Source organism: Bradyrhizobium sp. USDA 4472 (assembly GCF_054058595.1).
Genome location: NZ_JBSSAM010000001.1, coordinates 3,000,944 through 3,227,498 on the forward strand (window position 1 = coordinate 3,000,944; position 226,555 = coordinate 3,227,498).

The window sequence follows — 226,555 nt, forward strand, 5'->3', positions numbered from 1 at the left end:
TACGCCTCGACCGTCACCCCGTGAGGTGGCCGCTTCTTCAGCGGCCTTCGAAGGGCCACAGCCCGACTGTTTTCCGCGCGCAATCCGGCCGCGCCGTCCGGGCCGTCCATCCTTCGGGGCTCCCGGCACGGCGCTGCGCGCAGCTCAGGACGACGGATGCGGCGGGAGACCCCCGCCTCAGTAATATCAATGACTTACCTACTGTGCATGGGGTTGTTTCGGCGACATGCCTTCGAGCCCACCATTCCCGGGAATCCAATTGACTCCTCCCCGATTCTGATTCGACTCCGCGCCATCCCCAATTTAAGGAAATCCGTCATCGAAACGCCGCTTGTGCGACTGCGCAAAACTCCATCTAGTGCGATGGAAACAAGAGTCCCGCGACATGTTGCGTGAACGTATCGGGACTCCCGGGGGAGTCAGCGATTCGGCCGCGATTCGTTCTAGAGTCGTTCCGAAGCTTAAAGCGAACGGGAAAAGCGTCGCAAAGTGAGACAGTTGCCCACCCGTCCGAGACAGCACTGACATTCGCCCCATCAGCTATTACCTGATCAGCCAGATATGCCCCTCTCGTCCTCCTCCTTCGCCTCCGACCGCGCGCTGTCCGATCGCGTGCCGGGCGCCGGCGTCACCGCCGTGCTCGGGCCGACCAACACCGGCAAGACCCATCTCGCCATCGAACGGATGCTCGCGCATTCCTCGGGGATGATCGGCCTGCCGCTGCGCCTGCTCGCGCGCGAGGTCTACAACAAGATCGTCGCCCGCGTCGGCCCGGAGGCCGTGGCGCTGGTCACGGGCGAGGAGAAGATCAAGCCGAGAAGTCCGCGCTATTGGGTGTCGACCGTCGAGGCGATGCCGCGCGACCTCGATGTGTCCTTCCTCGCCGTCGACGAGATCCAGATCGCCTCCGATCTCGAACGCGGCCACGTCTTCACCGACCGCATCCTCAACCGCCGCGGCCGCGACGAGACGCTGCTGCTCGGCGCTGCGACCATGCGGCCGATCATCGAGCGGCTCTTGCCCGGCGTCTCCATGATCACCCGGCCGCGGCTGTCCCAGCTGGAATTCGCAGGCGATCGCAAGATCACGCGCCAGCCGCGCCGGACTGCGATCGTCGCGTTCTCCGCCGACGAGGTCTACGCCATCGCGGAGCTGATCAAGCGACAGCATGGCGGCGCCGCCGTGGTGCTGGGCTCGCTCAGCCCACGCACGCGCAATGCGCAGGTGGAGATGTTCCAGAACGGCGACGTCGATTATCTCGTCGCCACCGACGCCGTCGGCATGGGCCTCAATCTCGACGTCGACCACGTCGCCTTCGCCTCCGACCGCAAGTTCGACGGCTATCAGTTCCGCCGCCTCACGCCGGCCGAGTTCGCGCAGATCGCCGGCCGTGCCGGGCGCGCCACGCGCAACGGCACGTTCGGGACGACAGGCCGCTGCGGCCCGTTCGAGCCTGAGCTGGTGAACGCGCTTCAGAACCACATCTTCGACCCCGTGAAGATGCTGCAATGGCGCAACTCGAAGCTCGATTTCTCCTCCCTCGCCGCGCTCCAGGTCTCGCTCAACCTCGCTCCCGGCCACGAGACGCTGACGCGCGCCCCGATCGCCGAAGATATGCGCGTGCTCGACCATGCCGCTCGCGACGTCGAAGTGCGCGATATCGCGCATGGCAAGGCCGCCGTGGAGCGGCTGTGGGAGGCCTGTCAGGTCCCGGACTACCGGAAGCTGTCGCCGGCCGCCCATGCCGAGCTGGTGACGACGCTCTACGGCTTCCTGATGCAGAAGGGCTGCATCCCCGATTCCTGGTTCGCCGCACAGGTCGACCAGGCCGACCGCATCGACGGCGATATCGACACCCTGTCGGCCCGGATCGCGCAAATCCGCACCTGGACCTTCGTCGCCAACCGGCCGGACTGGCTGAAAGACCCCGATCGCTGGCAGGGGACCACGCGGGAGGTCGAAAATAAATTATCGGATGCGCTCCATGAACGCTTGACTGAGCGTTTCGTTGATCGCCGGACCAGTGTATTGATGCGCCGCCTGCGGGAGAACACGAGCTTGAATACGGAAATCGGCAAGACCGGCGAAGTCATCGTCGAAGGCCATGTCATCGGCCGCCTCGATGGCTTCACCTTTGCACCGGATGCGGCGGAAGCCGGCTCCGATGCGAAAGCCTTGCAGGCTGCCGCGCAAGCGGTGCTCGCCGGCGAGATCAATACGCGCGCCGAAAAACTGGGCAACGCGCCGGACGACCAGTTCGTGCTGACCTCCGATGGCACCATTCGCTGGACCGGCGATGCCGTGGCGCGGCTGACCGCCGCAGAGGAGGCGCTGCATCCGCGCATCCGCATCATCTCCGACGAGCGCCTGACGGGTGGCCCCCGCGAGAAGGTGCAGGCGAGGCTCGACCTGTGGCTCAAGACCCACATCGAGAAGCTGCTCGGGCCGATGTTCGAGCTGTCGAAGGCGGAGGACGTCACCGGTATCGCCCGCGGCATCGCTTATCAGCTCGTCGAGGCGCTCGGCGTGCTCGAGCGTCCGAAGATCGCCAACGAGCTGAAGGATCTCGATCAGCCCTCGCGCGCGGTGTTGCGCAAATACGGCGTGCGCTTCGGCGCCTATCACATCTACTTCCCCGGCATCCTGAAGCCCGCCGCGCGTGCGCTCGCAGCCCTGCTGTGGGCGCTGAAGCAGGACAATGTCGATCTCTCGGCCCTGTCTGGCGCGCAGCATCTGGCCTCGTCGGGTCGTACCTCGTTTCCGGTCGACAAGAGCCTGCCGCGCGATGCCTATCGCGTGCTCGGCTACAAGCAGGCCGGCGAGCGCGCGGTCCGCGTCGACATCCTGGAACGTCTCGCTGACCTGATCCGCCCGGCGCTGGCTTGGCGGGATAATTCGCCGGGCGAAAAACCCGCCGGTGCATTCGACGGCCGCGGTTTCGTGGTGACGCAGGCGATGACCTCGCTCACCGGCTCCGCGGGCGAGGATTTCGCCTCGGTGCTGCGCGCGCTCGGCTATCGCATGGAGAAGCGTGCGCCGTTGCCGCCGAAGCCGGCCGCGCCTGCCGCTGCGGAGACGCCGGCCGCCGAAGCTCCCGCTGGGGCGCCTGCGACTGAGGAGACTGCGGCGCCTGTTGAGGCTGCGACCGAAGCCGTCACCGTCGAAGACGCGCCCGGCATGGAGCAGCACGACGAGCCCGCGCACGAAGAGCCGGCACTCGAAGCAATTCCCGAAGGTCCCGTCACGCCCGAAGATGCCCCCGGCATCCCGCCGCCCGCGGAAGAGGCTGCTGCGCGCGCCGAGGCCGCCGCCGACGCCGCTCCGGCCGAGGCCGCGGCGACGGAAGCCGCTGCATCTCCCGATGCCGCTGCGCCTGTCGAAGCCGCAGCCACGCCCGCCGAGCCCGAGCTCGTCGAGGTCTGGCGTCCCGGCGGCCGTCACGAGGATCGCAAGCCGCGCCACGAGCGCCATCGCCATCAGCGCCACAACAACCACCGTCCGCAGGCCGGTGCTGAAGGCGCCTCGGCTGCGCCCGGCGAAGCTGCCGAAGGCGCGAGGCCGGGTGAGCGCCATCGTCACGGTGGCCATCGTCGCGATGGCAGCCGGGATTTCCGCAAGCCGCGCGAGGGTGGCGCCGAGGGCGCACCGCGCCAGGAAGGGCGCGACGATCGGAATCGCAGCTTCCAGGGCAAGGACCGCGACAACAAGGATCGCGATCGCAACCGCGACAACAAGAAGTTCGGCGGTGATCGTGACAAGGGCCGCGACAACAGGGGCCGCGACCGCGACAAGGGTCGCGACCGTCAGGGCGGTCCGTCGTTGCGTCCGTACGCCTCGAGCGCAAATCCGCGCGAGCGTGATCGTCCCGCCGATCCGAACTCGCCGTTTGCAAAACTCGCCGCGTTGAAGGAGCAGCTCTCCGGTCGCAAGGAGTAGTCCCACGACCGAGCGGCAGCGCCTCGACAAATGGCTGTGGCACGCGCGGGTGGTGAAGGCGCGAACCTCCGCGGTTGAGCTTGTCGTAACAGGACACGTCCGCATCAACGGCACGCGCGAGAAATCGCCGGGCCATGCGATCAAGGTCGGCGACGTCGTCACGGTCGCGCTCGACCGGACCGTGCGCGTGTTGAAGGTGATGAATTTCAACGAGCGCCGCGGCGATGCCGCCTCGGCGCGTGTGCTCTACGAGGAGCTCGGCGACGCAAAGCGCAATTAATTGCGCCAGTTATTCATTTCTTGGTCGATCAAGCACATAAAGCCGTCATGATCGCGCCTTCCCGACCTTGCAGCGCGGGGCCATCCGCGCTAGGCAAGCCGCGACTTTTAAAAGAGCTTTTCGGAGCGTTGGATGACTTACGTCGTCACTGAAAACTGCATCAAGTGCAAGTACACCGACTGCGTCGAGGTCTGCCCGGTCGACTGTTTCTACGAGGGTGACAACATGCTCGTCATCCATCCTGACGAGTGCATCGATTGCGGCGTGTGCGAGCCGGAATGCCCCGCCGACGCCATCAAGCCGGACACGGAACCGGGCCTGGAAAAGTGGCTCCAGGTCAATGCCGAGTACGCCAAGAGCTGGCCGAACATCACCCAGAAGAAAGAATCACCCGAAGACGCGAAGGAATTCGACGGTCAGGAAGGCAAGTTCGACAAGTATTTTTCTCCGAACCCCGGCTCCGGTGACTAAATTCCGGCGCAAACTTAACCCTAATACCGTCGTCAACGCCGAAAACCGGCCCTGAAGACCCCTAAATCATTGATTTTTGCGGGAAATGTGCTATATTGGGCACATTAAGCTGAACCCCCGTCAGCCCAGTAGGCCCCGTTGGGTTCCCGTGAAACCAAATGTCGAACAGGGGCGTGGCAGTTTCCGCGCGCAGGCTGTGTCACAGAAAACGCGTAAAAAGAGTACTTCAGCGAGGGCTTCCCATAAGGAGGCCAAAAAAGTCGCCGCGGCCAGCCGTAGCGCATCCAAGGGTCGGACCGCCGCCAAGGCGCCGCCGGCTGCAAAGTCCTCGAAGAACAAAAGAAGCGCAATGCCTAACAAGACTGCCAAACCGGCCGCGAAAGCGACCGTTGCCAAGCCTGCTGCCAAGCCTGTTCTTGCCAAGGCTCCCGTCACCAAGGCTCCCGCTGCCAAGCCCGCTGCTCCGAAGGCTCCTGTTGCTGCCGCCGCTGCCAAGGCCCCCGTTGCTGCTACCAAGCCGGCCGTGAAGGCCGCTGCACCCGCGCCGAAGGTCGAGGAAAAGAAGGTCGTGACCCAGCGTCAGGGCTTCAAGGCCCATGAATTCGTGGTCTATCCCGCTCACGGCGTCGGCCAGATCCTGGCCATCGAGGAGCAGGAGATCGCCGGCGCGAAGCTCGAGCTGTTCGTCATCAACTTCATCAAGGACAAGATGACGCTGCGCGTTCCGACGGCCAAGGTCGCCAACGTCGGCATGCGCAAGCTGTCCGAGCCCGCGCTGGTCAAGAAGGCGCTCGAGACGCTGAAGGGTCGCGCCCGCGTCAAGCGCACCATGTGGTCGCGCCGCGCCCAGGAATACGAAGCGAAGATCAATTCGGGCGATATCGTCGCGATCGCGGAAGTCGTGCGCGACCTCTACCGCTCCGAGTCGCAACCCGAGCAGTCCTACAGCGAACGTCAGCTCTATGAAGCGGCGCTCGATCGCCTGTCGCGCGAGATCGCGGTGGTGCAGCACTCGACCGAAACCGAAGCGGTCAAGGAGATCGAGGCCCAACTCGCCAAGAGCCCGCGCCGCAACGCCAAGGCGGAAGCCGCCGAGGGTGAAGGCGAGGCGGATACCGACGATACCGACGGCGACGACACCACGGTTGCCGACGAAGCCGCGTAAGCGCCTCGCGTCGATCGCAAGACATCGAAAGCCCGGCCGGTTGGCCGGGCTTTTTGTCTGGATGCCTGATACAGCGGCGCTCGCGTGTCGACTATGACATCGCGCGTGCCTGGGCCCAGATCGCGATCGGCCGCTCCAGCCCGCGGATCGCCTGGGGATCCATGGCGATCAGCGGTGCAAACGTTTCGGCTGTGCTGCCGAGCTCAAGCCGGGCGCGACTGACGAGATCATTGCTTGCCACCAGCGCGCAGTCGAGCGTGCGCGTCAGCGCTTCGAGACGGCTTGCTGCATTGACGGTCGCGCCGATCACGGCAAATTCCAGACAGGTGTGCCCGATGTCACCAAGCACCACCGGTCCGTAGTGCAGGCCGAAACTGACGCGCATCGGCGGTTCACCGCACGCCGTTCGCCGCGCGTTCCACCCGTCCGCCGCCGCGATCATCGCTTGGGCGCAGCACAGGGCATTGCCGGCGTCACGCGCGCCTGCGAAGGGGGTGCCGAATGTCGCCATCAATCCGTCGCCCAGATATTTGTCCAACGTGCCCTCGTGCCGGAAAACCTCCTGCTCCATCAATCCATGGAATTCGCGCAATGTCCGCACCACGTCCTCCGGGGCGCGCACATCGGCAAAGGCCGTGAAGCCGACGATGTCGACGAACAGCACCGCGACGTCTTGCGTACGCACTTGCTTCAACGGCTCGTCGTGCTTCGACAATTCCGTGACGACATTGGGCGAGAAGTAACGCGCCAGATTGCCGCGTTCCCGTTCCACTGCGGCGTGCCGGATCAGCAAATCATTGCTGCGGCTGACCGCGATCGCCAGCGTCACGGCCACGATCATGAAGACGACGATTTCCTGGATACGGATACCGAATCCGATCGCAGCAGGCGAGATCAGCGCGAACAGCCGGTGATCGCTGCCTACCGCCTCTGCAATGCGGGCGGTCAGTGCGGGATCGCGATCGGGTTGCCACCACGCCCAGACAATACCGATCACCCATAGGGCCGAGGTCCAAGTTCCGACCGCAATCACGGTTCGCCAGGAATACGCCAGCGTGGCGCCCGAGAGCAGCACGAAGAAGTAGATGAAGTTGCCAAAATGGTATTGCATGGCCACCGGCCAGTGCGTCGTGCCGAATGGGTTCGGGACGACGATGACGACTGTGAGCAGCGCCAGGTCGCAGAACAAAAGTGCCAGCTCTGCCCGCGACACGCCGACCCGCCCAACCCTGACCTGGGCCCAGCCAATCAGTGCGAACAGGCCGAGCAACGCCACGTAATAGAGCTGCTCCCATGCCGGGTTGATGGCCAGCAGGAGGCAAGCAATGACGGCCAGGGCGATATAGCGCGCCCGTACGGCCAGTTGCAGGCCCTCTTTTTTGCCGGCCTCGAGTGCCGCCTTTGCAAATTGAACGGTTTCGGTGTCGCGCTGGCTGCGGGTGGGCAAAAGCGCGGCAGGCCGGTAGAACCGATCGATGAGCGTTGTCACTGGGAGTCTCCTCGCTGGGGCTCTTGACGCACAGCGATGAGCCGCGGCCACCCGGCAGCTTAACGGCGGCTGGCTGCGAGGTCAGTAGCCACGCGGGGCATTTCGAGCCTCGCAAGCATTCCCTACTTCACAGGTCGCTTCTCGAGCTTCCTCGCCAGCGTACGCCGGTGCATGCCGAGCCGCCTGGCCGCTTCCGAGATGTTGAAATCCGTCTCGATCAGCGTCTGGTGGATACGCTCCCATTCGAGCGTCTTGATCGAGGTCGGCCGTACGTCCAGCGCGACCTCGGCATTGCCTTCGGCCTTGCTGAAGGCGGCTTCGATGTCGTCGGTATTGGAAGGTTTTGCGAGATAGTGGCAGGCGCCCAGCTTGATGGCCTCGACGGCGGTCGAGATGCTGGCGAAGCCTGTCAGCACCACGATCAGCATCTCCTCGTCGTGGGCGTGCAGCAGCTCGACACAGGCAAGCCCCGAAGCGCCGCCGAGCTTGAGGTCGACCACGGCGTAGCCGAAGGATCGGTCCTCCAGGACTTTCCGGACGTCCTCGATCGAGGCGGCGAGCACGACCTCGTAGCCGCGCCGCTCGAACGAACGTTTCAGGGTGCGCGCAAAGCCTTCATCGTCCTCGACGACGATAAGCGAACGGTCAGGAGTCAAAGTTGCCTCCGATCGCAAGTGTGGCGAGCGGCAACGTCAGACGGACGGTGGCGCCGCGCTTCCTGTGGTTCTCGGCGGTGACGCTGCCCCCGAGCTTGCGCACGACGTTCACAACCAGGAACAGGCCGAGGCCGCCGCCGGCGCGGCCTTTGCTCGACTGATAGGGCTTTCCGAGCTGCGCCAGCATTTCCGGTGCGAAGCCCGGGCCGCGGTCGCTGATCGAGAGCACCAGATTGTCACCCTCGCGCTCGGCGAGCAGTTCCACCCATTCGCGAGAGACCTCATAGGCGTTATCGAGGACGTTGAAGATCACCTGCTTCAGCGCGATGTCGGAGACGATCGCGACGTCCTCGCCAAAGGTGTTGACGAAATAAAGCGTCCGCGCCGAACGCGCATCGCGCCATTCCTCGACCAGCGCGGTGACGAAGGCATCCACCGTCGTCGGCGACGATCCTTCACCGCGAGCCTCGCCCGCCGACACCAGAATGCCCGTCACGATGGTCTTGCAGCGCTGCAGCGATGTTTCCATCTCCGTGAGGTCTTCGGCAAGTTCCTGATCGGCGGCAAGATCGGGCATGCGGCGCCAGTCGCTGAGGATGACGGAGAGCGAGGCGAGCGGCGTGCCGAGTTCGTGCGCCGCGCCGGAGGCAAGCAGGCCCATGCGGACGATGTGGTCCTGCTCGGCAGCATGCTGGCGCAGCGCAGCCAGATGCGCGTCACGTTCGCGAAGGTTCCGGTTGATGCGGGTGACGAACACGACCAGCAGCACGGCATTGAGAACGAAGCCCAGCAGCATGCCGGTAACGGTGAGGGTGTAGGTCTCGCTCAGCGGGTTCGGCGGCAGGTCGAGGGGCCGATAGGCGATCGTCAGCCACACGAAGCTCGCGCAGGTCAACGCCACCAGCGACCAGGTCGATCGGGCATCGAGCAGCACCGCGCCGAGGGTGACCTGGAGCAGGAACAGCGAGGTGAACGGATTGGTGGCGCCGCCACTCAGGTAAAGCTGCGCGGTCAGCGCTGCGACATCCAGCATCAGCGCGACCAGCAGCTCGTTGTTGGTGATGGCGGCGCGATGGCGCACCCAGACCAGGCTCGAGACGTTGAGCAGCACCAGTGCGCCGATCACCGCGCCCATGCGGGTCAGAGGTAGCGGAATGCCGAGCCAGACATGCACGGCGCCGATGGTCACGATCTGGCCGACCACTGCGGTCCAGCGCAGCTGGATCAGCAGCGCCATGTTCTTGCGGTTGGTCTCGTCGTCGGTGGGGGCCGCGCCGATCAGCTCGCTGCGCGCGTCCGCCTGCGATTGCAGCGTGACGGCCTGCTCGCCGTAGGTAGTCCCGTCGTCAGGTCGGTTCGACGATCGTTCCAGCATCTGATCCCGTCCTGCGGGCGGAGGCATCGGAGCCGCCGGCCGGTTCGTGGACGAAGCCGTTCGAGGCTTTCTTGCGGCGGAACAGCCCGCCGCGGAATGTGACGATCAGTCTGCCGGCAAGCATGAAAGCCAGGGCAAACCACGTCAGCGCGTAGATCAGGTGGTTATTGGGAAAGCGGACCACGGTCAATCCGCCGATCGGACCGCCGCCGGAGTGAGATCCGGCATCGGCGTCGACGAAGAAGGGCGCGGCGTTCTGAAGGTCGCGTGCGGCCACGATCGCGGCGACATCCCGCGAATACCAGCGGTTGTGCTGGGGCAAATTGTCCCTGAGGAAACCGCCCTTCGGCTCGGTGATGCGCAACAGGCCGGTAATCTCGACGTCGCCGTCCGGATTGCCGTCCGGTCGTGTCGATGGGTCGCGCCGCTCTGATGGCACGAAGCCGCGGTTGATCAGAATAGAGGTACCGTCGGCGCGCTGAAGCGGCGTCAGCACCCAATAGCCGGGGCCGACTTCGGTGACGGCCTGCACCAGCGTCTCCCGGTCGTGGAGGAAGCGGCCGGAGACGCTGACATGCCGGTATTCGTCGCTTGCAGCAGTGATAGCCGGCCATGACGCCCTCGGCGGGATGGGCTGCGCCGGTGCGTGAACGCGCTGCTCGACCCGGTCGATCAGTGCCAGCTTCCAGGCGCGACGCTCGACCTGCCAGACGCCGAGCCCGATCAGAACAGCGACGGCCGCAAGCGAGAAAATCGAGAGCCACGGGGATGGACGCGCAGCCCCTGCGGGGTTGCGCGGATCGTTATCCCCGGGGGTCACGAGGTCGCTCATTTCATTCCCGTCATCTCGTGGATCGGCATCATGTTGCTGTTGAGGTGGTTCATCACCCACAGCGAACCTGACAGCGCGATCACCACCATGACGATGGTGAAGATCAAGGCCATCATGCTCCAGCCGTTCTCGGATTTCGGGCTCATATGCAGGAAGTAGATCATGTGCACGACGATCTGAACGACCGCGAAGGCCATGATGACCAGCGCGGTGATCTGCTTGCTCGGCAGCGCGCCGCTCATGACCAGCCAGAACGGGATCGCGGTGAGCACCACCGAGAGCACGAAGCCGAGCATGTAGCCCGAGAACGTGCTGTGGGCGTGGCCGGCGTCGTGGTGATGGTCGTGCGCGCCAGCTGCGTGGGTATCGTTGCTCATCGCAGAACTCCCAGGAGATAGACGAAGGTGAAGACGCCGATCCAGACCACGTCGAGGAAGTGCCAGAACATCGACAGGCACATCAGGCGGCGGCGGTTGGCCTCGATCAGGCCGAAGCGCCAGACCTGCACCATCAGGGTCACCAGCCAGATCAGGCCGCAGGAGACGTGCAGGCCGTGGGTGCCGACCAGGGTGAAGAAAGCGGACAGGAAGGCGCTGCGCTGCGGCGTGGCGCCCTCATGGATCATGTGGGCGAACTCCGTCAGCTCGATGCCGATGAAGGCGGCGCCGAACAGACCCGTGATCAATAGCCACATCTGGGTCTGGCCGATCTTGTTCTGCTGCATCGTCAGCATGGCAAAACCATAGGTGATCGACGACAGCAGCAGCATCGAGGTGTTCACCGCCACCAGATCGAGGTCGAACAGATCCTTCGGCGCGGGCCCGGCGGCGTAGTTGGCGCCGAGCACGCCGAAGGCGGCGAACAGCATCGCGAAGATGAGACAGTCGCTCATCAGATAGATCCAGAAGCCGAGCGAGGTGCTGTAGCCTTCCGGATGCGGATGTTCGTCGGCGACGTAGAAGACCGGCTCGCCGGTTTGCGAGGGATTGACAGCAATGGTCATTTACTTGGCTCCGGCGAGCAGTTTTGTGCGCGCGTCCTCGGTCCGGATGACGTCGTCCGCCGGAATGTCGAAGTCGCGATGATAGTTGAACGTGTGGCCGATCCCGACGGCGAGCATCGCGATGAAGCTCGCAGCCGCCAGCCACCAGATGTACCAGATCAGGCCGAATCCCATTGCGGTCGCGAACCCGGCGAGAATGATGCCGGTGCCGGTGCTGCTGGGCATATGGATCGACTTGAATCCGATCAGCGGACGCTGGTAGCCGCGCTTCTTCATATCCCACCACGCGTCATTGTCGTGAACGACAGGGGTGAAGGCGAAGTTGTAGTCCGGCGGCGGCGAGGAGGTTGCCCATTCCAGCGTGCGTGCATCCCAGGGATCGCCAGTAACGTCCTTGAGCTGCTCGCGCTTGAGAAAGGAAACCGCGAACTGCATCAGCATGCTGAGAATGCCGAGGAAGACGAGGCCGGCGCCGATCGCGGCGACGACGAACCAGATCTGGAGCGAAGGATCGTCGAACACGCGGAGCCGCCGGGTCACTCCCATCAGGCCGAGCACGTAGAGCGGCATGAAGGCCATGTAGAAGCCGGTGACCCAGAACCAGAACGACAGCTTGCCCCAGAACGGATCGAGCCTGAAGCCGAATGCCTTCGGGAACCAGTAGTTGATGCCGGCGAATGCGCCGAACACCACGCCGCCGATGATCACGTTGTGGAAGTGCGCGATCAGGAACAGGCTGTTGTGCAGCACGAAATCGGCCGGCGGCACCGCGAGCAGCACGCCGGTCATGCCGCCGAGCACGAAGGTCAGCATGAAGGCGATGGTCCACAGCATCGGCAGCTCGTAGCGGATACGGCCGCGATACATCGTGAACAGCCAGTTGAACATCTTCGCGCCCGTCGGGATCGAGATGATCATCGTGGTGATGCCGAAGAACGAGTTGACGCTGGCGCCCGAACCCATCGTGAAGAAGTGGTGCAGCCAGACCAGATACGACAGAATGGTGATGACGACAGTGGCGTAGACCATCGAGGTGTAGCCGAACAGTCGCTTGCCGGAGAAGGTCGAGGTGACTTCCGAGAAGATGCCGAAGGCCGGGAGCACCAGGATGTAGACTTCAGGATGGCCCCAGATCCAGATCAGGTTCACGTACATCATCGGGCTGCCGCCGAAATCGTTCGTGAAGAAGTTGGTGCCGACATAGCGATCGAGCGAGAGCAGCGCGAGCACGACGGTCAGCACGGGGAAGGAGGCGACGATCAGGATGTTGGTGCAGAGCGAGGTCCAGGTGAACACCGGCATCCGCATCATGGTCATGCCGGGGCAGCGCAGCTTGACGATGGTGCAGATCAGGTTGATGCCCGATAACGTCGTTCCAACGCCGGCAACCTGCAGCGCCCAGATGTAATAGTCGACGCCGACGTCAGGACTGTAGCCGATATTGGACAGCGGCGGATAAGCCAGCCACCCGGTGCGGGCGAACTCGCCAATGAACAGCGAGAGCATCACCAGTACGGCGCCGCCGACCGTCATCCAGAAGCTGAAATTGTTCAGGAACGGGAACGACACGTCGCGCGCGCCGATCTGCAGCGGCACGACATAGTTCATCAGGCCGGTCACCAGCGGCATCGCCACGAAGAAGATCATGATCACGCCGTGGGCAGTGAAGACCTGGTCGTAGTGATGAGCGGGGAGGAACCCTTCGGAGCCGTTGAACGCGAGCGCCTGTTGCGCGCGCATCATCAGCGCGTCGGCGAAGCCGCGCAGCAGCATCACGATACCGAGGATCATGTACATGATGCCGATGCGCTTGTGGTCGACAGTGGTGAACCACTCGCGCCACAGATAGCCCCACAGGCGGAAATAGGTGAGGCCGGCGAGCAACGCGGTGCCGCCGAGCGCGACCATCACGAAGGTGCCGACCAGGATCGGCTCGTGCAGCGGCAGCGAATCGATGCCGAGACGGCCGAAGATGAGCTTGAGAAGATCAGGAGACATGCTGGATCTCTTTAGGAGTCTGACTTCAGGAATCGGACTTGGGACGCTGTCCGAGGAAGAGGGACGAGGACTTCAGCGGCGCGAAGGTCGGCCGCTTCAGCCCGGCGCCGACGAGCGGCGCGGTATCGAGGGGAGCTTTGATCGACGCGGCGGTCGCTGCGCCCTGCGGTGCATCCGGCGTGCAGGTGCCGGCAACGAAGCTCGGCTCGGGACCGAACGCGGTACCGCGGCGGGCGTACTTGTCGTCGGACAGCGGCAGGGTGTTGTTCAGGCCCTCGTGGCCGAGACCGCCCTTGGCGTCGATCGCCATCATCTCGCTCTGGCACATCTTGCCGGTCTCGACGCACATGTTGAGGATCAGGCGGTAGAGGTCGGTATCGACGCTGCCGTAGCGACGAACCGGCTCGTTCTCGCTCGGCTTTTCGAGCTGGAGATATTCGGTGCGGCCGAGCGAGCCGCCGGCGGATTTGGCCTGCGCGACCCAGGCGTCAAAGCCGTTGTCGTCCAGTCCCTGGAAGTTGAAGTGCATGCCGGAGAAGCCGGCACCGCTGTAGTTCGCCGAGAAACCCTTATAGGTGCCGGCGTGGTTCACCACCGCATGCAGCTTCGTCTCCATGCCCGGCATTGCGTAGATCTGGCCGGCGAGCGCGGGGATGTAGAACGAGTTCATCACCGAAGACGCGGTGATGCGGAAGTTGATCGGACGATCGACGGGCGCGGCCAGATCGTTGACGGTGGCTATGCCGTAGTCCGGATAGATAAAGAGCCACTTCCAGTCGAGCGCGACGACGTCGACCTCGAGCGGCGCCCTGGACTGGTCGATCGCGCGATCGGCACGGACGCGGCCGAGGGTGCGATAGGGGTCGAGCAGATGCGTGCCCATCCAGGTCAGCGCGCCCAGGCATACGATGATCAGCAGCGGGGCCGACCAGATCACCAGCTCGAGCTTGGTCGAATGGTCCCAATCCGGCTCGTAACGGGCAGAGCTATTGGACTGGCGGTAGCGCCAGGCAAACAGCACCGTCAGCGCCATCACGGGAACGACGATCAGGAGCATCAGGATGGTGGAGATGATGACGAGGTCGCGCTGCTGCGCCGCGATATCGCCGGCTGGCGCCAGCACGACATAGTTGCAGCCGCTGAGCGCAACCGCCAGGGGTAGCAGCGCCAGGATCTTGAGACGGGACACGGGCCGAGCCTTATGAGAATGAGTTTCCTTTGCGGGGCCAAGGGGTAGCTGCGGCGCAGCAATCCGGACATTGGACAATTTGTCCAATGTTGCAGTGCGGCATATTGGGTCAAACAAGGCTGGATTGCCTGGCGTCCCGCCGGGGCGGTCGGCATTGGATTTCAGGACGTTAAGGGCGCACGCATGGCGACGGCACAGACCCCCGCAATGGCAGACCTCCACTCGGGCGAGCACGGCCACGACCTGGCGAGTCCCGGCGAGATCGCCATCGGCGTCATCATCGGCCGCACCTCGGAATTCTTCGACTTCTTCGTCTACGCGATCGCTTCGGTGATCGTGTTCCCCCGCCTGGTGTTCCCGTTCACCAGCGAACTGACCGGCACGCTCTATTCCTTCATGATTTTCGCGCTGGCCTTCATCGCCCGGCCGCTCGGGACCGTCATTTTCATGACGGTCGACCGCGAATACGGCAAGACGGCCAAGCTGGTCTCGGCGCTGTTCCTGCTCGGCACCGCCACCGTGGCGCTGGCGTTCCTGCCCGGCTATTCCGAGATCGGCGTTGCCGCGATCTGGCTGCTGGCGCTGGCGCGTATCGCGCAGGGTCTCGCCTGGGGCGGCGCCTGGGACGGCATGGCTTCGCTACTGGCGCTGAACGCACCGGCCTCCAGGCGCGGCTGGTACGCGATGGTGCCGCAGCTCGGCGCGCCGCTCGGGCTGATCGTGGCGAGCGCGCTGTTTGCCTATTTCGCCGGAAATCTCTCGGCCGACGACTTCTTCGATTGGGGCTGGCGCTACCCGTTCTTCGTCGCCTTCGCCATCAACGTCGTGGCACTGTTCGCGCGCCTGCGCATGGTGACCACAGAGGAATATGCCTCGCTGTTCGAGACCCGCGAATTGCAGCCTTCGCGCATCTCGGACACGGTTGCCCGCGAAGGCCACAATATCATGCTGGGCGCGTTCGCGCCGTTGGCAAGTTTCGCGCTGTTCCACATGGTGACGGTGTTTCCGCTGTCCTGGGTGTTCCTGTTCACCCGCGAAAGCCCGGTGCGCTTCCTGATCATCGAGATCGTCGCCGCCGTGTTCGGCGTCGTCGCGATCGTGCTCTCCGGCGTCATCGCCGACCGCGTCGGCCGCAAATCGCTGCTGATGGGATCGGCGATCGCGATCGCGATCTACAGCGGTTTCGCCCCGCAGCTGCTCGATGCCGGCGCGTTCGGCGAGACCATCTACATGGTGATCGGCTTCATCCTGCTCGGCCTCTCCTTCGGCCAGTCCTCGGGCGCGATCGCCTCGAACTTCAAGCAGGCCTATCGCTATACGGCTTCGGCGCTGACCTCCGATATGGCCTGGCTGTTCGGCGCCGGCTTTGCCCCGCTGGTCGCGCTGCTGCTTGCCACCAATCTCGGCGTCATCGCCTCGGGTGCCTATCTGCTCTCGGGCGCGTTCTGGACCCTGCTTGCCCTCTGGCTCAGCGGCCAGCGCGAGGCCGGCGATATGGACGCGGGTCGATCTTCGAACTGACGGGAATAAATTTCGGCCCGGCCGATCCTGTTTCGCGGAACCGCAAACAGGAGATCACATGAACCTCTGGCCGAATTCCGTTCCTCAGCGTAGCACTTCAGGCCTGGCTCTCGTCTTTGTCGCTGTCGTGCTTCTGGGCGCAGCTGCACCTGCGGGCGCGACCGGCAACGTTGCGCGCGGCCAGACGCTCTACAAGGGCTGCGCAGATTGTCACTCGATCGACGAGAACGGCGTCGGCCCGATGCACAAGGGTGTTGTCGGCCGCAAGGCGGGCAGCGTCGCCGGTTACGACTACTCGCCTGAGTTGAAGAACTCGGGCATCGTCTGGACCGAGGAAAATCTCGACAGATGGCTGACCGGACCGCAGGCCATGGTGCCTGAGACCAAGATGTTCTTCGACGTGCCCGACGCGCAGGATCGCGCCGACATCATCGCATTTTTGAAAGAAAAGGCGCGGTAGCGACCGCGACCTCAATCAGTCACGATCTTGACGCGGTCGCGCACCTTCACCTGTGCATTGCGATCGAGGCCATTCAGCACGCGAAAGCGCTCGGCCGGATGATCGACACCGGCCATGCGGTGGGATAGCGATTCGACGGTGTCGCCGGGCTGCACGGTGATGACCTTGATGCGCAGCGGGCGCGCCGCCTGGATCTCCTCGAGCGTCAGCCGGCGGAAGGAATTGACGGTCTCACGCGCATTGCGCTCGCTCTCGGTCGACTTCTGCCGTGTCGCGAAGATGAAGCGGTAGACGTCGCTGCCGAAGCGCAGCGCATAGACCTTGAACTGCCACTGATCGCCCTTGGCAGAGGCAGATGCGGCTGGAAAGCCGTTGATCGTGATGTCCTCGGTGGACGCCTTCTCGACGCCCTCCATCCAGCCGGAATTGAGGTAATCGCCGAGCGACTGCTCGGCCGGCACGCGCACGACGTCGAAGCGCATCGCCTGCGAGCCGCCCTCGCGCACGCCGATCACCGCCTGCGCGGTATTGTCGAGCGTGAAGTTGTCAGGCGCCTGGAACGTGAAGCCGAGCTTTGGATGCAGGAATCTGCGGCCGCGGACGAAGCCTTCGCTGGGGTCCTCGCCATAGACGAGGTTGTCGATTGCGGAAAGATAGCTCTCGCGGTCGCGCTCGCCGCCTTCCGGGGCGACGTATTGCCGTGCGATCGCCTGCGCGTTTTGCACCCGCTCGGGCGTGGCCGGATGCGACGAGGTGAAATCCTGCGCGCGCGGATCGAGCGAGCTCTTGCCGGCCTTCAGCTCGGCATTGCGCTCCATCGCAGAGAGGAAGCGGGCGGCACCATAGGGGTCGAAATGTGCCTTGGCAGAGATGCCGACGCCGATGCCATCGGCCTCGAACTCCTGGTTGCGCGAAAAGCTCGCCATGGTCAGCTTGGTCTTGGCGAGTGCGAGCGCCGTGAGATCGGGATCGTTGCTCATGTCGGTGACGACACGGGTGACGATGGCAGCCTGGCGCGCCTGGTCCTCGCGCATCGCGGCGTGCTTGGACAGCACATGCGCCATTTCGTGGCTGAGCACCGAGGACAACTCAGACGTATCGCTCGCAAGCGCAAGCAGGCCGCGCGTGACATAGAGCTGGCCGTTCGGCAGCGCGAAGGCGTTCACCGCGCCGGAATTGAGGATGGTGACCTTGTAGCCCTGGTCCGGGCGATCGGAGGCGGCGACGAGCCGGTCGACGGTCTTGCTAACGAGCGATTCGAGCCTGGGATCGTCATAGGCGCCGCCGTAGCTCGCCAGAATGCGCTCGTGCTCCTTTTCGGTGGCGGGGGTTTGCGCGACCGCCGGCTTCGGCTTGGGCAGCGCGACGGTCGGCGGGGCCGCCGCAGTTTGGAATCGGCCCATATCGCCGCAGCCGGCGAGGGCCGTGCCTAGCACGAGGCAAAGCGCGGCCGGCGCAGCCCGCAGGCGGCGGCCATCACTCAGTCCGTGCCGTTCTAGCACCCCATTCACGTCGATTAACCCGTGCCTGGCCTGATTTTAAGGCCTTACCCCTGTCGGCTCGTTTGCGCCCAGCAACTCGACCTGTCCCGCCCGGAGCACATCGATACGCGGCCCCGTCGTCCCCTCAACCCAGCCCCGGACACGAATGCGTCTATTTTCCAATGACTTGACAGTTGTTCCGGCACTTTCAAGCGTCGGCAGCGTCCGCTTTGAGATAGTCACCGCGAAGCCGCGTGTCCAGTTCTGTCCGAAGTTGAGGTAGGTCATTGCCCCAGCTTGCCGGACCGACAGGACTTTGCCCTCGACCACCATGAAGCGCCCGATCCCGGCCAAAATATCGTCCGGACTTTCCGCGTTTTTTATGGCCGATGGGTCAGCCCAATTGCCCTTTTTTTGACGCCGCGCCTCGGCCTCGGCCGACATCAGGGCGGTTGCGCAATCCTTGTCGGCGATCTCAGCGGAGACGAGGGCATCGCCGTTGGTGAGCAGCATGGTCTGCACGGAGGTGTCGCTCTCGCCGATGAACACCAGCGCGCCCTGGCGGCCGTAGCGGTCGGGCGTGTCGTCAGTGCCGCGCAGGACGACGTCGCGGCCGACGAGCAGCGACGTCAGGGCTTGCCTCGTCGTTGCTGTCGCCTCGATGCCGGCGAGACGGACTTCACGGCCATCGTCGAGACGTACACTGCGCGCGTCGACGATCGCCGCGACACGGCCTTCGCCCTGTGCTTCGAATTGGCACGGCGCCGCGTACGCGGCGCTGTCACCGACGAGAAAAAGCGCGACGATGAGCTGAAGCCCTTGCGTCATATGACCCGGGGAGGTTGCATTCCCCTCTGGCTTTACCCCAAGTGCAGCGGTTCGCGAAGACGCTTCCTCACACTCCGTCATTGCGAACGCAGTGAAGGGTCCAGTTTTTCCCGCGGAGGGACTCTGGATGCTTCGCTGCGCTCGCAAATGACGATGCGGAAACATCTTGCGTCTTCCGACCATTCCGCTTTGCGGAAAACACTAGAGCATCCGCCGATGCGCATTGCGCTTCTGCTTGCCGCTGTCTTGCGCATCCGGCATGATCGAGGGAATAGCAATAATCAAGCCGCCGTTCAGAGCCAGGCGACCAAGGGAGAATGTTTTCCATGAAACATATTTTGTCGGGCATTTTTGCCGCCGCGATTGCCTTGGGTGCAAGCGCCGCCGCGCAGGCCCAGGAGAAGCCTCCCTTGAAGATCGGCGGCATCCTCGACATGTCGAGCCTCTATGCCGACATCACGGGCCCCGGCAGCGAGACCGCGGCCAAGATGGCGGTGGAAGATTTCGGTGGTGAGGTGCTCGGACGCAAGATCGAGGTGCTGGCCGCCGATCATCAGAACAAGGCTGATCTCGCCGCCAACATCGCCCGCGATATGCTCGACAACCAGGGTGTCGAGATGATCTATGACGTCGCCGCTTCCGCGACCGCGCTTGCCGCCGGCGAAATCGCGAAAGCACGGGGCAAGATCATCATCTTCAACGGACCCGGATCGATCCGTCTCAGCAACGAGGCCTGCGGCCCCTATACCATCCACTACGTGTTCGACACCTACGGTCAGGCCAATGTGACCGGCCTTGCGGCCGTGAAGTCGGGTCTCGACACCTGGTTCTTCCTCACCGCCGACTATGCCTTCGGCCAGGATTTGGAAAAGGACACCAGCGCCGTCGTCATCAAGACCGGCGGCAAGGTGCTCGGCAGCGTGCGTCATCCACTTAACACGTCCGATTTTTCGTCGTTCCTGCTTCAGGCGCAGGCCTCAAAGGCCAAGGTGATCGGACTGGCAAATGCCGGCGGCGACACCGTCAACGCCATCAAGCAGGCGGCCGAGTTCGGCATCACCAAGGGCGGCCAGAAGGTCTCGCCGCTGCTGGCCTTCGTCACCGACATCGACTCGATCGGACTGGAGACGGCGCAGGGCCTGCTGCTGGCCGAAGCCTTCTACTGGGACATGAACGACGAGACGCGCGCTTTCTCGAAGCTCTTTCAGGAGCGCGTCAAGCGGCCGCCGACATCGGCACAGGCCGGCGTCTATTCCTCCGTCACGCACTATCTGAAGGCGGTGAAGGCGGCCGGCACGACCGATGCTGCCGCGGTGATGAAGGTGATGAAGGAAACGCCGATCAACGATTTCTTCGCACACAACGGCAAGATCCGCGAAGACGGCCGCATGATCCACGACATGTACCTGTTCGAGGTCAAGAAGCCGTCGGAGTCCCGGAGGCGCTGGGATGATTACAAGCTGCTCGCCACCGTGCCCGGCGGCGAGGCGTTCCAGTCGCTCGAGCAGTCGCGCTGCCCGCTGGTAAAGAAGTAGGCGTCGTCATTGCCGGCGAAGTGAGGCAATCCAGAGATGTTTCCAAGCAGACAGCCTGGATTGCTTCGTGCAAGGGCTCCTCGCAATGATGAGTGTGGCGATAGACAGAGCAAAACGAAACAACCAGGGAGACCTCCCATGAACGACATGGTCCTGCAAAAGCTCGAAGGCGGGCTGCTCACCATCACCATGAACCGGCCCGAGCGAAAGAACGCGCTGAACCCTGAGATGGTCGCAGGCCTGGTCGAGGCGGCGCGACGTGCGGCTGACGATCCGGACGTGCGGGCCGTGCTGTTCAAGGGAGCCGGCGGTTCTTTCTGCGTCGGCGGCGACGTCAAGTCGATGGCGGCCGGCCGCGCGCCGCTGCCGTTCGAGCAGAAGCTTGCAAACTTGCGCCGTGGCATGGAGGTGTCGCGCATCCTGCATCAGATGCCGAAGCCCGTGGTCGCGCAGCTCGACGGCGCCGCAGCCGGTGCCGGCCTGTCGATGGCGTTGTCGTGCGATCTGCGCGTCGCCTCGGAATCCTGCAAGATCACGACGGCTTTCGCCAAGGTCGGCTTCTCCGGCGATTACGGCGGCACCTATTTCCTGACCCAGCTGCTCGGCAGCGCGCGGGCGCGCGAGCTCTATCTGACGTCTCCCGTGCTGACCGCGAGGGAAGCACATGCGATCGGCATGGTGACCAGGGTCGTCCCCGACGCCGCGATCGACGCCGCCGCGCACGAGCTCGCAATGTCGCTGGCGCAAGGGCCCTCGATCGCGCTTGGCTTCATCAAGCGCAACATCAACAATGCCGAGCATTTGCCGCTGGAAGACTGCTTCGACGGCGAAGCGATCCATCACACCCGCTGCAGCGATACCGAGGATCACAAGGAAGCCGCCAAAGCCTTCGTCGAGAAGCGCAAGCCGGCCTTCAGGGGCGCATGACGATGGCCCCCTATATGCGGCTGCGACAGATCTGCCTGGTCGCGCCGCAGCTCGCGCCCGTCGTCTCCGACATCGCCGGGATCATGGGCCTTTCCGTCTGCTACCGCGACGGCAATGTCGCCAAATATGGCCTGGAGAACGCACTGCTCCCGGTCGACACGATCATGCTGGAAGTCGTCGCGCCGTTCAAGGATGGCACCACGGCGGGCCGCTTCATCGAGAAGACCGGCGGTCGTGGCGGCTATATGGCGATCTTCTGCTGCAACGATCCGGACGAGCGCGGCCGCCATGCGAACGCCATGGGCGTGCGCACCGCCAACGTGATCCACCACGCGCCCTATCACGGCGTCCAGCTCCACCCGCGCGACTGCCGCGCTGCCTTCATCGAGTTCAACCACACCGAAGGCAGCGACGATATTCTGGGCGCATATCCGCCGGCCGGACCGGACTGGCAAAGCTTCATCCGCAAGGATGTGACGCAGGCGCTGACAGCGGTCGAGATGCAGAGCCCGGATCCGCAGGGGCTGGCGGGGCACTGGGGCAAGATCATCGGGATTACCGCGAACGGCGATGCCGAACTGAAGCTGCCCAACGCAACCTTCCGTTTCGTGAAGGGTGCGAGCGAGATCATGAGCGCGCTGGAGTTTCGGGTAGCCGATGCAGCGAGTGTGTTGCATGCTGCGCGCGAGAAGGGGCTCGCAGTTGCGGGCAATGAATTCCTGCTCGGCGGAGTGACGTTTCGCGTCGGTTAATTCCTCGTAGTGATCCGTCACGCCCGCGCAATGGCGAAGCCATTGTCGCTGGAGGTGCTCGCCTCTTCGGCGAGCCTCGAAGGGCGACGGCCACCAGCCGGGCCGTTCATGCTCCGAGGCTCCTTGCACGGTGCTAAGCACCGTGCAACTCGCTCCTCAGGATGACGGGGTAGAGGGCCGTTTAGAGAAGGAGAGGGCGCTACCTTCCCTTGAAATTCGCGACGCGGCGTTCTTCCGTCGCCCGCACACCTTCCTTGAAGTCTTCCGTCGCACGCAATCTCGTCTGTTCTGCGAGCTCGTGGTTGGTCGCGGCCATGACGCGATCGGCAAGGCCCGCGCGCATCGTGGCGCGGGTGGAAAGCAGGCCGAGCGGGGAGCATTCGGCGATCTCGCCGGCGAGCTTCATCGCGGCCGATTTCACCTGGTCCTGCGGCACCAGCGCGTTGGCGAGGCCCCATTTATACGCCTCTTCGCCGGTGACGCGGCGGCTGGTGTAGAACATCAGCTCGGCGTTGTTCTTGCCGATCAGCTCGGGCAGCGTCGTCGTCAGGCCGAAGCCGGGATGGAAGCCGAGCTTTGTGAAGTTCGCGGAGAAGCGGGCTTCGGGGCAGGTGACGCGGAAATCCGCCGACACTGCGAGGCCCAGGCCGCCGCCGATGGCCGCTCCTTGCACCGCTGCAACGATCGGTTTCTTGGCGCGGAAGATGCGCACGGCCTGGATGTAGAGATGGTTGATCGGGCCGAGATTGTCGGCCGGGTCGCCCTTTGCTTTCCTCTCGGCTTCTTGCGCTTCCTGCGCCTGCCGCGCGGGATCGCCGAAATTGGCGCCGGCGCAGAACGCCTTGCCTTGCGCGGACAACACCGAGGCGCGGATCTCGATGTCACGGTCGAACTCGTCGAGCGCGTCGGCGATCTGGTTGATCAGCGAGATGTCGAAGAAGTTGAGCGGCGGTCTGCGGATCTCGATGGTGCCGACGTGCCCAACTTTCTCGACGCCGATATCCTTGTAGGTGGTCATGATGTCCTCGAAGGTTTAGCGGAGCCCAAGTCCGCGGGCGATGATGCCGCGCAACACCTCGGTGGTGCCGCCCTGGATGGTGAGTTTCGGCGCGGTCTTGATGGCGAAATCGAGCTGCCGTTCCAGCGTCTCGCGGTTGGTCGCGGTCTCCTCGACGAAGGCGGCGAGATCGCGCACGCGGTGCGGAAGCTGCTGCTCCCAGACCGTGCCGATGTCCTTGACGATGGAGGCTTCCACCACCGGCTCCTTGCCGGCCTGCAGCATGCCGGCCACCGAGACCGACATGCGCCGCATGGTGTGGAGCTGCGCCACGAGACGGCCGATGCCTTCGGCGCTGCGCGTGTCCGGATCAGGACCGACCGCACGGACCAGCTCGGTCAGCACGTAATAGGTTTCGAGGAAGCGCTCGGGGCCGGAACGTTCATAGGCGAGCTCCGACGTCGCCTGCTTCCAGGCACCATCGACCTCGCCGAGCACGTGATCGTCGGGCACGAAGAAGTCGGTGAAGACCACCTCGTTGAACTCGTACTGGCCGGTGATCTGGCCGATCGGGTTTACCTTGATGCCCGGCTGCTTCATCTTGACCAGAAATTGCGTCAGGCCGTGACGGCGGTTTTCCTTGGTCGGCGGCGAGGTCCGGAAGATCGCGATCATGTAGTCGGCGATATGAGCCGAGGAGGTCCAGATCTTGGTGCCGTTGATGAGATAACCGCCGTCGGTCTTGGTCGCGCGCGTCTTCGCGGCGAACAGGTCGGAGCCGGAGTTCGGTTCGCTCATGCCGATGGCAAAGCAGATTTCGCCGCGGCAGATGCGCGGCAAGATATCCATCTTGATGTGTTCGGGCGCGTATTTCAGCAGCACCGGACCGCTCTGGCGGTCGGCGACGAAGAACCGCCGCGTCGGCGCGTTGGCGACGCGCATCTCTTCCGTCACCACGTAACGCTCGAGGAAAGAGCGCTCCTGGCCGCCATATTTCTTCGGCCAGGTCATGCCGAGCCAGCCCTTGGCGCCCACCTTACGGGAAAATTCCGGGGCGTCGGTGTCTTCGCGGTTGGGCTTGTGCGGATCGAAGGTGCCGGCGGCGATCTCTTCGGCGAGGAACGCACGCACTTCCTTGCGTAATCGTTCGCAGTTCTCGGGCAGGCGGATCGGGTCGAAACGAAGGGCAGCGGTCATGTGTTTCGTCTCCCTGTCAGCGTGAAGCCACGAGCGGCCACAATTCATCGGCGCCTCTGGAGGCGACCAGCCTGCCGAGCTCGACCGCCCAGTAGCTCTCCGAGCCAAAATCGTCGCGCCACGCCAGCGCCCGCAGCGAGTAGCGGTGCAGGATATGCTCGATGGTGAAGCCGATCGCGCCATGAACCTGGTGTGCGATGGCACCGCCTTTTTCGGCTGCTTCCGCGCAGCGGATCTTTGCCGAGGCGGCTTCGAGATAAACTTCGTCGTCGAACGTCTTCGCGTTGGCGATGGCGTCGGCCGCCGATGTCGCGGCCGCAAGTGCTGCGGCAGACTCGCCCGCCAGGCGTGCGAGATTGTGCTGCACGGCCTGGAATTTCGAGATCTTCTTCTCGAAGGCGACGCGCTCGTTGGAATAGCGCACCGAGATGTCGAGCATCGATTCCAGGGCGCCGGCAATCTGGAGGCTGCGTGCGACGCCGCCCATCAGCATCAGCGTTGTCTGGTCAACGCCATCGGGCGCCGCCTTGATGGCGACGGGCTGGACCTTGTCGAGCGTGACGGTGTCGCTGTGATCGTAGCCGACGTTGAGCCCGGATGCGATCCGCCCCTTGCTTGCATCGACCAGCGCGATCGAGACGCCATCCGGCCCATGCGCGAGGACTGCAAAATGCCTGGCCGCTTTGGCAAAGGGGACGCCGCGGCAACGGCCGGAGAGCGCGCCGTCGGCATCAACAGTGATGCGATCCTTGGGCGAGGCCGGCAGCACGGTCATCTCGCCTTCGGGCGAGGTCATCTTCGCTTGCGCCAGCAGCCAGCCCGCCAGCATGGTCTCAGCCAAGGGAATCGCGACGGCGAAACGGCCGGCGGCGTTCAGCAAGGCAAAACCGTCCGCCAAGCTTGCGCCGGAGCCGCCGAGCTCGTCGGGCACCCAGGAGAGCGGCAAGCCGGCTTCGCTCAGGGCCTGCCAGAGCGGCGCCTGCCACGAATTCGTCTTGTCGTTGTTGATGGTTTGCGGATCGGCAAGATCGGCGAAGATCTTCTCCGCGGTCTCGACGACGATATTGTCACTCTCCGCCACAGCGTTCCCCGTTTTTGCCATTGGCGCGTCCTGCCCAATCGGGCCGACGCGCAGGTTCTTCTTGCGCCCGATGATCCGAAAAAGCCATGGCTCTGACAAGCGTTGATCGCAGGCCCATCTGCGGCACCGGCATGGAGGTGTGAGCGGTCTGGGCTAATTCCGCTTAGCGGAGTTTGCTGCGATTTGCAGCGCGCGGCAAACTCGCTAAACAGGGCACCACATTCAATCACGGGGAAGGACATCCGGATGGCCAAGGACAGTTTGTGCGCAATCGTGACGGGCTCCGCATCCGGCCTCGGTGCTGCGACTGCGCAAATTCTTGCCGCAAGCGGGGCGCGGCTCGTCATCAACTATTCGTCGAGCAAGACCGAAGCCGAAGCCACGGCAGAGCTCTGCCGCAAGGCCGGCGCCGCCGAAGTTCTGGTCGCGCAGGGCGACGTCTCGAAGGATGACGATTGCCGTAGAATCGTTGCGGCCGCCAGCGGCTGGGGCAAGCTCGACATCCTCGTCAACAATGCCGGCACCACCAAGCACGTTGCTCATGCCGATCTCGACGGATTGTCGGCGGAAGATTTCCAGCGTCTCTACGGCGTCAACACCATCGGCCCGTTCCAGATGGTGCGCGCGGCGCGCAACCTGCTCGAGGCGGCGTCGAAGGCGTCCGGGCGACCGTCGGCGGTGGTGAACGTCTCTTCGGTCGCCGGCATCAGCGGCGTCGGATCGTCGATCGCCTATGCCGCGAGCAAGGGCGCGCTCAACACCATGACACTGTCGCTGTCACGCGCACTCGCGCCGCTGGTCCGCGTCAACACCGTGTGTCCCGGTTATATCGACACGCCCTGGTTCACGAAGGGCCGCGGCGAGGCCGGCGCCAAGCAGGTGCGCGACAGTGTGGTGGCGAAGGTGCCGCTGAAGGTTGCCTCTTCAGCCGAGGACATCGCACAGCTCGTCTGCTTCCTGGCGATGCCGGCCTCCAGCAACATGACCGGCGAGGTCGTGCGCATGGATGCGGGGATGCATCTGATTACGTGAACCCGTCATTGCGAGCGAAGCCCAGCAATCCAGAAATCTGTCCCTAGAGACAGTCTGGATTGCTTCGTCGCATCAGCGCAAAATTGCTTCGCAATTTTGTCGCGGGCTCCTCGCAATGACGGAGCCTGAGGCGGCAACGTGCCTCTATCTCACGGCCTTCGGGCTACCCCTTGATCACGCCGCTCGCGACCAGCCGGTGCCAGATGAACAGCACCACCACCGCGCCGATCGTGGCCATGATGAATCCCGCGCCCTGATCAGGACCGTAATGGCCGATGGCCTGACCGACGAAGGTCGCCAGGAACGCACCGACGATTCCGAGGATGGTGGTGAGGATGAAGCCGCTGGGGTTGTTCGGCCCCGGCGCCAGGAAACGCGCGATCAGGCCGGCGACGAAGCCGACCACGATGATCCACAACAGGCCGCCCATGCTCATCTCAGTGCTCCCCTCGTTTTGACGAAAATCAGAGTCTGCCCGAGATCTCGTTCTCGGTCGGTAGCCGTCCATCCGGCGTCAAATGATCGACCACCTGCGGCAGGTATTGGCTGAGACCCGATAGCAGCTCGTCGCGCGACAGGCCGCTCTGCGCGGACAGACTCTGGATCTGATCGGCGCCGAGCGCATTGGCGAGATCGCCGGGGCTGATGGGCTTGTTCTCGCCCTTGCCAACCCAGCTGTTCGCGGTCTCGCCGTGGCCGCCCTGCTTGAGCTGGTTGAGGAGATCGCCGAGGCCTCCGCTCAGCACGGAGCCGGCCGCCCCGCCCGCGAGCAGGCCGCCGAGGCCGCCTTTGAGGACATCACCGATGCCGCCACCGCCAACACCACCGCCTGGGCCCGCATTCACGGGCGGCGGCACAGGCGCCGGCGCCGACTGCGGCGCGCCGCCCGGCTGGCCTGCCGTCAGATGCTTGAATGCCTTCCATGCGAGCAGGCCGAGGATCGCCATGGTCATCGGCGACATGCCGCCGGAAGAGCCTTGCGGGCTTGGGGTGCTCGGGCCGCGGGGTCCGTTCTGCATGCCGTTGAGGACGTCGAGTAGACCCATGATGTTCTCCTTTGGCGTTCTCGTCGGCGAGCTCTCGCCGGTGATAGGCCCCCATGCAAAAACATATGGGTGTCTCATGACGGTTACAAGGCAGATGCACTTTGGCCGCGATGGGCAGCCGGCCTCGCCTCCGGTCTAAGCCTCTGCTATCGAAAGCGCATCATTGTGGAGCAGGTCAGGTGGTGACGGATCGATCGATCGTGGTGGCCGGCGCGGGCGCCATCGGCTGTTTCGTCGGCGGCCAGCTGGCCGCCTCCGGCCGCCGCGTCGCGCTGCTGGTGCGGTCGCGGGTGAAGAGCGAGATCGAGCGGTTCGGTTTGCGGCTGACGGATTTCGACGGCTCCGAGAGGAAGCTCGGCCCCGGCCAGCTCGCGCTGTCGGAGGATCCGTCGATCCTCTGCGGCGCCGGCATCGTGCTGGTGACGGTGAAGAGCGCCGACACGGCCGATGTCGCCGATCAGATCGCGCAGCATGCGCCGCAGGATGCCGTCATCGTGTCGTTGCAGAACGGCGTCGGAAATGTCGCCGTGCTGAGGGAGCGCCTCGGCGGCCGGCGCGTGCTCGCCGGCATGGTGCCGTTCAATGTGGTCGCAATGGGCGAGGGGCGCTTCCATCGTTCCAGCTCCGGAGACATCCAGGTGGGTGAAGACGCGGACAACATTGCTGCCGCGCTGTCGGTGCCGGGTCTTGACCTGCGCGCGAGCCGCGACATCGCCGGCGTGCAATGGGGCAAGCTCATCATCAATCTGAACAACGCACTCAGCGCACTGTCCGACATGCCGCTTGCCGCCCAATTGGCGAACCGCGACTGGCGAAAACTGTTCGCCGACCAGATGGCGGAAGGCCTGGCTGCGCTGAGGGCCGCCGGCATCACGCCGGTGTCGTCGACGCCCATCCCGATGAACTGGACGCCGGCGATGCTCAGACTGCCCGACATGATCTTCAAAGCGATTCTGCGGCGGACCATGAAGATCGATCCGGAGGCGCGCTCCTCGATGTGGCAGGATCTGAAGCAGGGCCGCAAGACCGAAATCGACTATCTGCAGGGCGCGGTCATTGCGCTTGCCGAGCAGAACAATGTCGATGTGCCGCTGATGCGTCGCATTGCTGTGCTGGTCAAGGAGGCGGAGACGGCGGCTAAGGGCCCGCCCGGCCTTTCGCCTCAACAGATCCGTGGTGTGGTTTGAGTGGAGGAGCCGATGAAACGTTCTCTAGTGATCGGGCTCGGGCTGGCCGCGCTCTGCGGCGCCTCCCGCCTGGCGGAGGCCCGGCCGCCGACCGTCGTGAACTCGCCGGGCTACGACGCGCGCTTGCAGGAGAGCCGGAAGGCGCTGAGCAATTCACAGGCAACGACAGAACCGGTTGCGCCGGCGGTAACCCCACCGAAGCGTTCGAAGAAGAAGCAGACGCGCTGAGGGTCGGGCGCGAATCTCCATCCACTCGTCATTGCGGGCGCAGCGAAGCCGCAACGACGGATGTGGAGACAGCTTACCCCTTCTTGGCCGGCTTGCTCGGCGCCGGGCTGAACAGCTTCTTCAGGTCGCTGAGGCTTTCCGACAGCCGCGGCCATTCGCAGGAGAACGCGCCCTTGATGCAAGGGGCATTCTTCGGCCGCGCACCCAGCACCTTCGGGCGCTCCACCGGCACGGGCACGCGCTCGACCTCGGTTCGCAGCGCGACCTGCTGGAGCTGCTGCGCCTGCCGCTCGCGCTTCTGCTCCTGCTGCTCCTGCTGCTCCTGCCGCTCGCGCTGTTGCCGCGCCAGGGCCTCGGCGGCTTCATTGCTGCGGCGCTGATCGGCAAGATAGGCGGTGTAGGATTCGTCGATCTTCTTCTGCTCCTCCGGCGTCGGGTTGGGACCTGCGATGTCGAAGGTGCGGTCCTGGAGGAAGTCGTAATAAGTGTAGCCGCCGCCAGCCTTGCGCCGGCCGGCGAATTTGGCATTGCAGTCCGCAAGGGCTGCCGTCTTTTCGGCCTTGGTCGCGGATTTTTCGGCGGCGTCGGCGCATTCCTCGAAGTCGATAGGGGCGCGCTTCCACCATTCGGCGTGGGCATGCGGCGTGGTCAGCAGAAAAATTCCTGCTGCGGCAACGAGAAGTGGCGCCGCACGACGCGATGCAAACACGGACAACATTCTGCGAGAGCCTGAGAAACTCAACCCCAACTGAGTCGTCGCCGATTTTTGCCCCTTTCTCGTCGGCTTGTCACCCATGGAACTCGGGAAATTCATGGCTGGGTTGCTGACATTTTTTGCTTGACGTGGCTCGGGAGCCGCAGCCGCAGGGCGCATTTACCGGTTTGAATGCGAAGAGAAATTCTCATCATGAGAGCGTCGACCTGTTTCTCCGCCATCGCATTGGCGCAGGTTTGCGGCCGCGCACTGGCCGCGGACGAGAATGCACCGAACCGCAAGCCGGTGAACGTCCTCGCCGGTGCGGGGCTGTCGGTGGGCGGCATGTTGCCGCTCCACCTCTCCAGCGGCTGGTCGATACGCTGCCGGCGATCTCGCGCGCCATCATCGTGCTGCACGGACGCCTGCGCGATGCCGACGGCTACGATATGTCGGCGCATACCGCGCCGAGCGCGGCGGCATTGAAGGAGCGCTGAATGCAGAAGCTTGAAGGGTCGGCTCCGGCTGTTACACTTCGCTGCGCGACGCGGCCCATCCTGAGGCCCCGCCAAGAAAACGAAATGGAAACGCCTGATGCTGCTGCCCCTGTCCGATGTGCCGCGCTGGTACGCTCAACGCAAACCCGAGGGCGCCATCGCCGTCCAGCACGGTCGGGACAGACTGACATGGGACCAGCTCGAACGCGGTGCCAACAGGCGGGCGCGCGCGTTTGCGGCGAAGGGCGTCAAGCCCGGCGATTTCGTCGCGATCGGATTGCCCAACAGCAATGGGTTTTTCGAGACCACGTTCGCGGTATGGAAATGCGGTGCGACGCCCACCTCGCTGTCGTGGCGGCTGCCGCGCGGCGAAGCCGCGGCCGTGCTCGAGATTTTGAAGCCCGCGCTCGTGGTCGGCGGCGAGGCCGACTGGAATGCGCCGAACCGCTTGCCTGCGGATTTTGTGCCGAACGGCTTTTCCGATGAGCCGCTCGATCCCCCGGTCGCGCGCTACTGGAAGGCCATGACCTCCGGCGGCTCGACCGGGCGTCCCAAGGTGATCCTCGACCATCAGCCTGCGGTGACTGATACCCTCGCTGCGCCGCCGCTCAATATTCCCGCTGCAGTCTCGCTGCTCAATCCAGGCCCCCTTTATCATAATGCGCCGTTCATCGTGTCGCATTTTGCGCTGTTCGCCGGCGGCAAGCTGACCGGCCTCGTCAGGTTCGATGCTGAGGAGACGCTGCGCCAGATCGAGCGCGAGCGCGTGCAATGGGTCAATTTCGTGCCGACCATGATGCACCGGATCTGGGCGCTGCCTGATAAGGTTCGCAATGGCTATGACGTGTCGAGCCTTCAGACCGTGTTCCACATGGCAGCGCCGATGCCGCCCTGGCTGAAGGAAAACTGGATCGCCTGGCTTGGGCCGGACAGGGTCTGGGAGCTCTATGGCGGCACCGAGCGCCAGGGCGCCTGCATCATATCAGGTACCGAATGGCTGATGCATAAGGGCTCCGTCGGCAAGATCGCGGAGACGGCGAGGCTTCGCATCATCGGCGAGGACGGCAATGACGTCGCGCCCGGTGAGACGGGCGAGATCTATTTCCTCAACAACGACGGCAAGGACGCCACCTATCACTATCTCGGCGCCGAGCCGAAGCGCCGCGCCGACGGCTGGGAATCGCTCGGCGATATCGGCCGGCTCGACGCCGAAGGCTATCTCTATCTGGGCGACCGCCTCGCCGACATGGTGCTGCGCGGCGGTGCCAACATCTATCCGGCCGAGGTCGAGGCTGCCGTCTCCGCGTGCCCCGGCGTGCGCTCCTGCGTGGTGGTGGGCCTGCCTGATCCTGAGCTCGGCCAGCGCGTGCATGCCATCGTCGAGCCGGACCCCGGCGCGGACGGTCAGGTGATCGCAGACAGCATGGCGGATTTTTTGAAAGACCGGCTCAGCCGCTACAAGCATCCGGAGAGTTTTGAGTTCGTTAGCGCGCCGCCGCGTGACGATTCCGGAAAGGTTCGCCGCACGCTGTTGCGCGACGAGCGCGCGGCGTGGATGAAGGAAGGCCGCGCCTTCCGCATCATGCCCGCGCAGGCCCGGGCGCACGCCGAATAAGAGCCTCGGAAGGACTGAACCTCATGACGATCACCATCGCAGCGAACAGCGTGCCCAAGCCTCCCGCCGATATCATCGAAGGCTTCAGGAATGCACCAACCTCGATCATTTCGGACAATCTCAGCCGGCTGCCTGGCGCGGTCGGGCTGAAGCCCTATCATCGCAGCGGCAAGCTGGTCGGCGCGGCCTTCACGGTCAGGACCCGTCCCGGCGACAATCTTGCCATCCATCGCGCACTCGAGCTGGTCGGTCCCGGCGACGTCATCGTGGTCGATGGCGGCGGCGACGAGACCCGGGCCCTGGTCGGCGAGATCATGAAGAACATCGCGCAATGGCGCAAAGCCGAAGGCTATGTCATCGACGGCGCCATCCGCGACGTGGCCGCCTTCGCCGGCGACGACTTTCCCTGCTTCGCCCGCGCGGTGATCCATCGCGGGCCCTACAAGAACGGCCCAGGCGAGATCAACGTGCCTGTGACGGTCGGTGGCAGCGTGATCTCGCCTGGTGACATCGTGGTCGGTGATGAAGATGGCGTGGTGTCGTTTCCCGCCGCCGGCGCCGCGATGCTGCTGGAGGCGGTGCGTGTCCAGATCAGGCGCGAGGAGGAGACCCTGAAGGCGATCCGCGACGGGCGCTACCAGGGGGCTTATGGGAAATCCTGAGCGAGGCGGCGCTCAAGTCAAAGCGATCGCCGGATCGATCTAAAACCCAATCGGCTATCGTACCTTTCGAAGTGATTTCGCGTTCTCTGTTTCGATCAAGGCTTTCTGATATTTCCTACGGTGAGATTGCATCGAGTGGTGAGGAATCGCGCACTTGAGGTCGCTGCGAGTTCAGGAGCCGGCAATGGTCCAGCGTATACGTGAGCTTGAAAGGTGAATTCAAAGACCGGCTCTTGACCGCCTCTTGGCCGCGGTGAGCCAATCTGCCGCAAAATAAAATGGAGGGCGGCGAGGGCTTCCGATTCGGCCCTCGCTTTGATATGTACAGCTCCAGGCAACCCGTCTCCTTGGCGGGTTCCGCGGTCCCGTAGCTCAGCCGGATAGAGCGGCGGTTTCCTAAACCGTAGGTCGCATGTTCGAGTCATGCCGGGATCGCCACGCCGCTTAACGCAAAAAACCTCGTAAATTCCAGCGTTTCCCCGAGGTACGCGTTCGGTTCTGCCATCGATTTCGGCCTCGAAGGGCTGATTCCGTATGGTCCGTCCAGTACGTGGAGTTACAAGGGGTTACACAGGGTGACATCTGCTCCGTGCAACACGGATGCAACATGGAAGTGGCTGTTTGTTCGCTATCCCTCGACGGCCATTCCTGCCATCGAGACCTGGTTTCTGTCGCCCCGTTGCTCGCGTGACGGGGAACGAAAACGGCGGTCGAGACGCCGATAGGTCAAAGGAGTATCGCCGCGCGCGTGCCGCTGTGGCCTTCGGCAAACGTCCGCCTTGGAGGTCAGGTTCGACGATGTGCTTCGGCGCGCATCAGCTCGCGACGATGTCCTCTTGTCTTCTAAAGCGTGATGGCATTAAGTCCGATAGCCTGCATTTTTGAGGTAGTTGGCGCATTCGTCGGCGGTGAAGGCATCGAGTGCGCGGCCGATTGCGGCGCAGACTGCGTCGACGGTTCGCGCGGCAGCTTTGCGGAGCAGATGCTTGAGCTTGGCAAAGACCTGTTCGATCGGGTTCAGGTCGGGTGAGTATTTTGGCAGGAAGAACAGTTTGGCACCGACCGAACGGATGAGCTGGCGGACTGCTTTGCTCCTGTGGCTGCCAAGGTTATCCAGGACGACGATGTCGCCGGGTCGAAGGACGGGCAGAAGAACCTTCTCGACATAGGTGCGAAAGCTCACGCCGTCGATCGGCCCCTCGATGAACCACGGCGCATCGATCCGGTCATGGCGCAGGGCCGCCAGGAAAGTCATGGTCTTCCAGCGGCCGTGAGGAACCTTGGCGGAAAGTCTGTGCCCGCGCGGCGCCCATCCCCGCAAGGGCGCCATATCGGTCCTGGTCCATGTCTCGTCGATAAAGACAAGCCGCTCAGCTTCGACCCGACCTTGATATTTTGTCCACTGGGCTCGCCGTCGCGCGACCTCGGGTCGATCGCGTTCGCCAGCCGCCACGCTTTTTTTTGAAGCTCAGCTTCTCGGCATGCACGAAGTCCCACACCGAGTGGTAGTCGACCTTCAGGCCGCGACCGGCAAGTTCAGCAACGAGACCGCGTATGGTGAAATCGCCGTCCTTGATCCGCTGCGACAGCCAGACTGCATAGTCTCCTGAAACCGCCTTCGGCTTGTGACCGCCCATCTGGCCAGGCTTAACGCTGCCGGTCTCTTCGACCCGCTGCATCCAGCCGATTGCCGTGCTGATCGCCACCCCGAACTGCTTGGCCGCCTGATTACGCGACATCCCGCCCTCGATCGCGGCCACGACACGCTTGCGAAGATCCAGTGAATAAGGCTTGCCCATCCATGCTGGCCTCCTTCCAGCCAGCATGGTGAATCAGAAACTCACCGATTTGGGAATCCCAAATCGATTCAACCTAACCCCATCCCGCTTTAGAACCGCGCGTGGTCGCGCCGTGATTGATCTTCTCGAACATCTCGGCACGACGATACTGGCTCCGGACGTACAAGAGATCGCGTTCCGGATCTACGAGCACATAGAGATCTTCCCGCACGAGCCCCTGCTGCACGCTGACGTGGACAAGAGCGCCTGCCTTAATCCAGGCCGGCTCGCAATGAACGAAAGCGCCTTCGACCAGATCGAAGAACTTACCGCGAGAGTTTCTCAACGTCGCAAGTACGAATGAGCCGAGCTGCATCGGCGTGTCGTCGGCATCCCGATATTCGACGTTGACGAGAGGGCGTGCATCGCTCCTCCAGAGCGGCCCAATCCACCTGTCGACGATCGTTATGATGTCCAGAGCTCCAGTGTATCCGCTGGCTCTCAGGAGGATCGTGACGAGCGCGATAGCCATGATGCCGACCGCAATGGCTGCCGCAGCAAGGACAAAAGTCGATAGTTCATGGAAGAACGTCTCGCTCCACCCTGCGACCGGAGGTTTCGTCGTCAACTCACCGGCAGCCAAGCCGGCACTTGTCGCCAAGGCAGTAAGATCAAACAGAAGCTGACTAAGAAAATCGATGGACAGCACCAACGCAACCGACACGCCAGACATGATACGACCCCCTCGGGTTGAAGCCTCGATGGGATCGATTCGAACGGGCGCCGTTCAGTAGCGCAACAAGTGATGCGATGAAGATGCGAGCGTTCCTGCCCTATTGCCCCCCGCAGGAAGTAATTGGGGAAATACCCCTGTCGGACCTTTTCGGAGATGCTCGCTGCGAGAAATACTACTTACCTGATTCGCGGCCGAGTTGAAAAATACGGTCGACCGGGCTGGGGGCCTGATTGCTTAAAGCACCTGCCGATATTTTCGCGCTGTTCGATACTCAAGGTGACGACTTCAAGCGGGAAGTCTACCTGGAGGAGTTTGCGCTCTATCGCTGGACGTATGTGGCGGGCTTCCCCGCCCTCGTTCAAGCCTTGCTGCAGGCCGGCGAAGGATTCAGCAACCGCAAGGAAGTTCTTGAATACATCGTCGGACAGCGCGGCCGTACGATAGGCCTCCTGCCGCGTGAGTGGCGGAGCCTTTTCGAAGGGGGCAACTGGGATGACTTCAACGGCGGCCAGGTGGAAAGCGCTGCACGAGGCGAGCCGCTACGGCTGGACAAGGCATGTTGCTGCGTGCTTTCGGCCGAGCTCGCTCTGCATGGAGCGTTCGATGCAGGTCTACGCGGACTAGATCTCTACTCGTTCGTTCGATTGCGGCCCGCTATATATGTGTTCCGTGAGCTCGATGCGCGGCAAAGAAGCATTCTGCAACCGACAACGCTCGGTGCAGACGACGCTAAGCTCCACAAGCAATTGATCGATCGTGTTCGCGCGTCATCATCCGAGCCAAACGCCAAGGATGAGGAGAGGGCCAAATCCTTCTTGGCGCTTGCGGCGCAAGGGGCCGGCATGACGCTGCAGAATGCTCGTTCGATCAAGCAGTTCTTTCACGAAACGGGATGTGGTCACGTGTCCGTAGTGGCAATGCCGGATAGGACCAATGCCGGCCAAAAAGTTCGCGCCAAGAATTGCAATACGGCGGAGGGCAACTTCATCGATATCGAAGATAATTTCGCCGAAGCGCTTCGAAAAATCCGACGCTCCCCGTCAGGTCGCCGCAGGCGCGGCGCATAAGGAAAGCACGATTCCCTCTGGCTTGTTTCGGGCGGGGATCGGAACCCCCACAAGCGACACGAACCGGCGCTTGCTTCTGATGTCCATCGCATAGCTCTCGAGAACATGCCGACCGCGGTCGTCCCAGTCATCGACCGTCAGGATGCCGTGCTCGCGATAAAGGTGCTGGGCGAAGGCGACTAGGACCTTGTCGTCGGGAAAAAGCGCGACGAGAAGGATTTTGCTGCTGAAGGACCGCGGCCTGGATGGCCCGTGGCGATCAAATTGCACAAGACGGACGACGCGACCCATGACGCTCACTTCACAGCGGTATGCACGGAAACTACCTCGCTATGGTTAAGCGGCGATTAACCATGATTTTGGACCGGACGCGCTTAAGTCCACCAGCAGGAGTGTCGGTCTCTTTCAGTCGCTTTTGGTTCCCCATCGGAATTTGATGGTGGCGGCGAGCAGCGAGCACCAGGTCGTCCCCGTGGGGCAGAAGGGCTCGTTGGCACCCGGCTTCCCGCTCGGGAAATTCTGTGCTGAATTGGCCACTCCAGGTATGAGAATTTACCGATCGGGAAAAATACGCCTTGGTTCCGTGCTTCCCAAGAGGTAATTTCCCGCTCGGTAAATTTTGCTTGTGTGCCGAGGAAAAGACCCGTAATCTTCCCGCTCGGGAAAATTCAAATGGCCCTTACAACGACTGCAGAACTTGGCGAACTGATCCGGAACCGGCGCACCTCCTTGGGGCTCCGCCAGCAAGACTTGGCCTTGGCAGCTCGAGTAGGAGTCCGCTTCATCGTCGACATTGAGAACGGCAAGGAGACCAGCCAAGTTGGTCTTGTCCTCCGCCTGCTGCAGGCCCTTGGCATACGACTGATGCCGGAGATGAGCCCCGCGCCGTCGGCACGGCCGACGGCCGAGCCGTCCGAAGCCTTCGATCCCGACAACTTTTCAACGTCGCCATGACAAGCAAGCCGAAGACCGGCGGAGCCGGCGAAACCCTCGAAGTCCGCTATGGCGATATTCTCGTCGGATTGTTGCGTCGGCGCTCGGAAGAAATCCAGGACATTGAGCTCATCTATGACGAAGCATGGACCAAGGATCCGCAGGCCTTCGCCGTTTCTACCCGCATGCCTCTCGCGAAGCGCGTCCACGAACCGGACGTCGTGTACCGATGGTTTTTGAATCTTCTGCCCGAAGGCCGGACGCTAAAAACGGTCGGCACCATCCTGAAAATTCCGGAAGCGAACGTGTTCGCCCTGCTCGAAGAGTTGGGAGAAGATCTTCCTGGCGCGCTTGAAGTCTACCGGCCCGCCGGCGAGCGACCGAAGCGGACGCCGCGCTACAAGCGGCTTTCCGAAGCGGAACTCGCCGCGGCCATCCGGCGCCTTCCTGAGAAGCCGCTTCTCGTGGGCGAGGAAGGCATCCACATGTCGCTCGCCGGTGCGCAGGACAAACTCCCAGTGGTCCAGTATCCCGATGGGGGCATAGGTCTTGCGCTCGATGGTGCACCGACGACGCACATTCTAAAACCCGCCAACAAGCACTTCAACAATGCGGTAGAGAACGAAGCCTTCTGTCTTCGCCTGGCGGCGAAGGTGAAGCTGCCCGTCGCCGAATGCACGATCGGCAAGGCCGAGGACCTCGACTACCTGCTCGTGAAGCGCTACGACCGCGTGCCGCATGGACGCAGCCTCCGCAGAGTACACCAGGAAGATTTTTGTCAGGCTACAGGGCACATTCCTTCTACGAAGTACGAAACCAACCCGGCGACAAAGCTTCGCGGTCCGGGCCTGAAGGACTGCTTCGATGTCCTGAGGAAAACGGAAGCCGGCGCGTTCAATGCGGCGCGCTTCGTCGACTTGTTCCTGTTCAATGTCCTCTGCGGAAACGTTGACGCGCATTCAAAGAACTATTCCCTACTGCTGGAGCCCGGTGGCGCCGTGTCCATGGCTCCCCTCTATGACGTGATGAACGGCGACATCTATCCGGATGTCACTCGAAACCTAGCGATGAAGATCGCCGGCAAGAATCGCGGCCACCATATCCATGCTCGCCACTGGGATCGGATGGCGGACGAGAACCACCTTTCAGGCGCTCAGGTAAGGCGCCGCGTCGGTGAATTGTCGCAAGCCGTCCTCGACGCTCTTCCGTCCGTGGTCGAAGAGTTGGACGCGTTGAAAAAGTCCCCGGTATATCAGCAGCTATCCGATTACATTGCCGGCTACTGCCGCGATATGCTGCGAAATCTGAAAAACGACGTTGAGGACGACGCAGACGAAGAGCCGGAGTCCAAGATCGCACCGCGTCCGCCCGGCTTTTCCTGATGGAGCGTCGACACTAGGGGGTCGAACGCCCTGACCCTTGCTCAGCCCTAATCCAATTCATTCGTGGTGTTGCTGCGTTGACGAAGATGGCCACACCGAGGGGAGGGCCGCGGGCGACTTTCCGAGGTTAAAAGCTCGGTCGTGACCGCGCCGATCCGCCGTTCACCAAGTGTGACAGGTCATCCCCGCGAGCTTCCGCCCATTGAGCCTCATTTCGCCACGAACTGGAGAGTCCTGCGTGCGAAGCGGCTTCCCATCAATAGAAAATCGATGGTCACGGGCAGAGCGCCGGCTTCAGACGGAATGATGACGAAGGATGCCGCCGTCTGCTCTTTTCCTGCGGCAAACTCAACTACGTTTTCCGTAGGCGGCTCTATACGGGCTCGTGGAGCCCCGACCCGTATCGAAAAAGTGAGAGCGGTTGGCCAAGGCTTCAACGTATCGAGCACCGTCGGTCTCTCAAGCTTAGAGTCAACCACTCGTATGGCGCGGTTCAAAGCTGCGACGATCCTCAAAGGTTTGCGCTGCCCGATGGTCGATAATTCGTGATGATCTGTCGCGATCTCCGTAACGCACGGGACGCGTTCGCTTTGCAGAAAATCTGCGATGGTCTGTGTCGGCGCGAACTCCTTCAGCGCGATCGACAACAACATGAAAGACGCACGTCGTTCCTGGTCCGGACCGGCGATCAGCACCGGGACGGCCGCTCTTGCCGCTGCCAGTGCAAATCTGTTCGAGTTGCCATCTTTCGTCGGCCGAGAGGCGAGATCAGAAAGGCGCGCCAGTTCCATGCGCGTTCGGTCGTAATCAGGGCGCGATTGTAGGCAGGCCTGTAGGCCTCGAATTGCCTCAAGGACCGATGTCTTACTTTTCTGGGACGGTTCAATAGACACGCGCGAAACCTCCCTCGGGCGCTTTTTCGCGACCGGCTCGGATTCTCGTACGACAACGGTCAACTGCGAGAATGGCTTGTCCACGCGGCCGGAGCGGCCTCTCCCGTGCACCGCGGAACGCTTCATCTTGAGGCCTTGGCCGACGTGAGCCTCGCTGACCACCAAGCGGTCTACATCAAGATCGTGATTGTTCTCGGCGTTCGCTATGGCTGATTGAAGACATTTTTTGACGTCTACTGCGACACGTTTACGCGCAAACTGCAGGTCAGACAGCGCGCTTACCGCGGACTTGCCGCGGATCAACGCCGCAACCAGATTTAGCTTCTGAGGCGACACGCGTAGCATCCTGGCGGTCGCCCTGGCTTCGACCGTAGCGACCGACTTGCGCTTCTCTTTCGCGACATTGCGGCGGACGTGATGCGATTCCGCTGCTTGAAAAGCGTGCTTGTGCCGATGGCGTTCGTCGACTTGTGCGTCCATCAGGCCGCCATGTCCATGATATGGTCACCGAATGTGAAGCGGTAGCACAGCGCTCGCACCGTCTCTTCGTCGGAGACGCTGACGGCCTGCTTGGCGTTGCCATACGCCTTGATCGGATCTTCGCCAGTCAAATAGGCCGCGTAGAACGCACTTGCGAATTTCTCCGCCAAATCGCTGTGCAGTAACATATCCACGAAGATGCTGCATCCGACACGCACGGCGAACGCCGCAGCCACGCCAGCATGCAAAAGCATCGTACCTCTACCTAGCGAGCACAGATTGAAGAAGCCGAGCTCCATCGCCGCTCGGCTGGACTGAACGTTCGATAGCACATCGCCCACCTCCAACTTCTCGGAGCAGACGTCGTTTGCCACTTGAATGGCCGCGCTCCAATCTGGCCCCGGTCGCCCTTGGACGGACAGCGGCGGGATCAGATGGCTCGCCACGTGTATGACGCTCGGATCCGTCGTCATCCACAATGCGTCGAACTCGGTCGGGCAGTGTGCGATGACCGAATTCATGTCTTTTGGAAATCGCTGCAGAGCGACCGCGTTGCCTGTTGCATGACTTTCGATGCAAGCCATTTCGGCAATCATCGGTTGGTCGTTGCCGTGAATGGCGAACATTCTGCGGGCAGGCCACACTGGCGGAAGTCCGCCGCTCAAGTTTACACGCTGAAGAACCAGTTGTCGGGAGCCGAGGAAATCGGAGACGTTGGCGGAAGCCCCCGGCTTGACGAGGTGCAGGAAATTCCAAGGCGCATGCACGTATTCTGAGTCGATAACGACCATCCCGCCCTTGGCAGATAGCCAGGCGAGCGCTTCGGCTTTGAGCGCCGGATCCGGCTGTCCGCCGGCCGCGTCCCAAACCGTTCCCAGCAGGGAGTCGAGGAAGAGCCAGCCCAAGTTGGCGGCCGCCCTTAGCTCATCGCTCTGGTTGCCCATCCGCGCCATGTATCTTTCGATCTTGTGCCGGATGGCATCGGCATACGAATGGAGGGTCGCGATGACGTCACGGCTCTCGAACGTGAGCGTTCGCTTGGTGTCCTCGTGCGTGACCCTTCCAGTGATGTGTCCGATGGTGGGTTGCTGCAGAGAAATCGTGACGAGCGGGAGAGGCATAAAACGCGTCTGCTGGTAAAAAACGAAGGTGCAATCTTCGGTAAGCATTACCTAAACGTCATTCCATATCAACCGCTAATCCTGACGACTCGCCGGCTACGTCCACAAGCCCACGTTTGAGTGCGGCCGCCGCCGACCGTCGGCACCCGTTTAGAGAAGACTAGCCGCGCCGCGGAAAAACGACTGCGGTGACGATCGATTGGTCAGCGGATGGCGATGCGTCAGGCAGCCAATCTTGAGTTGTCCACTGGAACCTCGGTTGCGTTTGACTCCAAAAGAGTCTACATTATGTGTGGTCGGCTGGGCGGGGGCACCCCACATGACGTTGCGCGATCCGGGATATGCCGAAGATATATCCATACCTGGACGTGGTCGGCGCCGACCGTTTCAAGAGATATGCTGCAAAATGCGGGCTTTCGGCGTCGAGTCTGACGAGGATGTTGCTCGTTCGCCGTCTGGCCAAGCCCTCGCAAGGTCCTGTGTTTCTTCCGAAATCGCCCCCAAACAGAGGCAAGATCGTTGTCACCCTGCCGCTGCCGCTATTGAACGCCGTGGAGACCTACGCCGCCGGGTACGGCGGGACCGCACCGCACATCGCGGCTTTGGAAATCTTGGCCGAAATCGAGCAGCGCACGTTGGAACACTTCTTGCTGAAGGGGTAACCCTAAGCCTCAGGTTATTCCCCACCCGCTCGCGAAAAATGGCAGTATTGGAGCTTTCCGCCGTAAGAACCGTCTCGCCTCAGCCTAGTTGTTTTTGTGAATCATTTTTCGGGTTTCGTGCGGCATGAGTTTTGAACCAACGAGATCTAGTCGGATCGGTTCGCGGCAGCCTCGGCAGCACGACGGTCGGCATATCTGGATTTTGGCGGGTGTCGGCGACGCGCCCGAACAGGCTTCGCTACAATTCTCTCCGGGCACGATTTTCCTGCGCGCTTTCGACGGACTGGAAGTCGCGCTGGCCGGCGAGGTGCTGCTGACCGATCCGCGCCGATCCATTTCCCCGAAGTCCAGCCGTGGAGCGCCGATCGAAGGCAGGTATGCTTTGACCGGGCCGAGAGCCGGCTGGCGGCCCGCGGGCGGCGCGACGGCAGAGTCGCCTGATGGAAGGTACGTTGCGGAATTGATGGAGTTGCTGGCTATCGATCGTGAAAGTGCGCCGGCCTGGCTCATGAGTGCGATCGGACAGGCGCTCGTTTCTCTACGACAGAATAAGTCGCTCAGAACATTCTATGCCGCGCTTCTGGCGCAAGGTGTCGCGACTTCGGTATGCGCAGGACAATGGGGGACATGCGACTTCGACGAGTGGCGATTCCGTGGTCACGCACGATCCATTGATCGTTACGTGAGGAAGCTGTTTGCGATCAAATGCACGGCGCGCGCAGGGGCGCGTAATGCCGAATTGACGGCACCGTCCAACCTGTCCGACATGTGTCACACGGTGATGCCGAGTGCGTATTTTGTATGCGTTCGGAATAGCAGTGTTCAGAAGCGCGGGGATGGTTTGGACGTTGACGTCGAGGTGGAGGCCGGCCACGTTCCGCCGGCGGACTGGATACCTCAGGGGATGCGTAGTACCGCAAGATTCGAGATCGAGCCGCCCGGCGCAGCGAGCCGATCTACGCTCGTCGTTCCTTCCGGACAACGTAGCAGCACGCAGAAGCTTCACTTCAATACTCACTTCAAAAAAGGGCAGGCGCACATAACCGTGCTGGACGAGCACAAGCGCCGCTATGATCTGCCGATTGATCTTGCCTGACACGCTCGGTAAGACCGGAAAAGCAGGGGCGTGGACGGGACGATTTGCGCAGTTCGCATGCGATCAAATTCACGCATCATCGAGAGCGCTCGGCATCTCCTTTGACCGCAGCCAAAGGTGAACGCGACCTGATCAGTAAGCGGATGGGGCCGGCTACACACGACGAGTCGCCCTATCGACATACATCGCCTTCTACCAACCGTGCGATTGGCTTACAATCTGTGGCAGATCCGAGGGTCCGAGATGCCATACTTCGACCAGGACAAGATTCACGAAATCCACGAAAGAGCGGTCCGCGCCGGACTCGCTCAGAGGCGCGAAGACCTTTTGGCCGGATTGAGCTTGGCATTCATTTCCGAACTGGACAACGTGCAGAACGCGGCCGGCCAAATGCTACGCGATCTTAGCAGACTGAACAGAACCGATCCGATCGATGGCGAAATTCCTTTGGAGCGGCTGCTTCGAAATGCGGCCTACCTCTCTGCGTTTCGGCCCGATGACCGATCGTTTTTTAGGGACCGCGCCGACGAGGTTACCGCAAAGCGGCCGACAGTTGACAAGCCCGATCAGCAGCTCCGCGAGGCGATTCCCGAACGTATTCTTTTTACGAGCGATATGGTTTCGTTCGGCTTCCTGAAGGGTGCCGAACTGGTCGGAAGGGGGACCGCTCGGCTCAGGGTCGGACAGATCGAAAACGATGCCCCCAGAACCTATACCTCCGGCAAACCCGTCGTGGCTTCAGGAACCTGCTGGCTGATCGGGTCTCGGCACGTGATCACAAACCATCACGTTGTCCGAGCGCGAGCGCGAGGTGAAGCGCCGCCGAGTGCACAGGACTTCGCGCGGCAGGCCGCAGGAGCAACCGTCCAGTTCGATTACGATTTCGACGGCGTCGATGGAACGATCATTCGGGCTAAATCCCTTTGCGCGGCTGACGAAAAACTTGATTATGCGGTACTGGAATTGTCTGAGGATCCGAAACGGGCTCCTCTTCCTCTCTGGCATGGTCCGCTCGAGTTGCCAGCCGGCAGCCGAATGGCCGTCAACATTATTCAGCACCCGGGCGGTGCGGCGAAGCAGATGGCGCTACGCAACAATCTAGCCGTGCTCTTAAATGAGCGCGATCTTGCATATTTCACAGACACCGAGGAAGGCTCCTCGGGATCCGCAGTGTGCAACGACAATTGGCAAGTAGTGGCCCTGCACAAGCACAGCGATCCGACCTTGGGGACATTCAACTATCAAGGCAAGACTACGGCTTGGATCAACACGGGAACGCGCATCGACCTGATCATCGAGGACCTTAGGCTCAATCATGCCAAGTGCTGGAAAGATATCGGCGTGGATGGCTGGAAGGAAAAGTGAGGCATTGCCGAAATGGCGATCATCGTTATTCCGGATCCCGCCGCGCAAGAGGCCGCACGCCCGGCGTTTCCGGTCGAGGGCGAGACTGTCAGGGGCGCTTCCTCCCACGGAGCGTGGTCTCAACCCTTGGCATCCGCGACCGAGGTATTGTCCCGCGCGTTCCGAGCCACGGCGAGGCTCGAGACGTCTAACAAGGATCTCGAATTTATTGGTACGGCTTTCGCCGTGGCGCCCACGCTTGCGGCTGTGACGGGGCACGTTGCTCAATCAATGCTTCGCAAAAGAGATGACGGGCCGGAGATACTCTATCACCTGAATTTCTTCGCTGATGAATCGGACGCTCGAACGTCGATCGGCGTCAGAGTCAAGCTCATCCATCCCTATTTCGACTTCGCTCTTCTCGAGATGGAGCGGGCCGTTAAAGCTGACAGCATTCTGCATTTCTCGTCGAGTACGCCAGAAATCGGAGAAGAAATCGCGCTAATCGGCTATCCGCTGAATGACCTGCGTAACGATCCCAGCCTGCTCGCTGGCCTGTTCGGCGGCGTTTTCGGAAAAAAGAGGATTATGCCCGGTCGGGTGCTCAGTTCATCGGCAACCGCGAAGACGGCGGGTGTAGACGTGCCGGCTCTTGCGCACGATGCGTCGTGTACATCGGGAACATCCGGGGCGCCTGTCGTTCGGCTCGCGACCGGAGAAGTCGTCGGCGTGCACTATGCAGGCGTCTATCTCGAGCGAAACTTCGCCGTCCCGGCTTGGGAGCTTGCCAACGATCCGTTTTTGCAGTTGAGCGAACTCTGCTTCACGGGCTCAAAACCGAATCCGTCTTGGTTGCCTCTCTGGAAGAGCAGACTAAGCTTCGTCGACGCAGACATCGAAGCCTTCGCCAAAAAGAGCTTCTTGCCGGATGTTCCGCCGGCCAAATCGCGCGCCCATCTGCTCACGGCGGACGACCTGAGCGACGTCAAGGACATTCTGGTGCGTGCCGGTTTCGGCTCAGACTTTGACGTGAAGGATCTCTTCGACGGCTTGCCTGTGGAGCTTCGAGCCGAGTTGCCTTCCGCTTCCACTGCGAGTGCTACGATTCTCAGATGTTTGCGCAATCTCAACCGTCGAACAGGGCTATTGGACTTTGAGCATCGGACACCATTGCATGTAACTCTACGCTCGGCGTGCTCCGTCAAATCGACGGACGCCGGCCTGAAGGCCTCCTTGCAGACCTACATGACCGTCCTTTCGGAACATGAGCACAATCTCAAAATGGCCGCCCCACAAGGCGGGCATGGAATTACGTCGTTGGCCATCCCGGAAGCCGCGAACTTTCGAAGGATCGCCACCGCGATCGCTAGGCTCGGCCGGAAGTCCGTTCGGTTCATCGGATTAGCTGAGGACGAATTGGACTCGCCTGTTCGACCCACTCAGATTACATTCCAAGACGAAGTCGAAGGCTTGAAAATGCTTCGCGGTCTTTCCCAGAGGCGCAGGATCAAGCCATACGACGTTGCAGAGAACGCGAGCGAGTTCATTCTAAAGGCCAGGGGGGAGTCATGAACAGTTGTACGTGCCCTAATCCGCCGGGCGGGAAGGTCGATTGTCCAGATGATCACGTCGCCGTTTGCCGCGTTGTGAATGGTGTTGCGCAAGCGGAATGTATTCCACCGGACACGACCCTGAGCGAAGAAGGGCAGGCTCTTCGCTTCTTGCGGATTATCACCGGGCAATCGTTCACGACATTAGGGAATGCGGAACTAACGATCCTCCAATCGGGAGAATATAAAAGTCCCGATGGATCCATGTACGTTCTCTTCAAAGTACCCCGGTCAGGCACAACCGGCGGCGGCGGTGCCCGAGCCGCGTAGCCATGCTTTATAGCCGCTGCGGATGGCCCAGCCTCGAGCCTATTGCGAATGCGCTGTAGAGCCCAGCGCCAGCGTGCTCTGAGTGGCGCTTCCGCTATCTCCGACAGTGCGAGCGAACGCGAACAAATCGAAAGTGCCGCCGCCTATGATGCGCGGCAACAGTCATTTTTGCTTGCAAAATGCTCAATTGCAGGTTGAATGTACTTCACCCCATTGCGGTCGCTGGCGCCCGACATGGCGTGACCTGTCACATGCCTGCTTAAATCATGTGATCACGTGAGATTTTTCAAGCACGTTCTTTCATTTCCTTCGAGGCAATCATGGAAAAGGTCGAAAAGGCCAAGCGGCTCCGCGATCTCCTGAAGCAGATATCTCCCGACGCAAGGCTCGAGACAATCGGCAGACATCCTTCGGAGGAAGTAGTTCTCGAAGGAATGCCGCCGGGAGGCGGAGCGCCCGACGACGGATTGCAAAAACTCGCGGAAGGGAGATTCGAGGATGTGACGGATAGCGAGATGTTCAACCTCGAAGCGATAATAATGCCGGAAAACAGGCCGGTCGTTTTCGTGAAGCAGGGCAGTTACGATCAGCTAGGCTATCCGTGGACGGATCTTAACACTCAAATTTATAAGGGGCGCATCGATCCTCTTTTGCCTCTGGTGGGACGGGTGGAAGCTCCCAACTCACCGAACTTGCCGTATGCTGGCACCGGCTTCGTGGTAGGCAAGAATCTGATTGCCACCAACAGGCACGTGGCTCAGATATTCTCGCGAGGGCTCGGGCTCAAGATTCGCTACACGGCCGGTGATGCCGGTATCGATTTCTTGCGTGAGGTCGACTCGAAGCCGGACGATCAGTCAGGCTATCTGAATGTCGAGAGCGTCGAAATGATTCATCCCTATTGGGACATGGCGCTCCTTCGTGTCGGGAATTTGCCGAGCTCCGCAATTCTCAACCTCTCCACGATGCCCCCTGAGAAAATGATCGGGTCCCGGGTCGTGACGATCGGATACCCAGCTAAGGACTATCGCAACGATCTTTCATTGCAAGATCGCATTTTCGGCCAGAAGTATCTCGTGAAGAGGCTGCAGCCTGGAGTGATCAGGGAGCGTGCGTCGATCCGCAGTTTCGAGAACATGGTCAACGCGATGACCCACGACGCTTCGACGCTAGGGGGGAATTCGGTTCAGCCGTTATCGACATTGAATCGGGAAAGGTTGTAGCGCTGCACTTCGCAGGCGAGTATCTCAAGGCGAATTATGCGGTGCCGATGTATGAGCTCGCGCGAGATCGGCGGCTCGCTCCGCTTCTGAATTTCGACGGAAACGCCGAGCCAACCAACGATTGGGATCCAACCTGGCGGGCGACGGAGATGGATGAGGGGGCGGTAACGGCCGCTTCTTCCGGACCGGCGGTGCAGTCGCCCTCGGCAAGTCCCTCGGCTCCTTACGACCCGCCATCTGCCTTTCAATCCGACGTAGCGACTTGGACCATTCCGCTCCAAGTTAGTGTTTCCGTTGGACTTCCAAGAGGATCCGCATCCATCGCATCGAGCCCCCCGATACGGCAGCCAATTCAGGGATCCGAACCCGCACGAACAGCCGTCAGAATGAATAGCTGCACGTGTCCCAACCCGCCCGGTGGGAGAGTTGAATGTCCTGACGATCACGTCGCAATCTGTCGCGTCGTTAACGGCGTTGCGCAGAGCGAATGCATTCCCCCCGACAAGAGCTTGAGCGAAGAGGCGCAGGCTATGCGCCTTTTGAGCATCATTACCGGTCAGCCAGCCACCACGATTGGCAACGCTGAGCGGGCGATTCTCGACTCCGGTGAGTATCAGAGCCTCGACGGCTCGATGCGCGTTACCTTTAGGTTGCCTTCTCAATGGTCTGGACCGCCGCCTTCGGAGGAGCTGGAAGCGGTCATCATCAATCAGGACTACAGTGACCGGCCCGGATTCGATTCGGAGTTTCTCGAGAAGCTCAAGGTTCCGCTGCCGCGGTTGAGCGAAGCCATGGAAAAGGCTACGGCCCGCGTCAGGCCGGACGCCGTGCGGAAAGGAGATCCGTTCGAGCTCGCGTACTACCATTACAGTGTCTACATGAACGGTCCGAGGAGAACGGCGTGGTTCTCGGCCGCCAATGTCGATGGAGATAGCCGCCCGAACATAGGTAAACGGCAAGGCGACCGTTGGTATGTCGACACTCGGATCAAGAAGAGCGAGCAGCTTGGGCAAGAGGCTTTTGAACCTGGTATCGACCGGGGCCACCTTACCCGTCGGGAAGATACCGCTTGGGGTAGGGACGTCGCGAGCGCTCTGGCCGCTAACAACGATACCTTCCATTTTACGAATTGCTCGCTGCAAGCTTCGCCGTTCAATCGTGGCAAAGACCGCTGGCAGGGCCTGGAGCAATTCCTCCTCGAGAAGCATGCCAAGAAGGAGAAGCGGCGGATAACCGTCATTACGGGCCCAGTCTTTGCTTCCAATGATCCCGTCTACAAGAACGATCGCATGGACTATTCCGTCCGCTGCCCTCTGCAATTCTGGAAGGTTTGCGTCCTTATCCGCCAAGACGACACTCCGTCCGTCACGGCCTTCGTACTGGGTCAGGAAGACATCGCCAATCTTTCCGGTTTCGAAGAGGCGTTCGATGTGACAGCAACCCAGATTACAGTGGCCGACTTAGAGCGCAGGACTGGATTGGATTTCGGGCTCCTCAAGGATCACGATCATTTTGCTCAAGGCGGGCAACCGGGCACGCTTGAGTTGCCGGTCGTGGGACAAACCACAAAGGTTAAGATCATCCGCGGCGGAGCCGATATCGTGATTTGATGTTCTTTTTCCGCGCAGCGGGCTCTGCCGCTTTTTCCTGAAGCGCCGACGATCGACTTCGCAGAAGTACGGCTTGCGTCGTCTCAAAGTGTAACGAAAATGCGACACTCTCGCTTTTTGACCTGCATCTCGTTGATGAAGTTCTGATCGCGCGTGATACTACCTTTCGTTGAACGGGGGGTGGTTATGTGGGATTGGTTCAGGCGTCTGTACTGGCGTCTTTACAACAAGCTCGTCCCTCTGCCATCGGACGAAGTCCTCTCTGCGAGACTGAGGTCATTACTCGAGTCGAGAAACATCGAAAAGACGCCGCCGGAGGAAATGCCGGCGGCCGCGTCGTGCTGCATCGTAACGTTTGACGACGGCGGGACAGTCTGTTCGCCGGATATCACGTACACGAATGGCCTGTTCTCCTTCAACGCGGGAGCAAAATTGGAGGCCCAGCGGGAGCAGAACTTCACGGAGCAATTGATTTGGTCGATCAAGGACATCCGTACGGAAATGATGTTAGCGCAGGAGGCGAGCCGTAAACTCGGTACGGAGGTCGATTCATTCCGCTGTCCCATCGCCGACACGAACCTTGCTGGAGAGCTTGGTCTCGTGAAATCCGCCGAAATGGCGTTCACAAGCGAAGGGCTCAACCTCAATACAAAGCTATCGGGCTCCAGCGGAGCGTTCGGAGGTTATGTCAGCTTCGTAATATCGAAGAACCTCAATGCCGTCGGACCCACTTGGACTCTGACGCATTTCAAGGGACCGGGCAGTCTTGCAGGCATCGCGGAAGTGAACACGGACAAGCTGACGTTTGCCTTCGCCGAACGTTCGGCGACCGAGTCACTAGCCCGAGCGGCTCAGACCACTCGGGCGGTATCCCTCCTGAACTACATTCTCACAAACCAGATATCGACGCAGCTCGGTACTCTCAGGGGCCTTCCGCCGTAGTAGTGAATGTCTGGCAGAAAATTCCAAGCTGCTTCCGCGCTCAGCGACGGAAGCAGCGCTATCGGGGCCGGGACATGTCTTGAGGAACAGGTGGCACTACTCCGCTCCCAGTACCAGATCGTGGCTGCACCTTGTGCCCCCTGATGAGCCACATGTTGCGGATCGAGATGAGGAGAGCGACGCCACTTGCGAGGGCGAGACTATAGAGCAATTGGGTATAATCTTCGGCCGAAAGTATGCCTGCATAATAGAAGGCCAACAGGCTTCCGACGGCCGCGACTGCCGTGACGTTGCCCACGATCGCCCAAAGAAAGCACTTGAGCGCGTAACTTTGTAGATCCGCGTACGGAGCTTTGTCGCTATTCAGCAACGCGAGGAGCTTGGATGTGGTCGCTGCCATCCCGAGAGCGAAGAGCAAGCCTACTCCTGGAATGTAGGATGATATGGCGTAGTCACGGATACGCTGCCGATAACTTGCCGCCGTCGAATGGTACCGTTCGTCTATACCCGTCAACAGCTTCCCGGTCTCTTCGAGCAGTGTGGCGCCCTCGCCCATCCGTACCTCAAGCTGAGGTCGAGAAGCGCGATAGCGGGTAAGGATATGTCCTTCGACGGCGGACCGTGCGTCCAGGTACCCGAGCTCCGTTGATCGTGCTTTGGTCAGTAGCGCATCTGGCGACACACCATTTCGCCTCGAAACTTCCTGGCGGATCGCGAGACAAAGGGTGCGAGTGTACTTGGGTAGACTGGCGCAAACACCGGCTTTGGCGAGAAGCCCGTAAAGGCGCCACGTCCTTTCCAGCAACGTCTTGTTGGCAGAAGCGTCAGCGGAGAGAGCCGCGAGCGTACTTTTTGCGTCGTCGGCCGCCGAGGAGGTCGCGGCGAATGTCGAGACTTCCGCATCTAGTTCGGCGCGAATTTGCGAAACGTGGAGCTTCGCTGAAGCTTGAATGTCGGTCAGATCTTGACGGAGCTGCTCCAATTCCTGGGGTTTTTCGATTTCTCCCAGCGACGGCAGCTGAGGCGCGCCTTGGCTCAGTAGGCGGGCTGCGCGGTCAAGACCCGTCTCTAACTGCGCCGTTCGCAAGCTGCCCAGGCGTGTGAGGAGCGCCTTGGTTGCTTCTTCGTTTTTCTCTACCTCGGCTTGGACCAAGGTCACGCTTCCGAGACATGGACGAACGATTTCAGTGATGTTCCGTCGCATCACGTCGCTGGCGGCGTCCGCTGTTCCGCCGAATCTACGCCCGGCTTCGGTGGCTGCCGAGGGTTGGACAAAGATCTTCACCAAAGCTTCGAGGACGCAACCGCTTGCCAGGCTCACAGCGAACCCCTTGAGTGGGTCGCTCGTGTCGAAGGCGCGCAAACCGGAATTGGCTAGGCTGTCGAGCAGGAGAAGTATGTCGGCATCGCGTGCTCTTTCCACGTCCTCTGAAAACGGCAGCAAGCCCGCATTTGTCTGTGCCTCTCGCGAGCCAATTGCGGCTTCAACTTGCCTCAGGTCGCCCAAGGCTGCGTCGCTGTCCTGCCGAAGCTTCGGCAACGTAGCTTGGCTCGTTTCGTAGCTCGCCAAATCCCTTCGATATTGGTTCATTTGCTCCGAATAGCGATCCGACCAGTACCTTCTCAGATCGTCCGACATATCGGCGAGTTGGGATGGCGCAGTTGGTTGGTTCGGACGCGCCATGCGCTCGACGGCAGATGCCTGGCTTTGCAAGGCGTTCATTCGGTTCACAACCTCGCTCCGGCGCTGCTTTAGGGGGGCGAGCGCGTGCGTACACTCCAGTAGGAATTGATCGCGGCGAGCCATGGCCGGGCCCAGGTTCGTTCGCGAAAGCAGCGGATCGATCATCGTCCGCGAAGGTGCGGCATCGGAAAGCGCGATGTTCCAGATTATTGGGGGTATTGTGTCGCCGAAATCCAGCGCTGCGGAGAGCCTGTTTGCTTCGAGATCCTCTGGGCGGATCTGAATGTTCGCCAACGAGGGCAAATCGAGCACCTCCAACGGACCCTTGGAAGCCTCGTCCGCGAAACGATCGAAGACCGGCAATATGTCTGGCCGCTCTAAGGCGATCCTTTCCCTCAATCCTTCGAGCCGGTTTTGATCGAGCGCCGCCCTTAGAATATTGTTCCAGGCGGATATTGCGGGGCCCTGCAGCAAAATGCTGCCCGTCGACATGCCGGCTTGTGTTGGAACGCGCAGCCAATCGTCGTCCTTCGGAAATGCGTCGGCGAGGCGACCCGTCAGTTCTAAATAAGCCGTCATCGGCATTCTTTCCCGCGGTTAAGACGATGCCGAAAGTCCATCGAGGATGCGGTCGATCGAAATGCCCTCGTTGCGGTAGTAGGTGGTTTTCGAGCCACTGTTTGGCTCAGTGAGCCAGCCGCCGCTGTGATGGAGCGCCACTACGTCCCATGCCGAGTCGAAGACGGGCGATCCGGATGAGCCGGGCAGGGTGTCGGTCAGATACTGCACGCGACCGTTGCCCGCAAAGACGACTACGTTGGAGAATAGCGATATTTGCTTCGGCCCCCCGCCGGGGTGTTGAACGATGTTGACGTGGTCGCCAACGGCGAGCGTTTTTCTTTTCAAGACCAGCGCGCCCCATCTGGATACGGGATCGCCTTCAAGCGTCACGGCTGTCCAATCGTCGGCCACTAAGGTGCGTAGCGTCTCGGGTAGCAGACCAACTTCCTCGATCTTTGCATCGAGCCCGTCCACCGTCTGCTGATAATTGAACTGAACGACTGCTCCACGAGCCGAATCCTTCGTGGGTAGCACGTGGTTGTTGGTGATGAGGACGTTTGCTTCGGTAACGAATCCCGATCCGGAACTGCCATCCTCCCGCTTTACCCGAACGACCGACTTTGATCGCGTAAGACCGATCTGGAGGTAGTTGATAGGCACGAGCGTACTCTTCTGGCCGATTATCTTCTCCAAGCCCGATGCCTGTGGACCATTCCAGTCTGTCGCCTCCGGTCCTTTGATGGTGGGGGGCGGGCGCCCTTCCTTTGCGCGTTTGAGCGATTCGTCTCCCGGAAACTCTTCGAGTGCCGCATCGACGATGGCATCCGTTTTGCCTTGTGGTTTGGCGTACTGAAGGATGTTGAACCACGTGCTGATCGCTTTGCTTTCAAAGGTGATGAACGCGGTCCGTAGGCCCACCTTCGTAGCTATCCTGCGAGCATCGCTGTCCAATGGATAGAGGTTCGCGAGAATCTCATTGAGTTGGGCGAGCGCCTGATAATCCCACTGACTCACAGTCCGTCCTCATACTGAAGCGAGTACAACAAAGCCTGTTGCTTCCCGGAGGAGATCGCGTGTTCGACTAGGCGCGTGGCCTCATCTCCGATCGCTCCACCCTGAGACCATCGTCGCCACTCGATTCCCGCATTTGCGGAAATCCGTTTTAGGTCCGTCAAGCTCGCGGCTTGCGAAAGACGCTTGACGAGGACCTCCGTGAAGTCGACACCGCGGATGGTATCTTCGACCCGGCGCTCGATCAGGCGAAGCTGGGCGCCCTGATCTCTGCGCAGCGACTCCGGACTGGTGAATTCGGCGTCCCACATAGGCTCGGCGATGTCGGCTGCGGTGAGATAATTTCCCTCACGATCGTTGGCCAGACGATAAGCCTCGAAAAAGCGGGAAAGGTCGGCTCGAAAGCCTTCGTCCCTCGTATCCGCGGTGGCGTAGACGAAGTCGAACAGCCGGACGGGACCGTCCCAGTATTCCATGATCGAAAACGGATGGGCTTGGATCGGCGCCCCATCCTCGACGTCCAGCACGTTCTCCACCTTATCCAGGACGAGGCAGCCACGCGGCAATTGCTGCATGATCGGAAACTGCGCGGCCCATTGCAGCGGCATTGCCCTCCAGCGCGTCGCGCCACAAACGATGACGCTGCCTTCCCGCAGTCGATGGTGGTCCCAGACCTCGGGAGAGATGAGTGCGGGGACCCCTGTCGAAGCGTTACAGGAGGCGGTCAGGGTCGCCAGCCGGTAACCGCTTTCCGAGGGCGAAAGCTTCAACGTACCGACGCCACCTGAAACGGTTTGCGATTTTCCTTTTGGAGTGTAGGTCAGCCAGCCGTCGCTCTTTGACTCGATCTGAGAGGGGTGCACGGTCCGCATGCGCTGCGAGCCGGGTAGCCAGTAGAGACCGGGAACGCGAGCGACCCACTCGCTCACCGCGACCTTGTAAAGACTGCTTACGGTGTCCCATCTGTTCGGATCGGGTGAACTTGTCCGCCGCCCGGGCCGCCCTTCGTCCAGCCTCGTGTGCGAGTGAAGTCTTAGAAGATCGCGCCAGATCTCCTGATCGTCATAGAAGCCAGACCCGTACGCTGGCGGGCAGGCCTCTTCTTCGCCGATCTGCCCTTCGGCCAAGGGGGTGTCGGCGAGAGAGTAGTTGGCCAAGGCCTCTCCGACTTTGGCCGACTGCACGCCGATCTGAAGTCCATTCGACATTCGACCTCCCTGGCGCCTCGAATATGTCGAGGCGGCCGGTCGCCAAGCCGTACTGACAGTAGAATAGCCCCCGTTACACATCTGTCGAGTGTGTTGTCGGCGTGGGTGGGGTTGGGCGAGGATTTCGGCCTGGCGAGCCTCACTTACCGGGATATTTCAAAGAGCCGCGTGGGCGCGCGTTTTATCCGACGAGGCGCCCATCGATAGATGCGGCTGCCTTCGCGTGACGCAGCTGAGTGGTTGGCGCGGTCGCGAGCCGGGGCTGTAGGGGCGGCGTCCCTTTAGTAGGGGTTGCCGCGCTTCGCACCGGACAGCGATACTACCGCCTACGGCATTATACCGAAAAAAAACCCTTGGAAACTGCTTGCCTTCGAGCGCAGCGTGCTCGCGAAGGGCCTAGCTTGGCCGGCCTTCTTCCTCGCGCCTTCCCTCGTCCCTTCCGGTCGCCTCCCATCACCGAACTCTTCGCTCGCGCGATCGGCAATCAGGCGGTGCCGATGCTGGGACACCTGCAGTGCGGAACAACGAAGTCGGACGACGGAGGTTACGCCCTCGAGGATCTCGCCGCGCTACCGGATCTGGTCGCAGGAGGGATGGCGGAGTTTCTGGCTGCGACTGACGTTTCCGGGTCGGGGCCATTGTCGCCGCTTGTGCGGCGGTTGCCGGAGGCTCTGACATGGAAGTCGAGGACGATTGCACCGTGGTCTTGGACCGATGGTCCGTTGCTTCGCCGATTTGTCTGCGTCATCGACGGTGTGCCGGGCTCGTCGAGGTGGCGGGCGACGTTGCCCGAATGGCGGTTGGTCCAGGGAGTGCTCGTCGAATCCTAGAACGATTTCGAGACCCGCCTTCATATGGTAGGTAGGTAGAGGCGGATGTGGCTACGGTCGCGCCGCAAGATCCACCTCCGCGCGCGACGTTGCCGCCCGATATACGATCATGGCCGCCCTCCCGTGCCCGCGGGCTGTCTTTCTTCGATCCACATTTGGATCAATTCCCATAGAGCGATCTCGCCTGAGAAGCCCGCGATCGTTCCGAGAATGCGAAGGTCGAAGCACGCGAGCTCCATGGGACCGCCGACGGCGGCGGCCTCGGTCGCGAGATCGTGCCTGGTGCACTTCTGAGTGTACGCGGCAAAATCATCGCGTCCGATAGAGCCAAATGGACGCTCTTCGAAGAAATTCCTAAGCCTTGATGCCGCACGTCGGACGCGTTCCGGAAAGACCGTCGTCTCCACGACCACCAGATCACAGGCCCTGTTCACTTGCTCTCCCATCTGAATTCTCCATCTCGGTTGTCGGGTTCGTTCGCTGGGCGGGGCTCACGCTCCCGTGTCTAGAGTTGCTTCGCGACGACAAGCTCGTGAAAGTCGAACGTGCTACCGTTGTGGTTTCGAGTTCCGGAGGAGTCCGGCGCAAGAACCGGGATATGATTTCGCGACCAATATGCTCGGCAAGCCTGCCCGCATCACGGTGTTGGAACGAATCCGCCGGATTAGCCTGAGCGACGTGCTAAAGGCTCGCCAGGTAGGTGTCGGTCATCGAACACAAATCGTCCGTGGCCTCTAGCAGCGCGTCGATCGACTTGGCGACCAAAAGACAATAGAGACAGAGCCGCTCCGCGATCTCCTCGCGAAACCACTTCGATTCGAATAGACGGTGCCTTGCGTCGAATGCATTCTTCGGCACTTTGGCCCTAGTGCTGGATGTCATATTGTTCCGATCTTTGGCCGGCCATCACGATCGCTTCGGCACGGTCTCTGGCCTTGTCGACGTTCATCCGGGCCTCGAAAAGATAGCCATAGATGTCGAAGGTCTGGATGATGCTGGCGTGGCCCATCATCGTTTGGATCCGCTTGGGGCTAAAATCGGCTTCGATCCACAAAGCGGCGCAAAAGTGCCGCAGGGCGTGCATGCCAAATTTCGCGACCGTCTTGCTTTTCTGTTTACCGCCTTTGACGAGCTTCTGCTTCGTGACTCCAGCTTCGATCTGCGCCAACCTGAGAAATCGATTCATCAAGTTGGCGTGATTCTGCACAGTGCCGCGTGAAGTCGGGAATACGAGGCCCAGATCGCTCTTCGGGCACCTCAGCTTCCACTCCATCAGCGCCTTCGCGGTGGTGCCGTTCATAATGACGTCGCGCGTCCCAGCGTCGGACTTGGGCTGAGCGACAATTCCCCACCGGTCGGCCCGCTTCGTGATCGAGATCATGCCCTTCTTGAAGTCGACGTCGATCCAGCACAATGCACGAAGCTCGGATCCCCGCAGACCGCAGAACACGAGCACGTACAGCATCGCCAGGTAATCGGCCCACTTTGCTGACGTCTTCTCGATGATCGCCTTCACCTCCTCCACGGAGGGCATCGGCGGTCGCGTCTTCTTCTTTTTATGTTTGTAGGGCGTCAGCGAGATGACATTCTTGACGAGCCAGCCCTTGGTCTGGGCGTAGCGAAGAACGGCACCCACCTCGATGCGGACGCGGCGGACGGTTTCGTGCGAACGCGACTTGACGAGCACATCTTCGTAGAGCTGCGTGGCGTCGGCGGTGCTCAGCTGACCGATCTTCCGGTCGCCCCAGAGCGGCTCGCTGAAATCCCTGAACCGTTGCTCGTAGACGTCAGTCGTTGAGCGCTCGAGGCCCGCCGCCTTGCAGTCCTGGATCCAGGCTTTCGCGACTTCCCGGAAGGTCTTGGACTGGCTGGCAGGCACGTGCGTGCCGGCGGCGACTTCCGCTCGCGCTTCCACCAGCCAATCGTCCGCTTCTTTCCTCGTCCGAAACTGCTTGTGCCTGCGCTTACGGGAATTGTCGCGGTAGTCGACTTGCCAAACGGTTCGCTTTTGACCCGTCTTCGTCGCCTTCAGCGTGCGCTTTCTGATACTCGCCATCGTTACTCGGCTTTAGGCCGCCTTTCCCAAGGCAGTCATTTTATGCAACTAGTTGTAGACGCGAGAAGAATCGCTAGATGGGAAAAATACGCTTGCCAGATGTAGAAATCACACTTAAGGTGGGTTGTCAAATCGCGAGCAGATCACCGGCACAGCGGGGCGGACGTGCCGACGGCCTATTCGGTCACCAGGAAGTACGATGCGCATCGAATTCGTTGGGGTTAGCCTTTTGGGAAGGCACACGGCGCTGTTCCGCTTCTTGGCGGGGACGCGTCATGGCTAATTCTCGCCAGCTCGTGGAGTGCTTGGCGCAGCTGACCGGCGATCCCTTGTCGCGCGTGGTCGGACACATGAGGAGCCTTCGGGAGGCCGAACTCGTCATTCCCCACAAGGGACGCGGGATCACCGCGCCACGGATGACGCCGCACGACGCCGCGGCTCTCTACTGCGTGATCTATGCCTCGCCGACGATTCAAGAGAGCGCGACGACGCTGATCGAATTGAAAAAGCTTGAGTCGCAGGGGCGCGTGCGGTTCTCGCCGAAAGATAGCTTTCATCGGCCGCGTCACCTGCCGCCGTTGACTCTAGGTTTGGACCGCAACCACTCGGTCGTCGATGGTCTAGCGGCCGCGATAGCGTTCTTCATGAACGAGGGCAAGCTGCGCGGCGAATACGATGAATGGCGCGGCCGGGGGAAGAAGTTCGGCATCTACTCCAATTTCGAGATCCGTTCACCGCAGTTTTCCGCCTCGCTGACTTTGGGCGTTCACGGAGATCACTCGGAAGAGTGGACCTACGGGCGGCAGGGCGAACTCGACTCCATTCGCACGGGGCAGTGCAGCGAGATCACGCTGCGCAAGCTCGCAGTTTGCCTCAACTCCTAGAGCCTGGCGCCATGACCACGGAGAACGACATCCCTCAAGACGCGGACCTGATCGGGGGCGGCGACCGCATCGCTCAATTCCTCTTCGGGCGAGCGGACGAGCAACTGCGCAGGGAAGTCTATCACCTGGCCGAGCATCACGCTCTTCCGGTGTTCAAGGTCGGCAACAAAATCTACGCTAGGCGGACGAAGCTGACGGAGTGGATCAAGTCTCGGGAGGCGGGCGTCGAGCCCCCTCCCAGGTAACCGGCCGCAACAAACCGCAGGTGAATAGATGTCCGAAAATGCGCAGCAAGCAAGAAGGAATGCGTTTGCAACCGATGCGTTCTCAAAGGGGGCAGCAAGGAATCTCGAACTAGGCGACGAATTGATCGTAAACGCCGTCGACGCTTTGGTCGATGCGAACGTGATGCCCTGCGATTTGGCGGATAATTCGGACGCCCTTGCCGTCGACGGGGCCGCGATATTGATGGCGATCGGGTCGCGCCAGACCGAAGCCGCCTCCATTCTGCGGGTAACGAGACGTCTGTCTACGATGCCCTTCGAGTTCGAGATCGGAGACCCGGCGGAGCCGGTAGCGGACAGGTTCGATCTCTTCCCCGAGCAGGCAGCGTATTCCTTTGGCAGCGATCTCGCGGCCGTTTTGAAGAACATGTGGCAAGCGGCACGCGGAACGACCAAAAAGCTCAAGGGCGTGTCGATTACTATGGCATGGAGCGACGAGCGAGCCAGCCACCTCTTTGGTGCTATCGAGCAGGGCAAGGGGGGACGCCAACGCATCTACTCTTCCGAAGCCTCGCAATGGCCGACCGGGAGCGACACTCCGTTTGGAGGCATTATCTACTCTCCCAAGGCGCTGCTTCGCTTCGCTGCCCATCTGGATGCCACGATGGCGGGTACAGCTGCGAGCCTGGACGAAGTCGTGGCGCTACATGACCGACGACCGTAACACCAGTTGTTGCGTAGCCGGCCTGTGCCACTTCTTGGCCAGCAAGCACGATCTTCCGTCGTTCAAGGTCGGGATTGATGTCTACTCGCTATCGACCGTGTCATCGCGTGTGCGCCGCACGGCTGCTCGACGTCGAGGGGAAAAAGATGACGGAAGTTGCCGTGAAGCTGGAGCCGGATACGCTGAGGCTGTTCTTGTACATAGCTGGCGAAGCGCGGCATTGGGACGGGATGCCGCCGATCGAAGGTCTGATGCCGCTCTCGCCCGAAGACAAAGGCCGACTGACGCAATTGAAAAGGCAAGTCCTGCTCTATGTCGAAGAGGTCGATCCACACAACCATCAGATCCACTTCACGCGCATTGGCGCTGCCCTTGCCGCGCAACATGGCGTCATGATCCGTTGATTGCGGCGATCGACGAGACGATCATCGACTTAATGAATTATATGGGGGACAGCATGCTGGATCGGGCTCGCGCGGATCGCGTCCGCCGGATGGTACTGGGTACGAAAACGTGGCCCAATCCGCATCGACTGGAGATGAAGCGGGTAGGAATGTCGGAGTGGGCCTTCGGCGCCATCGCTTTTGACGAAGTTTCGGCCGGCGTCATCAAGGTCCGCAGCAATCTGGGCGAAGAAATCGGTGCTTATGAAACTATCGAGGATCTGATTGCGGCCGGCTGGGCCGTGGACTAATGGCCCGCCAGCTACAGCGAGGAAAGTCTTCTCATGTCTGAAATCAGTCAAATGTTGGAAGCCGTCCGTAGAACGGTTGAATCCTCGCAGGCGTACGAATCGTACGCCGAACGACACAACATCGGTTCTGCCGCCAATCTTACCGTGACTGACGCCGAGATCGCCGCGTCGATCGCCGCCAGCATCGAAGATCGGATCCGGAACAAAGTGGTTGTCGAGATCGGCGGCGGCATCGGCTTGCTATCGCTCTACATGGCCGCCATCGCACGCAGGGTGTATTGCATCGAAGCTAATCCGATGTGGGCGGCGAGCTTCACGCATCTCTTGATCGAGATGAAGCCGAAGAACCTAAGCTACTTATTCGGGGCAGCCGACGAGTTCGTCGGCTGCATCGCGGCGGATGTCGCCGTGATCTGCACTCACAGCGACGTTGCCGGGATGGTCGCCATCGGCACGCAGTTGGCAAAGGAAGCGATCGACGTCTACGGCGAAATGATCGAAGCCAATCCGAGCGCATTCGACCGGTTGGCTCGTAAATTGCGGGCTTTGCCTGATCGGCGCCTGAGGTGATTTGGAGGCGACGTCGAGCGGGGTGTACGTGGATGATGCGGCCTTCCGCTCGCGGCAGCTCTATTTCCACCGCCCAATCGAAGGTGATGATGATGCCCTTGAAGGCCAAGACACGTTGCACCGCCACCAGAGAAGCTGCTTCGGCGGACAGGCGCGGACCTATCACTTAGATGAAGCTTGCACCGGCTTGACTGTCGGTCTGCAATTGGTTACAAAAAGACACCAATTTGATTGAGGCGGTGTCTGATTAGCATTGCGAACAGCGACCGAGGCAGTCTCCTCTCTGACGACAAATTGGAGCAGGCAGCGCGAGAACTTGAAGCGTCTGGGCGGTATCGCGTCCTAAGGCGCATCGAGCAACGCGCAAGCGTCCCGTCATCGCCCGGCTGTTCCACGAGAAGAGCGGTCTTTCTAGACGTCGAAACGACGGGATTGGACGTGGTCAACGACGAGATCATCGAGCTTGCGATGGTCGGCTTCAACTATGACATGTCCGGAAATGTCCTGTCGGTTCTTCCGCCTTTCTCCGCACTTCGTGATCCTGGTCGTGCGATTCCGCCGACGGTGACGGCATTGACCGGCTTGACCGACGAGATGGTTGCCGGACACGTCATCGATGTGAAGGAGGTTCACGAATACCTGCACCAGGCCGCCGTCGTCATCGCGCACAATGCCGGTTTCGACCGTCAGTTCTCCGAACGCTTCTGCGAAGGCTTCGCGTCGCTCCCTTGGGCTTGCTCGCTCAACGAGGTGCCTTGGCGGGATGAAGGATTCGAGGGATCGAGGCTGACGCACCTCGCGACCGGATATGGACTTTTCTTCGAAGGCCATCGCGCGGTCCATGATTGTGTCGCGGGCATCGAGATCCTCTCGCGACCTCTGCCGCGTAGCGGGCGTACCGGCCTGGACGTACTGCTGGAATCGGCGCGCGCCGCCCGTTTCCGCATCTGGGCGACCAATTCGCCGTATGAACTCCGCGAAATCCTGAAGGCACGTGGTTATCGTTGGAGCGACGGCAGCGATGGGCGGCCGAAAGCCTGGTACGTCGATGTCGCCGAGGATCGCCTCGATGACGAGTCGGACTTTCTGCGCCGGGAAATCTATCGTCGGACGGACGTGGAAATCCTGTCGCGCCGCATCACCGCCTACGACCGCTATTCCGCTCGGGTGTAAGTCGGCTCCGGCTGAGCCAACGTCCGTCCGATCGCGAGATCGGCTGCGCAACAGGTCTGCCCGCGCGCGGCCCGGTCTCAAACGGCCTCGATGAGGACGAAGGCTGCCGCAAGCCCGTCGCGGCAGGCGATGCTCAAATGAGTTTTCGGAACGCCGCCTCCGGTCAACCTGCGAGCCCGCCTAAGCGCGGCTCCGGTCAAATGAAGGTAGGGACGCCCAGCCGCAATCAGGAGTTCGATGTCGGTCCATCTAACACGCTCGGTGATCCCGGTTCCTAACGCCTTGCTGCAAGCCTCCTTCGTGGCGAAACAGGTCGCGTAGATCGCGGCCGGCTCCGACGCGGCCGAGGCCCGGGCCTGTTCCGTCGGCGTAAAAAGGCGATTTATCAAGGTCTTGCCACGGTTCGCAATCGCGTCGGCAACCCGTTCGATCTCGCATAGGTCGCTTCCAATGCCGACTATCACCACCTACCTCCAAAAAAATCAGACAGAATATGTTTGATTTTCGGACATCCGTTGCTATTATCTATCGGCAAGGAGGCCCCCATGGCAACGATAACGGCGCCCTCAGTCACCAAGCTCATTCCGGTTTTCCCTGCCGCTGAAATCGCGGCCGCCCTCCAGGAAGAACTGGTTCGGGCGGTCCAGGCGCCGGTATCGGCGAAAAGGGCTGCCTCTGCCGAAGGATGACGATGCCCTCGTCATAATGTCGATCGAACTCGACTCGTTGACGGTGGTCGAACTGATCGCGGTGCTCGACGATTATCTGCCGTTCAAGGTGACCGAGTCCGTGGTCAAGGCAGGAGGCTACGGCTCCATCGCCGCCGCGGTGAAGCACGTGATCGGCAGAGTGGAGAAGAAATGGGATAAGCACTACGCCGGAGTCAAGGCATGAGCCCGGAGCCGCGCGACAGCGAGGCCCAGCGGCGCCGTCTCGGCGAGAAGCTGCGCAAGGCGCGCGAGTATGTCGGCTTTTCCCAGGACGAGGTCGCGAGCTTCCTCGATGTGCCGCGCACGGCGGTCAGCAACATCGAAAGCGGTCAGCGCAAGGTCGATGTGCTCGAACTGAAACGCCTCGCCGAACTGTATCGGCAGCCGGTCGCGCATTTTACGGGCGACGACGAAGACGCTGGCACCGCGTTTTCTCCCGACGTGACGCACCTGGCCCGCCAGGCCGCTAAGCTCTCGCCGAAGGATCGCGAGGAACTTGGCCGCTTCGCCGATTTCCTGAAGATGCGATCGGGAAAGAGCGAATAGATGGCCGATTACGCCTCGTCGATCCGCAAGGCCACGCTTGAAGCGGGACGCCTCCACCGCGACCTGGCGGTGCAGGCGAGCGTCGTACGAGGTGCCGGTCGCGTCGACGTGTTCAGCTCGATCTCGCGACTGGACGTGCCGTTGTTGTTCACCAAGCTCGACGGGTTGCTAGGGGTCTATCTCCGCGAGCCTTCGCCGGGAATCCTGATTACGACTCAGCGCCCGAGGAACCAGCAGCGGTTCACTGCCGCGCACGAACTCGGTCATCATTATCTGGGCCACGAACCTAGCCTGGACGACGAAGACATGCTGAGGCGCACGCCTTTCCAAGCGCGCAAGGGCGACGATCTCCAGGAGGTGGAGGCCGAGGCCTTCGCCGCCGCGTATCTGCTGCCGCGCTGGCTCGTGGACTACCATTGCGAACGGCAGGATTGGAACGACCAGGACCTGACGGATCCGATCAACGTCTATCAATTGGCGTTGCGCGTCGGAACGAGCTACGAGGCCACGGTCTGGACACTGCACCGGTACGAGGTGTTCGATCGCAAAAAGGCATCGGCCCTGGCAGGAATGCAGGTCAGGAAGATCAAGCAGAAGATCCTCCGGGGTTACGAGCCGGAGAACTATCGAGGCGACGTGTGGCTGCTCACGGACCGGGACGCCGACATGCGGATCGAGGGTGGGCCGCAGGATCTGCTCGTCGTCAGGCTGCCCGAGCACAGCGGGTCAGGCTATCTGTGGCGCGTGCAGACGATCGATGGTGAGGCGTTGGCGGTGGTCGCCGATGGTCGCGAGCCCCTGGACGCCGACGGCGTCGGCGGGCCGACGTTGCGGCAGATAACGGCAGCGGCGCGGGACAGGAAATCGGGCGAGCTTCGACTTGCCGAGATGCGGCCTTGGCAGCCGACGAAGCCGTTGAACGTGTTCAAGATCAGCTACAGCCTGGAAGGTGCGGAAGCTCAGGGTTGGTTCAAGGATCAGCGCCAGCAGCACCGGCAAAGGCTCGAGGCTGCTTGATGGCGAAGGTCGACGTCGTCAAGGATCTGAGGTCCAGCTTCGGGCCGGTTCGCGATCAGGGGCAGCGCCCGACGTGCCTCGCGTTCGCCGTGAGCGATGCCCACGCCGCGCTTCGACGGCCATGGAAGCCGCTGTCTTGCGAGTTCGTATTCTATCACGCGCAGCGTCGAGCGGGACGAGCACCGACGAGGCCGGCCGTGTTGAGTTCGGTGCTGACCACGCTGCGGCTCGATGGGCAGCCGATCGAGGCCGATTGGCCCTATCTCGATGACCTGCCTGCCGATCTCGATGATTACGGTCCGCCGTCGGGGCTGTCGGTGTTCAGGCGCAGCGGCGAAGCGGGGTCGGACAAGCTGGCCGCAATCCTCGCCCAACTTGATGCGGACCTGCCGGTCGTGGTGCTGCTGTTTCTTTCGGACGCGTTCTATGAGCCGGACCGGAACGGTTTCGTCGACGAGCGGCCCGGCGAAACGCCGGATCCGGCGCGGGCGCATGCCGTGGTCGCCGTTGGCCACGCGCGCATAGGCGGCAAGCGCGCGGTCCTGGTCAGAAACAGTTGGGGCGGAGAGTGGGGCAAAGAGGGCTACGGGTGGCTGTCCGAGGATTTTCTGGCGCCGCGACTGAGGCGCACGGTGGTTTTGGAGGAGGAAGCGCATGTTCCCGGAAAGAATCTCGCGGCCTAGGTGTGTCGAGGCTTGGTTGGCGGCTTCGAAGGCCGTCGAGGCATCGCCGGGACATGAGGCCCACAACGTCTTGATCGACATCGAGGATCCGTTGGCGGAGACCGATGCCGACCGGGAAGCCATCAAGCTCGTCGACAAGTTCCTGATCGAAAACACCGAGACCGGATATCCGGTGCGGACGGTCGCCAACACGATCTTTCCGCAGTCGCTCTACGAGGATCACGGCGCGCCGACGTTCTATGACATCTATCTCAAAAAGGTGTTTCCGCGGTTGAAGCGGAATCCGCAGGATTGGGGACGATACTTCGAGCGCATGATCGCCTATCCGGTGGTGGACGACGTCGACAACCTTCTCGAGCGGCTGATCCTGAAGATGAAGCGCAACGTCGACAACGGCCGGCCCTTCCGCAACATCTACGAGCTGCCGATCTACAATCCCGTGAAGGACGCCGAAGGTCGCCCGCGGGGAGGGCAGTGTCTCAGCTACCTGAGTTTCAAGCTGGACGGCGAGCAGCGTCTTCTGCTCACCGCCGTGTATCGCAATCATTTTTATACCGAGAAGCTGCTCGGCAATCTGATCGGTCTCGGTTGGCTCATGCGGTACGTTGCCGAGCGCGTCGGTGTCGCTGTCGGTTCGCTTTCGATCCTGTCGACGCATGCGCAGGTGGACAAGGGCAAGAGCACGACGCCTCGCGGGAAAGTGCACGGGCTCCATTCGGAATGCGCGACGCTGCTCGCGGACGAAATGGAGGACGCGTGAGCCTAGAACAACTGACCGGTGCGCTCCTCGTCCGGCGGGACCACGCCGTAGTGCGCGAAGACTCCTTCCAGAAATTCCGACTGCCCGCCGTAACTCGGATGCCGGACCTGTAGCGCCTGGATGTCGAGATCGGCCAGCGCGAGCTGGGCGTCCCGGCCGATGGCCAGCACCGACCGAGGACGAAGGTTCTCCAGCAGCCATACAAGCAACGGTCGACAGGCCTGCCGTTCGGCGCGGCTATGACAACGGTTCGTCATCGGGTCGCCCGCCGCGTGCGGATGAAGCGGAAAGACGTTCCACAGGAAGACCGGCTTGCCGATCGTATCGAGCGCGTGCCAAATCACTCTCGCCGTGCGCTCCGCCATCGCGGGCCCTTTCGTCGAACGTCTGAGCCTGCTGCTACCGAGGAGTTTCGCGTGCGCGGCCAGGTGCATTTCGTCGGTGAGTGCGAGCCCTGTCCTTCGGCCGCCGCGATAACCGAGATCCCGCGCGATCCAGAGCGAGTCCACGCCGTGTTTGAGCGCCGCATCGAGCACGATCGCGAGGTTGCGGCGCCTGATCTCCGGAGCGTTGGTCTCGTCGAAGTCGAGACAGGCGTCGGCATAGGGATTAAAGACCGAATCGAAACGCAGTCCGGCCAGCGTCTCGACGAACGACTCTTTGGTGGTGGGAGATATCGCCGTCATTTCAGGGGCTCGAAAGTGATGGTGCGTTCGTTCAGATCGATCGTCACCGCGCCGCCGCGGTGTTGCCGTAGCTCCCTGAATATCCTGAACCCCTCGAGGATTGCACGTTCCCATTGCCAAAGCGGGCGATTTTCTACCTCGTATCCGCGGACGAGTTCGTGCACCGCCTTCAAAAGCCCGTAGTCGAGGCTGTTGACGTTCCGAAAATCCTTGTTGCGTACGCCGTGGTTGAAGATCCAGGTTGAGATGCCTTCCTCGATGATGCCGGCGCGGGCGCCATCCTCATTCTCGTCGACCTGGGGTCTGCTCTTGCGCTTGAGCTTCAACAAGCTTCGCAGCGTCGGCGACCAGCCGAGAACGGCGGCGAAGGCGAGATGGAACACGTCGTGGAAACGGTAGTCGTCGGGCTCCAGGCGATTGTCGGTGAGGCGACTGCCGATGTTCACGCCGTTGAGCTGCTGCACCACGTAGTCGCGACCGTCGACCTGCCGCTCGGTGAACACGAACTTCGCGTGCCTGGGTAGCTGTTCCTCCACGGGGTAGTCGGCGTCGAACAGATCGCCCCAGTCGGGTCGATCGGGCCAGCGCCCCAAGGCCTTCTCGACGTTGCGGCGAGCGGCCTCTTCCAGGCTGACTTCCGCGCCGTCGGCGGCGACGAGCAACGCCCGGAAGATCTCGACCAGATCGGCCGAAAGCACGTCTCGATTGTTTCCAATGCGGTCGCTGCTCCAATCCTCGAGCAGACGTCCGACGCGACCGGCAAGCGAAAGCAGCCGCCGTTCGACGGAATCAGTTGCGGTCGGCCCCTGAAAATTTCGTCCTGCCTGCTGCAGGTCGGCGAAGGTCGTGGCGCCCGACCTCCCGGCATAGTCCCAGTTGTCCAGCGACGCCGGCAGACGTTGGGCGATGGCGGAAAGGGGTATTTCGGCGCGCAATGCTGTGTTGGCGAAGTACCAGAGCGTGTCGCCGAGCTCTTCGAGTACTTCGTCGTGATAGGCGACAAACGCGTCTTTGTCCCGCTGTTTCTTCTTCAAGGCGCTGAGGAGCCCTCCGACCTCGCCAAATAGGCCGAGCAGCACGAATCCGATGCCTTCCGTTCCGGCCCTCGCGTTCCGGTCGGTCCGGGTGGTGAATTGCTGATATTCGTCGAGGCCGATCGGTTCGGCGTCGAACAGTGAATGCTGCGAGCGAAGCAGCGTAGTTCCATCGATCATTCCGGGTGTCCTTTGGTGCTCCGTGGGCTCCTGCGACCGACCGGAGAATCCCGAATTTCCTGATCGCCGTCCGGTTGTACTGTTCGGGACATGAGTTATAGATGAGGTCATGCCCGATCGCGCCATATTTCTTCACCTAACCGATGCCCACGTCTCTGCCAAAGGCGTGCCCCACGCGCGCGACGATATCAAGGTCGAGGTCCCGGGCCTGCTCGGCGGTACGCGTGAAGCGGCACTTGTCCACCTGTTTTCCCGCTTCGCCGAGCGGCTCGAAAAGGAGAAGCTTTCGCTCGACGGCGTCATATTCTCCGGCGACGCCCAGGAAAAGGGCGGCGCCGGCGGCCACGAGTTGGTGCTCGAGCTGATCCTGGACAAGCTCGGTCCCTTCGGGATCGTTCCGGGCAAGATCGTTGCCACGCCGGGCAATCATGACGTGCCTCAGGATTCCCTACCGAGCGATCCCGCCCGGTACGCTGCCTTCAACAAGGTGTGGCGGGATGCCGGCTGCATCGTGCCATGGCTGGACGGCATAGATACTGTTCCGCAGATCGCGCACCCGGATCGCCACCGGCTCGTCGCTGCGGATCTGAGCTGGGCGGTCTTTCCGATCAACACCAGCAATTGGTCGCATGTCGCCGCTGAACTGCCGGAGCCGTTGAGGAACGTCTGGAGCCGCATTCCTGAAGCGATGGCGCCGGGTGATCCCGACCAGGCCGCCAAGATCGGCCGCCAGCTCGCGAGCCTCGTGCGGTTCGACATGGCGCGCGTGTCCGACGAACAATTGGACGTGCTGCGTCGGCTGATGGCCGACACGGCCAAGCCGCCGGGCGGCCGGCAACTGCGCGTCGCGGTGATGCATCATCATCTGCGGTCTCCGTCGCTCCGCGAGGAGCTGAAGGCGTTCGCCGACATCTCGAATCTCGAGCACGTGCGCGCGATGCTGCGTGTCGGTGGCATTGACGCGGTCATCCACGGTCACAAGCATGAGCACGCGGTCTACTACGATCATGCCTACGCGGCCGACGGCGAAGAGGCGCAACGAATCCTCGTGATTTCGGGAGCGACGTTCGCGCATGGTAGCGAGCAGAACGCGATGCGTCTCGTCGACGTCGGCGGTCTTCCGCACGTTCCCGAGATATCGGTGCAGCCGCTACCCTTGCCGCGTTCCGGGTCCGACTGGCGTCCTGGGCCCGCCATCCGTCGTCGTCTCTGGGTCCAGCGCGAGCGCTCGGGGGCTCCGGTCCAGATCGTTCCGCATGCGCCTATCGTGATCGAGGGGTCCGATCTCGACGAAGTCTATGCGCGCGCGTGCGCCGCCGCCTCGGACGATGCGAAGCGCGCGACGCTGATCGTCCATCTCGACACGCCTTGGACGCGGAACGACGCGCTGCCGCTGCCGACCCAGTATCCGATGCCGACCGGGCACGACGACCCGCGCGACGTCTGGCTGCGAGATCTCGTAGGTTGGTGGCAGCGCGATCGCTCCCAATTGGAGCACCGCATCCCATACGTTCACGGCGCCCGGTTGCGTCGGTACGGAGGAAAGATCGACCAGATCAGGCGGATCATCGATCTCCTCAAGATGAAGGAGAGTACGCGCGCGCTTGCGATTCTCATCGACCCATTCCGCGATTTCAATCAGGATTTGACGCGCGAGGAATTCGCCTCGTTCTGTCTGGTCGAATTCCGCCGCCGCAACGAGGGTACGCGTACCGTCGTCGATGCGATCGCCTTCTATAGGGCGCAGGAGTTCGCGAGATGGTGGCCGATCAACATCGCGGAGCTTCGGCTGCTGCAGAACGAGATCTGTGAGGAGACCCGCTTCGAGCCCGGACGGATAACGACGGTCGCCGGCGACGCGCGCACGATAGCGAGATCTCCTACGCAGGTGGCGATGCCGATCGTGGACCGGTGGCTCGACCAGATTCCCGAGCGGCTGCATCTGCTGGCCGATGCGCTCGTGCATCGCCAGGTCAGGGGAGGAGCGCAGGAGAAGGCGGTCGCCGGTTGGCGATCAGCCTTGGCGGAGCTTCGAGCCGCCACCGATGCGTTCAATCCGGACGGCGTGCCGCTGGCGATCGAAGGCCTGGCCACGCTGGCCGCTTATATCCAGGCGAGCGCGGCCCTCGAGGATGACGAGGTGCTTGCGATGGCGAGCCGCCTTCGCGAACTCGCCGATCACAATCAGCAGTACGAGCGCACCAAGCGCGAAGCGTCCGATCACGCGCGTTGGTCGCAGACCGCTAAGCGCTATCTCGACGAGCTGGAGCAAATGACGAACGCCAGAACATCACTGCAGGAAGGATCGGCCTAGCGCGGGCGCGGCCGCGTGACATCGGCGAGCCGGTATCGTACGATGATGCGCGGGTCCGGCGTCAGATTCTCCGGTGCCCCCACCCCACACGAACTCACATACGCCAACCGATCCGAGGAGCGCCCTTTGTCAGCCGTTTTCCCCGATCTCGTCATCGTAATCCCCGGCCTCATCGGCTCCGTTCTAGAGAAGGACGGCAAGGCGATCTGGGGCTATACGCTCGGTGCGGCGTGGCGCGTCGTCGCGGGAGGTGCGCTGGATCTGCTCCAGCTCAAGGGGGGCGACGACGAACGCGATGATCTCGGAGACGGGATCACGGCGACCGGGCTGATTTCCGACGTACAGTTGATCCCCGGTCTCTGGAAGCTCGAGGGCTATTCGATCCTCGCCGAGAAACTGGTCGGCGACATGAAGCTGGTCCGGAACGAGAACTATCGCGAATTCCCATATGACTGGCGCCGAAACAACCGCGTGTCCGCGAAGAAACTTGCGGCTCTCGTCCCGGGCTGGCTGCAGGAATGGAGGGACAAGAGCGGAAATGCGCAGGCCAAGGTGATTTTCGTCGTGCATTCGATGGGCGGGCTCGTCGCGCGCTACTACATCGAATGCCTCGGCGGCTGGAAGACGACCAGGACGCTGCTCAGCTTCGGCACGCCCTATCGCGGTTCGGGAAATGCCTTGGGGTATATCTGCAACGGCTTCTCCTGGGACGTCGGGCCGTTGAAGGCTTTCGACGGGACCAAGGCGATCCGCTCCTTCGATTCCATCTACCAATTGCTCCCGACCTATCCTTTCGTCGACGTCGGCTCGACGGATCTTGCTCGAGTCGGCGATCTCGAGTTGCCGAATCTGGATCGCCGGCGCGCGTCTGCCGCTGCTGCCTTCCATCACGAGATAGAGACGGCTCAGGCTGCCAATGCGAAGGACGAAGCGTACGCCATGTCCGGACCCAAAGTGCGGCCGGTCGTCGGCATCGAACAGCCGACCTTGCAGTCCGCCAAACTCGACGGCACGACGTTGACGATGCTGCGGTCGCTGGGCGGACGCGATCTGAAGGGAGACGGCACCGTTCCGCGACCTTCGGCGATGCCGCTCGAGCTGACGCAGCAAAGCGCTGCCTACGTGGCGACGACGCATTCTGCTTTGCAGAGCGACGATGGCGCGCTGGGTCACGTGCGCGGCGTGCTCACGGAGGCCGACATCGACCTTTCGAAGTTCCGCGAGGTCGGAGTGGGTACCTTGGGTATCGACCTGCAGCACGCATATGCCGCGGACCGGCCCGTCGAGATATCGGCGGTCGCGTCTGACTACGTGCAGTCGATTCCCGGCCGGATCACGCGTCTCGACGCGGCGCAGCAGGAGACGGCGATCGCGCTGCGACCGGCCAGCGGCGACAAATATGTCGGTTCGGTCAAGCTTCCGGCTGGGCTCTATCGCATCAACCTCGCCGAGCAGGGCTTTCATCCCGTCAGCGACGTTTTCCTGGTCATCGAGGAATGAGGGCGGACACGGCGGATGCCTGAAACGATCTACTGGACCTGGTCGCTCGAACGCGGCGGAGAACCCGCGCTGACGAAAAAGCCGGACCTGGCGCAGGACGCGCAACGGGAGACCGACGAGCTGCATTCGGGACTGGTCTCGTTTCTCGATGCCTATTCTGGATCGATCTTCTATCTGAGCATTACGCGGTTCGAGGACCGGCTGCTTCGGGCCGAGGGCTCGATAGCGGCCGAACAGCGCTTACGCGACCTCAGGAAGCTGCTGCTCGATTTTTCGTCCCGACACGCTCTTCGCTTGGAGGACCGGATGATCGTGACGGCCCCGTTCCGCTCCGCGGAGCCGCTCGATGAAGCCTACGAATTCGGCCACGCCCGCCCGAAGACGAAGCTGCAGACGGAGACGATGGAGGCTGTGATCGCTCCATCGCCCGTGTCGGTCAATCGCTTTCCCGCGATACGGACCGACGACGTGCCGGAACGATCGAAGGCGTTCACCTTCGAGGTCGATCTGTCGACGCAGCGCGACGCGGGAACGAAGGGAGGCGAGGTGACGTTCGCCGACATTCCGGCAGATTGGTCGTCGTTGGACGTCGACGTGGAAGTGTTTTCGGCGGGTCTGTCGTTTGGCACAGGCGAGGAGCGCAAGCAGATCCGGATCATGCGTTCCGGCGACTCCGTGTCGGCGAAGTTCGAGGCGATAGTGCGGGCCGACGTGCCGCCGGAGACCACGACCGTCGAGATCGTCGCCATGTTCTCGCATGGCGGGCGCTTCAGCGGTGTCGCGCGCAAGACGTTGGCGCTCGCGGCTCCGGCGAAGCCCAAACCCAAGGCACCCGCGACGAGCGAAGCCGCATTGCAGTCGGGCGCCGTTGCTATCGTTCCCGGCGCGTCCGCACCCGAACTCACGATCAAGATCCTCGCCGTCGGCGGTGAAGGCAAGTATCTGTGGAGCCTGGAAGCTCCGAAGGTCAGGGGTGTTGGACCCGCATCGTGGTCGGGGGTCTCAGATATCGGCGGATCGACGGCCGATTTCGCGCTTACTTTGCTTAAGGAGTGTCCCCGCCTGAAGCCGGGGCAGCACGCGAGCGTCCTTCAAGGCATCGGCGAAGGCATCTGGGGCGCGACGCCGAAGGCCTTCCGCGAGCTATATCTTCAGCTCCGCAAAAAACTCGGCCCTGGCTTCCCGATTCAACTCGTGACCGACGAGCCGCACGTACCTTGGGAGATGATGCATCCCGACCGGGACGCTGGCATCGACGACGCCGATCATCTCTTCATGGCTCACCCGATCAGCAGGTGGTTCATCAGTTCGGAAGGCCGGATGCCGCCGGCCTTCAAGCCCGGATCGATCGCGAGCTTCGTGCCGGACTACACAGACGGCACGGGACTGCCCGCTGCGGTCGACGAAGGAAGCTGGCTCGTCTCGAATCTTTCCGCCGTCGCCATGGAGGCCACCTACGGCGCCTTCACGAGATTCTGGGGAGCCGGGGCGCCGAGCGAGCCGGTCGCCGTGCTTCACTTCGCCGGTCACGGTCAGGCCGAAGATGCGGCCAATGCGAAGCTGAAGCTGCTGGACGGATGGGTCTACAGCAACGAGGTCAACAGCAAGGTCAAGTTGGGCGAGAGGTTCGGGACCTTCATGGTCATCAATGCCTGCGAGGTCGGCGCGTCCGACTATCGACTCGGATTGATCTCGGGGTGGGCCGCACGTCTCGCCGATCAGGGCTTCGGCGGAGTTCTCGCGCCGCTCTGGGCGGTGCAGGACGAGCACGCCTCGTCGGTCGTCAGGGACTATCTTCGGGACTTCGTCGGGGGATATCCGATCGGCCAAGCCATGCTCAAGGCCAGGGTCGCCTATCGCGACAAGTCTTCGACGCCGTACGCCTACGTCTGCCACGGAGACGTCATGGCGGCCATGGTGAAGCCCGCGACGTCCTGATCAGGTGGAGACCGGCACCGGAGCGCCATCGACTAGTACGCCCGCCGGGATCCGGCTGCTGACGTCGACCATGAGGTCGCCGCTCGTCTCCGGCGTCCGGATCGAGACGATCAGCGAGAAGCGCACCGGCCGTTCGTAGTTGTCGAGCTCGGTCATGTCTCCCCACCATCCCCTGATCGGAGCGATCGATATGCCGTCTCGCTCGGCCAACCGATACGCGGGACCGCGCCAGATGTCCTGCACGAGCGTGCCCCTCTGGATGAATGCGGACAGCAGCCACCCGTCGTCCTGTGCCGGCACCGGGCTCGCGGCAGGGCCGTCGTTGGGCGCGAAGAGGTTGAAGCGGGATTGCGCTCGCCCGTGACCTTCGCCAAATCTTTTGACGTCCATCTTCAGCCGGTGCGAGGCGTATCGTTCGTTCGCGCGATCTCTCGACGCGGCGTGGGGATCCGGCTCGACGAAGTAGGACAGCGTGCATCGAAGCTCCGTCGGCGTGCTGCCGAGCGCTCTCAACACGTCGGTGGGCCATGGAAGCCTGAAGTATTTCATCTGCCTAAGTCGCACCGGCTGCAGGGCCCCGCCCTTCGTTGGCCTCTCGTAAGGATAAAGTTCATCTTCCGCGATGAGCGTCAGCGCGTTCGATGTGCTCGAGAACAACCTCTCTTCGTTCGGGACGCCCCATCCGAACCGGTCGAGGATGGCGCGCCATGCGTCGAGCTCGCTAAGGCCGGATCTGGCGAGAGATTTCTGATGCTCGATCATGATCGGCGTCCATTCGGCCGAGTGGACGATCAGGCCGCGAACGGTCTCCATCCTGTAGCTCGGATAGCGGTTCATCAGTCTGGCACCTAAGCCCGACGCCAACGCGGTCGCGGCACTCGTCTCGCAACACATGGCCAAGGGATTTGCGGGCGCATCGCGTGAAGTCGTCATCACGAGGTGGTCGGGCGACGGCTGGGCGTAGAGGCCGGGATCCTCAACGTAGAAGTTGCCGCCTTCCATCACGATGTCGGGCTTCGACGCGTGCGAGCCGGGCCAACTCGCCGCCGTCCTCGACGTCGGCATCAGATCGCCCGTCGGCGCCAGAAGCGTATTGCCGTGCTCCTTCAGGCTCACCGCGCCGACGGACAGCGCGTTCAAGGCCTGTGCCGGCGATTCGATGCCGTAGGCGGCGTTGCGATCGGCGTAGTCCGCGACGAGATAGGGTTGTGTCGCGGTCCTGCGAACGTTTCCGACCGCGGCGCAGAACAGCCGTGTGGCGACGCCATCGCCGTAAGCGAGCTTGTCGAGCACGGCCGAAGTGCTTGTCGGTCGTCCGTCGTCGGCTTCACCTTGCGCCGTCTGAGCCAGGCAGAAGATCCGCGGGTGCGGTTCTTTCTCTACGATTTCGACGGCCCGTTGCATCGCGTCGCGTGCCGGAATGTCGCCGGGAGGCTGCGGTGCGGTCACCACAACGGATTCGAGGCCGGCCTGCAGCACGACCGGCGTTGTGGATCGCGCGATATCGGAGAGATCTCCGTAAAGCGCGAGTCCCGCCATCTTCGTGCCGTGCCCCTGCCTGTCGGTCGTTCCCCATGCGGCTTCGACGGTGTAGCACTTGTCTGCGGGCAGCGACCGTTCCAACAAGGTGTGGGCTCGATTGACTCCGGTGTCCAACATCGTGACGCGGGGGGCGCCCGGCCAAGCCGGAAGAACGCGACTCGCGATTTCTTCGACCGTCTTGGCCTTCTGCTCCGGCATCAAGTCGAAGAAGTCGGCGACAAAGGACGATGCACTGCGCAATTCGACGATCGCGGCGCTGCTCTGCACGACGCGCTGCAATTCTTCCGGTGACGCAAGGACGTTCCGGATCACGACTTCCACAAAATCGGTGGGGCGACCGATCTGCTCCAGACCAAGTCGCCCGATCGCGTTGGTGAACGAGTCCTGAAAGCCCTTCCGGGTCCATACCTCCCACTTGGTCCTCCCGATGGACCTCGGATAGCGTTCCAACGCATCGGTCCACAGGTCGCGAAGGGTCGTCGTCCTGATCGACGCGCCGCTCTCGAACAGCCTGAAGTTTCTCGGCCGTCTTTCGGTCTCCCACTCCTCGTGATCGTCGCCTTGCGCCGCGCGGTCGTCCTCGTCGTCCGTCCATTCGGCATAGCGGTCGAGGTTGTTGCGTAGCGATTTCAAGGCGGTCTTGGTGACGAAGAAGGTGGCTTGATCCACGTTTTCGCCGAAGCTCCGGACGTCCTCCGGGACGCGTCGTACGTTGAAGAGCTTGAGCCCGCGGGTCATCGACCGCGCCGTTCCGACGTCCAGCGCGATCCTTGGGCGAGCCGTCACGGTGACGGGAATGCCGCGTTCCGATGATCTGACGCCTTCCTCGCCCTGAGCGGCCAGATAGGCATCCATATCGGCCACGGCAGAATCGAGGCTGGAACGGAGGACGGCCGCATGACCTGGTCTGTCTTCTACGGCAGGAATGGCTTTGGCGCTTCCGCCGCCGGGCGTCCTGAACCGTCCTGAGGCTTGTCCTAGCCCCCGAAGGAGAAGGTGTCTGTAGAGCTGAACTTCGGCCATCGATTCGGCGTCCCGAACGGACCGACTCGATTCGGCCCTTATTCGTAGTGGATCATACCCCGGTCCTGCAGGGCCTGAAACAGGACTTCGGACGTGAGCCGGCCGGCGTGGTCGAGGACGGCATCTCGGGCGGCATCTTCGGAAGCGGCGACCAGATCCGCCTGGCTCAGGCCTTGGGCGGCCTGGTCGATCGAAGACCAGTTCAAAGCGTCGACGTCGAATTGCAGCAGGTTATTGCGCAGCACCTGGCGTGCCTCCTCGACCGTCGGTTTTGCGTATCCCAGGACCGCATCGAAGCGCCTGAAGATCGCGGGATCGAGCAGCGAGCGATGGTTGGTGGCGGCGATGATCACGCTGCCGGACTGATCGTCTTCGAGGAACTGCAGGAAGGAATTGAGCATGCGGCGGGCTTCGCCGATGTCGTTGTCGGCGCCACGTCGCGATGCGAGCGCGTCGACCTCGTCGAAAAGGTAGACGCCGCGGATGGTGTGCATGGCGTCGAAGATCAGGCGCAGCTTCGCCGCGGTCTCGCCCATGAACTTGGTGATGACGCCGTCGAGCAGGATCGTAAACAGCGGGAGCCTCAGCTCTCCGGCGATGGCCGCGGCGGTCATCGACTTGCCCGTGCCGGGCGGTCCCGAAAAAAGAAACTTTCTTCTTGGCCCGAGGCCCCGCTCCTCGAGGGCGCTGCTTTCCCTATGCTCGCGAACGAGGCGTCGGATCTGCCGGCGCAAGTCGTCGCCGAGCACGACGTCGGCGAGATGGATCTCGGGGTATGTGGCCCGCACGAGGCCGGCCAGTTCGCCGCGCGGCGCACCTATCGGTATCGGCCGGTTCGGGCGGGCCGCGATGGACTTTCGCGCGTTCTCGACGATGAGCTTGATCTCGTCGGCGACCTTTGTCTTGCCCGAGCGGTTCGCGTCGTCGGCGATGTGCTCGGCGATGGAGAGAAACTGTTCGCTGTCTCCCGCGGCGTGACTGCGGATCATCGCGATGACTTGTTTAGAACTGGTCATGCATCCCTCCGTGCGCCTTTGGTGCGTACTGCCAGCACGGTCCTGAGCGCGCCCTCGACCTCGGGCATCATATCGGCAAATTTATGCAATATAAGCAACGGGTCTTCTGATGAACTCGGCGAACGCGCTTCGTCCGAATGGGCTCCTGATGTAATGCCGGCTTTCAGCAGCGCGTGGGCCTTTTCGGCCATATCCGGCGAAAAGGCCTGCTGACTTATCGAGCGGCTCAGAGTGGAGGGATCGACATTCATCAGCTTCGCGACCTTTCGCAGGCTCGCACCGGCGCGCCTGCGCTCTTCTTGGAGCAGGTGGATTAAATCATCGTGTGCGCGTCGCTTCGGTCGGCCTCGCATGATGCATATATTGTGTATATTGCATTTGCCTGCAAGTCATTTCTTTCGCAATTGGAATGGGGGGCGGAACGATCCGCAGACGCGTTCGCTGCGTCTGTTCTCGACGCCGAGTGGTGGGGCCGGTGCGCAGATCGCCACAGTCGGCCTCCGCGTCGAGCATTCCTCGAATCCGTTCGCTGCCGGCGGGCTACGGCTCCGTTGCGACTCGGATGTCCTCCACGACCTGAGTGAACGTCGATGCCGGTCGCGTCGCCATGCCCACGACTTCACCCGTCAGAACAAGTCGCAGCGCTCTGCCGTCGCCTTCCGCAGTGCCGCAGATCGGCAGCTTCGTTTCTGTCTCGGTCTCTTTGGTCGGCTGCATCCCTTTGGTCTCCTTTTGGATCCGCCTCGTCGGGCGTTCCCCAACGCGCTTCGTTCGGCGTTAGCTGGGCCCGGCTTGAGCCATCGCCGCAGCGTCAGACCGCTCGCCATCGATGGGAGGCGGTTTCGCCACGGCGTATCTCTTGATGAGCACCATCGCCTTTCGCCCGAATTGGAACCCGTGCCGGTCCATCAGTCGGCGGTGCCGATCGTCGTTGGTCTCGTCGGGATCGCCGCCGTCCCATTCGCGCAGCACGATGTCGCATCCTTCCACATGGCGGCGGTGTCGATCCCGCTGCTTGGCGGTTTTCAGCCCGACCTCGGTCGGAAAGGCCATCTTCAGGGCGCTGATCTGGGTCTCCTTCAATCCGAAGAGCTCGGAGGCCTCCTCCGTGGTGAGGATGCGGCGGTTGAGGAGTTCGGCAGCCTTCGGAAAGTGAGCGCGGATGGCACGGTCGACGTCCGGAAGCCGCTCCTTGCCGGCTCGCGCAAGCCCGAGTGCCAGCAGCTCGGCGATGAAGCTGCGATCTTCGGCCGTGGAACGCGGCCGGCGCCGCCGCGGCCGCCGCCGTCGCGCCGCCTCCTTTGCTCTCTGCGCCTCCTTCTCGTCCATCGTCATGTTCAAGCTTGCGAGAAGGGTCGCGAGCCCGGACAGGGAAAGACGCAGCAATTCGGTCGCCTGCACTCTCGGCAGTACCCCGCTCTCGATCAACGACAGGAACTCTTCCTTCCTCGGCTCCAGCAAGGCTTCGATGGCAGGCACCCGGAAACGGGAGACGGGAAGTTGCTGCGTCAGTAGCCACGCGACGAATGGGTGATCGGTGCCGAGACGCGGAGACTTGGGTTGACCTTTCTGGGACGCCTGCGTCCGCAGCTTGTCGGGCAGGCTCGTTCCCAGGCGACGGGCGAGTTCGAGGGCGTAGTGATCGTTGCCGAGGGCGCGGGGCAACGCGCCGCCAAATGGATCGCGGTCCTCCATCATGTGTCGGAGTTCGGCGATCGGAGCGCTCGCCGTCGTCACGTCAGGATCGCCGTCCTTGAAATAGCGGAAGACCTCCTCGTCGCCGGCGTCGAGCGCGTCGAGCGCGAACTTGGCCAACATCGCCTTGATCGATCTGGGCAACCCGAGATGCCTATCGAGCTTGGGAAGGGAATCGCCGAAATAGAGCGGACCGAGCGGAGAGCCGGTGGCGGTCTGTAGGAGAGGGGCGTTGGGCCGCTTGTCGAGCGATTGGGCCATGTGCCGTTCGACCGCGATGCGGATCGGGGCCGTCACCGGGATGACGCGCCTGACGTTGCGCGAGGTGATGACCATGACGTCCTTGGCGCCGGGGCGGAAGTGCTTGCGCTTCATGCGCAGCAACGGCTTCACACCGGTTCTGGCGAGCCCGAGCAGCGCCACGATGGCGACCATGCGGACCGTCTCGAACGGCCGCCATCCGACGCCGAGGTAGAAGCCGAGGCGCAGCAGCATCACGATGTCGCCGGCAGAAAAATCCGGACCGGCGAAGATCGCCGGTCCGGAGTTCGTGGTATCGGTCATGCTGCTCTCTCTACCGCGGCAACGGGCCGCCGAGACGGGGATGGGCCTGAGACGGCGAGATCTTCTTGAGGGCGCGCAGCCCCACGTTCTCCAGGCTCCAGGCGACGGTCGAACCGGACATCCAGAACGGCCGCAGGTGCGTGTAGTTGTTGAAGAGCGTCTTGTAGGTGGTGCTGAAGGTCTCCATGAGGGCCGGCGCCGGCATGCCGGCGTAGGTCATGAGTGTGACCGCGGTGTGCTTGAGCATGTGCGGCCGGAACCACGGGATGCCGGCGTTGCGGGCGACGTCCTTGAACGGGTAGGACATGCTCGCCTTGCGCGGATTGCCGTGGCGGTCGTGCACGACGTACTTGAAGCCGCGCTTGTCGTCGAGGCGCTTCCACTTGCGCGCGCAGCGCTCGAGCGAGGGGTGCAGCTTGGAGGGCAAGGCCTCCTTGTGCGTCAGCGGCTCCGTCTGCCCCGACCTGACCACCAAGCCGTTGACGAAGTCGATGTAACCGAAGTCCGGCGAGTGGTGCCAGCGGACCCGGAGGTTCTTGGTGTGGCGGAGGCCGTACAGGTAGAGGACGATGAAGCGCTCGACCATCTCGAAGTCGGCGCGCTCGTCGGGGGGCAGGCGGCGCGGCACCCACTTGATGGTGCCGTCCTCCAGCGTCACCGCGTCGCGCAGCAGGTTACCGTCTTCGTCGAAAAAGTAGCCGCGCGCGGCGAGCAACAACGCCATGAGCTGGTACCAGGTGATCCAGCGCTTGGCCTTCTTGACGTTCTTGGGCATGACGAACGTCTTGACCGGCTTGCCCCACTTCTGGGCGTGGTAGCGCAGCATCTGACGCAACGTCTTCAGCTGCTTGATCGCCGTCTCGAGCGACACCTTCCCCGGGCCGGGGTTGTCGGGCGAGCAGGTCTTCTTCGGCTGGTTCGTGCGGAAGTTCGCGTAGTCGATGCCGATGCCGCCCATCGGGGAGCGGAGCTTCAGCATCTTGAGTTCCGGAAGCTCGCAGAGCTGTGCGCCGTGATCGCACAGCTCATCGTAGCGCTTGCCGGACGCCTCCTTCATCGCCTCGCTCGTCGGCTCGTGATCCTCGAGATACTCGTCGATGACGTCGCCGATCGTGACCTCGGGGTCGCAGAACTCGGCCAGCGCGTTCATGCGCCGGCGGTAGTTGTAGTCGTCGAGCTTGGCGAGCGCGCGCTCGTTCTTCCTGTAGTCCTCGCCGGGGCGGGGGCGCACGCCCGTGCTGGCGGCGTACTCGCTGCCGTGCATGATCACGATCATGGACTTGTAGTCACCCTTCTTGTTGCGGCGGGTCCGCAGGCCGAGGGTGGGCTCGCCCACGTCGGGGCCGGGCTTGTTCTCGTCCTTCAGCGTGTCGAGCTGGGCGACCACCCGCACGCCCGCGTGGTGCAGGTGGGCGTCTTCGGGACGGTTGTAGATGGCCGCGCGGATCAGGCGGGAAACCTCGACGGCATCCAGCCACTTGGGCTTGGCCTCGGCCGGCGCCGGCGCGCTCTCCGACAAGGCCGGCAGCTCGGCCGCCGACACCGAGACCGGCGACGTGATGTGGGGGGTATCTTCGTTCTGCAGCGACATTCCGTTTGATCCTTTCCAGGGACTGTGATTCTGATAACCGTGCTGAATTAGCGCGACATAATTAGTTGCATATAGGCTGCTAATGATGGTTAGCAGACACTATGCGACTAATCGAGTCAAGGAGGATCTTCGACGTGGTTAATGATGAGACAGAACGGCGCTTCGCCGCCCGAATGCGGGAGGCTCGTGAGGGAGGACAGCCTTGGTTCGTTCTAGGGGCTCTCGTGAAGGAGGCTTTGGACGCCGCGCCCGATGACGCAGCCGTTGCAAGGATTCGCCTGTTAGGTGCCGAGGCCGCGCAGCTGTCCTCCGGAGTGCTGCGCCGGTTCGTGTCCTTGCTCGACCGACTGCAGGCCATTGCCTCGATCGAAGGACTCGATGTCGAGGCCCTGACCTCCCCGGTCTTCAATGCCGCGGAGGTTGCCGTCCGAATCTACGACCGCAACCCGGAGGTCGGGCTGCAGGCGATCCGCGACCTAAAGGCCGGTCAGACGACCCTCGTGAAGCTGCGCGAACTGCTGAGCACGGTGCCAGCCAAAATGGCCCCGCGCGATCTGGCGGAAGCCTCGAACGACGGGCCCCCGGCGAAAACCGCCGGCCAGCTCTTCACGGACCGGCTTTACGCCCGTCACGCGTCGATGGAAGATGCGATCGGGCGCACCTCCATGGTGCCGCCCGGTGCCATGACGGCAAAGCGGCGCAGCACCAGCTTCGTGCGCACAGGGAGCGGCAGCCTGGAAATCGTCACCTCGGTGTCCAACTTGGAGAGGAAGGTGCACGCTGCCGCCGAGCTGCTTGTTTACGAGAACGACGAGGTGTCGTCCTTCGAACGTCACTTCCCGGCGTTCGCCCTCCTTGCGACGCTATACCCGGCCTTCTACTTGGTTTTTTCGCCCGTCACTCCTCCGCAATACGTCGAGGCGGCGCTGCGGCTCGTTGATCAGTTCGGCATCAGGTCGATCGGTATCTGGAGGACGACCGACGGTGGAGAGGTCGAGCGGCTGCTCGATCCTTCGGGTCCGCCTGAGCCAAACCGGATGGATCGCTACGGTCTGTTTTTTCCGCCGCGGCGAAGGGTTCGGCGGGTGGTGCAGACGGAGACCGAGCGCGTGGTATTCGATGTGCTGCAGGTGCCGGACGGCGGCGACCAGAGCAAGTAGGGCTTAGGTCCGATCCCGTCCGGTCTCGCCCTGTCTGCCGACCAATTCCACCACCATTTTCCCAGACAATCGGTTCTGATATCAAATAAAATACTTATTTTTCAGACATTTAGGCTCGTTGGCTTCCCTGCGCCGTACACCCGCCAAACCAGCCTCTATAAACCCCCACCCGAAAAACCAGATCCAACGAAATCAAACACTTGCGTCACCTGGTCTTGGCCGGTTTGGTCCCATTCGGCCTGATTTCGGGTGATTTTTCCGACCAACTCCGCGGCCACGATCCCGGAATCGTAACGTACCATCATACCATTTTACGTAAGAAGTTTTGCTGTTGCGCCCGTCCGTTTGGAAGCGCTCCTGCACGATTAACCATCCCCGGCAACGGCGCTGGACTGCATCGTTTAATCGGTGTCAAAATGTAACCGATAAAAGCCCCTTCCGCGAGGAGTTTCGCCATGCCTTTCGAGCCCCGGGTTCGGGTTGACGAACCGTCGCCGCCGAGTGACGCCGTGCCCGAGCGCGTCCGTCTCCGACCGCTGTTGTCCGACTGGTCCGAGCATGAGCTCATTACACTACCTGAGGTTGTATATCTGTTCTGGCCGGGCCCCGGCGCTCCGGTGACGCTGACCACGATCCGGACCGCGGTCCGGGACGGTGACTTGGACATCGTGCGGATCGCCGGGAAATTTTTCACGACCAAGGCCGCCGTGATCCGAATGACGACCCCGCGCCCGCATCCGGCACCGTCGGCGACCCCGCCGGAGGCTACCCCGGCGGAGGCGCCCCCGTCAGCGGCTGTCGCGCCGGCGCCGGCAGCGCCCCCCATCGACCCCTTGTTGGAGCGGATCCGCGCTCGCCGCGAACGGGTTAAAGGCCGCACTTAGCCGAGGGGAAGTTCGGTGAGAAACAGCGGGCGAACGAAAGCCGCCCGCAGGATGCCCGTCTCCGACGCCGGGGGCCGTCCTCGTTCGGGGGGCTGACGTCGATGAGTTGGCGTACCGGGGAGGGCTCCAGCCAAGGAAGCGCGAGTCTCGCTTCCCCCTGTGGTCGCTCTGGAAGACCGGACCCAATCTCAGGCAACGATCGGGAGACGCGGGCCGGAACAAATTCGTTGACAGAATTAGGAATAAATAGGAGAAATTAGGACCTATTTAAATGGAAGGTGACCAGATGCCGTCGCATGCTCCACTTTTCGAGACAAAAGGACTTCAGCCGGGTCGCAAGATGTCGCTGCTGGCCGAAGCCTGCCCGACATGCGACCAGCCGATTCCTCACGACCGCTACGACGAGATCCAGGATCGGATCGAGTCCCGCGAGCGCCAGCGCTCTGAGGAAGTTGCCGCGCGGCTCGCGGAGCAGCACGCCCGCGATAAGGAGCTTGCGTTGGAGGAGGCGGGCAAGCTCTCCGACCTGAAGATCGCGGAAGCCATCGACGCCGCGCGCCGCGCGGCCGCGGTGGAGAACGCCGACCGCGTCGCTGCCGTCGAACGGGCCAATGCGGAAGCCCAAGCCGCTATCCGCACCGAACTGGCGGAGGCACGCGAGGCCATGGTTGGCGCGAACGCCATGATCGAGCGAATCAAAAGGGCCGCTGCCGAACGGGAGCAGATCATCCGCGCCGAGGCCAAGGTCTCGGCGGAAGCGGCTGCACGCGAAAGAATAGAAGAGGGCGAGCGCTGCCTCCAGGAGTTGCAGAGCTCCTTCAGTCAGCGGATCGAGAATGCGGACGCCGCCAAGGTCGCGGCCGAGACGGCTGCCGCCGCCCTTCAGGCCGCGCTGTCGAAGCAACGTGACGAGCATGCTATCGCTCTGGCGGACATGAAGTCTGCGGAAGCCGAGCGGGAGCGGGTCATCCGCGCGGAGGCTACGGCCTCGGCGGAAGCTGTTGCATGCATAAAACTGGAGGAGGGCGAACGTCGCCTGCAGGAGATGCAGAGCACCTTTAACCAACGCATCGAGAACGCGGACGCTGCCAAGGTCGCGGCGGAGACCGCCGTCGTCGCCCTCGAGACGGCGTTGTCGAAGCAGCGCGATGAGCATGCAGTCGCGCTGGCGGATATGAAGGCGGCGGCAGCCGACCGTGAAGCCGAGATCCGGACGGAGATCGAACTAGCGGCGGCGGCGGGCATGCGGGAGCGGATCGAAGGTCTCGAGAGCGCCAAGGCGGAGGCCGAAGCCGGCGCCGCGGCGGCGAAGCTCCAGGTCGAGGCGCTGCAGCAGGCGCACCAGACGCAGCTGCAGGACGAGCGCGAGATCTGGCAGAAGCACGTCGACGCCGCCGTCAACGCCGAGAAGGCGGCCTCGTACGAGGAGCGCCTGAAGATCCAGGCCAAATTCGAGGAGCTCAAGCGCGCCTACGACCAGAAGACGGCCGAAGAGTTGGGGGAAGGCGCCGAAATCGATCTGTACGAGGCGCTCAAGACTGAATTCGACAGCGACCGGATCGAACGGATCAACAAGGGTCAGCCCGGCGCCGACATCCTGCATACAGTCATGCACAATGGCAGGGAGTGCGGGAAGATCATCTATGACTCGAAGAACCACAAGCAGTGGCGCACCGAGTTCGTGACGAAGCTGGCCTCGGACCAGATGGCCGCGAAGGCCGAGCATGCCGTTCTGTCGACCAGCAAGTTCCCGAAGGGCGCGCGTCAGCTGCATGTACAGGACGGCGTCATCCTGGCTGGACCGGCGCGCGTTGTCGCATTGGTAAATGTGATCCGTCGCCACTTGGTCCAGACCCATGTCCTGCGCCTGAGCAACGATGAGCGCGCGAAGAAGACCGCCGCGTTGTACGACTTCATCACATCGGAGCGCTGCGCCGGATTCCTGGCCCGGATCGACACCCATACCGATGACCTTCTCGATCTCCAGGTGAAGGAAAAGAAGGCTCACGATATGAACTGGAAGCGGCAGGGGGAATTGATCCGCTCGGTGCAGCGGGTCCGTGCGGAGCTGACGAACGAGATCGACACCATCGTCGGTACCGCGGATTTCGGCGGGATCGCCGATGACTAGCGCCGCCGAAAACCGCGACCGCGTGGTCGTGAACCTGCAGGAACGCAGGCTCGATCGGACGGTGCTGCGGACCTATAGGACGAAGGCGAACATCGACGAGATCGTCCCGAACGACAAGCAGCCGCGTCTCGGTCCGAAGGTCGATGAAGAACTCCAGCGCCAGATCGAGGCGAACGGGGGACTTTTCGAGCCTTTGCTCGTCGAGCCCCATCCGGAATTCCCGGGCAAGTTCCGCATCATCGATGGCGACCGCCGATGGTCGAACTCCAAGGTTCTGGTCGAGCAGGGAAAGGACGAGTACCGGCATATCCCGGTCGAAGTCACGGACAGGACGCTGAGCGAGGAGGACCGGCTGCGCGTCTGGATCTACATCCACAGGCAGCGCAAGGAATGGGACGCCAAGGAAAAGGAGATGGTCGCATACCGACTCGTGGACTTGATGGGTCGGGCCAGCGCCGCCAACATTCTCGGCATTACCGTCCGTGAACTCGACAAGCTGGTCGACGTGTTCGAGCTCTCGGAGAAGTTCACGAGCCTTCGCGATCCAGGTGCGGCCATCACATGGGCGCGAGAGTTGATGGGCGTCAGCAAGAAGCTTCTGACGCCGAGCGTGGTCGAGGCCGTTGTCAAGAAGGTCAACCAGAAACGCATCACCAACTCGAAGGATCTGCGCAAGCTCCGCACGATACTGCCGGACCCCATCGCCAAGGCGCACTTTCTGGCAGACGCAGGAGATCTGGAGTCGGCGGCGCTGCGCCTGGGAGCCGTGAAGCCCAAGGAGGAAAACGGCCTCGCGGGGGAGCTGGACGCCGTCGTCGAGGCGGTGAAGGCGGTGCCGTGGACGGCGCTGCAGGCCTTGAAGGGAAACGCCGACCTGCTGAAGAAGATAGAGGACGCTGAGGAGATGCTCCGCTCGCTCCGAAAGGCCCTTTCCTGAGCGGCAAAGCTGACTAGTCTAGGTTTGCGCAAGGGATGAGCGGCGGATGATGGTCGTCGCTCTCGGACAACAAGCGTTGGGCACACGTAAGAACCGGCTATCGTTTGCTCGCCTGACGCTCTTTCGGTTTGGGTTCGGTATTGCGAGCCCTTTCGGCGCTACGCTTCTCTTCCGCTTTCAGCTTCCGCCCGGCCTTGCGCCGTTCGATGTCGGCCTTCATCTTCTCGACGACCTTTGCCTCGTGCCCCCCGTCCTTGAAGCGGACACCGGCACCCTCCTTGCCGCGCTTCGGGACGAATTCGACTCCTTGTTTCTCAAGGAAGGCGGCCAGCTCCTCGACTATGGCGACGCGCCGGGCGTCCATGGTCGCCGCCGTATGGCTCTCTATGAGGATGATGGTCTTGCGGGCGAAGCCCGACTTTTCCGCAAGGTCTTCCTGCCCCCAACAGAGTAGACCCCGCGCCGCGCGGAAGAGCGCGGGCGTCGGCCAAACCTCGGACATGTCGATGAGTTTCGCCATTCTCGATCGGTCGGTCGCTATCCTTCGTCGGCCTCTGCCTGCGATTCGCCCGGACACTAGCTTGTTCGTCTGCGACTAGACAGAAGCCGGCGGGGCAAATCCACCTTTCTCCCGTGTCGTGCCTGGCGTGGAATTCGGCCAGCCTGAAGGCTCGGCCAGGCAGACACCGCCGTGACTTGTGGCCGCCGCCGCCGCGAGGCCATCCGTTAATCATAAAGGTTACAAAAAGACACCGACGGCTTGCCTTGCCGACTTCATTCGGTTACATTTTGGGAGTGACGACAGGAGAATGGATGATGTACCGTCAATATATCGGGAGCGACGCCTGGCTAACGAGCCCCGCAAGATTCGAGGCTCTTCGTTCGGCCGGCTTCCGCTGCCGCCTCTGCAACGTGTCCTCTTCGGAAGTCCCGCTTCAGGCGCACCACAGGACCTACGAGAACCTCGGCGCCGAGTTGCCCGAGGATCTCACCGCGCTGTGCCGCGACTGCCATCACGACGTGCACAACTTCCTCAGCGCCCGCCTCTACGCGAAGCTCCAGGCGCCGACGTTCGTCGACGTCGTCGTCCACACCCGGGCGCCGCTGTTCGACGCCTCCCTCGCGGGAGAAGCCGCATGAGCATCGAGCGCCTGACCTTGAAACTCGAATCCTTCGGTCCGCTCCTGATGAATGCATCGCGCATGGCGGACCCTCTCGACCCCGAGGCGGTCAAGCTCGCCGCCGTCACCAGCAAGCGCAAGAAGACTGCCGCGGATCACCGCCGGATCGCCGACATCGAGTGGTTCGGCAAGCTGTGGACGCACGAAGGCCAGCCGTGCCTGCCCGCGGACGCGCTGGAGAAGTGCTTCGAGGACGCGGCCAAGACGCGGAATTTCGGTGCGACGCTCGCCGGCGCCGTCCTCGTCGATGCGCCGGCGCCGCTCGAATACGATGGGTCGCGGGACGTCCGAAAGCTCGCCAAGAATCCTAGCTTCAGGTTCAGGAAGCTGGTGCGCGTGCGCCGCGCGCTGACGCCGCGGACGCGCCCGTACTTCGCCAACTGGAGCGCGATCGTCCACGTGAGCTTCCTCCCCACGGTCATCAATCGCGAGCAGGTCATCGACATCTTCCGCGTGGCCGGGTCGCAGATCGGCGTGGGCGACTGGCGCAAGAAGCATGGGCGCTTCACGGTCGAGGAGGTGCTCCTCGACTGACGAGTCCCCCCGGCGGGGCGTGGCCCGGTGAGGCATGCCATGGCCCGGCGTGGCGAGGCGAGGGCGGTGGTGTCCCCCTGGGGACACCACCGCAAGCCACCAGTATCTCAGAGAAAGTCGCGGTTCGCGGCGCAGACTGGAATTAGATGACCTTTAAGAACGACGATAGTGGCGCTGAACGGCGCCGGCCCGAACATGCCGAAGCCGCCTGGGAGGATCCCCTCACGTTCTGGCGGGGATACACGGCGGAGATGTTCGATCAGTCCATGAAGCAGCAGGTGCAGGAGTGCATCGCCCGCATCGGCTCGACCCTCGATGATTGGCGCGCCGCGGTGGACGGCGACGCGACCGCTGCGGTGAAGGTCGCCTTGCGCTTGCGGATGCCCGAGGAGGTCAACGCCAGGCTGGATCTGACCATGACGGTGCTGTTGGCTGTCGCGTTCGAGGACGCCGCAGCGGCGTCGGTCATGGCGGACCTCATCGACCGCACGCCCCTCGATTGGGTCGATCGCGCCGGACTGTCGACGAGCTGGCGGCTGCATCGCATCTGGTGCGAAAGCCGGCTTCGCAACGCACGCGGGCGCCGCCGTCTGCTCGGTGGCTATGGAGGCGATGTCTGATGCTCGCGCAACTCTTTTCGGATCTGCATGCCGACTGGCGGACACCGAAGCCGATCGCTGTTGGCGCCGGCGTCGACGTCGCCGTCGTTCCCGGCGACGTCTGCGAGGGCGCGTGCAACTCTTTCGCGGCGTTGCGCCGCATCGTCCCCGTCGACATCCCGATCGTGTTCGTCATGGGTAATCATGAGTATTACCGCAGGTACGTTCTCGACGAGTTGGACGAGGCCCGTCGCGCAGCGCCCGATCACAACATCGTTCTGCTGGAGAACGACACTGCCGTCGTCGGTGCCGTGAACGGCGTGGGCGGCGTGAGGTTCATCGGCGCCACCGGCTGGGTTGATTTCCGGCTTTTCGGCGACCAGCGCATGGCGGCCGCCATGGCAGCCGCGCGCGATGGCATGAACGACCACCGGCGGATCGGATGGCGCAAGCGCCCGTGGGGCCGCTTTCGCCCTCAGGAAGCGGCGGCCATGCATGCCAAATCGCGCGCCTACATCGCGGCCGAGTTCGCCGATCCGCGCGCCGCGGCAATGCCGGTCGTGATCGTCACCCACCATGCGCCGAGCTTCCGCTCCGTCCCCGAACTCTGGAAGGACGATCCCCTGACGCCTGCCTTCGCCTCGACGATCGCGGACGACCTGCTTTCCGGTCCGCTCGACGGAGCGGACGATCTGCGCTCCAACCCGCAGGAAGCGACCTGGCCGACGCCGCGAGTCGACTTCTGGTTCCACGGACACGTTCACGCCCGCTCCGACTACATGATCAACCGGACTCGCGTGATCTGCAATCCGCACGGTTACGGCGACGAGGTCCCAGATTTCGATCCGGGCTTGATCGTCGAAATCTGCTCCTAGTCGGGAATGGACCCGGAAGCCTCCTGCAATGAAAAAAGCTCCGAACGATGCGAGACGCGTCACCGAGGCGGACTTTGAACTCGAAAAGCTGGACGAGGACCGGCTCGAGCCTATAGCGGAGGATCGCTACGATAAGCGTGATCCGCGGATGGCGCTTGCTGCCGCCGCTTTTGAGGCAGCTACATCGCCGTCCGTTCGCCGCAAGCTCGCTGACAGCAAGCAACCGATCGCGGTCGTGGTCCGAGTCCCCACACCAGCCTGGGTCTCGCCGGTTGCCGACTATTGCCGGAAGGCTTTCGGCCGTTCCTGGATGCTGATCTCTTGGGACGGCTCCGACCGGCAGCATCGCGCTGACAAGGGATCGGACGGGGTGGCTATCGAGCTGACCAAGCGCTCCGTTCTCGGCGTCGCCGCCGATGTCGGCATTCTGCCATCCACGCTGGTCGCCGCGGCCGATCTCACGATCGAGCTCGAGTCGTCCGGTGTGGTCGTTAGCGATGCCGTCGCGCGGTTTGGCGGCAAGCCTCACGGCGTCGACTTTTCGGGGCTCACTGTCGTAGGCTTGGACTTTCCCGACATCTTATCGACCTTTCGGTCCCGCTCGTCCGCCCGAAAGATCCGCGATCGCCTGGCGACGACGTCCGCCAGGATCGGCACGGACATCGCAGTCCAGAAGCTGCCCGATCTGCGTCTTGCCGTCGAATTCGGAGAGGCGCGCCGCTGGGCATTGGCGCTGGCCAAGGACATAGAGGATTATCGTGCGCACAGGATTCCGTGGTCTGCGCTGGACCGTGGCGTGGTGGTCTTTTCGGAGCCCGGCCTCGGCAAGTCGCTTTGGGTGAGGATGGTGGCGAAGGAGTGCGGGATTCCCTTGTTGGAGTCGTCCGTGGCCGACTGGTTCAACGGGACTGGGTATCTTCACGATGTCCTTCGCGCTGAACGCCAGGTGTTCGCGCAGGCGAGGGCGCTTGCATCTAAAGCGAGTGCAAAGTGTTGTATTCTCTTTCTAGATGAATGTGATGCGATCCCGAATCGAGCGACGATGTCGGATCGCAACAGGGACTACTGGACGCCCATTTTGGGAGACATCTTGACCAACTTGGACAACGGTCTCGCGGGAACGGTCAAGGGGGGCGATCGGAGCAAGAGGAGTGGCATCATCGTCATCGGAGCCACCAACCGGATCGCCGATCTCGACGCTGCGCTGATGCGTCCCGGTCGCCTCGAGCGCGCGATCGAGATCAAGAGGCCCGACTTCACCGGAACGTTGAACATCCTGCGGTACCACGTCGCCGGCGATCTACCCGATCGCGATCTCGGCGAGATCGCCGGCCTGTTCGAAGGATCCACCGGAGCAGAGATCATGCGGCTGGTGCGCGACGGCCGCCGTATCGCGCGCGCCCGCGGCGGGGCGCTCTCGCCGGCCGATTTGAGGGCTGCGGCGCTGCCGACGAGCGACTTCGCGCCCGACGTGCTGTGGCGGATATGCATCCACGAAGCGGGACATGCGGTCGCCTCGCTGGCGTTGGGCTGCGCCGTGGTGAAGCGCTGCGTGGTGCGCAGCGCGACGGATAGCCTGGGCGAGACCCTGTCGGAGGCGACGGAGGACGACCTGCCCACGAAACGCAACCTCGAAGACCGCGTCGTGGCGATACTGTCGGGGCGCGCCGCGGAGGAGGTCGTCCTTCGGGTCGTGTCCGCCAACGCGGGTGGTGACATCAAGAGCGACCTGGCGATCGCCTCGCGGTTCGTCGGCGCGATTCATACCACCGTCGGTCTAGGCGGCTCGCTCGTTCATGTGGCGGGACCGAACGACATCCATCAGCTCTTGAAGACCGACAAGATCCTGCGCCGCAAGGTCGATCGGCATCTCGCGGCTCTGTACCGGCGCGCGCTCCGTCTCATGACGAAGCATCGCGGCGCGATCGAAGCGGTTGCCGAGCGCCTGAGCGAACGCAGGCACCTTTCGGGCGACGAGATCCGCCGCATCTACGAGGCCGCGGATGAGGGTCGCAATTCGGGCCGAGCGCTTCGGCGATAGCCGAGGCCGACGGATACCCGATCATTGCTCCGGACCTCGTCCTCCCCTGCCGCGCCTGTCGAGGGCGATCGTGACGGCGATCGCGACAATTTGCAGCGCTACGGTGCGAGGCCGGCCCGTGGGCGTAGCTCTGGACCGCACCGGCGCGTTGCTGGTCGCGGACGCTACCGGCAACGCGGTGTGGCGCATCAGCGCGGACAAGCCCGGGCAACAAGCTAGAAATTAGAGCCAGCAACGACGGCGATTGGCCGCTGGATGCCTAGGGCAACATTGGAAGGGCCCGCGCGGATCGCATTCCTGGACCGCCTCGAAAATGGCTGAGATTGAAGGTCCGAATCGCCGCACAGGTGGTACACAGCGGTGGTTACAATTCGCTGTCGGGCTTTACAGGAATCCTTGTTTTTCGGCGGATTCGCGCAATCTCGGCCTAGGGGGAGAGAGTCCCTCCCTCTCCGCCATAATAAAACGGCTTCGAGAAAGCCCCGTAAAACCAGGCCTTACTGCACGCCAGAGATCTCTGGTGTAGCCCCAGGGTGTAGCCCCAAGTCCAGCTACCTTGCCACGGTAAGCCGCAAGATTCAACGCGCGAACCGGCAAGCTTTACAGGCTCGGCCAACGGTTTCCGCGTCACAAAGGTGGGGCAAGCCCTCCATGGCGCCTGCTGTGCGATCTTGGCGGAAGCGGAGCAGGGCCGAGGGCTGGTGAGATAGGCCCCGGCCTACTCCACGGTCGCATTAGCGTCTGTTGTTGACCGGTATTGTCTCGCAGATTTCTGCTCCGACCTGACGCGTCCTTTCCGTTTCCCGAGGTGCGCCTTGCAGATTGTCGCGATCGATCGGGTGTTCGATACGGACGAAAAACGCCTGCTTCCCCCGCTGCATTTGATGGCGCGAACCTCGGTAGCGCGGGGCGTCACTTAGGGCGCTTACGCGATTTGCGGGCTCCGGGCTTAGGTGCGCGGACGTGTTTGGACCGCATGGTGAGTGCCGCATCGCCCGCGAGGACGGACCGACCCTAGAGCCACGGCGCGTCGCTTCCTAAGTTGGCGGCGGCGATCTCAAAAGCGTTCACCTCATCGGCCTTGGTAGGTCTAGTGCTTGTTGGCGCCGCCGTTTAGACGGGTCCCTGATTTCTCAGTGAATTCTGGATCTTCGACGCTCCTGCGATTGCTCGTTGTGTTTCGACTTTCTGAGCGAAGCGCGCAGCATGATAGCTCCGAATAGCCCGATTAATAGTTGGCCTACGGTCGAGTTGCCCACAACAGCGCGCTTTTGAATCGGCGGCGCGGTGCCCTGGACGCACCCCGCCGGCAAACTGTCGCTTTCAGCGTAAGTCCTGGAGGACAACGCCAACGGCTCATCGAACTGCACTGCAAGCGATCGGCCTGGGGCCCCATTAAAAAGTAATCCGATCACCTTGGACTCAGACCGTGACGACATCAACCTATCGGTTGATTGCTGCCGGGGGAGTGCAACGGCCATGATCGTCGGCGTTGGCGACACGGCTGGGGCCGCTTTATCATCGCCACGCCGGATGAAAAATGAAGCAAGCCTATCGCGATCGGCAGGAAACGATCGCCACACTGAACGCGTTGCTCGATGCCGAGCAGGAACGCTATCGCATCATACACCCGCGCTCCTTGCTCGCCTGGCAGCAGGGCGAGCAGCACTTCCTCTACGGAGGGCCGTCGCACTGGATGAGGCGATGGGCAGGCGGCTTTCCGATTTATGTCGATGAGGCCAGCGGCGCACATATCCGTGACATCGATGGACGCGATTACGTCGATTTTTGCCTCGGTGATACCGGCGGCATGTGCGGCCACGCGCCCGAGGCGGTCACTGACGCTGCACTTCGCCAGCTCAAGCGCGGCGCGACCATGATGCTACCGACCGAAGATAGTCTCTGGGTTGGAGCCGAGCTCTCGCGCCGCTTTGGTCCGCACTACTGGACCTTGACGACGTCGGCGACAGACGCCAACCGCGCCGCGATCCGGATCGCGCGCATGATCACCGGCCGTCGCAAGGTGCTGGTGTTCTCCGGCTGTTACCACGGTGGCGTCGAGGAGGCCCATGTCGAGATCCGCGGAGGCCGTGTCGGCCTACGCAACATGATCCATCCGAACGGAATCGATCATGACAGCGTAAGCAGGGTGGTCGAGTTCAACGACGTCGCGGCATTGGAAGCAGCCCTGGTGCAGGGCGACGTCGCTTGCGTGCTGACGGAGCCGCTAATGACGAATTTTGGGATGATCCCGGTCGATCCGGGCTTTCACAGCGCGTTGCGCGATCTGACACGGCGCGCGGGCGTTGTGCTCATCATCGACGAAACCCACACGCTGTCGTCAGGTCCCGGCGGCTGTACGCGTGGGCTTGGTCTCGAACCGGATATCTTGGTTGCCGGCAAGGCGATCGCCGGCGGCATCCCCGCCGGCATTTTTGGTTTGAGCCCCGATATTGCCGAACGGCTCTGGGCCATCGTCCCGCATGTCAATCCGCGTGAGCGGCAATCGGCGCATCTCGGCTTTGGCGGGACACTCGCCGGCAACGCGCTGACGGTTGCGACGATGCGCGCCGTGCTGGAGAAGGTCCTGACGCCGGCAAACTACGAACGCATGATCGCGACCGCGACGCAGCTGGCGAACGAGGCGCGGCGGCTGATCGAAGGACATTGTCTGCCCTGGCATGTCACACAAATCGGTGCCCGCACAGAAATCATGTTCATGCCGAAGCCACCACGCAGCGGTGCTGACGTGATTGCGGGTCGGCAATCCGAGCTCGAGACCCTCTTGCATGTCTTCTACATGAACGAGGGTATTTTGGTGACACCCTTCCACACCATGCTGCTAATGTGTCCGGCGACCTCAGTGCAGGATGTGGAGCGGCACAACAGCGTGCTCGGGCGCTTCATCGAGTTGCTGCGCAAGTCCGGAGCGATCTGATGACACCGCGTCCGTTCGATCTCTCTGGTCGGGTCGCAATTGTCACCGGCGGGGGCAGAGGCATTGGTGCTGCGATCGTAATGCGGCTTGCACAGGCCGGCGCCACGGTCGTGATCGCCAACCGGACGCTGGATGTCGCCGAAGCACTGGTGCAAGAGCTGGCCGCGGATGGTAGAGCTGCTCATTGCGTGCCGTTCGATAAGCTCGACCGCGACAGCCTGCGGGCCATGATCGACGGCGTCGCCAGCCAACACGGCCGGCTCGACATCGTCGTGCACAATGCCGGTGGCTGTCCGTGGTCCTCACTGGAGGAACTCGACGAGGTCAAGCTTGCGGACACCCTGACCCTGAACTTGAGCGCCGGCATCTGGTTGGCACAAGCCGCGATCCCGCATATGCGCGCTAACAGCTTCGGACGAATCCTCATGACATCGTCGGTGTCGGCTCGGGTCGCGATTGGAGGCGGTGCGCACTATTCGGCGGCGAAAGCCGGCGTCAACGCGTTCATCCGCGGCGCGGCGTTCGAGCTGGCGCGGGACGGTATCACGGTCAACGGCGTCGAGGCGGGCTTTATCGCCAAGCCGGGCCGCGGCACCATGAGCGAGCCGGAAAACCGCGCCAGGCTCGAGCGATTCATTCCTGTCGGACATATGGGCGAGGCCGACGACATCGGCTGCGCGATGCTCTATCTCGCTTCCGTCGAGGCCAAATATGTCACCGGGCAGACCATCGTCGTCGACGGCGGTTCGACGCTTCCGGAGACCGGATTTGCCGTCGAACGGCAATGGGGGCTCTAGATGTCACGGCTTGCAGGCAAGACTGCGCTCGTTACGGGGGCAGCGACCGGTATCGGCCGTGCCACGGCGTTGCTGTTCGCACAGAACGGCGCGCGTGTCGTGCTGTTTGGCCTTGGAGATGCCGAGCTCGACGCCGCGGCGCGTGAAGCATCCGGGCAAGCCCTGCACGGCGATGTCACGCAATTGGCTGACATCGCGAGGGCAATCGCAGCATGTGGTGCACAGCTCGATATCCTCGTCAACGCCGCGGGTCTCATCATCCCCGATCAACCGTTGAGCGTGTCCGACGACGTTTGGGCGCGGACGCTGGACGTGAATCTGACTGGTACGATGCGAACGTGTCGAGCCGCCTTGCCGTTGCTCAGGCAGCGTGGTGGCGCGATCGTCAATGTCGCATCCGTTGCCGCATTCAATGCGAGCCCTGACAGTGCAAGCTATGCGGCGAGCAAGGCGGGCGTCGTTGCCTACACGCGCTCGCTGGCCTATGCGCACGGGGCAGACCGCGTTCGCGCCAATGCCATTGCGCCGGGCTGGGTGCGTACGCCGATGAGCGCGTACGAAATGCAGCTGCTTGCGGACCAGAACGGTACGACCGCAGAGGTCGAGTTCCAGGCTGTCGAGCGGCGGATTGCGCTCGGACGCATGGCCGAGCCTGCGGAGATCGCCCGGTGCTGCCTGTTCCTCGCGTCGGACGAGGCGTCCTTCGTCACCGGTGCCGTGCTCGTTGCCGACGGCGGCGGCCGCGCACCGACCCAGAACCGCGCCGTGTAGTGCGGTGGACGGTCAATCCACCATTTGGTGGAGACGAATTTTGCGGACGATCCACGCTTCATTTCAGGGCGAAACGATGGTCCGGAATTTGCTTGACTGGGACATCTGTCTGCCCCAGCGTCGCATTGCGCGAGGACACGCCAGATGTCCCGAACGGGGTGAAAACGAGGAGGGTTGGCCGTGCTCATGCTCATGGGCCGCTCGGATCCGGCAACAAGCGAAGCTGTGCATTTCGCCCAGTCCATGCTGGATGGGTCGGCAACGGCGTTCTACGAGGTCGATGGGAACTACAACCTCCAGCGCTTCCTGTTGTCAGGCATTCCCGAGCCATTTCATCGACAGTACCTCGAAGGCATGAGTGCCTTTGACCCGCAGCACCCTCGTCATGCGGGCGGCCTAGCCGTGGCGCGTCTGAGCAGAACGATTGCCGATCGGCAGTTGGGCGAAACGGCGCTCTATCGTTCTTTCGTCGATCAGTGCGGTATCGTCGACATGGTCGACTTCTTCTTTCGGCGCGACGACCAGATCGTCGCCGGCATGAGTGTCGCCTGGGATCGGGGAGCCGCCATCCCCGAGGGCGCCATGACCATCGCCCAGAAGATTCACCAGTACCTTCAATTTAACCTGGTGAGCCGCTGGGCTACACCAGATGACGGTCAGCGTTATGGACTGACCAGCCGCGAGATGGACGTGGTGCGGCTGTTGTGTTGCGGCCGGACCAATCGCGAGATCGGCGAATGCCTGAAGATCGGCCACGCCACGGTCAAGACGCACCTGATGCACATCTTCGAAAAGCTCGGCGTAGAGACGCGCTCTGCCGTCGTGGCGATGATGGCGCGGCTCCACTAGGGCCGCGACGCATCAAGAGGTTTCAAACAGAAGCGAGGCCATGATCGATCGCGCGTGCGATCGCTCTGGCGTCGTCCGCGGTGATGATCAGAGGCGGCGACAGGATGATGTTGTTACCGGAGACTCGCACCATCACGCCGGCCTCGTAGATCGCATCGGCAATCTTGCCGACGAGCTTCTTGTCCAGCGCCTTCTTGTTGCCGCGGTCCGCAACGAGCTCGAGCGCCGCCATCAAGCCCTTCCCTCTGATGTCACCGACGATCTCGTGCTTCTGCTGCAGCGCCGCCAGCGCCGCGTTGAGCACGAGGCCGGAGGCCGCGGCCTTCTCGTCGACCTTCAGCCGCCGCGCCTCAGCGAGTGCGGCGACGCCGGCCGCGCAACCCACGGGATGGCCGGAGTACGTGTAGCCATGACCGATCGAACCAAAGCTGGTCTCGTCGCTCTCGAACGCTTCGGCGATCTTGTCGCTGATCAGCGTGGCCCCAAGCGGGAAATAACCCGAGGTAACGGCTTTGGCGATCGTCATCATGTCCGGTTGGACATTCCAGAGCCGCGCGCCGGACCAGGCGCCGGTCCGTCCGAAACCCGTGACGACTTCGTCGGAGATCAGAAGAATGCCGTAGCGATCGCAGATCTCGCGCACCAGCCCCATGAAACTCTCATGCGGCACGATCACGCCGCCGGCGCCGAGCACCGGCTCCATGATGAAGGCCGCGATCGTGTCGGCTCCCTGGAATTCGATCTCGTCGACCAGGCAGTTTGCGCAGAGCCGGGCAAGCTTCGCCGGATCTGTCTCGTCGAAGGGATTGCGGTAAGTCCAGGGTGACGGGATGTGGTAGACGCCGGGCAACAGCGGCTCATAGTTACGGCGGAAATTGGCATTGCCGTTCACCGATGCCCCGCCGAAATGCGTGCCATGATAGCCCTTCTTCAAGGACAGGAATTTCGTTCGGTCGCGCTGGCCCTTGATCTTCCAATATTGCCGTGCGAGGCGCAGCGCGGTCTCCACCGAGTCGGATCCGCCCGAGGTGAAGAACGTGCGTGTCATGCCTTCCGGCTTGAACCATTCGGTCAGCTCATAAGCGAGCTCGATTGCGGGCCCGGTGGAGACGCCGCGAAAGCCGGAATAGTAGGGGAGTTCGTCGAGCTGGTCGGCAATCGCTTTCTTGATCGGATCGCAGCTGTAGCCGAGTGTGACATTCCAAAGGCCGCCGACCGCATCGAGCGTAGCCTTGCCGTCGATGTCGGTGACGTGGATGCCTTCGCCCTTCATGATGATGCGCGGCGGATGGTCCTGCATATCCTTGGGGTGCGCCATCGGATGCCAGATCCGGCGTGCGTTGTTCTCGATGAGGAAATTGGCTTCACGCATAGGTGGCTCCACTCGTCGTCAGTCGAAGGCAAGACCAAGCAGGTGCAGGGCTTGCCGATAGGAATCCCGGGGATGACGCACGTCGAACCGCACGGCGTTGAAGCCGCAGGCGACGGCGCCGTTGATGTTGCGGTCCTGGTCGTCGACGAAGACGCAAGCCTGCGGTGCAAGCTCAAGGGCGTTGCACACGGCGCGATATGCGCGCGGATCGGGTTTCAGGATTCCGGTATGGGTGGCATCCACGATGACGTCGAAATGGTCGAGAAGGGGCAGCCTGCGACGAAAGTCGGCGCCGTAGAACAGATCGAGTTCGTTGGAGAGGATCGCGAGCTTGCGGCCGCCTTCGCGCGCGGTTCGGATCGCTCGCTCGGCCTCGGGGCGGATCACCAGCATCGGATCGGCTCCACGCGCGCGCCGGACAAAGGTCTGCATGTCCAGCCAGTCCTCGCCGACGAGCCGCCCGACCTCGCGGCTCCGCGCCAGCCAATAGTCGCGCTCGGACAATTCCCCGCGTTGCATCGCGGACCAGAGCGGGTCGGTATCCTCAGCGAAAGGTCCACGCCAGGTCAGTGTCCCCGGGGCAAGACCGAGCGCAGCCTCCGTCGCCGCGTGGGTCTCGAATAGGGTCTTCGAGATTACCCCGCCAAAATCAAGAACCAGGGCGGTTGGCGCGGATGCAGTCATGTCTGTTCCACGGCGACCTTGCCTGCTGGTACGATGCCGGCGGCGACCCAGCGGTCGAAAATCGCCAGCACTTTCGCCACGAAGCCCCTGTCGTTGATATGATCCCTGATCTCGTGCAGCTCGACGGGCTTTCGGATTGCAGCCCGCATTTCCACGACGAATGCATCGAGTCCCTCGGGATCGTGCAGCGGCTCGCCCGGTTGGTCCCATTGCTGGATCCCGCCGGCCGGCAGCACGAAAGCGACGGGAGCGGTGGCCTCGGAGAGCTTGTCCGCGATCGCGCGCGCGATCCGGCGGCGATCTTCCGGGCGGGACGTGGCTGACGCCAGCAGCCGGTTGTGCGCGTGGAAAGGGCGGTCGCCGAGTTCGGCCGGCACCGGCAGCCAGGCCGGAAAATCGACCATGTCGATGGCGCCGGGCGCCACGATCTGCGGAATGCCGCTGCGGCCTGCGTTCATCAGCCGGTCGGCGCCGGAATTGACCACCGACCCCATCAACTGGTTGGCGACCTCCTGCAGGCTGAGATCGAGCACCGCGGCAAATCCACCCTGATCCGCGATCGACTCCATTGCGCGGCCTCCCATGCCCGTGGTGTGAAACACCACGACCTCGTAGCCGCGCGCCTCGAGCTGCGGCTTCAGTTCCACCATGTAGCTGAGGCAGCTCTTCCCCAGCGAGGTCAGCGCCACGATCGGTCGATCGGATCGCGGGCTGATCGCGCTGCGGGCCGCGCCGACGATCGCACCGCAGGCCTGTGCCAGCACGGCGGTGCAGGTGCCGTTAAGACCGTAGAGGCCGCCAGCCCACAAGATCATCATCAGATCGCCGGCAATCCGCTCCGGCGGAATTAGATGGGAGAATGCAATCGTCGACACGATCAGCTTGGGAAATCCGAGCGGCAATGCGCGCGCGACGTCGAGCGCGAGATCGGTGCCCATGGTGCCCCCGATCGCGATCATGGCGTCGATCCTGCCGTCGTCGCAGAGCCGTCGCGTCAGCCGGGAGGCCCCGCGCGCCATCAATGTCATCGAGGAATTCTCGTCGCCGCTGGCGATCACCGCCTCGATCGTCGTATCGGCAGCCGCCGCGACCTCGTGTTTGTCATGCGCGGCTTGGTAGGGTGGATCGCCGAGCACGCTGATGTCCATCATCACTGTTTCGCCACCGGCCTCGCTGATGCAGCGCTGCATGAACAGGAGCTCGTCGGATTTGGTGTCGCCAGTCCCGATGAGCAGGATGCGCGGGCGTGTTCTGTTGATCATGTCTTCGTAGTGCCGGTAGTTGGACGAAGGAACGCGCCACGCAGATGGCCGCGCAAATGATTGGTGCGGCCGAAACTATGGATCTGCCGCAGCACGCAACATCCACCTATCGGTGGATTGCGAGAGAAGCCGTGGCAAAGCTGAATGAGGGGCATGATCGCGATTGCCGATGCAGGCGCGATCCGGCATTTCCACGTCTGGGCCTGCTCATGTTGCAATCTGAAATCGACGTGCTGCGAAAAACGGGCATCGCTTCACAGCAGCACTTTATTGCCGGCGCCGCTGTCGACAGCCTGAGCGGCGCGCGGATGGACGTGATATCTCCCATCGACGGCACGCGGCTCACGACGATCGCCAGTGGCGACGCCACCGACATCGATCGAGCAGTGCAGGCGGCGCGTCGGGTCTACGACAGCGGTGCATGGTCGCGTGCCGCACCGGCTGAACGCAAGAAGGTGCTGTTGCGGTTCGCCGAGCTGGTCGAAGCGCATGCCCTGGCGCTCGCCGTGCTCGGTGTGCGCGACAACGGCACCGAGATCGGCATGGCCTACAAGGCCGAGCCATTATCGGCGGCCGCCACGATTCGCTACTACGCCGAGGCGATCGACAAGGTCTATGGCGAGATCGCGCCGACCGGACGCGACGTGCTCGGTCTTGTCCATCGCGAGCCCCTCGGCGTCGTCGGTGTCATCGTGCCCTGGAATTTTCCGTTGATGATCGGGGCCTGGAAGATCGCGCCGGCGCTTGCCGCAGGCAATTCCGTGGTGGTGAAGCCGCCGGAAACTGCGTCGCTGACCCTGCTGCGTCTGGCTGCACTCGCGAGCGAGGCGGGCCTGCCGGACGGTGTGCTGAACGTCGTGACCGGGCCGGGCGCGAGTGCGGGCGAGGCATTGGCCTTGCACATAGACGTCGACGTGCTCGCATTCACCGGCTCAGGGCCGGTCGGCCGGCGGCTGCTGGAATATTCCGCGCGTTCCAATCTGAAGCGGGTTCATCTCGAACTCGGCGGAAAGTCACCGAATGTCGTGTTCGATGACGTGCCGGATCTCAAGCAGGCGGCCAAGGTCTCAGTCAACGGCATCTTCCGCAATTCCGGGCAGGTCTGCGTTGCCGGCTCGCGGCTCATGGTGCAATCCGGCGTCTACGACCGGTTTATGAGCGAGCTGCTCGCACTGACCGGAAAACTGAAGGTCGGCGACCCCCTCGATCTCGCCTACGACATCGGCGCCGTGAACAGCGAAACTCAGCTGCGCAAGAATCTAGAAGCCGTGGCGCGGGCCGAGCAAGAAGGCGCAGAACGACTTTCGGGCGGCGGGCGGCTTCGCGCCGAGAGCGGCGGCTTCTACATGGTACCGACCATCTTCGCCGATGTCGATCGGCGGATGAGCCTGTGGCGCGAGGAGGTCTTTGGTCCTGTGCTCGCAGTGACGCGGTTCGAAACCGAGGAGGAAGCGGTCGAGCTGGCGAACGCCAGTGCCTATGGGCTTGCCGCCGCCGTGTGGACGGGGTCGCTGCGGACCGCGCACCGAATGGTCCGTGCCATCAATGCCGGCGTTGTGCACGTCAATACCTATGGAGGGACTGACATCACCGTCCCCCTTGGCGGGTTCAAGCAGTCGGGTTTCGGTCGCGACAAGTCGCTGCATGCGCTGGACGAATACACCGACCGGAAGACGGCCTGGATTGCCCTCTGACAGGGCGCGTTGCGCCTGGCGGTCTCATCAACCGAACGGCTGATTGTGACGAACCCAAGTGCGGAACAAGCTCCCTCAGCAATCGGGATCGGGGAATGAGCGAGATCAAGACCAACGCCGACACGCTGTTCCGCAACGGCAGGATCTACACAGTCGATCGCAATCGGCCGTGGGTCAGCTGCGCAGCGGTCAAGGCCGGTCGTTTCGTGGCGATCGGCGAAGAGGGTGACGTGAAGGCGGTCGTCGGTGCCGACACTATTGTGGTCGATCTCGGTGGCCGCATGGCCATGCCTGGCATCATCGACATCCACAATCACATCATGATGGGCGGGCAGGCCGACCTTTATGAGCTCCGCTTCCCGTCGGACCATTCCATCGGCCAGATCGCGGCGGCGGTGAAGCAGGCGGCGGAGAAGGCGGCGCGCGGGAGCTGGATCGTCGGAGGCCAGTTCGGCAGCGATCTCCTGGTGCGGCTCAATACCGATGAAGCTGCGGCCGAGCTCAATGCCGCGAGCCTTGGCCATCCCGTGCTGTTGCGTGATGACAGCTATCACAACCGCTGGGCAAGCGCGGAGGCCTTGCGCATTGCCGGCGTCACGGCCGACACGCAAAACCCTACGGATGGCGAGATCGGTCGCGATCTCCACAGCGGCAATCTGACCGGGCTGATGGTGGAAGCGGCGTCCGGCATCGTCGAGCGTGCGCTCGCCAAGGCCGGGCACTACACGGCGGAGATGGATCGGGCCGCGGTTGCCCGCTCGATCGGCGTGCTCAACTCGTTCGGCGTCACTGGCTTTGTCGATGCTGCGAGTATGCAGCCGATCCTTGCTGCGTTGAAGGGTCTCGATGATCGCGGTGCGCTGTCGGCCTGGGCGGTGTGTGCCATGCCGATCGTCGAACCCGGCTTCATGTTCGGAACGGCCGGCGACGCGCTTTTCGCACTGCGCGAAAATTTTCGCTCGGCGCATGTGAAGCCCGACTACGCAAAGATGTTTTTGGACGGCGTTCCCGGTGCCAAGACTGCGGCCTTTCACGAACCTTACGTCGCCGATCCCGTGCGCGGTTGTTGTTTCCGCGGCGCCACGATGCTCACGGTGCCCGAGCTTATCCGCTGGCTCGGCAAGTGCGAGAAGCTCGGTCTTGGAGCAAAGATCCATTGCGCGGGCGATGCGGCCGTCACCCAGGCGCTCGATGCGATCGAGGTGGTTCGCTCTTTCAATGGGCCCACGAACCTCATCCATCATATCGCGCATGCAAGCTATATCGCGCCCGACGACATCAAGCGCTTTGCCGATCTCGGCGTCGCCGCCGATCTGTCGCCGATCATCTGGTTTCCGACCGTGTTCCTCGAAGCGCACAAGGCCGCGATGGGCACCGAGCGGGCCGAGCGCTTCTGGCCGAACCGTGATCTCAACGATGTCGGCGCGCTGATGGCCGGCGGCTCCGATTGGCCTGTCATTCCGAACCCCGATCCGTGGCATGGTATCGAGGGCATGGTGACACGGCGCAATCCCGCCGGCGACTTTCCCGGTGCCTCCCTCTGGCCGGAGCAGGCGCTGGATCTCGAGACGGTCCTCGAGATCTACACTATCAATGCAGCCCGCGCGGCGGGTCTTGGCAAGATCACTGGATCGATCGAGGTCGGCAAGTCAGCCGACCTGATCGTGCTCGATCAGAAACTGTTCGACATCCCCGCCGAGCAGATCGCCGAGACCAATGTCGAGACGACCTTCTTCGAAGGTCGCAAAGTCTATGAGCGCCGCCAATGACCGGTCCCGCGCTCGTCCCCGTGACCGTCCTGACCGGCTTTCTCGGCAGCGGCAAGACGACGGTGATGAATCACCTGCTGCGGCAACCCGGGATGGAGGGCGTGGTCGCTATCATCAACGAGTTCGGCGAGGTCGGGCTTGATCATCTCCTGGTGGAGACCAGCGAGGAACGCTTCGCGCTGCTGGACAATGGCTGCGTCTGCTGCTCGGTGCGCGAGGATCTCGTGACCCTGCTCGGCGAGCTGTCCGCTCGCCAAGCCACCGGCGCCTTGCCGCCGATCCGGCGCATCCTCATCGAAACCACCGGTCTCGCCGATCCCGTGCCGGTGCTGCATACGCTGATGACGGCCCCGAGCGTGGTGTCGCGTTATCGGATCGATGGCGTGGTCGTGACTGTCGATGCGGCGAATGCGCTCCGCTCGCTCGAGAATCATGCAGAGGCGGCGAAGCAGATTGCCGTTGCCGACCGAATTCTGCTGACCAAGGCCGACCTTGTTGAAGCGACCTCCGTTGCAGAACTGGAGCATCGCATCGGTTCAATCAACCCGACCACATCCGTAATGCGCGCAGATCACGGACGTATCGCGCCGGATGCGGTATTGGAAGCGGGCCTGTTCACGCCGAACGCGCTCTCAAGCCAGGTGGCAGGCTGGTTCGCAGCGGCTTCTGCGGCGATCGCGGTGCATAAGCATGCTCCGCATCACCACGATCATCACGCGCACGGTTCTGACGTCTCTTCCTTCAGCCTCATCGTCAACGAGCCGATCCAGTGGACGGCCTTCTCGCGCTGGCTTGATTACGTCGCCGCGCTCAAGGGGGACGACCTCCTGCGCTTCAAAGGCCTGATCAACATTGCAGACCGGCCGCAGGGGCCAGTGGTGGTGCATGCCGTGCAGCACGTGATGCATCCGCCTGTCACGATGGATGGGTGGCCGTCGGAAGACCGAAGCTCGCGTCTCGTCTTCATCGTGCGCGACATTCCGGCAGAGGCGATCGAGCGCACTCTTGCGCGGTTCGGCGAAATCAGCCGCGACAGCATTGTGCGGCCGGCAGCGTGACATGAAACGATTTCTATCAACGGATGATTGGGGAGGTTTGTCGTGAGCGAGAGCAGCAAGTTCACCGCGTCGAAGGTCACCGGCAAGATGAGCCGACGCAGCCTCCTAAAGGCCGCAGGCGCCACAGGATTGGCGGCCGCCAGCAATGTGCCACTGGTCAATATCGCGGGCGCCGCCTCGACCACGATCAAGATCGGCTGGTGCGGCTGCCTCTCGGGCGTGCGCGCTGCGTTCGCCGAGCCGGATCCCTGGATCCATGAGCGGATGAAGAACCTGGTCAAAGATGGCCTCAAGATCGGCGGCAAGAATTATGCTGTCGAATTCGTCATCAAGGACAACCAGTCCGATCCCAACCGCTCGTCGGTTGTCGCAAGCGAGCTTGTGCTGCGCGAAAAATGCGACCTCATCCTGGTCGAGGATGGCGATGCAGAGATTCCGATCGGCGAGTTGGCCGATGCGCGTGGCGTGCCGACGATCTCGACCATGCTGCCCTGGCAGGGCTGGATGTTTCCGCGCAAATCGACGCCGGATAAGGGCTTCCCTTACACGTTCCACTTCTTCTGGGGTGCGGACGATGTCGTGAAGAACTTCGTCGGCATGTGGCAGTCGGTCGAGACCAACAAGAAGGTCGGGACGCTCTATATCGACAATCCCGCGGGCACGGCGTTTTCGGATCAGAAGCTGGGTCTGCCCGCGGGCATCAAGCAGGCGGGCTTCCAGGAGCTCTCGACCGGCAGCTTCCAGATCGCAACTGACGATTTCTCCAACCAGGTCTCGGCCTTCAAGAATGGCGGCGCGGACATCGTGTCCGGCTTCGCCTATGGCAATCACTGGGTCACGCTGTGGAATCAGGCGGCGCAGGCCGGCTTCAGGCCGCAGATCTGCACCGTCGCCGCGGCGTTCCTGTTTCCGAGTGCCGTCAACGCGCTCGGCGATCGCGGCGATGGCATGTCGACAGAAGTCTGGTGGACGCCGGCCTATCCCTTCAAATCGTCGCTGACGGGCCAGACCGCGGCTGAGCTTGCCGCTGAATGGGAGAAGACGACTGGCAAGCAATGGACGCAACCGATCGGCTACGCCCACGCGCTGTGGGAGGTTGGCTTTGCGGCGCTGCGGGGCAGCGATCCGAAGGACAAGAACTCGCTGCGTGACGCGATTGCCGGCCTCGACTTCGAGACCATCGTCGGCCCGGTCAAGTTCAAGGGCAGCCCGATCAAGAACGTCGCCGTCACCTCGCTGTCCGGCGGGCAGTGGCGCAAGTCCAAGGGCGGCAAGTCGCAATACGAGCTGCTGATCGTCCACAATGGGACCGCACCCTTCATCCCGAAGCAGGCCGATCTCGCGTTGCTGTCGAAACTGGTTTGAGGCGACGGGGCAGGCAGGCGTAAGATCCTATGGCTGAAGTGCTGCGCGTTGCCGGTCTGAGCAAGAGCTTCGGGGTCATCCACGTTGCGGATGACCTCGATTTCGAGCTCGCGCTGGGCGAATGCCTGGGGGTGATCGGACCGAACGGGGCGGGAAAGAGCTCGGTGTTGAACCTGATCGTCGGATTGATCAGGCCCGATGCCGGCTCGATCAGCCTCGACGGCGTGGACATCACCAACGTCCCGGCGCATCGGCGGGTTCGTCTCGGGGTCGGGCGGGCCTTTCAGATACCCCAGCCGTTCCCGCATCTCACGGCCTATGAAAACATTCTCGTGGCGGCGACCTATGGTGGCGGGCTGCACGGCGCGCAGGCGGCCGATCGTGCGATGGATGTGCTTCGCCGCACCGCCCTTGCCGGCAAGGCAGACCGCCTTGCCGGCGCCTTGCCGCTGATCGACCGCAAGCGGCTCGAATTTGCCAAAGCGCTCGCGTCCAAGCCCCGCCTGATCCTGCTCGACGAGATCGCGGCAGGGCTGACCGAGCCCGAGGTCGAGCGGCTGATCGAGGTGATCGCGAGCGTGAAGCAGGATCACGCCATGATCTGGATCGAGCACATTCCTCATGCCTTACGCGCAATGGCCGACCGCATCCTTGTTCTCAATTTCGGTCGCAAGGTGCTGGATGGTCCGCCTACTGAAGTGATGGAGAGCCGCACGGTCAAGGAGATCTATATGGGACTGACGGCCGATGACGTTGCTTGAAGTCGGGGGGCTCGACGTCTTCCACGGAGATATGCAGGCGATCTTCGGCCTCGACTTCACGGTCGCGGAGCGCGAGGCGGTGGCGCTCGTCGGCGCCAACGGTGCCGGCAAGACCACCTTTCTGCGCGCGCTCGTTGGCCTGATCGACAGCAAGCGCGGTAACGTCCGCTTCGACGGCGGCGATATTGGCGCGACGCCGGCGGAGAGCATCGCGCGGCTCGGCCTCTGCATGGTTCCGGAAGGGCGGATGCTGTTCGACACGTTGACGGTCGAGGAAAATCTCTTGATGGGGCAGGTGAGCCAGCGTCCGGGCTCCTGGAATCTCCGGCGCGTGTTCGACCTGTTTCCGGCGCTCGAGGAGCGGCGCAGCCACATGCCGCGGCAGCTCTCCGGCGGTCAGCAGCAGATGGTCGCGATCGGGCGCGCATTGATGTGCAACCCGCGCCTGCTCCTGTGCGACGAGATCTCGCTTGGCCTTGCACCCGTCATGGTCGAGCAGATCTATCGGGCCTTCGCCGACATCCGCAGCGAGGGGACGGCGCTGGTGCTGGTCGAGCAGGACGTCAAGCGCGCCGCGAGCGCGAGCGACCGGATCTACTGCCTGCTCAAGGGGCGCGTGTCACTCGCAGCCGCCGCCGGCGACGTCAGCCTCAACGAGCTGACGCAAGCCTATTTCGGAATGTGAGCGAGGGGACGATGGCCTGGTTGGAAACGCTGGTGAATGGGGCATTTCTGGGCGGCCTCTACGGGCTGCTCGGCATCGGGCTCGCGCTTGTCTTTGGCGTGATGCGGCTCGTCAACATCGCGCATGGCGAGTTCATGGTGCTTGCCGCCTATCTCGCCGTGATCCTGGTCAGCCTGTTTCCGCAGGTTCATCCGTTGTTGGTGCTGATCCCCGTCGTGCTCGCGGCCTTCGTGGTGGGGTATCTCTACCAGGCGGTCATCATGAACCGGGTGGCGAGGGCGCCGGATCCGCTCGCCCCGCTGCTGCTGACGTTCGGCGTGTCCATCGTGTTGCGCAATTTGATGGTGGAGGTATTTGGCGCCGACGTCCGGGGCCTGCAGCTTGGCGAACTCTCACGCGCGAGCCTTAATTTGTTTGGGCTCAGCATTGGCGTGATGCCGCTGCTCACGCTGGTCGCTGCAGTGCTGCTGTTCCTGCTGCTGCAATGGGCCCTCAAGCGCACCCAGTTCGGCCGCATCGTGCGTGCTACCGCCGATCGGCGCGATATCGTTCGCCTGTTCGGCGTCAAGCCGGACCGCGTCTACAACTGCGTCATGGGCCTGTCACTCGCGCTCGGCGCGATCGGTGGCGTGCTGCTGGCGGTGCGGTCGAGCTTCACGCCGTTTTCCGGCGTGGAACGCCTGCTGATCGCCTTCGAGGTCGTCGTGCTCGGCGGCATTGGCTCGTTCTGGGGCGCGCTGCTCGGCGGAATCGTGCTCGGCATGGCGCAGCTCGCCGGCCTGAAATGGGATTCCAATGCGGGCCTGCTCTATGCGCATCTGCTGTTCTTCGTGATGTTGCTGATCCGTCCCGCCGGCCTCGTGGCGAGCAAGGCCTGAGCCGATGAGGGGAATTGCGATCTCTTACGCCATCGTCGCAGCTTTGATTGCCGTAGGCCCGCTGCTGCTGGGCGAGGGCGCCTTGCGCTTTTCCACCGAATGCCTGTTGATCCTGGCGATGGCGCAGATGTGGAATCTGCTCGCCGGCTATGCCGGGCTGGTCTCGTTCGGCCACCAGGTGTTCGTCGGGCTGGGCGCCTATGGGCTGTTCCTGATCTCCGATACATTCGATCTCTCTCCGTATTGGGTCTTGCCTGTCGCTCCCCTCGCGGGTGCCGTGGTGGCGGCCGTGATCGCGCTTCCGCTGTTCCGGCTCCGCGAGGCCTATTTCTCGATCGCGATGTGGGTCTTCTCCGAGATCGTCGCGGCGCTGGTGATGAAGGCGTCATGGCTCGGTGGCACCGCCGGTCTGCCGCTCAAGGCAAGCCGGTTGATCGATCTCGATTGGTTCGAGCCAGTGCTGTTCTGGGTCTCCGGCGCGCTGACGCTCGGAACGATGGGGGGACTGTTTCTCCTGATGCGCTCGGGCTTCGGCCTTGGCCTGATGAGCGTGCGCGACAATGATCTGGCCGCGATGAGCGTCGGAGTCGACGTCAGGCGCAATCGCTTCATCGTGTTCGTGCTGTCCGCAGCCGGCTGCGGGCTTGCCGGCGCCGTGTCGTTCCTTGGCAACCTCTATGTCTCCCCCGCAGCGGCCTTCGACGTGAACTGGGTCGTCTACATGATGTTCATCGTGATGATCGGCGGAATCGGGACGCTCGAGGGGCCGATCATCGGCACTGTCATCTTCTTCGGTCTGCGCGAGATCATCACGGACCAGCTGGGCATCTCGGCCGGCTGGTATCTGGTCGCGCTTGGCACCGTTGCCGTCGTCGTCATGCTCTGGTCGCCGCGCGGGATCTGGCCACCACTGCGCGATCGGTTTGGTCTCAAGCTGCTCGGCGTCGGCCGGACCGCGCCAGCGATGGCAGATCTCGCTCCCGTATCAAGCAAAGCAGGACAATTGGGATGAGCGCGATGTCCACAACCGAGATCTGCTATCTCGCTGCGGCCGAACAGAGAGCCATGCTGGCGTCACGGAAGGTCAGCGCACTCGAATTGCTCGACCTCCATCTGGACCGGGTCAAGTGCCTCAATCCATCCTGCAACGCGGTGGTTGCGCTGGACGAAGACGCGGCCCGCCGCACGGCGCGCTCCGCCGACGAGAAACTGGCACGCGGCGAGGTGATTGGGCCGCTGCACGGTCTGCCGATGACCATCAAGGACTCCTTTGCTGTCACCGGCATGGCGGCGACCTGCGGACTGGAGGAACTGCGCGACCACCGGCCGGAGCAGGATGCGGTCGCGGTCGCAAAAATCCGCGCTGGCGGTGCGGTGATCTTCGGCAAGACCAATCTCCCAGCGGGAGCAGCCGATCATCAATCGTGCAACACGTTGTTTGGCCTGACGCGCAATCCCTGGGATCCCACGCGGACGGTCGGCGGATCCTCTGGAGGATCCGCGGCGGCGCTCGCTGCGGGCCTGACATCGCTGGAGCTTGGCAGCGATATCGGTGGCTCGATCCGGGTGCCCGCGCATTTCTGCGGCGTCTATGGCCACAAGCCGAGCTATGGGATCGTCAGCACCGAAGGGCACATTCCGCCGCCGCCCGGTCATCTCGCTCCGCCGGAACTGGGTGTCGTCGGGCCATTGGCGCGGAGCGCTTTCGACCTCGAACTGCTGCTTGATGTCGTGCTTGGCATGTCTGACGTCGATGCGGCCGACGCCGAGTTGCGATTGCCGGCGGCGCGGCACGACGACATCGGGTCGTTTCGGGTTGCGGTCTGGAACGATGCGAAGGCCTATCCGCTCGATCGGGCCTACGCGGCCGCAATCGATGGGCTGGTCGATGATCTCGTGCGCCTTGGCGTCAAGGTCGACAGGGCGGCGCGGCCGGCGATCGACCCCGCTGCAAGCTACGACGTCTATCTGCAGACCCTGTTCGGGATCATCGGCGGCGGATTGCCGCCGCCTGCACGCGAGGCCGTGCTCGCGGCCGGCGAGGCGGCTGAACCCGACACCTATCCGCGTCGCGTGGCGGAGGCGGTCGGCCAGTCATTGCCGCAGCATTTCGCAGCGACTGAGCAGCGGCACCAGCTCTATCGAGCGTGGCGCCGCTTCTTTGTGGACTGCGACGTGCTGCTTTGCCCGATCACGCCGACGGTGGCGTTTCCTCACGACATCGAGCGTCTCGACCTCGCCGCGCAATTCAGTCGTCGCCTGATCGTTAATGGTGCCACGATCCCCTATATGGACAATCTGGCGTGGCCCGGCCTGGTGACCGTGGCCAATCTCCCGGCGACCGCAATCCCGACAGGCCGCATGGTCGGCTCGGTGCCCGCCGGCGTGCAGGTCATCGGACCCTATCTCGGTGACCGTACCACGCTGAGATTTGCGCAGCTGGTCGAGCGCGCGCTGGGCGGCTTCGTCCCGCCGGCAGGCATCTGAGTTGATCTGAGAGGTTTCGATGGAGATCGTCACCGGCCGTCCCGTCACGCTTGCACCGCGCGGAGTGGTGACATCGCCGCACGCCTTGGCTTCGGCCGCTGGTGTCGACGTCTTGCGCGCAGGCGGCTCTGCCGTCGATGCGGCAATTGCCACGAGCGCTGTGCTGGCGGTGGTTTATCCCCATATGACCGGGCTCGGCGGTGATGCGTTCTGGCTGATCCACGACGGGCACAGTGGCGCCGTTCGCTTTCTGAACGGCGGTGGGAAGGCGGCCGCAACCGCCTCACTCGCGGCTTTCCGCGAGCGTGGCCTGAGCGAGATTCCACTACGGGGCATCATTCCGGCGACCCTGACCGTGCCGGGCGCGGTGGCAAGCTGGATCGAGGCCCATCAGGGCCACGGGCGCCTGCCGCTCGCACGCGTCCTCGACAGCGCGATCTCCTATGCCAGAGACGGGTTTCCTGTGACCGCGCGGCTTGCCAGTTTCATCGCGATGATGCGCGACGAACTCGCGAAACAGGCCGAAGCCGCCGCACTATTCCTGCAAGGCGGAGAGGTTCCGGAAGCCGGCGCCAAGCTCGTCAATCCTGATCTCGCACGCACATTGCAGGCGGTCGCGGACAGAGGAAGGGACGGCTTCTACGGTGGCCGTGTCGGCGAAGAACTGGCGCGCTTCTCCCGCGAGGCCGGCGGCTTCTTTGCAAGCGCCGATCTGGAGCGGCAAGCGGCGACATGGGGAACCCCACTCGTCGGCCGCTATCGGGATGTCGACATCTACAACACGCCGCCGCCGACGCAGGGCTTTTCGGTGATCGAGATGCTCAATCTGCTCGAGCCCTATGAGCTGCACAAGCGCGATTGGCTCGGGCCGGATCGCATTCACCTGATGGTGCAGGCCAAGCAGATTGCCTATCACGATCGCGACCAGGTGCTCGCCGATCCTGCCTTTGCCAACATTCCCGTCGAAAACCTCATCTCAAAACCATACGCCGCGCGACGCACTGAACTGATCGACATCAGGTCCGCGCTAAAATGGGACCAGGTCCCGTCCTACGGTAGCCTGGCTGGCGATACGGTCTATGTCGCGGTGGTCGACAAGGACGGCAACGCCGTCTCCTTGATCCAGAGCCTGTATGGCGCGTTCGGGTCTTGCCTTGTCGCCGGCCGCACTGGCGTCGTGCTGCAGAACCGAGGGGCCTACTTCTCGCTCGATCCTAATCATCCCAACCGGCTCGTGCCCGGCAAGATTCCGCTGCACACGCTCATCGCGTCCATTGCCAAGCGCGACGGTAGACTGTGGAGCCTGCTCGGCTGCATGGGGGCGGACGGGCAACCGCAGATCCAGCTGCAACTCTATTCTGGCATGATCGACTTCGGTCTCGATATCCAGGAGGCGATCGAGCAGCCGCGCTTCCTATCCGGCCGGTTCGGTCTCGGCGAGGCACGTGACACTTTGTACTTAGAGAGCCGCTTTCCGCAGGCGACACTAGATATGCTTGCGCAGCGAGGCCACATCCTCAATCGCTGGGACGCGTGGAACGAAATGGCCGGTCACGCGCACGGAATCACCGTAGATCCGCGCAGCGGGGTTTTGAGTGGCGGGGCCGACCCGCGCAGTGATGGAGCGGCAACTGGATACTGATTGCCTCTGTGTTGCTCTCCGAAATGAGGCGTGACTAGCAAAACCGCACGCATGCATTGGTTGACATAAGGGTGCGTATTGATGCCGGTCGAGCCTGCCCGCCGGTCAATCATGTCGGCTGCCACGGGCGATCTCTTCGTAACGGCGGCTCGCTTTAGTCGTCATCAGGGGCAGTTCTGCGGCAAGAAACTCGATCAAGGCGCGAACCGCCGGCACCAGGCCTCGTCGTGATGGAAACACGGCATGCAACTGGTGCGTGGGGATCCGGTGATCGGGCAGCAGCACGACGAGACGACCCTCGCCAATCGCTTGGGCGCAAAGATTGAAAGGCAATTGTGCGACGCCGCCTCCGCCGATCGCGATTTGGCTGAGGAGGTACACATCATCTGAGACGAGTGCCGGGACATATTCGACGTCGGCAGAGCTGCCGTCGGGTCCGGTCACGCGCCAGCGCGGGCGCTCGCCCGCCGATCCTCCCGGTCCCACACCCACCACGCCACGCAGCGAAGCAATCGTTGGGAAAGGACCTCGCTCGGCAACAAAAGAGGGACTTGCCGCCAGCACCTGATCGCTAATGCCGAACGTCCGCACCACCAGATTCGAATCCTCCAAGACAGTCCGTATGCGGAATGCGACGTCATATCCTTCGCCGATCACATCCACTCGTCGATTGGTCAGGTCGAGCTCAAGCCGGACATCTGGCTGCATGCGCAGGAATTTGGCGAGAATGGGCGCAAGAAAGATGTGCGCAACGCCCACGGGGCAACTGACACGTAAGCGTCCGGAGGGGCGCGCGCTCGCTTGCTCGGCCACTTCGAACGCGGAATGCGCCGCCTGCGTCATCGCCTCGCAATGGGCATAGAAGGCCGAGCCGACATCGGTGACGTGAACGGCGCGCGTCGAGCGCTGCAGCAGCCGCACGCCGAGCCGCTGCTCGAGATCGGCCACACGCCGGCTCACGCGCGACTTGGGAATGCCCAGGGCGCGTCCGGCGCCGGAAAAGCTGCCGTTGACCACGACCGCAGCGAAGAGAGCCAAATCGTTCAAGTCTTTCAATGAGATGATCCAAATCTGGGCCAAATTTATTGTCCCACATATAGAACAATGAATATCAATTTATATCACTAGTGAGATTAATCCAAAGGGCTAGTTTGATCCTCAGCCAAACACCTTTTGGAGTGACATCGTGAAAATCCTTCATCTCGATTCCAGCATTCTGGGCGCCGCCTCCGCGTCCCGGAGCCTCAGCGCAGCGATCGCCGACGAATTGAAACGTCAACATTCCGAAGCGATCGTCATCCATCGCGATCTCGCGGCCGAGCCCATTTCCCACCTCACCGGGGCCATTGCAGCTGGCTTCCGAGACACGGGCTTCAAAGATTGCGATGCGGCCACGTGCGCCGAGCATGCGCGCTCCGAAACGCTGGTGCAGGAGTTCCTGGCCAGCGACGTCATCGTCGTCGGCGCGCCCATGTACAACTTCTCGGTCTCCAGTCAGCTCAAGGCTTGGATCGACCGTGTTGCGCAGGCCGGTCGCACCTTCCGCTACACTGAAAGCGGACCTGTCGGCCTTTCGGGTGGCCGGCGTGTCATCGTCGCCTCGACGCGCGGCGGCATGTACTCAACAGGTCCGGGCGCGGTGATGGATTTCCAGGAGGCCTACCTCAAGGCGGTCTTCGGTTTCCTCGGCATCACTGATCTGACATTCGTGCGTGCCGAGCGTCTGACGAAGGGAGGTGAGATCCGCACCCAGTCACTGGAAGCTGCGCAAGCTGCCGTATCGAATGTGATGAAACCGAACGAAGCTGCCTGACGGCATGCGGGGTGTCAGTTAACCGGCAACTTCATTGAACAGGCAAGCGAGAACAATTCATGCTCTATATCGTCGTCCTGACCTACATTCGCCCCATCGAAGAAGTCCATGCCTACCTCGATACGCATCGTGATTGGCTGGTCGAATACGCAAAGAAGGGCATCATCGTCGTCGCCGGCCCGTTGGAAGATCGCTCCGGTGGTGCGCTTGTGGCTTGCTGCAAGGACCGCGCGGAGTTGGATGGTGTGCTTGCGACAGATTCGTTCCATGTCCATCAGCTCGTCGAGTATGAGATCAAGGCTTTCAGCGGCGCGCTACGCGGGGAGGCATTCCCCGCTAAGTGGTCTCCCCAAGCCAAAGTCGCTTAATCGATGCGTGCCCCAAGTCAGTCTTCGCGCATGATCCTTTCGGAAATGCGCTTCGCACCTCCAGGGATCATGCTCTAGGTGCCGCAGCGTCGCTGATCTGGCGCGCAGCTGCGCTCAGGGCGAAGTCCGGCGAGCCGCTATGGCGGTCATCTCCAGCTTAACGCCCGAACCGAGATCAGCGACGCCGATCACGGCGCGTGCCGGCAGATGGGCACGTGCGAAATACGCCATCCAGGCGGAGTTTAGAGCAGCCTTCTCACCGAGATTGGTCAGGTAGATGGTCACCTGCAAGACGTTGGACAGGTCCGATCCAACGCCCTCGAGTAGGTGCGACAGTTGGCCAAGTACATCGTTTGCCTGGCCGGCCAAGTCGAGATCCGTATCACCGGCGACGATCCCGCCGATGTAGAGCACGCCGTCATGCTCGGCGACTTCATGAAGCAGTCCCTCATACGGTCCGACCCTATTGATCATGATGCAATGGATGATGCGGGGACAGACGCGCCATATGGCACGTTCTTGCCACCATATCTGCGAACGCGGATGTTCGCCTGCTCGGCGTGACCGACGAATCCCTCGAGGTTGCAGAGTCGGGAGCAATACGAGCCCACCTCGGCGGCCGCCTTATCGGTAAGGACGCGCTGATATGTCACGGTCTTGAGGAATTTCCCGACCCAGAGACCGCCGGTGTATCGAGCGGCAGTCCGCGTCGGGAGCGTGTGGTTTGTTCCAATGACTTTGTCGCCGAATGCGACATTAGTGCGCGGTCCGAGGAAAAGTGAGCCGTAATTGGTGAGGTTCTCTAGGAAGTAATCGGGATCGCGCGTCATGACTTGCACGTGTTCCGATGCGATTCGATTGGCTTCGCGCACCATCTCGGAGTCATCCGCGCAAACGATGACCTCGCCATGGTCCTCCCAGGCCTTCCGGGCGATGGCGGCGGTTGGCAGAATGCCGAGTAGCCTTTCGATTTCGGCAAGCGTCTCCCGAGCCAACTTCTCGGAAGTGGTCAGCAGGATAGCCGGAGAGTCGGGCCCATGCTCGGCTTGGCCGAGCAGGTCGGTCGCACACAGCTCTCCGTCGGCGGAATCATCGGCCAGGACCAGAGTCTCAGTCGGCCCCGCGAACAGATCGATGCCGACCCGACCAAACAACTGCCGTTTGGCTTCCGCGACGTATGCATTGCCCGGTCCGACCAGCATGTCGACGGCCGGAATGGTTTCGGTGCCGATTGCCATCGCGCCGACGGCCTGGACGCCACCCAGACAATAGATCTCATCGGCGCCTGCAAGCTTCTGAGCTGCCACGATCGCCGGAGCCGGGCGACCTTGATAGGGTGGAGCGCAAGTCAGGACACGCTTCACTCCTGCAACTTTGGCGGTGATAACGGACATGTGCGCCGAAGCGAGCAGGGGATACTTGCCTCCCGGGACGTAGCAACCGACAGCGTCGACCGGGATATTTTTGTGGCCAAGGATGACCCCCGGAAGTGTCTCTGCTTCGACATCCTTCAGAGCAGAACGTTGGATCTCGGCGAAGTTGCGGACTTGCTCCTGCGCAAACCGGATGTCATCGAGATCCTGACGCGACAACTGGCTGATGCAGTCTGCAATTTCTTTCCCGGTAAGCCTAAAATCGGTGCGGTCCCAGCCGTCGAACTTGCGCGATGCATCGCGCACGGCGGCATCCCCTCGCGTGGCAATGTCTGCCAACAAGGTTTCGACCGTTGCGCGGATGCTCGCATCCTCGATCGCCTGAGCGCCGGCATCCCGTCCTGACTTCACAATCTTTGGCATATCGGCTATCCTCCGGCCAGATGTCTGACATGTCACATCTGACATGTCAATAGAACGCGAGGGTGTGTCTTGGACGAGGCGATCGAAGGTCAAATCAAAGACCAGTTCTACGAGACGTTGAAGCTTGCAATCATTTCCTGCGAGCTGCCGCCGGGGGAGGAGTTGTCCGAGGGCTATCTCGCCGCCCACTATGGTGTTGGCAAGGCGTCAGTCCGGCACGCGCTGTCGCGCCTGGGCCAGGACGGCTGGGTTACCAGCAGGCCGCGCAGTGGCCATGTCGTGGCGCCGATGACGATGGACGATGTGGTGGATATCTTCGCCATGCGCGAGATCGTCGAGCCAGAGTCTGCCGCGCGCGCGGCGGGTAACATTTCGGAAGCGAAACTGAGGCGTCTGAACAAGGCCTGCGCCAATCCCTATCGCGTGAGCGACATCTCCGCCAAACGACGGTTTCTGCTCGCCAACCGCGACTTTCACGTCGCGATCGCCGACGCCAGCGGAAGCGCCCGACTTGCGAAATCTGTAGCAAAGCTGCACGACGAATCCCTGCGCATCCTCTATCTAACCGCCAGTGAATCGGAGTTGTCGGACGACTGGTCACGCGGTCATGGTCCCATGATCGAGGCCATTGTCGCAGGCGATCGGGCTGCGGCGCATAGAACCACGCTCGACGGGATCAGGCGCAGCCAGGACCGCGTCATGGCAGTCTTCGCGGCTGCGCCCGAACTTATTACGGGTCGACGGACGCTCAGGATCCCCGCGCGTCTCGCGGCGGCGAGATCTTGATTGCCATCAATCTATGGCGGCGGTCACCTTGATCTCGACCAGGTGCCGCTGAGAGGCGAGCGGCGCGCCGACTGTGGCGCGCGCCGGCGCCTGACCGTCCGGCATCCACTCCTCCCATATCGCATTCATCTTCGGCGCGTCTTCCATCGATGCGAGCCAGATCTGCGCAGACAGGATCTTTGTCTTGTCGCTGCCCGCTTCCTTGAGCAGCGCGTCAATTTTCGCAAGCGTTTCGCTGGTCTGTCTCTCGACCGGAGCGTTCAGGTCATCGGCGACCTGTCCCGCCAGATACGCAATTCCACGGTGAACGACGAGTTTGCTCAGCCGCTTGTTGGTGCCGCTGCGATGAATCGTCATGGCGCATTCTCCTTCGTTTTTGCCATCAGTCCTAAAAGTTCATGCCCATTGACATGTCAGAACTGACATGTCAATGAATGCAGCCATTAGCGTTTGGACCACACAAGCGGAGGGCCCATGAGCAGGACCAAGCATACGATCGCTCTGTCGCGTCGCGCATTTCTGGGGACGGCGGCTATTGCCGGTGGGGCAGTGTTCGCGCCTTCGATCTGGGGGCTGCGGGCGCAAGAAAACCGACGCATCGTTCTGCGCGATCCCGGCGGCCCTTACACTCCCGGCTTCACGGTCGCGTTCTACGAACCCTTCAAGAAGGCCACAGGCATTGAGGTGACTGGCGTGGTCGGCCAGCATGATCCGATCGCCTACATCAAGAGCATGGTCGAGACTAAGAGTTACGTGTGGGACGGCGCTCTTCTGAACAACATGTCTCACGATGTGCTCATGGACTCGAAGTCCGGTATGTTTCTAGATGAGCATCGGGCTTCGGCCGGCGGAATTCCGGATCGCTATGTGACTCCAAGCTTTATGCCGGTCCTGGCGCTTCAGACGGTGTTCGCATATCGCGGCGACGCATTCGCGGGAAAGGCGGCTCCGGGCTCGTGGGCTGACTTCTGGAACGTAAAGGATTTTCCAGGCCGACGCGCGTTGCGGAAGGCGCCTCAGGATACGCTTGAGCAAGCGCTTCTTGCAGACGGCGTTGCTGCCGATCAACTCTACCCATTGGACCTCGATCGCGCCTTCAAGAGTCTCGATCGCCTGAAGAAGGATGTGCAGATCTGGTGGACCGGTGGCGCTCAGACCTCACAAATGCTCAAGACGCGCGAAGTGGATCTGTGCCCGACGTGGAACGCACGCGCTCAGGCCGCTATCGACGAGGGGGCGCCGGCCAAGCTGGTATTCAACCAGGGTCTGCTTGGGACAGAGGGGTTCTGCGTCATCAAGGGCGGACCAAAGGCCGATCTTGTCCGCGAATTCATTGCGTTCACGCGGGATCCCCAACGCCAGGCCGCGTTCACCAAAGACCTGTCGTATGGGCCGATCCATCCCGACGCCTACAAGTACATCGACGCCGAACGCGCGAAGGTGCTTCCGACCTCCCCTGAGAACTTGAAGACCGCGGTCCAGATCAACACGAAGTATTGGGCCGGCGCGCAAAGCGCGGTTCAGGAGCGATTTAGCGCGTGGCTGCTGGGATGACGAGGGCGGATTTGGCGAAGCCGATCAAGCTCGCGACGCGCAACGTCGGAAAGACCTATGGTGCTGTCGTTGCGCTGCAGGGGGCATCTTTCGACCTCGCGGAAGGCGAGTTCCTGACGCTGCTGGGGCCCTCCGGCTCGGGAAAGACGACCCTGCTCATGATCGTCGCGGGGTTGGTCATGCCGACCTCGGGACAGGTGATGATAGATGGTCGGCCTGCGACCAATGCGCCTAGTTACGATCGGGACATCGGTATGGTGTTTCAGAGCTATGCGCTGTTTCCGCACCTGAGTGTCGCCGAGAACGTGGCGTTTCCGCTCGAGATGAGAAGGCTGCGAAAGGCCGAGATCGAGGACCGCGTGCGCGCGACGCTGGACCTTGTCCGGCTGGGTCATCTCGCGGACCGATTGCCAGCGCGCCTGTCCGGCGGCCAGCAACAGCGCGTGGCCCTCGCCCGCGCGATGGTCTATCGCCCCTCGATTATCCTGATGGATGAGCCCTTGGGCGCTCTCGACAAGAAACTGCGCGAGCAGATGCAGGAGGAGATACGCCGTCTCCACCGCGAACTCGGCATCACGGTTCTTTATGTGACACACGATCAGGACGAGGCGATGGGCCTTTCGGACCGGATTTGTCTCATGAACAACGCGCAGATCGAGCAGATCGGCACGCCTGACGAGTTGTATTTCCGGCCGCAGACGGCGTTTGCGGCAAATTTCATCGGTGAGTCCAATCTGCTCCCGGTCTCGATAACGAGCTCGGCGGGGCACAAGCGCGAACTCAAGAGCAAAGTCGGGACCACCTTCCATGGGTGCGCGGTCGATGGCAGTCCGGTCGAGGGCGAAGCGCTTCTCGGGATTCGACCGGAGCGACTGAGGCTGCTTGCCGGCGCCGATGTCGCGGACAATGAGCTGACGGGCAAGATACGCGAGAGCGTGATGCTGGGCGCGCTGACACGCGTCACGATCGACGCAGAAGATGGCGGCCGATTGACCGCTCTCCTCCTGACAGCGGGGAATGGCCGGCTCCAGCCAGGCGAGGCGGTTCGCGTTGGCTGGGAAACCGGCGCAGGAATCGTGCTTCCAAAAGTTGCGTGAGGTCGACCAAGCCCGTGACCATTCTATCCGACACAACGCCGACCAAGCCCCTTACGATTTCACCGCGTCGTGAGAACATCGGCGGCTGGGCGCTTCTGCTTCCGATTGCGATCTTGTTGGGCGGCTTTTTCCTCTATCCGGTCGTCAGGCTCCTGGCACTCAGCCTCTTTGATGGTTCAGGCCATTTCACTCTGCTCCAGTACAGTCGCCTGTTCGGAACGCCGGTGTACCTGTCGGTGCTCTGGACGACGCTGCAGATTGCGTTCTGGACGACCGTCGTGTCGCTGATTGCCGGCTACCCGGTCGCCTATGCGATCGCGCGGGCAGACGGACAAAGTCGTGCGCGTCTGATGCTTTGGGTCCTTCTGCCGTTCTGGACCAGCTTCCTCGTTCGTACCTTCGCCTGGATCGTGCTGCTGGGGCGAACCGGTGTGGTCAACGATACGCTCCTGAGGCTCGGACTGGCGCAAGCACCGTTGGATCTGATCTACAATATGGCGGGCGTCATGGTCGGCATGGTTCACGCCTTGATGCCGCTCGCGATCCTGACGCTCGTGCCGGTGATGGAAAAGATCAACCGCGACCTCGAGCGGGCGGCGTCTATCATGGGAGCGCGAGGAGGAGCGACTTTCTGGCGCATCTATTTTCCGCTGTCTTTTCCCGGCGTCGCCGCGGCTGGACTGCTCGTCTTTATCTCGGCCCTCGGCTTCTTCATCACGCCCGCGCTTCTCGGCTCGCCGAAGCAGACCATGATCGGGCAGCTCATCATCCAGCAGATTCAGGAGATGATGAACTGGTCGTTCGCGGGCGCTATCTCGGCGCTGCTCATCGCGGCGACCGTGATAATCTTCTTGCTGTATGACCGTCTTGTCGGCATGTCGACGCTGGCGGGCGAGGCGAACGACAGTTCCGGATCCTCGACCGGTTCGAGCAAGATCAGCAAAGCCTTTCTCGCACTGGCCGGGCGTTTGTCAGACAGCATGGCTTCATGGTTCGGCGCGATAGGGGGCCGGCCTGCCACCGTCGGTCGGGCGACGCGAGTCCTAGTTCTGCTGTTTCTTTCAGTTCCGGCACTCTTTCTCATTCCAGTGTCGTTCTCGAAGGGCGCCTTCATCGAATGGCCGCCGGCGTTGTTTTCGTCCCAATGGTACGTCGCTATCGCCGAGTCTCCGCAATGGTTGCAGGCTGGAGCGCGGTCCTTTGTGGTTGCGGGACTGTCCGCCCTGCTGGCGCTCATGATCGGGACACCAGCGGCGTTCGCACTTAACCGTTTTGACCTGCCTGGCAAATCAGGTGTACTCGCGATGATCTTGGCGCCGTTGATTGTGCCTCGTATCGTCACCGCGGTCGGTCTCTTCTACCTCTTCGCGCAGCTTGGTCTGATCGGAACCACGTTGGGTCTGATCATTGGGCACGCCGTTCTTTCAGTGCCCTACGTGACCATCACCGTGATGGCTGTGCTCCGGCATCACGACTGGCGGCTCGAGCAGGCCGCATCGACGATGGGGGCCCGCCGGATCGCTACGCTCCGCCGCGTCACGCTTCCCCTGATCCGGAATGGCCTCATTGCGGCCTATCTGTTCGCGTTCGTCACCTCCTTTGACGAGTTGACGGTCGCTCTCTTCGTCACCGGGGGTCTGTTCGGAACGCTTCCCAAGCAAATGTGGGACGACGCCCTGCTCAAGGTGAGCCCCACGCTCGCCGCCGTTTCGGTCGTCCTGTTGGTCATGATCACGGCCTTCGTCCTGATAGCCGAGCGCCTCTCCCGTGGCCGTAGCGCCTAAGGCAATGTCTGTGCAAGCAAGTCAACACGCAGAACAAACGGTTTTCGTGGTTGGAGCGGGAGCCGTCGGGCTGAGTGCTGCCATTCAGCTCAGGCGGCGTGGATTGGCGGTCACCGTGGTCGAGGAGGGGCAACCCGCGGCAGGCGCGTCCTACGGGAATTCGGGCATGCTCGTGGCCGACACCGCGATGCCGACGTCGCAGCCAGGCATGATCTGGAAGGTGCCGGGATGGCTTGCCGATCCCTTAGGTCCGTTGACGGTGAAGGCGCGCTATCTGCCTAAGGCTTTGCCATGGTTGCTACGGTACTTGCGCTCGGGCACGCGAAGCCACGTATTTCATGCTTCCATGGCTTTGCGCGCGCTTCATCAATCGACTTTTGAAGGTTGGCGGGAAAGCGTCGGGGCGAATGCGATGGATCGCCTGACCCGCCGCGACGGCCAAGTCTATCTTTGGGAAGGCCTGACCGAGGCTCCTCCCCGCAGCCTTGAGGATGAGGTGCGATCCCATTTGGGAATTGAAGCGGAAACCCTGGGAATCGACCAGATCCGGCAGTTCTTTCCGGGAATCTCGTCCGATGTCTCGTATGGATTGCTCATTCGTGGCAACGGTCACACGGTGGATCCGGCAGCTCTCATCCGTGCCCTGGCAACCCAATTCCGCACTGAGGGCGGCGACTTGGTGCAGGAGCGCGTCGTCAAGTTATGGCGTAACGAGATAGGCCGCTGGGTGATCATGACCAATCTCAACAACTATCAGGCGGATCTGGTGGTGGTGGCTGCCGGCGCCTGGTCCGCGAGATTGCTCGAGCCGCTCGGCGTGAAAATCCCACTGGAGAGCGAGCGCGGTTATCATGTCATGCTGCGCAATCCTTCAGTCAGGCTCGGAATGCCGATCCTCAACAAGACCAGTTATTTCGGCGTCAGTTCGATGTCGGACGGCCTGCGGGTATCAGGAACGGTCGAGATCGGAGGGCTGGATGCACCGCCGTCGTTGCCTCGCGCGGAAAATCTCATCAAGCTGGCGAAGCGCCTGTTCCCGCAGCTGACGTATGACGACAAGGCCTATTGGATGGGCCATCGTCCTTCGACTCCGGACGGTCTTCCTGTCATCGGTCCGATCAGCGATCACCAGGGCCTGTACGTTTGCTTCGGGCATGGGCACTCGGGTTTGACCGGTGCACCCATGAGCGGTCGACTGCTTGCGCAGCTCATGACAGGCGAAAAGCCCGCGATCGATCCGGCGCCATATGCGCCTGCACGCTTTGCCTGATCAGACAAGATCGCAACGACGGAATTCAAACTGAGGGAGAGAATGGATGGCCATCCAAGAAGCGAATGAGAGAACGCTGGTTTGGCCGCACCTCTCACATCCAAACCGCCAGCCCATCGATAGCCGCTTTGAAAAGGGTGCCGCCTACGTGGGCGGCGAGTTCTGCCCGATCGAGGAGGCAACATTGCCGCTGCTCGACTGGGGCTTTCTGCGGTCGGACGCTTGTCAGGAGACCATCTCGACGTGGAACGGCCAGTTCTTCCGGCTACAAGATCATCTCGATCGTTTTGAGCGTTCTCTAAAGCGATTGCGAATGGAATCGCCGGAGACAATCGGCCGCATTCGTGAAATCGCCCACAGGCTCGTGGCCATTTGCGGCTATTCGAATGCCTACGTTCAGATCATCATGACGCGCGGGCGGCCACCGATAGGTAGTCGCGATATCAGACTTTGCAAAAACCGCTTTCAGGCCTTCTGCATGCCGTACATGTGGCTTGCGAAGCCCGAAGTGCAGCAGAAGGGTCTTTCGCTGTTCATCAGCAGACGTGTGCGGGTTCCCTCCGTCTCAGTCGATCCGTTCGTCAAGCACTACCACTGGCTCGATTTCGAGATGAGCTTGTTCGACGGCTTCGATGCCGGAGCCGATACTGTCGTTCTGGTCGATCTGAACGGCAGAATCACGGAGGGCCCTGGGTTCAATTTATTCGCCGATGTTGATGGCCGGCTCGTGACGCCATCGGCCGGCGTGCTGGATGGCATGACTCGTCGAACCACGTTGGAGTTGTGCGAGGAGATGGGAATCGCTGCAGCCGCCGGTTCGATCTCCGAGACGCAGCTCGTGCAATCGAATGAAATCTTCCTCACTAGCACCGCAGGTGGGATTATCCCGATCACGTCCGTTGGCGAAAGGACCGTTGGAGATGGTCTGCCTGGTCCGAAGACGGTTCAGCTCCACAGGGCTTACTGGTCGCGGCGGGCTGCCGGTTGGCTCGGCGAACCGGTTAAGTACGACATTGCGCCGTGAGGAGGGCGCCAATGCCACGATACGGAGAGATCCTATGCCGCAATTGCCGAGTGCCGATTTCCTTCACCGTCTGGCAGACGTCGCCGATCGCGAAACCCTGCCACGCTTTCGAACCGAACTCGCTATCGACACAAAGTTCAAGGAGGGGTACGCGTTCGACCCTGTAACAGAGGCCGACCGGCAAGCTGAAATTGCCGTTCGAGCCGCAATCACCGCAGAATATCCCGATCACGCCATACTCGGTGAAGAAACAGGTCTGACCGGGCATGGTCCTTTCCGCTGGGTGTTGGATCCGGTGGATGGGACGCGTCCCTTCATCTGTGGCCTTCCTGTTTGGGGCACGTTGATCGGGCTGACCGTCAACGGACGAGCCGAGCTAGGGCTGATGAGCCAGCCCTTCACGGGTGAGCGTTTCTGGGCCGACGCTGATGGGGCGTGGTACGAGCGTCAGGGCGAGCGGCAGCGACTGTCCACGCGAGACGTTGGCACGTTGTCGAACGCCATCCTGCATACGACTTCGCCCGAGCACTATCACGGTAATCTCAAGTCAGGATTCGATCGCTTGGCCGGTTCCGTCAGGATGACCCGCTACGGCGGCGAATGCTATGCGATGGTCATGCTCGCCGCTGGCCGCATCGACCTGGCCATCGAGCCTTCGCTCCAGCCCTACGATATCGTAGCGTTGATCCCCATCATCGAAAGGGCGGGCGGAGTTGTAACGCGGATTGACGGCGGACGGGCGGAAGAGGGCGGGCCGGTGCTGGCTTCGGCGACTCCTGAACTGCATGCGGCTGCCCTTCAGCTTTTCAAAAATTGAGTTGACCCAATCTCTTTGAGCGGTGTTGAAGTCAGAATGCTCTGCCGCGGTGAAGTGGCCATGCCAGCGGGGAGTTGTGTCTCGCATCACGGCCCACACACCACCGGCGTTCGCTACCGTGCGCAATGTTCCTTCCTCACCGGCGCGTCAGTTCATCCAAAGCCCCCCGGTGACATTTATCGCTTGCCCCGTCATATAACAGGCTTCGCCCGATGCCAGAAACGCGACAACTTTCGCAATGTCGTCTGGCAGGCCGACCCGTCCTAGCGGAATCTCGGATTCTCGCTCCTTGGCCGTGCGCAGTCCGGCTTCGCGAGATCGTTTGTCCGCCATTTCTCTCATGGCGGTCTCTACGATCGTGCCGGGGCAAACAGCGTTGACGGTGACGCCGGCCGGGGCGAGCTCGGCGGCGAGCGATTGCGTGAGGCCGATCACGGCAAACTTGGATGCGCAGTACGCGCTATATTGCGCTTTGCCGATCTTGCCGAACCACGAGGCCATGTTGATGATGCGGCCGCTTCCGCGCGCCGCCATGATTGGCGCGACGATACTGCAAAGCGAAAAGATGCCTTCCACATTCACGCGAAACACGGCGCGCCACTGGTCGAGCGTCAGCTCGCCAATTCTGCCAATAGCGTTGATGCCGGCGTTGTTGATGAGGATGTCCGCGTCCCCAAGGTCCGCCCGAAACCGGGCGTATGCGTCTCTGAGCACCGCAGCGTCGCCGACGTCCGCGCGATAGAACGTGGCTTCTTTACCAAAGCGCGAGGCTTGATCGAGGGTCTGCCGGACGTGGACTTCGTCGATATCAAAGATTCCGACCCGACATCCTTCTTCGGCCATGCGGACGGCAACCTTTCGGCCGATGCCCGTTGCGCCCCCGGTAATCAGCACCCTGCGCTCCTCCAAACCATACATCCAGACTCTCCGTTAGCTCAATAATTAGGCATTTTGGCAAGATTCGCCTCTTGACCGATAAAGGGCATAATGATGTAAAGGTTTACTGTAAAGGTTTACATTAGAGAGAGGAGGAGTTGCATGTCTGCTCGGTCATTGAGCCGGAGAGGGGCACTGAAATATCTGGTCGCCGGCGCCACGGCAGGCCTAGCCATTTCGGCGGGCCCTCGCGTAGCTCGAGCGGCTCCCCTGACCCTCCGCTGTGCGACTGTCCTGACGAACGATCCAGAGAATTCGGCAGCCGCAATGTGGTTCGGAAAGTTCGACGAGCTCGTCGGGCTATATTGCAACAACGAAGTCAAAGTGCAGCTTTTCCCAGACAGTCAGCTGGGCAAGGAGTCCGACGTCGTCGCGTCGATCAAGCTCGGTGTGATCGACATGTCGATAGGAGGGTCTTCGGTCTGGGGCACCGTAGTGCCCGAAATCGGAATGCTCGACCTGGGCTACATTTTCCGCAGCTGGGACGGCGTGCGGGAGGCGCTCGACGGGCCGACGGGCGAGGCGCTTTCCAAGCTGCTGCTCGAAAAAGCCGGTGCCCAGGTTCTGGGATGGCACTACAGCCCAGGCGTCCGAAACGTTCTTGCCAAATCGCCGTTCAAGACTCCAGCTGAACTGGCGGGCCGCAAAATTCGCGTGTTGCCGGTGCCGAACTTCATTCAGACGTTGAAGTTGATGGGAGCCGTTGCCACCCCGCTTCCGCTCGGAGAAGTCTACACCGCTCTGCAAGCCGGGGTCATGGATGGCATGGAGCACGACGCGCCGACCGTTCTCGCCGGCAAGTACTACGAGAGCGCGAAGTACTACACGCTGACCAACCACATCTTCAACGCGTTCAATCCGCTCATTTCGACGCGATCGCTGCAAAAGATTCCGGCGCAGCATCGCGACGGCTTCCTTCGTGCAGGCAAGGAGGCGGCGGCGCATGCGCGCGAGCTGGCTCTCAAGGCCGAGACCAAAGCGCTCGGCGAACTGAAGACGCGTGGACTCGAAGTGAGCGACTGCGACCGCGAGGCATTCCGGAACATGGTCAAGCCGCTTTGGGCGGAATTCGCCACCAAGAACCCATCCATGAAGCCGTATCTCGACAGTATCGTGTCTCGCAGTTCGTAAAAACGGGGGCTGCAATGGTGGATATGGACGCGGCGTCCGTCGCGACACCTGCTTCGATGAACTGGACGAGACAGCTCGTCCATGCGGTCGATGGACTGAGCGCCCTTCTACTGGGCGTCAATCTCGTGATTGTCCTCGCGTCCGTTTTCTATCGTTACTTCCTTCATGATCCCTTCGAGTGGGCGGACGAGGGAGCGCGCGCCCTTCTCGTCGCGCTCACCTTTGTCGGCGCTGCCTCAGGCATCCGCCGTGAACAGCACGCGGGTATCGAGGCCGTGCTCGACCGACTGCCCGCGGCCTGGCGAGAATATGCAAAGGCGCTCGGATGTCTCGTCATCATCGCGGTTTCCGCGGCCTTGGCCATATACGGCATTCTTCTGGCGCGCACGGTCGGTAGCCAGGAGACCGCTGCGGGCTTTCCACAGGTGATCTTTGTCTATCCGGTCGCCATCGGCGGGATATGGATGGTGATCTTCGGGTTGATCAAACTCTCTGGATATCGGCTGGTCACAATCTCGAAAGCCGTTGCCGGCGCGATCGTCCTATCCCTGCTGGCCTGGAGTATCAGTCATGTCATGCTGGCCGATTTGCCCTGGGTGCCGCTTGCCCTGATGGCCGGCGCTTTCATCGTGTCGCTGTTGGCAGGCATTCCGATCGCCTTCGCGCTCGGGTTCTCTTCGTTGGTCTATCTGTGGACCAACGACAGCATCCCGGTCGAGATTTTCGCCCAGCAATCGGCTGCCGGCGTCGACAATTTCGTCCTTCTCGCAGTTCCGTTCTTCATCTTGACCGGCTACATCATGGAAGTGAACGGCATGTCCGTGCGGCTGATCGAGATGATTCAGCGTGCGGTCGGTCAGGTCAGGGGCGGGCTCCACATCGTCATGGTGTTGAGCATGATCGTTTTCTCAGGGATTTCAGGCTCGAAGCTCGCCGACGTTGCGGCAGTCGGGTCCGTCCTCGTCCCGGCTGCGCGCAAATCGCGCCAGGATCCCAGCGACGCCGTCGCGCTGCTGGCGGCATCGGCAGTCGTCGCCGAGACCATTCCCCCGTGCGTCAATCTCATCATCCTAGGCTTCGTTGCAAACATCTCCATTTCAGGTCTGTTTCTCGCCGGCATCGTGCCTGCCCTTGCGCTCTCTGCTGGTCTCATCGTTCTGTCGATGCTGATGGCTCCCAAGCAATCCAAGGTCGATCTTAAGATTCGCCCTGAAGTCAGCAGAAAAGATCTGTGGTTGAGTGGGATCGCCTGTGTTGGCATGCTGCTCGTCATCTTCGTCGGGTACCGATCCGGCTTCGCGACGGCCACGGAGATCTCGGCCTTCGCGGCTCTATATGCGCTGGTCGTCGGAGGGGTGATCTTCCGCGATATGAGCTTAGGCAAGATCTATCGTGTCCTGGTCAAGTCCGCGGGCTTGGCAGGCATGGTCCTGTTCATCATTGCTCTCGCCCAAACGCTTGCTTTCATCCTGACGATCAACCAGGTGCCGCATGCAATTGCAGAGGCATTGATCTCCATGGGCCAGCACTATGGCCGATGGTCGTTCGTCGTGCTTGCGATATTGACCCTCATCGTCATGGGAGCCGTCCTGGAGGGAGCTGCCGCGCTCATCATCTTCGGCCCGATGCTGGTTCCGGTCGCGACCCAGCTTGGATTGGATCCTCTTCATTTCGGTACGCTTCTCGTCCTGTCGATGGGCGTGGGCCTGTTCGCCCCGCCGCTAGGTCTTGGTCTCTACGCATGCTGTGCAGTCGGGCAAGTCAGTATCGAATCCGTGACGCGTTCGATTGGAAAGTACTTCGCTCTCGTGTTTCTCGGCGTTTTGCTCGTGGCGTTCGCGCCAGAAATCACGCTCGCGTTGCCGAGGCATTTCGGTCTAACCCACTAAGGAGACGCGACGTGGCCACTTATGGAAAAGGCGATGAGACCGGAGGCGCCTTCATGGTCCTCGGTCCAGAGGAAGGGCAGAACTTTTGGCAACCTGTTCCTTCAAACGGACACATCTCTGTAAGGGTTGCGCCGAAAATGGTCGAGATGGAGCATCCCATTGGCCTCGGCACACAGACATTGCCGCCAGGCTGCTATGTTCGCGAACACGTCCACGACAGAAATGAGGAGGTTCTGCATTTCATCTCGGGGACCGGAAAGGCGGTTGTCGAGGGCGTCGTTCATCCCGTCTCACCGGGTACGACGATCTACGTCGGCAAAAACCGGAGGCACAAATTCATAAACGACGGCGAGACTGAGTTGCACTGGCTCTGGCTCATCGTCCCCAACGGTCTGGAGGACTTCTTTGAAGCCATTGGCCGATCCAAGGTAGCCGGCGAAACGCCACCCGCTCCGTTTCCGCGCCCGGAGAACGTTTTGGAGATCGAGCGCCAGACCGTGTTTGGCGTTCCGATTGCCGACAAGGGTGCTGGCTCATGATGTTTCTGAATGCCCGAGACGGTTGCCGTCTATGTGTCGAGACGACCGGGTCGGGCGAACCAATCGTGCTGATCCCAGGCTTGGGAGGGGCTGCAAGTTTCTGGTCGGCAATTGCATCAGGATTCGCTGATGGGCGGCGTGTGATTTCTTACGATCATCGCGGCGCCGGCAGGAGCGACAGGCCCGACGGGGCCTACGAGATCGAAATATTGGCTGAAGACCTGATCGACATGCTGGATGCGCTCGGGATCGAGCGCGCAGACCTCGTCGGTCATTCGACCGGGGGCGCGATAGCGCAGGTCGTCGCGCGCAATCACCCGGCCCGTGTCGGGAAGATCGTTCTGTCCGCCACCTGGCACCGACCGGATATTCACTTTCAAATACTGTTTCGCTCGCGGCTCGAGGTCCTCGAGTCCTTGGGGCCAGAGAGCTACGCACGATTGACACAGGTCATCGGGTTTTCGCCCGACTGGCTCGTGAGCCATCCCGAACTGGTGGAACAGGCGGTGGCACGCGCGCGCGCCGATCTGGAGCCCATCAGCGTTTCCTCAGCGCGCATCCGGATGCTGCTCGCGTTCCAAGGCGTGGACGACCTCGCGCATATATCCCAACAAGCCCTCGTTCTCGGAGCGACCGACGACATGGTCGTCGCCTATGGCCAGTCCGTCGCGCTTGCGAACGGAATCCCGAGCGCCAGGTTGCTGTCGTATGATGGGGGCCACTTCTTTCCCAGAATTTATCCGGATCGGTTCGTGCGAGACGTGCGCTCCTTCCTGGACGGTGCTCTATGACCGCAGAGCGACGCCTTGCTTTGATCGGCTATGGCGCCATGGCTCGCGCGACCATGGCTGGACTTACGCAGAGGCAGCCATCGCTACCCGCAATAGCGGTGCTGGTCCGTTCGAGCCAATATGCTTTGCAACGTGGTATTGCAGCCTTTCAGACTGTCGACGATCTGATCGCGTGGAAGCCGGATTTGGTGGCTGAATGTGCAAGCCAACTCGCGGTAGCGACAAATGTACCCGCGCTTTTGGCCGCTGGGATCGACGTCATCATCGCATCGATCGGAGCGCTTGCCGACCGCGACGTGCTACAGCGGATCGAAGCTGCTGCCGCTTCCGGACGCGCGAGGTTTCATCTGGTTTCCGGCGGTGTGGGAGGGCTTGATTGCCTGAGCGCGGCGAAACTGGCGGGCCTTGACGCGGTGACCTATGTCGGCAGAAAGCCGCCGCGGGCCTGGCGGGAGACGCCGGCACAAGCTGCGTTCGATCTAGAAGCAATCGCGGAGCCTACCGTCATATTCGAAGGAACTGCGCAGGAGGCCTGTCGGCTCTTTCCAAAGAACGCCAATGTGACGGCGGCGATCGCGCTTGCCGGTATCGGTTTTGAGCGGACCACAGTCCGCCTCGTTGCCGATCCTGATACGATCCTTAACAGGCATGAAATCCGCGCACATGGCCGGGCCGGCGAGATTGAAGTCCGCCTTTCGAATGAAGCGTTGCCCGACAATCCCAAGACTTCTTGGCTGGCGTCCTTGAGCGTCGAGCAGGTGGTCAGACGGGAACTCCTCTTGAGCCGATGAAAGATCAGCAGATCATGCGATTGAAGAATAAAGTTGCCATCATTACTGGAGCTGCCGCCGGAATCGGCGCAGCGGCTGTCAAACTGTTCGCTGCGGAGGGTGCGCGTGTCGTGGTCGCCGACTGGAATGAGGCCGGCGCTCGCGCACTTGCACAGGAAATCGGTGAATCTGCATTCCCGATCGCGGTCGACGTTCGCAATTCCGCGGCCGTCCGATCGATGGTATCTGCTTGCGTCGAGCGATTCGGAAAGCTTGATGTTCTCGTCAATAATGCGGGCAAGGGGGCGCTCGGAACCGTCGTGACAGCGAACGAGGAAGAATGGGACGATATCGTTTCGATCAACCTCAAGAGTATCTTTCTGTGTTCGAAATTCGCCATCCCGATCATGGCTTCATCCGGCGGTGGCGTAATCGTCAACACGGCGTCGAATATTGCCCAAGTGGGTATCAAGGATCGTGCGGCCTACGTCGCGGCCAAGGGTGGGGTCGCTTCGCTGACGCGCGCCATGGCTCTCGATCATGCCGCGGAAAATATTCGCGTGAATGCCGTTTGTCCCGGTGTTATCTGGTCGACCTATTTCGACAAGATGCTGCAGGAAGTGCCTGATCCCGATGCCTTCATCGCGGGATTGAAAGCGAGGGCGCCGATGGCGCGCGTGGGACAACCCGAGGAGATTGCTTCCATGATGCTGTGGTTGGCCTCGGAAGAATCGTCATTTGCGACGGGGGGCATGTTCACCGTCGATGGGGGTATGACCGCCTGGTGAGGAAGGAATGCTCGCGCTTCAATGTACGGATTAGCTTGCATTGGCCGCCGTCCAGAGGCCGCCATCCTTGATTTCGACGGCGTTATCCTGCGGTCGGTCGAAATCAAGGCTCAAGCCTTTAGTGATATCTATCGCGGCGAAGAGCCGGCCAGGATCGCCGAGATCATGGCGTATCAACATGCACACGGAGGGGTGAATCGCCGAGAGAAATTTCGCTACTTCGAGCGTGAGGTCTTTAGTAGAGTTGGCGATGAAGGCGCGATCGAGATGCTGTCGGCGCGCTATACATCCATCGTGCACGAAGCGGTCGTCCATTGCCCCTATGTCAAGGGTGCCCTCGACTTCATTATGTCGAGTTTTCGCCGGATCGCGCTCCACGTGGTGTCTGGCACGCCGGAGAACGAGCTCATGGACATCATCGAACGACGGGGGTTGAAACCGTATTTCCGAACGATCGTCGGCTCACCCGCCCAGAAGCTGGAGGCGTTTCGTCGCATTATCGAAACGAGCACGCTAACGGCCGACCAGGTCGTTGCGGTCGGCGATTCCCGCACGGAACAAGCGGCGGCTAAGGAACTAGGCATACCGTTTGTAGGCATCGTGGACTATAGTAAGCCCAACCCGTTTCCGAATTCCGTGCCCGTTTTGAGCGACCTCGAAGGTCTTGCGGACTTGTTGCACCTATGAACGAAGAGCCGACCGAAGATATCCGGACCGACTTGATCGAGGAGGAGTCGGCAGCGAAGTCGCCATCAAAACGAGGCGTGTTTCGCGTGGCCGAAATGGCTGGCGTTTCGATAGCGACCGTTTCGCGGACCTTCAACGATCCGCAAAGAGTGAGGAAAGATGTCCGGACGCGGGTCTTGGAGGCCGCCACCGCCGCCGGCTACGTGCCCAACTCGGCCGCGAAGGCCTTGCGCTTGCAGCGAACGCGCGTGATCGGCGCAGTGATACCAACGCTCGATCATGCGATTTACGCAAAGCTCGTCAACGGCATGCAGGCTCGGCTTGCCGACGACGGCTACACTGTCATCGTCCTCTCAGTCGGATTCGACAACAGCAACGTTTTCGAAGCAGTGCGTCGTATCGTCGAGCGAGGTGCGGAAGCCTTGATGATGGTCGGTCGCGTCGTCGACGAGAAGCTGCGCCACTTTCTCGAAACCAAACAAATACCCTTTGTTCAAACCTATTCATTCGTGCCGGGCAGCGATGAGCTGTCAGTCGGAATCGACAATTTTTCGGCAATGCGCGATATCGTTGATCATCTGCTTGATCTCGGGCATACGAATCTCACGATGATTGCCGGTCCAACAGCGGGGAACGATCGTCAAATAAGTCGCAGGGCGGCTTTTCAAGATAGTCTTAAGAAGAGAGGAATTACCGCTCCTCGTCCGATCATCGAGAAGACATATCGATTTGAAAGTGGCATTCAAGCGCTACAGGAAATCCGAGACTTGTTCCCTGAAACTACGGCAATCATTTGTAGCAGCGACATACTCGCATTCGGCGTCTTACACGCCTGCCGGCTGGCTCGAATCGATGTTCCAAGCGACATGTCCGTAACCGGATTCGATGATTTGGATTTCGCGCAATACCTCTGGCCACCGCTGACGACGGTGGCTATCAGGTCGGAAGAGATGGGCCGCATCGCGGCTGAGCGAATCGTCGCAATCCTCGATGGGGACACCGTTCAGTCGGAGTGCTTGGCCACTCAGCTTATCGTTAGATCCTCGACCGGCCGTGCGCCTGTTCGCTAGGCATCGCGTACCCTCATAATCCTATACCTTGCGGATGCCCTCGCCGCCGAGTTGCGCTACGACCCAATCTGCAAAAGCTCGCACCGCGGACCTTTGGCGGCTGGCGCGCGGGTAGATCAGGCGGTGACCGACATAACGAATATCAATTGCACGTCCGGCCAATGGAGCCACCAATCGTCCGCTCGCTAGTTCGCGTTCGGCAAGAAGCGTGGATTCTAGCGATACTCCCAATCCCTCCGCAGCCGTCGCAATCGCCAGAAAACTCCGATCAAATCTCATGCCGTGAAGCGCAGGAGCTTCCAATCCGTTCGCGGCGAACCATTGATGCCACTGAATCTGCTTCACATCGGAGCGAATCAGCGTCTGGTCGAGAAGATCGGCCGGCTTTCTTATCGACTTAGCGAGAGCGGGAGAGCAGAGAGGGGTGACCGTCTCCTCGGGGAGAGGAACGACCTCAACGCCTTCGGCGCGTGGCGGCCCATAAACAATATCGATATCGAAATCGTCGTTACTGAAACGTGCGTAGTCCGTGCTTGCTGCTAATCGAACCTCGAGCTTGGGGTAAGCGGCGAGGAATTGTGCAAGCCGAGGTGCCAGCCATTGCGCCGCAAAGCTCGGCGCGGAATGGACGCGCACCAATTGCGGTCCGCGCGCGGCGACTTCCTCGAGGCCGCGGCGAAGCTGATCAAACGCAGCGCCGGTATGACGCATCAAATTCTCGCCGACCGGCGTGAGCCGCACGGAGCGCGCGCTGCGCTCGAACAGAACGGTCCGAAGCGTGCCTTCGAGCTTGCGGATGGCATGACTGACCGCACTCGGCGTCAGGTGAAGCTCATTCGCCGCATCGCGAAACGATCCGGTGCGGGCCGCGGCTTCAAAAGCACGAATTGCCGAAATGGGGATGTTGGACAACATGCCATAAGTGAACCAGATTCATCGATCCGTGACAACTGTGCGCTTGTCCGTTGGCGCTGCGCAGGTCATTTCTTGTCCCGCCAATGAAGAACAATGTGCGGGAGGAACTGATGCTGCTCAGCGGTAAGACGGCTATCATTTCGGGCGCGGCTTCGCCGCGCGGTATCGGGCTCGCCACCGCCCGGCGGTTCGCTGCCGAGGGAGCTCGGTGCGCCATTTTGGATATTGATGCCGATGCTGCTGCGGATGCCGCAGCGTCGCTTGGAAAGTCCCACGTCGGGCTTCGGTGTGACGTTGCCGACAAATCGTCCTGCGAGCAGGCGGTCGCCGGCGCGCTCGAGGCGTTCGGAAGCGTCGACATCCTCATCAACAACGCCGGTATTACCCAGCCGGTGAAGCTCCTCGAGATTTCGGCGGCCGATTGGGATCGGATCCAGGACGTCAATCTGAAAGGGGTTCTGTTCCTCTCCCAGGCCGTGATTCCGCATATGCGTGTACGAAAATCCGGATCGATCGCGTGTATGTCGTCGGTCTCGGCCCAGCGGGGCGGTGGCATTTTCGGCGGCCCGCACTATTCGGCCGCGAAAGCTGGCGTGCTTGGTCTCGCAAAGGCGATGGCCCGCGAGTTCGGTCCGGACGGCATCCGGGTCAACTGCGTGACGCCGGGCCTGATCGGCACGGATATCACAGCCGGCAAGCTGACCGACGAGATGAGAACAAAAATCCTGGAAGGCATTCCGCTCAATCGTCTCGGCACGGCAGAAGACGTCGCCGGCATCTACACATTCCTGGCCTCGGATCTCTCCGCCTACGTCACTGGTGCCGTGATCGACGTCAATGGCGGCATGCTGATCCACTGAGCCGAGACAAGGTCCAAATCGATGGAAACCTCGACCAAGACTCTGATAAACACGCCCAGCCTCGCGGATCGGGCCTTCAACGTTCGCCGAAATGCGCTGCGCATGGGCGAGGTCCAGGGCCAGGGCTATATCGCGCAGGCGCTCGATATCTCTGACGTTCTCGCAGTGGCTTACTTTCACGCAATGCGCTACCGGCCTGAAGATCCGTCATGGGAGGAGCGGGACCGCTTCCTGCTGTCTAACGGGCACTACGCCATCGCGCTCTACGCGGCCTTGATCGAGGCGGGGATCGTTCCCCAAGAAGAACTCGAAACCTACGGAAGCGATGAGAGTCGCCTGCCGATGTCCGGCATGGCTTCCTACACGCCCGGAATGGAAATGTCGGGCGGCTCGCTCGGGCTCGGGCTCAGCATCGCCGTCGGCATGGGCCTGGGGCTGAAGCGCAAGAAATCCGAGGCACGAGTGTACACGCTATTCTCCGACGGTGAGCTCGACGAGGGCTCGGTCTGGGAAGCCATCCAGTCAGCGGGCCATTACAAGCTCGACAATCTGATCGGCATCGTCGACGTCAACAATCAGCAGGCGGACGGTCCTTCGACGCAGGTGATGGCGTTCGAGCCGCTGGTCGAGAAGCTTCAGGCTTTCGGCTGGTTCGTGCAACGCATCGACGGCAACGATCTCGATGCCGTGGTCGCTGCGTTCGATGTCGCCAAGTCGCATTCGGAGCCGAAGCCGCGGATGATCGTTGCCGACACGCTGATGGGGAAGGGCGTTCCCTTCCTTGAGCAGCGCGAGAAGAATCATTTCATCCGCGTCGAGCAGCACGAATGGCAACTCGCGCTTGCCGCGCTGGAAGCCGGGAGGCAGGCATGAAGACCGTCAGATCAGCACCACAGCCGGGCAAGCCGCGCCTGACCACCTCCGCCATGATCGCCTCGATCGCGACGGAGGGACAGAAAACGAAGCCGGCACCCTTTGGGCACGCGCTCGTCGAACTCGCACGCAGGCGTCCTGACGTAGTCGGTATGACGGCTGATCTTGGCAAGTACACCGACCTGCACATCTTCGCGAAGGAATTTCCGGACCGCTATTACCAAATGGGCATGGCCGAGCAACTCCTGTTTGGCGCAGCCTCTGGCCTGGCGGCGGAAGGCTTCATGCCATTCGCGACGACCTACGCCGTATTCGCCTCGCGGCGTGCCTATGATTTCATCCACCAAACGATCGCTGAAGAAGACCGCAACGTGAAGATTGTTTGCGCATTGCCGGGGCTGACGTCGGGCTACGGCCCGAGTCATCAGGCCGCAGAGGACCTCGCGCTGTTTCGCGCGATGCCCAACATGACGGTCATCGATCCCTGCGACGCCCACGAAATCGAGCAACTGGTTCCTGCCATCGCAACGCATCAGGGGCCCGTCTACATGCGCCTGCTGCGTGGTCAGGTGCCGCTCGTTCTGGACGAATATGATTACAAATTCGAGCTCGGTAAGGCCAAGCTGATCCGCGACGGAAAGGATGCCCTAGTCATCTCATCCGGCATCATGACCATGCGCGCGCTGGAAGCGGCACAAACCTTGAAGAACGACGGTGTGCATATCGCCGTGCTGCATGTTCCCACCATTAAACCGCTCGATACCGAAACAATCTTGGGGGAAGCGGCGAAGTCCGGCCGCCTTGTCGTAGTTGCCGAAAACCACACTACGATCGGAGGTTTGGGGGAGGCGATTGCCGGACTTCTGATGCGTTCGGGCGTACATCCACCTTTCCGCCAAATCGCATTGCCTGACGAATTTCTTGACGCTGGCGCACTTCCAACACTGCACGACCGATACGGGATTTCCACCGTAGAGATCGCAAGACAAATCAAGCAGTGGCTTTAGTGCGACGGCGCTAAGCGTCAACCCGACCAAGCAAATAGTGAGGAGCTACATCCGTCGCATGTGCGGCGGTGGGTGATGGCTCCTGCCCAAATGCTGGCGCTCGAGAGCTGGCGAACGAAAAGCCGGGAAAGCCGCACGCTCGTTGGAGCCTGATGCAGTCGGCACCTACGTCAATGCAGGATCAGGAGGAAAAAATGACAGTTTCGAAGTCCGGAAGCATCAGCCGCCGTTCGCTCTTGATGGCGGCTACGGCCGTACCTCTCTGCGGGATTATGACCCGCCCGGCATCCGCCGCCGAGTTCGTCTACAAGTTCGCGACAGGACAGGATCCGACCCATCCTGTGAATATCCGGGCGCAAGAGGCGATCAGTCGCATCCACGAAGCGACCAGCGGGCGGCTGGAAATCAGGTTGTTTCCAGCTAACCAGCTGGGCTCCGATACCGAGCTCCTGACCCAGGTCCGCAGCGGCGGCGTCGAGTTCTTCAACCAGTCGTCGTCGATCCTTGCCACCCTAGTGCCGAGCGCGGGCATCGTGAACACGGGCTTCGCGTTCGCCGACTACGACAGCGTGTGGAAGGCGATGGACGGCGAGCTCGGCACCTACATCCGGGCGCAGATCGCCAAGACGCCGATCATGGCGGTATCAAAGGCTTGGGATAATGGCTTCCGCCAGGTGACCTCGTCCGGTCGTGAGGTCCGCACCCCGGATGATCTCAAGAACTTCCAGATCCGCGTTCCGCCGGCGCCGTTATTGACCTCGCTTTTCAAGGCCCTCGGCGCCGGACCGACGCCCATCAACTTCAACGAGGTCTATTCCGCGTTGCAGACCAAGGTCGTTGACGGGCAGGAAAATCCGTTACCAATCATCGCGACCGCCCGTCTCTATGAAGTGCAGAGCACCTGCAGCCTGACAGGGCACGTCTGGGACGGCTACTGGATCCTCGGCAACAAGCGCGCTTTCGAGCGCCTGCCGAAGGACGTGCAGGAGATCGTGACACGCGAGCTCGACCGCTCAGCGGTCGATCAGCGCGCCGACATCGCGAAGCTAAGCCAGTCACTTCGCGCCGATCTTTCGGCCAAGGGCCTCAAATTCATCGACGTCGATCGCGCCGCCTTCCGCCGGGCCTTGTCGAAAACCAGCTTCTACGCCGACTGGAAAGCCAAGTTTGGCGAGGAGGCATGGTCGCAGCTCGAGAAAGCCGCGGGCCAGTTATCATGACCAGCGTGGGTCATACGCCGCACGTCGATGCCGGTATGGCGGCCGGCGCGCCCCAGGCGGGCCGGCGCAGTTGGGTCGTGACAGCGAACACTGTGCTCGGCCATATCGTCGCTGTACCTGCGGCACTGCTCGTGCTCGCGGAAATCGCGGTGCTGTCCGCGGGCATTGTGGGCAGATACGTGTTTCGCTCGCCGATCGTGTGGTCTGACGAGCTTGCCGGCATTCTCTTCCTATGGCTCGCCATGCTCGGATCGGTGATTGCGTTTCAGCGCGGCGAGCATATGCGGATGACCGCCATCGTCGGCGTCCTCAGTGCGGAAGTTCGCGCATTCCTGGATGTCGTGGCGGCCGCAGCATCGCTGGCCTTTCTCGTTCTTGTCGTCTGGCCGGCCTACGAATTCGCCGCAGATGAGGTATTCGTCACGACGCCGGCGCTCGAGATCGTCAACAGTTGGCGTGCGGCAGCGTTGCCGATCGGAATGGGACTGATGCTGATCGCAGCGGTCCTCCGATTGATCCGCATCGCGAGCCTGCGCAGCTTGCTGGCTTCAGTCGCAATTGTCACAGGAATCATCGCAACGTTTGTTCTGCTCGCTCCCGTTTTGAAGCCGCTCGGCAATCTGAATCTCCTGGTCTTCTTCGTTTTCGTCGTAGGCGCGATGGTCTTTGCGGCCGTGCCGATCGCGTTCGCATTTGGTCTTGCGACGGTCGGCTATCTCGCTCTGACAACCAGCACGCCCGACGTGGTGATGATCGGACGAATGGACGAGGGCATGAGCCACCTGATCCTGCTCGCCGTGCCGCTCTTCGTCTTTCTCGGCCTCCTTATCGAGATGACGGGCATGGCACGCGCCATGGTCAGCTTCCTGTCGAGCCTTCTGGGCCATGTGCGCGGCGGATTGCATTATGTGCTGGTCGGAGCGATGTATCTGGTCTCGGGCATTTCCGGCTCAAAGGCAGCGGACATGGCTGCTGTGGCTCCGGTTCTGTTTCCCGAGATGCGGCAGCGCGGGGCCAAACCGGGAGACCTCGTTGCGCTTCTCGCGGCGACCGGCGCTCAGACCGAGACGATCCCGCCCTCGCTGGTCCTGATCACGATCGGCTCCGTGACGGGCGTGTCGATCTCAGCCCTGTTCACCGGCGGCTTGCTTCCCGGCGTGGTGCTCGCGGTCATGCTCGCGGCCGTGGTGTGGTGGCGATACCGCCGCGAGGATCTGTCGCATGTCAAAAGGGCGACGGGGCGGCAGATCGGCCGCGCCTTTGTGATCGCGATACCAGCCATCGCGCTGCCATTCGTAATTCGGACGGCCGTCGTCGAAGGGGTTGCGACGGCAACGGAAGTCTCGACCATCGGCATCCTCTACTCGGCCTGCGCGGGTCTCTTCATCTACCGCCAGTTCGACTGGCGCCGCATCTATCCAATGCTGGTCGAGACGGCTTCGCTGTCCGGGGCGATCTTGCTCATCATCGGCGCGGCCACGGGGATGGCATGGGCGCTGACGCAATCGGGATTTTCTGCCTCTCTCGCCAAGTTCATGACCAGTCTTCCCGGCGGTGTCCCTGTCTTCCTCGCGGTCACAATCGTAACTTTCGTGATCCTGGGCAGCGTGCTGGAAGGGATCCCGGCCATCGTGCTTTTTGGCCCGCTTCTGTTTCCGATCGCGCGGCAGGTCGGGGTGCATGATGTCCACTATGCGATGGTGGTCGTTCTCGCCATGGGCATCGGTCTGTTCGCGCCGCCGTTCGGCGTTGGTTACTACGCGGCCTGCGCAATCAGCCGTATCAATCCGGACGAAGGCATGAGGCCCATCATAGGCTACATGATCGCGCTCTTGATCGGCACGTTGATTGTCGCCGCCGTGCCCTGGCTGTCGATCGGCTTCCTTTGATAACATCGAACAGAGGCCTGCGTCGGAGACCGCAGACAGGCATCAAGTGATTCCAAGCTCGGCCGTTATGCGAAGGACTGCACAGCCGTAGGCTTCGAGTTCCAGCGTGCCTTCAATCGAACGGCCGGTCAGCAGGTCGATACCTGACGGCACCTTGGAAAGTGTGATCTCAGCCTCGCCTGTGTTTTGGATGAACATCAACTCTCGATCGTTCGCCTCTCGAATAGTTACCTCCACCCCGGCAGGCAGTTCGGGGAGTAAAGGTACGATACCTGCCATTTCGCACACGAGATCAGCAAGTTTCTGGACGACCTGCGGCGTAAGATATGTGCCCACGTAAACGACGCGACCGCGACCCACCTGACGTGACGTAATTGAAGGGGATCCCGCAGCGAAGCGATTCGACCAGACGCCCACCACCTCGACATCAGGTGCAACTTCGAGCAACTCATAGAGATGGGCTGCCTGGAATTGCTCATTGCCAACGTTGAAGAAATATTTGCGTTCGGCTGAGGATGCTGGCTGGGGCGGCGGTGCATAGGCGCCCAGGGCGGCGGGGCGAAACAACGGAAACAGCCCGCCGCTGCCTTCCGGAACGACGCGACCGAACTCAGTCACCTTGATACCGCTCAACCTTGAAAGATCGTTGCCAGGCGCCTGCTCGCGAATAACGTGGTTGTTTCCGTCCCTGGTCCCGCTCATCGCTGACAAGATCAGCGTGCCGCCGTTGCGAACGAATGTTTCGATCGCATTGTTCCATTGATCCTTCCACATTAGCCAATGCGGGACATAGAGCACCTTGAGCCGCGAAAGATCGTCTTCAGGATGAATGAAGCCGCATGCAATGCCCTTGTGATAGCAATGACGATGAAGCAAAGTAGCGTCTTCAAGTGGGCTGGGAAGGCCCATAGGATATGTCTTGTGCGCTTCCTGATTGTCGAAGTCTGCGCCGGCGATGCCAACATCCATGCGAACGATTGTTCCAAGGATTTGGTCCTTGATGGCAGCGACTTCGTGAAAAAAGCGGCTTGCCTCGTGAAATCGGCGACGCGGCACATCATCGTGGTCGATTACACCCATCCAGTATATTTCGGCGCCAAAATGCGCAGGCCGCCAACGGAAGAACATCACACCGTCTGCGCCGCGCGCCACTGAGGTCATGGCCATTCGGCGCATCTCGCCGGGTTCTGGAGTCATCGTCGAAAAGCCGGGTTGACTGCCGAAGCCCGAAGCCTGCTCCGGCACGATGAAGTTGCCGGTGTATGACCGACAAATATCGAGATGCAGGGCCTGCGTGGCCGCGTGCCCGCCGGTACGGCGCATCTCATCATAGAGCATCGGATAAATATCGAAGCCCAGGAAATCCAGATCTTGTCCAAACTCGCCGCGGACGTCGATATCGGTGAGTTGGCCGAGATTGTGGAAGATGAACCAGTCCGGCTTCGTCTTGCGCAAGATCTCGACCTGGTCGTGCTGAAACGCAGCGGTCGCCGCTGCGAGGAAGCGATGGTAGTCCTGGACGTGACCAGGGCTTGGAAACGAAGGCATCTGGGGCCTGGGCAACTCTATTTGAGAGAAATCGTCGTACGATGTCGCCCAGAAATGTCCGCCCCAGGCGAAGTTAAGGGCCTCGATCGTTTGGTATTCTTTTCGCAGATAGTTCTGAAATTCCAGCCGGGTCGATGGCGCAAACGACTCCGATACGGTCGTGTTGAGCTCGTTGTCGGTCTGCCAGCCGATCACTCGCGGATTGTCGCGATAGTGCTCCGCCATGGCGCGGGTGATACGGCGGCTGTGGGCGCGGAAAACAGGGCTGGTGGTGTCGGCATGCTGGCGGGACCCGTGGCTTGACGGCCGGCCGTTCACATCGACCCGCAACACCTCTGGATATTGAATGGTGAGCCAGCGAGGCGGCGTCGCCGTCGGCGTGCACATGATCGTGTCGATCCCTGCATCGCCAAGTACATTGATGGCTCGATCGAACAGGTCAAACTCGAACCGGCCTTCGCGAGGTTCGAAAATGTGCCAGGCGAACTCTCCCATCCGTACGGTGTTCACGCCTGCGGCAGCCATCCGCTCGGCGTCACGTTGCCACCAGCGTTCGTCGATGTGTTCGGGATAGTGAGGCGCACCGAGCAGAAAATGGTCGAGGTTGAGCGGTCGCCATACGGAGACCGAGCTCGGCTTCTTGCGTTGCATACGATTGGACCTTAGAATCTGTGAGTTCAGGTTGAACTGATGGCTTTTCTTGCCGTCAGCGTGCGGCCGTCGGGCCCGAACAGATAGGCATCGCCGATCTCGAAGCCCACATTCCGCGTCGCGCCGATGCCGACCGTGGAGACCTTGTTGAGCTGGAGCGTAAAATTGCCGGTACCACTGTCGGAGTTGATCGTGAGGAGAGGGGAGGCGTCCAGGTAGAGAAGGGATTCGCGTCCCAACTGCTCGACGAGCCGCACTTGGCTGGGAAAGGTCGGCACGTCCGCGCCGGCATGTTCCATGAGATGCAGGTTCTCCGGCCGAATGCCGATGGTCACGGCGTCGCCGGCTGAAAGGCCGCTTACGTCGACCGCGCGAAACTTGAGTGCTGGAAGGCCGTTGGCTGCGACCGCGGCACCGGAGGCGTCGACCGCCGCAAGCTTTGCTTCAATGAAGTTCATCCGCGGGGCGCCAAGGAAACCGGCGACGAAAATGTTCGCCGGATTAGCATAGAGTTCGAGCGGGGAGCCGACCTGTTCGATCCGGCCCTTATTCAGGACGACGATACGATCCGCCATCGTCATCGCCTCGACCTGATCATGGGTAACGTAGATCATGGTGGATCCAAGTTGCGCATGCAGACTCGAAAGCTCCACGCGCATCTGGGTGCGCAGCGCGGCATCGAGGTTGGAAAGTGGTTCATCGAACAGGAAGACCTCTGGCGAGCGCGTGATGGCGCGACCGATTGCAACCCGTTGGCGCTGCCCCCCCGACAGCTGCTTGGGACGCTTCGCGAGTTGATCCTCAAGACGAAGGATCTGTGCCGCTCGTCGAACGGCGGCCTCAATCTCGGCTTTCGGCCGATTGGCCATTCGCAGGCCGAAACCCATGTTCTCAGCCACAGTCATGTGCGGGTAGAGCGCATAGGATTGAAACACCATGGCGATGCCCCGGTCGCCGGGCTCTTCCTTGGTCGCGTCGCGGCCGTTGATGAGGATCTGCCCGGAGCTGATGGTCTCGATTCCAGCGATCGCCCGCAGGAGCGTGGATTTTCCGCAGCCGGACGGACCGACCATGACTACGAACTCGCCTTTTTCGATCTTCAGGTCGATCTTTCTCAGGGCTTGATAGCCGGCGTAGTGCTTGTCGACCTTTCGCAGTTCCACGCAGTTCATCTCGCGGTGACTTTCCGATTGTAGCGCATGCTGCAAATCATCCCTTGACCGCCCCCGTGGTGAGGCCCGCGATGAAGTGCTTCTGCATCAAGAAGAACATCATCACCGGAGGCATCGCGACCAGGATCGTGGCTGCCGAGACAATGTTCCAGGCGGACGACCATTCGCCGCGCAGATTGTTCAAGCCCGCGGTGACGGGTTTGACAGCGTCGCTCTGGGTCAGGACGATCGCCCAAAAATAGTCATTCCAAACGAAGGTAAAGATCAGAATGGCGAGCGCCGCCAAAGCGGGACGCACGAGCGGGACCACCACATGGCACAAAGTTTGGAACGGCGAGGCGCCTTCGGCACGCGCGGCCTGGAACAACTCTCCTGGTAGCGTGGCGATGAAGTTGCGCATGAAAAGTGTAGCGAAGCCTGTCTGAAATGCGACGTGGAAAATAATCAGCGCATAAATAGTGTCATAGAGTCCGAACCTCACCATCAGGTCCCGGACCGGGATCATCATGATTTGTGCTGGCAGGAAGTTGCCGCCGACGAAGAGTGCGAAGATGAGGTTGGAGCCGCGGAACGGATAACGCGACAATACAAAGCCGGTGAGTGTCGAGAGAATGAGGACGCCTGCGACCGAGGGAATCGTGATGAGCAGGCTGTTCAGGAAGAAGCGCAGCATGGCCGTCTGCTGGAATACAGCGGCGTAGTTCTCGATCATGCTGAATTTCTCTGGCCAACCCCAATATTTGCCTGCCATCAACTCCTTGTTGGAGCGAATTGACGTCAGCATCACAGCAAGCAACGGCAGCAACCACAGAGCCAAGATCAGGCCGACACCGCCCACATAGAGCACTCGCGCGGTCCTGGCATTTTCGGGAATCGGACGAGGATACATCAGGCGTTGCTCCGCTCGGCTTTGATGAGGCCTTGGAGATACCAGATGATAAAGGCGATCGTGATGATGAACAGAACCGTGGCGATCGCGGCGCCGTAGCCGAACCGGTAGGAGAAGATCGACTCCTTGTACATCTGGTAGGCGAGCACCGTCGACGAGCCGTAAGGGCCACCGTTGGTCATGACCGCCACCATGTCGAACGAGCGCAGCGCTCCGATCACTGTGACGGCAATGGCAATGAAGCCGACCTGTGATAGCTGTGGCAGGACAACGTGGCGCAACATGCGCCAGCCGCGCGCACCATCGACCCGCCCGGCGGCAATCAGATCGCTGTTCAGATTATTCAGGCCCGCCAGAAAGAGCACCATGCAGAAGGCGATCTGCGGCCAGACGCCGGCCGTGGCCACTGCAAAGGTCACGAAAGTTTCGTCGGAAAGCAGCGCCGGTGCTATGCCGCCGAACATTCCGAATAGTAGCTGCAACAAGCCAAAATTCGGGTCGTAGACCCAGCCGAAGACAACACCAACCGTCACCGTTGCCAGCACGAGAGGCACGAAGAACAGGGACTTCAGAATACGCATGCCCTGGATCTGCTGATTTAAGATCAGGGCGAGTGCGAGGCCGATTGGCGGCGCCAGCATGAAGATCATCAGCCAGATGACGTTGTTCTTTAGCGAGACGTAGAATTGTGGATCGTTAGCCAGCTCGACATAGTTGCCGAGCCCGACCCAGGTCTTGGCGCCGATACCGTCCCAGGCGTGCAGCGAAATCCAGACGGTCTCCATTGAAGCGGCAAGAATGACCGTGCCGAACAGGAAGAGCCCCGGCAGCAGGAGCAGCAGGGGTGTTAGCCAGCCACGATTTCGGCGCCACGAGCGAAGCATGCGATCTGCAGGAAAAAGTCGACGGGCGCGCGCGACTACGCGGCGCCCGTCAGTGGGGGAGGCTTAGCCGAAAATTCGTTTGCGGGTCTTTTCGAGCCGATCGAGGATCTGCTCGCGTCGCTCGGGTTTAACCATGAACTCCTGCAACCCCAGCATTCCTTCCTGAGCCATGTCCGGATCCGTATCGCGATCGTAGTATTGCGAGGTCCCGATCACCTTCCTCAGCTCCTCGACCGCGGTGTTGACCAAGGGATCTTTGCTTGGCGGGCAATCGTTACGAGGTGGAATGGCCCCCTCAGCGGCTAGGAAAGCCCCCAAGTTCTCCGGCTTGTAGAAGTAAGCCAGGAAGTCGCGCGCGCCCTGCTTGTTTTTGGCGTTTGCCGGGATGTGGACGGAGTTCACCGAGAAATCGTCATACCGAGCGAGCCCGGGAATGACTTCCGGAAATGGCGCGTAAGCGAGCTGCGGCAGGTCTGTTTCCGGAAAGGCGGACCTGACGAAGCCGGCCATGTCCATCATCGCCGCTTTTTTCTGCGCCAGGGCGGCGCCTGCTTGCTCCCACCCAAACGAGGTGTGGTTCGGTGAGAAGAACCCGCCCTTGATGAGATCGGTCCATTTGTCGAACACGGGCGTAAGCATTGGGTCCGTGTACCCGATCTTGCCGTCCATGAGCGCCATGTGATTGTCGAGGCCGTTGACGCGCAGGTTCATGTGGTCGAACCAGCCACCAGCCGGCCAAAGCTCTTTCGATCCCATGCTGATCGGGATGATGTTTGCGGATTTAGCTGCCTCACCGAAGGCGAGAAAGTCGTTCCAGGTCTTCGGCGGCGTCCAGTTGTGCTCCGCGAACAGATCCTTGCGGTAGAACAGGCCCCACAGCAGGCCACCCATCGGCAGGCCGTATTGCTTTCCGGCAACGGTGACGGCGCTGGTCGTGGCGCCGAGAACGCTCTTGTAGTTTTCTCTGGCGAACAAGTCGGAGATGTCGTCAAACAGGCCTTTCGCGACAAAGGCCTTCATGCGGTTTCCGGAGAACCAGAAGCAGATGTCGGGTGCACCAACAACAAGGTAGCTCCGGATCGCGGTCTTGTGCGCCTCGTGATCCATGTTGTTGATGACGATCTTGGCGCCCGATTTTGCCTCGTACTCGCTTGCGAGTCGTTGCAGGACCTGCCGCTGGCTGGCATTGCTGAGGTTCGAAATGATGGTGATGTCTTGTGACTGAGCGAATGCGGGAAGGTTAAGCCCAGTGGTGGCCGAACCGGCGAGTGCGGCGCCTGCGCCCTTGAGAAAACGACGCCTCGTCGTGCCTCGTGCGGCAAAGTCGGTTGTCATGGCTTCAATTCCTCCCTGAGAGCAGCCGGATTGCACCGGATTTCCAATTGAACCGAGCCTCAACGTAACGTATGGATTTCCGAAGCGTCAATAGTTAATTTACAAAATAAATTATGGAGCTGGCATGAAGGGCAAGGGCGACCCGCAAACAACGCGTGCGATCAACCGGCGGCTGATCTTGAATTTGCTTCGGAGACAAGGGCCAGTCAGCCGCGCTGAGATTGCTGTGACCACGGGCCTCAGCCCCGCGGCGGTGACGTTCGTGGTTTCAGAGCTGCTAAACGAGAATATCCTGCGCGAGGGGCAAGCCAGCCTCGGCGCGCCCGGGCGACGTCCCATTCCGATCGACATCAACTATGCTGGCGGTCTCGTCGTGGGTCTGAAGCTGATGGTGGGTGCGATCGACTGTGTGCTGACCGATCTTGCCACAACACCGATTGTCTCGAGCCGCGTTGCGCTGGCGGATCACTCGCCGCAGAGCGCTGTAGAGAGCTGTGCGGCCGCAGTCGCTAAATTGCTTGCGGATCAACGCGCGCCATCCGGCGTCCAGCTTAGCGGGATTGGTATCGCCACACCGGGGGTCATTGACAAAGGCGTGTGCCGACTCAGTCACCGCTTCAATTGGACCGATGTGCCAATTGCGGCGATGCTCGCAGACCTCGTGAAGGTGCCGGTCTGGGTCGACGACGACACAAACGCGTTCGCGCTGGCGCAGCAAATGTTCGGCCTTGGCCGGCATCATCGCACCGTGGGAGCGTTGGCCATCGGTGCCGGCATCAGCTGCGTGGCGGTAGTCGACGGTGCTGTCCATCACGGCGCCAACGGCGCGGCGGGCAAGATGGGCCATTCCATATACGATCCCAGCGGGCCTTTATGTGAATGTGGGCGAAGGGGATGCCTGCAGACCTTGTTCTCGGAACCCGCCCTGGTGAGACGCTGGAAGAAAGCACGGCGTTTCTCCCGGCAGGTGACGCGTTACGACATGCTGGGCGCAGCCGAGGCCGGAGACCGGGTAGCCGTCGATCTGTTGCAGGAGGCGGGCGAGGGGATCGGAAAGCTTCTCGGCGATTTCTGCAATATCATCGATCCGGAAGTGATTGTCGCCGGAGGCGAAGCCGTCACCTTCGGCGACCATCTCTTCGAACCAATGCGTAACGCCTTGAAGCGTCACGCGATGTGGGTGCCGCCACCAATTACCCCAGACTGGGCCGACGATTCTTGGGCGCGGGGGGCGGCGGCGCTTGCAACCCAGCGACTTTTCGATTTTGAAAGCAGTCCAGGCGAGGTTGGCGGCATCGCTTAGCGATTGGCGTCGGTGAACCAGCTCCTCGTGCGCGCTTCGCGCGCATCGAGCTTCCGGCGCATGTTCGCCATCGCACCCGCGTCGGTTGCCGCGACGAATGGCGGCGCGTGCCTGTGATCCGCATGAAGTCCGCAGCTTGAGGCGTAAGCCCCTCATGCAACTCGAGCGCGCCGCGGTTGGCAGCGACATGGACAAGGTCGATGCGTTTGTGTTCTCACGAGAGGGGCAAAAGAGAACTTCATGGCATTGAGGCGCGGGATGTGTCGCTCAGCGTCTTCCCCTCGCAGAATAGGCGGCCAGCGGAAGCAAACCGCGTGGCTCGTCCTCAGTCGAATTTCGGCAGATGCAGCGGCAGGCCTTCGCATAGCATATCGATCTCCTCGACCTGGCCCTTCCCGACTTCAGTAACGCGCAGCTTCTTGCCATCGAGCGCAAAGGCACAGTTCGTGGGCTGGGGGCCGTCCAGAATGAGGCGATCGACGACCTCACCCCCGGAGTCCAGAACCGTAACGTTCTTCTGGTTGTACACCGTGCAGTAGAGCCGGCCGTCCATGCCAAAGGCCATTCCGTCTGGCCCCTTGAAATCTGGATTGGAATCCGGCTGCAGCACGTTGCCGAAGACGACGCGTTTCGGCACTGCCTCGCCAAGCACGTCATATCGATAGATCTCGCCCGTGAAAGACGCATTGGCATAGAGGTGATTGTCGGGGCCGAAGGCGATGCCGTTGGTGAAGCGGATCTTTCGATCGAGGACGCGCAGTACCTTCATGGCTGCCGGATCGATCTCATACACCCGGCCGTCCCAATCGAGGTCCATATAGCCATCGACGAAAGCCTGTCCGTTGATGAAATCCTCGGCCGCCATGCCGGAATCGGTCATGTAGAGCAATCCGTTCGGACCAAAGCAGAGGTCGTTCGGAAAAAGAAAGCGCTCCTCGCCTTCGCCCTGCATGCGCCGGATCTCGTTTCCTCCTTCGTCGATGCAGATCAGCGCCCGCAGGCCGGCTTCCGCGATCCAGATGCGGCCGTGGCCATCGGTGGTCAGTCCGTTCGGACGGCCGCCTGTCGTCCGGATCACCCTGCGATTGCCGCGAGGGTCAACCCGTGTGACGCAGAGGGTCGAGGCGGACATCTCCGTGACATACATTGATCCGTCCGGCAGGCACACCGGGCCCTCGGGCGCTCCGATCCCGGTGGCAAACAGTTTCGACGCCATCTCTTCCTCCTGTTCCCTTATTGTCGACGCTCGTTAGGCCATGACCAGGCCATTGGTCGGGTCGATCAGCACCACGCGATTGAGGTCGATGGCGAGATCGATTCGCTCGCCATGGCTGCTGACGTCGTGGGCCTGTAACTCGGCAACCGCATCCACGCCGCCGATTTTGATGGTGGTGAATGTACGGGTCCCCGTTGGCTGAATGAGGTCGGCGACGGCCGAGTAAGCGACAACTCCATCGCGAAGAGGTCCGCCGCCAGCCCGGCTGAAATGCTGGGGCCGAATGCCGACGAGAACTTGTTGGCCATCGGCGCCGCGCAGCGACTTGGCCTTTGCACTCGGAAGCTTCAGACCGTCGCCGGATTGAAATGAAATTGCTGCTCCGCCGTTGTCCGTTCTGAGCGTCGCCGGTATGAGGTTGATCGAAGGAGAGCCGAGGAAACCGGCTACGAACCCGCTACGCGGCTGCTCGAACAGCTCGAGCGGAGCGCCTTGCTGCTCGATCTGTCCGTCACGCAGAAGCACGATGCGGTCCGCAAGCGTCATCGCCTCGACCTGATCGTGCGTGACATAGATCATCGTCGTCGTGATCTCGTGATGCAGACGTTTGATTTCAGTGCGCATCTCGTCGCGCAGTTGGGCGTCGAGATTCGACAGCGGCTCGTCGAATAGGAAGAGGTCGGCCTTGCGGACTATGGCGCGGCCGATGGCGACCCGCTGGCGCTGTCCACCGGAGAGCTGACGTGGATAACGCCGCAGGAGATTGCCGATTCCGAGCATCTCGGCTGCTTCGCTGACTCGCTTCCTGATTTCGATCTCGGGAGTTTTCCGGGCGCGCAGACCGAAGGCGATATTCTCGTTGACGGTCAAATAGGGGTACAGTGCATAATTCTGAAACACCATCGCAATGTTGCGCTCGCGCGGGCGCAGATCGTTGACCACTGCGCCGCCGATCGCGATGGTGCCATTATCCGGGTCCTCAAGACCTGCGATCGTTCGCAAGAGAGTGCTCTTGCCACAGCCGGATGGCCCCACGAGCACGGCGAATTCGCCATCGTCAATGGAGAGATCAACTCCCCGGACCGCATGCACGTTGCCGTAATATTTGTGTACCCCGGATAGCTTGACGTCGGCCACTCCGCTCTCCTCTAACCCTTGACCGCGCCTAGGGAGATGCCGCGCACGAGATAGCGTTGCATCACCGAGACGGCGACGAAGATCGGCAACGTGCCGAGGACGGACATCGCCGCGATCTTCGCCCAGAAGTTCGATTGTCCGCCGAAATAGTGCGTCAGCATGACGGGAAATGTGATGACGTCGGTCCGGGTGAGAACCAACGCAAAGATAAAGTCATTCCAGGCGAAGACGAAAGTGAATACCGACGTCGCCATGAGGCCCGAGCGCACCATTGGGAAGACGACTTTCCAGATCACCTCCCATCGATTGAGGCCGTCGACGAGCGCGCTTTCCTCTAGCTCTAGCGGAACGTCGACGATGTAACCCCGCATCATCCAAATGACGTAGGGAAGATTGAACGCCGTGTAGAGCAGGATCAGGCCAAAATAGCCGTCTACGAGGCCGAAATAGACGTAGATCAGGAAGATCGGGAAGACGACCGCGATCGGCGGGATCATCCGCTGGGAGATGATCCACATCGCGAGGTTCTCGCCGCCAGTACCAAAGCGAGCTAGGCTATACGCGCAGAGCGTCCCCAGAACGATCGCAACGCCGGAACTGACACCGGCGACGATCAGGCTATTCAGGATGGCCAGGACATCTCCATCTTTAAACAGGACGTAGTAGTTCGAGAACTGGATCTGCCCGGGGGTCCATAGCGGCGGCACATGATAGATCTCGTCCGGGGTCTTGAACGAAATCATGAACAGCCAATATACCGGAAACAGAAACAGCAAGGTCACGACGCCAGCGCCGAGATAGCGAAGCGCCAGAATGCGGAGCTTTCTCGCCGGAAGCTTGGCAACGCTCATCGCGCGAGCTCCATGCGTTTGAGAACCAGGGTGGTAATGATCGTGAGCAGGGCAATGACTAGGAAGGAGATCGCGGCCGTATAGCTGGTCTCGAACTGCGAGAAGCCCTGCACATAGGTGTAGAGCGAGATGGTCTCGGTCATGGAACCCGGCCCGCCCTCGGTGAGGGCCCAGATGATGTCGAAGATGCGGACGAGGTCCAGGCCCCGGATCAGGCAGGCAACGGCGACCACGGGCGCGATCGCAGGCAGAACGATCGCGCGAAGCACGCGCAGGTACGATGCGCCATCGATCTCCGCAGCTTCGAGCTGGGACTGGTCGACATTGGAGAGCGCCGCGAGCAGCAGCAGGAACATAAAGGGCGACCACTGCCAGATCTCGCAAATGATGATCGCCGGATAGACGTAGGCGGGATTGACGGTCCACAGAATCCGGACCGGTTCGCCCGCGATGAAGCTGAGGATCTGACCGATCGGACCGAACCGGACGTCAAACATCAAACGCCAGGTTGCTCCTGCAACGATCGGAGAGATCACTGTCGGAAGCACCAGCAGCGCGACAAAGATTTGGCGTCCGGGCATGCGATCGATGAAGAGCTGCGCCATCAGGAAGCCGATCAGCAGCTCCAAGGGGAGTGCGATCGCGGTGATGATGGCGGTATGGCCGAGCGAAGCCCAGAGGCGGGAATCCCTGAACAGCTCCGCATAGTTCAAGAGGCCAACGAAGGAGGTGTCGTTCTCGGTCATCGTGATGCGCTGGAAGCTCACGATCAGCGAGTAGATCAAAGGAAACAGCCCAACCAGGAGGAGGATCAGAATGGCCGGCGCGACGATGAGATAGGGCAGGCGGTCCTCGAGCATGCGCCCAAAGCGGCTAGGGCGGCGTTGCTCAGCCGCTGCGTTGAGACTTGCGAAAAGCGTCATCATCAGTCCAGGAAACGGCACCGCACGGGAGAGCAATGCCTCCCGTGCGGTATCCAGCCAATTATTGCCGGTAGGCGCCGGGCTTTGCGGCCCAGACCTTGTAGACGGCTTTCTGGTTCTCAATTCCGACTTTCTCGGTGATGGCATCGAATTGTTGCGCCATGCGGTCGAGAATGGACTTGGGATCTTCGCCCGCCCACAAGCTCGAGATCGCCTTGGTCATCGCCTCGTCGTACTTGTCCTGTTGCAGCAAGGAGAGATCGAGCAGGCCCTTCTCGCCCGACGTCTTGATCGTGTCGAGATAGGCTGGAGCATCAGGCCAGAGCGCACGGTATTTCTCGCTCGCGTAGTGCGACAGGCGGAACGGATCGCGCAGCGTATAAGGGAGCTGGACGCGCTCGAGGCTGGTCTTCTTACTGTTCAGCCACTGGATGAAGAGATACGCCGCTTCCTTGTTCTTGCTGGTGGCGGACACCGACAAGTCGAAGCCGACGCCGAGCTCCGGTCGACCGAGCGGGTTGAGGGCATAGCCGACCTTACCGGCCACCTGCGATTTCGGTACCCACTTGAGTGCTTCCTCCCCGGAGCCGTAGCCCGCGGCCCACCGTCCATAGGGGGGCCAAGAGATCGTCATCGCGGTCGTGCCCTGGAGAAACGCGGCAAGATTGTCGACGAAATTCCACTGCTCCACGCCGGGCGGCATGAACTTGTTCTCCGCCAGCATTTCCTTGAACACCTTCAAGCCGACATCGCTGTTCACCGTCGCCTTCATGCTATCCGCATTGAAGAACTTGCCGCCCTCCATGCGAAAGCGCTCCTGGAACATGTATTGCGGATAGGGCGCCGTGCGGAAGAAGCCGGCGCCGTAAACCTTGGGCGCCATCTTGTCGGTAATGAACTGGCCAATCTGGTCGAACTGCTTCCAGTCCTTTGGCGGAGCGAGCTCATAGCCGAACTTGGACTTGAACTCGTCCTTCATCTTCGGATCCTCGAAGATATCCTTCCGATAGTAGAGCAGCATCACGTCGCCATCGTCCGGGAAGCCATAGATCTTACCGTCATATTGCATCTGGTTGTCGCGATAGGCGGCGGCGATGTCCTGCAGCTCGTCACGGTAACCGAACTTGTCGACATACTTGTCGAGAGGCTCGAGCGCGCCCGCGCGCGCAAGATCGGGCATCCAGGACGGAATGACGTTCAGCGCGTCATAGGCTCCCGCACCCGATTTGAAATCCTGCATGATTTTGGTGAACATCTGGTCGGTCGGCACCTCGACCACCTTCACCTTGATGCCGGTGAGCTTCTCCCATTGCGGGCCCGAATAGTTCAACGGATCGAGCGATTGAAGGCCGGCCTCCCACACGATGCTTATGGTCGTACCCGCGTACTTCTTCGCGGCTTCGACCGCGGTGTCGGCCGCATCCTTGTCGGCGGCCTGCGCCGCGGCGGTGGTCAGCGCAAAGAGCGCGGCCACGCCGGCAAATCTTCTGAAGTTCATCTCTTCCTCCTCCTCTTTCAAGCGCTCATGGCCCACAAGTCCGCCTTGGAGCGCTGCTCGCGTGTTTCTTTGCCGCTCTCTCAACGTGGGTGGCCACGGGTTGTATCGGCACGAACGGGCGGCCGAACAAATGACCGGATCTATTTTGAGGGTTGTTGCGCCGACGCGTCGCCAAGAAGAAGACCGTCCTGTCAGAAATTCGTGCGCGATTTGGCTTCGTTGAAGCGCACATCCTCCCCAAAATGCTCAAGAGCTTTGATTTTGAGGTAATCTGCGTCGTGCCGGAACTGCTCGACAAATGAGAAGTTTGCAAGTATCGGTGAGCTGCATTCACCTGTGCGTCGCTACCTCACAGGTAGGCTTCAATGCGCACCGCGATCCTTCTCATGCGGCCGATGCAGCGCAGAGGTGGTGGCGCCTGACCCAGCTACATAGCACGGAGCTCGCTCTTTAAAGCGAACCTACATTGCTGGGCGTTCAATGTGGGTCTATGCATCAACGACAAACTTGTCGCGCGATGCGGGCAAGAATGCGGTTTCGAACTCTCGGACGTTTCGATCGCTTGGACGCTGCTCATCTGACTCGCGAAGCATATGCCAGAACCGTGGCTCGGCACACGACCAGCCTTGCTCTTGCGAGATGCGTCAACGCTTTCCCGGATCCTTCGCATACATCGGGGAGGATTGTCGCGCTCCGGGACCTTGATGCACGCGGACTTCCTTCGCCGTGAGTGGCTCGCCACATTCTGAGCAGATCATGACTGGGTCGAACATTTTGTGGCAGTTCTTGTGTTCGTGCAGCAACGGACGCCCACGCGAGTCGACCATATGGACGTTGCCCCAGTGCACGATCGACATGATGATCGGATATAGGTCGAGCCCCCTCTGGGTCAGGATATATTCGTAGCGCTTCGGCGCTTCCTGATAGGGCGATCTGCGGAGCACGCCGAACCGGACGAGCTTCTTAAGCCGGTCGGCGAGCAGGTGTCTGGTCACGCCCAGTGATGACTGGAATTCGTCAAACCTGCGGACCCGAAGGAAGCATTGGCGCAGGATGAGCAGGCTCCACCGGTCGCCGATGACCGCCACAGTGCGCGCCAGCGAGCACGGCTCCTCTTCGAGGGCATCCCATTTCATCAGCGACTCCAACGGATCAAACAGCTTCCGAAAATAAATTCTAAATCAGAACTCACTAAGTTTCAATAGGATGCGGCATTCCCGGCGGCGCAGATGCGATTGCATGATGTTTATCATATTGACAGTTCTAAAATAGAACTTTAGGACTCGCCGCACGATAAATCGGGCGAGCGGCAATCGCCGCCTTTAAAGGGAAGGGCGTTTCCATGGCAGCTCCGCTCAAGGTCGAGTTTCATTTCGATTTCGGGAGCCCTAACGCCTACCTGGCCGAGCTCGCGCTGCCCGCGATCGAGCGACGAACGGGAGTCAAGTTCGATTACGTGCCGGTGCTGCTTGGCGGCGTCTACAAGGCGACCGGGAACATGTCGCCGGCGGAGTCGCTGCGGGGGATCAAGAACAAGCCGGAATACAACGCGCTCGAGACCAAGCGTTTCCTGCGCCGCCACAACATCACTAAATTCAGGATGAACCCGTTCTTCCCCGTGAATACGCTCGCGCTCATGCGCGGCGCCGTAGCGGCCGAATTCGAGGGGGTGTTCGAGGCCTACTTCCGCGCGGCGTATCATCACATGTGGGTCGAGCCCAAGAAGATGGACGACACGCAGGTCTTTCGCGATGCGTTTCTGTCATCCGGGTTGGATATTGATCGCATCGCGGCGCGGGCGCAGCAGGACGACGTCAAGAAAAAGCTGATCGAGAATACCAGCAACGCCGTGGCTCGCGGCAGCTTCGGTTCTCCAACGTTCTTCGTCGGCAACGAAATCTATTTTGGCAAGGATAGCCTGCGCGACGTCGAGGACGAAATCCTCGCGCAATCAGCCGCGCAGCAGCAAAAGAGCGCCTGACGGTGCCTAGGCGTGAGAAAGAACTGAGCCCGCAAGGGGCCTGTCAACGGGAGGTGTCGTCGGCGAACTGGCATCAGACTGCGACAAAACACAAGCTGGCGGAATCGCTCCGAAAGAGGCCGGGCGAGATCGCTTCAACTTCGAAGCAGGAGAAGTCACATGCAGAAGAGAAACAGGACGGTTGCGGTGATCGGCGCCGGTGACTTCATTGGCGGTGAGATGGCCAAGAAATTCGCCTCCGAAGGCTTCACGGTGTTTGCAGGCCGCCGCAACGGCGACAAGCTGGCGCCGCTCGTCAAGGACATCGAAGCTGCCGGCGGCGAGATTCACGCCCGCTCGCTCGACGCGCGCAAGGAGGATGAGATCATCTCCTTCCTGAACGACGCGGACAAACACGCGCCGCTCGAGGTCTGCATCTTCAACATCGGCGCCAACGTCAATTTCCCGATCCTGGAGACCACTGAACGCGTGTTCAGAAAAGTCTGGGAAATGGCCTGCTATTCCGGCTTCCTTGCCGGACGCGAGGCGGCGCGGCTGATGCTGCCGCGTGGTGAGGGCAACATCTTCTTCACGGGCGCGACTGCGAGCTTGCGCGGCGGTTCCGGCTATGCCGCTTTTGCCAGCGCCAAGTTCGGCCTGCGCGCGGTTGCCCAGGCGATGGCGCGCGAGCTCGGGCCGAAGAACATCCATGTCGCCCATCTCATCATCGACTCCGGCGTCGATACCGAATGGGTGCGGCAGCGCCGGCTCGAGGCCCTCGGCCCCAATGCGCTGGACAATCCGGACCTGTTGATGCCGCCCGCGTCGGTGGCGGCGTCCTATTGGCAGCTCTACCAGCAGCCAAAGAGCGCCTGGACGTTTGAGCTCGAGATCCGTCCCTTCGGCGAGAAGTGGTAGGGAGAGCGTCCGATGGAACTCGCGCTATCGCCGGAGGATGCTGCATTTCGCGACGAAGTCCGCGCCTTCATCAAGAACAATTATCCGGCTGCGATGCGCGCGCCCAATCCGGAGACTGACCTATCCAAGGAGCAGATGCTGCTGTGGCATCGCATCCTCCACAAGAAGGGCTGGATCGCGCCACTCTGGCCCAAGGAATATGGCGGACCCGGCTGGTCCATCACCCGCCGCTTCATCTTCGAGCAGGAGACCACCCGCGCCGGCACGATGCCCCCTTTGGCATTCAGCGTCACCATGGTCGGCCCGGTGATCTACACTTTTGGCAATGAGGCCCAGAAGAAGAAATTTCTGCCGCGCATTCTCTCGGGCGAGGACTGGTGGTGCCAGGGCTATTCCGAACCAGGCTCTGGCTCGGACCTCGCCACCGTCCGCACCAAGGCGGTGCGCGACAGCGACCAGTACATCGTCAACGGTCACAAGACCTGGACCACGCTGGCGCAGCACGCCGATTGGATCTTCTGCCTGGTGCGGACCAATCCGGCCGCAAAGCCGCAATCCGGCATTTCGTTCCTGCTGATCGACATGAAGTCGCCCGGCGTCACCGTGCGCCCGATCATCACCATCGACGGCTCGCATGAGGTCAACGACGTCTTCCTCGAGAACGTCCGCGTTCCCGTCGAAAACCTGATCGGCGAGGAAAACAAGGGCTGGACTTACGCCAAGTTCCTGCTCGGCAATGAACGCACCAGCATGGCCGGCATCGGCCGCTCGACGCGCTACATCGCAAAGCTAAAGAAGATCGTGAAGGCGGAGATCCCGGAAGACGATCCGGCCCATCCGGAATTTGTCAGGGACATCGCCCGCGTCGAGCTCGACGTGCTGGCCCTGGAGGCAACCGAGCTGCGCGTCGTCGCGCAAATGGCCCGCGGGATCGATCCCGGGCCGGCGGCCTCGCTGTTCAAGATCCGCGGCACCGAGATCTTCCAGAACATCACCGAGCTGACGCATCGCGCGATCGGCAATTACGGGCTGGCCATCCGCGAGCATCCGGTCAGCGCCAACCGCTTCATTCCGGGGCCCGATTACGGCCACACCGCCTCGGAGAAATATCTGAATGCGCGCAAGCTTTCGATCTACGGCGGATCCAACGAGATCCAGCGCAACATCATCGCCAAGGCCGTGCTCGGTCTGTAGCGGACGAATGGCGGGACGGGAGAAAGCGAATGGATATCCAGTTCACGGAAGAGCAGGAACTGCTCCGATCCAGCGTTCAGCGCCTGCTGCGCGACCACTATGACTTCGATGCTCGCCGCAAGATCGTGGTGAGCGAGGAAGGTTACAGCCGCGCGCAATGGCAGGCGTTTGCGGAGCTCGGCCTGCTGGGAGCCCCGTTCGCCGAGGAAGTCGGTGGTCTCGGCGGCGGTTCGCTGTCGATGATGATCATCACGCACGAGTTTGGCCGTCATCTCGTAGTCGAGCCTTTCATCGAGACTGTCGTGCTCGCGGGCGGCCTCCTTGAGCATTTGGGGTCAGCCGAACAGAAGCAAGGCTTCATTCCGGACATCGTGGCCGGTAACAAGATATGGGCACTCGCCTGGACCGAGAAAGGCTCGCGCTTCGACCTCGCCAACGTCACCACCACGGCGCAGCGCGAGGGGGAGGGCTACGTGCTGACCGGCGCGAAAACTGCGGTCATTGCGGCCCCTTGGGCCGATTATTTGATTGTCTCTGCTCGTACTTCCGGTCAGCCACGAGACCGCCTCGGCGTCAGCCTGTTCGTGGTCGATCGCCGCGCTGCCAACCTCGATCTGCAAAGCTTCAAGACCATCGACGGCCGTCGCGCTGCGGAGATCAGCCTGCGGGGCGTCGCCGGTCAGTTGCTGGGCGGGGAGGGAGAGGGCGTTGCTGCGCTGGAAGCGTGCCGCGACCGCGCCATCGGCGCGCTCTGCGCTGAAGCGGTCGGCGCGATGTCCGAACTGAACTCCGCGACGCTGGAGTATTCCAAGACCCGCAAGCAGTTCGGCACGACGATCGGCTCGTTCCAGGTGCTGCAGCATCGGATGGTCGACATGTTCATCGCGCATCAGGAAGCGCTCTCGTTGATGCAGCATCTCACGCTTACCCTGGACGCAGGCGAGGCTGGCGTCTCGCGGCTCGCGTCTGGTGCCAAGTCCAAGATCGGCTCCTCAGGCAAGTTCATTGCCGACCAGGCCGTGCAGCTGCACGGCGGCATGGGCATGACCGAAGAATTGAATATCGGCCATTATTTCAAGCGGATTTCCTCCATCAACATCCAGTTTGGCGATCCCGCCTTCCACCTGCTGCGCTACGCGCAGCTGGACGCGGCGGCATAGAGAGGCGGACATGACGACTGAAGCAGTAATCGTTTCCACCGCGCGCACCGGCGTCGGCAAGGCTTATCGCGGCGCGCTCAACAACACTGATGGTCCGACGCTGGCCGGCCACGTGATGGCCGAGGCCGTGAAGCGAGCAGGCATCGCGCCCGACGAGGTCGAGGACGTGGTGATGGGCTGCGCCATGCAGCAGGGCACCATGGTGATGAACGTCGCCCGCAAGGGCGCGATCCGCGCCGGTCTTCCGGTGACGGTTGCAGGCACCACGATCGACCGGCAATGCGCCTCTGGCCTCCAGGCGATCGCGGTCGCCGCGCGCTCGGTCATGCTCGACGGCGTCGAGATTGCAATCGGCGGCGGTATCGAGTCGATCAGCCTCGTCCAGAACGATCACATGAACAAGTTCCATGCCGTCGACCAGGATCTCATGGCGATGAAGCCGGAGATGTACATGTCGATGCTGGAGACCGCCGAAGTGGTCGCCGAGCGCTACAAGATCGGCCGCGACCAGCAGGACGAATACTCGCTCGAATGCCAGCGCAGGGTCGGCGCGGCCTTGCAGGGTGGGCGCTTCAACGACGAGATCGTGCCCATCACGACCAAGATGGCGGTGATCGACAAAGACACCAAGCAGGTCAGTTATCAGCAGGTCACGCTGAGCCGGGATGAAGGCCCGCGGCCGGATACCACGGCGGAAGGTCTGGCCAAGATCAAGCCGGTGTTCGAGGGTAAGACCATCAGTGCCGGCAATGCCAGCCAGCTGTCTGACGGCGCTTCGGCCTGCGTGATCATGAGCGACAAGATCGCGGCGAAGAAGGGCCTCAAGCCGCTCGGCATGTTCCGCGGCTTCGTCGCCGCCGGCGTCGAGCCGGACGAGATGGGCGTCGGCCCGGTGGCCGCGATCCCCCGGCTGTTGCAGCGTCACAATTTGAAGATCGACGACATCGATCTCTGGGAGCTCAACGAGGCCTATGCGGTGCAGGTGATCTATTGCCGCGACAAGCTTGGAATCGATCCGAACAAGCTCAACGTCAATGGCGGCGCGATCGCGATCGGTCATCCCTATGGCATGACGGGCGCGCGGCTGACGGGCCACCTCCTGCTCGAGGGTCGGCGACGCAAGGCGAAATACGGCGTGGTGACCATGTGCATCGGCGGCGGCATGGGCGCGGCCGGCTTGTTTGAAATCATCCACTGATCGGAAAAGCAGGAGATCTTCGTGAAGACAGCGATCACTGAATTGTTCGGCATCCAGCATCCGATCATCCAGGGCGGCATGCACTATGTCGGCTTTGCCGAGCTCGCGGCCGCGGTATCGAATGCCGGCGGCCTCGGCATCATCACCGGCCTGACCCAGCGGACGCCGGAATTGCTCGCGAAGGAAATAGCGCGCTGCCGCGACATGACCGACAAGCCGTTTGGCGTGAACCTAACATTCCTGCCGACATTGTCGGATCCGCCTTACCCGGAATATATCGCCGCGATCCGCGAGGGCGGCATCAAGGCGGTCGAGACCGCAGGCCGTAGCCCGGAAGCCTATATGCCGGCGCTAAAGGCGGCCGGTATCAAGGTGATCCACAAATGCACCTCGGTGCGGCATTCGCTCAAAGCGGAGAAGATCGGTTGCGATGCCGTCAGCGTGGACGGATTCGAGTGCGGCGGTCATCCCGGCGAAGACGACATCCCGAACATGATCCTGCTGCCGCGGGCGGCGGATGAGCTGAAGATTCCGTTCGTCGCCTCTGGCGGCATGGCGGATGGACGCAGCCTCGTCGGAGCGCTTGCGATGGGCGCCTCCGGCATGAACATGGGTACGCGCTTTGTCGCCACCAAGGAAGCCCCGGTCCATGACAATGTGAAGCAGGCGCTGGTCAAGGCAACCGAGCTCGACACCGTTCTTGTGATGCGCGCATTGCGTAACACCGAGCGCGTGCTCAGGAACAAGGGCGTCGACGAGTTGCTGGAGATCGAGCGCGAAAAGGGCGCAAGCCTGAAGATCGACGACATCCTCGATCAGGTGGCCGGCGTTTACCCGAAAGTCATGGTCGACGGCCAGATGGATGCGGGGGCGTGGAGCTGCGGCATGGTGGTCGGACTGATCCACGACATCCCAACGGTGAAGGAATTGATCGATCGCATCATGGCCGAGGCTGAGCAAATCATTCGCCAGCGGCTGACCGGCTTCCTCGATGGCGCAGAGCCGTCAAAGGCGAAGAAGGTCGCATGAAGTAAGCCGTTCGCGGCGTTTCGTCGAACGGCGGCTACCCCGAATATTCGAAACAATTAGCCTGACAAGCAAAGCGCACGGCTCGAACCGGCGCAAAGGGAGAGAGACATGAGTATCAAACTCGGCTTCATAGCCGCGTGTATGGTCACGTCGCTGCTCGCGTCGTCCGCTCTGGCTGCCGACGAACCCGGCGTGACTCCCACCGAAATCAAGATCGGCGGGATATTCCCATTCAGCGGTCCGGCGTCCTCGATCGGCCTGGTCGGCAAGGGTGTCATGGCCTACGTGCAGTCGATCAATGACCGCGGCGGCATCAATGGCCGCAGGATCAATTACATCGCGATGGACGATGCCTACAGTCCGCCGAAAGCGGTCGAGCACGCTCGCAAGCTGGTCGAAAGTGACGAAGTATCATTCATCTTCAGCCAGCTCGGCACTCCCGGGAATTCAGCGACGGCAAAATATCTCAAGGCCAAAGGCGTTCCTTCGATCGCGATCGTCAGTGGTTCCAGCAAATTCACCGACATCGCCGAATATCCGCTGACGACGACCGGTCTGGTCAGCTACCAGACGGAGGGAAGAATTTACGCCAAGTACCTCGACAAGGCGTTGCCCGGCGCAAAATATGCGATCCTTTTCCAGAACGACGACCTCGGCAAGGACTACGTAAACGCCTTCAAATCGTTCTTGAAGGGAGATTATGAAAAGCGTGTTGTCACGGCAGCGTATGAGGTCACCGAGCCGACTGTGGATTCCCAGGTCGTCAATCTCAAAAGCTCAGGCGCAGAGGCGCTGTTCATTGCCGGCACACCGAAATTTGCAGCGCAGGCAATCCGCAAGGCGGCCGAGATCGGCTGGAAGGCCAAGATCATCATCAATTTTCCCTCGGGATCGATCGGCGGCACGTTGAAGCCGGCCGGTTTCGAGAATTCCAAGGGCGTCATCGTCGGCACCATCAACAAGGATCCGACCGATGCGAAGTGGAGCGACGATAAGGGCGTGCAGGATTATAAAGCGTTCTTTGCCAAATATCTGGCGGGAGCGGACTTTGAGAACGGCAGTTATGTTACCGGCTACATGCAGGGCATGATCCTTGAACAGATCCTCGATCAGTGCGGCGACGACCTTTCGCGAAAGAACATCATCAAGCAGGCGAAAGCACTCAGCCGTATCGTTCTTCCCACGGCATATCCGGGCATCGTGGTGAATACCAGCGCAACCGGCAACATGATCTGGAGCCAGATGCAGTTGCAGAGTTGGAGCGGCAGCCGGTGGGAACCATTCGGCGAGGTTTTGGACGCCAGTTCCGAATGAAGTGTGAGCGGAGATGCCGTCGAGGGGCGTCCCGCCTTGCACTGTTGCCAGCCATGGAGAACCAGCATGACAAAAATCGGCCTTCATCAATATCCGCGAATGGACCAGGTGATTTTCGGAAAGCCGGCCGGGCAAGCTTTAAGCGAGGAAGCCGAGCGGCTTGGTGCAAAGCGCGTGTTCCTGATCGTCAGCAGAACGCTGAACACCCAGACCGATGAGATCGAGAAGATCCGCAAGGCGCTCGGCAGCAGATATGCCGACACCTTCGACGGCGTCCCGCAACATACGACCCGTGCGTCCGCAGTTGCGGCAACGGCGAAAGCCGCAGAGGCGAAGGCGGATCTGATCGTCGCCGTAGGTGGCGGATCCGTGGTCGATGCCGCCAAGATCGTCCTGATGTGCCTTGAACACAACATTGACGAGGAATCCGGCCTCGACGGATTCGAATTAGTTTCAACGCCGGAGGGGCCGCGACCAGGTCCATTTCGCGCTCCGAAGGTGAGGATGATCGCGATCCCGAGCACCCTGTCAGGTGGAGAGTACAACTCCGGAACGCTCGTTACGGATACGCGCAGGAAGCTGAAGCAGATATTTAGCCATCCCTTGATGATGCCGCTATCGATCATCCTGGATCCGGAAATCACGCGGCACACCCCGCAGACCCTGTGGCTGGGATCAGGCACCCGCGCAATGGATCATGGGATCGAAGCGGTTTGCTCGCCGAAGGGCAATCCCCTGGTGGAAAGCGTATGTCTGCGAGGCTTGCAGTATCTGCATGACGGCCTGCTGGCCACGAAAGAAAATCCAGATGATTTGGAGGCACGGCAGTTCTGCCAGCTTGGTTCCTGGATGTCCGCCTTTGGATTGCAGTGTCGCGTTCCAATGGGTGCCAGCCACGCGATCGGACACGTGTTGGGCGGCACCTGCGACGTCCCGCACTATCTATGTACGGCGGTTATGATGCCGAGCGTGCTGCGATACAACCAACCGGTAACGGACGAGGCCCAGAGAAAAATCGCCGAGGCCTGGCACGCACCCGAGGCCAAGGCCGGCGACGTTTTCGCCCAGTTTATCGGCCGCTTGGGATTGCCTGGCCGTCTTTCGGAGGTCGGTGTGACCGGAGAAAAGTTTGAGCTGATCGGCCGCAACGCGATGCTGTCGGTATTCACCCGAGCGAACCCAAGGGCCATCAAGGGGCCGGAAGACATCGTCGAGATTCTTCAACTGGCCGCGTAGAGGCCGTCGCGGTCTGGCCGAGCCAGACGGCGCGCGCATCCCTTTTTTGCACACGAAGGCTCAGCATAAATTGTCGGACAGGAGCATCGGCCGCATGACTCGTCATCAATTTCCATCCGCTCTTTCAGAAGGTCCCCACTTCGCGCCACGAGAGGTCGGGATTGAGACGCGCTCCGACGGGACGCTCGTCCTGCGGTCGCCGATCGAGTTCGAGACTCCGCAATGGTCGATCCTGGACTTTATTCCGGAGTGGGCGGAGAAGGCTCCGCAACGGGTGTTTCTAGCCCAGCGCGGACGCGACGGCGAGTGGCAAAAGATTTCCTACGCCGAGCTATGGCAAAGAGTGCAATCGGTCGGGCAGGCGATGATCAATCTGGGAGCCAAGCGGGGCGACAAACTTGCAATACTCTCCGGCAATTCGATCGAGCATGCCCTGGTCATGTTTGCGGCGATGTCGATCGGTGTAGTCGCAGCTCCGATATCACCGAACTATTCGCTCATGCCGGGCGGCCTGGCTCGCTTGCAGGACATCGCAACGCTACTCCGGCCCTCATTCGTTTTTGTGCAGGACAGCGGGACCTACGCGGGCGTACGCAAGATTCCGGAGCTTGCGTCCGCGACATGGATTGCGGCCGACCAGAGGGATGGATCTGTATCGGTTCAGTCGCTCTTTTCGACGCGTCCGGGCGCAGAGTTCGAGCAGGCATTTCGTTCGATCGACAAGGAGGCGGCCGCTAAAATCCTGTTCACCTCGGGCTCGACCGGACTTCCCAAGGGCGTGATCAACACCCACAAGATGATGGCGAGTTCGCTGCAGATGGGAGCGTTGCTGGTATCGCCTCGCGAAGCACCGGTGCAGGTCGAATGGCTACCGTGGCATCACACCATGGGAAGCAATGTCATCCTACAAGGTATTTTGAAGCATGGCGGCACGCTCTATATCGATGAGGGGCGCCCGGTCCCGCAATTGTTTCACAAGACGATTGCCAATCTGAAAGAAGTATCGCCGACAGCCATGTTCAATGTTCCGGCTGGATACACTCTATTGTGCGAGGCGCTGGAAACCGATCAGGACCTGCGAACGAATTTTTTCCGGCGGCTCGATCGGATGAGTTACGCGGGTGCTGCGATATCACGGACCACGCTGGACAAGCTGTATCAGTTGGCGGAAGCCGCTGGCAGGCGAATTCCTGTGATGTCAGGCTACGGTACCACTGAAACGGCTCCAACAATCGCCACCACGCATTGGGCAACCGACACGCCGGGCGAGTTGGGACTGCCGGCTCCGGGAGTGGAGTTGAAACTCATCCCCGCCGGAGACACCTATGAAGCCCGCGTACGCGGCCCGAATGTGACGCCGGGCTATCTTGGCCGGCCCGATCTGACGTCGGCGGCCTTTGACGAAGAAGGTTTCTATCGGGTCGGCGATACCGTGTCGTTCATCGATCCTGCCAACCCGAGCCGTGGCCTGCGCTTCACCGGCCGGGTTTCCGAAAATTTCAAGCTCTCAAACGGGACATGGGTGGCGGTCGGCAATCTGCGGGCAGCGGCGCTGGCGGCTACCCACGGCGTCCTCCAGGATGTCGTCATCGCCGGCGAAAATCGCCACTCTTGCGCTGTGCTGGGTTGGTTGAACCCCGTCATGGCCAGGAAGTACGCGGCCAACGCCGATGGCGATCTTAACTGTGATCCCGGAGTGATCGCGTTTCTCCAGCAGTGCTTGCGGCTTTACAATGCCAGTGTCGGAAGCAGCGAGCGCGTCTGCGCCCTCACGCTTCTTGCAGAGCCGCCCTCGCTGGCGGCGGGCGAGATCACGGACAAGGCATACGTCAACCAACGCGCTGTCCTGATCAATCGGGCGGCGCAGATGGAGCTGATCTATTCCTCCGAGCCGTGCGGTCAGGTGATCGTCATCTAGAGAGATTGCTCGGCGCAGTCCATGCACGGTCGATGGCCTCGACGTGGGAGATCGCGATTTCGGTGGAATAAAACGGGAGTGATAGAGATGGCAGAAAGTCGGGTCGAAATCGACACGGGAACCAGCGAATTGTTATGCGAAATCCGCGATCGGGTTGCGCTCATCACCCTCAACCGCCCTGAGGCACGCAACGCGCTTTCTGATCATCTCACGCCGGCATTGCGGCGGATGATCAAACAATGCGGCGACGATCCGGGAGTCGGCGCGCTGCTGATCACGGGCGCGGGCGCGGCTTTTTGCGCCGGCGGCGACGTCAAAGGCATGGGCGGCAATTCCGGCAAGGCCGAAACGCCGTTCGAAGAGCGCGTCGCCGATCTGCGCGCCAAGCAGCGCACCTTGACCGGCGCGCTGGCGGCGGTGAGGAAGCCGACGATCGCGGCACTCCCGGGACCAGCGGCCGGCGCCGGGATGGCGCTTGCGCTTGCATGCGATATCCGTATTGCCGCCGAATCCGCGATCATGTCCACGGGATACGCCCGGATCGGACTGACCGGGGATTACGGCATTGCATGGATGCTGACCCGGCTGGTCGGGACATCGCGGGCGCGGGAGCTGCTGTTCCTGTCGGAACGGATCGACGCGCGTCGTTGCGAGACGCTGGGTCTCGTCAACCGGGTGGTGCCCGATTCCGAATTGCGGGAGGCAGCGTTTGCGCTCGCAACGTCGCTGGCGGAAGGACCGTCGATCGCACTGGCCCACATCAAGGACAACCTTGATCATGCTGTGCACTCGGATTTCCGGGATTCAATGGATCAAGAAGCTGCGAATATGGTTCGGTCGTCGCGGACGGCGGATCACAAGGAGGCGGTGCGCGCCTTCATCGAGAAGCGCAAACCGGTATTTGCTGGGCGGTAGGTTTCGTCATGTTATCCCGACTCAGTTGCTGGCGATTCGAGTCGGAAGGATCGGTTGAGCACTTTCGTCCTGATCTCGGATCCTATGTCCAGAAGCTGCTGTCCAGAGCCCCGGCATGAAGCCGCCGGCCCCAACAGGGAGGTCTGATCGCATGACCGCGCCAATTTGCCTGATCTCGGGTGTTGGCCCCGGTACGGGCTCGGCTCTTGCCAGAAGGTTCGCCGAAGGTGGCTATCGCGTGGCGCTGCTCGCTCGCAATGAGGAGCGCCTTGCGGCGCTCGAAGCGCAATTGCCGGGCGCGAAGGGATTCCGCTGCGACGTCTCGGAGCCCGCACAGGTGGATGCGGTGGCATCGGCTGTGGAGCGCGATCTGGGCCATCCCTCGGTTGTCATCCACAACGCCGTCGGCGGTGCGTTCGGCACCTTTCGGGAGATCGATCCGGCCATCCTCAACCGCAATTTTCAGGTCAACACGATGGGCCTGTTATATCTTGCTCGGCGATTGACCCCCGCGATGATCGCGGCCGGAGCGGGCGCCATCGTTGCCACCGGCAATACCTCGGCGTTGCGCGGCAAGGCTGGCTTTGCCGGTTTCGCGCCGACCAAGGCGGCGCAGAGGATCCTGGCAGAGTCCATGGCCCGTGATCTGGGACCGCAGGGAATCCACGTCGCCTATGTCGTGATCGATGCCGTGATCGACCTTGAGTGGACGCGAAAGCGGTGGCCTGAGCGGCCGGATGATTTCTTCATCAAGCCGCAGGCGATCGCGAGCGAGATCTGGCACGTCGCCCACCAGGACCGCAGCGCCTGGTCGTTCAATGTTGAACTCCGACCGTTCGGGGAAAGCTGGTAGTCGAGGAGTGTCGCCGGTTGCTGCAGGCTGTGAGGTGCCTCGTGAGCTCGAATGTCCGACGCAACATATCTGCAACGCGGAGCGGCTAAGTTATTGATTTTCCCTTGGAGACAACGGTTTCCTAAACCGTAGGTCGCATGTTCGAGTCATGCCGGGATCGCCATTCCAAAACGCGGCTTTTCAAAATCGGCCGCGGGCGCGCTACCGGTTGCGCATCCAGTCGGCCAAGCCCGATATCGCGCGATCGAGCTCCTGGCGCGCGGCGCCATCCCTCACCGTCTCCTCCATCGCGCCGCGCATGCACAGCATCCAGGCGTCGCGCTCGGCATCGCCGATGGCAAAGCCGATGTGCCGCTGCCGCAGCCGCGGATGGCCCTTCTCGGGGGAATAGAGCTTGGGGCCGCCGGTCCATTCCGTGAGATAGCGTTTCAGCACATCCCTGATCGGGCCGAGATCATCCGCATGCATGGCCCGGATAATCTTCGCTTCCGGCAGCGTGTCCATACGGCCGTAGAAGCGGTCGACCAGAAGGTCGATCGTGGCACTTCCGCCGATCCGCTCGAATATCGTGGTGCTGACGTCGCTGTCGGTCATCTCTACAGCGCCACGCTCCGCAGGCCGAAGCTGCGCGCTTCGTTCTGCAACACCGGCCGCACGGCGTCGATCAGCCTTGCGGCCGCCGCGTCGACCGACAGCCCCGCCGTATCCACCACCGCCGTCGCGCGCGCGTAGAGCGGCTCGCGGCTGAGCAAGATGTTGCGCAGCTCCGCCATGGCGGAGCGGTCGTCGGCCATCGGGCGCAGGTCGCCCTGGCGGCGCACGCGGGCCATGTGCTCCTCGGGATCGGCCTTCAGCCAGATCGTGTAGAACGAGGTCAGGATCCGGTCGAAGGTCAGCGGCTCCGAGACGATGCCGCCGCCGGTTGCCAGCACCATCAGCTCGTTGCGCGCGAGCAGCTGCTGCAGCGCTGCCTGCTCCATGCGGCGAAAGCCTTCCTGGCCATATAGCGCGATGATCTCGGCGACCGAGAGGCCGTTCTGTTGCTCGACCTCCTTGTTGAGCTCGACAAAGCTCCAGCCGACCTTCTTCGCCAGCATTCTTCCGAGTGTGGATTTGCCGGCGCCGCGCAGCCCGATCAGCGCGATGCCGCAGAACGGCGCGCGCCGTGGCGCGGATGCGTTGCCGCCGGCGAGCAGATCCTTTGCCTGCGCGATCTGCGCTGGTGTCGCCTTGCGCAAGAGATCGCGAAACATCTGCCAGTCCGGTGTCGGGTCGGCTGACGGCAGCAGGTCCTCAAGATGTGCGCCCATCGCGTCGGAGACGCGGCGCAGCAGCACGATCGAGACATTGCCCTTGCCGCTTTCGAGCTGCGCGATGTAGCGCTCCGAAATTCCTGATACCTTGGCGAGCACTTTGCGCGACATGCCGCGCAAGGCGCGCATGGTGCGCACGCGCTGGCCGAGTTGTTCGAGAAAGCGGGATTCGGCGTCGGGACTATCGGTCATGAGCCTTCTTTACAGGGGTCCTGCGGCGCATCTTAATGAAACATAGTGCCAACTGCCATTGACAGCAAGCTGTCCCGGTGTCTTTCTATGAATTATAATTCTAATTCTGGGGAGACGACCGTGAGCGAGGGATCCTACAACGCGGTGACCTGGCTGCTCGACCGTAACGTTGAGGAAGGCCGGGGAGGCAAGCTCGCCTTCGACGACACCGTCTCGCGGCTCACCTATGGCGAACTCCAGCGCGAGACGCGGCGTGCGGCGAACATGCTCCGCCGGCTCGGCGTCCGCCGCGAGGAGCGCGTCGCGATGATCATGCTGGATACGATCGATTTCCCGATCGTTTTCCTGGGCGCGATCCGCGCCGGCATCGTGCCGGTGCCGCTGAACACGCTGCTCACCGCGGATCAATACGCCTACATCCTCGCCGACTGCCGCGCGCGCGTGCTGTTCGTGTCCGAAGCAGTGTTGCCGGTGCTGAAGGAGGTGATCGGACGGCTGCCCGATCTCGAGCATGTCGTCGTCTCCGGCAAGGACGCGCATGGCCACCAGCTGCTCGCCCCAGAGCTCGCGCGCGAGAGCGACACATTCACGACGGCGCCGACCCATCCCGAAGAGCCGGCGTTCTGGCTGTATTCGTCGGGCTCGACCGGCATGCCCAAGGGCGTCCGGCATCTGCACGCCAGCCTGCAGGCGACCGCGGATACCTACGGCAAGCACGTGCTCAACGTCCGCGAGGACGACGTCTGTCTCTCGGCGGCAAAACTGTTCTTCGCCTACGGCCTCGGCAACTCGCTGACTTTCCCGATGTCGGTCGGTGCCAGCACGGTGCTGAATTCGGCGAGGCCAACTCCGGAGCTGATGTTCGAGCTCTTGAACAAGTACAATCCGACCCTCTTCTTCGGCGCGCCGACGCTGTTCGCGGCGATGCTGAACGACGAGGCCGCAAAGTCCGCGCGGGCAGGGACGCGCCTGCGTATCTGCGCCTCCGCCGGCGAGGCGCTGCCGGAATCGGTCGGCAACAATTGGAAGTCACGGTTCGGCGTCGACATCCTCGACGGCATCGGCTCGACCGAACTGCTGCACATCTTCCTGTCGAACGCGCCCGGCGACATCAAATACGGCACCTCCGGCCGCGCCGTCCCCGGCTACAAGGTCCGCCTGGTCAGTGACGCCGGCGACGATGTGCCGGATGGCGAGGTCGGCGAACTCCTGGTCGAGGCACCCTCGGCCGGCGAGGGCTATTGGAATCAGCGCGCCAAAAGCAGGAACACCTTTCAAGGCCACTGGACCCGCACCGGCGACAAATATGTGCGCGGCGCCGATGGCCGTTACACCTTCTGCGGCCGTGCCGACGACATGTTCAAGGTATCCGGTATCTGGGTTTCGCCGTTCGAGGTCGAGAGCGCGCTGATCACGCATCCCGCGGTGCTGGAAGCCGCCGTTGTCGCCGAAGCCGATCCGGAAGGCCTGTTGAAGCCAAAGGCGTTCGTCGTGCTGCGCGCCGGCAGCGACACCGACAATCTGTACGAAGCGCTGAAAGAGCACGTCAAACAGACGATCGGTCCATGGAAATATCCGCGCTGGATCGAGGTCGTCGACGATCTGCCCAAAACGGCGACGGGGAAGATCCAGCGGTTCAAGTTGCGAGAAGGGGCGAACCAGCCATGAGTTGCTGGCCGGGCTTGACCCTTCCATCGACGTGCAGCCGCCTGCGACGAAAGGCCTGGATGCCCGGGTCAGGCCCGGGCATGACGACGGAAAGAGAAGAGCAAGGACATGACCAACCTCCCCCCCTCCGGCTTCCTGAGCATCGGCGCCGCCAGCCTCGAATACATCTGGCTCGCGCCGCAAGCCGCCGACGCGCCCACCATCGTCATGCTGCACGAAGGCCTCGGCTCGGTCGGCCTGTGGGGTGATTTCCCCGAGAAGCTGCGAGAGGCCACCGGCGCCGGCATCTTCGCCTATTCACGCGCGGGTTACGGCCGGTCCAGTCCGGCGACATTGCCGCGGCCGCTCGACTACATGCAGCGTGAGGCGCTGGACGTGCTGCCGAAGGTGCTCGAGGCCGTTCCCTTCAAGCGCGGGCTGTTGCTCGGCCATTCCGACGGCGGCTCAATCGCTGCGATCTATGCTGGGTCCCATCAGGATCATCGCCTGCAAGGCGTCGCGCTGATCGCGCCGCATTTCATTGTCGAGGATATCTCCGTCGCGTCCATCGCTGCGATCAAGACGACGTATGAGACCTCCGACCTCAAGGCAAAACTCGCGCGCTGGCACCAGGACGTCGACAACGCCTTCTATGGCTGGAACGGCGCCTGGCTCGATCCGGCATTTCGCGACTGGGACATCTCGGAATATCTCGCCTACATCCGCGTTCCCATCCTGGTCGTTCAAGGCAAGGACGACCAGTATGGGACGCTGCGCCAAGTCGAGATCGCGCAGCAGGAATGTTATTGCCCGGTCGATGTGACGATCATTCCAGGCGCCGGGCATTCTCCCCACCGCGAAGCGCCGGCGCCAACGCTTGACGCCATCGCGCAATTTGCAAAAGCCGCTTTGCGGGACGACCGGGGGCTCCAAGCTGCGTGACGCGTCCCAGGCGACTCGCGACGGCGCTGGCACCAAGATGAAGCAAAGTGCATGTCAGGCCCGGATTTGATCTAGACACCTCTCGAAAGATGCATTATTGTGCATCTAAGACAAACCAAGACGAGCTCAAGGGTAGCCCATGGCCGGGGAAGATCGGCGCCTCGCAGGCGGCGCAACATTCATCGATTTCCAGACCGATCCGTCCCGCTACAAGCACTGGAAGCTGGCGGTCGAGGGCGAGGTCGCGACGCTCACGATGGACGTCGACGAGAATGGCGGCCTGTTCGAGGGCTATCTGCTCAAGCTCAATTCCTACGATCTCGGCGTCGACATCGAGCTTGCGGACGTGGTCCAGCGGCTCCGCTTCGAGCATCCCGAGGTGAAGGTCGTGGTGATGCGCTCGGCCAAGAACCGCGTGTTCTGCGCCGGCGCCAACATCCGCATGCTCGCCGGCTCGACCCATGCCCACAAGGTGAATTTCTGCAAGTTCACCAACGAGACGCGCAACGGCATGGAAGATTCGTCGGAGAATTCCGGCCAGCGCTTCATCACGGTCGTGAACGGCTCGGCCGCCGGCGGCGGCTACGAGCTCGCGCTGGCAACTGACCACATCATCCTCGCTGACGATGGCGCGTCTGCCGTTGCGCTGCCCGAAGTGCCACTGCTCGCGGTGCTCCCTGGCACTGGCGGTCTCACGCGGGTCGTCGACAAGCGCAAGGTGCGCCGCGACCACGCCGACTTCTTTTGCACCATCGAAGAGGGCGTGAAGGGCAAGCGCGCGGTGCAGTGGCGCCTCGTCGACGAGATCGCACCGAACTCCAAGCTCGAGGCCAAGGTCGTCGAGCGTGCCAGGGAGTTCGCGGGCAAGTCGAAGCGTGCCGGCAGCGGCAAGGGTATCACGCTCTCTCCGCTGAAGCGCGTCATCGACGAGACCAGCATCCGCTATGGCTTTGTCACCGTCGACATAGACCGCATTGCGCGCGTCGCCACCATCTCGATCAAGGCGCCGGAGACGGCGCCGCCCGCCGACATCGACGGCATGATGGCGCAGGGCGCGTCGTTCTGGCCGTTGCAGGTGGCGCGCGAGCTCGACGACGCCATCCTGCATCTGCGCATCAACGAGCTCGAGATCGCGATGCTCGTGTTCAAAAGCCATGGCGACCGCGCCCATGTGCTGGCATCCGACGCCTTCCTCGAAGCCAACAAGGCGCACTGGCTGGTCAACGAAATCAGGCATTATTGGAAGCGCGTGCTCAAGCGCATCGACGTCACCTCGCGCACGCTGGTGACGCTGGTCGAGCCGGGCTCCTGCTTCGCCGGCACGCTCGCTGAACTCGTCTTCGCCGCCGACCGCTCCTACATGCTGATCGGCACGCGCCAGGGCGACAACCAGCCGCCGCCCTCGATCGAATTGTCGGTAATGAATTTCGGTCCCTATCCGATGAGCCACGGCCTGACGCGGCTGGAGTCGCGCTTCCAGGCCGATCCGGCGGACGTGGAGCGCGCGGAAGCCACCCTCGGCACCGCTCTCGACGCCGAGCAGGCGGAAGAACTTGGCCTCGTCACCTTCGCGCTCGACGACATCGACTGGGACGACGAGGTGCGCGTATTCCTGGAGGAACGCGCCAGCTTCTCGCCCGACAGCCTCACCGGCATGGAAGCGAGTCTGCGCTTCGTCGGCCCCGAGACGATGGAATCAAAAATCTTCGCGCGCCTCACCGCCTGGCAGAACTGGATCTTCCAGCGCCCGAACGCGGTCGGCGAGGAGGGCGCGCTGCGCCGCTACGGCAGCGGCCAGAAGCCGAAATTCGATATGACGCGAGTCTAGCGAATAGGGAGTGGCGAAAGGCGAACAGGAATTTTCACCCGCCATTCGCTGGTCGCCATTCGCCCCTTGAAACGAGCCAGTCTCCACACGGGAGGTCCACATGAACATGAACATCATGAACGTCGACTACTCGACCAAGATTCCGAACAACGTGAATCTCGCCGAAGACCGCCAGGTGCTGAAGGCGCTCGAGGGCTGGCATCCCGGCTACATGGATTGGTGGAGCGACATGGGCCCCGAAGGCTTCCAGGAGTCGCTGGTTTATCTGCGCACCGCTTACTCGGTCGATCCGCGCGGCTGGGCCAAGTTCGATTATGTGCGCATGCCCGAATATCGCTGGGGCATCCTGCTTGCGCCGCAGGAAGAGAACCGCGTCGTGCCGTTCGGCGAGCATTATGGCGAGCCCGCCTGGCAGGAAGTTCCGGGCGAATATCGCGCCATGCTGCGCCGCCTGATCGTGATCCAGGGCGACACCGAGCCTGCTTCCGTCGAGCAGCAGCGCCATCTCGGCAAGACCGCACCCTCGCTCTACGACATGCGCAATTTGTTCCAGGTCAATGTCGAGGAAGGCCGTCATCTCTGGGCGATGGTGTATCTGCTCCAGAAATATTTCGGCCGCGACGGCCGCGAGGAAGCCGACGATTTGCTGCGCCGCCGCTCCGGCGATGCCGACGCGCCGCGCATGCTCGGCGCCTTCAACGAGGCGACGCCGGACTGGCTGTCCTTCTTCATGTTCACCTACTTCACCGACCGCGACGGCAAGATGCAACTGCATTCGCTGGCGCAGTCGGGCTTCGATCCGCTGTCGCGCACCTGCCGCTTCATGCTGACCGAGGAAGCCCATCACATGTTCGTCGGCGAGACCGGCATCACCCGCGTCGTGCAGCGCACCTGCGATGCGATGCGGGAGGCGGGCATCAGTGATCCCACCGACATCGCCAAGGTCCGCGCGTTGGGGGTGATCGATCTTCCGACCATCCAGAAGAAGTTGAACCTGCACTACACGCTGTCGCTGGATCTGTTCGGCTCGGAAGTCTCGACCAACGCGGCCAATGCCTTCAACACCGGCATCAAGGGCCGTTATCACGAGACCCAGATCGACGACGATCACCAGCTCAAGAATTCGACCTATCCGGTGCTGAAGTTGGTCAACGGTGAGATCAAGCTGGTCGACGAGCCGGCGCTGACCGCGCTCAACATGCGCCTGCGCGACGATTACAGCCAGGATTGCGTCAAGGGCATGCTGCGCTGGAACAAGGTGATCTCGACTGCCGGCTACGACTTCCAGCTCAAATTGCCCAACGTCGCCTTCCACCGCCACATCGGCGAGTTCAAGGACGTGCATGCGACGCCCGACGGCATCCTGATCGACGATGTCACCTGGGGCAAGCGCAGAGACGATTGGCTGCCCTCGACTGCCGACGGCGACTTCATCACCTCCTTGATGCAGCCCGTCACCGAAAGCGGCAAGTTCGCGTCCTGGATCTCGCCGCCGAAGGTCGGCATCGACAACAAGCCGGGCGATTTCGAGTACGTGAAGATCGAGTCGTAAGGTGGTTGGCGAATGGTGAATGGCTAGTGGCGAGTAGAACAGCTACTCGCCGTTCGCTACTCGCCATCCGCGCGCAGCGTTACCCCGCGATCTCCAGCCCCGCATTCGCGTACACCACGCCGCCATCGACCGCGATGGTGTTGCCCACCACGTAATCCCCTGCGCGCGAGGCCAGATAGATCGCAACGCCGGCCATGTCCTCGTCGGTGCCGATGCGGCGCGCGGGAATGCGCTTGGCGACGTCGTCTGCGTGGTCGCGTGCGGCGCGGTTCATGTCGGACTTGAACGCGCCCGGCGCGATCGCGGTGACGTTGATGTTGTCCTTGATCAGCTTCGTCGCCATGCGCCGTGTCAGATGAATCACCGCGGCCTTGCTCGCGGCGTAGGAATAGGTCTCGCCGGGATTGACGAAGATGCCGTCGACGGAGGCGATGTTGATGACCTTGGCAGGGCGCGCGTGCGAGGCCGCGGCGCGCAGCGGCTTGGCCAGCGCCTTGGTCAGGAAGAACAGCGACTTGACGTTGAGGTCCATCACCTTGTCCCAGCCGCTTTCCGGGAATTCGTCGAACTCCGCGCCCCAGGCCGCGCCCGCATTGTTGACGAGGATGTCGAGCTTCGGCTCCAGCTTGATGATTTCGGAAGCGAGCCTGTCGCAGCCTTCGACGGTCGAGATGTCGATCGGCAACGCGATGCATTCGCCGTCATATTGCGCCGAGAGCTCTTTCGCGGTGGCTTCGCAGGGGCCTGCCTTCCGTGCGGTGATGTAGACCTTTGCGGCGCCGGCGCCGAGAAATCCGGCCGCGATCATCTTGCCGATGCCACGCGAGCCGCCGGTCACGAGTGCGATGCGGCCTTTGAGCGAGAATAGATCGTTGGACATGTTGCCTCCCTTGAGTTGGCGCTCGTTTTGAGCGCGGCGGGGAGGGGAGTCAAGGAAGGGGCGGCTGGATCAAGCCGCCGAGATCCGGCGAAAACCGTTCCACATCGCGGTCGCGGCGCCCGAGGTCAGCACCGGCAGAATGCGCGCATCCTGGTAATTTCCGTTGAGCGAGACGCGCGGCAGCGCGGTCATCTGGCCGGCGTTTTCGGCGAACAACATGCCGGGCCGCGTCGTCACTGCGGTCTTGAAGCCGGCGGATGCGGCGAGCGCAAATTCGCGCGTTCCTGCGGCATCGTGGTCGCCATAGGGGTAGGCGAGATGCACCACCTCGCGCTCCAGCGCGTTCTCGATCCGCGCCCGGCTCACCGCCATCTCCTGCGCGGCGATCTCCTCGCTCTGCTTGGCGAGGTTGCAATGGCTGACGGTGTGTGCGCCGATCGTGACCAGCGGATCGGTGGCGAGCTGTTTCACCTCGTCCCAGGACAGGCAAAGGCTGCGACACAGCGCGGCCATATCGACCCCATGGGCGGCGCAGAGAGCTTCGATCTCGCGCTTCAGATCGGGCTCGCCCGGCAGCGCGCGCAGCCAATCATGCAGACGGTCGAATGCCGCCTGTTTCGCGGCCGTTGTGCTCGCATCGAGCCGAAGCGCCGAACGGCCGATCCGCACCTCGACCTGCTCGGCCCTGGCGATGACGGCCTCTAGCGCGGTCCACCACAATCGACCCGTGCCCTCGGCAAAGTCGCTCGCGACATAGATGGTCGCGGGCGCGTCGAATTCGCGCAGCACCGGCAACGCATGGTCCCGGTTGTCGCGATAGCCGTCGTCGAGGGTGAAGGCGGCGAAGCGGCGCTCGAAGCGGCCCTGCGCCAGCCGCTCGTGCAGTTCGTCCATGCTGACAATGTCGATCTCGCACGAGCGCAAATGGCACAGCGTCGCACGCAGGAAGTCGGGGGTGACCTCGAGATGCCGGTTCGGCTGGAAGGCAATGCCCCGGGCCGGCCGCACATGGTGCAGCATGAAAATGGCGCCGACGCCCGACAGCAGCGGGCGCAGCAGATGGTGCGCCCCGCTGAAATAGAGTGCTCCCAGCCCGGCGCGAATGACGTTGTTTCGAAGTTGTTTCATGACCGGTGGGTCGCCCCTGGCATTCCGCCTTCAATTTTAAGGAATGACCCTTGAAGAAAAAGTTATTCCAATTGTCCACGCGCGGCCTCGCAAAGGGCCCCATTTCCGGTTTGACAGCCTGCCAAGGGTTTGTTTTGTCTCCGGTTCCAGAGTTCGGATCGTCGAATGCAGATGCTTTTCGGGTGGGCCAGCAAGTGGTGGCCGGGGCTGATTCCCCTGGCCGTCATGTGCGGAATTGCGGCCTGGAACAACACTTTGCCTGTCGAGGCCGACCTCTCGGCCCGCAGTTCGGCCGCGCTCAAGGACACCGTCCTGGACAAGACCCGGATCGCGGTCGACGGCCGTGACATCAGCCTGATTGCCGATGCCTTCTCCGAGGAGGGACGCCGCGATGCCGTCACGGCCGTCGAGCTGGTTCCCGGCGTGCGGCTGGTCGATGACCAGACCCGGCTTGCTCCCGAAGCCAAACCCTTCGTCTGGAACGCCGAGCGTGACGTGGTGCGCGTGACGCTGTCGGGCTCCGCTCCGCTGCCGGCGATAAAAGCGCGCCTCACGGAGGCCGCGCGAAAAGAGGCCAACGGGACCGAGATCGCCGATCAGATGGGTCTCGCCCGTGGCGCACCGCCCCGTTTCGAGGCGGCCGCGATGCTGCTGCTCGACCAGATCGGCAAGCTCAAAGACGGCAAGATCACGATATCGGATACCAAGGTCAGTCTGTCGGGCATGGCGCGCGACCTCGGCGGCCGCGAGGCGATCGGCGCGGCGCTGAAGAACCTGCCCGAGGGATTCTCGATCGCCGCCAATGAGATCAAGGCACCGCCTTATATTTTCCAGGCCTACAAGGATCCGGTCGCGGCCACCCTGACGCTGACCGGCTACGTGCCTGACAACGTCGTGCACGCCGCGATCGCGACCAGCGCGTCGCGAAAATTCTTCACTGAGAAGGTCGTCGATAATCTCAAGGCCAGCGTCGGTGCGCCCGGTTCGTTCAACACCGCCGTGATCGCAGCGCTCGGCGCGCTGTCGCGGCTGTCGACCGGTACGCTCGTGGTGTCCGATCGCGAGGTGAAGCTGTCGGGGGATGCGCTTTACGAGGGTGCGGCCAACGACATCCGCGCCGGCCTCGGCAAGGACTTTCCAAAAAACTGGCAATACAAGCCCGAAATCACGGTGAAGCCGCCGGCGGGTCCGGTCGACGGTACCGTCTGCCAGCAACTGTTCTCGGAGCTCTTGGCGAAGGGCAAGATCCGCTTCGAGCCCAAGCGCGCCGACATCGATCCCGACTCCGCCGGCATTCTCGATCATCTGATCGAGACGGCGCTGCGTTGCCCGACCACCGATATCGAGGTTGCCGGCCACACTGATTCCGACGGCGAGGATTCGTTCAACCAGGCGCTGTCCGAGAAGCGCGCGCAGGCGGTGATCGCTTATCTCGTCAAGGCGGGCTTGCCGGCTGAGCGCTTCACTGCTGTCGGCTACGGCAGCACGCAGCCTGTCGCCGGCAACGACACCGACGATGGCAAGGCGCAAAACCGCCGCATCGAATTTCTGGTGAGGTGACGATGCCCTATCTCGTCTCGTTCCATATGGGCTGGCTGATCGGCTCGGTTCTGCTGGGGTTCTGCATGGGCTGGATCTCGGTGGTCCAGCGCGGCAACGGCACCCCGAAGGTCACGGCGCGCTGGCTCGCGGTGCTGGTTGCAGGCCTGCTCGCGGCCTCGTTGGCGCATGTGGTCCCGGGCCGCTTCGGCTACTGGCTCGACCTCGGCCTCATCATGTTCACCTGCTACCTCGTCGGCTGTACCATCGGCGCATGCCTGCGCTATTGGGTGGTCTCCCGGAGCCAGCCGGCAGGCTGATCTGACCTTAAAAGGCTCGGTAACCGATTGATCGGCGAGGAGATCGCCGAGGAAACAAGCTGGCCCTTGACGGTAATACGTACGTACGTATTATGGCGCTCATGCCGAAGCCCTCACTCAAAGACGCCATCCTCGACGCCGGCCTCAAGGTCATGTTCCGGACCGGCTACCACGGCACCAGCGTGCGCGACGTCACCACGGCTGCGGGCGCGCCCCAGGGGTCCTTCACCAACCATTTCCGCTCGAAGGAGGCGTTCGCCTCCGAGGTGCTCGACCGCTATTTCGACGTGACCAGGGGACTGGTTGCCGAGGCCCTCGACGACGCCTCGCTGACGTCGCGCGCGCGGCTCAGGCGCTATCTCGACATCATCACCGGCCGGCTGGAGGCTGATGGCTACGCTCGCGGTTGCCTGATCGGCGATCTCAGCCTGGAGGCATCTGGCAGCAGCGAACTGCTGCGCGCGCGCCTTGGGGCCATCTTTGCGGAATGGCGCTCGCCGTTCGCCGCCTGCATCCGCGATGCTCAGGCCAGCGGCGAGATCGCATCCGATTTCGAGCCGGAGGAGCTTGCCGACTTCCTGCTCGCGTCGTGGCAGGGCGCGATCCTGCGCATGAAAGTCGATCGCAATCCCAAAGCGCTCGAGCGTTTCAAGACCATCGCATTCCAAACCGTGTTCAAGGAGCTGACATGACCAAGCAGATCGAGATCCGCAAAGCGTCCGTCCTCGGAAGCAGCATGGCCTATCGCGAGACAGGCGCGGAGGACGCGCCCGTTGCGCTCTTCCTGCACGGCAATCCCACCTCCTCGCATATCTGGCGCAACATCTTGCCGCTGGTGTCGTCGGTCGCGCATTGCATCGCGCCCGACAACATCGGCTTCGGCCAATCCGACAAACCGGATATTGCCTATCGCTTCTTCGATCTTGCACGCTATCTCGATGCCTTCATCGACGAACGCGGCATCAAATCGGCCTATCTGGTCGCGCAGGATTGGGGGACGGCGCTCGCATTCCATCTCGCCGCGCGCCGGCCGGAGATCGTGCGCGGATTGGCTTTCATGGAGTTCATCCGTCCGATGCCGACCTGGCAGGACTTTCACCAGGCCGAGGCTGCGCGTGAGACCTTCCGCAAATTCAGGACGCCGGGCGAGGGTGAGGCGATGATCCTCGAGGCCAACGCGTTCATTGAGCGCGTGCTGCCGGGCGGCATCGTGCGCAAGCTCAGCGACGAGGAGATGGCGCCCTATCGCGCGCCGTTCCCGACGCCGGAGAGCCGCCGCCCGGTTCTTGCGCTTCCACGCGAACTGCCGATCGCGAACCAGCCCGCCGATGTTTATGCGACGCTTCAATCGGCGCATGCCGCGCTGGCCACATCGTCCTACCCCAAGTTGCTGTTCTCAGGTGCGCCCGGCGCGCTTGTCTCGCCCGATTTTGCGGAGCGGTTCGCGGCCTCGCTGAGGCATTGCGCGCACGTGCATCTCGGCCCCGGCCTGCACTTCCTTCAGGAGGATCATGCCGAGGCGATCGGTCGCTCCGTCGCGGGCTGGATTGCAGGCATCGAAGCCATTCGCTCAGGGCTTGCGGCCTGAAGAGAGCGCTACCTCCGAGCAACGTGCTCATCGCGGCCATCCTGGCGGGTGGCCGAGTGCCTTTTGTGATGCCGCAGTGCAACCCGATGATCTCGGACGAGGCGTCATGAGCGACGCAGTCGTGCGTCCTGCAGTCGCCTCTTTCAACGGGCCGATGCGATCCATAGATTGATTTCGACTTAAGCCGCGGCGGAACATTGTCCGGTCGAAATCATCAAAACTTCATGGCCTCTGCGCAGGATCGCCATGGAGATTCGCCTCGAGCTTGGCGCCGAAAGCGCCAAACCGTGCATCAGGAGCCCACACCCTGCCTAAAATATTGAAGGCACGTGATTTTGTTCACATTGGCGAATTCCACTCGGCCCCGAAACGCGCTAGTGGAGGGGCGGGGGCATGCGCGAGGCCGGCGGTGAGGGCTCGTTGAATGCCTGTGCGTCGTCCGCCTGTTCGCCGGCCGCTGAAGCGTTGTTCGAGGTCTAGATGCTGGAAGCCATACGCAGAGCGATGACGTTTCTGCGCCACAAGCAAATCCTGCACAAGCTTGGAGTTGTGACCAGCGTCGCGGTCATCGGGATCGCTTGCTATGTGCTCTACCACATGCTCCGCGGCATCGACAAAAACGAGGTGATCGAGGCGATCAAGAGCACCGAGCCGCGCCAGATTGCGATGGCGGCCTTGTTCGTTGCCGCGGGGTATTTCACGCTGACCTTCTACGATCTGTTCGCGGTCCGCGCGATCGGCCATTCCCATGTGCCTTATCGCATCAACGCGCTCGCGGCCTTCACCAGCTATTCGATCGGCCACAATGTCGGCGCCAGCGTCTTCACCGGTGGCGCGGTGCGCTACCGCATCTATTCTGCGAGCGGGTTGAACGCGATCGACGTCGCAAAAATCTGCTTCCTGGCCGGCCTCACCTTCTGGCTCGGCAATGCCGCCGTGCTCGGCCTCGGCATCTCCTATCATCCGGAGGCCGCCGCCGCGATCGACCAGCTGCCGCCCTGGCTCAACAGGATGATCGCGATGATGATCATCGTGGCGCTGGTTGGTTATGTGGTCTGGGTCTGGACGCAGCCCCGGGTGGTCGGGCGCGGCCCCTGGACCGTGGTGTTGCCGGGCGGCCCGCTGACCCTGCTCCAGATCGCGATCGGCATCATCGATCTCGGCTTCTGCGCGCTCGCGATGTACGTGCTGGTCCCCGACGAGCCCAACCTCGGCTTCGTCGTGGTCGCGGTCATCTTCGTCTCGGCGACGCTGCTCGGCTTTGCCAGCCATTCGCCCGGCGGACTCGGGGTGTTCGACGCCGCCATGCTGGTAGGTCTCTGGCAGATGGACCGCGAGGAGCTGCTGGGCGGCATGCTGCTGTTCCGGGTGCTCTATTATCTGTCGCCCTTCGTCATCTCTGTAATCTTGCTGACGTTTCGCGAAGTTATCATCGGTGCGCGGTCCAAGCGCTTGCAGCAGGCGGCGCTCAAGCTCGACCCCGGTCCGGCACCCAAAGCCGCCTATGTGAGAGAGCGTCGCGACGGCAGCGGCGCCTGACCGGCGCAACAAGGAGAAGCCCGCCCCGATGGCGATCGACGCTCCCTCGTCTCCTCCCGCGCAGCCTTGGTCCGACCGGTTGCGGCATTCGACCGTCATCCTGATTGCCGCGGCGCTGGCGTTGTCGGTGGTGGTCTCGCTCGGCGAATTGTCGGCGATCCGGGCCGTGGCGGTGTTCCTGTGCATCGCGGCTGCCGCGCTGATCCCCTGGCGGCTGCATGATGCCGCAACCTCGCGCGACGACGTCAGGCGGGTCAATCCGGTCGAAAGCGCGGCCGTGGCCGCCGTCGTCGCGGGCATGCCTGATCCTGCCGTGCTGCTCGACCGCGCCGGCCGCGTCATCCACCTCAATGCCGCCGCCGCCCAGCTCGCGCCGGCGCTGCGCAAGAACGAGCTGGCCCAGTTCGCGCTGCGCTCGCCGGAGATCATCACCGCGCTGCGCGAATCCATTGCGACCACCGAGCCGCGGCGCGCGACCTATCTCGACCACGTGCCCGTCGATCGCTGGATGGAACTGATCATCACCCCGGTGCCGGTGCCGACAAATTTCGGCGGCGCCGACAAGTGCATGCTGATGACGTTCCACGACCAGACGCCGTTGCGCCGGGTCGAGGAGATGCGGGCCGACTTCGTCGCCAATGCCAGCCACGAATTGCGCACGCCGCTCGCGGCGCTGTCCGGCTTCATCGATACGCTGCAGGGCCAGGCCAAGGACGATCCCAAGGCGCGCGAGCGCTTCCTCGGCATCATGCACAATCAGGCGACCCGCATGGCGCGCCTCATCGACGATCTCTTGTCGCTGTCGCGGGTGGAGCTGTCGGCCCATGTGCGGCCCGACACCCTGGTCGATCTGCTGCCGATCATCTTCCAGGTCGCCGATGGGCTCGAGCCGCTGGCGCGGGAACGTCAGGTCGAGGTCGAGACCCATCTGCCTGAGACCCCGGTCATGATCGCCGGCGACCGGGAGGAGTTGCTCCGCCTGTTCGAGAATCTGATCGAGAACGCGCTCAAATACGGCGCCTCCGGCGGGCGCGTCATCGTGTCGCTGACCGCTCCCTCGGGCACCGATGGAACGCAGGAAATCCGGGTCACGGTCCGCGACTTCGGCCCCGGCATCGCGCCCGAGCACCTGCCGCGCCTGACCGAGCGGTTCTATCGGGTCGATGTCGGCGACAGCCGCTTGCAGGGCGGAACAGGACTGGGACTATCCCTGGTGAAACACATTCTAAATCGTCACCGCGGCCGTCTTTTGATCGAAAGTGTGCCCAAACAGGGCGCCACTTTCACCGCCTGTTTTCCCCAGGCCAAGACTTTCGTCTAGACAAGAAAATCGAGCGATTTCAATTGCTTGATGGTGTCATCCGACTGTCATGAAAGCTTCGTAAAAGCTCAGCCGACCGCTCCTAAAGGGGCGGCGCGGGGAGCGCGATCGGGCGCTGATGGGCGCTTCGCTCCCCTGTATGGAGACCAGCATGAAATTCATCAAAACGATCGTCGCTGCCGGCTTGGTCGCCGCAACGACGACGACGGCCTTCGCCGCCGACATCACCGGTGCCGGCTCGACCTTCATTTTCCCCGTCCTCTCCAAATGGGCTGATGCCTACAAGAAGGACACGGGCAATGGCGTGAACTACCAGTCGATCGGTTCTGGCGCCGGCATCAAGCAGATCCAGGCCAAGACCGTGACCTTCGGCGCGACCGACGCTCCCTTGAAGGCGGATCAGCTCCAGAAGGACGGCTTCGCTCAGTGGCCGATGGTCATGGGCGGCATCGTTCCGGTCGTGAACGTTGAAGGCGTGAAGGCCGGCGATCTCGTGCTCGACGGCGCCACCCTCGCCGACATCTTCGTCGGCAAGATCACCAAGTGGGACGACGCTGCGATCAAGAAGCTGAACCCGGGTGCCAAGCTGCCGTCGGAAGCGATCTCGGTCGTTCACCGCGCGGACGGCTCCGGTACCACCTTCAACTTCACCAACTACCTCTCCAAGGCCAGCGCCGACTGGAAGAGCAAGGTCGGTGAAGGCACCGCCGTCGAGTGGCCCGTTGGCGTCGGCGCCAAGGGCAACGAGGGCGTTGCCGGAAACATTGCCCAGACCAGGAACTCGATCGGCTATGTCGAATACGCCTATGCCAAGCAGAACAAGCTGACCTACACCAAGATGGTCAACAAGGCCGGCAAGACCGTCGACCCGACCAACGAGTCGTTCCAGGCTGCCGCGTCCAACGCCGACTGGACCAGCGCTCCGGGGTACTACCTGATCCTCACCGACCAGCCTGGCGACAAGTCCTGGCCGATCGTCGCGACGACCTTCGTGCTGATGCACAAGGAAGCGACCGACAAGGCCGCGTCGCAGGAAGCGCTGAAGTTCTTCCAGTTCGCCTTTGAAAAGGGTGCGAAGTCTGCGGAGGAACTCGACTACATCCCGATGCCCGAGAACGTCGTGAAGCTGATCGAGAAGACCTGGTCAGCCGACATCAAGAGCTAAGCTCTTTGCTCTCGGAGGCAGTGCGGCCTCCTGCGGCCGCATTGCCGACGTGACGACTTTTCTGCCCCGGATAGGCCTCGTGCCGAGTCTGGGGCACGAGACCATCAAAAGCGTATATGACTTGGCACAGGGGATCGGCGTGGCAGAAATGGCCGTTCAGAGCGATGTAATCGACGACGCCGGACCATACGATCGCGCCAAGGCTTTGAGCGCGTTCAAGCTCGGCGATGTCACCTTCTACTGGATTACGCGGCTCAGCGCGATTTCGGTGCTTCTCATTCTCGGCGGCATCATCGTTTCGCTGATCATCGGCGCCGTCCCGGCGATGAAGGAGTACGGCTTCGCGTTCCTGTGGACGCAGCGCTGGGCGCCCTCGGCGGATCCGCCCGTGCTCGGCGCGCTCGGACCGATGTACGGCACGCTCGTCACCTCCTTCATAGCGATGCTGATCGCCATTCCGGTCGGTCTCGGCATTGCGATCTTCCTGACCGAGCTCTGCCCGCAATGGCTGCGCCGGCCAATCGGCATGGCGATCGAGCTGCTCGCCGGCATTCCCTCGATCATCTACGGCATGTGGGGCTTCTTCGTGCTGGGCCCGTTCCTGGCCAACACCTTCCAGCCCTTCATGATCAAGATCTTCGATGGCGTCCCCGTGCTCGGCGCGATCTTCGCAGGTCCGCCGTCCTATCTCAGCCTGTTCAACGCCGCGCTGATCCTCGCGATCATGGTGCTGCCATTCATCACATCGATCTCGGTCGACGTGTTCAAGACGGTGCCTCCGGTGCTGAAGGAAGCTGCCTATGGAGTCGGCTGCACCACCTGGGAAGTGGTGCGCAGCGTGGTAATTCCCTATACCCGCGTCGGCATCATCGGCGGCGTCATGCTGGCGCTGGGCCGCGCGCTCGGCGAGACCATGGCGGTCACCTTCATCATCGGCAACTCGTTCCGCATCTCGTCGTCGATCTTCGCGCCGGGCACGACGATCTCGGCGGCGATCGCCTCCGAATTCGCCGAGAGCGACGGGCTGCACCAGTCCGGCCTGATCCTGCTCGGCCTGCTGCTGTTCGTGCTGACGTTCTTCGTGCTCGCGGGCGCCCGGCTGATGCTGCTGCGTCTGGAAAGGAAGGCGGGGAAGTAACATGAACCCGATTTATGCACGCCGCCGCCGCAAGGACATCGTCGTCCGCACGCTCTGCATCGCCGCCGCCGCCTTCGGCGTGACCTGGCTCGCGCTGATCCTGATGACGCTGCTTTACAACGGGTTGGCGGGCCTCAACCTCGAACTGTTCGTCGCCGACACGCCGCCGCCGGGCTCGACCGAAGGCGGCCTGCGCAACGCCATCGTGGGTTCGCTGATCATGACCGTGATCGGCGTCGGCATCGGCGCGCCGCTCGGCCTGTTCGCCGGCACCTATCTCGCCGAGTACGGTCGCAACGACAAGCTGACCTCGGTGATCCGCTTCATCAACGACATCCTGCTGTCGGCGCCCTCGATCATCATCGGCCTGTTCATCTATGGCGCCGTGGTGGTGCCGATGCGCGGCTTCTCGGCGATCGCAGGCTCGCTCGCTTTGGCCGTCATCGTGATCCCGGTGGTGCTGCGTACGACCGAGGACATGCTGCTGCTGGTGCCGAACGCGCTGCGTGAAGCGGCCTCGGCGCTCGGCCTGCCGCGCTCGCTGGTGATCAAGCGGATCGCCTATCGCGCGGCCCGCTCGGGTCTCATTACCGGCGTGCTGCTCGCGACCGCCCGTGTCGCCGGCGAGACCGCGCCATTGCTCTTCACCGCGCTGTCGAACCAGTTCTTCAGCCTCGGCCTGAACAAGACGATGGCGAACCTGCCCGTGACGATCAACAACTTCGTCCAGAGCCCCTATGCCTATTGGAAGCAACTCGCCTGGAGCGGTGCGCTGCTGATTACGTTGACCGTGCTTGCCCTGAACATTGGCGCGCGCATTCTTGGCGCCGAGAGGACCGCAAAATGAGTGACCTTTCCGTATCGATGAGCGCCTCCGGCGGGCTCCCGCATGCCCAGCAGCCGCTGCCCGAAGCTCCGGCGAAGGTGACAGTGCGCAATCTCAACTTCTATTACGGCGAGCACCACGCGCTGAAGAACATCAATCTGGCGCTCGGCACCAACCGCGTCACGGCCTTCATCGGCCCGTCGGGCTGCGGCAAGTCGACCCTGCTGCGCATCTTCAACCGGATGTACGACCTCTATCCCGGCCAGCGCGTCACCGGCCAGCTGATGCTCGACCAGACCAACATCCTCGATCCCGGGCTGGACCTCAATCTGTTGCGCGCGCGCGTCGGCATGGTGTTCCAGAAGCCGACGCCGTTTCCGATGACGATCTACGAGAACATCGCCTTCGGCATCCGTCTCTACGAGAAGATCCCGAAGTCCGAGATGGACGACCGCGTCGAGAAGGCGCTGCGCGGCGGCGCGCTGTGGAACGAGGTCAAGGACAAGCTCAATGCATCCGGCCTCTCGCTCTCCGGCGGCCAGCAGCAGCGTCTCTGCATCGCGCGCACCGTCGCCGTGCGGCCCGAGGTGATCCTGTTCGACGAGCCCTGCTCGGCGCTCGACCCGATCTCGACCGCCAAGGTCGAGGAGCTGATCCAGGAACTGTCCGAGAATTACACGATCGCGATCGTCACCCACAACATGCAGCAGGCGGCGCGCGTCTCCGACAAGACCGCCTTCATGTATCTCGGCGAGTTGATCGAGTTCGACGACACCAGCAAGATCTTCACGTCGCCGACCGACCGGCGCACGCAGGATTACATTACCGGCCGGTTCGGCTGAGGAGACAGGACATGGGTTCTGAACATACCGCAAAGGCTTTCGATACCGACCTCCAGGAGCTCACCCGGTCGGTCGCGGAAATGGGCGGCCTCGCCGAGCGGATGATCGTCGATTCCGTCGACGCGCTGATCCGTCGCGACGTCGCGCTCGGCCAGCGCGTGGTCATCACCGACGCCGAGATCGACGCGCTTCAAAGGCGGATCGAGGAGCACGCCGTGCTCACCATCGCCCGCCGCCAGCCGATGGCGATCGATCTGCGCGAGATCGTCGGCGCCATGCGCGTCGCGACCGATCTCGAGCGGATCGGCGACCTCGCCAAGAACATGGGCAAACGCGTCGCGGCGCTTGAGACGGATTTCCATCCGCTCAAGCTGTTCCGTGGCCTCGAGCACATGACCGACCTCGTGCAGCAACAGGTCAAGTCGGTGCTGGATGCCTATGCCGCGCATGATCTGCCGGCGGCGATGGTGGTGTGGAAGGGCGACGAGGAGGTCGACGCCATCTGCACCTCGCTGTTCCGCGAGCTCCTCACCTACATGATGGAGGATCCGCGCAACATCTCGTTCTGCATCCATCTGATGTTCTGCGCCAAGAACATCGAGCGGATCGGCGACCACGCCACCAACATTGCCGAGACCGTGTTCTACATGATCGAAGGCCAGGCCATCACCGACAAGCGACCGAAGGGCGACATGACGACCTTCGCAACCACCGTCCCCAACACCTGAATCCTCAAGGAGCGACGACCCCATGGGCGCACGCATTATGGTGGTTGAAGACGAAGAAGCTCTCACCGAGCTGCTTCGCTACAATCTCGAAGGCGACGGTTATGACGTTGAGACGGTGATGCGCGGCGACGACGCCGACACCCGTCTCAAGGAGCACATTCCCGATCTGATCGTGCTCGACTGGATGCTGCCGGGCCTGTCCGGTATCGAGCTGTGCCGCCGGTTGCGGACGCGGTCCGACACCAAGCAGCTGCCGATCATCATGCTCACCGCGCGCGGCGAGGAGAGCGAGCGGGTGCGCGGCCTCGCCACCGGCGCCGACGATTACATCGTCAAGCCGTTCTCCGTGCCTGAGCTGTTGGCGCGGGTGAAAGGACTGCTGCGGCGTGCAAGCCCCGAGCGGCTCGCAACCGTGCTGGCTTTCGGCGACATCGAGCTCGACCGCGAAAAGCGTCGCGTGGCGCGCTCGGGCCGGCCGATCGACCTCGGCCCGACCGAATATCGCCTGCTGGAGTTCTTCCTGGAGCATCCCGGCCGCGTGTTCTCGCGCGAGCAGTTGCTCGACAGCGTCTGGGGCCGCGACATCTACATCGACGAGCGGACCGTCGACGTGCATATCGGCCGCCTGCGCAAGCTCCTCAATCTCGGCCGCGAGCAGGACCCGATCCGCACCGTCCGTGGCGCCGGCTACGCGCTCGACGACCGCTTCGCGAAGGCCGAGCAGGCCTGAGCACGGTGACATGCAAGCAAAATAAAAAGCGCGCCCTGGGGCGCGCTTTTTTATGTCTCGATCGTCGCAGGTACCGGGACGCTGTCGTCTGGAGCCATGCTCAGCGCGGACCCGGCTTCGCCGGCGCGCGGCGACGATCGGCCGCCGGCTGATACGCGACCCGCGAGTGCTGGGCGCAATAGGGCAGGCCGGAGAGCGCCTTGCCGCCGCAGAAGAAGAAGTCCGCGCTCGAGGGATCGCCGACCGGCCAGTGGCAGGTGGCCTCGTTCAATTCGAGCAGCGACAGCCGCTGGCTCATCGGCACCACGTTGTCGAAGGTCACAGGTTCAGCCTCGACCTCGACCTCGAAGGCCTGGGCGAGTGCGGTGTTGCCCCGCGAGATCGGGCGGCTCACGCGCATCATGTGCTGCGCGGGACGCGCCTTGCGCGGCCGGGGAGCTGCCGAAGACGGGCTCTTGGCGCGGCCGGACAGGCCGAGCCTGTGTACCTTGCCGATCACGGCGTTGCGGGTGACATTCCCAAGCTCAGCGGCAATCTGGCTGGCCGAAAGTCCGGCCTCCCAGAGCTTTTTCAGCTGTTCGACGCGATCGTCGGACCAGGTCAAAACGGTCATGGCACCCTTTCCTTCACCGCGCGCCGCCATCTGCGGGGCCGCACGACGAATGCGTAAGCTTCGAAAAACCCGTGCCGCCAGAATCCCTTAAGGCTCGCCGGGCGCAATCAGACGCCCGAACGTTTACGCCGGTACAAGAGGACTTTTGGGATCAGAACCGCTGCACGAGATGTCGTATCTGACAAGCCGAACGCTACAATATGGCGTGACTCACGCGCAAGAGTCCGGCGACTCGCTTCCACATGTTCCGTGGCGAATATCCCGCAAAATCGCCACCGCAAGACTACGGATTCAGCATGTCGCGAGGCGTTCGGGCGGCATTGACACCCGTTTCACCAGGCCTAAAATGGTGACGCGTGCCGCCCTTAAAAGGCGGCACGTTTCGTTTTCAGGCTGGTCAATGGTGCGTTGCGCAATGCACGCCCACACCGTCCGCAACATTCAAGTGGCCGTCATGACTAACAGCGCAGCGCCGCATTTGCTCCCCGTTTTCGCCAGGGCCGATCTCGGTTTTGAGCGCGGTGAAGGCGTTTGGTTGATCGCAACCAATGGCGATCGGTATCTCGATTTCACCTCGGGCGTCGCCGTGAATGCGCTCGGACATGCCCATCCCGCGCTGGTCAAGGCGCTGCAGGAGCAGGCCACCAAGCTCTGGCACATGTCGAACCTGTTCCAGAGCCCGGATGGCGAGAAGCTCGCCGCGCGTCTGTGCAACGAGAGTTTTGCCGACTTCGTGTTCTTCTGTAATTCCGGCGCCGAGGCGCTGGAGGGCGTGATCAAGCTGGTCCGCCATCATCACTTCTCCAAGGGCCATCCCGAGCGCTATCGCATCGTCACCTTCGAAGGCGCTTTCCATGGCCGCACGCTGGCGACGCTGGCCGCGACCGGATCGGCAAAATATCTCGAAGGCTTCGGGCCGCCGATGGACGGTTTCGACCAGGTGCCGCATGGCGACATCGAGGCCGTGAAGAAGGCGATCGGGCCACACACCGCCGGCATCCTGATCGAGCCGATCCAGGGTGAGGGCGGCGTGCGCTCTGCGACACCGTCTTTCCTCAAGGCGCTGCGTCAGCTCTGCGACGAGAAGGGCTTGCTGCTCGCCTTCGACGAGGTGCAGACCGGCATGGGCCGCACCGGCGACCTGTTTGCCCATCGGCGCACCGGCGTCACGCCTGACGTGATGTCGCTCGCCAAGGCGCTCGGCGGTGGCTTCCCGATCGGCGCGGTGCTGGCAACGGGTGATGCAGCCTCCGGCATGGGACCCGGCTCGCACGGCTCGACCTTCGGCGGCAATCCGCTGGCGATCGCAGCTGCAAACGCCGTGCTCGACGTCATGCTCAAGCCCGGCTTCTTCGACCACGTGCAGAAGATGTCGCTGCTCCTGAAGCAGAAACTCGCTTCCGTGATCGACCGTCACCCCGATATCCTCAGCGAAGTCCGCGGCGAGGGGCTCTTGATCGGCATCAAGGCCGTGGTGCCCTCAGGCGATCTGGTTGCGGCCTTGCGCAACGAAAAACTGCTCACCGTCGGCGCCGGCGACAATGTCGTACGCTTCCTGCCGCCGCTGATCGTCACCGAAGCCGAGATCGAGGACAGCGTCGCCAGGCTCGAACGCGCCTGCACGGCGCTGTCGGGTAACAAGCGGGCGGCAAGCTGATGAGCAAGAGTCCCAAGCACTTCCTCGATATCAACGAGCTGCCGCTGTCCGAGCTCAAGAGCATGCTCGCGGCTTCTTCCGCCATGAAGGCGAAGCAGAAGGCGCACCAGCCGGTCAAGCCGCTCGAAGGCAAGACGCTGGCGATGATCTTCGAGCGCCCCTCGACCCGCACCCGCGTCTCATTCGATGTCGCCATGCGCCAGCTCGGCGGCGAACCCATCATGCTCACCGGTGCCGAGATGCAACTCGGCCGCGGCGAGACCATTGCCGACACCGCGCGCGTGCTGTCGCGCTATGTCGACGCCATCATGATCCGCATCCTCAATCACGAGGCCCTGCTGGAACTCGCGGCGAACGCGACCGTGCCCGTCATCAACGGCCTGACGCGGCGCTCGCACCCGTGCCAGGTGATGGCCGACCTCATGACCTATGAGGAGCATCGCGGCCCGATCGAAGGTCGTACAGTGGCCTGGACCGGCGACGACAACAATGTGCTGGCGTCCTGGGCCCACGCCGCCGAGCGCTTCAAGTTCCAGCTCAATGTCGCGACGCCGCCCGAGCTCGCGCCGAAAAAGGCGATGCGCGACTTCATCAAGACCACGGGTGCGCCGATCGTGCTCGGCACCGATCCCGAGGCCGCGGTCAAGGGCGCCGATTGTGTCGTCACCGACACCTGGGTGTCGATGGGCGACAAGGAAGGCGAGCACCGCCACAACGTGCTCAAGCCCTACCAGGTCAATTCCAAGCTGATGTCACTGGCCAAGCCCGACGCGCTGTTCATGCACTGCCTGCCGGCCCATCGCGGCGAGGAGGTCACCGACGAGGTGATCGACGGCCCGCAATCGGTCGTGTTCGACGAGGCCGAAAACCGCCTGCATGCGCAGAAGGGCATTTTGGCCTGGTGCTTTGACGCGGTGAAGTGATCCTTCTCATGGGCCCGGTGGTCACTCCGGGCTACGCAGGCCGTCGTTCCGAGGGGCGCCGGAATGCGGGCGTGCCTCTTTCATTTCGCATAGACCGACCCCAGATAGAGCGCCATGGTTTCCCAATCTCCTGACATAAAAACCGGGCCCGAAGGCCCGGTTCGCGCGCCATCAGCGGTTCCGATCGATGACGCCGTGCTGCCCTACGAGGTCGACGCGCTCGATGTGCGCGGCCGCCTGGTGCGGCTTGGTCCCGCGCTCGACGAGATCCTGACCAAGCACGATTATCCGGCACCCGTAGGCAAGCTGCTCGGCGAGGCCATCGTGCTGACGACCCTGCTCGGCTCGGCGCTCAAATTCGAAGGCCGCTTCATCCTTCAGGCCCAAACCGACGGCCCGGTGTCTTTCCTCGTGGTCGACTATCAGGCGCCCGATCGTCTGCGCGCCTATGCGCGCTTCGATGCCGAGCGCCTCGGCAATGCCAAGGATTCCGGGACGCTGCTGGGCCGCGGCCACCTCGCCATGACTATTGACCAGGGGCCCGACATGAGCCGCTACCAGGGTCTGGTCGCGCTCGACGGCGGCAGCCTGGAAGATGCCGCACACGAATATTTCCTGCGCTCCGAGCAGATCCCGACGCGCGTGCGTCTCGCGGTCGGCGAGGAGTGGCGCTCGAGCGACGGCGGCAAGCATCGCTGGCGCGCCGGCGGACTGCTGATGCAATTCCTGCCGAAGGCACCGGAGCGCGCGCGGCAGGCGGATTTGCATCCTGGCGATGCGCCCGAGGGCCTTGAGGTGCATAGCGTTGCCGAAGACGATGCCTGGGTCGAAGCCCGCTCGCTGATCGAGACGGTCGAGGACGTCGAGCTGATCGACCCCGATCTGTCCGGCGAGCGGCTGCTCTACCGCCTCTTCCACGAGCGCGGCGTGCGCGTGTTCAAGCCAATGGTCCTGAAAGCGCAATGCTCCTGCTCGCGCGACGCGGTTGCGTCGATGCTGAAGAGCTTTTCAGCGGACGACCGCTCCGCCATGGTCAAGGACGACAAGGTCGTCGTGACCTGCGAGTTCTGCTCGTCGGTGTACGAGTTCACGCCTGATGAAGCGGGCGTGGAAGACGCGTAGGTGTCGGCCCCGTAGGTGGATCAGCGAAGCGTAATCCAGCTCTTTTGTTTCTGTCAGCGGTGGATTGCGCCTTTCGGCCAATCCACCCGACGGAGCCTGCGCTGGGAGGCTAATTCAACACCCGCTTGTTGTCAGGGCTGTCCAGCGAGAACGTCGGCACGTCGATCTCGAAACGTTCGCCGCTTGCGCTGACCATCTGGTAGCGGCCGGTCATGAAGCCGGAGGCGGTCGTGAGCGGGACGCCGGAGGTGTATTCGAAGCGCTCGCCGGGGGCTAGCGTCGGCTGCTCACCGATCACTCCCTCGCCCCGGACCTCCTGCTGGCGCCCGGTGGCGTCAGTGATGATCCAGTGCCGCGTGCGCAGTTGCACCGTCTCATTGCCGGTGTTCGTGATGACGATGGTGTAGGACCAGAAATAGCGGGAGCGCTCGGCCGAGGACTCCCCCGGCACGAAATTGGGCTCGACGGTTACTTCGATCTGGCGGGTCACGGCGCGGTACATGGCTGCCATCATAACGAAAACCCCGCCGGGAACCAAACGCCGCAGGCGGTCCCGGCGACATCGTCCCGCCAGAATTCACGAGGAATTAGGCCCTGATGTGATCCAGCCGCTTTGCGAGGCGGCGACAGGACCGGTACACTCCCATACGTCGCGATTTGCGGAAGGGTTTTTGGCCCCGATGACCATTGCCGATCAAGTGACGGGATCGACGATCGCGGGAACTGCAGGAGCCAAACCTGTGGAGGCCAAGCCGCGCGTTACTGCGCCAGCCATCACGCTGCCTGCCATCGGCGAGCGCGAGCTCAGGCTTGACCTGTTCCGGGGTCTCGCGCTGTGGCTCATCTTCATCGACCATCTTCCGCCGAATCTGCTGACCTGGTTCACGATCCGCAACTACGGCTTCAGCGACGCGACCGAGATCTTCATCTTCATCTCCGGCTACACCGCCGCCTTCGTCTACGGCCGCGCGATGCTGGAGAATGGTTTCGTCGTCGCCACCGCGCGCATTCTGCGGCGTGTCTGGCAGATCTATGTTGCTCACGTATTCCTGTTCACGATCTTCCTCGCCGAAATCTCCTACGTCGCGACCAGCTTCGAGAACCCGCTCTATACCGAAGAGATGGGCATCATGGATTTCCTCAAGCAGCCCGACATCACCATCGTGCAGGCGCTGCTGCTGCGCTTCCGTCCCGTCAACATGGACGTGCTGCCGCTCTACATCGTCTTGATGCTGGCGCTACCACTGATCCTGTGGTCGATGAAGCGGCGGCCCGACGTCACGCTCGCGCTCTCGGCCGTGCTCTACGCGGTGACCTGGGAATTCGACCTGTTCTTCTCCGCCTATCCGAACGGCTTCTGGGCCTTCAATCCGCTCGCCTGGCAATTGCTGTTCGTGTTCGGAGCATGGTGCGCGCTCGGAGGTGCACGACGCATGTCGCGCATTCTGGCATCACCCGTGACGATGTGGATCTCGATCGCCTACATCGTGGCGGCGTTCTACGTGACGCTGACCTGGTACGTGCCGCAGCTCTCGCACTTCATGCCGAAGCGCCTCGAGCAGTGGATGTATCCGATCGACAAGACCGACCTCGACGTATTGCGCTTCACGCATTTTTTGGCGCTGGCCGCGCTCACCGTACGCTTCCTGCCGCGGGAGTGGCCGGGCCTTAGATCGCCGTGGTTGCGGCCGCTGATCCTGTGCGGCCAGCATTCGCTGGAGATATTCTGCCTCGGCGTCTTCCTGGCCTTCGCCGGTCACTTTATCTTGGCCGAGGTCGCCGGGGGGCCAGCCATGCATGCGCTGATTAGTCTCTCCGGAATCCTGATCATGTGGGCGGTGGCCTGGGTCATTTCGTGGTACAAGCGCGTGGCTGACAAGAGCGGTGCGAAAACCAAAAACGCCGCCGGCAATGCCGATCTGGCGGGAGGGGGCTGATGAAGGCGAGGGTTTTCCTAAGCCTGATCCTGCTATGCGGCGGCCTCGCCGCGCCTTCGGCGCGCGCGGGCGATGCTGTGCCTGCCGCGCCTGCCGCCTGCGAACTGCCGCCTTATCTCCTTGCCACCGACAGTCAGCTCCACAAGGTCGCGGACACCGTGAAAACAGGCAAGCCGCTCGAGATCCTCGTCATCGGCAGCCGCTCCACCACCATTCCGGCCCAGGAGGACAGTTCCTATCCGGCGCGGATGCAGGCCATTTTGAAGGAGAAGCTGGCGCCTGCAGAGACCGTGCACGTCTCCGTAGAAATACAGAGCAAGAAGACAGCGGAGGAGGCCGCGGGTACCTTCGTTAAGCTCATGGAAGCCAAAGCTCCTACTTTGGTCATCTGGCAGACCGGAACGGTGGATGCTATCCGATCGATCGATCCCGACGAATTTCGTGGCGCCGTGACCGAAGGGGTCGCTGCGTTGCAAAATGCAGGGGCTGACGTCGTCTTGATGAATTTGCAATATAGCCCGCGTACCGAAACCATGATCTCGGCGCCGCCCTATCTCGACAATATGCGGGTGGTGGCGCAGGAGCATGATGTCCCGCTGTTCGACCGTTTCGCGATCATGCGGCAGTGGAATGACCAGGGTCAGTTCGACCTGTTCAGCCCTTCCCGCGGCCCTGAACTGGCGAAGCAGGTCCATGATTGCCTGGGCCGGGCATTGGCGCAATTTGTGATCGACGCTGCCCATCTGGCGCCGGCCCAGCAGCAAAATTGAGGTCTAGCGTTAATGAGTTCTCTCCGCCCTTTTGCCCTTTCGACATGGCTGACCGCGCCCGCGGCGGTGGCGCTGCTGATGCTGACGCCCGTGCTGCAGGCGCCTGCTCACGCGCAAGCGGCCGAGGCGACGTCCGCGCCGCAGCAGGCCGCTAATCCCGCATCCGCATCGCCGTCTCAGACCACGGTCGCTGCGGCCAGCCAGCCCGCAGGCGAGCAGCGCGGGCTCACGTCGCGCGCGATCGACAAGGTGAAGCAGGTCGCCAAATCCGCCGGCGACATTTTTAGTCGTGTGCCCTGTTTGTCGCCGAAGGGCGGCGCCAATCCCATGGGCTCGCTGCCGCATGTCGCCAACAAGCTCATTGCCGGCAAGCCCGTCGTGATCGTCGCGTTCGGCTCGTCCTCGACGGCCGGCTACGGCGCGAGCTCGCCCGACTACAACTATCCGAACCGCCTCGCCGGGCAGCTCCACCGGCAATATCCGACTGCCGACATCACCGTCATCAATGCCGGTGTGGGCGGCGAGGATGCGCCCGAGATGATGAAGCGCCTCCAGACGCAAGTCATCGATGTGCATCCGGACCTGGTGATCTGGCAGGTCGGCACCAACGCCGTGCTGCGCAATCTCGATCCCGGCGACACTGCGAAAATGGTCGAGGACGGCGTCGCCCGCATCCAGGCCGCCGGCGATGCCGACGTCGTGCTGGTCGACCCGCAATATTCACCGCGCGTCACCGAGCGTCCCGAGAGCGCAAGCAAGATGGTGAAGCTGCTCGGCAAGGTCGCTCAGCTCCGTCACGTCGGCATCTTCCCGCGCTTCGAGGTGATGCGCGAGTGGCACGAGAAGCAGGCGCTTCCGGTCGAGAGCTTCGTCATCGCCGACGGCCTGCATATGAACGATTGGGGCTACGCCTGCTTCGCGCAGTTGCTGGGCGATGACATCATCCGCTCGGTCGGCCAGATCAAGTTAGGGGTGAACGTGCCCGCGGACGTGCGGACGTATCGGCCGATGTAGAGGCGAGTAGGGAATGGCGAGTAGCGAACAGGGATTGATCCATTCGCCACTCACCATTCGCCATTCGGCCCTCACGCCGTCTCCAGCGCCGCCGTCAAATCCTCGACCAGGTCATCCGCGTGCTCGAGCCCGGCCGAGAAGCGAATGAATCCCTCGCCGATGCCGAGCTCGGCGCGCACCTCCGGCTTCAGCCGCTGATGCGTTGTCGTCGCCGGATGCGTGACGAGGCTCTTGGCGTCGCCGAGATTGTTCGAGATCTTTGCGAGCTTCAGCTCGTTGAGCACGCGGAACGCAGCCGCCTTGCCGCCCTTCACCTCGAAGCCGACCAGCGTCGAGCCGCCGCGCATCTGCTTCTTCACCAGCGCCGCCTGCGGATGATCCTCGCGGCCGGGATAGACCAGCCGCGCGATCTTCGGATGGCTCGCCAGCACGTCGGCGATGCGCGCCGCGGTGTCGGTCTGCGCACGCACGCGCACGCCTAACGTCTCGAGGCCCTTGAGCAGGACCCAGGCATTGAACGGCGAGATCGACGGGCCGGTCTGGCGCATGAAATTGTGGATGTGCTCGGCGATGAAGGCTTCCGAGGCCAGGATGATGCCGCCGAGACAGCGACCCTGGCCGTCGATGTGCTTGGTCGCGGAGTAGACGACGACGTCGGCGCCGAGCGCGAGCGGGCTCTGCCAGATCGGCGTCGCGAACACGTTGTCGACCACGAGCCGCGCGCCGCCACTATGCGCGATCTCGGCTATCGAGGGAATGTCGAGCACGTCGAGTGTCGGGTTGGTCGGGCTCTCCAGGAAGAACGTCTTGGTATTGGGCTTGAGCGCGCGCTGCCATTCGTCGAGATTGGCGCCGTCGACCAGCGTGGTCTCGATGCCGTAGCGCGGCAACAAATCCTGAATGACGTAGAGGCATGAGCCGAACAGTGCGCGGGAGGCCACGACGTGATCGCCGGCCTTGAGCGGCGCCAGGATTGCCGTCGTCACCGCTGCCATGCCTGTTGCCGCCGAGCGCGCGGCTTCGGCGCCTTCGAGCTCGATCATGCGGCGCTCGAACATCGCAATCGTCGGATTGGAATAGCGCGAATAGATGAAGCCGGGGTCCTCGCCCTTGAACCGCGCCTCGCACTCCTCGGCGCTGCTGTAGACATAGCCCTGGGTCAGGAACAGCGCCTCCGACGTCTCGCCATATTGCGAGCGCAGCGTGCCGGAATGGACCAGGCGGGTTTCGGGGCGGTAGTTGGCAGGCGACTTCGACATAGGACCCTCCGATATGACCGTTGAGCGAAAACGGTCACAAAAAAACCGGCCTGGATATCTCCACGGGCCGGGATCACAGAGGTCCCCGGCCTGTTTAGCGACTTATTTAACGTGGCTGCAAGCCGGCCGGCTCAAATCACCACGGGATAAGTGATGCTCATATTCCGCAATGCCCTTTTCGTCAAGGCGTCCATCGGATAGCCGTAAAAGGCTGGTATTTCCCGCATGTCCGGATGCATTTGACCCCCGATGAGGACCCACGGTTGACGTTCACGGTTGCCGCCGACGCCAATGGTATCCTGCCCGACCGCATGATCGCGGCGATGGCGGAAGCGGGCCTCATCCTGCCCGCATATGATTTCGTCGAAAGCCAGATCCAGCCGGCGAGCCTCGATCTGCGTCTCGGCGACATCGCCTACCGCGTGCGTGCGAGCTTCCTGCCCGGCCCCGGCGCCACCGTCGCGGAGCGCATCGACCAGCTGAAGCTGCATGAATTCAGCCTCGCTGACGGCGCGGTGCTCGAGACCAACTGCGTCTACATCGTGCCGCTGCTGGAAAGCCTCGCGCTGCCGCCGGAGATCGTTGCGGCCGCCAATCCGAAAAGCTCGACCGGGCGGCTCGATGTCTTCACCCGCGTGATCGCCGACGGCACCCGCCGTTTCGACATGATCGGCGCCGGCTATCACGGCCCGCTCTATGCCGAGATCAGCCCGAAGACGTTTCCGGTCCTGGTGCGTGAGGGTTCGCGCCTGTCGCAGGTGCGCTTCCGCACCGGTGACGCCATCCTCAACGCCGACGAACTCGATGGCTTGCACGCCACCGAGCGTCTCGTCGACATCGACGATGCCGATCTCACCGGCGGCGTTGCCGTCTCGGTCGATCTCTCCGGCGAGAACGGCAGTGGCTTCGTCGGCTACCGTGCCAAGCGCCACACCGGCGTCGTCGACGTCGATCGTCGCTCCGGCTATGCAGTGGAAGATTTCTGGGAGCCGATCTCGGCCCGTCCCGACGGCAGCCTGATCCTCGATCCCGGCGAGTTCTACATCCTCGCCTCGAAGGAAGCCGTGCAGGTCCCGCCCGATTACGCCGCGGAGATGGTGCCGTTCGACCCCCTGGTCGGCGAATTCCGCGTGCACTATGCCGGATTCTTCGATCCGGGCTTCGGCTATGCCGGCGCCGGCGGGCAAGGCGCACGCGCCGTGCTCGAGGTGCGCTCGCGCGAGGTGCCGTTCATCCTCGAGCACGGCCAGATCGTCGGCCGTCTCGTCTACGAGAAGATGCTGGCGCGCCCGGACGCGATGTACGGCCAGCGCATCGGTTCCAACTACCAGGCGCAGGGCCTCAAACTTTCGAAGCATTTCCGGGTGTAGCCCGATCCTGTAGCCCGGATGGCGCGAAGCGAAATCCGGGCCGCGAGGTGGCGAAATGATCGATCGACTCGACGCGAACATCCTCGACGACGTTGCCGACGCGCTCATCTATTCGGATCGCTCCGGCACGATCACGCGCTGGAATCGCGCATCCACGGCGCTGTTCGGCTTCTCGGCCGACGAGGCACTGGGTCAGAATCTCGATCTGATCATCCCCGAGCATCTGCGCGCCGCGCATTGGAAGGGCTTCGAGGCCGCGCTCGCCGGCGGTGCGATGAAGCTTGCGGGCAGGCCGACGCTGACCCGCGCGCTGCATAAGAGCGGACGCAAGCTCTACATCGAAATGACTTTTGCCTTGGTGCGTGATGCCGGTGGCGCCGTCCAGGGATCGGTCGCGATGGCACGTGATGTCACCGAGCGCGTCGAACGCGAGCGGGCGGCCAAAGCTGCGCACAATTAGGGCCTCGCAAGCTTCGTGATGCGGAATTGACGGGCCGCCGTGCAGGGCGCCCTGCACGCGCATCATGTTGCCTGCTACCAGTCGCAGTGACACACTCGATCAAAACGACGATCGGGAGTGAACATGACCGCCACCGCAGACGCCGCGCAAGCAGCGCAATGGAAATGCTGGCGCGCCATCGCCGATCTCTACCACGCCTACTTCACCGGCCTCATCCTCACCGTGGTGACGCGGCGCGGTACGGCGGATGCCGCCGAATTCGTCTTTCGCGTATTTCGCCGCCAGCAGCTGGAGCGCTTCCTGCCGGGGCTCAGGAAGCTCGGCATCGAGCATCTGCCGCCGGCAGTCGCTGCCGCGCAATATCACTATCTCTCGAACTGGATCGGCGGCGTGCATGTCGAATACATGTATGAGAGCGACACCAAGGCCTGGATCCGCTATCCTCCGCCGCGTTGGATCTGGAAGGGCACCGCGATCTGCGGCGTGCCGGGCGAGGTCTCGCGCGCCATGCTGAGGGGCTGGCACGCCAACAACGGCGTCGCGCTCGGCGATCTCAGGCTGGGCTTCGTCTGCACCAAGCAGAGCGTCGACGGGCAGGACGGGTTGGAGGGCTATTATCATCAATACGACCATCCACTCGAGCTCGACCAGCGCCTGGTGTTCGCGCGGCATCTCGAAGCGCCGTTGTTCGATGCGAAGAACGCGCCGGCTTTGCCGGTTGCGAGCTGGCCGAAGCCGCGGCTGGAAAAGGCCCATCGCAACTATGCCATGGAATATGTGCGTACGGCGGCGCCGGTGATGGTGCAGCTGTTCGGGCCGGAAGATGCCGGCTATCTCCTGCACCTCACCGGCAAGCTGATCGGCATGCAACATTTCGAAGAGGTTGCGGCTGCCCTGTCGATGACAAGAGGTGGCGCGAGCGAGTTCGCATCCTTCCTCAACGCGCTGTTCGCCGCGCAGGACGACGCGGCCGAGACCAGGCAATCCGAAGGCAGCTTCGAAATCCGCCAGCAGAGCTGGAAGTTGATGGACGACGTCGCCGACCATCATCGCGCTTGCGCCAAGGTGCTGGAGGGGCTGTTCGAGGGGCTGGCTGCCGGATGCGGCCGGCATATCGGGGTCCACCTGCGCCCGGCCGTAGATGACAGGCCGCCGCTGATCTGGACGATCAGCTAATTCCACCACTTGAAATGCGCTGCCGCAGGGCACGCCTGCACCTGACGCAGGAGGAATCGGCAGCCAGCGTGCTAACAGTGACGTATCGCGCCTCTCGCGCGAGCAAATTGATTGGCGCACCCATGCATTGCCGCGCCGCGAATGGCGCCTGTACCCGGGAGAGCAAATGACTGAGATCGCCGAGATCCCGGTCGATGTGCAGGAACGTCCGCTGCCGCGGCCACCGCGCCCCACGCGGAGCGCGCTGACCGACGGGCCGATCCTGCGCACGCTGCTCTCTCTTGCCTGGCCGAACGTAGTCGCTTTGTCCGCCGGCACCTGCGTGGTGATCGCGGAGACCTCCTATATCGGACGACTTGGTGTGGAGGCACTGGCTGCGATGGCGCTGGTGTTTCCGACCGTGATCCTGACCATGACCATGTCGGGCGGTGCCATGGGCGGTGCTGTCGCCTCCGCCATCGCACGTGCGCTCGGCGCCGGCGATCGCGAACGGGCCGGGACGCTCGCCGCGCATGCGCTGTTGATCGGCATCAGTTTCGGCCTCGTGTTCATGCTCTCCATGCTGCTCTTCGGGCCGCAGGTGCTCACGATGCTCGGTGGCCGCGGCAATGTGCTGGCGCACGCGATCGCCTACACGCAGGTTTTCTTCGGCGGCGCCGTGCTGCCGTGGCTGCTCAACACCATGGCCGGCGTGCTGCGCGGCACCGGCAACATGAAGCTGCCGTCGCTCCTGATCCTCAACTCCGCGGTCTGGCAGATCGTGCTCGGCGGCTCGCTGGGCCTCGGGCTCGGGCCCTTCCCGCAACTCGGCATGCGCGGGGTCGCGGCGGGCGCGCTGATCGCCTACTCCATGAACATCTGCGTGATGGGCTGGTATCTGTTTTCCGGCCGCGCCCGCGTCGTGCCGAAGCTGCGTGGGTTGCGCATCCAGTGGTCGATGTTCTTCGACATCCTGAAGGTCGGCGCCATCGCCTGCTTCTCGCCGCTGCAATCGGTGCTGACGATCTCGATCTTCACCCACATGCTGGCGAAGTTCGGCACCGCGATCCTCGCCGGTTACGGCATCGGCGCACGGCTCGAATTCCTGCTGACCTCGATCGCATTCTCGTTCGGAATCGCCTCCGTGCCGATGATCGGCATGGCGGTCGGCGCCGGCCGTATCGGCCGCGCGCGGCGCATCGCCTGGATCGCGGGCGCGAGTGCCTTCGTTGCCGTCGGTGCGCCGGCCTGCCTCGTCGCCCTGTTCCCCGATCTCTGGGTCGACATCTTCACCGACAGCCCCACGGTGCGCGCGACCAGTCATCAATATCTGTCGACCGTGGCGCCGTTCTACGCGTTCATCGGCCTTGCCTCGACGATGTACTTCTCGTCGCAAGGTGCGGCCAAGGTCATTGGCCCGGTGCTGGCGCAGACTGCACGGCTGATCTACATCGCGACCTGCGGCTGGTGGCTGTCGACACACGAGGCGACGGCGCAGAACTTCTTCTGGCTCGCCGCGAGCTCGATGGTCGTGCTCGGCCTGCTCTCATCGTCCAGCGTGGTGCTGACCCGCTGGGGGCCGCGCGAAACGAAGCCGGCCGTCCAGCCAGTGCTGGTTGCGGACTAGCGATGCTTGTGGCGGCGATGCCCGCCGCCGGCGACATTGGCGAGCCGCATGATCTGCGGGATCATCGCCATTATGTCGCCGCCGCCGGAGCCACCGAGCATGCCCATGATGTCGCCGCCGCCCGCGGGCGCATAGCCGCCGTAATTGGGCACACTGAGCCCGCCGCCACCCATCAGGCCACCTAACCCGCCGCCGCCGTTCTCCATCATGCGGCTCATCATCGGGCCCATGGTCTGCATCATCATGGCAAAGCGGCGCTTGCCCATCTTCGCCTTCATCATCTCCAGCATCGGCGCCATCTGGGTCATCATATCCTCGCCGCCGGCAGCGCTGCCGAGGAACTGCGCCTGGGCCGGCGAGCTCGCGACCGAAAACAGCAGCAGCACGGCGGCTGCCTGACAGATCACCTTGTCCGCACCTCTCATGGCATGCTCCTCGCGTGCGTGGCCCCGCCGGGAGAGCGAGGCCGTCAGGACGCACGCGAATATGGTTACGGCCGATGCGGGCGGACCTCTGTGAGATACGTCACGCAGGCGCGCTAGTTCGTGGGAAACGCCTTGTGCATGGCGCTCACCGCCGCTTTCGTCTGCTCCTGCACATAAGCCGCAAGTTCGTTGGGCAGCATGTCGATGATCCAGACCAGGCGGCAATCCGCGTCACCCTCGGCGATCACTTGCACCGAGGCGCTGTAATGCTTCAATCGCTCGCTGTTGATCGCATAGACCAGCCGCCGTCGCGCATCGTCGCAATCGACCAGCACCTCGCGCGCGACCGAGCCGTTGGCGAAAGTGACGATGCGCGTGTCACCGTCGAGCGAGCAAGCCGTGACAAAGCCCGGCACCAGCCGCTGATGCAGCGCGCCGAAATCGCGCACCGCGTCCCAGACGTCGCGGGCCGGGGCGGGGAGGGAGATGTCGTTGCGGATGGAGGCCATTGCAAAACTGTCCTTGATTTCGGCAGGTGGTCGCCAAGCCCTGCGTCATTGCGAGCGCAGCGAAGCAGTCCAGAAATGTCTCCGTTGAAACAGTCTGGATTGCTTCGTCGCAAGGGCTCCTCGCAATGACGGAGTTCGTGGCCAGCTCACGTACAAACCGCCTCGACATTATTGCCATCAGGATCGATCAAGAACGCCGCGTAGTAAGTCGGGCTATAATCCTTGCGCGGTCCCGCGCCACCATTGTCGTGGCCGCCGCTTTTCAGCCCCTCGCGATGAAATGCCTTCACCGAATCGTGGTCCTTGGCGCGAAACGCGATATGCATGCCGTCGGCCTTGCGGCCCTTGTTCAGATGCAGCCAGAGGGCCGGCTCGCCCTTCGGCCCGAAGCCGGCATAACCGTCGCCGCTCGAGCACAGGACGTAGCCGAGCGGCGCCAGCACCGCCGTGTAGAAACGCGTGGCGGCGTCGAGGTCGGCAACGCGCAGTCCGATATGGTCGTACATGGTCATCTCCATTGCGAAGCGCCGCTCAGTGGCGCGCGATGGAGATGATCCTAGTCAATTGAGTGCGAACCGCTCTTGGAGAATCTTGCGCTCGCCCTTTGCGGCCTGCCGGAACCGGGTCGGCGACAGGCCGGCGGCGCGATGGAAGGTGCGGACGAAGTTGGAGAGGTCGCCGAAGCCGACGTCATAGGCGATGTCGGTGACCGCGAGATCGTCGTCACTGAGCAGACGTGCCGCATGTCGCAGCCGCGAGCGCACCAGATATTGATGCGGGGTGACGCCGAGCACGTTGGAAAACAGCCGCAGGAAATGGAACGGGCTCAAACCTGCGAGGCGCGCGGCCTGCTCAAGGTCGATTCCGGCATGTGAGTTGTCGTCGATCCACAGCGCGGCCTCCACGGCGCGGCGGCGGTCGCGCGCCGTGGGCGCCACCCGCTTGCGCGGCTTGCCCGAAACCATCTCGACAAAGCGCCCGGCGAGGATCTGGCCGACCTCGTCGAGGCCCAAGTCGCTGTTGCCATCTGCCGCCGTCTGGGCGAGTTCGCCCAGCACCATCAACTCGGGCAGCGGCGGCGCCGCGCCGACCTGCCAACACTCGCGTCGTCCGCCGAGGGCATCGACCAGGTCCTCGCTGAAGAAGAAGGAAAGGCAGACGTCGCCACAAACATGCTCGTGCGTGCAGGTGTATTCGTCGCCGGGTGCGCCGACCAGCAGTGACCCCGCCACCAGTTCAAAGAAGCCGGCGCGGCAATGGCAGCCAAAGCTTCCAGAGCGGACATAAGCGATGGAATGACCATCGCGGCATTCGGCAAACGGCTTGTCGGCCGGTCCCGCGTCGCAACGAAACTCGGAGACCGTCATCGACTGTGACGTCAGCAGCGTGGTCGCATCCATCAAAGGTATTTAGGAGGGCGAGCGCGGCGGGGCAACGGGCAGCAGCACCTCGAATAGCGTCTCGCTTTCGATCGGACGGGCGCCCTCGAGCCGCGCCGAAAGCGCCGATGGCCGTGTCGAACATTGCGTAAGCAGGCCGAACACGTGCACGCCCACCGATCGCACGTTCCTCACACCGGCGTGATCATAACACCGCCACAATCCGTCGCGCCTGGATTCTGACCAGGACGTTAACAACTGTCGCGCCCGGCACGCCAAACCGCTTGGCGACGGACACCGTCTCGGCTAATCAGGAGGGGCGCAGGACACGCGCGTAAGCGGGCGTAGTTCAATGGTAGAACGGCAGCTTCCCAAGCTGCATACGAGGGTTCGATTCCCTTCGCCCGCTCCAGACTTCCGCCGCTGCCATTTGCATTCGACCCAGCCGCCAGCCGCCAGCCGCTCACGGCCGCGCCGAAATTCCAATATATTAGCCGCCGGCTCCCGGCACGCCCCGTCTCCCCGGCCTAAGCTCTTCCCGTCCGGCGGATGCGGTCCATGTGCCGGGCAATGTTCGGATCGGAAGACCATGGACCAGCAGAAACTCGATCGCGCGATCGGTCGCCGTTTGAAGACGTTGAGAACCCAGGCCGGCATGACCTTGAACGAGCTCGCGAGCCGCTCCGGTGTCAGCCGGGCCATGATCGGTCGGGTCGAGCGGGCGCAGAGCAGCGCCACCGCGGCGCTGCTCAACAAGCTCTGTTCGGCGCTCGATGTCTCGCTCAGCGACGTCGTCGCGCTGTCTGAGAAGCCGCCGGAGCGGTTGACGCGGCTTGCCGACCAGCCGCAATGGCGCGATCCGGATAGCGGCTACCGGCGCCGCCACGCCTCCCCGGTCGATGCGGCGAGCGGCATCGAGATCATCGTCGTCGACCTGCCTGCCGGTGCGCGGGTGCCCTACAGCCCCTGGGGCCGCAATGCCTTCACCCAGCAGCTCTTGATGCTGGAGGGCGCGGTTTGCGTGCATATCGATGCCAAGGCAGTGCGCCTGCGCGACGGTGACTGTCTCGACTTCGACGTGATGCGCGCGGTGATTTTTGAGAACGAAACCAAACAGGATGCCCGCTACGTCATCATCACCAGGCGCGGCACCTCTTACGGGAAAATGTGATGCACCGATCGCACGGGACGCCACCCATCCAGGATGCCGAAGATATCCTCGCCATCTCCATGCCGGAGCAACTCGCAGGTAGCTTGGAGTCATGACGATGCTGATTCGCATCGGCGACACCTTCGATCCGCGCGTCGTCGCGCTGCTCGACCACCACGTCGCGGCCGCGCGGGCCCAGACCGCTCCGGGCAGCGCGCATGCGCTCGATCTCGCAGGCCTTCGCGCCAGTGACGTCGCGTTCTGGACCGGCTGGGATGGCGAGGCCCTGGTTGCGACCGGCGCGCTGAAGACGCTGTCGGTGGACCACGGCGAGGTGAAGTCGATGCACACGCTCCAGACTACGCGCCGGCGCGGCTTTGGTGGCCTGATGCTCCGCCACATCATCGCCGAGGCGCGCAGGCGTGGCCTCAAGCGGTTGAGCCTCGAGACCGGCTCGTGGGACTATTTCAAGCCGGCGCACGCGCTCTACCAGGCCCACGGTTTCGTACCGTGCGATCCGTTCGCGGCCTATGTCGAAGACCCCAACAGCCTGTACCTGACACTTGATCTGGCCCACTCGTAGCTGACGCCCGCGCAACCGGGAATCGAAATTCCGGCCCTGTCCCTCAAAATGAGTTGCGCACCTCAAAACACCTCTGCTAGCCTTCAGCCATGGCCGAAGACACTGCCTCCGCTGCGCTGACGCTGAAGGACATCGCCCGCGAGGCCGGTGTCAGCCTGGCGACGGTTGATCGTGTCCTGCACAAACGGCCCGGCGTGCGGCCGGATACGGTCCGGCGCGTGCTGGAGACGATCGAGCGGAACGCCTTCCAGCCCCATGTTGCGGCCGCCGAGCTCGCCCGCGGCCGTGCCCGCCGCTTTGCTTTCGTGATGCCGACCGGGGCCAACCCGTTCATGCTGCAGATCCAGGCCTATCTCGGCGAGATGTCCGGCTGGCTCTCCGCGCGCCGCCTGGCCGTCGAGATGGTCATCACCGACGTGTTCGACCCCTCCGTGCTGGCGGCCTCGCTGGAGCAGCTCGTCGGCAGCGACTATGACGGCATCGCCGTCGTCGCGCTCGACCATCCGAGCGTGCGTGCCGCCATCAACGATCTCGTCGACAGCGGCGCCAAGGTCGTGACACTGGTGTCGGACGTGCCGTCCTCGCGTCGTCACCATTATGTCGGCATCGACAACATCGCCGCCGGCCGCACCGCCGGCGCGCTGATCGGCCGCCTTGTCGGCCCGGGACATGGCTCAACTCCGGGCAAGGTCGCCATCATCGCGGGCTCGCAGGGCCTGCGCGACCATGCCGAGCGCATTTTTGGCTTCAACCAGGTGATGGCGTCGGAATTTTCGCACCTCGAGATCCTGCCTCTGCTCGAAGGGCGCGACGAGGACGACCGCTCCGAGCAGCTGATATCCCGGCTGCTCGCCAAGCATCCTGATATCGTCGGCCTCTACAATGTCGGCGCCGGCACGCAAGGCGTGGCCAAGGCCCTGACCGAGGCCGGCCGCGAGAAGCAGATCGTGTTCATCGCCCACGATCTCACGGCGATGACGCGAAAATTGTTGCTGCAGGGCACACTGGACGTCGCGATCTCGCAGAATCCGGGACATGAGGCGCGCGCCGCCGTGCGCGTGCTGCTGTCGCTTGCGCGTCAGGAGCCGATCTTGAGCGAACAGGAGAATATCCGCATCGACATCTTGATGCGGGACAATCTGCCGTAGCGGCAGTCGAAAAGAGGACGGCCCGTGGAACAGGCGACGGAGATCGCCGAGCGGGCCAGCAAGGGAGGACGAATTGGATCTCGGACTGGATATCGGCACGTCCGGTGTGAAGGCGGTGCTCGTGAACGAGGTTGGCGCGGTTGTCGCGACGGCCGCGCGCGAGCTTGCGCTGTCGCATCCGCAGCCGCTGTGGTCCGAGCAGGATCCGGATGCCTGGGTCGAGGCATCGATCGGCGCCATCGACGATCTCGCTGTCACCCATCCGCGTGATGTCGCCGGCGTGCGCGGTATCGGGCTGTCAGGCCAGATGCATGGCGCGACGCTGCTGGGTGCGGATGGACGCCCGCTGCGCTCGGCGATCCTCTGGAACGACGGCCGCTCGCATGGCGAATGCGTCGAGCTCGAGCGCCGCTGCCCGTCGCTGCATGCCATCGCCGGCAATCTGGCGATGCCCGGCTTCACCGCGCCCAAGCTGCTTTGGGTCGCACGGCACGAACCCGATATTTTCAAGCGCGTCACCAAGGTGCTGCTGCCGAAAGCCTATGTGCGCTATCGCCTCACCGGTGAGATGGTCGAGGACATGTCGGACGCCGCCGGAACGCTGTGGCTCGATGTCGGCAGACGCAACTGGTCGGCGGAGCTGCTTCACGCCACCGGGCTCGACCTGCATCACATGCCGCGCCTGGTCGAAGGCAGTGAGGTGAGCGCGGTGCTTGCTGGCGAATTCGCGCAGCGCTGGGGCATGGCCAAGAACGTGGTCGTTGCCGGCGGCGCCGGCGACAATGCGGCGAGCGCGATCGGACTTGGCGCGATTGCGCCCGGCGATGCCTTCCTCTCGCTTGGCACCTCCGGCGTGATCTTCCGCGTCACCGACAATTTTGCGCCGGCGCCCGAAGCGGCTGTGCACGCCTTCTGCCATGCGCTGCCCGGCCTCTGGCACCAGATGGGTGTGATGCTGTCGGCGGCGGCCTCGCTCGCCTGGCTCGCCGATGTGATGGAGGTCCCGGCCGCGACGCTGCTGGCGCCGCTGGGCGAGCGCGTTGACGGTCCGAGCCCGGTCAAATTCCTGCCCTATCTCGACGGCGAGCGCACGCCGCACAACGATGCCGCCGCGGGCGGCGCTTTCGTCGGCTTGCGCGGGGCGACCGGCCGCAACCAGATCGTCCAGTCCGTGCTTGAAGGCGTCGCCTTCGCCGCGCGCGACAATCTGGCGGCGCTGAGTGCTGCGGGAGGGGCGATCACCGAGGTTGATCTCGTGGGCGGCGGTTCTCGCTCGCCGCTCTGGGCGCAGATCTGCGCCGACGTGCTCGGTATTGATGTCCACCGTGTCGAGGAAGGCGAGGTCGGCGCCGCGCTCGGTGCTGCCAGGCTCGGCCGGCTCGCCGCCACCGGCGAAAATCCCGCGCGGGTCTGCACGCGTCCGCGCCGCCTTGCGACATTCACACCAAACCCATCGCGCACTGCGGCCTATGACGAGGCCTATCAGCAGTGGCGCAAGCTCTATCCCGCGCTGAAGGAGTTATCCCTGTGAACACGTTACCAAAATTCTTCGGCGCAGCCGACCCGGTCGCCTACGGCGGCAAGGACGCCAAGAGCCCGCTGGCGTTCCGCTGGTACGACAAGGACCGAATGGTCCACGGCAAGCGGCTCGAGGATCATCTGCGCTTCGCGGTCTGCTACTGGCATTCGTTCTGCTGGCCCGGCGGCGATCCCTTCGGCGGCGAGACGTTCCTGCGCCCGTGGCACCACGGTTCCGACGCCATGGCGATGGCGCGCGCCAAGGCCGACATCGCCTTCGAACTGTTTCGCCTGCTCGACGTGCCCTTCTTCACATTCCATGATGTCGATGCAGCGCCGGAAGGCGCGAGCCTTGCCGAGTCCGTCGCCAACCTCAATGCGATCGGCGATGTCTTCGAGAAGAAGATGGCGTCAGCGAAGGTGCGGCTGCTGTGGGGCACCGCGAACCTGTTCACGCATCGTCGCTACATGGCGGGTGCGGCGACCAATCCCGACCCCGATATCTTCACCTATGCCGCCGGCCAGGTCCGCGCCGCGCTCGAGCTGACGAACCGGCTCGGCGGGCAGAACTATGTGCTGTGGGGCGGCCGCGAAGGCTACGAAACTCTGCTCAACACCGATCTCAAGCGCGAGCTGGACCAGCTTGGCCGTTTCGTCTCCCTCGTGGTCGAGCACAAGCACAAGATCGGCTTCAAGGGGCCGCTCCTGATCGAGCCCAAGCCGAAGGAGCCGACCAAGCATCAATATGATTTCGACGTCGCCACCTGCTACGGCTTCCTGCAGCGTTATGACCTGCTCGACGACGTCAAGCTCAATATCGAGCAGAACCATGCTATCCTCGCCGGCCATTCCTTCCAGCACGAGGTGGCGCTGGCCCAGGCGCTCGGCGTGTTCGGCTCGCTCGACATCAACAGAGGCGACGACCTGCTTGGCTGGGATACCGACCAGTTCGCGATGAACGTGCCGGAGCTGGCGCTGGTGTTTCACGACATGCTGAAGGCGGGCGGCTTCTCCACCGGCGGTCTCAATTTCGACGCCAAGATCAGGCGTCAATCGATCGATCCAGACGATCTCATCCACGCCCATGTCGGTTCGATGGATGCCTGCGCGCGGGCGCTGATTGCCGCGGCCGACATGCTCGACGCCGAGGCGCTGACGAGGCCGCTCGCCGAGCGCTATGCCGGATGGACGAACAGTGAAGGGCAGGCCATCATGGCGGGGAAGCGCTCGCTCGCCGATCTCGCCGATCGTGCGCTCGCCTCCGGCTTCGATCCGCAGCCGCGGTCGGGCCGGCAGGAATATCTGGAATCCGTCGTTAACCGGTACGTCTGAGCGAGGCCGAGCATGACAACCAATCAAGGAGACGGCCAGCCGGTGCTGGAACTGACCGGCATCGGCAAGGAGTTCGGCGCCATCCGCGCGCTTCACGACGTCGATCTGCACGTGCGTCCGGGCGAAGTGGTCGGCCTGATGGGCGATAACGGCGCCGGCAAGTCGACGCTGGTCAAGATCATCGCCGGCAATTTCCGCCCAACCCACGGCGAGATTCGCTTCGACGGCAATGCCGTCCATTTCAGCCGCCCGGTCGATGCCCGCGGGGTGGGCATCGAGGTGGTCTATCAGGACCTCGCGCTCGCCGACAATCTGACGGCAGCAGCCAACGTGTTTCTCGGTCGCGAGCTGAAGCGCAAATTCGGCCCCGTCGCTTTGCTCGATCACAAGGCGATGGCGGCACGTGCGCTGGAATTGTTCGGTGAGCTGCGCTCGGAGACGCGGCCGTATGACCTGGTCAAGCAGATGTCCGGCGGCCAGCGCCAAGCGGTCGCGATCGCCCGCACCCGGCTGTCCAACGCCAAGCTCGTGATGATGGACGAACCGACGGCCGCCATCTCCGTACGCCAGGTCGAGCAGGTGCTGGGCCTGATCCACCGTCTGAAGGAGCAGGGTGTCGCCGTCATGCTGATCTCCCACCGCATGCCCGACGTGTTTGCCGTCTGCGACCGCGTCGTCGTCATGCGCCGCGGCGAGAAACGCGCGGACAAGCCGATCCACGAGACATCCCCCGAAGAAGTCACCGCCCTGATCACCGGCGCGAAGGAGGCGGCGTGATGGCCATGCCCCTGGAATCCCCCGTCACGTTCTCCAACGTCGGCAAGACAAGATGGTGGCAGCGCGGCATCTTTGCCTCGCAGACCGGCTACGTCCTGCTGGCGCTCATCGTGCTGATGATCGTGATGCGTTTTGCCAGCCCCTATTTCTTCACCGAAGGCAACATGCAGAACGTGGCGAAGAACTTTTCCTTCATCGCCATCGCCACGCTCGGAATCACGTTCGTCATCATCACCGGCGGCATTGATCTTTCCGTCGGCTCGATGATGTGTTTTTCCGCCATGATCACCTCCATGGTCATGGTCGAGCTGTCGGCACCGGGATCGTCCTTCGTCCATCTGGCCGCCGATGGAAAGACGGTCGTCGCCAATGTGCCCGGATTGATCCTGTTGATTTCGGTGCTCGCAGGTCTGTTCGTCGCGTTCATCGTCGGCCTTTTCAACGGCTTCTGCATTGCGGTGCTCGGGCTGTCGCCCTTCGTCACGACGCTGGGCATGCTCTCGATCGTGCGCGGGCTCGCTTATGTGGTCTCGAATGGCCGCGGCAGCTTTCCGGGCGGGCCGGACGCCGAGACGTTCTACGCCTTGACCTCGGGCGACGTGCTCGGTGTGCCCGCGCCATTTATCTATCTGGTGATACTCGCCGTGCTGATGGCGGTCGTGCTGCATCACACGAGCTTCGGTCGCCACGTCTTCGCGCTCGGCGGCAACGAGAAGGCGGCGGAGTTGACCGGCATCCCGGTCGCGCGCGTGAAGATCGAAGTCTATGTGATCTGCGCGCTTGCCGCCGGCCTGCAAGGCATCATCATCTCGGGCTGGCTGGGATCAGCGCCCGCGAACATGGCGACGTCCTACGAGCTCAACGTCATCGCCGCCGCCGTGATCGGCGGCGCCAATCTCGCCGGCGGCCTCGGCGGTCCGCTGGGCGCCATCGTCGGCTGCGTGCTGCTGGAGGTGATCCGCAACGGCCTCGTGCTCGCGCAGGTCAACTCCTACTGGCAGCAAACGCTCGTCGGTGTGATCATCATCCTTGCCGTGCTGGTCGACCGCATCCGCTCGCGCATGACTTAGGGCATGATCCGGAAAAGTGTGAAGCGGTTTTCCGGAAGGATCATGCTCAAAACAAAGACCTGAAGCGGAATGATGATCAATCCAGATCTCATGGCGCTTCAGGGGGTTACTCCGGAAGGACAACGAAACATCGTCTATCCGCCTGCCGGAGCATCACAAATGGATAGGCATCACAGTGTGGAGGGAAAGCAATGAAGAAGCTGTTGTTGGCCGGCGTGACCATCGCGATGATGGCGACCCCGGCATTTGCCCAGACCTACAAGTTTGCCGTCGTTCCCAAGGCGATGAACAATCCGTTCTTCGACGTGGCGCGTGACGGATGCATGAAGCGAGCCAAGGAGCTCGGCAACGTCGAGTGCATCTACAAGGGGCCGATCGAGCACGAGCCGGCGACCCAGGCGCAGATCATCCAGGACTTCATCACCCAGAAGGTGGATGGGCTCGCGATCTCGGTTGCCGACGTCGCGTCCATGACCAAGTCGATTGAGGCCGCGACCGCGGCCGGCATCCCCGTCATCACGTTCGACGCGGACGCGCCGGGCTCCAAGCGCATCGCCTATATCGGCACCAACAACAAGGACTTCGGCCTCGCACTGGGCAAGCAGTTGCTTCAGCTCCGCCCCGAAGGCGGCAAATATGCCATGGTCTCCGGCGGCCCGGGTGCCAAGAACCTTGCCGAACGTGTCGACGGCGTCCGCGAAGCGCTCAAGGGCTCGAAGTGGGTCGAGGTGCAGGGGTCGCCGACCTTCTGCAACGACGATTCCACGCTTGCGGTCCAGCAGATGACGGATCTACGGACCGCGACCCCGGATCTCGCCGCGATCGTCCCGGTCGGCGGCTGGCCGATGTTCGCCCCTGAGGGTTTCAAGGCGTTCGTCAACAAGAACAAGAAGGACATCGACAGCGGCAAGCTGACGCTCGTCGTTGCCGATACGCTGAAGATGCAGCTCGAGTTGCTGCGCGACGGCTACTCCAACGCGCTCACCGGCCAGCGCCCGTTCGAAATGGGCGAGAAGTCGATGGACACGTTGCTCGCGATCAAGAAGGGGCAGAAGGTTCCGGAAGTGATCTACACCGGTCTCGATCTCGTGACGAAGGATAACGTCGCTCAACTCTTGAAGTAGGCACGTCGAGCGGGAACGTCTGCCAGCCCCGACGTTCCCGCGCTACACTCCCTCTCCTGCCCTGCGGGGGAGGGAGTTCTGCTTTGGGAGGAAGACAGCAATGAAGCGTAACCGGCTTGCTGACGGTCTCGATGTCACTTCGATCGGCCTCGGTTCGGCGCCGCTCGGCGGATTGTTCTCGGCGGTCAGCGATGCGGATGCGGAGGCGACACTCGCGGCCGGCTGGTCTGCGGGCATCCGCTTCTACGATACCGCGCCGCTCTACGGCTTCGGCCTGGCAGAACAACGACTGGGTGCCTTCCTGCGGCAACAGAACCGCGAGTCCTATGCGATCTCGACCAAGGTCGGCCGCCTGCTGCGCGCGCCCGACGCCACGACCGTCGAGGACGAACATTACAAGGGCGCGCCCGCGCTGCGCCCGCAATACGATTTCAGCTATGATGGCGTGATGCGCTCGGTGGAGGAGAGCCTCGGCCGCCTCGGGCTCGATCGCGTCGATGTTCTGCTCGTGCATGATCCCGATGATCACTATGAGGCTGCCGTGAGCGGTGCTTTTCGCGCGCTGGTGCGTCTGCGCGACGACGGCACGGTCAAGGCGATCGGTTCCGGCATGAACCAGTGCGAGATGCTGACGCGTTTCGCTGAAGCCGTGCCGGTCGACTGCTTCCTGCTCGCGGGGCGCTACACGCTGCTCGACCAGGGTGCGCTGGACGCGCTGTTTCCCGTTTGCGTTGCCAAGAACATCGGCATCCTGCTCGGCGGCATCTACAACAGCGGTATCCTGGCCAATCCGCGTTCGGGTGCGAAGTTCAACTACGAAGACGCCGACGCGGCGCTCGTTGCGCGCGCGCTCGAGCTCGACCAGCTCTGCCGCAAGCACGGCACCGAGCTGAAGGCCGCCGCGCTGCAGTTCTGCATGGCCCATCCGGCCGTGACGGTGGCCGTCATGGGGGCGCGCAACGCTGCCGAGGTCGCCGACAACATCGCGATGTCCGGACGCGCGGTGCCGCACGCCTTCTGGCAGGAGCTGCGCGCCAGGAAGCTCGTGGACGCGCGGGCGCCGCTGCCGGACGGAGCGTGAGCCATGTTGATCGACGCCCACCAGCATTTCTGGGATCCCGCGCGCGCCGACTACCCCTGGATGGCGGGGCCCGAGCTCGCGCCGATCCGCCGCGCTTTCACCCCCGCCGATCTCGCGCCGCTGCTGAAGGCCAACGGCATCGATGCGAGCATCTTGGTGCAATGCCGCTCTGCGATCGAGGAGACCGAGGAATTCCTAGGCGTGGCGCATGCAACGCCTTTCGTCGTCGGCGTCGTCGGCTGGGCCGACCTGACCGATGCCGCGCTCGGCGACACGCTCGATCGCCTGCGCGCGCTGCCGGGCGGCGCAAAGCTGGTCGGCATTCGTCACCAGGTCCACGACGAGGCCGATCCTGACTGGCTGCTGGGCACCGAGGTCCAGCGCGGATTGGCGGCGCTGTTCAGTCGCGATCTCGCCTACGACTTCCTCGTCCGCACCCGCGAATTGCCCGCCGCGATCGCAACCGCAAAAGCCTTTCCGCAAGCCCGCTTCGTGCTCGACCACGCTGCGAAACCGCCGATCGCCGAGGGCGGCAGCGCCGAATGGACGGAGCGCATCTCGGCGCTGGCGGCCTGCGGCAATGTCTGGTGCAAGGTCTCGGGCCTCGCCACCGAAGCGAAGTGGACCGATTGGGACGCCGAGCGGCTGCTTCCATTCGTCCAGCACGTCGCCAATTGTTTCGGCGAGGATCGCCTGATCTTCGGCTCGGACTGGCCGGTATGTCTGCTGGCGGGCAGCTACGGCGAGATCAAGGGCGCGCTGGACGTGTGCCTGGCGAAGCTCGGGACGCGGGTGCGCGAGAAGGCGTTCGGTGTGAACGCCAAGGCTGCGTATCTGCTGGCTTGATGCCTCTCACCCTCCGCCGGAGGGGGAGGGTGGATCGCGCGCAGCGCGAGCGGAGTGGGGTGGTCTCTCCAAACGGGCGCTGGTCGAGGTGGAGAGAGCGTCACCCCAACCCGTCTCACATTCGGCTTCGCTTCATGTGAGCCGACCCACCGGCGAGCTACGCTCGTCCTGGACCCCTCAAGGGGAGGATAAGGAGGTCATGCGCCCGCCGGCACCTGATCCAGAAATCCCGTGATGCTCCTGATCCGCCCGTCCTTCAGCACGGCGAAATCCGTGCCCTTGATCGGACTGTCCGCGCCATCAGGACCGAGGCCCCATGAGAAGCGGACATGGTCGCCGTAACCATTGGGTTCGCCGATCAGGCTGAACTTGAAGTCGGGAAAGCGCTGCTGCACCCCTGATATCAGCGCGTCGATGCCGTCTCTCCCGTCGCCCTTCATCAGCGGATCGACGTAGCTCGCATCTGCCGTCCAGAACTCGCTGAGCAATTCGCGCCGGCGGCCTTGGGCGCGCTCATTCCAGAGATCGATATAGCGGTGGGCGATGGTGACGGGGTTGGTCATGAGACTCTCCTTCGATAGCGCCGTGTCGTTCGGCTGACCCGACTATCGAAGGTTCACGCGCGCCGATCGATTACCTCGGAGGTCAAGCGCATGGTCCGTGAAACGGTTTCCCGACGGGACCATGCGCCAAAAAAACGAGTTGAAGCCAGATGACGTTCTCATCGCGCTTCAGTCGCGCGTGAATTTAGTCCGCGGAATTACTTCGCCGCGGTCACCATGATCTCGACGGTGTACTGCGGCGCCGCCAGCTTGGCTTCCACGGTGGCGCGGGCCGGAGTGTTGCCTGGGGAGACCCAGCTGTCCCACACGGCGTTCATTTCCTGGAACGTCTTCATGTCGGTGATGTAGATCGTGGCGGACAGCAGCTTCGACTTGTCGGTGCCGGCCTTGGCGAGATGGCCGTCGATGGTCTTCAGGATGTCCTGGGTCTGCTTGGTCACGCTTTCGCCGGCCGCGTTGCTGGCGACGACGCCGGCGAGATAGACGGTGTTGCCGTGTACGACGACCTGGCTCATGCGCGGGCCGGTTTCAAAACGCTGAATGCTCATTGGGATCTCCTGGTGGGAATGGCGGCCCTGTCTAGCGCAGCACCTCGTGCGGAGCCACCCCGGCCACGCATGCGTTTCCGGCAACGCATGCGCTGGTTCAAGGAAACCGGTTGAAGAAAGCCCAAATCGTCTCGGCGCCGACGATATCGCTGTTCTGCGGCCCGAGCAGACCGATCCGTTGGCGGCAAAACAGCTCGGCCCGCGTCCGCCTTCCGTGCCATTCATGATCAGCATCGGCAGCGCGCGGGACGGATCGCAGGTTGCCACGCATTCGCCAGTCTGGTTCGTGGATCGCGCTGGCGCCCGCCGTGACCAGGTCGGTCGCGCTGGCGAGCACCGAGCTGGTCGGCAATCTCTATTCCCCGCTCGCGACCTTGCGCGGTTATCTGCTGAGCGGAAATCCGCAAGGCAAGCTCGATCGCATGGAGATGTGGAAGGAGATGGACAAGGCAGCCGCTGCATTCGACGAGCGGGCGGCACAATTCACCAACCCGAGAACAGGCAAAAATGGGCAGACGCCAAGGCGCTGCTGGCCGAATTTCGCGCGGCCCAGCAGGCGCAGCGGACCAATGATCGGGTCAACAAGCTGTCGCAGGCCGCAACCCGCATCGGCGACGTGGTCGAACTGATCAACACGATCGCGGGACAGACCAATCTGCTCGCGTCGCCCCCGCAGCCGCGCGCCTCTCCGCTCAGCCCACCGCCTTCGCCGCGGCGCGACCGGCATTGCGGCCGGAGAACAGGCAGCCGCCGAGGAAGGTGCCCTCCAGCGAGCGGTAGCCGTGCACGCCGCCGCCGCCGAAGCCTGCAGCCTCGCCGACTGCGTAGAGTCCGGGGATGATTCGCCCCACGGCGCCGAACACGCGCGAGTCGAGATCGGTCTCGAAGCCGCCCAGCGTCTTGCGGGTGAGGATGTTGAGCTTGACCGCAATCAGCGGCCCCTTCTCCGGATCGAGAATGCGATGCGGTGACGCCGTGCGGATCAGTCTGTCGCCGATATAGCGCCTGGCATTGTGGATGTTCATCACCTGCGCATCCTTGACGTAAGGGTTGGCGATCTCGCGGTCGCGCGACTCGATCTGCATCTTGATGTGGTCGAGCTTGAGCAGATCATTGCCCGCAAGCTGGTTCATCGCAGCGACGAGGTCCTCGAGCTTGTCGCGCACGATGAAATCGGCACCATGGCGCTTGAACGCCTCCACCGGCGCCGGCGCGCCCTTGTTGGTGGCCCGGCACAAGGTCATGCGCCAGCTTTTTCCCGTGAGGTCAGGATTTTGCTCCGAGCCCGATAGCGCAAACTCCTTCTTGATGATGGCCTGGGTCAGGATGAACCACGAATAATCATAGCCTGACGACATGATGTATTTGAGCTGGCCGAGCGTGTCGGAGCCCGGAAACAAGGGCGCCGGCAGCCGCGTGCCCGTGGCGTCGAACCACATCGAGGACGGGCCGGGCAGAATGCGGATGCCGTGGCGCGGCCAGATCGGTGACCAGTTCCGGATGCCCTCGACATAGTGCCACATGCGGTCGCGGTTGATCAGCCGCGCGCCTGTTTGCTCGGTGATGCCGATCATGCGGCCGTCGACATGCTCGGGGACGCCCGAAATCATGAATTTCGGCGGCGTGCCGAGCCGCTCCGGCCAGTTCGCCCGCACCAAATCATGGTTGCCGCCGATGCCGCCGGACGCCACGATCACGGCCTGCGCCTTCAGCGCAAACTCGCCGACGACAGTGCGCGAGGAGCTCTTGCCACGCTCGACATGATCGGCGGCGAGGATCGCGCCGCTGACGCCGTCCACCGTACCGTTCGTGATCGAGAGCGCATCGACACGGTGGCGGAACTTGAAAATGAGGCGCCCGCTCTTCGCGGCCTCGCGCGCGCGGCGCTCGAAGGGCTCGACGATGCCGGGGCCGGTGCCCCAGGTGACGTGAAAGCGCGGTACCGAATTGCCGTGGCCCATCGCATCGTAGCCGCCGCGCTCGGCCCAGCCGACCACGGGGAAGATGCGATGCCCCATCGCGCGCAGCCAGTCGCGCTTCTCGCCGGCGGCGAACGCCACATAGGCCTCGGCCCATTTGCGCGGCCAGAAATCCTCATCGCGGTCGAAGCCGGCGGTGCCGAGCCAGTCCTGCATCGCCAACTCGAAGGAGTCCCTGATGCCGAGCCGGCGCTGCTCCGGCGAATCAACCAGGAACAATCCGCCGAACGACCAGAACGCCTGGCCGCCGAGCGACTGCTCGCCTTCCTGGTCGACCACGATCACGCGCTTGCCGGCATCCGCAATCTCGGTCGCCGCCACCAGTCCCGATAGTCCTGCGCCGACGACAATGACGTCAGCCTGCTCGCTCGAATCCCCGGGCATGAGTTCCCCCCTGTAGTTGCCCGGAATTGAAGCCAGCTGTCGTAACTGAGATCAAGGGCGTGGCGCGTAAGACCGCGTTAACTTGTTCCACTTCGGGATCACGGCTGGCCGAGTGCAGCGCGGACGCAACACTGGATTTGAATTTGTTTTGAGCGAGCCGGCCTGCCTAGACAAAACCACGGTCTCGACCGACGCTGGGCGCGCATCACCACCTGACACACAGATTCGAAAACGACTGGGGCGGGGGACATGAAGTTTCTGACGGGGTTGCTTGCGGCGGTTTGCTTGATCGCCTGCATGGGGGCGTCTCACGCGGTCGTTCGGATCGCGGATGACCGCGGCGGCCGGATCGGGACTTACGTCGACAAGTACCAGGACCTCAGGCAATCCGGCGATACCGTCATCATCGACGGTCTCTGCGCCTCGGCCTGCACCATCGTGCTCGGCGCCATCCCGCGCGACCGCATCTGCGTCACCTCGCACGCGACGCTCGGCTTCCACGCCGCCTGGGATTTCGGCAGCAACGGCCGCGCCGTCACCAATCCCGAAGCGACCCAGATGCTCTATGCGATGTATCCCTCGCAGGTGAAGCGCTGGATCACGCAGCGTGGCGGCCTCACGCCGCATATGCTGTTCCTGAGGGGCAGGCAGCTTCAGGCCATGTACAAGCCCTGCTATCTCGATGCGCAGGCCTCCACCAGCAAGCCCGTTTCGGCCCGGCCTTCGCCGAAATCGGAAGAGCTGGAGTCCGCCCGAGGCCAGCTGCTTCACTGAGCCTATCAGCTTGATGTGATTTTTGGCCCGCCCGCGGCGCTTGTCCGTCGGCGGGCCAAAGCCTATTTGGGAGGCAGGGAACCGGGGCCTTCGCCCCGATCGTTGTCCCGATCGTCGTCATGGCTCAATCACTGCATCCGGCACGCCAGCTACAGGACAATTCGCCCACTGCCGCCCGTACGCCGTCCGTGCTGCTATGGACCGGCGCGGGTGCCGGCGGGCTGATGCTGATCGGCGCGCTCGCGCTCTGGTTCCATTACGGCTCCCAGGTGTTCTTCGAAATGATCAGGACCGGCTTTGCCGCCTGCTTCTGACCCGCGACAGGAAGTTTTCCGCTCATGAGCTCCACTGCCCGTCCGCTGGTGATCGCGACCGCCTTCGCCTCGAGTCTCGTCGTCGGTCTGCTGGTGATGTTCTGGGCCATGGGCGGGGTCAGCAAGGTGGCGCAACCGGCCGCGATCGGCGGACCGTTCCAGCTGACCGACCAGAACGGCAAGACCGTCACCGACCAGAACCTCAAGGGCAAGCCGACCCTGATCTTCTTCGGCTACACCCATTGCCCTGACGTGTGCCCGACCTCGCTGTTCGAGATGTCGGAAGTGCTGCGTGCGATGGGCAAGGATGCCGACAAGGTCAACGCCATCTTCATCTCGGTCGATCCCGAGCGCGACACGCCGGCGACCATGAAAGACTACCTATCGAGCTTCGATCCGCATCTCGAAGGCCTGTCCGGCGATCCGGCCGAGACCGCCAGGGTGATCACCTCCTACCGGGTCTATGCCAAGAAGGTCCCGACCAAGGACGGCGACTACACCATGGACCACACCGCGCTGATCTATCTGATGGACCGCGACGGCCGTTTCGTCTCGCCGTTCAATTTGAAGCGGACCCCGGAAGAGGCCGCGGCGGACCTGAAGAAGTATCTCTGAGGGTCGTTCAACGCGCCGCGAATTCCGCTGCAACCTCTCCCGCTTGCGGGGGAGGTCGGCGCGGAGCGCCGCGGGTGGGGGCTCTATCCTCTGGGGGAGTCTTTGTTGAGACACCCTCTCCCCGACCCTCCCCCGCAAGCGGGGGAGGGAGCGCACCTTCACCCTGGCCGCATTTCGGCTCGCGTTCCCGGCCGGATGGTCTATAAGGCCTTCCGATCCCGATGAAATTCATTCATTCCCGGCCGATGGCTGCATCGCAACAGGCGAAATCGTCCAAATCTGCCCGTGGCTTGCTGACGGGGCTGACCCTGGCCGCGGGCCTGCTCGCAGGGCTGTCAGGCGCCCGCGCGCAGGCCGACGCCCAGCAGCCCCCCACCGCACCTCAGGCCGCGCCGCAAGTCGCGCCCCAAGCTGCCCCCCAGGCCGTGCCCGGCTTCTGGGACCCGCGGCGCCGCCCGGAGCGGCCGGACCTGTCGCGGCTCAGCGTGATCCGCTTCCTGACCGAGACCGACTACCCGCCGTTCAACTATACCGGCGCCGACGGTAATCCGGCCGGCTTCAATGTCGATCTCGCACGCAGCCTCTGCGAGGAGATCAAAGTCTCCTGCACGGTGCAGATGCGCCGCTTCGAGACGCTGGTCGATGCGCTCACCTCGAACCGCGGCGACGCGATCATTGCCTCGATGGCGGTGAGCCCGCAGCTTCGCGCGCGGGTCGACTTCACCGATCCCTATTACCGCGTGCCGGCGCGTTTCGCCTCGCGCAAGGATGCGGTGATGCCGGAGATCAGACCCGAATATCTCGAGGGCAAGAAGGTCGGCGTCATCGCGGGCTCCGCGCATGAGGCTTATCTGAAAGCGATGTTCACCGACGCCGAATTGCACCCCTATCCCAACGACGAGGCGCTGCGCGCCGCGCTCCGCAAGGGCGAGGTCGATTTCATCTTCGGCGACGCCATCTCGCTGGCGTTCTGGATCAACGGCACCGATTCCGGCGATTGCTGCGCCTTCTCCGGCGGTCCCTTCGTCGAGAGCCGCTTCTTCGGCGAAGGCATCGGCATCGCCGTGCGCAAGGGCAACGACGTGCTGCGCCAGGCCCTGAACTGGGCCCTGTTCCGCGTCTGGGAAAAAGGCCGGTACACCGATCTGTGGCTCAAGTATTTCTCGGTGAGCCCGTTTTAGCTTCTCCTTCGCTGCCTCGTCATCGTCATTGCAACGAGCGCAGCGACGATGCAATCCAGACTGTTTCCGCGGAAAGAGGGCGGAGGCGGCTGCGTCGTCCCGCAATTTTGCATTCTGCCCGGAAATCGCTATTTTCCGCGGCCCGGAGGCCCATTCTGAATGTCCGTCATCGATCCCAACATGACCCCGAGCGATCTGCGTGCGCTCGCCGAGCAATCCAACGCCTGGCCGTTCGAGCAGGCGAAGGCCATTGTCGCGCGGTTGAAGAAGAGTCCAAAGGACGAGGTGCTGTTCGAGACCGGTTACGGTCCCTCCGGCCTGCCGCATATCGGCACGTTCGGCGAGGTCGCGCGCACCTCGATGGTGCGCCATGCCTTCCGCGTGCTGACCGAGGACAAGATCAAGACGCGCTTGCTCGCCTTCTCCGACGACATGGACGGCTTCCGCAAGGTGCCTGACAACGTGCCGAACAGGGATCTCTTGGCGCAATATCTGGGGCGGCCGCTCACTGCGGTCCCCGACCCGTTCTCGAACGAGCATCCCTCGTTTGGCGACGCCAACAATGCGCGCCTGCGTGCCTTCCTGGATCATTTCGGCTTCGACTACGAGTTCGCAAGCTCGACCGTCTATTACAAGTCCGGCCGTTTCGACGCGACCCTGCTGAAGATGCTCGCCGCCTACGACAAGGTGATGGAGATCATCCTGCCGACGCTCGGCCCCGACCGCCGCGCGACCTATTCGCCGTTCCTCCCGATCAGCAAGACGACGGGTGTCGTGCTGCAGGTGCCGATGATCCGCCGCGACGTCGCGGCCGGCACGGTGACCTATGTCGATCCTGACACCAACGAGGAAGTCGAAACGCCGGTGACCGGCGGCAACGTCAAGTGTCAGTGGAAGGCCGACTGGGCGATGCGCTGGGTCGCGCTCGGCGTCGACTATGAGATGGCCGGCAAGGACCTCATCGACTCCGTGAAGCTGTCAGGCGCGATCGCCAGGGCGCTCGGCGGCACGCCGCCCGAGGGCTTCAATTACGAGCTCTTCCTCGACGAGAAGGGCCAGAAGATCTCGAAGTCGAAGGGCAACGGCCTCACCATCGACGAATGGCTGCGCTACGCCTCGCCGGAATCGCTGTCGCTGTTCATGTATCGCGAGCCCAAGGCCGCGAAGCGGCTGTTCTTCGACGTCATCCCGCGCCAGGTCGACGACTACCAGCAGTTCATCGACGGCTTCGCCAGGCAGGATGGCAAGCAGCAGCTCGGCAATCCGGTCTGGCACATCCATGCCGGCGCGGCCGCCGCAGGGCGACATGCCCGTCACGTTCCAGCTGCTGCTGACGCTGGTGTCGTCGTCGAACGCGGAGAACGCCGAGACGCTGTGGGGCTTCATCGGCCGCTATCGTCCCGGCGTGAGCCCGCAGACACATCCGAAGCTCGACGCGATGGTCGGCTACGCCATCAACTATTACCGCGACTTCGTCGCGCCGACGAAGCAGTTCCGCGTTCCCACGGAAACCGAGCGCGCCGCGCTGCAGGATCTGCGCGAAGCGCTGTCGCAGCTCCCGGCAGACGCGTCGGCCGAAGACATCCAGAACGTCGTCTACGAGATCGGCCGCCGCGAGCCGTTCCTCGACCAGGTCAAGAAGGGCAAGGACGGCCGTCCCGGCGTCACGCTCGACTGGTTCAACATGCTGTACCAGGTGCTGCTCGGCCAGGAGAAAGGCCCGCGCTTCGGCTCGTTCGTTGCAGTCTATGGCGTGCAGAACGCGGTCAACATGATCGACGGCGCGCTTGCGCGGAGTGCGTGAGCGGGCGTTATCGGAACGCGGCGCCTCCTTACTTCGTCCTGGCTTCGCCAGGACGAAGTAGGTTTGTCTCACTGGCTCGCCCACACGATCCTTGCGATCCACGCGATATCGTTCGTTGCCAACGTCCGTTCGGCCTGCGCCGCATCGAGCGATCGCAGTTCCAGCGCCTTCGCCGTGCGCCGCTTCAGCATCGCGACCATCACCTCGCTGGTCTTCGTCCTCACCACCACGCGATCGCCTTTGCGGATTGGCGCGGTTGGCGAGACCAGGATGACAGCGCCATCGGGATAGGCGGGCATCAGGGCATCACCGGAAATCTCCAGCGCAAAGGCGCGGTTGTCCTCGGCGCTCGGCAGCGCGATCTCGCTCCAGCCTTTGCCGGACGGATAGCCCCGTTCGTCGAACGCGCCGCTTGAACTGGCTGGCGCGAGGCCAAGCAGCGGCACCGCGCGGCCATCGCCGGCCTCGTCGTCGATCAGCCTGGCAAAGGTCTCGATCGACGAGTCCGCAGCCGCCAGGGCCTTCGCGATCGATTCGGTCGAGGGCCAGCGCTCGCGGCCATCGCTGGTGACGCGCTTGGATTTGTTGAAGGTGGTGGGGTCGAGCCCGGCCCGCTTGGCGAGGCCTGATGGCGACAGTCCGGCGCGCGCGGCCAATCGGTCCAGCGCGGCCCAGATCCGGTCGTGGGTCAGCATCCTCTGCGCTTTGGCCTGTTTGACCATGGAAGGTCCAGCCCGTCGCAACTCAGGAAAACTATCCTCAAATGAACCGGTTTTCCGTTTTTCGCGCAAGGGGCAGCCCCTCACTCTTGAGTTCGGAGAGGGCCGCCTTTACGGTCGCGCCGGGTTTTAAGACCCGCAAGACACGAAAAACCCCAGAAGACTCAATGGGCTGACTCAGGTGAGCGGCTCGGCGAGCAAAACAGGGCTCCGGTAAGCGGTGGTCAAGATCTACAAAATCTGTCCGGCCTCGGCCTGGCGCGAGGCGGAACGGCAGGGCGTGTACAGCGGCAGCGCGGACGACGCCCGCGACGGATTCATCCATTTCTCGACGGCTGCCCAGGTTCCGGAGACCCTGCGCAAGCACTATTTCGGCCAGCGCGCGCTGTTCCTGGTCGAGGTCGACGGCGACGCGTGTGGGGCTGAGCTGCGCTGGGAGCGCTCGCGCAACGACGAGCTGTTTCCGCATCTCTACGGCGCGCTCGATCTCGGCGCTGTGCTTGCGGTGATGAACCTCAGCATGCGCTCCGATGGCGGCCACGACACCCCGGAGCTTGCCCCGTGATCCGTGCTTTCGATGCTTTCTCGCTGCCGGTGCTGCGCTGGCTCGATCCGGAGGATGCGCACCGCCTTGCGATCCAGGGGCTGCGCTTCCTGCCGCCGGTAAAGCCGCGGCCGGATGATCCCAAGCTCGCAGTGCGGGCGTTCGGACTCAACTTTCCCAACCCGATCGGCATGGCCGCGGGCTTTGACAAGAGCGCCGAGGTGCCCGATGCCCTGCTGCGGCTCGGCTTCGGCTTTGTCGAGATCGGGTCGGTGACTCCGAAGCCGCAAGCAGGCAATCCGCGGCCGCGGCTGTTTCGCCTGGAGCGCGACGAGGCCGTCATCAACCGCATGGGCTTCAACAATGACGGCGCGGAAGTGGTGCTGCGCCGGCTTGCCGCGCGCGCCGAGAACGGCGGCATCGTCGGCGTCAATGTCGGCGCCAACAAGGATTCGCCTGATCGTGTCGCCGACTATGTCAAGCTGATCGAGACCTTCGCGCCGGTCGCGAGCTATTTCACGGTCAACGTCTCCTCGCCGAACACGCCGGGCCTGCGCAATCTGCAGGAAGGCGCACTGCTCGACGATCTGCTGGGGCACGTGATCGACGCGCGCGAACGTGTCAGGCAGAAGGCCGGCGACACGCCGGTGCTGCTGAAGATTGCCCCCGATCTCAGCCTCGCCCAGCTCGACGATGTCGTGCAGGTTGCGCGCTCGCGCCGGGTCGACGGCATGATCGTTTCGAACACGACCGTCGCGCGGCCGAGCACGCTGCGTGAGGCAATGCGCTCGAAGCAGCAGGGCGGCCTGTCCGGCCGGCCGCTGTTCCGCCTGTCGACGCGCATGGTCGCGGAAACCTATGTGCGCGTCGAGGGCGCGTTCCCTCTGATCGGCGTCGGTGGCGTCGACTCCGGCGGTGCGGCACTGACGAAAATCCGCGCCGGCGCGAGCCTGATCCAGCTTTATTCGTCGCTGGTCTACAAGGGTCTCGGCCTCGTCGACGAGATCAAGCGCGATCTCACCTCGACGCTGCTGCGCACGGGCCGGGACTCGCTGTCCGAAATCGTCGGCGCCGATGCGGCCACCCTCACCGCGGAAGACTGGCCGGGGATGTAGGGGCTCTTCGCGTCCCCGCGCACGCGGGGCGAGGGAGAAGAGAGGCCGCTCATCGGGGCTGCAGCTTCGGAAACGTCGCCCGGTACAGCGCCGGATACCTTGCGCCCTGCAGTCCTCCACGCGCGACGTAGAACCCGACCAGCGCGCACCACAGTCCGGCATTGCCGAGAGATTGCAGCGCCAGCCAGATCCCGAAGAAGATCGCGAGCGAGGCCAGCATCAGGTTGCGCATCTCGCGGGCCCAGGTCGCGCCGACATAGATGCCGTCGAAGCCGAAGGCGAACACGCCGGGGATCGGCGCGAGCACGATGAACGGCAGGAACTCGCGCGCGGCGTGGCGGACGTCCTCGCTCGTGGTCATGAACCTGATGATTTCGGGCCCGAACAGCGCAAACAGCACCGCGACGACGAGGGCAAAGCCGAGGCCCCACAGCAGCACCAGCCGCGTCGAATCCGCAAAGCCTCTCGGATCGCGGGCGCCGAACGTGCGGCCGCAGAGCTGCTGGGCCGCGTTGGCGAGGCCATCGAGGAAGAAGGCGCTGACCAGCAGGAAATTGTTGAGCACCGAGTTCGCCGCCAGCGTCACGTCGCCGGCGCGCGCGCCCTTGGCGGTGAAAAACAGGAACACGGTGATCAGCGCCGCGGTGCGGATCATGATGTCGGAATTGACGGACAATAGCCGCATCAGCTTGGCGCGATCGAACAGCGTCTCCCGGGGAACGGCAAAGCCGCCATGCGCGTAGCGCCGGCAGACGATGACGCCGAGCCCGAAGCCGACGCCCTCCGACAGCAGCGCGGCAATCGCCGCGCCCGCGATGCCGGTGTCATAGACCAGCACCAGTAAAATCGTCGCGGCCATGTTGATGAGGTTGATGACGACCTGGAGCGCCAACGCCGGATTGGCGCGGGCCTGCCCCACCAGCCAGCCGAGGATGACGTAGTTGGCGAACGCGAACGGCGACGACCAGATCCGGATCATGAAATAGATCTTTGCGGCGTGCGTCACACCTGCGCTGCCGCCCATCAGATCGAACAGCACGCCGGCCAGCGGCATCTGCAACGCAATCAGTGCGCCACCGACCAGGCCGGCGACGATGAAGCCGCGCACCAGGATGACGGTCTCTTCGCGAGTCTCGCCGGCGCCGAGCGCCTGCGCGGTGAAGGCGAGCGTGCTCATGCGCAGAAAGCCGAACAGCCAGAACAGGCAGTCGAAGATCACCGACGCCATCGCGACGCCGCCGAGCAGGGCGGCATCGTCGAGCCGGCCGATGGCGGTGGTCGAGACCACGCCGATCAGCGGCGTGGTGAGGTTTGCGATCATCGCAGGACCTGCGATGGCGAAGACCTGGCGGGAGCCGACCTTGGGATGAAGCGGTGCGTTCATCGGCTGCGTCTACCCGACCACCCGCCCGATTGCACCACCGTGGCCGACATGACGTGTCTGCGCCGGCCGCGCGCCAAGAACCTAGCGGCGCGGCGAGCCGAAGATGCGCGACAACAGCCAGATCGGGATCACGATGACGGCGCCGAGCAGGAAGTAGCGCCACAGCCAGTTCACGGCATCGAAGCCGAGATCCCACAGACGCTGGAACAGCAGGCGAATGCTGATGAGGATATTCCAGGGATCGAAGCCGATCGCGGCCAGCACGACGCCGACCAGGATCGAGAGCAGCACCAGGCGAAACGCGACCGCCAGCGGCGAGCCGCCGAGAAAGCGGTGCAGGCCATCGCCATGGCCGGCCGGCAAATCTCTGACGTCGTGGGCCATCTCAAACTCCTCGTGGGGGCTAGCCCCGATTATAGGTCACGGCGGGGGACATGGGGAACCCGGAAGAGTGCGTCAATCGGGTTACGGGAGTTTAATTCGGACAATACAGGAAGGTGGATTTAGCGAAGTTCGGTCGGGCGGCGGGCTCCTGGCCTGTCCCGCAAGCGGGAGAGGGAGCGCACCGGCGTCGCGGCGAGATCGAATGCCTCACGCCTCGATCTCCGCCGCTTCCTCCTTCAGCATTTTTTCCAGCGTTTCCAGCCGATCCGCCTCGCGCGGCGGCTTGTCCCAGCGCAGGCGGCTGATGCGCGGAAAGCGCATGGCCACGCCGGATTTGTGCCGTGGCGAGCG

The 226,555-nt window shown here is 62.6% G+C and carries 214 protein-coding genes, 2 tRNA genes, 3 pseudogenes and 1 riboswitch (1 of these 220 only partly in view); of the genes and pseudogenes, 142 read left to right on the top strand and 77 right to left on the bottom strand.

Annotation, left to right across the window (positions count from 1 at the left end; all coding sequences use genetic code 11):
• Positions 1-561: 561 nt before the first annotated feature.
• The 4 genes and pseudogenes from ACVWZ4_RS13735 (at position 562) to ACVWZ4_RS13750 (ending at position 5,852) form a co-directional block, all read left to right on the top strand.
• Entirely contained in the window at positions 562-3,936 is a 3,375-nt protein-coding gene (locus tag ACVWZ4_RS13735; RefSeq protein WP_456740598.1) for a helicase-related protein, read from the top strand.
• 10 nt (positions 3,937-3,946) lie between these two features.
• Positions 3,947-4,216, top strand: a pseudogene (locus ACVWZ4_RS13740) (RNA-binding S4 domain-containing protein); the annotation flags it as partial.
• A 132-nt stretch (positions 4,217-4,348) separates the two neighbouring features.
• The gene (fdxA, locus tag ACVWZ4_RS13745; protein ID WP_092233404.1) at positions 4,349-4,687 is read left to right on the top strand and encodes a ferredoxin FdxA; all 339 of its coding nucleotides are present in this window, start codon (positions 4,349-4,351) and stop codon (positions 4,685-4,687) included.
• A gap of 349 nt (positions 4,688-5,036) precedes the next feature.
• The gene (locus ACVWZ4_RS13750) at positions 5,037-5,852 is read left to right on the top strand and encodes a CarD family transcriptional regulator (RefSeq protein ID WP_456737002.1); all 816 of its coding nucleotides are present in this window, start codon (positions 5,037-5,039) and stop codon (positions 5,850-5,852) included.
• Between the two features lie 91 nt (positions 5,853-5,943).
• Here the strand turns inward: ACVWZ4_RS13750 and ACVWZ4_RS13755 are convergent, their stop codons facing one another.
• The 8 genes from ACVWZ4_RS13755 to cyoA form a co-directional block, all read right to left on the bottom strand.
• Positions 5,944-7,341 (bottom strand): adenylate/guanylate cyclase domain-containing protein, encoded by a 1,398-nt coding sequence (locus ACVWZ4_RS13755; protein WP_456740599.1) that lies wholly within the window; start codon positions 7,339-7,341, stop codon positions 5,944-5,946.
• A 122-nt stretch (positions 7,342-7,463) separates the two neighbouring features.
• Positions 7,464-7,997 (bottom strand): response regulator transcription factor, encoded by a 534-nt coding sequence (locus ACVWZ4_RS13760; protein WP_456737004.1) that lies wholly within the window; start codon positions 7,995-7,997, stop codon positions 7,464-7,466.
• Positions 7,987-9,372 carry an ATP-binding protein gene (locus ACVWZ4_RS13765; RefSeq protein ID WP_456737005.1) on the bottom strand — a complete coding sequence of 462 codons (1,386 nt, stop codon included), beginning with the start codon at positions 9,370-9,372 and terminating at the stop codon, positions 7,987-7,989. Before ACVWZ4_RS13765 ends, ACVWZ4_RS13760 begins: the two co-directional genes overlap by 11 nt.
• Positions 9,344-10,204 (bottom strand): SURF1 family protein, encoded by an 861-nt coding sequence (locus tag ACVWZ4_RS13770; protein ID WP_456700121.1) that lies wholly within the window; start codon positions 10,202-10,204, stop codon positions 9,344-9,346. The genes ACVWZ4_RS13765 and ACVWZ4_RS13770 overlap by 29 nt, the downstream gene beginning before the upstream one ends.
• Positions 10,201-10,581: a cytochrome o ubiquinol oxidase subunit IV gene (cyoD, locus tag ACVWZ4_RS13775; protein WP_456740600.1), complete on the bottom strand. Its 381-nt coding sequence runs from the start codon at positions 10,579-10,581 to the stop codon at positions 10,201-10,203. The genes ACVWZ4_RS13770 and cyoD overlap by 4 nt, the downstream gene beginning before the upstream one ends.
• Complete coding sequence (gene cyoC / locus ACVWZ4_RS13780) at positions 10,578-11,207, bottom strand: cytochrome o ubiquinol oxidase subunit III (RefSeq protein ID WP_456700119.1); 630 nt, start codon at positions 11,205-11,207, stop codon at positions 10,578-10,580. Before cyoC ends, cyoD begins: the two co-directional genes overlap by 4 nt.
• On the bottom strand, positions 11,208-13,205 hold the full coding sequence (gene cyoB, locus ACVWZ4_RS13785) for a cytochrome o ubiquinol oxidase subunit I (protein ID WP_456700118.1): 1,998 nt from the start codon (positions 13,203-13,205) through the stop codon (positions 11,208-11,210).
• A gap of 25 nt (positions 13,206-13,230) precedes the next feature.
• Complete coding sequence (gene cyoA / locus ACVWZ4_RS13790; RefSeq protein WP_456740601.1) at positions 13,231-14,394, bottom strand: ubiquinol oxidase subunit II; 1,164 nt, start codon at positions 14,392-14,394, stop codon at positions 13,231-13,233.
• 183 nt (positions 14,395-14,577) lie between these two features.
• Between cyoA and ACVWZ4_RS13795 the strand changes: the two genes are divergently transcribed.
• A complete protein-coding gene (locus ACVWZ4_RS13795; protein ID WP_456700116.1) occupies positions 14,578-15,915 on the top strand; it encodes an MFS transporter in 1,338 nt (445 codons plus the stop codon).
• A 58-nt stretch (positions 15,916-15,973) separates the two neighbouring features.
• Positions 15,974-16,375 carry a c-type cytochrome gene (locus tag ACVWZ4_RS13800; protein ID WP_456740602.1) on the top strand — a complete coding sequence of 134 codons (402 nt, stop codon included), beginning with the start codon at positions 15,974-15,976 and terminating at the stop codon, positions 16,373-16,375.
• A gap of 11 nt (positions 16,376-16,386) precedes the next feature.
• Here the strand turns inward: ACVWZ4_RS13800 and ACVWZ4_RS13805 are convergent, their stop codons facing one another.
• Both ACVWZ4_RS13805 and ACVWZ4_RS13810 read right to left on the bottom strand, forming a co-directional pair.
• Complete coding sequence (locus ACVWZ4_RS13805) at positions 16,387-17,877, bottom strand: M48 family metalloprotease (RefSeq protein ID WP_456705103.1); 1,491 nt, start codon at positions 17,875-17,877, stop codon at positions 16,387-16,389.
• 36 nt (positions 17,878-17,913) lie between these two features.
• Positions 17,914-18,765, bottom strand: a complete 852-nt coding sequence (locus ACVWZ4_RS13810) for a thermonuclease family protein (protein ID WP_456739082.1) — start codon at positions 18,763-18,765, stop codon at positions 17,914-17,916.
• A gap of 245 nt (positions 18,766-19,010) precedes the next feature.
• Between ACVWZ4_RS13810 and ACVWZ4_RS13815 the strand changes: the two genes are divergently transcribed.
• The 3 genes from ACVWZ4_RS13815 to ACVWZ4_RS13825 all read left to right on the top strand — a co-directional run bounded on the left by ACVWZ4_RS13815 (position 19,011) and on the right by ACVWZ4_RS13825 (position 21,898).
• On the top strand, positions 19,011-20,219 hold the full coding sequence (locus tag ACVWZ4_RS13815; protein ID WP_456740603.1) for an ABC transporter substrate-binding protein: 1,209 nt from the start codon (positions 19,011-19,013) through the stop codon (positions 20,217-20,219).
• A 138-nt stretch (positions 20,220-20,357) separates the two neighbouring features.
• The gene (locus ACVWZ4_RS13820; protein ID WP_456700113.1) at positions 20,358-21,146 is read left to right on the top strand and encodes an enoyl-CoA hydratase; all 789 of its coding nucleotides are present in this window, start codon (positions 20,358-20,360) and stop codon (positions 21,144-21,146) included.
• 2 nt (positions 21,147-21,148) lie between these two features.
• Complete coding sequence (locus tag ACVWZ4_RS13825) at positions 21,149-21,898, top strand: hypothetical protein (RefSeq protein WP_456705101.1); 750 nt, start codon at positions 21,149-21,151, stop codon at positions 21,896-21,898.
• A 199-nt stretch (positions 21,899-22,097) separates the two neighbouring features.
• On the opposite strand, the gene ACVWZ4_RS13830 is transcribed toward ACVWZ4_RS13825, so the two are convergent.
• The 3 genes from ACVWZ4_RS13830 to ACVWZ4_RS13840 are packed head-to-tail and all read right to left on the bottom strand — an operon-like array spanning position 22,098 to position 25,173.
• Complete coding sequence (locus ACVWZ4_RS13830; RefSeq protein WP_456700112.1) at positions 22,098-22,916, bottom strand: enoyl-CoA hydratase/isomerase family protein; 819 nt, start codon at positions 22,914-22,916, stop codon at positions 22,098-22,100.
• 15 nt (positions 22,917-22,931) lie between these two features.
• The gene (locus ACVWZ4_RS13835) at positions 22,932-24,092 is read right to left on the bottom strand and encodes an acyl-CoA dehydrogenase family protein (RefSeq protein WP_456700111.1); all 1,161 of its coding nucleotides are present in this window, start codon (positions 24,090-24,092) and stop codon (positions 22,932-22,934) included.
• 16 nt (positions 24,093-24,108) lie between these two features.
• A complete protein-coding gene (locus ACVWZ4_RS13840; protein WP_456705100.1) occupies positions 24,109-25,173 on the bottom strand; it encodes an acyl-CoA dehydrogenase family protein in 1,065 nt (354 codons plus the stop codon).
• Between the two features lie 246 nt (positions 25,174-25,419).
• On the opposite strand from ACVWZ4_RS13840, the gene ACVWZ4_RS13845 reads away from it, so the two are divergent.
• Positions 25,420-26,205, top strand: a complete 786-nt coding sequence (locus ACVWZ4_RS13845) for an SDR family NAD(P)-dependent oxidoreductase (RefSeq protein ID WP_456700110.1) — start codon at positions 25,420-25,422, stop codon at positions 26,203-26,205.
• 163 nt (positions 26,206-26,368) lie between these two features.
• Here ACVWZ4_RS13845 and ACVWZ4_RS13850 read toward each other — a convergent pair whose 3' ends face one another.
• Both ACVWZ4_RS13850 and ACVWZ4_RS13855 read right to left on the bottom strand, forming a co-directional pair.
• A complete protein-coding gene (locus ACVWZ4_RS13850; protein WP_200470495.1) occupies positions 26,369-26,641 on the bottom strand; it encodes a GlsB/YeaQ/YmgE family stress response membrane protein in 273 nt (90 codons plus the stop codon).
• 28 nt (positions 26,642-26,669) lie between these two features.
• Positions 26,670-27,251: a YidB family protein gene (locus ACVWZ4_RS13855; RefSeq protein ID WP_456700109.1), complete on the bottom strand. Its 582-nt coding sequence runs from the start codon at positions 27,249-27,251 to the stop codon at positions 26,670-26,672.
• A gap of 179 nt (positions 27,252-27,430) precedes the next feature.
• On the opposite strand from ACVWZ4_RS13855, the gene ACVWZ4_RS13860 reads away from it, so the two are divergent.
• The gene (locus ACVWZ4_RS13860; RefSeq protein WP_456700108.1) at positions 27,431-28,438 is read left to right on the top strand and encodes a 2-dehydropantoate 2-reductase; all 1,008 of its coding nucleotides are present in this window, start codon (positions 27,431-27,433) and stop codon (positions 28,436-28,438) included.
• Positions 28,439-28,450: 12 nt separating this feature from the next.
• Positions 28,451-28,666, top strand: a complete 216-nt coding sequence (locus ACVWZ4_RS13865; protein ID WP_456700107.1) for a hypothetical protein — start codon at positions 28,451-28,453, stop codon at positions 28,664-28,666.
• Positions 28,667-28,739: 73 nt separating this feature from the next.
• Here the strand turns inward: ACVWZ4_RS13865 and ACVWZ4_RS13870 are convergent, their stop codons facing one another.
• Together ACVWZ4_RS13870 and ACVWZ4_RS13875 are read right to left on the bottom strand one after the other, a co-directional pair.
• Positions 28,740-29,384, bottom strand: a complete 645-nt coding sequence (locus tag ACVWZ4_RS13870) for a hypothetical protein (protein WP_456740604.1) — start codon at positions 29,382-29,384, stop codon at positions 28,740-28,742.
• A gap of 92 nt (positions 29,385-29,476) precedes the next feature.
• Complete coding sequence (locus ACVWZ4_RS13875; protein WP_456790138.1) at positions 29,477-29,707, bottom strand: hypothetical protein; 231 nt, start codon at positions 29,705-29,707, stop codon at positions 29,477-29,479.
• Positions 29,708-29,954: 247 nt separating this feature from the next.
• Between ACVWZ4_RS13875 and ACVWZ4_RS13880 the strand changes: the two genes are divergently transcribed.
• The 3 genes from ACVWZ4_RS13880 (at position 29,955) to ACVWZ4_RS13890 (ending at position 32,572) form a co-directional block, all read left to right on the top strand.
• Complete coding sequence (locus ACVWZ4_RS13880; RefSeq protein ID WP_456740606.1) at positions 29,955-31,472, top strand: AMP-binding protein; 1,518 nt, start codon at positions 29,955-29,957, stop codon at positions 31,470-31,472.
• A gap of 23 nt (positions 31,473-31,495) precedes the next feature.
• Entirely contained in the window at positions 31,496-32,134 is a 639-nt protein-coding gene (locus tag ACVWZ4_RS13885; protein WP_456737012.1) for an RraA family protein, read from the top strand.
• 361 nt (positions 32,135-32,495) lie between these two features.
• Positions 32,496-32,572, top strand: a tRNA-Arg gene (locus tag ACVWZ4_RS13890).
• Positions 32,573-32,993: 421 nt separating this feature from the next.
• On the opposite strand, the gene ACVWZ4_RS13895 is transcribed toward ACVWZ4_RS13890, so the two are convergent.
• A protein-coding gene (locus ACVWZ4_RS13895; protein WP_456790139.1) for an IS630 family transposase occupies positions 32,994-33,933 on the bottom strand; the annotation gives its coding sequence in 2 pieces (ribosomal slippage) (positions 32,994-33,596 and positions 33,598-33,933; 939 coding nt in all).
• A gap of 73 nt (positions 33,934-34,006) precedes the next feature.
• Positions 34,007-34,645 (bottom strand): hypothetical protein, encoded by a 639-nt coding sequence (locus ACVWZ4_RS13900; protein WP_456790140.1) that lies wholly within the window; start codon positions 34,643-34,645, stop codon positions 34,007-34,009.
• Positions 34,646-34,878: 233 nt separating this feature from the next.
• Here ACVWZ4_RS13900 and ACVWZ4_RS13905 point away from each other — a divergent pair, with 233 nt between their 5' ends.
• Entirely contained in the window at positions 34,879-35,715 is an 837-nt protein-coding gene (locus ACVWZ4_RS13905) for a hypothetical protein (RefSeq protein WP_456790141.1), read from the top strand.
• Here ACVWZ4_RS13905 and ACVWZ4_RS13910 read toward each other — a convergent pair.
• On the bottom strand, positions 35,689-36,006 hold the full coding sequence (locus tag ACVWZ4_RS13910) for a hypothetical protein (protein WP_456790142.1): 318 nt from the start codon (positions 36,004-36,006) through the stop codon (positions 35,689-35,691). The two genes, ACVWZ4_RS13905 and ACVWZ4_RS13910, sit on opposite strands and share 27 nt — an antisense overlap.
• A 381-nt stretch (positions 36,007-36,387) precedes the next feature.
• Between ACVWZ4_RS13910 and ACVWZ4_RS13915 the strand changes: the two genes are divergently transcribed.
• The gene (locus tag ACVWZ4_RS13915) at positions 36,388-36,669 is read left to right on the top strand and encodes a helix-turn-helix transcriptional regulator (protein ID WP_456790143.1); all 282 of its coding nucleotides are present in this window, start codon (positions 36,388-36,390) and stop codon (positions 36,667-36,669) included.
• Complete coding sequence (locus ACVWZ4_RS13920) at positions 36,666-38,030, top strand: HipA domain-containing protein (protein WP_456790144.1); 1,365 nt, start codon at positions 36,666-36,668, stop codon at positions 38,028-38,030. Before ACVWZ4_RS13915 ends, ACVWZ4_RS13920 begins: the two co-directional genes overlap by 4 nt.
• Before the next feature lie 929 nt (positions 38,031-38,959).
• Here ACVWZ4_RS13920 and rplV read toward each other — a convergent pair.
• Together rplV and ACVWZ4_RS13930 are read right to left on the bottom strand one after the other, a co-directional pair.
• A pseudogene (gene rplV / locus ACVWZ4_RS13925) lies at positions 38,960-39,268 on the bottom strand (50S ribosomal protein L22); the annotation flags it as partial.
• 134 nt (positions 39,269-39,402) lie between these two features.
• Positions 39,403-40,572 carry a hypothetical protein gene (locus tag ACVWZ4_RS13930; RefSeq protein WP_456790145.1) on the bottom strand — a complete coding sequence of 390 codons (1,170 nt, stop codon included), beginning with the start codon at positions 40,570-40,572 and terminating at the stop codon, positions 39,403-39,405.
• A 293-nt stretch (positions 40,573-40,865) separates the two neighbouring features.
• On the opposite strand from ACVWZ4_RS13930, the gene ACVWZ4_RS13935 reads away from it, so the two are divergent.
• From ACVWZ4_RS13935 to ACVWZ4_RS13965, 7 genes are all read left to right on the top strand, one after another.
• Complete coding sequence (locus ACVWZ4_RS13935) at positions 40,866-41,186, top strand: hypothetical protein (protein WP_456790146.1); 321 nt, start codon at positions 40,866-40,868, stop codon at positions 41,184-41,186.
• A gap of 124 nt (positions 41,187-41,310) precedes the next feature.
• Positions 41,311-42,282: a hypothetical protein gene (locus ACVWZ4_RS13940; RefSeq protein ID WP_456790147.1), complete on the top strand. Its 972-nt coding sequence runs from the start codon at positions 41,311-41,313 to the stop codon at positions 42,280-42,282.
• A gap of 243 nt (positions 42,283-42,525) precedes the next feature.
• Positions 42,526-43,647 (top strand): trypsin-like peptidase domain-containing protein, encoded by a 1,122-nt coding sequence (locus ACVWZ4_RS13945; protein ID WP_456790148.1) that lies wholly within the window; start codon positions 42,526-42,528, stop codon positions 43,645-43,647.
• Between the two features lie 12 nt (positions 43,648-43,659).
• Positions 43,660-45,198 (top strand): S1 family peptidase, encoded by a 1,539-nt coding sequence (locus ACVWZ4_RS13950; RefSeq protein ID WP_456790149.1) that lies wholly within the window; start codon positions 43,660-43,662, stop codon positions 45,196-45,198.
• 628 nt (positions 45,199-45,826) lie between these two features.
• Positions 45,827-46,729: a S1 family peptidase gene (locus ACVWZ4_RS13955; protein WP_456790150.1), complete on the top strand. Its 903-nt coding sequence runs from the start codon at positions 45,827-45,829 to the stop codon at positions 46,727-46,729.
• A 509-nt stretch (positions 46,730-47,238) separates the two neighbouring features.
• Complete coding sequence (locus ACVWZ4_RS13960) at positions 47,239-48,339, top strand: DNA/RNA non-specific endonuclease (RefSeq protein ID WP_456790151.1); 1,101 nt, start codon at positions 47,239-47,241, stop codon at positions 48,337-48,339.
• A 186-nt stretch (positions 48,340-48,525) separates the two neighbouring features.
• Complete coding sequence (locus tag ACVWZ4_RS13965; protein ID WP_456790152.1) at positions 48,526-49,281, top strand: hypothetical protein; 756 nt, start codon at positions 48,526-48,528, stop codon at positions 49,279-49,281.
• A gap of 58 nt (positions 49,282-49,339) precedes the next feature.
• Here ACVWZ4_RS13965 and ACVWZ4_RS13970 read toward each other — a convergent pair whose 3' ends face one another.
• The 6 genes from ACVWZ4_RS13970 to ACVWZ4_RS13995 all read right to left on the bottom strand — a co-directional run bounded on the left by ACVWZ4_RS13970 (position 49,340) and on the right by ACVWZ4_RS13995 (position 56,631).
• Positions 49,340-51,544, bottom strand: a complete 2,205-nt coding sequence (locus ACVWZ4_RS13970) for a hypothetical protein (RefSeq protein WP_456790153.1) — start codon at positions 51,542-51,544, stop codon at positions 49,340-49,342.
• An 18-nt stretch (positions 51,545-51,562) separates the two neighbouring features.
• Positions 51,563-52,540 (bottom strand): trypsin-like peptidase domain-containing protein, encoded by a 978-nt coding sequence (locus ACVWZ4_RS13975; protein WP_456790154.1) that lies wholly within the window; start codon positions 52,538-52,540, stop codon positions 51,563-51,565.
• Positions 52,537-53,745 (bottom strand): hypothetical protein, encoded by a 1,209-nt coding sequence (locus ACVWZ4_RS13980; protein ID WP_456790155.1) that lies wholly within the window; start codon positions 53,743-53,745, stop codon positions 52,537-52,539. The genes ACVWZ4_RS13975 and ACVWZ4_RS13980 overlap by 4 nt, the downstream gene beginning before the upstream one ends.
• Positions 53,746-54,682: 937 nt before the next feature.
• On the bottom strand, positions 54,683-55,021 hold the full coding sequence (locus tag ACVWZ4_RS13985) for a hypothetical protein (protein ID WP_456790156.1): 339 nt from the start codon (positions 55,019-55,021) through the stop codon (positions 54,683-54,685).
• Positions 55,022-55,256: 235 nt separating this feature from the next.
• Positions 55,257-55,457: a hypothetical protein gene (locus ACVWZ4_RS13990; RefSeq protein ID WP_456790157.1), complete on the bottom strand. Its 201-nt coding sequence runs from the start codon at positions 55,455-55,457 to the stop codon at positions 55,257-55,259.
• Positions 55,441-56,631 (bottom strand): tyrosine-type recombinase/integrase, encoded by a 1,191-nt coding sequence (locus tag ACVWZ4_RS13995; protein WP_456790158.1) that lies wholly within the window; start codon positions 56,629-56,631, stop codon positions 55,441-55,443. The genes ACVWZ4_RS13990 and ACVWZ4_RS13995 overlap by 17 nt, the downstream gene beginning before the upstream one ends.
• A gap of 305 nt (positions 56,632-56,936) precedes the next feature.
• On the opposite strand from ACVWZ4_RS13995, the gene ACVWZ4_RS14000 reads away from it, so the two are divergent.
• The 8 genes from ACVWZ4_RS14000 to ACVWZ4_RS14035 all read left to right on the top strand — a co-directional run bounded on the left by ACVWZ4_RS14000 (position 56,937) and on the right by ACVWZ4_RS14035 (position 60,900).
• The gene (locus ACVWZ4_RS14000; RefSeq protein WP_456790159.1) at positions 56,937-57,515 is read left to right on the top strand and encodes a hypothetical protein; all 579 of its coding nucleotides are present in this window, start codon (positions 56,937-56,939) and stop codon (positions 57,513-57,515) included.
• An 11-nt stretch (positions 57,516-57,526) separates the two neighbouring features.
• The gene (locus ACVWZ4_RS14005; RefSeq protein ID WP_456790160.1) at positions 57,527-57,760 is read left to right on the top strand and encodes a DNA-binding protein; all 234 of its coding nucleotides are present in this window, start codon (positions 57,527-57,529) and stop codon (positions 57,758-57,760) included.
• A gap of 28 nt (positions 57,761-57,788) precedes the next feature.
• On the top strand, positions 57,789-58,463 hold the full coding sequence (locus tag ACVWZ4_RS14010; protein WP_456790161.1) for a hypothetical protein: 675 nt from the start codon (positions 57,789-57,791) through the stop codon (positions 58,461-58,463).
• A 146-nt stretch (positions 58,464-58,609) separates the two neighbouring features.
• Positions 58,610-58,867: a hypothetical protein gene (locus ACVWZ4_RS14015; protein WP_456790162.1), complete on the top strand. Its 258-nt coding sequence runs from the start codon at positions 58,610-58,612 to the stop codon at positions 58,865-58,867.
• Positions 58,864-59,157: a hypothetical protein gene (locus ACVWZ4_RS14020; protein WP_456790163.1), complete on the top strand. Its 294-nt coding sequence runs from the start codon at positions 58,864-58,866 to the stop codon at positions 59,155-59,157. Before ACVWZ4_RS14015 ends, ACVWZ4_RS14020 begins: the two co-directional genes overlap by 4 nt.
• A gap of 33 nt (positions 59,158-59,190) precedes the next feature.
• Positions 59,191-59,727 (top strand): hypothetical protein, encoded by a 537-nt coding sequence (locus ACVWZ4_RS14025; RefSeq protein ID WP_456790164.1) that lies wholly within the window; start codon positions 59,191-59,193, stop codon positions 59,725-59,727.
• 28 nt (positions 59,728-59,755) lie between these two features.
• The gene (locus tag ACVWZ4_RS14030; RefSeq protein ID WP_456790165.1) at positions 59,756-59,962 is read left to right on the top strand and encodes a hypothetical protein; all 207 of its coding nucleotides are present in this window, start codon (positions 59,756-59,758) and stop codon (positions 59,960-59,962) included.
• Between the two features lie 59 nt (positions 59,963-60,021).
• Entirely contained in the window at positions 60,022-60,900 is an 879-nt protein-coding gene (locus ACVWZ4_RS14035) for a 3'-5' exonuclease (RefSeq protein ID WP_456790166.1), read from the top strand.
• 77 nt (positions 60,901-60,977) lie between these two features.
• On the opposite strand, the gene acpS is transcribed toward ACVWZ4_RS14035, so the two are convergent.
• Positions 60,978-61,364, bottom strand: coding sequence for a holo-ACP synthase (gene acpS / locus ACVWZ4_RS14040; RefSeq protein ID WP_456790167.1), 387 nt, complete (start codon positions 61,362-61,364; stop codon positions 60,978-60,980).
• A gap of 241 nt (positions 61,365-61,605) precedes the next feature.
• Here acpS and ACVWZ4_RS14045 point away from each other — a divergent pair, with 241 nt between their 5' ends.
• The 5 genes from ACVWZ4_RS14045 to ACVWZ4_RS14065 are packed head-to-tail and all read left to right on the top strand — an operon-like array spanning position 61,606 to position 64,616.
• Positions 61,606-61,794 carry a hypothetical protein gene (locus tag ACVWZ4_RS14045; RefSeq protein WP_456790168.1) on the top strand — a complete coding sequence of 63 codons (189 nt, stop codon included), beginning with the start codon at positions 61,606-61,608 and terminating at the stop codon, positions 61,792-61,794.
• A complete protein-coding gene (locus tag ACVWZ4_RS14050; RefSeq protein ID WP_456790169.1) occupies positions 61,791-62,156 on the top strand; it encodes a helix-turn-helix domain-containing protein in 366 nt (121 codons plus the stop codon). Before ACVWZ4_RS14045 ends, ACVWZ4_RS14050 begins: the two co-directional genes overlap by 4 nt.
• Positions 62,157-63,173: an ImmA/IrrE family metallo-endopeptidase gene (locus ACVWZ4_RS14055; RefSeq protein WP_456790170.1), complete on the top strand. Its 1,017-nt coding sequence runs from the start codon at positions 62,157-62,159 to the stop codon at positions 63,171-63,173.
• Entirely contained in the window at positions 63,173-63,856 is a 684-nt protein-coding gene (locus ACVWZ4_RS14060; RefSeq protein ID WP_456790171.1) for a C1 family peptidase, read from the top strand. Before ACVWZ4_RS14055 ends, ACVWZ4_RS14060 begins: the two co-directional genes overlap by 1 nt.
• A 16-nt stretch (positions 63,857-63,872) precedes the next feature.
• Positions 63,873-64,616 carry a hypothetical protein gene (locus ACVWZ4_RS14065; RefSeq protein WP_456790172.1) on the top strand — a complete coding sequence of 248 codons (744 nt, stop codon included), beginning with the start codon at positions 63,873-63,875 and terminating at the stop codon, positions 64,614-64,616.
• Between the two features lie 2 nt (positions 64,617-64,618).
• Here ACVWZ4_RS14065 and ACVWZ4_RS14070 read toward each other — a convergent pair whose 3' ends face one another.
• The gene (locus tag ACVWZ4_RS14070; protein ID WP_456790173.1) at positions 64,619-65,302 is read right to left on the bottom strand and encodes a uracil-DNA glycosylase; all 684 of its coding nucleotides are present in this window, start codon (positions 65,300-65,302) and stop codon (positions 64,619-64,621) included.
• On the bottom strand, positions 65,299-66,642 hold the full coding sequence (locus ACVWZ4_RS14075; protein ID WP_456790174.1) for a pyrophosphatase: 1,344 nt from the start codon (positions 66,640-66,642) through the stop codon (positions 65,299-65,301). Before ACVWZ4_RS14075 ends, ACVWZ4_RS14070 begins: the two co-directional genes overlap by 4 nt.
• Here ACVWZ4_RS14075 and ACVWZ4_RS14080 point away from each other — a divergent pair.
• The 3 genes from ACVWZ4_RS14080 (at position 66,626) to ACVWZ4_RS14090 (ending at position 72,268) form a co-directional block, all read left to right on the top strand.
• Entirely contained in the window at positions 66,626-68,830 is a 2,205-nt protein-coding gene (locus tag ACVWZ4_RS14080) for a metallophosphoesterase (RefSeq protein ID WP_456790175.1), read from the top strand. The two genes, ACVWZ4_RS14075 and ACVWZ4_RS14080, sit on opposite strands and share 17 nt — an antisense overlap.
• 126 nt (positions 68,831-68,956) lie before the next feature.
• A complete protein-coding gene (locus ACVWZ4_RS14085; RefSeq protein WP_456790176.1) occupies positions 68,957-70,330 on the top strand; it encodes an esterase/lipase family protein in 1,374 nt (457 codons plus the stop codon).
• 15 nt (positions 70,331-70,345) lie between these two features.
• The gene (locus ACVWZ4_RS14090; RefSeq protein WP_456790177.1) at positions 70,346-72,268 is read left to right on the top strand and encodes a CHAT domain-containing protein; all 1,923 of its coding nucleotides are present in this window, start codon (positions 70,346-70,348) and stop codon (positions 72,266-72,268) included.
• On the opposite strand, the gene ACVWZ4_RS14095 is transcribed toward ACVWZ4_RS14090, so the two are convergent.
• The 6 genes from ACVWZ4_RS14095 to ACVWZ4_RS14120 form a co-directional block, all read right to left on the bottom strand.
• Positions 72,269-74,665: a S8 family peptidase gene (locus ACVWZ4_RS14095; RefSeq protein WP_456790504.1), complete on the bottom strand. Its 2,397-nt coding sequence runs from the start codon at positions 74,663-74,665 to the stop codon at positions 72,269-72,271. It abuts the gene before it with no gap.
• A 206-nt stretch (positions 74,666-74,871) separates the two neighbouring features.
• A complete protein-coding gene (locus ACVWZ4_RS14100; RefSeq protein ID WP_456790178.1) occupies positions 74,872-75,849 on the bottom strand; it encodes an AAA family ATPase in 978 nt (325 codons plus the stop codon).
• Positions 75,846-76,100 carry a hypothetical protein gene (locus ACVWZ4_RS14105; RefSeq protein ID WP_456790179.1) on the bottom strand — a complete coding sequence of 85 codons (255 nt, stop codon included), beginning with the start codon at positions 76,098-76,100 and terminating at the stop codon, positions 75,846-75,848. The genes ACVWZ4_RS14100 and ACVWZ4_RS14105 overlap by 4 nt, the downstream gene beginning before the upstream one ends.
• Positions 76,101-76,389: 289 nt before the next feature.
• Positions 76,390-76,566 carry a hypothetical protein gene (locus ACVWZ4_RS14110; RefSeq protein WP_456790180.1) on the bottom strand — a complete coding sequence of 59 codons (177 nt, stop codon included), beginning with the start codon at positions 76,564-76,566 and terminating at the stop codon, positions 76,390-76,392.
• 60 nt (positions 76,567-76,626) lie between these two features.
• Positions 76,627-78,108, bottom strand: coding sequence for a hypothetical protein (locus ACVWZ4_RS14115; protein WP_456790181.1), 1,482 nt, complete (start codon positions 78,106-78,108; stop codon positions 76,627-76,629).
• Between the two features lie 10 nt (positions 78,109-78,118).
• A complete protein-coding gene (locus tag ACVWZ4_RS14120; protein ID WP_456790182.1) occupies positions 78,119-79,699 on the bottom strand; it encodes a hypothetical protein in 1,581 nt (526 codons plus the stop codon).
• A 224-nt stretch (positions 79,700-79,923) separates the two neighbouring features.
• Here ACVWZ4_RS14120 and ACVWZ4_RS14125 point away from each other — a divergent pair, with 224 nt between their 5' ends.
• The 3 genes from ACVWZ4_RS14125 to ACVWZ4_RS14135 all read left to right on the top strand — a co-directional run bounded on the left by ACVWZ4_RS14125 (position 79,924) and on the right by ACVWZ4_RS14135 (position 84,811).
• Complete coding sequence (locus ACVWZ4_RS14125; RefSeq protein ID WP_456790183.1) at positions 79,924-80,859, top strand: hypothetical protein; 936 nt, start codon at positions 79,924-79,926, stop codon at positions 80,857-80,859.
• Between the two features lie 1,170 nt (positions 80,860-82,029).
• Positions 82,030-83,874 (top strand): DUF2130 domain-containing protein, encoded by a 1,845-nt coding sequence (locus ACVWZ4_RS14130; RefSeq protein WP_456790184.1) that lies wholly within the window; start codon positions 82,030-82,032, stop codon positions 83,872-83,874.
• A complete protein-coding gene (locus ACVWZ4_RS14135) occupies positions 83,867-84,811 on the top strand; it encodes a ParB/RepB/Spo0J family partition protein (protein WP_456790185.1) in 945 nt (314 codons plus the stop codon). The genes ACVWZ4_RS14130 and ACVWZ4_RS14135 overlap by 8 nt, the downstream gene beginning before the upstream one ends.
• A gap of 97 nt (positions 84,812-84,908) precedes the next feature.
• On the opposite strand, the gene ACVWZ4_RS14140 is transcribed toward ACVWZ4_RS14135, so the two are convergent.
• Complete coding sequence (locus ACVWZ4_RS14140; protein ID WP_456790186.1) at positions 84,909-85,331, bottom strand: hypothetical protein; 423 nt, start codon at positions 85,329-85,331, stop codon at positions 84,909-84,911.
• A gap of 293 nt (positions 85,332-85,624) precedes the next feature.
• On the opposite strand from ACVWZ4_RS14140, the gene ACVWZ4_RS14145 reads away from it, so the two are divergent.
• From ACVWZ4_RS14145 to ACVWZ4_RS14185, 9 genes are all read left to right on the top strand, one after another.
• The gene (locus ACVWZ4_RS14145) at positions 85,625-85,951 is read left to right on the top strand and encodes an HNH endonuclease (protein WP_456790187.1); all 327 of its coding nucleotides are present in this window, start codon (positions 85,625-85,627) and stop codon (positions 85,949-85,951) included.
• Positions 85,948-86,526 (top strand): hypothetical protein, encoded by a 579-nt coding sequence (locus tag ACVWZ4_RS14150; RefSeq protein WP_456790188.1) that lies wholly within the window; start codon positions 85,948-85,950, stop codon positions 86,524-86,526. Before ACVWZ4_RS14145 ends, ACVWZ4_RS14150 begins: the two co-directional genes overlap by 4 nt.
• Positions 86,527-86,672: 146 nt before the next feature.
• On the top strand, positions 86,673-87,146 hold the full coding sequence (locus ACVWZ4_RS14155) for a hypothetical protein (protein WP_456790189.1): 474 nt from the start codon (positions 86,673-86,675) through the stop codon (positions 87,144-87,146).
• Positions 87,146-88,000: a metallophosphoesterase gene (locus ACVWZ4_RS14160; RefSeq protein WP_456790190.1), complete on the top strand. Its 855-nt coding sequence runs from the start codon at positions 87,146-87,148 to the stop codon at positions 87,998-88,000. The genes ACVWZ4_RS14155 and ACVWZ4_RS14160 overlap by 1 nt, the downstream gene beginning before the upstream one ends.
• Positions 88,001-88,028: 28 nt before the next feature.
• A complete protein-coding gene (locus ACVWZ4_RS14165) occupies positions 88,029-90,041 on the top strand; it encodes an AAA family ATPase (RefSeq protein WP_456790191.1) in 2,013 nt (670 codons plus the stop codon).
• A gap of 1,540 nt (positions 90,042-91,581) precedes the next feature.
• Positions 91,582-92,979, top strand: coding sequence for a transaminase (locus ACVWZ4_RS14170; protein WP_456790192.1), 1,398 nt, complete (start codon positions 91,582-91,584; stop codon positions 92,977-92,979).
• The gene (locus tag ACVWZ4_RS14175) at positions 92,979-93,776 is read left to right on the top strand and encodes an SDR family oxidoreductase (protein ID WP_456790193.1); all 798 of its coding nucleotides are present in this window, start codon (positions 92,979-92,981) and stop codon (positions 93,774-93,776) included. The genes ACVWZ4_RS14170 and ACVWZ4_RS14175 overlap by 1 nt, the downstream gene beginning before the upstream one ends.
• On the top strand, positions 93,777-94,547 hold the full coding sequence (locus ACVWZ4_RS14180) for an SDR family NAD(P)-dependent oxidoreductase (RefSeq protein ID WP_456790194.1): 771 nt from the start codon (positions 93,777-93,779) through the stop codon (positions 94,545-94,547). It begins immediately after the preceding gene.
• Positions 94,548-94,733: 186 nt separating this feature from the next.
• Positions 94,734-95,396 (top strand): response regulator transcription factor, encoded by a 663-nt coding sequence (locus ACVWZ4_RS14185; RefSeq protein WP_456790505.1) that lies wholly within the window; start codon positions 94,734-94,736, stop codon positions 95,394-95,396.
• A gap of 22 nt (positions 95,397-95,418) precedes the next feature.
• Here ACVWZ4_RS14185 and ACVWZ4_RS14190 read toward each other — a convergent pair whose 3' ends face one another.
• Genes ACVWZ4_RS14190 through ACVWZ4_RS14200 form a run of 3 tightly spaced genes read right to left on the bottom strand, consistent with a single transcriptional unit; the run spans position 95,419 to position 98,714 of the window.
• The gene (locus tag ACVWZ4_RS14190) at positions 95,419-96,768 is read right to left on the bottom strand and encodes an aminotransferase class III-fold pyridoxal phosphate-dependent enzyme (protein WP_456790195.1); all 1,350 of its coding nucleotides are present in this window, start codon (positions 96,766-96,768) and stop codon (positions 95,419-95,421) included.
• A gap of 18 nt (positions 96,769-96,786) precedes the next feature.
• Complete coding sequence (locus tag ACVWZ4_RS14195) at positions 96,787-97,452, bottom strand: HAD family hydrolase (RefSeq protein ID WP_456790196.1); 666 nt, start codon at positions 97,450-97,452, stop codon at positions 96,787-96,789.
• Positions 97,449-98,714, bottom strand: coding sequence for a Tm-1-like ATP-binding domain-containing protein (locus ACVWZ4_RS14200; protein ID WP_456790197.1), 1,266 nt, complete (start codon positions 98,712-98,714; stop codon positions 97,449-97,451). Before ACVWZ4_RS14200 ends, ACVWZ4_RS14195 begins: the two co-directional genes overlap by 4 nt.
• A gap of 212 nt (positions 98,715-98,926) precedes the next feature.
• Between ACVWZ4_RS14200 and ACVWZ4_RS14205 the strand changes: the two genes are divergently transcribed.
• From ACVWZ4_RS14205 to ggt, 10 genes are all read left to right on the top strand, one after another.
• Complete coding sequence (locus ACVWZ4_RS14205) at positions 98,927-100,408, top strand: aldehyde dehydrogenase (RefSeq protein WP_456790506.1); 1,482 nt, start codon at positions 98,927-98,929, stop codon at positions 100,406-100,408.
• 95 nt (positions 100,409-100,503) lie between these two features.
• Positions 100,504-102,177 carry an amidohydrolase gene (locus tag ACVWZ4_RS14210; RefSeq protein ID WP_456790198.1) on the top strand — a complete coding sequence of 558 codons (1,674 nt, stop codon included), beginning with the start codon at positions 100,504-100,506 and terminating at the stop codon, positions 102,175-102,177.
• Entirely contained in the window at positions 102,174-103,235 is a 1,062-nt protein-coding gene (locus ACVWZ4_RS14215; protein WP_456790199.1) for a CobW family GTP-binding protein, read from the top strand. The genes ACVWZ4_RS14210 and ACVWZ4_RS14215 overlap by 4 nt, the downstream gene beginning before the upstream one ends.
• Positions 103,236-103,277: 42 nt before the next feature.
• The gene (locus ACVWZ4_RS14220) at positions 103,278-104,600 is read left to right on the top strand and encodes an ABC transporter substrate-binding protein (RefSeq protein WP_456790200.1); all 1,323 of its coding nucleotides are present in this window, start codon (positions 103,278-103,280) and stop codon (positions 104,598-104,600) included.
• 29 nt (positions 104,601-104,629) lie between these two features.
• On the top strand, positions 104,630-105,361 hold the full coding sequence (locus ACVWZ4_RS14225) for an ABC transporter ATP-binding protein (RefSeq protein ID WP_456790201.1): 732 nt from the start codon (positions 104,630-104,632) through the stop codon (positions 105,359-105,361).
• Positions 105,348-106,046, top strand: a complete 699-nt coding sequence (locus tag ACVWZ4_RS14230) for an ABC transporter ATP-binding protein (protein ID WP_456790202.1) — start codon at positions 105,348-105,350, stop codon at positions 106,044-106,046. Before ACVWZ4_RS14225 ends, ACVWZ4_RS14230 begins: the two co-directional genes overlap by 14 nt.
• A gap of 11 nt (positions 106,047-106,057) precedes the next feature.
• Complete coding sequence (locus ACVWZ4_RS14235; protein ID WP_456790203.1) at positions 106,058-106,924, top strand: branched-chain amino acid ABC transporter permease; 867 nt, start codon at positions 106,058-106,060, stop codon at positions 106,922-106,924.
• A gap of 4 nt (positions 106,925-106,928) precedes the next feature.
• Positions 106,929-107,936, top strand: a complete 1,008-nt coding sequence (locus ACVWZ4_RS14240) for a branched-chain amino acid ABC transporter permease (RefSeq protein WP_456790204.1) — start codon at positions 106,929-106,931, stop codon at positions 107,934-107,936.
• Positions 107,933-109,411 carry an amidase gene (locus tag ACVWZ4_RS14245; RefSeq protein ID WP_456790205.1) on the top strand — a complete coding sequence of 493 codons (1,479 nt, stop codon included), beginning with the start codon at positions 107,933-107,935 and terminating at the stop codon, positions 109,409-109,411. Before ACVWZ4_RS14240 ends, ACVWZ4_RS14245 begins: the two co-directional genes overlap by 4 nt.
• A 19-nt stretch (positions 109,412-109,430) precedes the next feature.
• Complete coding sequence (ggt, locus tag ACVWZ4_RS14250) at positions 109,431-111,053, top strand: gamma-glutamyltransferase (RefSeq protein ID WP_456790206.1); 1,623 nt, start codon at positions 109,431-109,433, stop codon at positions 111,051-111,053.
• A 105-nt stretch (positions 111,054-111,158) separates the two neighbouring features.
• Here the strand turns inward: ggt and ACVWZ4_RS14255 are convergent, their stop codons facing one another.
• On the bottom strand, positions 111,159-112,133 hold the full coding sequence (locus ACVWZ4_RS14255; protein WP_456790207.1) for a LysR substrate-binding domain-containing protein: 975 nt from the start codon (positions 112,131-112,133) through the stop codon (positions 111,159-111,161).
• A gap of 106 nt (positions 112,134-112,239) precedes the next feature.
• Between ACVWZ4_RS14255 and ACVWZ4_RS14260 the strand changes: the two genes are divergently transcribed.
• Both ACVWZ4_RS14260 and ACVWZ4_RS14265 read left to right on the top strand, forming a co-directional pair.
• Entirely contained in the window at positions 112,240-112,866 is a 627-nt protein-coding gene (locus ACVWZ4_RS14260; RefSeq protein WP_456790208.1) for an FMN-dependent NADH-azoreductase, read from the top strand.
• 59 nt (positions 112,867-112,925) lie between these two features.
• Entirely contained in the window at positions 112,926-113,234 is a 309-nt protein-coding gene (locus ACVWZ4_RS14265; RefSeq protein WP_456790209.1) for a YciI family protein, read from the top strand.
• A 114-nt stretch (positions 113,235-113,348) separates the two neighbouring features.
• Here ACVWZ4_RS14265 and ACVWZ4_RS14270 read toward each other — a convergent pair whose 3' ends face one another.
• Both ACVWZ4_RS14270 and hisD read right to left on the bottom strand, forming a co-directional pair.
• On the bottom strand, positions 113,349-113,708 hold the full coding sequence (locus tag ACVWZ4_RS14270) for a RidA family protein (protein ID WP_456790210.1): 360 nt from the start codon (positions 113,706-113,708) through the stop codon (positions 113,349-113,351).
• A complete protein-coding gene (gene hisD / locus ACVWZ4_RS14275) occupies positions 113,705-115,030 on the bottom strand; it encodes a histidinol dehydrogenase (protein ID WP_456790211.1) in 1,326 nt (441 codons plus the stop codon). Before hisD ends, ACVWZ4_RS14270 begins: the two co-directional genes overlap by 4 nt.
• A 69-nt stretch (positions 115,031-115,099) precedes the next feature.
• On the opposite strand from hisD, the gene ACVWZ4_RS14280 reads away from it, so the two are divergent.
• Complete coding sequence (locus ACVWZ4_RS14280) at positions 115,100-115,816, top strand: GntR family transcriptional regulator (protein ID WP_456790213.1); 717 nt, start codon at positions 115,100-115,102, stop codon at positions 115,814-115,816.
• Between the two features lie 6 nt (positions 115,817-115,822).
• Here the strand turns inward: ACVWZ4_RS14280 and ACVWZ4_RS14285 are convergent, their stop codons facing one another.
• A complete protein-coding gene (locus tag ACVWZ4_RS14285; protein WP_456790214.1) occupies positions 115,823-116,173 on the bottom strand; it encodes a RidA family protein in 351 nt (116 codons plus the stop codon).
• A gap of 117 nt (positions 116,174-116,290) precedes the next feature.
• Here ACVWZ4_RS14285 and ACVWZ4_RS14290 point away from each other — a divergent pair, with 117 nt between their 5' ends.
• The 6 genes from ACVWZ4_RS14290 to hisN are packed head-to-tail and all read left to right on the top strand — an operon-like array spanning position 116,291 to position 123,362.
• Positions 116,291-117,370 carry an ABC transporter substrate-binding protein gene (locus ACVWZ4_RS14290; protein ID WP_456790215.1) on the top strand — a complete coding sequence of 360 codons (1,080 nt, stop codon included), beginning with the start codon at positions 116,291-116,293 and terminating at the stop codon, positions 117,368-117,370.
• An 11-nt stretch (positions 117,371-117,381) separates the two neighbouring features.
• A complete protein-coding gene (locus tag ACVWZ4_RS14295; protein WP_456790216.1) occupies positions 117,382-118,467 on the top strand; it encodes an ABC transporter ATP-binding protein in 1,086 nt (361 codons plus the stop codon).
• 14 nt (positions 118,468-118,481) lie between these two features.
• The gene (locus ACVWZ4_RS14300; RefSeq protein WP_456790217.1) at positions 118,482-120,251 is read left to right on the top strand and encodes an ABC transporter permease subunit; all 1,770 of its coding nucleotides are present in this window, start codon (positions 118,482-118,484) and stop codon (positions 120,249-120,251) included.
• Between the two features lie 4 nt (positions 120,252-120,255).
• Positions 120,256-121,521: an NAD(P)/FAD-dependent oxidoreductase gene (locus tag ACVWZ4_RS14305; RefSeq protein ID WP_456790218.1), complete on the top strand. Its 1,266-nt coding sequence runs from the start codon at positions 120,256-120,258 to the stop codon at positions 121,519-121,521.
• 46 nt (positions 121,522-121,567) lie between these two features.
• Positions 121,568-122,545 (top strand): aminotransferase class IV, encoded by a 978-nt coding sequence (locus tag ACVWZ4_RS14310; RefSeq protein WP_456790219.1) that lies wholly within the window; start codon positions 121,568-121,570, stop codon positions 122,543-122,545.
• A 34-nt stretch (positions 122,546-122,579) separates the two neighbouring features.
• A complete protein-coding gene (hisN, locus tag ACVWZ4_RS14315; RefSeq protein ID WP_456790220.1) occupies positions 122,580-123,362 on the top strand; it encodes a histidinol-phosphatase in 783 nt (260 codons plus the stop codon).
• Between the two features lie 147 nt (positions 123,363-123,509).
• Here the strand turns inward: hisN and ACVWZ4_RS14320 are convergent, their stop codons facing one another.
• The gene (locus tag ACVWZ4_RS14320; protein WP_456790221.1) at positions 123,510-124,280 is read right to left on the bottom strand and encodes an SDR family NAD(P)-dependent oxidoreductase; all 771 of its coding nucleotides are present in this window, start codon (positions 124,278-124,280) and stop codon (positions 123,510-123,512) included.
• Between the two features lie 120 nt (positions 124,281-124,400).
• Here ACVWZ4_RS14320 and ACVWZ4_RS14325 point away from each other — a divergent pair, with 120 nt between their 5' ends.
• Genes ACVWZ4_RS14325 through ACVWZ4_RS14360 form a run of 8 tightly spaced genes read left to right on the top strand, consistent with a single transcriptional unit; the run spans position 124,401 to position 131,963 of the window.
• Positions 124,401-125,429, top strand: coding sequence for a TRAP transporter substrate-binding protein (locus tag ACVWZ4_RS14325; RefSeq protein ID WP_456790222.1), 1,029 nt, complete (start codon positions 124,401-124,403; stop codon positions 125,427-125,429).
• The gene (locus ACVWZ4_RS14330) at positions 125,357-127,318 is read left to right on the top strand and encodes a TRAP transporter large permease (RefSeq protein WP_456790223.1); all 1,962 of its coding nucleotides are present in this window, start codon (positions 125,357-125,359) and stop codon (positions 127,316-127,318) included. The genes ACVWZ4_RS14325 and ACVWZ4_RS14330 overlap by 73 nt, the downstream gene beginning before the upstream one ends.
• 11 nt (positions 127,319-127,329) lie before the next feature.
• Positions 127,330-127,857, top strand: a complete 528-nt coding sequence (locus ACVWZ4_RS14335) for a cupin domain-containing protein (RefSeq protein ID WP_456790224.1) — start codon at positions 127,330-127,332, stop codon at positions 127,855-127,857.
• On the top strand, positions 127,854-128,648 hold the full coding sequence (locus ACVWZ4_RS14340) for an alpha/beta fold hydrolase (RefSeq protein ID WP_456790225.1): 795 nt from the start codon (positions 127,854-127,856) through the stop codon (positions 128,646-128,648). Before ACVWZ4_RS14335 ends, ACVWZ4_RS14340 begins: the two co-directional genes overlap by 4 nt.
• Complete coding sequence (locus ACVWZ4_RS14345) at positions 128,645-129,439, top strand: aspartate dehydrogenase (protein ID WP_456790226.1); 795 nt, start codon at positions 128,645-128,647, stop codon at positions 129,437-129,439. Before ACVWZ4_RS14340 ends, ACVWZ4_RS14345 begins: the two co-directional genes overlap by 4 nt.
• Positions 129,436-130,206 carry an SDR family oxidoreductase gene (locus tag ACVWZ4_RS14350; RefSeq protein ID WP_456790227.1) on the top strand — a complete coding sequence of 257 codons (771 nt, stop codon included), beginning with the start codon at positions 129,436-129,438 and terminating at the stop codon, positions 130,204-130,206. The genes ACVWZ4_RS14345 and ACVWZ4_RS14350 overlap by 4 nt, the downstream gene beginning before the upstream one ends.
• Before the next feature lie 21 nt (positions 130,207-130,227).
• On the top strand, positions 130,228-130,893 hold the full coding sequence (locus tag ACVWZ4_RS14355; protein ID WP_456790228.1) for an HAD family hydrolase: 666 nt from the start codon (positions 130,228-130,230) through the stop codon (positions 130,891-130,893).
• Positions 130,890-131,963, top strand: a complete 1,074-nt coding sequence (locus tag ACVWZ4_RS14360) for a LacI family DNA-binding transcriptional regulator (protein WP_456790229.1) — start codon at positions 130,890-130,892, stop codon at positions 131,961-131,963. Before ACVWZ4_RS14355 ends, ACVWZ4_RS14360 begins: the two co-directional genes overlap by 4 nt.
• A gap of 21 nt (positions 131,964-131,984) precedes the next feature.
• Here the strand turns inward: ACVWZ4_RS14360 and ACVWZ4_RS14365 are convergent, their stop codons facing one another.
• A complete protein-coding gene (locus ACVWZ4_RS14365; protein ID WP_456790230.1) occupies positions 131,985-132,878 on the bottom strand; it encodes a LysR substrate-binding domain-containing protein in 894 nt (297 codons plus the stop codon).
• A gap of 110 nt (positions 132,879-132,988) precedes the next feature.
• On the opposite strand from ACVWZ4_RS14365, the gene ACVWZ4_RS14370 reads away from it, so the two are divergent.
• From ACVWZ4_RS14370 to ACVWZ4_RS14390, 5 genes are all read left to right on the top strand, one after another.
• Entirely contained in the window at positions 132,989-133,738 is a 750-nt protein-coding gene (locus ACVWZ4_RS14370; RefSeq protein WP_456790231.1) for an SDR family NAD(P)-dependent oxidoreductase, read from the top strand.
• Positions 133,739-133,759: 21 nt separating this feature from the next.
• Positions 133,760-134,611, top strand: coding sequence for a transketolase (locus tag ACVWZ4_RS14375; protein ID WP_456790232.1), 852 nt, complete (start codon positions 133,760-133,762; stop codon positions 134,609-134,611).
• Positions 134,608-135,618 (top strand): transketolase family protein, encoded by a 1,011-nt coding sequence (locus ACVWZ4_RS14380; protein ID WP_456790233.1) that lies wholly within the window; start codon positions 134,608-134,610, stop codon positions 135,616-135,618. Before ACVWZ4_RS14375 ends, ACVWZ4_RS14380 begins: the two co-directional genes overlap by 4 nt.
• A 194-nt stretch (positions 135,619-135,812) precedes the next feature.
• Complete coding sequence (locus ACVWZ4_RS14385; protein ID WP_456790507.1) at positions 135,813-136,838, top strand: TRAP transporter substrate-binding protein; 1,026 nt, start codon at positions 135,813-135,815, stop codon at positions 136,836-136,838.
• Positions 136,835-138,727 (top strand): TRAP transporter large permease, encoded by a 1,893-nt coding sequence (locus tag ACVWZ4_RS14390; protein WP_456790234.1) that lies wholly within the window; start codon positions 136,835-136,837, stop codon positions 138,725-138,727. Before ACVWZ4_RS14385 ends, ACVWZ4_RS14390 begins: the two co-directional genes overlap by 4 nt.
• 42 nt (positions 138,728-138,769) lie before the next feature.
• On the opposite strand, the gene ACVWZ4_RS14395 is transcribed toward ACVWZ4_RS14390, so the two are convergent.
• From ACVWZ4_RS14395 to ACVWZ4_RS14415, 5 genes are all read right to left on the bottom strand, one after another.
• Positions 138,770-140,926: a beta-galactosidase gene (locus ACVWZ4_RS14395; protein ID WP_456790235.1), complete on the bottom strand. Its 2,157-nt coding sequence runs from the start codon at positions 140,924-140,926 to the stop codon at positions 138,770-138,772.
• Between the two features lie 26 nt (positions 140,927-140,952).
• The gene (locus ACVWZ4_RS14400; RefSeq protein WP_456790236.1) at positions 140,953-142,098 is read right to left on the bottom strand and encodes an ABC transporter ATP-binding protein; all 1,146 of its coding nucleotides are present in this window, start codon (positions 142,096-142,098) and stop codon (positions 140,953-140,955) included.
• 37 nt (positions 142,099-142,135) lie between these two features.
• Entirely contained in the window at positions 142,136-142,987 is an 852-nt protein-coding gene (locus ACVWZ4_RS14405) for a carbohydrate ABC transporter permease (RefSeq protein WP_456790237.1), read from the bottom strand.
• Positions 142,987-143,871 (bottom strand): carbohydrate ABC transporter permease, encoded by an 885-nt coding sequence (locus tag ACVWZ4_RS14410; RefSeq protein WP_456790238.1) that lies wholly within the window; start codon positions 143,869-143,871, stop codon positions 142,987-142,989. Before ACVWZ4_RS14410 ends, ACVWZ4_RS14405 begins: the two co-directional genes overlap by 1 nt.
• Before the next feature lie 63 nt (positions 143,872-143,934).
• The gene (locus tag ACVWZ4_RS14415) at positions 143,935-145,206 is read right to left on the bottom strand and encodes an ABC transporter substrate-binding protein (RefSeq protein ID WP_456790239.1); all 1,272 of its coding nucleotides are present in this window, start codon (positions 145,204-145,206) and stop codon (positions 143,935-143,937) included.
• Positions 145,207-145,330: 124 nt separating this feature from the next.
• Between ACVWZ4_RS14415 and ACVWZ4_RS14420 the strand changes: the two genes are divergently transcribed.
• The gene (locus ACVWZ4_RS14420; RefSeq protein WP_456790240.1) at positions 145,331-146,509 is read left to right on the top strand and encodes an ROK family protein; all 1,179 of its coding nucleotides are present in this window, start codon (positions 145,331-145,333) and stop codon (positions 146,507-146,509) included.
• Positions 146,510-146,834: 325 nt separating this feature from the next.
• On the opposite strand, the gene ACVWZ4_RS14425 is transcribed toward ACVWZ4_RS14420, so the two are convergent.
• The 5 genes from ACVWZ4_RS14425 to ACVWZ4_RS14445 all read right to left on the bottom strand — a co-directional run bounded on the left by ACVWZ4_RS14425 (position 146,835) and on the right by ACVWZ4_RS14445 (position 152,134).
• Positions 146,835-147,725, bottom strand: coding sequence for an SMP-30/gluconolactonase/LRE family protein (locus ACVWZ4_RS14425; RefSeq protein WP_456790241.1), 891 nt, complete (start codon positions 147,723-147,725; stop codon positions 146,835-146,837).
• A 33-nt stretch (positions 147,726-147,758) separates the two neighbouring features.
• On the bottom strand, positions 147,759-148,862 hold the full coding sequence (locus ACVWZ4_RS14430) for an ABC transporter ATP-binding protein (RefSeq protein WP_456790242.1): 1,104 nt from the start codon (positions 148,860-148,862) through the stop codon (positions 147,759-147,761).
• An 11-nt stretch (positions 148,863-148,873) separates the two neighbouring features.
• Positions 148,874-149,713, bottom strand: a complete 840-nt coding sequence (locus tag ACVWZ4_RS14435) for a carbohydrate ABC transporter permease (RefSeq protein WP_456790243.1) — start codon at positions 149,711-149,713, stop codon at positions 148,874-148,876.
• Positions 149,710-150,573, bottom strand: coding sequence for a carbohydrate ABC transporter permease (locus ACVWZ4_RS14440; RefSeq protein ID WP_456790244.1), 864 nt, complete (start codon positions 150,571-150,573; stop codon positions 149,710-149,712). The genes ACVWZ4_RS14435 and ACVWZ4_RS14440 overlap by 4 nt, the downstream gene beginning before the upstream one ends.
• Positions 150,574-150,697: 124 nt before the next feature.
• On the bottom strand, positions 150,698-152,134 hold the full coding sequence (locus ACVWZ4_RS14445) for an ABC transporter substrate-binding protein (RefSeq protein ID WP_456790245.1): 1,437 nt from the start codon (positions 152,132-152,134) through the stop codon (positions 150,698-150,700).
• A gap of 155 nt (positions 152,135-152,289) precedes the next feature.
• Between ACVWZ4_RS14445 and ACVWZ4_RS14450 the strand changes: the two genes are divergently transcribed.
• The gene (locus ACVWZ4_RS14450) at positions 152,290-152,436 is read left to right on the top strand and encodes a hypothetical protein (RefSeq protein ID WP_456790246.1); all 147 of its coding nucleotides are present in this window, start codon (positions 152,290-152,292) and stop codon (positions 152,434-152,436) included.
• Positions 152,437-152,778: 342 nt separating this feature from the next.
• Here ACVWZ4_RS14450 and ACVWZ4_RS14455 read toward each other — a convergent pair whose 3' ends face one another.
• Positions 152,779-153,270, bottom strand: a complete 492-nt coding sequence (locus ACVWZ4_RS14455; RefSeq protein ID WP_456790247.1) for a winged helix-turn-helix transcriptional regulator — start codon at positions 153,268-153,270, stop codon at positions 152,779-152,781.
• Positions 153,271-153,476: 206 nt separating this feature from the next.
• Between ACVWZ4_RS14455 and ACVWZ4_RS14460 the strand changes: the two genes are divergently transcribed.
• From ACVWZ4_RS14460 to ACVWZ4_RS14510, 11 genes are all read left to right on the top strand, one after another.
• Positions 153,477-154,115, top strand: coding sequence for a DsbA family protein (locus ACVWZ4_RS14460; protein WP_456790248.1), 639 nt, complete (start codon positions 153,477-153,479; stop codon positions 154,113-154,115).
• A gap of 159 nt (positions 154,116-154,274) precedes the next feature.
• The gene (locus ACVWZ4_RS14465; protein WP_456790249.1) at positions 154,275-155,012 is read left to right on the top strand and encodes an SDR family oxidoreductase; all 738 of its coding nucleotides are present in this window, start codon (positions 154,275-154,277) and stop codon (positions 155,010-155,012) included.
• A 12-nt stretch (positions 155,013-155,024) separates the two neighbouring features.
• Positions 155,025-156,206: an acyl-CoA dehydrogenase family protein gene (locus tag ACVWZ4_RS14470; RefSeq protein ID WP_456790250.1), complete on the top strand. Its 1,182-nt coding sequence runs from the start codon at positions 155,025-155,027 to the stop codon at positions 156,204-156,206.
• Between the two features lie 29 nt (positions 156,207-156,235).
• Positions 156,236-157,366 carry an acyl-CoA dehydrogenase family protein gene (locus ACVWZ4_RS14475; protein ID WP_456790251.1) on the top strand — a complete coding sequence of 377 codons (1,131 nt, stop codon included), beginning with the start codon at positions 156,236-156,238 and terminating at the stop codon, positions 157,364-157,366.
• Between the two features lie 10 nt (positions 157,367-157,376).
• Positions 157,377-158,564, top strand: coding sequence for an acetyl-CoA C-acyltransferase (locus tag ACVWZ4_RS14480; protein WP_456790252.1), 1,188 nt, complete (start codon positions 157,377-157,379; stop codon positions 158,562-158,564).
• 21 nt (positions 158,565-158,585) lie between these two features.
• On the top strand, positions 158,586-159,593 hold the full coding sequence (locus ACVWZ4_RS14485) for an NAD(P)H-dependent flavin oxidoreductase (protein WP_456790253.1): 1,008 nt from the start codon (positions 158,586-158,588) through the stop codon (positions 159,591-159,593).
• Between the two features lie 108 nt (positions 159,594-159,701).
• Positions 159,702-160,907 (top strand): ABC transporter substrate-binding protein, encoded by a 1,206-nt coding sequence (locus ACVWZ4_RS14490; RefSeq protein WP_456790254.1) that lies wholly within the window; start codon positions 159,702-159,704, stop codon positions 160,905-160,907.
• A gap of 66 nt (positions 160,908-160,973) precedes the next feature.
• Positions 160,974-162,143, top strand: coding sequence for an iron-containing alcohol dehydrogenase (locus tag ACVWZ4_RS14495; protein ID WP_456790255.1), 1,170 nt, complete (start codon positions 160,974-160,976; stop codon positions 162,141-162,143).
• 94 nt (positions 162,144-162,237) lie between these two features.
• Positions 162,238-164,061, top strand: a complete 1,824-nt coding sequence (locus ACVWZ4_RS14500) for an AMP-binding protein (protein WP_456790256.1) — start codon at positions 162,238-162,240, stop codon at positions 164,059-164,061.
• 87 nt (positions 164,062-164,148) lie between these two features.
• Entirely contained in the window at positions 164,149-164,976 is an 828-nt protein-coding gene (locus ACVWZ4_RS14505) for an enoyl-CoA hydratase-related protein (RefSeq protein ID WP_456790257.1), read from the top strand.
• A 151-nt stretch (positions 164,977-165,127) separates the two neighbouring features.
• Positions 165,128-165,829, top strand: coding sequence for an SDR family NAD(P)-dependent oxidoreductase (locus tag ACVWZ4_RS14510; RefSeq protein WP_456790258.1), 702 nt, complete (start codon positions 165,128-165,130; stop codon positions 165,827-165,829).
• Between the two features lie 201 nt (positions 165,830-166,030).
• Here the strand turns inward: ACVWZ4_RS14510 and ACVWZ4_RS14515 are convergent, their stop codons facing one another.
• Both ACVWZ4_RS14515 and ACVWZ4_RS14520 read right to left on the bottom strand, forming a co-directional pair.
• Complete coding sequence (locus tag ACVWZ4_RS14515; protein WP_456740607.1) at positions 166,031-166,423, bottom strand: group II truncated hemoglobin; 393 nt, start codon at positions 166,421-166,423, stop codon at positions 166,031-166,033.
• A 2-nt stretch (positions 166,424-166,425) separates the two neighbouring features.
• Positions 166,426-167,334 carry a helix-turn-helix transcriptional regulator gene (locus tag ACVWZ4_RS14520; protein ID WP_456737014.1) on the bottom strand — a complete coding sequence of 303 codons (909 nt, stop codon included), beginning with the start codon at positions 167,332-167,334 and terminating at the stop codon, positions 166,426-166,428.
• A gap of 120 nt (positions 167,335-167,454) precedes the next feature.
• Between ACVWZ4_RS14520 and ACVWZ4_RS14525 the strand changes: the two genes are divergently transcribed.
• The 4 genes from ACVWZ4_RS14525 to boxB all read left to right on the top strand — a co-directional run bounded on the left by ACVWZ4_RS14525 (position 167,455) and on the right by boxB (position 173,303).
• Positions 167,455-169,002: a benzoate-CoA ligase family protein gene (locus ACVWZ4_RS14525; protein ID WP_456740608.1), complete on the top strand. Its 1,548-nt coding sequence runs from the start codon at positions 167,455-167,457 to the stop codon at positions 169,000-169,002.
• A gap of 108 nt (positions 169,003-169,110) precedes the next feature.
• On the top strand, positions 169,111-169,923 hold the full coding sequence (locus tag ACVWZ4_RS14530; protein WP_456740609.1) for an alpha/beta fold hydrolase: 813 nt from the start codon (positions 169,111-169,113) through the stop codon (positions 169,921-169,923).
• Positions 169,924-170,062: 139 nt separating this feature from the next.
• The gene (gene boxC / locus ACVWZ4_RS14535) at positions 170,063-171,751 is read left to right on the top strand and encodes a 2,3-epoxybenzoyl-CoA dihydrolase (RefSeq protein ID WP_456737017.1); all 1,689 of its coding nucleotides are present in this window, start codon (positions 170,063-170,065) and stop codon (positions 171,749-171,751) included.
• A gap of 100 nt (positions 171,752-171,851) precedes the next feature.
• Positions 171,852-173,303 carry a benzoyl-CoA 2,3-epoxidase subunit BoxB gene (gene boxB, locus ACVWZ4_RS14540; RefSeq protein ID WP_456740610.1) on the top strand — a complete coding sequence of 484 codons (1,452 nt, stop codon included), beginning with the start codon at positions 171,852-171,854 and terminating at the stop codon, positions 173,301-173,303.
• Between the two features lie 79 nt (positions 173,304-173,382).
• Here the strand turns inward: boxB and ACVWZ4_RS14545 are convergent, their stop codons facing one another.
• Both ACVWZ4_RS14545 and ACVWZ4_RS14550 read right to left on the bottom strand, forming a co-directional pair.
• Positions 173,383-174,183: an SDR family oxidoreductase gene (locus ACVWZ4_RS14545; RefSeq protein ID WP_456737019.1), complete on the bottom strand. Its 801-nt coding sequence runs from the start codon at positions 174,181-174,183 to the stop codon at positions 173,383-173,385.
• Between the two features lie 69 nt (positions 174,184-174,252).
• Positions 174,253-175,311 (bottom strand): polysaccharide deacetylase family protein, encoded by a 1,059-nt coding sequence (locus ACVWZ4_RS14550; RefSeq protein ID WP_456740611.1) that lies wholly within the window; start codon positions 175,309-175,311, stop codon positions 174,253-174,255.
• Between the two features lie 165 nt (positions 175,312-175,476).
• On the opposite strand from ACVWZ4_RS14550, the gene ACVWZ4_RS14555 reads away from it, so the two are divergent.
• The 12 genes from ACVWZ4_RS14555 to phoB all read left to right on the top strand — a co-directional run bounded on the left by ACVWZ4_RS14555 (position 175,477) and on the right by phoB (position 187,047).
• Positions 175,477-176,871, top strand: a complete 1,395-nt coding sequence (locus ACVWZ4_RS14555) for an OmpA family protein (RefSeq protein WP_456740612.1) — start codon at positions 175,477-175,479, stop codon at positions 176,869-176,871.
• A gap of 2 nt (positions 176,872-176,873) precedes the next feature.
• Positions 176,874-177,170: a hypothetical protein gene (locus tag ACVWZ4_RS14560; protein WP_456700093.1), complete on the top strand. Its 297-nt coding sequence runs from the start codon at positions 176,874-176,876 to the stop codon at positions 177,168-177,170.
• A 101-nt stretch (positions 177,171-177,271) separates the two neighbouring features.
• Positions 177,272-177,862, top strand: coding sequence for a TetR family transcriptional regulator C-terminal domain-containing protein (locus tag ACVWZ4_RS14565; RefSeq protein ID WP_456737020.1), 591 nt, complete (start codon positions 177,272-177,274; stop codon positions 177,860-177,862).
• On the top strand, positions 177,859-178,758 hold the full coding sequence (locus ACVWZ4_RS14570; RefSeq protein WP_456790259.1) for a haloalkane dehalogenase: 900 nt from the start codon (positions 177,859-177,861) through the stop codon (positions 178,756-178,758). The genes ACVWZ4_RS14565 and ACVWZ4_RS14570 overlap by 4 nt, the downstream gene beginning before the upstream one ends.
• A gap of 480 nt (positions 178,759-179,238) precedes the next feature.
• Positions 179,239-180,297, top strand: a complete 1,059-nt coding sequence (locus ACVWZ4_RS14575) for a UPF0104 family protein (protein ID WP_456700090.1) — start codon at positions 179,239-179,241, stop codon at positions 180,295-180,297.
• Positions 180,298-180,325: 28 nt separating this feature from the next.
• Complete coding sequence (locus ACVWZ4_RS14580) at positions 180,326-181,618, top strand: ATP-binding protein (RefSeq protein ID WP_456700089.1); 1,293 nt, start codon at positions 180,326-180,328, stop codon at positions 181,616-181,618.
• Positions 181,619-181,769: 151 nt separating this feature from the next.
• On the top strand, positions 181,770-182,783 hold the full coding sequence (pstS, locus tag ACVWZ4_RS14585) for a phosphate ABC transporter substrate-binding protein PstS (RefSeq protein ID WP_456700088.1): 1,014 nt from the start codon (positions 181,770-181,772) through the stop codon (positions 182,781-182,783).
• A 148-nt stretch (positions 182,784-182,931) separates the two neighbouring features.
• Complete coding sequence (gene pstC / locus ACVWZ4_RS14590; RefSeq protein WP_456705098.1) at positions 182,932-183,921, top strand: phosphate ABC transporter permease subunit PstC; 990 nt, start codon at positions 182,932-182,934, stop codon at positions 183,919-183,921.
• Between the two features lies 1 nt (position 183,922).
• Positions 183,923-184,768: a phosphate ABC transporter permease PstA gene (gene pstA / locus ACVWZ4_RS14595; protein WP_456740614.1), complete on the top strand. Its 846-nt coding sequence runs from the start codon at positions 183,923-183,925 to the stop codon at positions 184,766-184,768.
• Positions 184,765-185,589, top strand: a complete 825-nt coding sequence (pstB, locus tag ACVWZ4_RS14600; protein WP_456700086.1) for a phosphate ABC transporter ATP-binding protein PstB — start codon at positions 184,765-184,767, stop codon at positions 185,587-185,589. The genes pstA and pstB overlap by 4 nt, the downstream gene beginning before the upstream one ends.
• A gap of 11 nt (positions 185,590-185,600) precedes the next feature.
• Positions 185,601-186,317, top strand: a complete 717-nt coding sequence (phoU, locus tag ACVWZ4_RS14605; protein WP_456700085.1) for a phosphate signaling complex protein PhoU — start codon at positions 185,601-185,603, stop codon at positions 186,315-186,317.
• A gap of 22 nt (positions 186,318-186,339) precedes the next feature.
• Positions 186,340-187,047 (top strand): phosphate regulon transcriptional regulator PhoB, encoded by a 708-nt coding sequence (phoB, locus tag ACVWZ4_RS14610; protein ID WP_254134943.1) that lies wholly within the window; start codon positions 186,340-186,342, stop codon positions 187,045-187,047.
• A 100-nt stretch (positions 187,048-187,147) separates the two neighbouring features.
• On the opposite strand, the gene ACVWZ4_RS14615 is transcribed toward phoB, so the two are convergent.
• Positions 187,148-187,660, bottom strand: coding sequence for a GcrA family cell cycle regulator (locus tag ACVWZ4_RS14615; RefSeq protein WP_456700084.1), 513 nt, complete (start codon positions 187,658-187,660; stop codon positions 187,148-187,150).
• A gap of 454 nt (positions 187,661-188,114) precedes the next feature.
• On the opposite strand from ACVWZ4_RS14615, the gene ACVWZ4_RS14620 reads away from it, so the two are divergent.
• The 3 genes from ACVWZ4_RS14620 to ACVWZ4_RS14630 all read left to right on the top strand — a co-directional run bounded on the left by ACVWZ4_RS14620 (position 188,115) and on the right by ACVWZ4_RS14630 (position 191,362).
• Complete coding sequence (locus tag ACVWZ4_RS14620) at positions 188,115-189,317, top strand: acetylornithine transaminase (RefSeq protein WP_456737024.1); 1,203 nt, start codon at positions 188,115-188,117, stop codon at positions 189,315-189,317.
• Entirely contained in the window at positions 189,317-190,240 is a 924-nt protein-coding gene (gene argF, locus ACVWZ4_RS14625; protein ID WP_456700082.1) for an ornithine carbamoyltransferase, read from the top strand. The genes ACVWZ4_RS14620 and argF overlap by 1 nt, the downstream gene beginning before the upstream one ends.
• Positions 190,241-190,354: 114 nt before the next feature.
• Positions 190,355-191,362 (top strand): Hsp33 family molecular chaperone, encoded by a 1,008-nt coding sequence (locus ACVWZ4_RS14630; protein WP_456740615.1) that lies wholly within the window; start codon positions 190,355-190,357, stop codon positions 191,360-191,362.
• 109 nt (positions 191,363-191,471) lie between these two features.
• Here the strand turns inward: ACVWZ4_RS14630 and apaG are convergent, their stop codons facing one another.
• Positions 191,472-191,864, bottom strand: coding sequence for a Co2+/Mg2+ efflux protein ApaG (apaG, locus tag ACVWZ4_RS14635; protein WP_456700080.1), 393 nt, complete (start codon positions 191,862-191,864; stop codon positions 191,472-191,474).
• Between the two features lie 178 nt (positions 191,865-192,042).
• Between apaG and ACVWZ4_RS14640 the strand changes: the two genes are divergently transcribed.
• The 3 genes from ACVWZ4_RS14640 to ACVWZ4_RS14650 are packed head-to-tail and all read left to right on the top strand — an operon-like array spanning position 192,043 to position 195,083.
• A complete protein-coding gene (locus tag ACVWZ4_RS14640; RefSeq protein WP_456700079.1) occupies positions 192,043-193,299 on the top strand; it encodes an OpgC domain-containing protein in 1,257 nt (418 codons plus the stop codon).
• The gene (locus ACVWZ4_RS14645) at positions 193,299-194,069 is read left to right on the top strand and encodes an SGNH/GDSL hydrolase family protein (protein WP_456700078.1); all 771 of its coding nucleotides are present in this window, start codon (positions 193,299-193,301) and stop codon (positions 194,067-194,069) included. Before ACVWZ4_RS14640 ends, ACVWZ4_RS14645 begins: the two co-directional genes overlap by 1 nt.
• A 12-nt stretch (positions 194,070-194,081) precedes the next feature.
• Positions 194,082-195,083, top strand: a complete 1,002-nt coding sequence (locus ACVWZ4_RS14650; RefSeq protein WP_456700077.1) for an SGNH/GDSL hydrolase family protein — start codon at positions 194,082-194,084, stop codon at positions 195,081-195,083.
• Positions 195,084-195,154: 71 nt separating this feature from the next.
• Here the strand turns inward: ACVWZ4_RS14650 and ACVWZ4_RS14655 are convergent, their stop codons facing one another.
• Positions 195,155-196,342 (bottom strand): O-succinylhomoserine sulfhydrylase, encoded by a 1,188-nt coding sequence (locus tag ACVWZ4_RS14655; protein WP_456740616.1) that lies wholly within the window; start codon positions 196,340-196,342, stop codon positions 195,155-195,157.
• A 73-nt stretch (positions 196,343-196,415) separates the two neighbouring features.
• Positions 196,416-196,495: riboswitch (SAM riboswitch) on the bottom strand.
• A gap of 80 nt (positions 196,496-196,575) precedes the next feature.
• Between ACVWZ4_RS14655 and ACVWZ4_RS14660 the strand changes: the two genes are divergently transcribed.
• The 4 genes from ACVWZ4_RS14660 to ACVWZ4_RS14675 all read left to right on the top strand — a co-directional run bounded on the left by ACVWZ4_RS14660 (position 196,576) and on the right by ACVWZ4_RS14675 (position 200,954).
• Positions 196,576-197,712 carry a 2'-deoxycytidine 5'-triphosphate deaminase gene (locus tag ACVWZ4_RS14660; protein ID WP_456700075.1) on the top strand — a complete coding sequence of 379 codons (1,137 nt, stop codon included), beginning with the start codon at positions 196,576-196,578 and terminating at the stop codon, positions 197,710-197,712.
• Positions 197,713-197,767: 55 nt separating this feature from the next.
• Complete coding sequence (locus ACVWZ4_RS14665; protein ID WP_456700074.1) at positions 197,768-198,172, top strand: PAS domain S-box protein; 405 nt, start codon at positions 197,768-197,770, stop codon at positions 198,170-198,172.
• Positions 198,173-198,295: 123 nt separating this feature from the next.
• On the top strand, positions 198,296-199,348 hold the full coding sequence (locus ACVWZ4_RS14670; RefSeq protein ID WP_456740617.1) for a hypothetical protein: 1,053 nt from the start codon (positions 198,296-198,298) through the stop codon (positions 199,346-199,348).
• Positions 199,349-199,514: 166 nt separating this feature from the next.
• Positions 199,515-200,954, top strand: a complete 1,440-nt coding sequence (locus ACVWZ4_RS14675; protein ID WP_456740618.1) for an MATE family efflux transporter — start codon at positions 199,515-199,517, stop codon at positions 200,952-200,954.
• Here ACVWZ4_RS14675 and ACVWZ4_RS14680 read toward each other — a convergent pair.
• From ACVWZ4_RS14680 to ACVWZ4_RS14695, 4 genes are all read right to left on the bottom strand, one after another.
• Complete coding sequence (locus tag ACVWZ4_RS14680; RefSeq protein WP_456700071.1) at positions 200,951-201,379, bottom strand: hypothetical protein; 429 nt, start codon at positions 201,377-201,379, stop codon at positions 200,951-200,953. The genes ACVWZ4_RS14675 and ACVWZ4_RS14680 overlap by 4 nt on opposite strands.
• 113 nt (positions 201,380-201,492) lie before the next feature.
• Positions 201,493-201,888, bottom strand: a complete 396-nt coding sequence (locus tag ACVWZ4_RS14685; protein WP_456740619.1) for an SRPBCC family protein — start codon at positions 201,886-201,888, stop codon at positions 201,493-201,495.
• Between the two features lie 146 nt (positions 201,889-202,034).
• Complete coding sequence (locus tag ACVWZ4_RS14690; RefSeq protein WP_456700069.1) at positions 202,035-202,394, bottom strand: VOC family protein; 360 nt, start codon at positions 202,392-202,394, stop codon at positions 202,035-202,037.
• 54 nt (positions 202,395-202,448) lie between these two features.
• Positions 202,449-203,288, bottom strand: coding sequence for a helix-turn-helix transcriptional regulator (locus tag ACVWZ4_RS14695; protein WP_456700068.1), 840 nt, complete (start codon positions 203,286-203,288; stop codon positions 202,449-202,451).
• 317 nt (positions 203,289-203,605) lie between these two features.
• Between ACVWZ4_RS14695 and ACVWZ4_RS14700 the strand changes: the two genes are divergently transcribed.
• The 11 genes from ACVWZ4_RS14700 (at position 203,606) to ACVWZ4_RS14750 (ending at position 213,896) form a co-directional block, all read left to right on the top strand.
• A tRNA-Gly gene (locus tag ACVWZ4_RS14700) sits at positions 203,606-203,679 on the top strand.
• Positions 203,680-203,856: 177 nt separating this feature from the next.
• Complete coding sequence (locus tag ACVWZ4_RS14705) at positions 203,857-204,438, top strand: helix-turn-helix domain-containing protein (protein WP_456700067.1); 582 nt, start codon at positions 203,857-203,859, stop codon at positions 204,436-204,438.
• 97 nt (positions 204,439-204,535) lie between these two features.
• Positions 204,536-205,000, top strand: coding sequence for a GNAT family N-acetyltransferase (locus ACVWZ4_RS14710; protein WP_456700066.1), 465 nt, complete (start codon positions 204,536-204,538; stop codon positions 204,998-205,000).
• A gap of 89 nt (positions 205,001-205,089) precedes the next feature.
• Positions 205,090-206,148 (top strand): LacI family DNA-binding transcriptional regulator, encoded by a 1,059-nt coding sequence (locus ACVWZ4_RS14715; RefSeq protein ID WP_456737031.1) that lies wholly within the window; start codon positions 205,090-205,092, stop codon positions 206,146-206,148.
• 73 nt (positions 206,149-206,221) lie between these two features.
• A complete protein-coding gene (gene xylB, locus ACVWZ4_RS14720) occupies positions 206,222-207,679 on the top strand; it encodes a xylulokinase (protein WP_456740620.1) in 1,458 nt (485 codons plus the stop codon).
• Complete coding sequence (xylA, locus tag ACVWZ4_RS14725) at positions 207,676-208,998, top strand: xylose isomerase (RefSeq protein WP_456700063.1); 1,323 nt, start codon at positions 207,676-207,678, stop codon at positions 208,996-208,998. The genes xylB and xylA overlap by 4 nt, the downstream gene beginning before the upstream one ends.
• A 12-nt stretch (positions 208,999-209,010) precedes the next feature.
• Complete coding sequence (locus ACVWZ4_RS14730) at positions 209,011-209,775, top strand: ATP-binding cassette domain-containing protein (protein WP_456700062.1); 765 nt, start codon at positions 209,011-209,013, stop codon at positions 209,773-209,775.
• Positions 209,775-210,845 carry an ABC transporter permease gene (locus tag ACVWZ4_RS14735; RefSeq protein WP_456737033.1) on the top strand — a complete coding sequence of 357 codons (1,071 nt, stop codon included), beginning with the start codon at positions 209,775-209,777 and terminating at the stop codon, positions 210,843-210,845. The genes ACVWZ4_RS14730 and ACVWZ4_RS14735 overlap by 1 nt, the downstream gene beginning before the upstream one ends.
• Positions 210,846-211,036: 191 nt before the next feature.
• Positions 211,037-211,969 carry a sugar-binding protein gene (locus ACVWZ4_RS14740; RefSeq protein WP_092239524.1) on the top strand — a complete coding sequence of 311 codons (933 nt, stop codon included), beginning with the start codon at positions 211,037-211,039 and terminating at the stop codon, positions 211,967-211,969.
• A 100-nt stretch (positions 211,970-212,069) separates the two neighbouring features.
• Entirely contained in the window at positions 212,070-213,050 is a 981-nt protein-coding gene (locus ACVWZ4_RS14745; protein WP_456738849.1) for an aldo/keto reductase, read from the top strand.
• Positions 213,051-213,053: 3 nt separating this feature from the next.
• Entirely contained in the window at positions 213,054-213,896 is an 843-nt protein-coding gene (locus ACVWZ4_RS14750; protein WP_456740621.1) for an amidohydrolase family protein, read from the top strand.
• 197 nt (positions 213,897-214,093) lie between these two features.
• Here the strand turns inward: ACVWZ4_RS14750 and ACVWZ4_RS14755 are convergent, their stop codons facing one another.
• The 4 genes from ACVWZ4_RS14755 to ACVWZ4_RS14770 all read right to left on the bottom strand — a co-directional run bounded on the left by ACVWZ4_RS14755 (position 214,094) and on the right by ACVWZ4_RS14770 (position 217,370).
• Complete coding sequence (locus ACVWZ4_RS14755) at positions 214,094-214,459, bottom strand: nuclear transport factor 2 family protein (RefSeq protein WP_456737035.1); 366 nt, start codon at positions 214,457-214,459, stop codon at positions 214,094-214,096.
• A 197-nt stretch (positions 214,460-214,656) separates the two neighbouring features.
• Complete coding sequence (locus ACVWZ4_RS14760) at positions 214,657-215,007, bottom strand: RidA family protein (protein ID WP_456737036.1); 351 nt, start codon at positions 215,005-215,007, stop codon at positions 214,657-214,659.
• Between the two features lie 97 nt (positions 215,008-215,104).
• A complete protein-coding gene (locus tag ACVWZ4_RS14765; RefSeq protein ID WP_456740622.1) occupies positions 215,105-215,359 on the bottom strand; it encodes a hypothetical protein in 255 nt (84 codons plus the stop codon).
• Between the two features lie 340 nt (positions 215,360-215,699).
• The gene (locus ACVWZ4_RS14770; protein WP_456740623.1) at positions 215,700-217,370 is read right to left on the bottom strand and encodes an FAD-binding dehydrogenase; all 1,671 of its coding nucleotides are present in this window, start codon (positions 217,368-217,370) and stop codon (positions 215,700-215,702) included.
• Positions 217,371-217,619: 249 nt separating this feature from the next.
• Between ACVWZ4_RS14770 and ACVWZ4_RS14775 the strand changes: the two genes are divergently transcribed.
• The 5 genes and pseudogenes from ACVWZ4_RS14775 (at position 217,620) to ACVWZ4_RS14795 (ending at position 222,058) form a co-directional block, all read left to right on the top strand.
• Positions 217,620-218,144: a hypothetical protein gene (locus ACVWZ4_RS14775; protein ID WP_456740624.1), complete on the top strand. Its 525-nt coding sequence runs from the start codon at positions 217,620-217,622 to the stop codon at positions 218,142-218,144.
• A gap of 119 nt (positions 218,145-218,263) precedes the next feature.
• Positions 218,264-218,458 carry a hypothetical protein gene (locus ACVWZ4_RS14780; RefSeq protein WP_456700054.1) on the top strand — a complete coding sequence of 65 codons (195 nt, stop codon included), beginning with the start codon at positions 218,264-218,266 and terminating at the stop codon, positions 218,456-218,458.
• 24 nt (positions 218,459-218,482) lie between these two features.
• Positions 218,483-219,073, top strand: coding sequence for an SCO family protein (locus tag ACVWZ4_RS14785; RefSeq protein ID WP_456740625.1), 591 nt, complete (start codon positions 218,483-218,485; stop codon positions 219,071-219,073).
• A 245-nt stretch (positions 219,074-219,318) separates the two neighbouring features.
• Positions 219,319-220,254, top strand: a complete 936-nt coding sequence (locus ACVWZ4_RS14790; RefSeq protein WP_456742223.1) for a transporter substrate-binding domain-containing protein — start codon at positions 219,319-219,321, stop codon at positions 220,252-220,254.
• Positions 220,255-220,413: 159 nt separating this feature from the next.
• A pseudogene (locus tag ACVWZ4_RS14795) lies at positions 220,414-222,058 on the top strand (lysine--tRNA ligase).
• A 68-nt stretch (positions 222,059-222,126) separates the two neighbouring features.
• On the opposite strand, the gene ACVWZ4_RS14800 reads toward ACVWZ4_RS14795, so the two are convergent.
• Positions 222,127-222,780: a S24 family peptidase gene (locus ACVWZ4_RS14800; RefSeq protein ID WP_456740626.1), complete on the bottom strand. Its 654-nt coding sequence runs from the start codon at positions 222,778-222,780 to the stop codon at positions 222,127-222,129.
• Positions 222,781-222,997: 217 nt separating this feature from the next.
• Here ACVWZ4_RS14800 and ACVWZ4_RS14805 point away from each other — a divergent pair, with 217 nt between their 5' ends.
• Both ACVWZ4_RS14805 and ACVWZ4_RS14810 read left to right on the top strand, forming a co-directional pair.
• Complete coding sequence (locus tag ACVWZ4_RS14805) at positions 222,998-223,342, top strand: DUF952 domain-containing protein (protein WP_456700050.1); 345 nt, start codon at positions 222,998-223,000, stop codon at positions 223,340-223,342.
• Complete coding sequence (locus ACVWZ4_RS14810) at positions 223,339-224,436, top strand: quinone-dependent dihydroorotate dehydrogenase (protein WP_456700049.1); 1,098 nt, start codon at positions 223,339-223,341, stop codon at positions 224,434-224,436. The genes ACVWZ4_RS14805 and ACVWZ4_RS14810 overlap by 4 nt, the downstream gene beginning before the upstream one ends.
• A gap of 49 nt (positions 224,437-224,485) precedes the next feature.
• Here the strand turns inward: ACVWZ4_RS14810 and ACVWZ4_RS14815 are convergent, their stop codons facing one another.
• The 3 genes from ACVWZ4_RS14815 to ACVWZ4_RS14825 form a co-directional block, all read right to left on the bottom strand.
• The gene (locus tag ACVWZ4_RS14815; protein ID WP_456740627.1) at positions 224,486-225,820 is read right to left on the bottom strand and encodes an MATE family efflux transporter; all 1,335 of its coding nucleotides are present in this window, start codon (positions 225,818-225,820) and stop codon (positions 224,486-224,488) included.
• Between the two features lie 81 nt (positions 225,821-225,901).
• Positions 225,902-226,204 carry a DUF6460 domain-containing protein gene (locus tag ACVWZ4_RS14820; RefSeq protein WP_456700047.1) on the bottom strand — a complete coding sequence of 101 codons (303 nt, stop codon included), beginning with the start codon at positions 226,202-226,204 and terminating at the stop codon, positions 225,902-225,904.
• Between the two features lie 207 nt (positions 226,205-226,411).
• On the bottom strand, positions 226,412-226,555 hold the 3' end of the coding sequence (locus ACVWZ4_RS14825) for an ATP-dependent DNA ligase (protein ID WP_456700046.1). 1,518 nt of this gene lie beyond the right edge of the window; the window shows 144 of its 1,662 coding nt (coding positions 1,519-1,662); the start codon falls outside the window, past its right edge; its stop codon occupies positions 226,412-226,414.

Bases quoted from the DNA above. Each gene is read 5' to 3' on its own strand.
- ACVWZ4_RS13735 (WP_456740598.1), top strand. From the start codon at position 562: ATGCCCCTCTCGTCCTCCTCCTTCGCCTCCGACCGCGCGCTGTCCGAT.
- fdxA (WP_092233404.1), top strand. From the start codon at position 4,349: ATGACTTACGTCGTCACTGAAAACTGCATCAAGTGCAAGTACACCGAC.
- ACVWZ4_RS13750 (WP_456737002.1), top strand. From the start codon at position 5,037: ATGCCTAACAAGACTGCCAAACCGGCCGCGAAAGCGACCGTTGCCAAG.
- ACVWZ4_RS13765 (WP_456737005.1), bottom strand. From the start codon at position 9,372: ATGCTGGAACGATCGTCGAACCGACCTGACGACGGGACTACCTACGGC.
- ACVWZ4_RS13770 (WP_456700121.1), bottom strand. From the start codon at position 10,204: ATGAGCGACCTCGTGACCCCCGGGGATAACGATCCGCGCAACCCCGCA.
- cyoD (WP_456740600.1), bottom strand. From the start codon at position 10,581: ATGAGCAACGATACCCACGCAGCTGGCGCGCACGACCATCACCACGAC.
- cyoC (WP_456700119.1), bottom strand. From the start codon at position 11,207: ATGACCATTGCTGTCAATCCCTCGCAAACCGGCGAGCCGGTCTTCTAC.
- cyoB (WP_456700118.1), bottom strand. From the start codon at position 13,205: ATGTCTCCTGATCTTCTCAAGCTCATCTTCGGCCGTCTCGGCATCGAT.
- ACVWZ4_RS13795 (WP_456700116.1), top strand. From the start codon at position 14,578: ATGGCGACGGCACAGACCCCCGCAATGGCAGACCTCCACTCGGGCGAG.
- ACVWZ4_RS13800 (WP_456740602.1), top strand. From the start codon at position 15,974: ATGAACCTCTGGCCGAATTCCGTTCCTCAGCGTAGCACTTCAGGCCTG.
- ACVWZ4_RS13810 (WP_456739082.1), bottom strand. From the start codon at position 18,765: ATGACGGAGTGTGAGGAAGCGTCTTCGCGAACCGCTGCACTTGGGGTA.
- ACVWZ4_RS13815 (WP_456740603.1), top strand. From the start codon at position 19,011: ATGAAACATATTTTGTCGGGCATTTTTGCCGCCGCGATTGCCTTGGGT.
- ACVWZ4_RS13820 (WP_456700113.1), top strand. From the start codon at position 20,358: ATGAACGACATGGTCCTGCAAAAGCTCGAAGGCGGGCTGCTCACCATC.
- ACVWZ4_RS13825 (WP_456705101.1), top strand. From the start codon at position 21,149: ATGGCCCCCTATATGCGGCTGCGACAGATCTGCCTGGTCGCGCCGCAG.
- ACVWZ4_RS13830 (WP_456700112.1), bottom strand. From the start codon at position 22,916: ATGACCACCTACAAGGATATCGGCGTCGAGAAAGTTGGGCACGTCGGC.
- ACVWZ4_RS13835 (WP_456700111.1), bottom strand. From the start codon at position 24,092: ATGACCGCTGCCCTTCGTTTCGACCCGATCCGCCTGCCCGAGAACTGC.
- ACVWZ4_RS13845 (WP_456700110.1), top strand. From the start codon at position 25,420: ATGGCCAAGGACAGTTTGTGCGCAATCGTGACGGGCTCCGCATCCGGC.
- ACVWZ4_RS13850 (WP_200470495.1), bottom strand. From the start codon at position 26,641: ATGAGCATGGGCGGCCTGTTGTGGATCATCGTGGTCGGCTTCGTCGCC.
- ACVWZ4_RS13855 (WP_456700109.1), bottom strand. From the start codon at position 27,251: ATGGGTCTACTCGACGTCCTCAACGGCATGCAGAACGGACCCCGCGGC.
- ACVWZ4_RS13865 (WP_456700107.1), top strand. From the start codon at position 28,451: ATGAAACGTTCTCTAGTGATCGGGCTCGGGCTGGCCGCGCTCTGCGGC.
- ACVWZ4_RS13870 (WP_456740604.1), bottom strand. From the start codon at position 29,384: ATGTTGTCCGTGTTTGCATCGCGTCGTGCGGCGCCACTTCTCGTTGCC.
- ACVWZ4_RS13875 (WP_456790138.1), bottom strand. From the start codon at position 29,707: ATGCCGCCCACCGACAGCCCCGCACCGGCGAGGACGTTCACCGGCTTG.
- ACVWZ4_RS13880 (WP_456740606.1), top strand. From the start codon at position 29,955: ATGCTGCTGCCCCTGTCCGATGTGCCGCGCTGGTACGCTCAACGCAAA.
- ACVWZ4_RS13885 (WP_456737012.1), top strand. From the start codon at position 31,496: ATGACGATCACCATCGCAGCGAACAGCGTGCCCAAGCCTCCCGCCGAT.
- ACVWZ4_RS13900 (WP_456790140.1), bottom strand. From the start codon at position 34,645: ATGTCTGGCGTGTCGGTTGCGTTGGTGCTGTCCATCGATTTTCTTAGT.
- ACVWZ4_RS13910 (WP_456790142.1), bottom strand. From the start codon at position 36,006: ATGGGTCGCGTCGTCCGTCTTGTGCAATTTGATCGCCACGGGCCATCC.
- ACVWZ4_RS13915 (WP_456790143.1), top strand. From the start codon at position 36,388: ATGGCCCTTACAACGACTGCAGAACTTGGCGAACTGATCCGGAACCGG.
- ACVWZ4_RS13920 (WP_456790144.1), top strand. From the start codon at position 36,666: ATGACAAGCAAGCCGAAGACCGGCGGAGCCGGCGAAACCCTCGAAGTC.
- ACVWZ4_RS13930 (WP_456790145.1), bottom strand. From the start codon at position 40,572: ATGCTTACCGAAGATTGCACCTTCGTTTTTTACCAGCAGACGCGTTTT.
- ACVWZ4_RS13935 (WP_456790146.1), top strand. From the start codon at position 40,866: ATGCCGAAGATATATCCATACCTGGACGTGGTCGGCGCCGACCGTTTC.
- ACVWZ4_RS13940 (WP_456790147.1), top strand. From the start codon at position 41,311: ATGAGTTTTGAACCAACGAGATCTAGTCGGATCGGTTCGCGGCAGCCT.
- ACVWZ4_RS13945 (WP_456790148.1), top strand. From the start codon at position 42,526: ATGCCATACTTCGACCAGGACAAGATTCACGAAATCCACGAAAGAGCG.
- ACVWZ4_RS13950 (WP_456790149.1), top strand. From the start codon at position 43,660: ATGGCGATCATCGTTATTCCGGATCCCGCCGCGCAAGAGGCCGCACGC.
- ACVWZ4_RS13955 (WP_456790150.1), top strand. From the start codon at position 45,827: ATGGAAAAGGTCGAAAAGGCCAAGCGGCTCCGCGATCTCCTGAAGCAG.
- ACVWZ4_RS13965 (WP_456790152.1), top strand. From the start codon at position 48,526: ATGTGGGATTGGTTCAGGCGTCTGTACTGGCGTCTTTACAACAAGCTC.
- ACVWZ4_RS13970 (WP_456790153.1), bottom strand. From the start codon at position 51,544: ATGACGGCTTATTTAGAACTGACGGGTCGCCTCGCCGACGCATTTCCG.
- ACVWZ4_RS13980 (WP_456790155.1), bottom strand. From the start codon at position 53,745: ATGTCGAATGGACTTCAGATCGGCGTGCAGTCGGCCAAAGTCGGAGAG.
- ACVWZ4_RS13985 (WP_456790156.1), bottom strand. From the start codon at position 55,021: ATGGGAGAGCAAGTGAACAGGGCCTGTGATCTGGTGGTCGTGGAGACG.
- ACVWZ4_RS13990 (WP_456790157.1), bottom strand. From the start codon at position 55,457: ATGACATCCAGCACTAGGGCCAAAGTGCCGAAGAATGCATTCGACGCA.
- ACVWZ4_RS13995 (WP_456790158.1), bottom strand. From the start codon at position 56,631: ATGGCGAGTATCAGAAAGCGCACGCTGAAGGCGACGAAGACGGGTCAA.
- ACVWZ4_RS14005 (WP_456790160.1), top strand. From the start codon at position 57,527: ATGACCACGGAGAACGACATCCCTCAAGACGCGGACCTGATCGGGGGC.
- ACVWZ4_RS14010 (WP_456790161.1), top strand. From the start codon at position 57,789: ATGTCCGAAAATGCGCAGCAAGCAAGAAGGAATGCGTTTGCAACCGAT.
- ACVWZ4_RS14015 (WP_456790162.1), top strand. From the start codon at position 58,610: ATGACGGAAGTTGCCGTGAAGCTGGAGCCGGATACGCTGAGGCTGTTC.
- ACVWZ4_RS14025 (WP_456790164.1), top strand. From the start codon at position 59,191: ATGTCTGAAATCAGTCAAATGTTGGAAGCCGTCCGTAGAACGGTTGAA.
- ACVWZ4_RS14045 (WP_456790168.1), top strand. From the start codon at position 61,606: ATGTCGATCGAACTCGACTCGTTGACGGTGGTCGAACTGATCGCGGTG.
- ACVWZ4_RS14050 (WP_456790169.1), top strand. From the start codon at position 61,791: ATGAGCCCGGAGCCGCGCGACAGCGAGGCCCAGCGGCGCCGTCTCGGC.
- ACVWZ4_RS14055 (WP_456790170.1), top strand. From the start codon at position 62,157: ATGGCCGATTACGCCTCGTCGATCCGCAAGGCCACGCTTGAAGCGGGA.
- ACVWZ4_RS14060 (WP_456790171.1), top strand. From the start codon at position 63,173: ATGGCGAAGGTCGACGTCGTCAAGGATCTGAGGTCCAGCTTCGGGCCG.
- ACVWZ4_RS14070 (WP_456790173.1), bottom strand. From the start codon at position 65,302: ATGACGGCGATATCTCCCACCACCAAAGAGTCGTTCGTCGAGACGCTG.
- ACVWZ4_RS14080 (WP_456790175.1), top strand. From the start codon at position 66,626: ATGCCCGATCGCGCCATATTTCTTCACCTAACCGATGCCCACGTCTCT.
- ACVWZ4_RS14075 (WP_456790174.1), bottom strand. From the start codon at position 66,642: ATGGCGCGATCGGGCATGACCTCATCTATAACTCATGTCCCGAACAGT.
- ACVWZ4_RS14090 (WP_456790177.1), top strand. From the start codon at position 70,346: ATGCCTGAAACGATCTACTGGACCTGGTCGCTCGAACGCGGCGGAGAA.
- ACVWZ4_RS14095 (WP_456790504.1), bottom strand. From the start codon at position 74,665: ATGGATGCCTATCTGGCCGCTCAGGGCGAGGAAGGCGTCAGATCATCG.
- ACVWZ4_RS14100 (WP_456790178.1), bottom strand. From the start codon at position 75,849: ATGACCAGTTCTAAACAAGTCATCGCGATGATCCGCAGTCACGCCGCG.
- ACVWZ4_RS14105 (WP_456790179.1), bottom strand. From the start codon at position 76,100: ATGAATGTCGATCCCTCCACTCTGAGCCGCTCGATAAGTCAGCAGGCC.
- ACVWZ4_RS14110 (WP_456790180.1), bottom strand. From the start codon at position 76,566: ATGCAGCCGACCAAAGAGACCGAGACAGAAACGAAGCTGCCGATCTGC.
- ACVWZ4_RS14115 (WP_456790181.1), bottom strand. From the start codon at position 78,108: ATGACCGATACCACGAACTCCGGACCGGCGATCTTCGCCGGTCCGGAT.
- ACVWZ4_RS14120 (WP_456790182.1), bottom strand. From the start codon at position 79,699: ATGTCGCTGCAGAACGAAGATACCCCCCACATCACGTCGCCGGTCTCG.
- ACVWZ4_RS14130 (WP_456790184.1), top strand. From the start codon at position 82,030: ATGCCGTCGCATGCTCCACTTTTCGAGACAAAAGGACTTCAGCCGGGT.
- ACVWZ4_RS14135 (WP_456790185.1), top strand. From the start codon at position 83,867: ATGACTAGCGCCGCCGAAAACCGCGACCGCGTGGTCGTGAACCTGCAG.
- ACVWZ4_RS14140 (WP_456790186.1), bottom strand. From the start codon at position 85,331: ATGGCGAAACTCATCGACATGTCCGAGGTTTGGCCGACGCCCGCGCTC.
- ACVWZ4_RS14145 (WP_456790187.1), top strand. From the start codon at position 85,625: ATGATGTACCGTCAATATATCGGGAGCGACGCCTGGCTAACGAGCCCC.
- ACVWZ4_RS14150 (WP_456790188.1), top strand. From the start codon at position 85,948: ATGAGCATCGAGCGCCTGACCTTGAAACTCGAATCCTTCGGTCCGCTC.
- ACVWZ4_RS14155 (WP_456790189.1), top strand. From the start codon at position 86,673: ATGACCTTTAAGAACGACGATAGTGGCGCTGAACGGCGCCGGCCCGAA.
- ACVWZ4_RS14160 (WP_456790190.1), top strand. From the start codon at position 87,146: ATGCTCGCGCAACTCTTTTCGGATCTGCATGCCGACTGGCGGACACCG.
- ACVWZ4_RS14165 (WP_456790191.1), top strand. From the start codon at position 88,029: ATGAAAAAAGCTCCGAACGATGCGAGACGCGTCACCGAGGCGGACTTT.
- ACVWZ4_RS14170 (WP_456790192.1), top strand. From the start codon at position 91,582: ATGAAGCAAGCCTATCGCGATCGGCAGGAAACGATCGCCACACTGAAC.
- ACVWZ4_RS14175 (WP_456790193.1), top strand. From the start codon at position 92,979: ATGACACCGCGTCCGTTCGATCTCTCTGGTCGGGTCGCAATTGTCACC.
- ACVWZ4_RS14180 (WP_456790194.1), top strand. From the start codon at position 93,777: ATGTCACGGCTTGCAGGCAAGACTGCGCTCGTTACGGGGGCAGCGACC.
- ACVWZ4_RS14185 (WP_456790505.1), top strand. From the start codon at position 94,734: ATGCTCATGGGCCGCTCGGATCCGGCAACAAGCGAAGCTGTGCATTTC.
- ACVWZ4_RS14190 (WP_456790195.1), bottom strand. From the start codon at position 96,768: ATGCGTGAAGCCAATTTCCTCATCGAGAACAACGCACGCCGGATCTGG.
- ACVWZ4_RS14195 (WP_456790196.1), bottom strand. From the start codon at position 97,452: ATGACTGCATCCGCGCCAACCGCCCTGGTTCTTGATTTTGGCGGGGTA.
- ACVWZ4_RS14200 (WP_456790197.1), bottom strand. From the start codon at position 98,714: ATGATCAACAGAACACGCCCGCGCATCCTGCTCATCGGGACTGGCGAC.
- ACVWZ4_RS14210 (WP_456790198.1), top strand. From the start codon at position 100,504: ATGAGCGAGATCAAGACCAACGCCGACACGCTGTTCCGCAACGGCAGG.
- ACVWZ4_RS14215 (WP_456790199.1), top strand. From the start codon at position 102,174: ATGACCGGTCCCGCGCTCGTCCCCGTGACCGTCCTGACCGGCTTTCTC.
- ACVWZ4_RS14225 (WP_456790201.1), top strand. From the start codon at position 104,630: ATGGCTGAAGTGCTGCGCGTTGCCGGTCTGAGCAAGAGCTTCGGGGTC.
- ACVWZ4_RS14230 (WP_456790202.1), top strand. From the start codon at position 105,348: ATGACGTTGCTTGAAGTCGGGGGGCTCGACGTCTTCCACGGAGATATG.
- ACVWZ4_RS14235 (WP_456790203.1), top strand. From the start codon at position 106,058: ATGGCCTGGTTGGAAACGCTGGTGAATGGGGCATTTCTGGGCGGCCTC.
- ACVWZ4_RS14240 (WP_456790204.1), top strand. From the start codon at position 106,929: ATGAGGGGAATTGCGATCTCTTACGCCATCGTCGCAGCTTTGATTGCC.
- ACVWZ4_RS14245 (WP_456790205.1), top strand. From the start codon at position 107,933: ATGAGCGCGATGTCCACAACCGAGATCTGCTATCTCGCTGCGGCCGAA.
- ggt (WP_456790206.1), top strand. From the start codon at position 109,431: ATGGAGATCGTCACCGGCCGTCCCGTCACGCTTGCACCGCGCGGAGTG.
- ACVWZ4_RS14265 (WP_456790209.1), top strand. From the start codon at position 112,926: ATGCTCTATATCGTCGTCCTGACCTACATTCGCCCCATCGAAGAAGTC.
- ACVWZ4_RS14270 (WP_456790210.1), bottom strand. From the start codon at position 113,708: ATGATCAATAGGGTCGGACCGTATGAGGGACTGCTTCATGAAGTCGCC.
- hisD (WP_456790211.1), bottom strand. From the start codon at position 115,030: ATGCCAAAGATTGTGAAGTCAGGACGGGATGCCGGCGCTCAGGCGATC.
- ACVWZ4_RS14285 (WP_456790214.1), bottom strand. From the start codon at position 116,173: ATGACGATTCATCGCAGCGGCACCAACAAGCGGCTGAGCAAACTCGTC.
- ACVWZ4_RS14290 (WP_456790215.1), top strand. From the start codon at position 116,291: ATGAGCAGGACCAAGCATACGATCGCTCTGTCGCGTCGCGCATTTCTG.
- ACVWZ4_RS14305 (WP_456790218.1), top strand. From the start codon at position 120,256: ATGTCTGTGCAAGCAAGTCAACACGCAGAACAAACGGTTTTCGTGGTT.
- ACVWZ4_RS14310 (WP_456790219.1), top strand. From the start codon at position 121,568: ATGGCCATCCAAGAAGCGAATGAGAGAACGCTGGTTTGGCCGCACCTC.
- hisN (WP_456790220.1), top strand. From the start codon at position 122,580: ATGCCGCAATTGCCGAGTGCCGATTTCCTTCACCGTCTGGCAGACGTC.
- ACVWZ4_RS14320 (WP_456790221.1), bottom strand. From the start codon at position 124,280: ATGTATGGTTTGGAGGAGCGCAGGGTGCTGATTACCGGGGGCGCAACG.
- ACVWZ4_RS14325 (WP_456790222.1), top strand. From the start codon at position 124,401: ATGTCTGCTCGGTCATTGAGCCGGAGAGGGGCACTGAAATATCTGGTC.
- ACVWZ4_RS14340 (WP_456790225.1), top strand. From the start codon at position 127,854: ATGATGTTTCTGAATGCCCGAGACGGTTGCCGTCTATGTGTCGAGACG.
- ACVWZ4_RS14345 (WP_456790226.1), top strand. From the start codon at position 128,645: ATGACCGCAGAGCGACGCCTTGCTTTGATCGGCTATGGCGCCATGGCT.
- ACVWZ4_RS14350 (WP_456790227.1), top strand. From the start codon at position 129,436: ATGAAAGATCAGCAGATCATGCGATTGAAGAATAAAGTTGCCATCATT.
- ACVWZ4_RS14355 (WP_456790228.1), top strand. From the start codon at position 130,228: ATGTACGGATTAGCTTGCATTGGCCGCCGTCCAGAGGCCGCCATCCTT.
- ACVWZ4_RS14360 (WP_456790229.1), top strand. From the start codon at position 130,890: ATGAACGAAGAGCCGACCGAAGATATCCGGACCGACTTGATCGAGGAG.
- ACVWZ4_RS14365 (WP_456790230.1), bottom strand. From the start codon at position 132,878: ATGTTGTCCAACATCCCCATTTCGGCAATTCGTGCTTTTGAAGCCGCG.
- ACVWZ4_RS14370 (WP_456790231.1), top strand. From the start codon at position 132,989: ATGCTGCTCAGCGGTAAGACGGCTATCATTTCGGGCGCGGCTTCGCCG.
- ACVWZ4_RS14375 (WP_456790232.1), top strand. From the start codon at position 133,760: ATGGAAACCTCGACCAAGACTCTGATAAACACGCCCAGCCTCGCGGAT.
- ACVWZ4_RS14380 (WP_456790233.1), top strand. From the start codon at position 134,608: ATGAAGACCGTCAGATCAGCACCACAGCCGGGCAAGCCGCGCCTGACC.
- ACVWZ4_RS14385 (WP_456790507.1), top strand. From the start codon at position 135,813: ATGACAGTTTCGAAGTCCGGAAGCATCAGCCGCCGTTCGCTCTTGATG.
- ACVWZ4_RS14390 (WP_456790234.1), top strand. From the start codon at position 136,835: ATGACCAGCGTGGGTCATACGCCGCACGTCGATGCCGGTATGGCGGCC.
- ACVWZ4_RS14395 (WP_456790235.1), bottom strand. From the start codon at position 140,926: ATGCAACGCAAGAAGCCGAGCTCGGTCTCCGTATGGCGACCGCTCAAC.
- ACVWZ4_RS14400 (WP_456790236.1), bottom strand. From the start codon at position 142,098: ATGAACTGCGTGGAACTGCGAAAGGTCGACAAGCACTACGCCGGCTAT.
- ACVWZ4_RS14405 (WP_456790237.1), bottom strand. From the start codon at position 142,987: ATGTATCCTCGTCCGATTCCCGAAAATGCCAGGACCGCGCGAGTGCTC.
- ACVWZ4_RS14410 (WP_456790238.1), bottom strand. From the start codon at position 143,871: ATGCTTCGCTCGTGGCGCCGAAATCGTGGCTGGCTAACACCCCTGCTG.
- ACVWZ4_RS14415 (WP_456790239.1), bottom strand. From the start codon at position 145,206: ATGACAACCGACTTTGCCGCACGAGGCACGACGAGGCGTCGTTTTCTC.
- ACVWZ4_RS14420 (WP_456790240.1), top strand. From the start codon at position 145,331: ATGAAGGGCAAGGGCGACCCGCAAACAACGCGTGCGATCAACCGGCGG.
- ACVWZ4_RS14425 (WP_456790241.1), bottom strand. From the start codon at position 147,725: ATGGCGTCGAAACTGTTTGCCACCGGGATCGGAGCGCCCGAGGGCCCG.
- ACVWZ4_RS14435 (WP_456790243.1), bottom strand. From the start codon at position 149,713: ATGAGCGTTGCCAAGCTTCCGGCGAGAAAGCTCCGCATTCTGGCGCTT.
- ACVWZ4_RS14440 (WP_456790244.1), bottom strand. From the start codon at position 150,573: ATGCTCGAGGACCGCCTGCCCTATCTCATCGTCGCGCCGGCCATTCTG.
- ACVWZ4_RS14445 (WP_456790245.1), bottom strand. From the start codon at position 152,134: ATGAACTTCAGAAGATTTGCCGGCGTGGCCGCGCTCTTTGCGCTGACC.
- ACVWZ4_RS14455 (WP_456790247.1), bottom strand. From the start codon at position 153,270: ATGAAATGGGATGCCCTCGAAGAGGAGCCGTGCTCGCTGGCGCGCACT.
- ACVWZ4_RS14460 (WP_456790248.1), top strand. From the start codon at position 153,477: ATGGCAGCTCCGCTCAAGGTCGAGTTTCATTTCGATTTCGGGAGCCCT.
- ACVWZ4_RS14465 (WP_456790249.1), top strand. From the start codon at position 154,275: ATGCAGAAGAGAAACAGGACGGTTGCGGTGATCGGCGCCGGTGACTTC.
- ACVWZ4_RS14470 (WP_456790250.1), top strand. From the start codon at position 155,025: ATGGAACTCGCGCTATCGCCGGAGGATGCTGCATTTCGCGACGAAGTC.
- ACVWZ4_RS14475 (WP_456790251.1), top strand. From the start codon at position 156,236: ATGGATATCCAGTTCACGGAAGAGCAGGAACTGCTCCGATCCAGCGTT.
- ACVWZ4_RS14480 (WP_456790252.1), top strand. From the start codon at position 157,377: ATGACGACTGAAGCAGTAATCGTTTCCACCGCGCGCACCGGCGTCGGC.
- ACVWZ4_RS14490 (WP_456790254.1), top strand. From the start codon at position 159,702: ATGAGTATCAAACTCGGCTTCATAGCCGCGTGTATGGTCACGTCGCTG.
- ACVWZ4_RS14495 (WP_456790255.1), top strand. From the start codon at position 160,974: ATGACAAAAATCGGCCTTCATCAATATCCGCGAATGGACCAGGTGATT.
- ACVWZ4_RS14500 (WP_456790256.1), top strand. From the start codon at position 162,238: ATGACTCGTCATCAATTTCCATCCGCTCTTTCAGAAGGTCCCCACTTC.
- ACVWZ4_RS14505 (WP_456790257.1), top strand. From the start codon at position 164,149: ATGGCAGAAAGTCGGGTCGAAATCGACACGGGAACCAGCGAATTGTTA.
- ACVWZ4_RS14510 (WP_456790258.1), top strand. From the start codon at position 165,128: ATGACCGCGCCAATTTGCCTGATCTCGGGTGTTGGCCCCGGTACGGGC.
- ACVWZ4_RS14515 (WP_456740607.1), bottom strand. From the start codon at position 166,423: ATGACCGACAGCGACGTCAGCACCACGATATTCGAGCGGATCGGCGGA.
- ACVWZ4_RS14520 (WP_456737014.1), bottom strand. From the start codon at position 167,334: ATGACCGATAGTCCCGACGCCGAATCCCGCTTTCTCGAACAACTCGGC.
- ACVWZ4_RS14530 (WP_456740609.1), top strand. From the start codon at position 169,111: ATGACCAACCTCCCCCCCTCCGGCTTCCTGAGCATCGGCGCCGCCAGC.
- boxC (WP_456737017.1), top strand. From the start codon at position 170,063: ATGGCCGGGGAAGATCGGCGCCTCGCAGGCGGCGCAACATTCATCGAT.
- boxB (WP_456740610.1), top strand. From the start codon at position 171,852: ATGAACATGAACATCATGAACGTCGACTACTCGACCAAGATTCCGAAC.
- ACVWZ4_RS14545 (WP_456737019.1), bottom strand. From the start codon at position 174,183: ATGTCCAACGATCTATTCTCGCTCAAAGGCCGCATCGCACTCGTGACC.
- ACVWZ4_RS14550 (WP_456740611.1), bottom strand. From the start codon at position 175,311: ATGAAACAACTTCGAAACAACGTCATTCGCGCCGGGCTGGGAGCACTC.
- ACVWZ4_RS14555 (WP_456740612.1), top strand. From the start codon at position 175,477: ATGCAGATGCTTTTCGGGTGGGCCAGCAAGTGGTGGCCGGGGCTGATT.
- ACVWZ4_RS14560 (WP_456700093.1), top strand. From the start codon at position 176,874: ATGCCCTATCTCGTCTCGTTCCATATGGGCTGGCTGATCGGCTCGGTT.
- ACVWZ4_RS14565 (WP_456737020.1), top strand. From the start codon at position 177,272: ATGCCGAAGCCCTCACTCAAAGACGCCATCCTCGACGCCGGCCTCAAG.
- ACVWZ4_RS14570 (WP_456790259.1), top strand. From the start codon at position 177,859: ATGACCAAGCAGATCGAGATCCGCAAAGCGTCCGTCCTCGGAAGCAGC.
- ACVWZ4_RS14575 (WP_456700090.1), top strand. From the start codon at position 179,239: ATGCTGGAAGCCATACGCAGAGCGATGACGTTTCTGCGCCACAAGCAA.
- ACVWZ4_RS14580 (WP_456700089.1), top strand. From the start codon at position 180,326: ATGGCGATCGACGCTCCCTCGTCTCCTCCCGCGCAGCCTTGGTCCGAC.
- pstS (WP_456700088.1), top strand. From the start codon at position 181,770: ATGAAATTCATCAAAACGATCGTCGCTGCCGGCTTGGTCGCCGCAACG.
- pstC (WP_456705098.1), top strand. From the start codon at position 182,932: ATGGCCGTTCAGAGCGATGTAATCGACGACGCCGGACCATACGATCGC.
- pstA (WP_456740614.1), top strand. From the start codon at position 183,923: ATGAACCCGATTTATGCACGCCGCCGCCGCAAGGACATCGTCGTCCGC.
- pstB (WP_456700086.1), top strand. From the start codon at position 184,765: ATGAGTGACCTTTCCGTATCGATGAGCGCCTCCGGCGGGCTCCCGCAT.
- phoU (WP_456700085.1), top strand. From the start codon at position 185,601: ATGGGTTCTGAACATACCGCAAAGGCTTTCGATACCGACCTCCAGGAG.
- phoB (WP_254134943.1), top strand. From the start codon at position 186,340: ATGGGCGCACGCATTATGGTGGTTGAAGACGAAGAAGCTCTCACCGAG.
- ACVWZ4_RS14615 (WP_456700084.1), bottom strand. From the start codon at position 187,660: ATGACCGTTTTGACCTGGTCCGACGATCGCGTCGAACAGCTGAAAAAG.
- ACVWZ4_RS14620 (WP_456737024.1), top strand. From the start codon at position 188,115: ATGACTAACAGCGCAGCGCCGCATTTGCTCCCCGTTTTCGCCAGGGCC.
- argF (WP_456700082.1), top strand. From the start codon at position 189,317: ATGAGCAAGAGTCCCAAGCACTTCCTCGATATCAACGAGCTGCCGCTG.
- ACVWZ4_RS14630 (WP_456740615.1), top strand. From the start codon at position 190,355: ATGGTTTCCCAATCTCCTGACATAAAAACCGGGCCCGAAGGCCCGGTT.
- apaG (WP_456700080.1), bottom strand. From the start codon at position 191,864: ATGTACCGCGCCGTGACCCGCCAGATCGAAGTAACCGTCGAGCCCAAT.
- ACVWZ4_RS14640 (WP_456700079.1), top strand. From the start codon at position 192,043: ATGACCATTGCCGATCAAGTGACGGGATCGACGATCGCGGGAACTGCA.
- ACVWZ4_RS14645 (WP_456700078.1), top strand. From the start codon at position 193,299: ATGAAGGCGAGGGTTTTCCTAAGCCTGATCCTGCTATGCGGCGGCCTC.
- ACVWZ4_RS14650 (WP_456700077.1), top strand. From the start codon at position 194,082: ATGAGTTCTCTCCGCCCTTTTGCCCTTTCGACATGGCTGACCGCGCCC.
- ACVWZ4_RS14655 (WP_456740616.1), bottom strand. From the start codon at position 196,342: ATGTCGAAGTCGCCTGCCAACTACCGCCCCGAAACCCGCCTGGTCCAT.
- ACVWZ4_RS14660 (WP_456700075.1), top strand. From the start codon at position 196,576: ATGCATTTGACCCCCGATGAGGACCCACGGTTGACGTTCACGGTTGCC.
- ACVWZ4_RS14665 (WP_456700074.1), top strand. From the start codon at position 197,768: ATGATCGATCGACTCGACGCGAACATCCTCGACGACGTTGCCGACGCG.
- ACVWZ4_RS14670 (WP_456740617.1), top strand. From the start codon at position 198,296: ATGACCGCCACCGCAGACGCCGCGCAAGCAGCGCAATGGAAATGCTGG.
- ACVWZ4_RS14675 (WP_456740618.1), top strand. From the start codon at position 199,515: ATGACTGAGATCGCCGAGATCCCGGTCGATGTGCAGGAACGTCCGCTG.
- ACVWZ4_RS14680 (WP_456700071.1), bottom strand. From the start codon at position 201,379: ATGAGAGGTGCGGACAAGGTGATCTGTCAGGCAGCCGCCGTGCTGCTG.
- ACVWZ4_RS14685 (WP_456740619.1), bottom strand. From the start codon at position 201,888: ATGGCCTCCATCCGCAACGACATCTCCCTCCCCGCCCCGGCCCGCGAC.
- ACVWZ4_RS14690 (WP_456700069.1), bottom strand. From the start codon at position 202,394: ATGTACGACCATATCGGACTGCGCGTTGCCGACCTCGACGCCGCCACG.
- ACVWZ4_RS14695 (WP_456700068.1), bottom strand. From the start codon at position 203,288: ATGGATGCGACCACGCTGCTGACGTCACAGTCGATGACGGTCTCCGAG.
- ACVWZ4_RS14705 (WP_456700067.1), top strand. From the start codon at position 203,857: ATGGACCAGCAGAAACTCGATCGCGCGATCGGTCGCCGTTTGAAGACG.
- ACVWZ4_RS14710 (WP_456700066.1), top strand. From the start codon at position 204,536: ATGCTGATTCGCATCGGCGACACCTTCGATCCGCGCGTCGTCGCGCTG.
- ACVWZ4_RS14715 (WP_456737031.1), top strand. From the start codon at position 205,090: ATGGCCGAAGACACTGCCTCCGCTGCGCTGACGCTGAAGGACATCGCC.
- ACVWZ4_RS14730 (WP_456700062.1), top strand. From the start codon at position 209,011: ATGACAACCAATCAAGGAGACGGCCAGCCGGTGCTGGAACTGACCGGC.
- ACVWZ4_RS14735 (WP_456737033.1), top strand. From the start codon at position 209,775: ATGGCCATGCCCCTGGAATCCCCCGTCACGTTCTCCAACGTCGGCAAG.
- ACVWZ4_RS14740 (WP_092239524.1), top strand. From the start codon at position 211,037: ATGAAGAAGCTGTTGTTGGCCGGCGTGACCATCGCGATGATGGCGACC.
- ACVWZ4_RS14745 (WP_456738849.1), top strand. From the start codon at position 212,070: ATGAAGCGTAACCGGCTTGCTGACGGTCTCGATGTCACTTCGATCGGC.
- ACVWZ4_RS14750 (WP_456740621.1), top strand. From the start codon at position 213,054: ATGTTGATCGACGCCCACCAGCATTTCTGGGATCCCGCGCGCGCCGAC.
- ACVWZ4_RS14755 (WP_456737035.1), bottom strand. From the start codon at position 214,459: ATGACCAACCCCGTCACCATCGCCCACCGCTATATCGATCTCTGGAAT.
- ACVWZ4_RS14760 (WP_456737036.1), bottom strand. From the start codon at position 215,007: ATGAGCATTCAGCGTTTTGAAACCGGCCCGCGCATGAGCCAGGTCGTC.
- ACVWZ4_RS14770 (WP_456740623.1), bottom strand. From the start codon at position 217,370: ATGCCCGGGGATTCGAGCGAGCAGGCTGACGTCATTGTCGTCGGCGCA.
- ACVWZ4_RS14775 (WP_456740624.1), top strand. From the start codon at position 217,620: ATGAAGTTTCTGACGGGGTTGCTTGCGGCGGTTTGCTTGATCGCCTGC.
- ACVWZ4_RS14780 (WP_456700054.1), top strand. From the start codon at position 218,264: ATGGCTCAATCACTGCATCCGGCACGCCAGCTACAGGACAATTCGCCC.
- ACVWZ4_RS14785 (WP_456740625.1), top strand. From the start codon at position 218,483: ATGAGCTCCACTGCCCGTCCGCTGGTGATCGCGACCGCCTTCGCCTCG.
- ACVWZ4_RS14790 (WP_456742223.1), top strand. From the start codon at position 219,319: ATGGCTGCATCGCAACAGGCGAAATCGTCCAAATCTGCCCGTGGCTTG.
- ACVWZ4_RS14800 (WP_456740626.1), bottom strand. From the start codon at position 222,780: ATGGTCAAACAGGCCAAAGCGCAGAGGATGCTGACCCACGACCGGATC.
- ACVWZ4_RS14815 (WP_456740627.1), bottom strand. From the start codon at position 225,820: ATGAACGCACCGCTTCATCCCAAGGTCGGCTCCCGCCAGGTCTTCGCC.
- ACVWZ4_RS14820 (WP_456700047.1), bottom strand. From the start codon at position 226,204: ATGGCCCACGACGTCAGAGATTTGCCGGCCGGCCATGGCGATGGCCTG.